Raw genomic sequence first — 226,789 nt, 5'->3', positions numbered from 1 at the left:
AGGGCGCAGCCTCCTTTGCCGCTCACCGAGCAGGCATGGCGTCGATGAAAACTACCCCAGCGTGAGCGCGAAGGGATAGGTGTCGCACATACACTTGCTTGGCGATGCCCCTCCCCGCCCTTGCCGCTCACCGGCGGGTACAAAAAGACCCCAGCGCCCCACGCTGGTGAGCGCGAAGGGCGGCTGGGGTTGTGCGGGCGGCAGGGCCGTGGCCGGCGGCGAAGGGCCGGTAGTTAAACCGGCGCAACCTCGTCGACGACGACGGGCTTATTGGGCTTGGAGCGGAACGTCCAGAGCTTGTTGATGATGAAGTTGATGGGCATCGCCACGACGATGGAAATGGCCTGCGCCCAATAGGACTTGGTGCGCAATCCGGTGGAGTTATCGAAGACATCGGTGGGCAGCCCCACGGGCGAGTTGGGGTTCATGAGCAGCGTCAGGATGACCTGACTGACGATAAACGCCCCGATTCCCGCCAAAAGGAACGGGAAGAAACCGCGAATCCAGGACACCTTGGACACGGTACGGAAGGTCCACATGCGGTTGAGCTGGTAGTTCCAGGTATTGGCCACGAGGAAGGAGATGGTGGCAAAGACGTGGTACCAGCGGATGTGGAATGCAGAACCGAAGAGGTTCATGAAGGGATCCTCGGCAAAGATATCCGCCGCGCCAAAGAGTTTCTGCGCGAGAAAATACACGAAGAGGTTAACCGCGGTACCCGAGCCGCCGACAAGACCGAACTTAAGGAATTGCCCAAAATTGGACGCAAAGCGCGCAACGCTGAGGTCTGCCATGGGCCGCCTTTCTTGCCGGAAGTTAGTAATTACCTGATTGTAGTTCCTAAGCCCCGCGAACTGAAAAACTGACGCTCCGAATGTGATAAAGGATCTATAAAAGATATAGTTTCGTGCAGCAAGGAAAGCGGCCGCGAGAAATCGTAGAGGTCGAGCGGACGCGGCGTGGGATAGGTGTCATCGCCAATGAGCGGGCTCCCACGGTGGTTCAGCAGCACCCGCAGCTGGTGCGTATGCCCGGTCCGCGGCCACATGGTCACCTCCCGCCCCGCAGCGCGCACATACGTCGAGGTCGGCGTGCCATTATCAGCCACGAGCACCTGCCTGCTGCCCCGCGGCTTGTGCATCGGCAGCCTGATTTCCTCATCGCAGAAAAGCGGCTGCTTGACGATGCCCCTATACCTCTTCACCGCCCTCCCCTCCAGGAAGATGCGCTGGTAGGCCGCGCGGGTCGCGGGATTGCGCGAGCAGATGACAAGACCTGCGGTGAGGCGGTCGAGGCGGTGAAGCGGCACGATATCGTCTTCGCCGAAGTCCACGCGCAGGCGGGTTTGCAGGGTTTCGCGCTGCAAGCGGCCATTCGTAGTGGTGGGAAGAAAGTGTGGTTTATCGGCAACAATGATGTCTTCATCCGCGTGGACTACGCAGTAGTCAAAGGGAATCGGCTCCTCCGGCGGGACGGAGGGGTGATACCACGCGGGAATGGGCCGCGGGAGGCTTGCACCCGCGGGAAGGAGGGTGCCCTCTGGAAAGGGTGAGTCCCCAGCGCGGGCGGCCCAGTACTCGCCTTCCATGGGAACGCGATCGCGCAGGACCACCTTGCGGGGAGAAATCCCCTCCCGCGTCGGCGGGCGAAACGCGCGAGGCGAGTTAGGCACTGGCGAGGCGTTCGACGGCGGCGCGCACCCGCTCATCGGTGCCGTTTAAGCCAATGCGCACGTGTTGTGCGCCCGAGGGACCGTAGAAATCACCGGGGGCAGCGAGGATGCCGAGTGAAGCCAACCAGTCGATGGTCTCGCGGCAGTCTTCGCTGCGGGTGGCCCAGAGGTACAGGCCGGCGTCCGAGTGGTCAATGGTAAAGCCCGCCTTGATAAGCGCCTGCATCAATTCGGCGCGGCGCGCGGCGTAGCGCTGGCGTTGGAGGGCTTCGGTGGGGTCATCGTCAAGCGCGGCAACCATCGCCGCCTGAATCGGGCCTGGCACGATGAGGCCGGCGTGCTTGCGCAGCTCTAGGAGCTCCGCGATGAGGTCATTATCGCCGGCGAAGAATCCGGCGCGGTAGGAGGCCATATTCGCGGACTTAGACAGCGAATGCATGGCGATAAGCCCGGTATTATCGCCGTCGGTCACGCGGGAATCCAGGATGGATACCGGCGGGTTGTCGTCGTTCCAGCCCAAGCCCATATAGCACTCGTCGGAGGCGATGATAGCGCCGGTCGAGCGGGCCCAGGCCACGATGCGGCGCAGCTCCTCTACCCCAGCGACTCGGCCAGTAGGGTTGGATGGGGAATTAATGAATACCAGGGAGGCGTCCTGAAAGTCCTCGTCAGCGCGCAGGGGCGTGGCCCCAGCGAGGAGGGCGCCGACCTCGTAGGTGGGATAGGCCACCGAGGGGAAGGCGACGGTCTCGCCGCGCATGCCCAACAGGGTGGGCAGCCACGCGATGGCCTCCTTCGTGCCCACCACGGGCAGGACGCGGTCCACGTCCATGTGGTAGCGGCGGCGGAGGGCTGAGGCGATGGCTTCGCGCAGCTCGGGCGTGCCCTGCGTTTGCGGATAACCGGGGGCCTCGGCGGCAGAGGACAGCGCCAGCTGCACGCCGGGGGCGACCGGATCTACGGGGTTGCCCACCGAAAGGTCAACGATTCCATCTGGGTGCGCCTGGGCCTTCTTCTTGGCGCCAGCCAGCGAGTTCCAGGGGAAATCCGGAAGCGATTGTCCTAGCGGTGTGCGGGCCATGAATTACTCCTGATTCTGTGGGGGCAGCGCGGCTACCATTGACGCATCGAAATCTTGCGGGCCAAGGGCTGCCGCTCCACCGGGTGAGCCCAAGTCATCGAAGAATGCTGCGTTGGCATCGTTGTAATCGATCCACTCATCGGGAACGTCGTCCTCGTAGAAGATGGCTTCTACCGGGCATGCGGGCTCGCAGGCGCCGCAATCCACGCACTCATCTGGGTGGATGTAGAGCATGCGCTTGCCTTCGTAAATGCAATCGACGGGGCATTCCTCAACACAGCCGCGGTCCATTACATCAACGCAAGGTTGAGCGATTGTATAAGTCATGGAGAATCCTTGAATCTTCCTGATTTCATGGGGTTGGGGGATGAAATATAGTATGTCACTTCTGCTTTAGGAAAGGCCAAACGCCGCCGCCAATCCCAGCCAAAAGCAGGAGCAAGCTGAGAATATTATTGCCCACTATGACATCGCCGGTAATCGGAACCAGCAGCATAAGCCCGAAAAAGCCCAGGCCCCAGACGATGAGCGGGATGGCCGCGATGTAAGTACTATCACTCCACAGCCGCGCGGTGCGGGTTAACACCACGTTGAATGCGGCGGCGATGAGGATGGTGATGGGAAACGCGATGCTCGCGCCATCAGCCAGCGGAATCCGGGCAGTGAGGTAAATGACCTCCAGAAATAGCGATAGCAGGGCGCCGAGGGAGAGCCAGATAAGCCCGGTAACCTGCTCGCCGCGGCTAAAATCAGTGCGCATTACAGGTCCCCTAGGAGGTCGGTTGCGCCCTCGCCCCTGCCGAGTTGGAAGTATTCGGCGCGCAGCAACGGCATGAGCAATCTATTGGACAGGCAGTAGGCCCCTGGCACCGCGGCGGGGTCGTGGACGGCGGCCACGGCGGCCTCGGGGTTGGTGGCGGAGGTGCTGCCATCGGCCAGCCAGATTTGGGTGGCGTGGGCGCGCATGGCGGCGCGTTTGGCGTGCAGGGCGGCATCGTCAAGCGCGAAGGCTAGATCCGCGCCGGCGGTGGTGAAATTATCCAGGTACGCGGCATCGGGTTTGCGCCAGCCCGCGGGCGCGTCGAGCGTGTCCAGGCCGGCGTAATTGGCGGCGCGGTCAAAGATCGCCCACCAAATGCGCGTGCTTGCCGATGCCGCCTTTTCCACCACCCTATGCACCGCCACGTGGTCCGGGTGGTTATAGCCGCCATCCGGCCCATAGGTCAAGATGGCGTGCGGCTGGAGCACCTCTAATTCCGCGCGGAGCAAATCTGCCGCCTCATCCAGGCGATTGACCAGCGCGCGGGGGTTGTCGTGAGAGGGCGATCCCACCATGCCGGAATCGTGGAAGTGGCCGAATCCACCCAGCTGTATGCCTTCTACGCCTAAGGCAGTGAGGGCGCAGGCCAATTCGCGGGCGCGGAAGCCACCGAGCTGATGGTGCTCGGCAAGACCTTGATAGGGCGCGCCGATGACCTCGCCGTCCTCGCCAAGAGTAAGGGTGATGACAGTGACCTGCGCCCCGCGCGCGGCCAGGGTGGCAAGGGTGCCGCCGGTAAAAAGCGTTTCATCATCGGGGTGTGCGTGTACCGCTACAACGCGGTAGCCCACTAAGTCCTTAGTCCTCATCTATCCTCCAAACCGGCGCGGTGACCAGACCTTTATCCCAGTCATCAATACTTTGGCCGGGGCCTACAATACCCTCCCCCAGCGCGTGCACACGCGTTTCATCTAAGAGCGGGACGTATAACACGTCCTGGGCGTTGATCTCGCGGATTCGCCCCAGCGCGGTGGAGGGGCTTATCTTTCCGGAAAGGATGTCCATGCGCGTCTCAGCAGCGTTGTCGGGGCAGAACCCGGAGAGATCGCCTGCGAGCGGTTCGTCTTCGGCGCAGTTGAAGATATTCGCGGCCGACAGCGAGGTTAAGGTGATATCCTCCCAGGTCACGACCGCATCCACCTTGCCTTTAGGAAGCAGCTTAGAGGTAATGGTGGTGAGCCTATCGGTGGTGACCTCGGCAGGGATGCCGTGGGCCTCGAGGATATCGTAAAGCGTATTCGCCGCAGCCAAAGCCGTGGGGCTGGTCGGATCAACGGCAAAGCGGATGGGTTTCTTGCTGGCGCGCTCGCGCAGGGCCGTCAGGTTCGCCTCCCCGGAGACCGGGTTATGCCCGGCCTTCAGGTTGGAGGCGCGGCCGGTGGCGAGCCGGGCGACCTGCCCGGTATCGATAAGCGAGGCCAGACCGCGCCGCGCCGCAGCATCCTCCAGGGCACCCTGCTCGGTGGACATGTGCAAGCGTAGCTGGCGCGGCCGGGTAACCGTCTTGTCGCTCACGTGCCCCAGCAAGCCGAGCGCTTCCTGCGAGGTCTGATCCGGGGTGAAGTCCGCGAAGCCAATCTGGCCGGAGCGCAGCATATTGAGCGCCTGGGTGCTATCGCGCACCTCGCGCAGCTGGACGACGTCGATGTGGGCGGGATCGGCACCCCAGAAGCGGTCATTGCGGTTGAGGGTGATGACCCCGCGGCTGCGGTCCACGCTATCGACCGAGAAGCGGCCGGCGGAGGCTGGGATGTCATTGGCCAGCGCCGAATCAAAATCGGAATTTTGCAGCAGGTGCGAGGGAAGCAGCTGGTTGAATAGCTGCTTCCAATCCTTAACCCGCTCTGCAAAATCCACCGTGACCACGCGCCCGCCATCGGAGGTGGTCACCGCAGAAATGGCGCGGTAGCCCGCCGGGTCCTTGACGCCTGCGGTGGTGGTCATCTTCTTCCACAAGTAGTTGAAATCCGCCCCGGAAATCGGGGTGCCATCGGACCACTGCGCGGGAGTGGCGATGACGTAGCGCACCCGCTGGGCTACGCCCTCCGGCGCGGTGACCTCCACGGCGGATTCTAGGACGTCTGTATCCATGCGTCCCCAGTGGAACGTCGACGGCAAGACCAGCTCGGCGATTTGATCCACGAGCGCGGAGTTATTGGCCACCAGGTGTGGGTTGAGGCCGGCGCGCAGGGGATCGACACCGATGGAAATGGTAGGCCGCGACTTTCCTTCCTCCGCGCGCGGCGGCTCATCGTCCGTCGCGGTCGTCGTTGATGCCGTTTCCTGGGCAGTAGATTCCTGTTCGTCCGAGTCTTCTACCACCGGCGGTGGGCCAGGATTGGCCGAGCACCCGCTGACAAACGCGAGGCCGATGGCGGCAGTGGCAGCAAGTGCACGGGCCTTGAGACTATTTTTCATCGCGGACTACTTTAATACCTTCTTCCCGCCACACGAAGATTCTGCGCGCTAAACTCGAGCAAAATCACTGTTGAAGGGATTCCCCACCATGCTTATCTGCCAAGAAATGTTCCTCCTGCTTACCAAGGACAACGGTAAAAAGGAGGTGCTATCCAATAATGAAACCGCCCTGCGCGCCGGCCTTTTTAGCGATTTGCTCCTGCACGAGGCGGTATATATTGCGCCGAAGAATAAGGTGCACGCCACGGATAAAAAGCCGGAGCACCCGGTGCTTGCGTGGGCGTGGGATAGCCTGCACGAGCACCGGACCAGCTCGGTCAAAACGCTGCTGCAGGCGCGGTGGTTCTCCCCACGCGAGAAGATTGCCCAGGATTTTCAGGACCGCGGCCAATTGGAGATCGAGGATTCCGCGTGGTGGCAGCTGGGCGGTGACCGTTACATCATGACGGATACGGCGCTAGAAGATGAGGTGCGCGAGAGGCTCGCCGCGGTGCTTGACGGCACCCAAAACCCAAGCACCAAAGACATGATTATCTTGGATATTCTGCGCGAGGTTAATGGGGCCTATCCCCTACTCAAGGAGGATGCGCCCGAAATGAAACGCCGGGAGATGCGCAACCGCATCAAAGAATTAAAACAACAGGTGGAATACGACGATGCCGCCGCCTCTGCGGTAAAAACCATTTTGCAGGAGACGACGGCGATTATCGCGGCGGTTGCGGTATCAACCGCAGGCACTACTTAGGCCGGCAGGTTACTTCTTCATCTGCTTAGCGCGGGAAGCGGCGCGCTTGCGGTCGGTGGCGGAAAGCTCCAGCTTGCGCACGCGCAGCACGTCTGGGGCGACCTCGACGCACTCGTCGTTGCCACAAAATTCCAGCGCTTCCTCCAGCGAGAGCGTGTGGGCCTTGGCCAGGGTGACCGTGGCGTCTGCGGTGGCAGAGCGCATATTGGTCAGCTTCTTTTCCTTGGTGATATTGATGTCAATATCCTCATCGCGGTTATTGGCACCTACCACCATGCCTTCGTAGGCCTCGGCGCCTGGCTCGACGAAGAAGTTGCCGCGGTCAGCCAGCTGCATCAGTGCGTACTGGGTGATCTGGCCGGTGCGGTCAGCCACCAAAGAGCCGGTGGCGCGGGACTTGATTTCGCCGGCCCAGACATCGAGGCCATCGGAAATGGAGTTGGCGATGCCGGCACCGCGGGTCTCGGTCATGAACTGGGTGCGGAAACCGATGAGTCCGCGGGCGGGAACGCGGAAGATCATGCGCACCCAGTCACCCTCGCGCACGTCCATGGACTGCATCTGGCCCTTGCGGGAGGCCAGCAGCTGGGTGATGGCACCCTGGTGCTCCGACGGGGAGTCGATGGTGAGGATCTCATAAGGCTCGTAGGTCTTGCCATCGATCTGCTGGGTCACAACCTGCGGCTTACCGATGGTCAGCTCGAAGCCCTCGCGACGCATGGACTCGATGAGCACGGACAGAGCCATCTCGCCGCGGCCCTGAACCTCCCAGGTATCGGGGCGCTCGGTGGGCAGCACGCGCAGGGAGACGTTACCGATAAGCTCCTGCTCCAGGCGGGCCTTGACCATGCGGGCGGTCAGCTTGGTGCCGCCGCCGCGGCCTGCCATCGGCGAGGTGTTGACGCCGATGGTCATGGAGATGGCCGGCTCATCAACGGTGATGCGTGGCAGGGCCTCGGGGTTTTCTGGATCGGCGATGGTGTCACCAATCATGACATCGGAGATACCAGAGATGGCGACGATATCGCCGGCGATGGCCTCTTCGGCCGGCTGACGCTCGAAGCCGACGGTGCGCAGCAGCTCGGCGACCTTGACGGTCTTGGTGTGCTGGTTGCCCTCATCGTCGTAGTGGATCCAAGCCACCTGCTGGCCCTTCTTGATGCGGCCGGCGTAGATACGCAGCAGCGCGATACGGCCGAGGAAGTCGGAGGCGTCCAGGTTGGTCACGTGCGCCTGCAGCGGGGCATCGACGGTAGCGGAAGGCTCGGGCAGGACGTTGTAGATGACATCGAAAAGCGCCTGCAGGTCCTCGCTATCGGGGACGTTGCCATCGCCCGGGTTCTCGGTGGAGGCAACGCCGGCGCGGCCAGAGGCGTACAGGACCGGGAGATCGAGCAGTTCTTCGGCGGCGGCTGCGGCTTCCTCATCCTCGAGGCCGGCGGCGATTTCCAGCAGCAGGTCCTGGGACTCGGTGACAACCTCGTCGATGCGGGCATCGGGGCGGTCGGTCTTATTCACGCAGACGATAACCGGCAGCTTGGCCTCTAGCGCCTTGGTCAGGACGAAGCGGGTCTGTGGGAGGGGGCCCTCAGAGGCATCGACAAGCAGCACGACGCCGTCCACCATGGAAATGCCGCGCTCGACCTCGCCGCCGAAGTCGGCGTGGCCCGGGGTGTCGATGACGTTGATGATGAGGTCTGCGCCGTCCTTGCCCAGACCCTGGCGGCGGATGGCCGTGTTCTTGGCCAAAATGGTAATGCCGCGCTCGCGCTCCTGATCGTTGGAGTCCATGACGCGGTCCGTGTGCTCACCGTGTTCGCCAAAGGCACCGGACTGCTCCAGCATGCCGTTGACCAACGTGGTCTTGCCATGGTCAACGTGCGCGACAATGGCAACATTACGGAACTCGGTATTACTCACTAGTTGGGTTCTCCTTCGGAGGATCTACAAGCGCTGGTGCGCGAGAAATGTTCTTGAACGACGTCCTACGATACCCCCTAACAGGGCATAGTGCAGCATCGGGGAGCCAAGACGCGACCTATGCCACCCCGTAACGTCTCGCGCGCTCGAAACGACCTAGTACTTGACACTTCCCAGCGGATCACTATCGTTACTAGAGTTATTATTGTTACTGATGTGATTAATGGGGCTGTATTGCTTTCCCTCCGCGAGATAACAAGGACCTGATACCGTGAGCCACGCCCGAACCTCTTGGCGCCTAAGCGGGCGCACCGGCTATATCGCCGCTGCCACCGCCGCACTAATTGGCCTTGCCTCTCCCCTGGTTGCGCCCGCGCAGGCCTTCGCCCCGGATCTCTCCTCGCTGGCCCAGCAGCACTTGCCCGCCAGCCCCTTAGATGAGCTCGGCCGCCCCACCCCGGAGACCCAGGACCGCGTGCGCGCCTTTGCCGCACAGCCGTGGATCCCCGAAGAGGCCCGCAATGCAATCCTGTCAGGCCTGGCCTTCTTTGCCGGCAACGGCGACGGCGATGGCGGCGTCGCCTTACCACAAGGCGATAACCCGCACTTCCGGCAGTTCTACTGGCCCACCGTCTCCGCGCACTGCATCGGCGGCACCAACGCCGCCACCGGCTCTGCCATCGCGGTCCCCGGACCCACAGAGATTCCCGCCCCGGGCGCCGGCGAGGGCGAGACCGCCTTCCTCTTTACCGCCCTGGGCACCCCACCGGCAGCACCGGATCAAGGCGGCATGCATGTGCAGTGGTTCAATATCAATACCCTGCAAAGCGGCATTACCCCGCTGCACAATAACGGCATCAACCAGGATGGGCCCACGACGCTCTCCGGCACCGCGCACACGGGCAAGGGCCTGGTCATCGCGCTGCTTTCCGGCTCCGTTAATACCACCGAGGCGCGCTGCGATTTCGCCCCCACCGCCGCCTTCCTGGAGGTGAAGTAATGGCCGTTGATCTCCACCCAGTCAAGCGCGAGACCTTTAATACCGCGGATTTTACCAATACCGATCCCAAAGGTTACCTCCGCCAAGTCGATACCTACACCGAAACCGAGTTCGGCCTGTACATGGCCCGCGGCGCCGATCACCCGCGCTTTGGCTACCTCGAATCCTGGCTCCTGCCAAGCCTCAACCTGCGCGCGAATATCTTCCACTTCCGCCCCGGCGTTGAGGTAGAGCAGGACTTTTATATCGACGTCGCCGAAATCCAGCGCCACGGCAACGAGTGGACCACCCGCGATCTCTACGTTGACCTGGTGACCACCACCGGCGAGCCCATCACCGTCCTCGACATCGACGAGCTCTCCGCGGCGACGTCTGCGGGCCTCATTTCCGCCGAGGACGCCGAGCTCGCCATCGATACCACCCTGAACGCGGTCGAGGGAATTACCCGCCACGGCGACGATGCAATGGCCTGGCTTGCCCACCACGGCATAAACTTGTCCTGGTCAGGCAACGTAACTTTAGCCCCCGAAGGATAAGCCATGGCCGGTGGCCTTTTCGCCCTGCTTGACGATGTCTCCTTAATCGCCCGCGCCGCCGCCTCCAGCGTCGACGATGTGGCCGCCCTAGGCGGCAAGACCTCCATGAAGGCCATCGGCGTCGTCGTCGATGATGCCGCGGTAACCCCGCAATACGTCGAGGGCATCAAACCGCAGCGTGAGCTGCCGATGATCTGGCGCATCACCAAGGGCTCGCTCATCAATAAGCTCGTCATCATCTTGCCTATTGCGATGATCCTGTCCTGGATCGCGCCGTGGGCGCTGACACCCATCTTGATGTGCGGCGGTACCTATTTGTGTTTCGAAGGCGCGGAAAAGATCCTCTCCTTCTTCCACTCCTCCCCAAGCGATGCCACCGATACCGTCCAGCACAAGGGCCCCGAGGCCGAAGATAGCCTGGTGAAATCCGCCATCACCACCGATCTCATCCTGTCTGCTGAAATCATGGTGATTTCCTTAAATGAGGTCATCGATCAGCCCTTCTGGCTGCGCCTCGGCGCGCTCATCGCCGTCGGCATAATCTTGACCCTAGGCGTCTACGGTGCCGTGGGACTGCTGGTCAAGATGGACGACATCGGCCTAGCCTTAACCCAGCGCCGCGATGGCAACTCCCTTCTCGGCAATGCCTTGGTCAAGGGCATGCCCATCGTGTTGGACATCATCGGCATCATCGGCACCGCCGCCATGTTGTGGGTAGGCGGGCATATCGTCACCTCGGGCCTCCACGAATTCGGGGTAGACCAGCCGCACGGGTTTATCGAGGCCGCCACTGAACATATCCACAATGACGCGCTGAGCTGGCTGGCCGAAACCGGCCTGTCCATGGTGTGCGGGCTCATCCTCGGACTTGTCATCGCCAGCATCGTCATGGCGGTCCGGGCCTCGACCGGCTCGCCGTCTGCCACCTCGGTAGCGCAGCACTAAAGATTACATAAACTGCATGGATGATACTGAATCACTCCATGTTTGACCCCCTCGATATTCTCACTTCCGGAGTCCAAGCCGCTGACATAGGCTTCCGTATAATTTTTCTTGTGGCACAAAACACATCAAGATGCCGTTGTAATCACTAAGGGAGCTATGCGATATTTTAATTATACTTAATAGATTCTTAACACTTTCCGTATCGGCTGCTATGGCCGTAATTACGCCAGCGGGTGTGGCCAACGCTATCGAAGCACCAACAGGCACCTCCACACAAGATCACTCCTTTCAAATCATCGAAGGAGGGGACGTCCAACACGTGGATCCGGCAGCATATAATTACGTCCCGCAGGAAACCGGCAGTTCAGAAAACCAAATTCGGCCGCGCAGCGCCACGGGATATCAATCCATTAACGGTTTTGGCTTCTCTTACAAAGGGATCAATTACAAAGTCACTACAGGAGAAATGCAGCATAGAATAATCGGATCCGGAAACTATATAGAGACGGAGGGCGTGCAATATCGAGTCCCTTCGACCATTTGCAACTGGAGGGTCGATTATCAAAACCGTAACGGCGGGAAGATTCATCGCACTTTTGTAGGTAAAAAGCATACCGGTTGTGGTTTCGGAGTCGTGGCAGATACCGGACCACGCAACGTGTACGTGAAATCGGGTTCTCAGCAGTGCGCACGTTTGTTCATTGCTGATAGATTCCGTCGGGAACAGTGCCACCACATAGGCTAGGAAAATGAAAATCTTTTTTGGGATTGTCGAACTGTCGGCCCTATTAATTACCTGCGTCGCATTTGCTATAGGATTTAACGCAGTACACAATGCGTTCATGTATATCCACACAGGAGATGCATTGGACGAGGCAACACGGCTACTTGAGCAAGCTCAACAGATGTTCATCGCAGTCGTGGTGTTTGGAAGCATTTTCTTAGTTTTGTTCTTAACTAGGCTCCTCAAATCAGCCAATCAAAAGGATATGTAACTTCTGCAGTAAGGAAGGATATCTCATAGGATGCTTCTCTTAAGTGAAGAGTCTTTCCATTTTAAAGGTCACTTTCCGGCTGCGACCTACGCACTGGGCTTAGGGCCGCGGCCATAAATGCGGGCCCTGGCTGGCGCTTTCCCACCGCCAGCGCCCCGCCGATGGAGGTGGACAGGCCCGAGAGCAGCACCAATCCAAAGGCGAAGGCGAACGTGGACAAGGTCATGGTCTGTGACTGTACCTAACTAAAATTATCGAGCCTTAATGAGCGGGCGGGGTCTGTGCATCGTCATCGGTCGAGCCAGAGACGAACTCGCCATTAGCCACCGAAGGATCATCATCCACGTAGCGGCCAGCCTCGTAGTCGTAACCGATAGCATGGCCCTCCTCATCGGTGCGCGCGTACCACTCAGTGACCTCTGCGGCGGTGGAATCAAATTCGCCGCCGGTGGCGTAATCGGAGTCTCCCGCAGTGGGCTCGATCGACAAGGCAAAGCTATCGCCGTATTCGCGCACGCCGTGGATGACCGCATTGGACACGGCCTGGTGCTCGTAATAGTGGCGGATGGAGGCCGGATCGTGGCGCAGTTCCCTAATCAGGGCAATGCACATCAGCACGATGATGACGGCAAAGGGAAGCGCCGTAATGGTGATGAGGTTTTGCAGGCCTTGCAGCGCGTTTTTGCCGCCGGACATGAGGATGACCACGGCGATGCCCGCCATGCAGATCACCCAAAAGACGGTGACCAAGGGCTTCGGCTGTGGGTTGCCGCGCTGGGTGAGCTGGGAATTGACCAGCGAGGCTGAGTCCGCAGTGGTGATGAAAAATACCACGAGCATGACGATGACCAGTGGGGCCATCCAATTGGATCCGGGGAAATGGTCCAAGACGTTGAAGAAGATGTCTTCGGCCGCCGGCATGGAATCGATGGTGCCATCGGGGGCGATATCGCCATCGCGGCGCTGCAGCCAAATGGTGGTGCCGCCCAAGATGGTGAATGCGGCGATGATGATGGCAGAAGGAATAAACAGCACGCCAAGGACGAATTGGCGGATGGTGCGACCGCGGGAAATCTTGGCCACGAATACGCCGACAAACGGCGACCAGGATACCCACCACGCCCAGTAGAACGTGGTCCACGAGGATAGGAAGGAGACCATATCTTCGCCTTCGCCCATGTTAGCGGACAACATTTCAGGGGTGTTATCGAGGTACTCGATGATGACTGCGGGCATCATATTGGCCAGCAAGGCAGTCGGTCCGATGACGAAGAAGAAGATGGCGATGCCTAGCGCCAATGCCAGGTTGATATTGGATAGCCACCGCACGCCCTTAGCCACACCAGACACGGCGGAAAAGATGGTGCCGATGGACAGCACAATGATGATGACCAACGCCGCGGTATTGCCGGCGGTGGACCAGCCACTGACGATTTCCACGCCGCGGCCGATCTGCAGCGCGCCAATGCCCAAAGTAGCCGCGGTACCAAAGAGGGTGGCGATGATAGCCAGGCCATCGATAATGCGCGCCGGTGTGGAATCGGTGGAGCGGTTGCCAAAAAGCGGCATCAAGATAGAGCTCATCAGGGGTACGCGCCCGCGGCGGAAGGACACGTAGGCCACGCACAGCCCGACGATGGCATAGATAGCCCACGCATTAAGGCCCCAGTGCATGGCCGATTGGGCCAGCGCGCCGAGCACCGCTTCATCGCTGGCGGCCTCATAGGCACCAGGGCGCGGCGAGAGATAATGCGTAAGCGGTTCGTAGGGGCCGAAGAAAATAAGCCCGATGCCGATGCCCGCGCCAAAGAGCATGGCGGCCCAACTGATCGTGGAAAACTCCGGCTTTTCGCCATCCACGCCGAGTGGGATTTTCCCGTACTTGGAAAAGGCCAGGATCAACAGCAGGAACATCAGGAAGGTGGCCAGCGCCGTAAAGATCCAGCCTAGGTTGCGCATAACCCAGTCCAGGGCCGTAGAGGAGGTATTAAAAACCTGTTCGGGGGCGAGCACTCCCCACACCACGAAGGCGATGACGAGCCCACCGACAACGCTCAAGATGGTCTTATCCACGCTGTATTTAACCTTTTGGTCCTCAATGGATACGCCAGGGACCAAGGCGGGGTGAATATTGTGCGGGTAGATGATGTCGTGCAGGATGCGCTTGGCGCCGCGCACGCGCTTTTGGCTTTCTTCCGTATTATTAACGTTTTCCAGCCCACTGGTGGTTCCGTTATCGGGCCGGGGCGATGAATTAGACGACAAAGCCCTACTCCTATTTCGTTATGCACTTTTCAACTTGAGGGGATCATTAATACGTTAACGAACATTGGCTAAAACCACCGACTAAGCGCTGTTTTACCCCCACATGCGTAAAATGAGATCCGTACGTTACGCCCCGCTTTAACGCTTTGGAGTTACTTTTCCTATGGTGCCCTACCCGCTTGCGACCAGCTACTTCGGCGTCGAACACGTCGCCATCCTAGAACATGTCATCTCCGGCACGGTGCTGAGCATTCCTGGCGTGGGTAGTCAGCCTGCTCTGATCGATGTCTCTCTAGAGCCCGATACCTACTCCAACGGCTGGCGGGTGCGTTCGGAATTTGGTTTCATCGGGTTCCTCGATGAGGTAGAGGCAGCCGAATACCCGGACCTACACCGGTTGAAGGCCTCGCAGGCCACCCCGCAGACGGTAGCCACGGTCGGCATCGTTGACGGCGAACTCGAGGTCGCCGTCTCCCTCGGGCTGTGGCCGTGGATGGTACCGGTCAATGACCAGCCGGCCGAATCGGCGCTTCTTGCCGGCGGTCACGGTGCGGTCATCGATTCTGCGGCAGGCGATCTGACCGATGAGCAGCTATCTCACCTTGAAACGCAGCAATTCTTTGTCACGCTCAAGGTCATCGATGACGCCGTCGTGGCCTCGTGTGGCGATACTGTGGTCGGCCCGTGCGGCGTGTTAAGCCAGTTGCCGGGTCTGCGCGCAGCGTATGCGGCGGCACAAGAAGCCGGTACTGTGTTGGCAGCCCGTGCCTATAGCGGCGGCGGGATGATCGCGGTCGATATCCCCGCAGAGGATGCCACAGATACCGAATTATTCTCCCCGACGGTACCACCCCTGCGGGTGCCGTCTGGCCGCACCGCGCTTCCCAGCACCACCACATCCCGCCCTACCACCCCAGCCCAGCCCGAGGGGTGGGAGTTCGCGCTGGAGTCCGCCGACATTGCAGGCGATCTTCCCACCGGCTCCCGGCGCCCGGTCAGTCCGAGTGCCAACAAGGATCTTGGCCCTGCCGAAGCTTCGCCCGCGACGCCCAGCACTGCTCCAGAGAACGACGCTGCCCCGACCACGCCTCGTGCCCACGAGAAGGACGAGGCTGCGGCACCGCCCGCTAGCAGCGGCTTGGCCGACTTGGTCTCGTCCATGCCGGGCTCACAGAACCTAAGCTGGCGCGCGCTTCCCGTCGCAGAGGAACCGGGCCGCTTTTCTTCCGAATCCGCCCGCGTGCGCGCCCGGCGCGTGGCGCGCGAGCAGTCCCGCCCGCGCGGCGGCAATCACCGCAAATAAGGCGCCCGCTTGTGCTTAGCGCAGTGTGCGCTTGCCACCCTCGCCACGGCGGGTAATGCCGTGGGCATCGAGGTATTCCAGCAGCGGGATAGCCACCCGGCGGGTGGTCCCCAGCGCTTGCCGCGCGGCGGACAAGGTAAAGGGCTGTTCGAGTTGTGAGAGGTGCTCCCGTGCCTTGTCTGGGGCGTCCGGCAGGAGGATGATGCCATCTTTCAGACGTAGCAGGCGCCCAGCGCGCTCGGCGGCGGCCAGTTCTTTTTCGCTCAGCCCCAGCTCTTTAAGTTCGTGCGCCTCTGGTGCGGCAAAGGGTTCCTTTTCTAGCCTGCTCTCCAATTCGGCCACGTCGGGCTCGGCGGCGCCGAGATCCACGCTGTGGCCGGGCAGGCGGATAAGCCCTTCGGATTCTTCCGCATGGGCGGCGGCCACCGCTAGGCGCAGCAGCCCCTCTTCCTTCAGTCCCAAGGCATCGAGTGCCGCCTTGCGCGGCATGCCGGGTGCGAGCGGGTTGGCCGCGGCGTGTTCCTGCAGCGCGGTAGTCAGCGCTTCTTTCCAGCGCGTTACCTGGCGGGCGGCAATCCACCACTGTTGGAAGTTAATGATGCCCGGCGGCGTGGCATCGGTGTCATAACCATCGAGTTCCAAGTCCGCGCGCCGGGTATAGCCCACGCGCTGCAGGTAGGAGGAAGGATTGCGGAAGGAGCTTAGCTCAGCCAGTGCATTAGCCCGCTTGCGGGCGGCGCCGCGGCGGTCTAGCTCCGGCGGGCGCACGTCGATGACCTCCACGCCGGCGCTGACATGGCGGCCACCGGGGCTGCGAACAACCAGACGGTCCAGGATGACCAGCGGCAGAGCGCGCGAGAGGCGCAGGCGGGCAAAGTCCGCTGACAGCGGCCGCAGGTGCGCTTCTACCCCGGCGGTACCGCAGTGGACCACGAGGTTATCGGGCAGTTCATCAATCGCGGTGCCAAAGGTGCGGTGGACGTCCACGGTATCGACGCCGCGCCACGCATCGGGGCTAAGCAGCAGGTCACCGCGGTGGATATCGGCGGCATCGACCCCGCGCAGGTTGACCGCGGCACGTGTTACGGGGCCCAAGGATTCCTGCGCGGTATTTTCGCTATGCAGGCCGCGGATCTCCACGCGCTTGTCCCCTGCCGCGGTGGAAAGCACCAGGGTATCGCCGGTGCGCAGCGTACCGGCGCTGAGCGTCCCGGTCACCACGGTTCCCGCGCCCTTGACGCTAAAAGCGCGATCGATCCACAGCCGCACCGGGGCGTCTGTGTCGGGTGCGGGCACGCGGGCCACCAAGTCATCGAGCGCCGCGCCCAGGTCCGCCAGGCCCTCGCCGGTGTGGGAGGAAACGGGGATAATGGGGGCATCGGCAAGCGGGGTGGCAGAAAACTGCGTGCGTACCTGGGCGGTGACCTCCGCGCGGCGCTTATCATCGGCGCGGTCGCTGCGGGTCAAGGCGATAATCCCGTGCTCGATGCCCAGCGCGTGCAGCGCGTCGCGATGGTCGGTGGATTGGGCCTGCCAGCCCTCGTCCGCGGCAACCACGAAAAGCACCACGGAGGCCGGGCCCACCCCGGCGAGCATATTGCCAAAGAACTTTTCGTGGCCGGGAACATCCACAAACGCCACGTCCGCGCCGGAGGGCAGCGCCGTCCAGACAAAGCCTAAGTCAATGGTCAGCCCGCGGCGTTTTTCCTCGGCCCACCTATCCGGATCCATGTCTGTGAGGGCGCGCACCAGGCTGGACTTGCCGTGATCGACGTGGCCGGCGGTCGCGATGACGTACACCTACATCACCGCCCGGATGGCCGCGATGAGCACCTCGTCCTGGGACTCGGGCACGCAGCGCACGTCAATGAGGCAGCGGCCTTGGTGCTGGCGCGCCACCACCGGCGGGGTGTGCTGGCGCAGCTTTGGTGCAAGTTCCTCCGGCAAGGACACCGCAACGCCGGGCAGCGGGTACTCGGGGGCGCCTCCCCCGCCCACGCGGCCATCATGCTCAACAACCTCGCCACCCACCGCCGCGGCGATGGCCTCGGTGCGCGCGCGGTGGCGCGCCGGGTCAAGGTGGAGCGCCTGTTGCACCGCATTCGCGGGCGTCGTGATCGCAGCCTCTAAGGCATTGAGCCGCAGCTTATCTATGCGCACCGCCCGCGCCAGCGGGTGCTTTTTCACCGCCGCAATCGCGTCCTTAGTGCCCAATAAGATGCCGGCCTGCGGCCCGCCCAAAAGCTTATCGCCCGAGGCGATGACAATATCCGCCCCGGCTTTCAGCTGCGCGTGAATATCGGGCTCGTCTGGCAGGACCGGATCGTGGGTAAGCAAACCCGAGCCGAGATCCACAATAAGGTTCGTGCCTTGTTTCTTCGCCAGGCGCGCCAGCTCGCCCACGCCCACAGAGGAGCTAAACCCCTCAATCCGAAAATTGGACGGGTGCACCTTCAAAATCGCGCCGGTCTCCTCCCCCAGCGCGGCTTCATAATCGTGGAGGTGCGTCCGGTTGGTCGCGCCCACCTCGCGCAGGCGCGTCGCGGTGGATTCAATAAGTTCCGGCAGGCGAAACCCCGCGCCAATTTCAATGAGCTCGCCGCGCGAGATGATGACCTCCTTGCCCGGGGCCAGCGCGGCCGTGGCCAGCAATAAGGCCGCCGCACCGTTATTGACCACCAGCGCATCCTCCGCGCCGGGGCACGCCGCCAATAGGGCCTGGGTGGCACCGGCACCGCGCCGGGACGAGCGCCGCCCGGTGTCTAAGTCCATTTCCACGTCGGTATATCCGGCCGCGTCCTGCAGCGCGTCGATCGCGGCCGCAGGCAGCGGGGCGCGGCCCAAGTTTGTATGGATGATGACGCCGGTGGCATTGATGACCGGCTGCAAGGAATGGGTGCTGTGGTCAGCCAGCCTTAGCGCTATTTCTTCCTCCACGCTGGCAACGGGCACGTCCCCGCGGCGGGCGGCAGAGAGCACGGCCCTAATCGTGGCGCGGATGGCGTGTTCAGCGAATATCTCCCGTGCGCGCTCTACCGCGGGGAGCCGCAATAGCTCATCCATGCGGGGTAAATTCCGGCGGGGATCACGGGCATTATTCGCGGGGCGACCAGCGTTATGACTCGGCACTCGTTTTCCTCCTTGCGCGCTTTTGGCGGAGACGGACAGGAATCGAACCTGCCAGACCGAGATGCTCGGCCTCACCGGTTTTGAAGACCGGGGCGCCCACCAGGACACGTACGCCTCCGCCTGGCTACTTTACAGATCCCGCGCGCACCCCACCGTCGCCGCCCCACCACTTTCCGGCGGGTAAAATGACCACCATGACGGAGCAGATTAACTTAACCTCTTTCGCCGCAGGTGGCGGCTGCGCCTGCAAGATTCCCGCCGGTCAATTGGAATCCGCAGTAGAAGGGCTCATCGGCAAGGCCGATCCCAACGTCTTGGTCGGCCTCGACGATGGCGATGACGCCGCAGCGGTCAAGATCGACAACGGCGTCGCCGTGATTTCTACCGCGGACTTTTTCACCCCCATGGTCAATGATCCCTATACCTGGGGCCAGATTGCCGCGGCCAATGCGCTATCTGATGTTTACGCCATGGGTGGCACCCCCATTACCGCCATCAACCTCGTGGGCTGGCCCAATGAGAAGCTTGGCTTGGACGTCCTGCGCGAGGTGCTGCGCGGCGGCATGGATAAGGCCACCGAGGCAGGCATTTCCATTACCGGCGGCCACTCCATTACCGCCCCGGAGCCCTTGTACGGCATGGCGGCGACGGGCATCGTTGATCCCGAAAAACTCATGCGCAACGATGCCGCGGAGGCCGGCCTGCCCATTACGCTGACCAAGCCCATCGGCGTGGGCATTTTGAATAATAAACACAAGGCCACCGGCGAGGTATCCCAGGCCGCCATCGATTCCATGACCGCGCTCAACCGCCAGGCCGCCCAGGATGCGGTCGCCGCAGGTGCGCGCGCGGCCACCGATGTCACCGGCTTCGGGTTATTGGGCCACCTGTACAAGACGTGCCGCGCCTCTGGCGTATCGGCTGAGCTGGACTTTTCCGCGGTCCCCACCGTGGACGGCGCCACCGATGCCCTCGCGGAAGGCTTTATCCCGGGCGGTTCGCGCCGCAACCTGGATTGGGTGCGCCCGCACCTGCAGCCCTCCTCCCTTACGGAGGAAGAGCTAGTGCTGCTTGCCGATGCCCAAACCTCCGGCGGCCTCCTCATCATCGGCGAGGTCCCGGGCTACCCGGTCATCGGCCGCACGACATCGCTTTCTGACGATGCCTACATCACCATTTCCTAAGATGAATCACCGCATTTTTAGCCTGCCCCTTGCCACCCTCGCCCTCGGTGCGAGCCTTGTCGCCTGCGCCGACGGGAGCACCAACCGCGGCTGCTCACCCATTGAATTATCGGAGCTGCGCACTTCCCTGCCGGATACCCTCATCGGTGCTAACCAGGATCCCGATTCCACCAGCGAGGAGGATGATTCCTTCTCCGTGCTCTACGGCGGCGATTCGCCGGAAAAGATTAGCGTGCTGGGCACGAAATACGAGTCCGATAATGAGGCCGTATGCCCCGATGACCCAGATGCGGCGGCGGAGCGCTACTTGCAGTTGGTCAATGAGGACATCGATAAGCAAAATGCCGCCCAAGGCCGCGCGGGAAATGAGTACAAGCCATTCGATTTCACCGCCGCGGACCGGCATTTTTATTGCTCGGCCTGGGAGGTCGAGGATGCCATCTCGACCACCTGCGTGACCACGGTCCATGACGCGGCGGTGAACTACTACCTCCACCGCGATTCCGAGTCCTTAGAGGCCGAGCAATCGCGCATGCAGGAGATCGGCGAAGAGCTCGCCGAGTCCTTCGCCAACCTCGACTAAGCCTGGCTAGCCCTCGCTAACCTGCGCTGAGCACGTCGGTGGCAAGCCCTTGCTCGCGCCGGCGCCGCTCCGCGCGGCGTTTTTGCGGCCCCATTGTGGTAGCCGGGTTCTTGACCGCTTCCAAGCCCGCATTGAGCACGCCAAAGCGCGTGCACGCGGATCCGGCAAGCAATGAAAGGCCCGCAGCCACAGACACGGCGCGGGACTTCGTCGCCGCCGCCACCGCGCTGCCCACGCCGCCAGCGGCAATCAAGTATTCCGAGGCGCGCATAAGCTTTCCCGGCGTGCCGTGATGCAATTCCTCGCGCGGCTCCGGCTCCATATTGCTTTCTAGCACCTTCGTCGCCGCGATATCGCTGGCCGCAGCTGCCATGCCCAAGGCGCGGGCGGGCCCGGCGTGCTTTACCGGAGTGGTCACCATCGCCAGGCCGGAGGCCGCTGCCGAGGCCGAGGACACAAAGACATAGGGCAAGTGCCGCTTCATGTCATTCCATACCGGGTTGGACGTATTGGACAGCAACACCGCCGTATATCCGGCCAACGGGCCGCCGAGCACGCCGGTTATCACCCCGGCCGGAGTCGCGGCCTTGCCTAGGCTCGCGCGCAGCCACTTCGGCAGCGGCAGCTTCCGCTTGGTCGCGTCATCTATCTCTATCACGGCAGGAATGGCCGCCGCGGTGGAAAAGCCCGCGAGTAACCACGATCCGAGAGACATCGGCGAGGTCACCTTGAAGACGCGGAACATATTCAACGCGCGTTCCGGCCGGCCTAGGTCCAAAATCAAAAAGACCGATCCGGCGGCCGCCGCGCCAAAGGCCGCTACCCGCGTGGTCCGGCGCAAAGGTGCGTTGCCTGCGGCCTGTGCACCGGTGGCGAGAAGACCCGAACCGCCGGCAATACCGCCCAAGAAGAAATACCCACCGATGGGCCACTCCCACGGCGGGGCCTTAACTACCGGCCTGCCGTAATAGGAAGAAAACTCGAAGTCTTCTGCCATCCGCTCCTCTTTGGAGCCATCCTGCGCACCCGCACCCGGGCGCTTGCGCTTCTTCTTGCGCTTCGGCCCATCGAAGTTGCGGTAGCGATTCGGCCGCTCCGGCTGCGGTGGCCGGTACTCATCAAAACCGCTCATTTGCGCCCTCCAATCAAAAAGGAACCCGCCACGGCCAGCGCCATCCCGCCGATGGCCTTGGCCGCGGTCTTATACATGCTCGGCAAATCCGCGGTGGGCACGCGCGGATCCGGCGGCAGGCCATAGACCTCTGGCGAATCTAGCAATAAGAAGATAGAGCCGGTTCCGCCCACGCCATCGTTATCATTGGCGCCGTAGAGCCGCGCCTCCGTTATGCCCTGTTCGTGCAGGACGCGCACGCGATCCTTCGCCGCGGCCAGCATGTCCTCATAGGTACCGAACTGGATGGAATCCGTGGGACACGTCTTGGAACAGGCCGGTTGCTCGCCCTGTTTCAGGCGGTCATAGCACATGGTGCACTTCTGAGCGACGCCCACATTCTTAATCGGCATCGCCTCGCCCGGCGTGTGATCCGTGCCTTGGGGTTTGCGCTGCTTGAGCTTTTTCAGCACATTAATACCGGCGTGCGAATTATCCTGATAATCCACCGTCGCGGTCTTATCGTATTTCAACGACACCCCGCCATCATCGCGGCGTTCGATGACGCCGAAGGGGCAACCCGCAACGCAGGTTCCGCAGCCATTACACACATCATCTTGGACGACCACGGTGCCAAACTCGGTGCGGAAGAGCGCACCCGTGGGGCACACGTCCAAACACCCCGCATGCGTGCAGTGCTTGCAAACATCCGAGGACATCAACCACCGGAACGTATCCGTATCCGGCGGAGTGGTATCGACCTCGTCAGGCTTTCCACCGATGGTGGGCATGCCCAGGGAAATAAGCTGTTTTCCCTCTTCGCGCGCCTTCTCAATGCGGTCATTGTTTTGCTCCACGAAGGCGACGTGCCGCCACGTATTAGCACCCAAAGCGCCGGTGTTGTCATAGGAATTACCGGTGACGTCATATCCCTCTACCGGGTTGCGGTTCCATTCCTTGCACGCCACCTCGCAGGCCTTGCAGCCGATGCACACGGACGTATCGGTGAAAAAGGCCATGCGGCGGTAGGAATCATAGCCGTGCCGGCCCGCGTCCTCGGTCAGTAGATTAGTCATTTACTTACCTTCTTCGCCATTACTTGCCGTCTCGCCGTCACTACTTTCCGCCCCAGGCTGGCCATGCTTTTCGGGTTCCGGGTTATAGGTAAACGAGTCAGGAACCGACAACAAATCATTGCCGGAATCCACACTTAACTGCGCCCTCTCCTGGTACTGCTTGAGCAGCTTCAAGCGACCTTCTCCCCTTGGCCGGCGGCCCGGTTGGATATCGCAGGCACCAATCTTTGAGTTCTGAATGAACACATTCGGCTCGAGCGTAAGGCCCAAGAGATCGTTAGCGCCGTCGCCTGCCACAGCGGTGGTCTCGGACTCGCCGTAGTGGAAGGGCAAGCCAATCTGGTGGAATTCTTCCCCATTGATCTTCAGCATCTGCATGCGATCGGTGACCAAGACCTGCGCCTCAATCACACCGCGCGGCGAGATAATCGTTGCCCACTCGCCATTTTCCAAGCCGCGCTTTGCGGCCAAGTCCTTATCCACCTCGCAGAATAGGCCCGGCTGCAGCTCCGCCAAATAAGGCAGGCGGCGCGACATCGCACCCGAGGTGTACATCTCCGTAAGGCGGTAAGTAGAAAATACGAACGGGAACACCTCCGCACCGGGCATGCCCGGTTCTGGGCGCTGCAGGTTATCCGGGCGTTTGATGGTCAAGCGCGTCGGCGATTGCTGCTGCTTATACAGCACGTTGGTCACCGGGGACTCCTGCGGCTCATAGTGGGTGGGCAGGGGGCCATCGGAAAGCCCGGAAGGCGCAAAGAGCCAACCGCGACCGTCCGCCTGCATGATAAAGGCGTCCGTGCCATCGAGGGCGTCCGGACCGACGGCATCGGCAGGAGCCTTGTACTCTGGCGACTTCGTCACCGGGAAGTCAGGGACGTCATCGCCTACCCACTTGCCCTGGGCCTCGTCCCACCACACGTACTTCTTGCGCTCGGACCACGGGGTGCCATCCGGCTTAGCCGATGCCCGGTTGTACAAAATGCGGCGGTTAGCAGGCCAGACCCAGCCCCACTCGGGCGCGACCTCGTTCTGCTCCGAACCCGGGACCTTGCGCGCGGACTGGTTGACGCCATCCTTGTACACGCCGGTGTAGATCCAGCAGCCGCCGGAGGTCGTGCCGTCATTCTTCATCTCCACGAAGGTGGGCAAAAGCTCGCCCTTCTTGGGCCCATCCAGGTAGTAGCCGTTGATCTCTTTGAGGACGTCCTCCGAGTTCGGCTCGCCTTCCTCATTTTCCACGTAATCCCACGTCACCTTCTGGAGCGGGAGATCGCGCGGATCGGTGGAATCGCGCAGGCGTTCCTTCAGCTTTTTACCCAGCTGGTAGAAGAACCACAGATCGCTCTTGGCATCGCCTGGCGGCGGTGCCGCTTGGAAGCGCCACTGCAGCATACGTTGGGTCTGAGTAAAGGTACCGGCCTTTTCCACGTGGGTGGCTGCGGGCATTAGGAAGACCTCGGTTTCGATGTCTTCGGTCTTCAGCTCGCCGTTTTTAATCTCCGGCGCATCCTTCCAGAACGATGCGGTTTCGATTTCCTGGAAATCGCGTACGACCAGCCACTTCAGCGACGCCAAACCGCGGCGCTGCATGCCGCCATTGGACTGCGCCACCGCCGGGTTTTGGCCGAAGACGAAGTAGCCATCTACCCGACCATTGAGCATGGCCTGCAGGGTTTCATAGGTAGAATGCGCGCCGGAAATGCGCGGCATGAGGTCATAGCCCCAGTTATTTTCCTTGGTAGCCGCATCTCCCCAGTAGGACTTCATCAAGGACACTGCGTAATTCTCGCCAATCTGCCAGAAGCCCTTTTGGGACTCATCCCGGATCTCATCCACAAATTCCGGCCACGTCTGCTTTTCCACGCTCGGCATGGGCAGGTAGCCAGGCAGGGAGTGGAAAAGGGTCGGGATATCGGTGGAACCCTGAATGGAGGCATGCCCGCGCAGGGCCATGATTCCGGAGCCCGGTCGGCCCACATTGCCCATCAAAAGCTGCAAAATGGCAGCGGTACGGATGAACTGCGCGCCCAAGGTGTGCTGGGTAAAGCCCAACGCATAGGCGAAACACGTGGTGTGTTCCGGATCAGAATTCTGCGCAATGGAATCCGCCAGGTAGTAGAAGTCTTCCTGCGCGATGCCGCAGGTTTCTTCTACCAGCTCAGGGGTATAACGCGCATAATGGCGCTTGAGAATCTGGAAAACCGAATTCGGATGCTCCAGGGTGTCATCGCGCTCGACATTCCAGGAGGAACCTTCCGGTTTTTGCACGTATTGCCACGAATCGGTCACGTACGTGCCGGTTTCCGGGTCATAGCCAGAAAACAGCCCGTCCAGTTCCTCGGTGTCCTGGTAATCCTCCGAGATGATCATCGGCGCATTGGTATACGCGACCACATAATCGCGGAAATACAGCTCATTTTGGAGCATGTAGTTGATAACAGCGCCCAACAACACCACGTCGGTACCGCCGCGAATGCCAATGTGGCGGTTAGCAAACGCAGAGGTACGCGTATACCGCGGATCCACGTGAATAATGCGGGCACCACGCTTTTTGGCTTCCACGACCCACTGGAATCCCACCGGGTGGCATTCAGCCATATTCGAACCCTCGATGACGATGCAATCAGCATTCGCCATATCCTGCAGCGGTTGGGTCGCGCCGCCGCGGCCAAACGAAGTTCCTAAACTAGGAACTGTGGCGGAGTGTCATATGCGCGCTTGGTTTTCGAGCTGCACCGCACCGGCAGCGGTAAAAAGCTTCTTAATGAGGTAGTTTTCCTCATTATCCAAGGTCGCACCACCAAGGCCAGCGACACCCAGCGTGCGGTTCAACGTCCGCCCCGAATCATCGGTGTCTTGCCAACCATTCCGGCGCGCTTCCAAAAAGCGATCCGCGATCATCTCCATCGCGGTGTCTTCATCCAGCTCCTGCCACTCGGTAGAGCGCGGGGCACGGTACTTAATCTTGGTCAATCGCGTTGCGGAGTTGACCAACTGCTCCGACGCCGAGCCCTTGGGGCACAAACGTCCGCGCGAAATCGGCGAATCTGGATCGCCCTCAATCTGGATGACCCGGTCATCTTTAACGTATACGCGCTGGGCACAACCTACCGCGCAATATGGGCACACGGATTGCACCACGCGGTCAGCTTCCACCGTGCGCCCGTGCTTTTCCTTACTCTTGGTTGATTGCGTATTGATATCCCTGCCAAAGGGATCGCCGCTACGCAGCTGGCGCACCACCGGCCAGTTGAGAGGACTTAAGCGAGACATGACTTTAAATCTATATTTGGGCGGAAAATTTCTCTAGCAAGGTGACCCTAAGCGCTTTTCGCCACGGCACTAATCGCGCGCTCCACGCCCTGCACGACGTCCGTAAGCTCCAGCATCGGGCTGTTTTCTTTAGCCTGTTCCTTAATAAACGGCACGTGGATAAAGCCTGCTTTTACCTGCGTATCTTTGAAATGATGCAGCAGGCCATAGAGCAGGTGGTTGCAGACGAATGTTCCCGCCGTGGTCGAGACTTGCGCTGGAATCTCGGCCTCCTGAATCGCTGCAACCATTGCCTTGACTGGCAGGGTGGAAAAGTACGCGGCCGGGCCACCTTCAACCACTGCTTCATCGCTGGGCTGGTTACCCGCATTATCCGGAATAGAAGCATCCGCCAAGTTGATACCTACTCGCTCCGGAGTGATATGGCCGCGCCCGCCGGCCTGCCCCAGGCAGACCACCGCGTCCACATCTTCTTCCTCGGCCACAGCAATTGCCTGCTTCAGTGCTTCACCGAACACTGTTGGCACAGGATGCTTAATAATCTGCGCGCCACCGATTTCATCCGGCAAGCGATCCAGCGCGCGTTCCGTAGGGTTAATTTCTTCGCCACCAAAGGCATCAAAAGCAGTTACCAGAATCTTCATCATTCCAGTATGACAGCTGACGGCGCCCCGCTGCTTTGATTCCACGCTGTCCTCTTAGTTTCCTCGTGGTGCCCCACCGCCCTTCGCGCTCACCGGCGGCGACCTTTTAGCGGGGCGCTGTGCTCGCGGTGAGCGCGAAGGTGAAGTGAACAAATTCGAACGGACGGGCAGTCCGCTAAATCGGATTCTAGGGTGCGCCTCCCACCCCCGCCCTTCGCGCTCACGGGGAAGCGCTAGCTCAAACCGTCTGGTCTTCGCGGTGAGCGCGAAGGGCGGGGTGGTGAAAACTGAGCAGCTAACCGATTTGTTGCTTGGTCATGCAATCAATCTTCGCGTAAGCACGGCCCTTCTTATCCACGGAGGTAAAGGCGTAGTTGCCGCCGTATGCGCGACACCCGGTGTAGGTATCCACGCGTGGTGCCTGTTGCGGCTGCGGGACCATGTACTGGCTTCCGCCGCTGTCCGAATTGGATTCTGCGGCGGGCGCTGTGGCGTCTACATGTGACTCTTCTTCTACCCTCAGCCTCTCACGTTCGGCCTCTCGCGCCGCTGCCTCACGCTCAGCAGCCTCTTGGCGCTCGCGCTCTTGTTCCTTTCGCTCCTCTTCTCTTTCCTTTTCCCGCTTGGCGGTCTCTACCTGTTCCTCAATTTCTTCTTCATGTTCAGATAGCTCTTTCTCCAGCTGTTTTGCCAAGCGCTCTGGGGCCTCTGGATACGCGGCCTTTTGGAACTCGCTGCGATCATCGCCACGGCCGCGCAAAGCGTCCAGCCCCTTCCGAGCAGCGTAGATCTGGGCAAGAGCCTTTGCGGCCCCACCGTCGTCGCTGTCGATGTTGGCAGCAATAATTCCGATCCCAGCGGCAGCAGCCGTAGCACTTTTAGCTTGCTGAAGTGACTCTGCCATATCTTCATCGCTGGACACTTGGCATTCATCAGAAACCCCGAAGACTCCCGTGCCCTTAGTCCGCGGACCGCTTTCTGCTTCTTTTACCTCGTTATAGAACTTGTCATTAGCGCCAATCTTTTTGGCAACCGCAAGCCCCTCAGCAGCAATGTCTGCATTTACAAGATCGCCTCCAAGAAAGACACCGGCCAATGTGCGCCCATACTTATCAGTCTTCTCCTCGTCGTATTCCAGTGTCACCTCGGTTCCTTGTGGCAATCGACCTTCGAGGTACTCCTTGGCTTCTTCCGCTAAGCACTCGCTGGGCTTCCCATTGCGCCCGATTTCGGGAGTATCGATATTGAGGAGTCGAACCCTTGTCTTTTCGCCATCAAGCATGACGTCTATGGTGTCGCCATCGATGACGCGATTAACCACTGCGCGCTCATCACTATTCGCTACACCGACTCCCATCGACACCACGCCACCGAGTACGGCAACGCCAATTAACGGCTTTATCCAGCCCATGCCTCTACCTCCTGTAAAAGAAATAAGAGTAAAGGTACCAGGAGGTTCACGGGCTACCTATTGGGTACACCCAGCATCTTGTTTGCGCCATCCCCCTCTCCCCACCCTTCGCGCTCACGGGGGATAGGAGCGCTAACCGAAATGGGTCTCGCGGTGAGCGCGAAGGGCGGGTTACAGGATGAGAATTGAAGGGTGGGGTTGTGGGGTGGGGTCGGAGGATGAGGGATGAAGCGCGGGATCGGCGGATGAGGATTGAGGGGCGCAGATTGAATGGCTCGGTGTGGGTGAGAGCGTAAACAGGTGCTGAACTGCTTAGTCTACAAAGCAGTCTTAACGGCATCGCAGCTGGAAACGAGACCCTTTTTCCTTGTGGTTTGACGCATGGAATAAAGTAAGACTGGTCGAAGTTGAACAGAACCGTACTAAGAAAATAGTCAGACCTGTTCAGTTGATTTCTAAAGGACGTTCTATGACACAAAAAGTTTCCTCTCGCTCCAAGCTCCCTAGCTGGGCAACGGGGTTTGGCGCGCAAGTCATTGCGGGCCTTATCATCGGCCTTATCCTGGGACTGATCGCATCTGGCATGGATACCGATCCTGATAATCCAGGGTGGCTGACCAACCTGCTCAGCGGTGTGGGTGGCGCCTATGTCCAGTTATTGAAAGTCATGGTTCCGCCGCTCATCTTCGCCGCGGTGGTCACCTCTGTGGCTAACCTGCGCAAGGTTGCCAATGCCGCATCCTTGGCCGTTTCTACGTTGATGTGGTTCGCCATTACGGCGTTCTTCTCCGTCATCGTGGGCATCGTCGTGGCATTGGTCATGAAGCCCGGTGCCGGCGCGAGCGTCGATGCATCCGCTGCAAAGGATCCATCGAGCGTCGGTTCGTGGACTGCCTTCTTCGAGCAGCTGCTCCCTCAAAACTTCATCGGGCTTACGGCCTCTGCTAGCGATGGCGAAGTTACCCTCAACTTCGGTGCGCTTCAGCTGCTGGTTATTTCCTTAGCCATTGGTATTGCCGCCGTACAGACCGGTAAGGCAGCCGATCCGTTCTTGCACTTTACGGAGTCCTTCCTCAAGGTCATCCAGAAGGTCCTGTGGTGGATTATCCGCCTGGCACCGATTGGTACCGCAGCTCTTATCGGTAAGGCCGTTGCTACCTATGGTTGGGACGCACTTGGCTCGCTGGGCAAGTTCGTCCTAGCAATGTATGTGGGTCTGGCCATCGTCTTCGCCGTGGTCTACCCTGCGGTGCTGAAGTTCAACAATATTCCGGTCAAGGGCTTCTACAAGCGCATCTGGCCGGTAACCTCCTTGGGCTTTGTCACCCGTTCTTCCATGGGTGTTATGCCCGCAACGCAACGCTTTAGCGAACGCGCCTTGGGCGTTCCCACCGAGTACGCGTCCTTTGCAGTGCCCCTCGGCGCTACTACGAAGATGGATGGCTGCGCCTCCGTCTACCCTGCTGTTGCTGCGATCTTCGTCGCGCAATTCTACGGCGTAGACCTAGACTTCACGCAGTACCTGCTCATCATCTTCGTCTCCGTTATTGGTTCTGCTGCTACCGCGGGTACCACTGGCGCGACGGTTATGCTCACGCTGACCCTGTCCACGCTGGGACTGCCATTGGCTGGCGTCGGTTTGCTGCTGGCCGTCGAGCCCATCATTGACATGGGCCGTACGGCGCTGAACGTCACGGGTCAGGCATTGTGTGCGACGGTCGTCGCCAAGCGCGCAGGCATCCAGAACCAAGAGGTCTGGGATGAAGCCGAAAATGGCGTCAAGCACATCATGGAGGAAGATTCCGACGAGGAAGTAAGCGTCAACGCTTAATAAATCGCGAACGAAGGCCCAGGGCAGTACGCCTTGGGCCTTTATTTATTGCCGGAATGGAAGTGGGCGGCGATGCGCGACGCCGGCTGGCTCCACGTGGATAAACACGCTGCATCCGGGGAAAAGCTGGTCGAGGGCGACTTCGACGTCGTCGGCGATCTCGTGCGAGTATAAAACGCTCCAGTTCGCCGGCACCTCCATGGTCAGGTAGACCATTCTTTGCCTGCCGGAGGCTACCGTGCGCCGGTCCGTGAAGGTCACGGCCTTTTCTTTTTCCAGTTCAGTTAAGAGATCCCAAATCTGATCCTGCTCTTCTTCCGGGAGGGCTTCAGAAAGCAGGCTGCTGACGGATTCGCGCAAAATCTTAAATCCCGTCCACAAGATATTGATGCCAACGGCCAAGGCTACAAGCGCGTCGAGCCACAGCCAGCCCGTAAGATACACCGCAGCCATGCCTGCGAGGACGCCGACAGAGGTCCACACATCCGTAAGCAGGTGGTGGCCATCGGCATTCAGCGTCGCGGAACGGTAGCGCTTGCCCGCCTTAATCAAGGCCAAGCCGACGCCCAAGTTGAGCAGCGAGGACAAGAGCGACAGCGCTAAGCCCCAGCCGCCTTCTTCAACGGGCTGGGGAGTAATGAGGCGCTGGATCGCGGTGTAGATGATGGCCCCTGCGGCGAGGAAGATCATCGCGCCTTCTACCAACGCGGACACATACTCGGCCTTGCCGTGTCCAAAGTGGTGATTGTGATCGGCGGGCTTGGCGGAAATGCGCAAGGCGCAATAGCCCGCGATGGCGGCTGCGAGGTTCACGAGGGACTCAAGGGCGTCAGAGAAGAAACCTACCGAGCCCGTTAGCCAAGCCGCCAGGGATTTCAAGATAATCGTCGCCACCGCCGCGGCGATGGACAACATCATAAAGCGCTCTAAAATGCGCTGCTCAGAACTTAGAGAAGACAAGGTCTACTACTCTCCCTTCGGCAACCAAAATCAGTCCGAAGGTCTCGTTCGCATCAAAGGCATCGATGCTGAGTGGCCGGGCTTTGAAGCCAGTGTGTCGACCAGTCATCGCGGCGCAATAGGCGCCGTAGGAACTACTCCCCTTCTGAGGTCATAGGTTAGCAGACAGAGGGAAGGGGAAAAATACAGCCAATGCCTGGATCCTCTCATGGGCCCTTGCAGCCGCTAGAGACGAAAAATCTCCCTACGAACCAGAAGGTTTCTCACCATCTGGCTCGTAGGGAGTAATGAAGGGGCTAGCCTAATTTAGTGCTGACCCTCTGCGAACTCTTCAACCAACTTCGCGTTGAATGCAGGCAGGTCATCCGGGGTACGGGAGGAGACCAAACCCTGGTCGCAGTGGACCTCCTCGTCAACCCAGGTAGCACCTGCGTTGCGGAGATCGGTCTGCAGGGACGGGAAGGACGTCAAGGTACGGCCGTTGAGTACGTCTGCATCGGCTAGGATCCAACCGCCGTGGCAGATGGCACCCAAGGGGCGGTCCTCGCCCATGTGCTTGCGCACGATACTAACGGCTGACTCGTCCAAGCGGATGAGGTCGGCGTTATTGGTGCCGCCAGGCAGGATGATGCCATCGAAGCTCTCACCCTCGGAATCCTTGGTCGTAGCATCAACGTTAATCTCGGTGCCGTTCTTGCCCGTAATGGTGCCAGCCTTAGGTGCCAATACCTTTACGGTGGCGCCAGCCTTCTGCACGGCCTCCAGCGGAGAGGTCAGCTCGGAGTCTTCAAAGTCATTGGTAGCAATGATTGCGATCGTCTTGTTTTCTAGCTCAGCCATTATTATGACCTCCTTATTGTTGTTAAGTACGCAAATAGGATAACTCTAAATTCGCGCACTCGCCACGTCTACTCCCGCGACCTGCAACAAGCTAGGATTTAGCCACCGATCTTGAAGTCACACACGTCGCCATCGTGCATGATGTAGTCCTTGCCTTCTTGACGGACCTTGCCGTTGGCGCGCGCTTCGGCCATGGAGCCGGCGGCAACGAGATCGTCGAAGGAGACGATTTCAGCCTTGATGAACTTCTTTTCAAAGTCGGTGTGGATAACGCCAGCGGCCTGGGGTGCGGCAGCGCCTTGCTTAATGGTCCACGCCCGGGCTTCCTTTTCACCGGCGGTGAGGTAAGTCTGCAGGCCCAAGGTGGAAAAACCGGCCTTGGCCAAGGTAGCCAAGCCAGGCTCTTCTTGCCCTACAGCCTCGAGCAGCTCGCTTGCCTCGTCCTCATCCAGCTCCAAGAGCTCAGACTCGGTCTGTGCATCGAGGAAGACGCAATCTGCTGGGGCGACGAGCTGGCGCAGTTCGTCCTTCTTGGCGGCATCTGTAAGCACAGCCTCATCCGAGTTAAAGACGTAGAGGAAGGGCTTAGCCGTCATCAGGTGCAGCTCGCGCACGAGGGAAAGATCGATCTCGCCGGTCTTGGCGGCGGCGAAGAGGGTACGGTCATCTTCCAGGATTTCCTGCGCCTTCTTGGTTGCCTCCACCACTGGTGCCAAGTCCTTATTCTTCCGGGCATCCTTTTCCAGGCGCGGCAGGGCCTTCTCGATGGTCTGCAGATCCGCCAGAATCAGCTCCGTATTAATAACGGAAATGTCGTTGCCGGGATCTACCTGGCCATCGACGTGGATGACATTGTCATCAGAAAAGGCGCGAACCACCTGGCAGATGGCGTCGGCCTCGCGGATATTGGCTAGGAAGGCGTTACCCATGCCCTCGCCCTGCGAGGCGCCTGCGACGATGCCGGCGATATCCACGAAGGACACGGTCGCCGGCAAGATGCGCTCGGAATTGAACATCTTGGCGAGGGTGTCCAAACGGGGATCCGGCAGCTCCACCAAGCCGACATTGGGCTCGATGGTGGCGAATGGGTAGTTGGCCGCCAGGATTTCGGAACGGGTCAGGGCATTAAACAAAGTGGACTTGCCCACATTGGGCAAGCCGACGATTCCTAGTGTAAGACTCACGGGGCTAATCCTAACGCACCTACCACGTTATGAGGCAAGATGGTGGGGTGAGTTCTGATAAGCAACCTAAACCCGAAAAGCCGCAGGCAAGCCCGGGCGATAAATTGGACGGTGACTTCGACACCAGCCAATTGGACGATGTATCGCCACATCCCCCGGGCAATCAGGTCGATCGCTCCGTCATCGCGGGCGAAATGGTGAAGTCGACCTCCCTGTGGGCCGTACGCCTGCTGATCATCGGCGTTTTCCTTTTTGCGATCTATCACGTCCTGGGCAGCTTCTGGCAGGGCATCCTCCCGGTGCTCTTGGCCCTTATTATCTGTACCGTCTTAAACCCCATCGCGCGGTGGATGCGCACAAAGGGCCTGCCCGCGGGCCTGGCGGCGATTACGACGATCCTTATCTCCTCGGCCGCGGTCGGCGGGCTCATCGCCTCAGTGGCGCCGGACTTTATGCGGCAATCCCAGTCGCTCTACCTGCAAACGGTCTCCGGCATCCAGCAGCTGCAGCTATGGGCCCAGGGCCCGCCGCTGAACCTCGATAGCGACGATATGAGCACCTATATCGACGAGGCCGCGGGCTGGCTGCAGGAGCGCGCCGGCGTAATTGCTGGGTCGGTATTTACGGGCATCGGCAATGCCACCTCATTTTTCATCACGGTGTTCATCGTCTTGGTGCTCACCTTCTTCTTCCTGAAAGACGGCGCCAAGTTCCTGCCGTGGCTGCGCGATGCCACCGGCCGGCGCGCGGGCTGGCACCTTACTGAATTGCTCACGCGCGCTTGGAATACCCTGGGCGGATTCATTCGGGCACAGGCGGTGGTCTCGCTTATCGATGCCATCTTTATCGGCCTCGGCCTCGTTCTCATCGGCGTGCCCTTGGCGATGGCCCTGGCAATCATCACCTTCATCGCCGGCTTCATCCCGTTTGTCGGCGCCATCGTCTCTGGCGCGCTCGCGGTCGTTATCGCCTTGGTGTCTTTGGGCTTTACCCAAGCCCTGTTGGTCCTGGGCCTTGTCCTTTTGGTCCAGCAGCTTGAAGGCAATGTACTCTCGCCGTGGCTGCAGGCAAAGGCCATGAACCTGCACCCGGTGATTGTTTTGGTCTCCGTCATCGTCGGTTCCGCGCTCTTTGGGCTCATCGGTGGGTTCTTGGCCGTACCGACCGCCGCCATGATCGCGGTGGCTTATCGCTACGTGCAGGACATGATGAAGCTGCAGTCCGGGGAAAAGCACTCCTCTGAGCTCAATTACTCCACCGTCGCGGGCTATCTCATCGGCCGCTATACCGAAGAACAGGCACAATACAAGCGCGAGCAGTGGCGCAAGGTCCCAGAACACGCCAACCCCGATATCGCAGGCGCCGATGCCGCATCCGATGGCGCGTCTAATACGCTGGATGATTCCGTCGACGTCGATTCCACCCCGGAAGACTATGACGATCCGAGCATGCGCTCCAACCTGCGCCGGGCGCGAGATGCCTTCGAAAATCTTTTGAACGGAGATTCGAATAAATAGTCAGGCGTGTCCGCGCCGCGTGCCATAGTGGATCCCATGACTTCCACTTTGCCCGTGCTGCTGCTGTTCATCGGTCTCTTATTGGGCGCCGTGCTGGGGTGGTTGGCCCACTCCCATTCCGCGTCCCGCTCCGCGCCGAGCGAGGAGCACCGAGCGCTGCAGGAATCGCAGCGGCGCCAGGCCGAGCTGCAACCGCTAGAAAAGGCCATGGATAGACTGGGTTTCCAGCTACAAGAACTAGAAGAAGACCGCACCGCCCACTTGGCCTCACTATCTAGCCAAGTGCAGGCGGTGACCCGCACCTCGTCCCGGCTCACGGAGCGCACGGATCAGCTCGTTACCGCGTTGCGCTCGCCCAATGTGCGCGGCCGGTGGGGCGAGATTCAGCTAGAGCGCGTCGTCGAACTCGGCGGCATGACAAGGCACGTGGACTTCGATTCCCAAGTTTCAGCTCCCTTAAACGGCCGCATCGTGCGCCCGGATATGCTCATCAACTTGGCCGGCGGCAGGCATATCATCGTCGATGCCAAGGTCCCGTTTTCTTCCTACCTCGACGCGCTAGAAACCGAGGATCCAGAAGAACACGCCGGCTACTTACGACGCCACGCGCACCAGCTGCGCAGCCACATCCAGGCGCTGTCCCACAAGGACTATATTGAGGCCTTCCAGCCCACCCCGGAATTCGTAGTGCTCTTTGTGCCCGCGGATCCCTTCCTCGATGCGGCGCTGTCGGTCGATCCTGAGCTCATCGAGTTTGGTTTTGAACGCAACGTCGTCATCGCCACCCCGAGCTCGCTCTTCGCGCTCTTGCGCACGGTGGCCATGGGATGGCACCAGGAAGATATTTCCGCCAAAGCAAAAGAAGTCCAGCGCCTAGGCCGCGAGCTCTATTCGCGGCTCAATACGCTCTCGGAGCACTACGGCAAGGTGGGCCAGAGCCTCGAAAAGGCAGTGGAGGCCTATAATTCCACGCTCTCTTCGCTGGATTCGCGGGTGGGCGTGACCGCCCGCAAGCTCCACGAAATGGAGATTCCCGGCCGCACAAACCGGGCGCCTCGCGACCCCTCCCCCATTGATACGTGGCCGCGCGGGACAAATTATTCCTAAATTCTAGGCGGTTTCACTGCGTGGATATAGCCATTGGCCCGCGCCAGGCGGTAGGATTTTGCGACGTGTCACTAGCCAAACAACGAAAGCCTACCGCCGCGCAACGCCTAAGCATGCCGAGCATCTCGCTACTGAAAGGCCTTGGGCTATTGGCGGCACTTTTGATCACCGGCGCATTGATTTCCATTCTTGCCGGCTCCATAGGCTGGATGTACTTTGCCTTCCTCATCATCAGCTCGCTACTCATAGCGCTCATCGTTGAGGAACGGGGCTTATTCCTGTCCATCGCGTCCATCCCCATCTTTTACGCGGTAACCGTGGTGACGGCGGGAATCGTCATTACCAAGTCCAATACCCCGGAAGGCACCAGTTTTTCTAAGACGTCGCTGCTGACCTCCGTGTACCCGCTGGTCCAGAACTTCCTGTGGCTGCTTATCGCGGTTGTTGGAGCAACTGCAATTGGAGTCTTACGCTGGATGCGCTTCCGCAAGACCGCGCAGCGCGCCGTCAACCAGCAAAAGGTATCGCGGCGCGCGGACATGAAGCGGGACCGCCAAAACCGCGCTGAGCGGCTCTCCGTGGCGGAACTCATGGCGCGCGATAGAACCGAAAACGGACAGGTTCAGTCCCCACGCGCCTCCCGCCGCAGATCGCATGCACAGGCGCAACCGCCGCAGAAGCCGCAGGATCGCATCCGCGGACGCGACCGAGAAGAGCGCCGCCGCGAGCAACAGGCAGAACGCGAAAATCGCTTGCAGCCGGATCCGAACCGGCGCGCGGGGGACGTGATACCACCGGCTCCCGAACGAGGCCCCTCCTCTTCAGCAAAAGACGAGGCTGCCAAGAAGCAGCGGTGGGACGATAATCTCTATGAGTAAATAAAACCGTGAGCTCCCGGCGCTCTTTTACGAGGCCGCGGGGCTCACGGTTTTTCGTTGCCTGTAGGCGGTTACGCGCTAGGTGCGCGCGGGGCGCAGATCGCGCGGCAGCGCGAAGGTAATGGATTCGGTGGAGGTGGTCACTTGCTCCACGTCATTAAAGCCGCGATCATCCAAGTACTCGAGCACCTCGCGCACCAAAAGCTCTGGCACGGAGGCGCCACAGGTCACGCCAACGGTCTCTACGCCGTCAAGCCATGCTTCATCGATTTCTTCGGCAAAATCCACCAAGTGGGAGTCGCGCGAACCCGCCTCGAGTGCAACCTCTACCAGGCGCACCGAGTTGGACGAGTTCTTAGAACCCACCACGATCATCAGATCGCACTTCGGCGCGATGGCCTTGACGGATTCTTGCCGGTTTTGGGTGGCGTAGCAAATATCATCTGACGGCGGGTTTTGCAGGTGCGGAAAACGCTCGCGCAGCTTATTGACGATGACTACGGTCTCATCCACCGAGAGCGTGGTCTGCGAAAGCCAAATGAGCTTTTCATCCTGCAGGTAATCCGGCAGCTTGTCCACGCCGTCGATACCATCGACCAGGTGCGTAACATCGGGGGCCTCTCCCGCGGTGCCTTCTACCTCTTCGTGGCCTTCGTGGCCCACGAGGAGGATGTGGTAGCCATCGCGCTCAAAACGCTGGGCCTCCTTGTGCACCTTGGTCACCAAGGGGCAGGTGGCATCCAGGGTCAGTTGCTTGCGCTCTTGCGCCTGATTGCGCACCGCCGGGGAAATGCCGTGGGCGGAAAAGACGAGGTGGGCACCCTCTGGGGCCTCGGCGGCCTCTTCAACGAAGATGACTCCGCGCTTGGCCAAAGATTCAACGACATAACGGTTGTGGACGATTTGCTTGCGCACATAAATGGGTGCGCCGTATTTTTCTAGCGCCTTTTCTACGGTCTCGACGGCGCGGTCCACTCCAGCGCAGTAACCGCGCGGTGCCGCGAGGAGAACATTTTTACCATCAGTCATGCCTCCCAGAGTATCGAAAGGTAAAGCAAAACAATAGTAAGGCCTATCCAGCAGGGAAAGCGCCCATCTAGGCCACCCAAGCGGGGCGCCACGGGCCCTGAGCACCTACACTAAAAGGCACTGTATGGCGCTGTACAAGGAAAGGGTGGCTGCGTGAACCAACCGGCAAATACTCCAGAGACCCCGTGGCCCGTGGGCCAGGTCAATGACCAGGTGAAGGGATGGATCGAGCGCCTAGGATACCTGTGGGTGGAAGGCCAGTTAACGCAGATTAATTACAAGCCCACCTGGAAGCTGTCCTATCTCACCCTGCGCGATGTCCAGCAGGAAAAGTCGGTGCAATTGACTTGCTCGTCCTCAATGCTGCACAACTTGCCCACGCCGCTAAAAGATGGCGACCGCGTCATCGTGCACGGCAAGCCCGCCTTTTATGCCGGCCGCGGATCCTTTTCCCTGTGGACCACGGAGATCCGGCACGTAGGCATCGGCGATTTGTTGGCGCGCATCGAAAAGCTACGCGCGCAGCTTGCCGCAGAAGGCCTCTTTGATCCCGCGCGCAAGCGCCCGCTTCCCTACCTCCCGCAGAAAATCGGCCTGATTACAGGCCGCGGTTCTGCCGCCGAGCGCGATGTTATGGCAGTAGCCCGCGACCGGTGGCCGGCCGTGCAATTCCGCGTCATTAATACTGCGGTCCAGGGGGCGAATACCGTCCCCGAGGTGATTTCCGCCCTGCAGGAGCTCGACGCCGATGCGCAGATCGATGTCATCATCATCGCCCGCGGTGGCGGTTCCGTCGAAGACCTCCTGCCCTTTTCTGAAGAAGCCCTGCAACGCGCCGTCGTGGCCGCAAGTACCCCGGTGGTCTCCGCGATTGGCCACGAGCCGGATAGCCCGGTGCTCGATAACGTGGCGGATCTGCGCGCGGCTACCCCGACGGACGCCGCCAAGCGCGTGGTCCCGTCGGTAGCAGAGGAACGCGCGGTCATCGCTGAGGCGCGATCCCGCATGGCGGCGGCCTTGCGCGGCTGGGTGGAACGTGAGCGCCGTGGATTGAATAATATCCGCTCGCGCCCGGTGCTGGCCGATCCGATGACGCCCATCCGCGCCCGCCGCGAGGAGGTCGAGCGCATGCGCACGAGTATGCGCCGCGAGCTGCGGGTGCTGCTGGATCGCGAGACCCGGCACGTGGAGTCCCTGCGCGCGCGGGTTTCTGCTTTGGGGCCTTCGGCCACGCTTGCCCGTGGGTATTCTATTGTCCAGGTCTTGCCCAAAGATGGCAGCGATCCGGAGGTCGTCAGCTCTTATGAGCAATCACCGCCCGGCGCGCAATTGCGCATTCGCGTGGGCGATGGTTCCATCACCGCCGTGTCCATGGCCTCCCAGGCCGCCGATTAGCCAGAAATAGTAGGAGAATTGCTGATGTCAGATGAAACCATTGGTTCCGGCCAGCCGGGCCAGGATGCCTTTACTCCCGTAGAGGAATTGAGCTACGAGCAGGCGCGCGATGAGCTCATTGAGACCGTCAAGATTCTAGAGCTCGGCCAAATGGGCCTGGATGAGTCCCTAAAATACTGGGAGCGCGGCGAGGCGCTTGCCCGCACGTGCGAGTCCCACCTGGATGGCGCTTCCAAGCGCGTGGAAGATGCCCTAGAGAAGGCAGAAAACAACGAGCAGCAGGCCGAGGAGGGTGAAGAGTAGTGCAGATTTATGGTTACCCGGGAAAGCGGATTGATTTCGTATCCAAATCGGCATCGGCAGGCTCCATCATGGGCGGTGATTCCCGCGCGCTGGTAGAGGAGTTCTTCGGGCCGGCGCATACCAGCACCCAGGTTTCGGGCACCGAGGAGGAACTAAGCTACTTTTCCCGGTCCATCGTGCTGCTGCTTGCCGATGCCCACGTGGTCCAAGTCTCCATCTACCCGCAGCGTTCTCAGCGCGAGCGCGTGGATGTCTACCTAGAAAAGACGCGGCTGAGCGGCCTGGATGCCGCTGGCTTAGAAGAAGCCACCGGTAATACTGAAGGAATCACGGTGGAAGCGGACTCTGAGGGGCTCAGCGAGGTTACTTTCCGCTTATAGGCTTGGCCTTGATAAAGGCCTCGGTGGCGGCGGCGAATTCTTCATCGGGGGCCGCGCCAGAGATGATGAGGCGGGCATCGCCCAGGTCAACAATCCACAAGCGGCGCACCGAATCGTCATCGCTTGCCAGCACGCGCACCTGCTGACCGGCTACCTCGCGCGTAGAGTTCAGCCCGCGGTAGTTCGCATCGTATTTTTCGCCCGCGTCTTCTGCAGAAACCTGCGTTTGGGTGGATTCCACGTAGTTTCCGTCCGCAGTCAGCCAGCTGACGACGGTGGCTGTCTCGCCGCCTAGCTGCGAGCGGCGGGCCGCATTGGCCTGCCAGCCTTCAGGCATCTGGGGATCTCGGATGGCGCCAATACCGGCGCGGGCCTGCGTATCCAGGAAGGTCTCCTCGTCTACCTCTTGGACTGGGCCTTGCGCTGTTTCCGGATTGACCGAGCAGAGCCCGGTCGCGCCCACCACGAGCAACATCATGACGACCACTACGGATAGGGACAAAATGATGTCGCGAGCGCCTTCGAAAATCTTCGGTCTTTGTTCTGCTGCCACGCGCCTTAGTATCGCATGAGCCGCCGTGAAAGTGCCACATGCCTCCCGCGTGCGCACATTCGCGCCGTTAATGCCGCCAATAACAAGGAAAATCCCCACAAAAGGGGCCCCAAATCGGACCTATTGGCGCCAAAAAGTGCCAGAATAGGAAAAGTAGAACACTAAGCGCGTGGGAATTACCCCCACGGTGAGAACACATGGAAGGCAACCACTACACATGTCCGAAAATACTTCTTATTTGCCCGACCGTAACTTGGCCATGGAGCTGGTGCGCGTGACCGAAGCCGCCGCCTTGGCCTCTGGCCGCTGGGTTGGTCGTGGCATGAAGAATGAGGGCGATGGCGCGGCAGTCGATGCCATGCGCAAGCTGATTAACTCCGTGGCGATGAAGGGTGTCGTCGTCATTGGCGAGGGCGAAAAGGATGAGGCCCCGATGCTCTTCAACGGCGAAGAGGTCGGCACCGGTGAGGGTGCGGCGATGGACATCGCCGTGGATCCCGTGGACGGCACGCGGTTGATGGCTGAGGGCCGCCCCAATGCCATTTCCGTGATCGCCGCCGCTGAGCGCGGCACCATGTATGACCCGTCCGCGGTCTTCTACATGGAAAAGATCGCCGTGGGCCCAGAAGCCGTCGGTTCCATCGATATCAACCAGTCCGTGCAGTGGAATATCGAGTCCGTGGCCAAGGCGAAGGGCCTGCGCACCGCGGATGTCACCGTGGTGGTTTTGGACCGCCCGCGCCACGAAAAGCTCATCCAGGAAATCCGCGAGGCAGGCGCCAAGGTGCGCCTCATCATGGACGGCGATGTGGCAGGTGCCATCGCTACCTGCCAGGATTCCAACTCCATCGACATGATGATGGGCATTGGCGGCACCCCTGAGGGCATTATCACCGCCTGCGCCATGCGGTGTATGGGCGGCGAAATCCAGGGCAAGCTGTGGCCAAAGGATGAAGTGGAAGCAGAAAAGGCCCGCGCCGCCGGACACGACCTGGATAAGGTCTTGGGCACCAATGACTTGGTCTCCTCCAAGAACTGCTACTTCGCCGCCACCGGCGTGACCAACGGTGACATGCTGCGCGGTGTCTCCTACCGCAATAATGGTGCCTCCACCCGTTCGCTGGTCATGCGTTCTAAATCCGGCACCATTCGCTACGTCGATTCCTTCCACAAGCTAGCTAAGCTGCAGGAATACTCCGTCGTGGACTACTCGGACCCCACCAAGAACTAAACCTCACCCCCAAATGGCGGGGCGGGCTTGGGCTTTTCGCGCTCTAGTTTTTAGCTTTTCGCCATACTGGGGGTAGACACACACATTCAATTAACCGAGGTGATTTTCATGACCGAATACCGTACCGAACATGACACTATGGGCGAGGTTAAAGTTCCCGCCGATGCCCTGTGGCGCGCACAGACCCAGCGCGCGGTAGACAACTTCCCCATCTCCGGCCGCGGCCTGGAAAATGCGCAGATCCGCGCGCTCGGCCTGCTCAAGGCTGCATGCGCACAGGTCAATAAGGATTCCGGCAGCCTGGATGCGGAAAAGGCAGACGCCATTATCGCCGCTGCGAAGGAAATCGCAGAAGGCAAGCACAACGACGCCTTCCCCATTGACGTCTTCCAGACCGGTTCCGGTACCTCTTCCAATATGAACACCAACGAGGTCATCGCTTCCCTGGCACATAAGCAGGGCGTCGAGGTTCACCCGAACGATGACGTCAACATGGGCCAGTCCTCCAATGACACCTTCCCCACCGCTACCCACGTAGCGGCCACGGAAGCAGCCGTCAATGACCTCATTCCGGGTCTGAAGGTCCTGCACGAGTCCCTGACCAAGAAGGCGAAGGAATTCGCGGACGTCGTCAAGGCCGGCCGCACCCACCTCATGGACGCCACCCCAATCACCCTGGGCCAGGAGTTCAGCGGCTACGCCCGCCAGGTAGAGCTCGGCATCGAGCGCATCGAGGCTACCCTCCCGCGCTTGGGCGAGCTCGCCATCGGCGGTACCGCCACCGGCACCGGCCTGAATACCTCCGCTGAGTTCGGCGGCAAGGTGACCGAGGAGCTCAAGCAGCTCACCGGTGTTGAGAACTTGAAGGAAGCAGAAAACCACTTCGAGGCACAGGCTAACCGCGATGGCCTCGTAGAGTTCTCCGGCGCCATGCGCTCGGTGGCCGTGTCCTTCAACAAGATTGCCAATGACCTGCGTATGCTGGGCTCCGGCCCGCTGACCGGCCTGGCAGAAATCCACCTGAAGGACCTGCAGCCTGGTTCCTCCATCATGCCGGGCAAGGTCAACCCGGTTATCCCTGAGGCGGTTACCATGGTGGCCGGCCAGGTCGTGGGCAATGACGCAGCCGTTGCTTTCGGCGGCGCACAGGGCCAGTTCGAGCTCAACGTCTTCATCCCGATGATGGCGCGCAACGTGCTCGAGTCCGCTCGCCTGCTGGCCAACTCCGCCCGCGTCTTTGCTGAGAAGTGTGTCGACCACATCGAGGCCAACGAGGAGCGCATGAAGCACTTCGCGGAGTCCTCCACTTCCATCGTGACCCCGCTGAACTCCGCTATCGGCTACGAGAACGCTGCAAAGGCCGCAAAGCACGCCCTCAACGAGAAGATCACCGTCCGCCAGGCCGTTATCGACTTGGGCTTTGTTGACGGCGAGAACCTCACCGAGGAAGAGCTGGACAAGCGCTTGGATGTATTGAGCATGACCAACCGCGAGCGCGACAATATCTAATCTCAGCCGCTTTTAGCGCTGTAACCCCGCTCGGAAATCACTTCTGAGCGGGGTTTTCGCATGCCTGGGAACATGACCGGGTACGGGAAGTGCGCGCAAAGACAGGGGCATCGGCAAGCGCATGCTGTGACCCCCCACCATAAATTCAGCGTACACATCTACAAAATCACCCGTTTTGCACTTGGTGCAAGTTTGCACCGAGTGTAAAGTTGCATTCTGTGCAAGAAGAACTATCACTACGCGAGCAGAAACGCCTAGAAACGCGGCTACGCATTGAGGATGCCGCCACCGAATTGGTGGATAAGCATTCCTTTGGCGAGGTCACTATTGAAGAGATCTGCGAACTAGCCGGTATTTCTCGGCGCACGTTTTTTAATTATTTCGATTCGAAGGAATCCGCCGTGCTTGGGGCGCCAAGCGCTGACTTCACCGCGGAAATGCGCGAGTATTTCCTCCACGAGCCCACCACCAACATCATGGAGCTCGTCCTTAACCTGGTGGAACAGCACATGGAGGGCCATCACGTTAATCCCACGATTCGGGAGCGACGCAAGCGCATTGCTAATGACCCAGAGGCGGCCGCCGCCTCCATTAGCCGCAAGCGGGCGAAATCCATCGAGCTTATTGGGCTCATTGAGGAGCGCCTTGACTGGGAACCGGAACTGCGCGTCCTCGAGGACCATTCCACGGCAACGGAGGCCATGGTCATCGCCGGAGTGGTCCGCGAGGCCCTCTGGCTTTCCATCGCCGCTCCCGATAGCGATTGCAGCCACGCCCTGAGTTCGCGTCTGAATGATTCACTGATGTTGATTAATGATGTTATGAAAGGAATCCGATGGTAGATACAGCCGAAAAGGCTCCTGCGCAGGGCCAGTCGCGGGCGGATAACCTGGGGCTCATTTTCTCTGCGCTGGTGCTCACCATGTTGATGAGCTCCCTGGGCCAAATGATCTTCTCTTCCGCTTTGCCAACGATTGTTGGTGAGCTTGGCGGCGTTGACCACATGAGCTGGGTCATCTCCGCATTCCTTGTCACCATGACCATCGCCATGCCGATTTCCGGCAAGCTAGGTGACATGCTGGGCCGCAAGTGGCTCTACATTGGCGGCATCGCCGTCTTCGTCGTGGGTTCCGCCATCGGCGGTTTTGCCGATTCCATGACGGTGCTCATCATCGCCCGCGCCGTGCAAGGCTTCGGCGCTGGGTTCATGATGATTTCCTCACAGTCCATCATCGCCGAGGTCACCTCCTCCCGTGAGCGCGGCAAGTTCATGGGCATCATGGGCGGCGTCTTCGGCCTGTCCTCTGTCCTTGGCCCCGTCTTGGGCGGCTGGTTTACTGATGGCCCCGGCTGGCGCTGGGGCATGTGGATGAATATCCCGCTCGGCCTGCTGGCCATGGTGGTCTGCATTCTGGTGCTCAACCTGCGCGTGGGCCAGGCCGATATGAAGCGCTTTGACTGGCTCGGCGCCACCTTCATCGCCATTACCACCGCCTCCCTTATCCTCATGACCACCTGGGGCGGCACCGAGTACGACTGGGATTCCACCATGATCCTCACCTTGGGTGCCATCACCCTCGTCGGCGCGATCATTACCACCATCGTGGAATTGCGCGCTGCCGAGCCGCTCATCCCGGTGCGCCTCTTCAAGAACCGCAACATGGCCCTGACCACCCTATCCGGCGTCATCTTGGGCCTGGCCATGTTCGGCGTGCTGGGCTATATGCCCACCTACCTGCAGATGGTCCATACCCTATCGCCCACTAACGCGGGCCTGATGATGATTCCGATGATGATTGGCCTTATCGGCACCTCCACCGGCGTCGGCTTCATCATCGCCCGCACCGGCCGCTACAAGATCTACCCCCTCATCGGCCTGGCCATTACCGCCGGCGCCCTGTTCTGGATGTCCCGCCTCTCGGTAGACACGTCCCTCATTCAGCTGGGCTTCGAATTCCTCGCCTTCGGCATCGGCCTAGGCATGGTGATGCAGGTGCTCGTGCTCATTGTTCAGAACTCCTTCCCACTGTCCCAGGTGGGCACGGCCACCGCGGCGAATAACTTCTTCCGCCAGATCGGTTCTGCCCTGGGCGCTTCCCTGGTTGGTTCCATGTTCATCAACAATATGCAGGATGAGATGGCCAACCGCCTGCCGCAGGCCATCCAGCAGCTGGGCCCCGAGGGCGCGGCCTATGCTGAGAAGTTCAATAACGCCAATGGCAATGCCAATAGCCTCACCCCGGATATGGTCTCTTCCCTGCCAGAGCCCCTCGAGCAAGCGATCCTCAATTCCTATAACGATGGCCTCACCCCGGTCATCGCGCTGATGGTCCCGCTCGTCATCATCGCCCTGATCGTCCTGCTTCCCCTGCGCGAAGAGCGCCTGAGGGAGACGATCGATTAAGGGAGCTGCATGCGCTGCGCGGTAGCCTGCCGCTTGCCGATGCCCCCATCGAGTCCGCCCTCTGCTACCCACCCGGCGGCCTCGCGAAGTAGAAAACGACTAAAAGCCGTAGCGACCGAGATTATTAATTCCCTCGGTATCGCTACGGCCTTCGTGGTTACTAGACACAGTGTATTTAGCGGTTCTTTTCCTCCGGCTTGGGGAGCAGGAGCTCGTAGACATCGGTATCGCGCCACTGACCGGCCAACTCGCCATAGGTCATCTTGGCCATGTGGGAGTAGGTGCCGACCTTTTCAAAGCCGCGGGACTTGTGCAGGCCCGCAGAGCCTTCATTTTCCGGGAAGATCCAGGAGTGGATGGCCCACTTGTGCAGGTCCTTGCACACCTCAATGAGGCAATCGAGCAAGGCCCCGGCGATGCCACGGCCTTGGGCATCAGATCCCAAGTAGATGGAATCCTCCACGACGCCGTGGAAGACGGTGCGCGAGGAAATCGGGGCGGCCGAAACCCACCCCAATACCTTGGAATCATCGTCCGCCTCAACGGCTACGTGCACCGAAGCCATGATCTTGGAGTTCGTAAACTCCTCGTAGGTCAAGGAACGGGTCTCATAGGTGGCATGGCCGGTTTGCAGGCCCTGCTCGTAGATCTCCCGCATCTGCGGGTAATCGGCCGACGTGAAGGGCCGGATACGGAAATCCTTTTTCTTTTCGTCCGCAGACGTTTGCTTGGCGTTCTCGCTCATAGGCACCATTATTACTGGTCTTGGGTGATTTTTGCCATATAAATTTGATTAAATTCGCTGTCTGCGAACACGCTTTCATCCCTCCCCTTAGCCATTGCCCTCCAACAGATCCGTTACCAGCTCCGCAATGGCAGAGCGCTCCGAACGCTGAAGGGTAATGTGTGAGAAGAGCTCATGGCCCTTGAGCTTTTCGATGACCGCCTGTACCCCATCGTGGCGGCCCACCCGCAGGTTATCGCGCTGGGCAACGTCATGGGTGAGCACTACTCGCGAACCTTCCCCCAAGCGCGAGAGCACTGTGAGCAAAACATTGCGCTCCAGCGACTGCGCCTCGTCCACGATAACGAAGGCATCGTGCAAAGAACGGCCGCGAATATGGGTCAGCGGCAGGACCTCGATGAGACCGCGTTCGTGGATCTCCTCGAGCACATTTTCAGAGACTAGACCTTCCAAGGTGTCATAGACCGCATGGGCCCACGGGTTCATCTTCTCTGATTCGGAGCCCGGCAGGTACCCCAGCGATTGCCCGCCGACGGCGTACATGGGCCGGAAGACCACGATGCGGCGATGTTCACCGCGCTCTAAGACCGCCTCCAAGCCGGCGCATAAGGCCAGCGCGGATTTGCCGGTGCCTGCCCTACCGCCGATGGACACGATGCCAACCTCCGGGTCCAACAGGAGATCGAGGGCGATGCGCTGTTCCGCCGAACGACCCTGCAGTCCAAAGGCATTTCGATCGCCGCGTACCAGGCGCACCGCCCCGTCCGGCATGATGCGGCCCAGAGCAGATTGCGCGCCGGCTACCAAGGTGATGCCGCAGTGCACCGGCAGGTCTTCCACCGGGGTGTCATCGTCCGTGACGGCCCCATCGAGCAGCACTTCCCCATCGCTGTAGAGGGCATCGATGACATCCGTGGTGGTATAGGCGGTGGCCATACCGGAGTACCCGGTCAAAATGACATCCTGGGCGTGGTATTCATCGGCCGGCACGCCCACGGCGCCGGCCTTGACGCGCAGCGGTACGTCCTTGGTCACTAGGACCGTGTCCTTGCCCTCGTGCGCGAGGTTCAAGGCGCAGGCCAAGATGCGGTGGTCTCCTTCCGGACCGCGGAATGCGGCCGGCAAGAGCGATTGGTCTTGGTGATTGAGCTCTACCCGCAGGGTACCGCCGGCCACGTTGACCGGAACGGGTTGGTCAAGCGCCTCATAGGTAGCGCGCAGCTCTTCCAAAAAGCGAAGAGCTTGGCGGGCGAACCAGCCAAGCTCCGGGTGATGACGTTTTCCTTCCAATTCAGAGATAACCACGACGGGAAGGACAACCTCGTGTTCGGCGAATTTTCGCAGCGCCCACGGGTCAGATAATAAGACCGAGGTATCAAGGACGTAGGTCTTGGTAGCGACGTCATTTTCCGTGGTGCCTAGTGGAGTAGAAAGTACAGAGGGGCGAGTCATGGTGGCAGGAATCTTCCTTTGTGAAACGGTAGAAAGCTGTTCTTCCTTGTCTATCTCCCCCAGGACCGCTAATGATCGCGATCCTTTAGGGGTTGCCACCCAACCTAAGCACCCAAGGTTGAAATCACATGGGTGGAAGATGAACTTTAAGAAAACGACAAATCCCTGCGGGAAAACCCGCAGGGAAAGTGACGAGAGTGTTCGGCGTGCCGCTTGGGCAGGCGCCGAATTTTAGCCTTTAGGCCTCGATATCAGCCTTGAATTGGCCGTCTTCACCCTCGGTCCAGGAGATGGTGCCGTTGCTAAACTCTTGGGTCCAGCCGTTTGCGTCGGTTGCGTCAGCCTCTGGGTTGGTAGGCAGGCCAACGGAGGCGTCGAGGCCGCCCTCGTTGACCCAGGTCTCAGCAATCTTGCCGATGACCGGCTGTGCGCCAGTCTCCTCAGAGTAGACCAAGTGCTTGCCACCCTCGAAGGTAGCCAGGGTGCCCTTATCGGAGGACTCTACGCTCTGCACGTCGCCCCACTCAGCCTGCTTTTCCTCGATGGCGGCGGCGAGATCAGCCGGAACTTCCTCCTCGCCATGTGCGGTGGTGATGGTCTGGGTATCGCCCTTGGCGCCCTCTGCATTATCGTCTTTAGAGCCGGTTGCCTCTGCGGCAGCGGAACCAGCGGCATCGGTAGCATCGGATGCGGCAGAACCAGCAGCATCCGAGGCGTCTGCGGCTACGGAGCCAGCGGCATCCTTCGCGTCATCGGCAGCATCCTCTGCATCTGAGCATGCTACGAGAGCAACGGAGAGGGTTGCGGCCGCGAAGCCACCTGCGATACGACGAGTCATCTTGCGCATTTCTAGATCTACCTTTCGATTTTCAGCCGAAAATTAGTTCACTGTAGTTTTAGGCCGCCGTTGAGGCGAGCGCAGCCCACCGTAGACCCCAAGTGCACTATGTCGCCACTCTGTGCACCGAGGTTTGCGCGGTTCAGGTTTCAGTTCATCGCCGTTTACGCTGCTTAGGGCGCTTCTTTTGTTTCTGTAACGGATTGTTAACAATCCTTCGAGACTGTTTGGCTTTAGCTTTTTCGCGGGCCGTGCGCTTCGGCTTCTCCTGCCTGGAGGAGCGGGCGGTACGCCCCTTAGCGATGCCCACAAAGTCCTGAATTGCCTCGCTATCCTCCGCCTTTCGCCAGACCAAGGCAATTTCGGTGACCGGCACCTCGCTGCCCTTCAGCGCAAGCGGAACCACCTGTTTCTTGCTGAGGATTTTTAGCAGCGGCAGCGGTGCGATGGCGATGCCCACATTGGCCGCGACCACCTGCAGGGCCTCGCGCACGGCGGCGATATCGACCTCACCGGCATCGGTGAGGCGGTAGTTAAGGTGCTCATCGGAGACATCGGCAAGCGCAAGCGCCTCGCCCACCTCCGCATAAACTGAATCTTTCGGGACCGCAATGCCAGGGGCCTCCTCATAAAGGCGCACCACGTGGAAAGAGTCATCCACCCGCGGATCCGGCAGGCGCGTTAGCGCCAGATCCACGTGACCTGCGAGCAATTCTGCCATGCTGTCATCCGCATCGACGGTGGATAAACCGCCGTGGGCAGTATTGTCCTGAAATCTCTGAAACCATTTTCCAGGTTCCGTACCGGTCACAAAGGCTAAGCGCAGCATGGAGCACAGTCTACTGAAAGTGCTACGGTTAAACCGTGAGTGAACAACATAACCAACAGCAACCGTCCGGTACCGCGATGCGCGCGCAGACCGCCGCTAAAAAGCTGAATATCTATCTGCCCGCCGCGCCTGAAGAATTTCAAAATAGCGCGGTCAGCCACGAGGAACTGCGCGAGCTGCAGCACAATCCCCCGCAGTGGCTGCAAACGCTGCGCCGCAAAGGCCCCCACCCCCGGCAGGAAGTTGCCCACAAACTGGGCATTTCCGTTACCGCGCTAAAGAAGAATGACATGGATAAGCCGCTGACCACCGCGGAAATCAGCGAGCTTTTGGAAAAGCAGCCGGAGTGGCTGCAGCAAGCCCGCGCCACGCTGGCGCAGGCTCGCGGCCACGACGTCCACAAGGACGCCGCAGAGGAGTCCTCAGAAGATAAGGACTAAACCAGCTTCCAGTCCTCGAGGCCCTCATACAGCGGGTAGTCCTCCGCGATCTTATCGACGCGCCGGCGAAGTGCCTCGACATCGGCATTATTGCCCTGTGCCAAGGCGGTACCGATGACATCGGCAACCTCGGTGAAGGCTTCCGCATCGAGGCCACGGGTGGCCAGGGCGGAGGTGCCGATGCGCAGGCCCGAGGTGACCATCGGCGGGCGAGGATCGTTCGGGACCGCATTGCGGTTGACGGTGATTCCTACCTGGTGCAGGAGATCTTCTGCCTGCTGACCATCGAGCTGCGAATTGCGCAGATCCGCCAGGACGAGGTGGACATCGGTGCCGCCGGAGACGACGTCGACGCCAGCTGCCCGCGTATCTTCCGCCAAAAGGCGATCGGCCAGAATGCGGGCACCCTCGAGGGTGCGCTCCTGGCGCTCCTTGAATTCCTCGCTGGCCGCAATCTTCATGGAAATGGCCTTTGCCGCCACCGCGTGCATCAGCGGTCCACCCTGCTGGCCGGGGAAGACATTGGAGTTCAGCTTCTTTGCGTACTCCTGCTTGGCCAAGATCATGCCGGAGCGCGGACCGCCCAAGGTCTTGTGCACGGTGGTGGAGACGATATCGGCGTGCTCGACAGGGTTCGGGTGCAGGCCCGCGGCAACCAGACCCGCGAAGTGGGCCATATCAACCCACAGGTAAGCGCCCACCTCATCGGCAATTTCGCGGAAGGCCGCGAAATCCAGGGTGCGCGGGTAAGCGGACCAACCGCCGATGATAACCTTTGGCTTCTCCTTAAGTGCCTGCTCGCGCAGCTTATCCATGTCCACGCGCATGGTCTCTGGGTCCACGCCGTAGGCTGCGACATCGTAAAGCTTGCCGGAGAAGTTCAGCTTCATGCCGTGGGTCAGGTGCCCACCGTGGGCCAAGGACAGGCCGAGGATCTTATCGCCCGGTTCCGCGATGCTGGCCAGGACTGCGGCATTAGCCTGCGCGCCGGAGTGTGGCTGCACGTTGGCAAATTCCGCGTTGAAGAGCGCCTTCGCGCGGTCGCGGGCAAGATCCTCAACGACGTCGACGTGCTCACAGCCGCCGTAGTAACGACGCCCCGGGTAGCCCTCGGCGTATTTATTGGTCAAGACAGAACCCTGTGCCTGCAGGACGGCGCGCGGCACGAAGTTCTCAGAGGCGATCATTTCCAGGGTCTCGCGCTGGCGGGAGATTTCTCCCTGGATAGCGCCGAAAACATCTGGGTCAAGATCGCGCAGGTCAGTATTGAAAGAAGCCATATAAGACTAGTCCTCTTCTCGGTAGGAAGCAGTATGAGCCATTACATATCATAACCTTTCGGCTACCTTACAGGGGGCAAATTTTTCATTCCCTTGTTACGGCGTGCGACAATTAAGCCATGGCGCGCAACCTGGATTCGAGCCCCTACCTCGACTTTGACCGTGAAACCTGGCGTGAACTACGCAAATCGATGCCGCAGGTGCTGACAGAAAACGAGCTTGAAGAACTTCGCGGCATCGGTGACCGCATTGATTTGGACGAGGTCGCAGACGTCTATCTCCCCCTCTCCCGCCTTATCCACATGCAGGTCACCGCCCGGCAGCAGCTCACCGCCGCCACCGAGGCCTTTTTGGGCAACCCGCCCACGCACGTGCCCTTCGTCATTGGCGTGGGCGGTTCCGTGGCCGTGGGTAAATCCACCACCGCCCGCCTCCTCCAGGTGCTCTTGCAGCGCTGGGACTCGCATCCGAAGGTGGATCTGGTTACCACGGACGGATTCCTCTTTCCCACCCAAACGCTTAAAGAGCGCGGGCTAATGAAGCGCAAGGGTTTTCCCGAATCCTATGACCGCCGCGCGCTCATGCGCTTTGTCACCGACGTCAAGTCCGGAAAGCCCGTGGTCAAGGCGCCGCTGTATTCGCATATCACCTATGACATCGTCAAAGATCGCTACCAAGAGGTCAACCAGCCCGATATTCTGATTTTGGAGGGCCTCAACGTCCTTCAGACCAGCCCCACCCTCACCATTGCGGATCTCTTTGATTTCTCCGTCTACGTCGATGCCCGCACGGACGATATTGAGCAGTGGTACATCGATCGCTTCCTCACGCTGCGCAATACCGAATTCCGCCGGCCGAATGCGCACTTCGCCGCCTATGCGGATATGGATGATGAGCAGGCGCGCGCCCAAGCCCGCGAAATTTGGCAATCCATTAACCTGCCGAACCTGGTAGAAAACATCCTGCCCACCCGCGTGCGCGCCTCGTTGGTATTGAAAAAGGGCTCGCATCACCTCGTTGAAAAGGTACGGATGCGAAAAATCTAGCCGCTACTTGCCAAAGCGGCGCGAACGCTGGGAATAATCACGCAGCGCGCGCAGGAAGTCTACCTTCCGGAACGCCGGCCAATAGGTATCGGTGAACCAGATTTCTGAATAGGCCGCTTGCCACAGCAGGAACCCGGAAAGGCGCTGCTCACCGGAGGTGCGGATCACCAAATCCGGATCCGGCAGGCCCTTGGTATACAGGTGTTCTGTGATCGAGTCTGCGGTGACTCGCTCCGCCATCTCGGCCGCGCTGGTGCCCTTTTCGGCCTCGCTGCGCACCAATTTTTGGACGGCATCAACGATTTCTTGGCGCCCACCGTAGCCCACAGCCACATTGACGATGACGCCCTGGTTATCCTTGGTTTCCTCTGCGGCATCGACCATGCGCTGGGTTACCGGCGCGGGCAATAAATCCAAATTGCCTACAAGGCGCACCTGGCAATCCAAATCTCCCCGGGACAGGTGCGTGACCACATCAGAGATGATGTCAAAAAGCAGCTGCACTTCCTGCTGGCTGCGCTTCAAGTTCTCCGTGGATAAGAGGTAGATGGTGACTACCTTAATATCGGTATCGCGGCACCACGCGATCATCTCTCCGATTTTCTTCGCACCCTGGCGGTGGCCATGGCTAATATCAGTAAACCCGGCTTCCCGCGCCCAGCGGCGGTTGCCGTCAGCCATGATCGCCACGTGCTTCGGCTGTGGCCTGCCCTTGATAAGCCGCACGAGGCGCGCTTCATACAAGGGGTACATCAGCCGCTTGAGAAATGTCACGTTGTTTACTCCAGCCGGCTAGAAAATCGACTTCTTGCGGTTATCGTAAAGGCCAGCTTCCTTCAGCGCCGCATCCACTGCCTCTTCATCGAATGGATCGATCCCGTGGTCTTCAGCGAACATGGTACGCCGGCGAAAGCGCGAAAAGCGGCGGTGGAAGTTCCAGCCCGCTACCAGCACGGCAACGCCTAGGATGGCCAAGATAAGCAGCCCGATGGGCGAAGCCTTACCAAACTCAGGGCCCATTGGTCCGCCCTCAGCACCTTCTGTGCCTTGCGCAAGAACAGTGACATCGTGCGCAGCAAGGAAAAGGGAGTCATAGACGCTCATATTTTAAGTCTCCTCGTTCTTTTCAATGCCCGCAAATAAATCATTTTCCGGCAGAGACGTCGATACTCGGGTCTTGGCTAGCTCAAACTCCTCCGTCGGCCACAAGCGCTGTTGGACCTCCACGGAGGTGGCCAAGAATGCACCGGCCGGATCGATCTGCGTGGCGTGCGCCCGCAGCGCATCGTCGCGGTTTTGGAAGTAATCGGCGCACTCCACCTGAGTGGTAACGCGAGCCATAATATCGCCAAAAGCAGTATCCCAACGCGCCAGCATAGGGCCATACGGGCTGGGCTTTCCCTCCTCAAGGAGGAGATCGTGGAACATCTTCATGCGTTGGTACACAAAGCCATGCGAGTAGTACAGCTTCAGCGGCTCCCAGGGCTCTCCCAATTCTGGGTGGTAGTCAGGGTCGCCTGATTTGTCCCACGCAATCATGGATGCTCGGTGAACCATAAGGTGATCCGGGTGCGGATAGCCGCCATTTTCGTCATAGGTAATGATGACCTGCGGGCGGAACGAGCGAATAACGCGCACCATTTCCTGAGCCGCTGCATCATCGCCCATCAGGGCAAAGCAGCCTTCCGGCAAGAGGTCTTCCATGCTCTTGCCTTCCTCGGGATCTGGCAGGCCGGAATCTACGTGGCCTAACCACTGGTGTTGGACCCCAAGCGCGCGGGCTGCCTTAGCCATTTCCTCGCGGCGTACCTCAGCCATGTTTTCCTTAACACCAGGACGGTCCATAGCCGGGTTAATAATGTCACCGCGTTCACCACCGGTGCAGGTCAGCACCATTACATCCGCACCTTCTGCAGCGTAACGGGCCGTAGTCGCAGCACCCTTGGAGGATTCATCGTCCGGGTGTGCGTGGATTGCTAGGAGGCGAAAGTCGCTCACTGAAAATCCATCCCCTTTAAAACTAGCTTTTAGAACAGATCACTATCTTAGTAGATAATGGGAAAATGGTACTCCTCGGTTAAAGTAGGGCTATGACTTCCGCCGGAAATTCTCGCTCCGCCGCGCGCTACGGCTCGCGCGATAAATCACAAAAGAACTCTGGTAGCTGGACCAATAAGGCGCTGGTGTTGATTTTCGCCGCCATGCTCGTCACCCTTCTTTACTACGGTTTCCAGTATTTTCGGGAAAAAGAATCCGTCAATGCGCAGATCTCTATGGTCACCCAGGAGGTTCTCAGTGATGACACCACGCGCGTCTGGGTCGATGTGACCCGCAATCACACCGATGAAGACGCCTATTGCATCGTGCAGGCCTACGATTACTCCAAATCCGAGGTGGGCCGCCGCGAATTCGCCGTTCCTGCCGGCGGAAATGAAACCCACCGCATTGCTGTCGATGTCCCCACCAATGCCCGCGCCGTCGCCGGTGGCGCCTACGGCTGCTCCGGCAATATCCCGGATTACCTGGATATGGACAATCCCGACTACGCGGAAAGTCGCTAGCCCCATGTGCTAGGATTTGTACAGCCTAGAACTGGGCATTTGCCTGGTTGCATACTTAACTTCGGTCCCGCCATCATCGCGGGACTTTGACCACTATTCCACAGCACGGAAGGTTTTAGAATGGCTGAGCAGCAAAAGCAGTACATCACCCCAGAAACCAAGGCAAAGCTCGAGACCGAGCTGCAGGAACTCATCGATCACCGCCCTGAGGTTGCGGCGGAAATCAATGAGCGCCGCGAAGAGGGCGACCTGAAAGAAAACGCCGGCTACGATGCCGCCCGCGAGATGCAGGACCAGGAAGAGGCCCGCATCAAGCAGATTTCTGAGCTGCTGGCTAACTCCACCACCGAGCGTGGCACCATGCAGGAAGGCGTTGCCTACACCGGCAGCGTCGTTCACGTGTACTACAACGGCAACAAGGACGATAAGGAAACCTTCCTCATCGGTACCCGCGCCGCTGCGACCGATAACAAGGACCTGGAAACCTACTCCGAGCAGTCCCCGCTGGGCGCCGCCATCATCGGTGCACAGGAGGGCGAAACCCGCGAGTATTCCGCGCCAAACGGTAAGACCATCTCGGTGACCATCGAGTCGGCTGCCCCATACGATTCCGCCAAGGCTGCCACCCCGCGCGAGTCCTAATTTCCTCCGTCCACCCCACTACCGCCTTCACTACTCTGGAGAAAGAGCACATCCCCATGAAGAAATTCTCCCGTTTCGCCACCGCTGGATTAGTATTTACCGCCGGCCTTTCCTTGGCCGCCTGCCACCCGCCGAACGAGCAGGATTCTGAATCCGGCAAGATCGACAACGCATCGACCTTTACCGGCGAGGCACCGGCACAGAAGAATGCTGAGACGTCTTCCTCTGCTGCTACCACCGAGCCTGGCGTGGATCCGGAGGGCCTGCAAAACGGGGTCGAGGAACCTGAGCAGCTGCCAAACGCTACCGCGACACAACTGCCGCAATAAAAATAAAAGAATTGGGCTGAGGGATACTTTCCTTCAGCCCTTTTTCTTTCCCCAATTCACTACCTAGGATTCTCGCGCCCAATTGCCGATGACCCCAGGCACGACCGCCGGCGGCTCGCCCAACAGATCCCGCTTATTCGGTTCGCGCTCAACCTGCGTGGTTACCGCCTTCACCCGGTTCTTGTCATTTCCCTGACCCCGAGTTCCCATCATTGGTGCAAAGGCGCGCATGCCAGCGGCCGGTCTCCCGGCACCGGATTTAACACCGGTGCTATTGGCGGCGCCTCCCCCGCGGACCACAGCTTCACGCGCAGCGCCCCGTTCTAGGTGTCCGCGGCTACCGTTACCGCCGCTGCTATTGCCAGCGGCTTCACCTGCGGCCCGAGGAAGCGCGCCTCCCACGCCGCGGGCGCCGACACCCTCACCGGCACCACCGCGCAAGCCTGCTCCGCCGCGCGCAGCGGTTCCGCCACCTCCCAAACCTGGGGCGGAATTTACGAGTGCGCCCATATTTCCACCTGCTCCAGAACCAGGCCTTCCGCCCGTACCGATGGCCCCGCTGCCAAGCCCGGCCAGCGAATTGAATCCGCCTCCGCGAAGCGCACCAGCGTTTCCGCGTCCAGTTCGCCCGCCGAGGCCAGGACCGCCCGCTGCAGCGGCAATACCGGTTCCTGTGCCTACCCCGGATCCGGCTCCGGTACCAGAACCTGTTCCACGTCCAGCACCAAGCGGTGCTCCCATCCCGGTAGAACCGAGTCCACCGCTACCGCTGCCAGCTCCAGCACCGATACCCGCGGTACCGGGAGCGGCACCTGCCGTTGGCATAGATCCTAAGTGGCCATGCGATGCCGTCGCCCCAGGAAGTGAGGCCCCACTGGTTGCGACATCGCGACCGCTGATATCTATACCGTCGCCCACACCTAGCTCAGAAAGCGCCCTTCTGCCATCTGCATGCAATTGCTCCTGGAACGCGGCAGTTTCCTCTGGAGTCATGCCGACGGACTCCAAATCGTGGACCGTACCATTAGCCACGTCAAAGTTTCCTGGGCCCACATCGCCCCGAGCAATAGCTTCCTGAATTGCACGCGGCCAGACGACGTTATCGGTGTTGTATTTCTGGCCATCGCCCTCCACACCTGACAAACCAGCATCTACGCCGCCGCCTCCAGAGGCCGGCGACTGTTCCATCAGCGGATGTTGATTGGGCATTGCGTCAATGGCAAACCTCTGGAGGTCCGGCTGCAGCTTTGCCAACGCTGCCTTCTCTGCGACTTTTCGCTTCGCTGGGTCAGGGATTTTCATAATATCCATCGCCATGGCCATCGCCGAAGGCTGAATCATCATCAACCGCGAGTGGAACCCAGTAAGCTTTTCTCCCATTGCTGCGGCATTGGCCACAAAGTGCTTTCCCGAGGCTGCCACTTCCCTAATCTTCGCCGCCGCGCGCGACGTCGTTTCGCTGTCATTCTCACTTTCCAGGGACCCTGCGGCTTCTTCAAGCCCGCTGACGATCTCCCGAACCTCAGAACCTAACGACGCCCAACGCGCATTAGCTTCAGACACACTCCAAATCTGCGTTGACATCAAGTCCGTCGCCAACTTGGTAATCGATGTGCCGACGTTAACTACCGGAGGAGTAAAGGCGAAGGGGCTATACCCCGGCTCCGGCTGGTCCATAATCGGCATCGATTCAACGCCAATCTCACCACCCGCATCAGCGATATCCATCGCCCTACTATTTGCATTTTCTTGGGCTTCAAAGCCTCGCGCTTCTCGGGCAAGAGCCTGCGACAACCATTCAACTTGCGAGGCGTAGTCTAGGAGCGTCCCCTTAGCCGAACCTGGGTCGGTGGTGAGTGCCCTTTCATGCACACCCCCTACGTGATCAATGCCCGACACATTCGAAAATCCCGAATTAAGTGGGCTGTTCACTCGGTCTTTTAGCGACTGAGCTCGTCGATACAGCTCGGATATTATGCTGGTATTCCGCTGTAGATTTTTGACACTAACAAGCATGTTTCCCCCAAAACACGATTATTTTTTGAGATTAGTAATTATGTCAGCAGCCAATTGACATCTTTTCATTGGACTCGAATGTGGCGTGACATCATTTATGCCGATTATTATCGTCCCTCGGCTAGTTGAAAGATATCCATTGCACTGGGATTCTTTAAAGAGTTCAGAGTTAAAGAGGTGGATACCTTCGCTATCCGCGGTTTCATCTTTTTGTCGAAGGTCTTCATTTAGCCCTAGCTCTTCGAATGAAGTTGAATCGCTAGCTGCGGATACTAAAATATTTTCCGAAAAATTCCTCCCGTTCGATGCGATATTACAAAAATAGTGCCCAGATTCTTTCCGATAATCAAGGATCTTCGGCTCAAGGCCAATTTCTTCCAGCCTCTTCGGAGCAATCTCCGTACATGGATCGAATAGCTCGAAATCTAGATCAGCAGGATCAAATTCTCCCGGTGGCGGCAGTACCCCGGAATCCTCATCTCCCGTGGCGCCGGTCTCCCCCCGAAGACCGGCGCCGGCCCTCGAATGCTCGCCTTCGGGGTGTTCCGAATCCCCCGGATTGTCTTCCACATCATCCCCCTGGCTCCCGTTGGCATCACCCGCGCCATCGACTGAACTAGTGCCATCAGTTTCTGCCGTCATCGCGGCATCTTCTGATGCGCTCTTCGAGCCGACTTCCGCAGCGCAGCCACTCAGCGCGACCGAGCTGACTACCAGCGCTGCTACGGTTGCCTGACGTTTCACAACAATCCTTCGGTTACTCCTTTTAGACGAGCTGGAACGAGAAGAAAATAGAGGAGAGAACTCTCTACCTTCCGGTTTCCCGTTCCCGCCACATAGCATGCATGAATCGTGCAAGAATTTCTCGTTGAGAGCGCAAATTAGTCAATATTTAACTATCTCATTAGTCTCATTCGCCACATTTAAGTGTTTTCAAATGGTGAAATTAGCTGCTCATTAGCTGTCTTTAGCCTGAAAGCCCGCCCCTGCCCGGCTAAAGGCTAAAGAACGGCTTAATACCCCCTGAATTACCCCAATAATTACACGCCCGTAAGCCAAAGGAAAACACAAAAATGGCCCGCACCGAAGTGCGGGCTGAAAGCGCGAAGAGGCTTAGTTGCGCTGAATGTAGCTCAACAGGCGAAGGATTTCGGTGTAGAGCCAGACCAAGGTCACGGCCAAGCCAAGGGCTACGCCCCATGCCTGCTTGGCAGGAGCACCGGCACGGATAAGGCGGTCTGCTTGGTCAAAGTCAGTCAGGAAGGACAGAGCGGCCAAGACAATGCAGACCAAGGAGAAGATGATGGCGAGGGGGCCACCATCGCGCAGCGGGTTGAAATCGAAGAAGATGGCACCCAAGAAGTTAGCGAGAGCCATCACCGCGACACCTGCAATGAGGCCGACCAAAATCTTAGTGAACTTTGGAGTGACCTTTACTGCACCAGTCTTGTAGACGATCAGCATGCCGATGAACACGCCGATGGTGCCGACGATTGCCTGGCCAATCAGTGCCATGCCATTAGAACCACCGATGGTGCTGTTGGCGAAGACGAAGGAGAAGCCACCAACGAAAAAGCCTTCGAATACTGCGTAGATGAGGGTCGCAGCCGGGGAACCCCACTTACGGCCAAAGGAGGCCACGAGTACGGTGATGAATCCGCCGATACCGCCGACCAGCATAAGCATCATGGCGGTGCCCGGGTTCATGGTGCCTAGGTAGAAGTTGATAGCAGCGGCCACGATAATGATGCCGAGGGTGATGCCCGTCTTGGTGACGACGTCATCCACGGTCATGGGGCGAGGGGCTTCGCTCGCGTAGCCGGAGCCGGGGTTCTGCTGCTGGCTAGTTTCAGTCAGCGAGGTCATAACCGGATTGCTTGAACGCACGGTTGTCCTTTCTCAGTGATGTACGAATCATCTTTCTCATGTAGATCAACGTCATCACGCCTCACAAAGTTCCTCATTTAGAATAATTTGTTCAAGATTCCAAGAAATTTATTGCTGGACCGGCCCCTCCTGTGACCTGTCCCGAGTTTTGTTGCTAGGAACTTGCTCTCGTGTCGGGTGAGCCGCCGGAAAGGTTCTCGGCGTAGAACCACAGCTGATTGCCAAGGATTTTCTGACTACAAGGCGGTCCACTATGGTGAACAGCTCCTCCAGGGCTCTAGCGGCCCTATTTCCTGCCGCTCTGCTATCAATATTTCGCTAGCCATCACTCCCTGTCAGGTGCACCGCGGATTTACTATCCGCAGTTTCGATATAAACTTAAAAGAGGCATCTTCTTCATGAGCTAATCCTCGTGTGCCTAGACAGTCATACTTCGGCTGAAAGTGAAGGAATATCTTGCGATTTACACTCATTTCCATTGCCACAGCAATCATCATGACGCTGGCGGGCGCTAGCGCATTTTTCATCCCTGCATTCATCGCAGTCGGAATTGCCATCGACGGCAACAACCGGAAAAACCGTACAGCCTAAAATTATTGACGCGGGTTCAGACAAGGAGCTGTGTACCGGCCAGGATATAGGCTGCACGCGTCTTTGGCTCGCAGATGAGGTGTGCGAATGGCATGCGAACAGGCTAGGCTCTCCCAGCCAGTTCAAACGCTAGGCTCAGCCATACGAAAAGTCTCGAGACACCTTAGGAGCGGTGTCTCGAGACTTCACACGGTGCCCCCAGTGGGACTCGAACCCACACTGAATCGGACTGAACTCTAAGTCATGCTCAGGTTATTGAGCGTTGTCTAGTCTAATTATTGCAGGTAGAAAGTCCGTTAAATCCGAATAGCCCTAAGAATTTTGGCTATTTCCAGCTATTTTTTGGACACTTTTTGGACACCATCTAGTGCTGCATTCACTAAATCGCCAATGGGGACGCCACTGTCATTGCGTTGGACATACACCCGTTCCGTCAACAAGCTCGACGAGTGCCCCAACACTTCAGCAGCCTTAGCCGGCCCCAATTCCTCGTAGACAAGACTGCCTAACGTCTTCCGCAGCGAGTGAATTGTCACCCAATCAAATTCATCGCCGCGCCACTTCCTAAGCCACCTGTTGAAGTTGTTCTCCCACAAGTACGTGCCAGCCCCGGACGGGAACACCATCTCTAAGGCTCCGTATTGTTCCTTTCGGCGCTGCAGAATCTCAACACACGTTCGGGACAATTGAATCGGGCGAGAAGCGTTAGCGGACTTTCCCTCTTCTTGCCGAATCAGCCCTGTGTCTTTCGAGTAGACCATTGAGCCACTAACTCTAAGTATTGGTGGTTCACCTTCTAAGCTAACGTCACTCCACTTAATTCCTAGAACCTCGCCGGCGCGCAATCCGGTGGCTAAGCTAACGTCCACCACGTCCCGGAGCGTTTCATTCCCCGACCTTGCAATCTTCGCTCGAAACTTTGGAATCTCTTCCCTCGTTAGGGCTCGGACTTCTTTTTGCTCAACGGTAACCGGCTCGACTACTTGCATCGGGTCGGACGGAATTAGCCCGTACCTCGTAGCCATTTTGAACGCGCCTTTTAGGACGGTTCGGACATTCGGTGCAACACCCGAAGGCAGTGCCTGTAACCAGTTATTCAGGAAGGAGGGCTTAACCTCTCGAATCCGCATTTCTCCGAGCGCCGGGACGATATGACGGTGGATTGAATTGCGGTAGCGGTCACGGGTTTGGGGGCGAACCTTGTTTTTCGTCTGTATCCAATGTTCCATCAAATCGGAGACTGGACTCGTCGTTGTTAGAACCTCCGAATCGGAAGTTCCTAGCCTCTCCGTGCATTTCTCTTTAACGCCGTTGACAGAGGCTGATTTCGAATTCGCCCGTGCTCGGACACGGACTGTTTCACCGTTCCATAGTCTGAGCCGCGTAGAAGACTGCCACTTTCCGGTCTCCAACTGTCTGGAAGATATTTCACCCCAGGTTCCCAGCGGCGTAGTCGGCCTACCGCGAGCCACGGCGATCCTTTTTTAGAGAGATGGAATGGATTGACCTGTCTGGAATCTGTAGCGCCTCAGCCATTGCGGCTTCGTACAGGTCCACGCTTTGTTCCCAAATGAGGTTGGCTGGCTGTCCCGCGGGGGCGGTGCCTATCCAGTTCAACCACTCTTGAACGTGGGGTGGCAGCTTCTCACGGACGTCTTCACCATAGACGTCGAGGATCGTGTCCTCCATGTCACCGGTCATGTAGTAATGCGTGCTTAACTGTTCGCCTAGAAGAGCTTCAGCAGCAAGACGAACTATGACTTCATACTTCGTGAACTGTTTGGCTCGCGCCATTGAGTCGATAGTTCGGTTAAAGAAGTTCGCGATTATTAGAGCTTCAGTGAATCTTAACGGCCGGCTCCCTTCTTCTACTCGCGCAACAGTTGGCTGTTTCCAATTGAGACCAGCTTCCTGCAATCGTCTCGCAAATTCGTTTTGTGACCAGCCGTTTTCCGTTCGAAGTTCAATCATTCTTGTCACGAACCGCGCTTCTCGTTCATCAAAATTCATGCCGCCATACTATCCCGCAAAGCGTGAAAATTCCACACAGTGTTGACAAGGAGGCGCAATGTCTTTATAGTTCTCGTTAAGCGGGGAAATTCCCGCTAACCGAGAAGAGAGGATTTAAGCCTTGACCCCCACATCTTTAACCCTCGCCGAAGCCGCATCAATTCTGGGCATCGGACGAAGCACCGCTTATGCTGCCGCCCGCAATAACACTTTCCCGACAAAAGTGATTCAAATCGGTGGTCGTTACATCGTCCCCACTAAGCCCTTGCTCGACTTGCTCGGAATCGAAGAGCTACCAAAGGAAGCGGCATGAGCCACGACATCAAAGTGAAAGTTCTGCAGAGTATCCGTCTGGACGACCAGGGCGACATCCTCGCCGCCGGCACCACGGCAACAATCGACACCGAAACAGCGGCTCGCTTCCCCGAAGCCTTCGAGCGCATAACTCACCAGCCCGCCAGTTCGAATGCCCAAGTTCCCGAACCAGCACCGGCCCCGGCTGAAGATGTCGAGCCTGCAGAGAGCATCTCTCGCCCTGCTAAAGCAGCCAGCATCGCCGAATGGCGCAAATTCGCAGAAGCCCAAGGAATCATCACAGCCGGCATGTCCAAAAAGGACATCATCGCCGCAACCCAATCGCAATAAAGGAAACACTCATGAAAAAGTATCTTCCCCAAGATTCACTGGCCTACCTCGCCGACAACGTACTCGCCGCCCTGGACGCGGCCAACGAGGAAGTCCAAGACGTCAACGGCGAATGCCCAGACTTCGACGAGCTTCCCGAAAACCTGCAGAGCGCAATTTACATTCTTGACGGCATTCGCGAAACAGTTCGCAACGAAGCCATGCACCACAACGTGCACCGCGCCACTCACTACTCCAACGGGCTACCGATTCGCGTGCACTACAAAGGCGCGGCAATCACCGACCCCGAGGGCATGCGCTACCGCCCGGACATTGTCACCACGATGCACCCTTCCGGGAAAACTGACGCCACAATCCCACCTCAATCCATCGTTGCTTAAGGAGAAAGCACCAATGACCACTAAGCATGAGAAAACCCCCGTTGATGCCGCAAACATCAACGAGGGAGCAAACGAGACTGGTACGTACTCGAATGACCACAATCATAGCAGTAGCGAACTACGCGAAGCTATCACCGAGGTACAAGCAGCTATCTCGCACAACAATGTGATACTTCGCAAAATCAACGAGAAATCTGTAACCGCTACTCCGACCGAGTTCCGGGAGCTCGACGCGAAGTTCGGAGAAGTCCAGAAAGCAAACACGGCGTTGACCAAACAGCTTCGCACCCTCGTTGAAAAATGCCACGCTGCGGTGCAACAGGAGTGGCGCGCCGAGCGGGAGCACCAAGAAGAAATCGCCCGGAACGATGCCCGCAAACGAGAAGCAATCAAGCGCTTCACTGGGCATTCTGATTGGATGCCTATTGATCTGCAATACATGCTCGTCGAGCGCTACCGCGATGGTGGCGATTATATGGCCGTGCTCGAAGCGATGAAGGCTGTCGACGACATCGAACTAGAGCAGGCCGGCATCAGCAGCTGGGAAGAAGGCGCCGACGAATGATTGTCACTGAACTACTCGACGAAGCTGACGAGGTGCTCGTCCTCGACGCCATGGAACTTCTCCAGCACCTCACCCTCACGAAAGAGTGTCATGTCCGATAGAGCAATCACCACCGTCGACAGTGTGGGCGCAGCCATCACACAGCGCAGCGAAGAGATACTCGCTCCAATTCGCCAGGCGTACGAAGAAGAACGCGAAACACTCGTTCGCGAACACAGGACTGTAGAGCTCGCAGTGTTCGACGCGCTAGAGGAGTTGCGAAACGTCGAGAGTAGCTGTTTCGACGAGCATGCAGCCAGCAATATCCGCGAGGTGATTGCCAACCTCGAAGAGGTCCTCTAGCTCCAGGACGACAACACCATTTAGCCCTACTGGCAGGCACCAGCGTTCGAGCCGCTGGAGGGCACCAGGGAAGAAGCCCTAAGGCATAAACGTAGAGGAAGGCTAGGTGAACTACATGGCAGCCCCAAATCAACAGCTGGACAATCACGTTAAAAACGCGTTCAGTTTCCACGAAAGGCACGTCAAGGAATACTTGTCGGCATTGTTATCTGGACTTACAGCCAAACAGGTACTTAGCGGGGTGGCACTTATTGAAGAAACTGACTTCGGCCCTGAATGGCAAGCTGAGGAAATCTGGAAAGCAACCAAGGCAACCGCTGAACTGATTGAAGTTTTCTACGGTGGCTCCACAGTAGTTAAGCTCACTGACATTAATGAAACGCTTATAAAGCGTGACTGCATGACGAACGATAGCTTTCGCAACTATTGGATATATTTCGTATCGCCGCCCCAACTACATCTTCAATCCCCGCCTGCCATGCTTCCAGAGCTCGCGAAAAGGGTAACCGAGGACTACTACCGATTACGTCACAGTGACATTTATAGCGGGCGTGATTCCTACGGGCCAAGCATTAATGACCTAGTTCGACAAGTCGAAAAAGACACCTCCGAATTACGGGACATTTCCCGGCGGCTAGACCAGGGCCAAGGAGTGATTGCGTGACCGAGAACAATTTCCCACCCCACACAAAGCCAGTTGCGGTAGCGCGCCAAATTACCCAAGAACTATTCACCGAAGATGAAACCAACGTCAGCATTCTTCGTTGGTGGCGAAATGGTTGGTGGCAGTTCAACGGAACCAACTGGGAAGAAGTATCAGAGCTCGACGTAAAGCAACCCATCTGGGAAAAACTCGAAACCGCCACATGTACCACTGATAAAGGTGTCAAGGACTGGGAACCTAACACAGCGCGAATCAGGGGCCTGATTGAACCACTGCAGATTATTAACCGCCTACGCGATTCCATCGACGCCCCCACTTGGCTCGACGAAAGACGCGGCAACGCCGGAAATCTAATCTCCCTGGCAAACGGAACGGTCAATGTAGAAAACGGCGAGTTCACCCCCGGCCATGATGCAGCACTGTTTAACACCTGGAGCCTACCGTTCGACTTCGACAACATGGCATCGTGCCCTACATGGGAAGCTTTCCTAAACGAAGTATTCAATCATGATCCAAATGGCAAGAGGTCAATTCAGGAATACGCCGGCTATCTCATTTCTGGTCGCACTGACCTGCAAAAAGGTCTACTCCTCGTTGGGCCACCAGGTGGTGGCAAAGGCACCATTTCGCGCACTCTCCAGCAACTTATGGGCCTGTCTAATTGTGTCTCGCCTTCCCTGTCATCGTTAGGTGGCGAATTCGGTATGGAAGACCTTATCGGCAAGCCCCTGGCTGTCATTGAAGATGCACGCCAAGAATTCGGAGCCCGCACGTCAACGACAGTTGAGCGCCTTTTATCAATCATTGGGGAAGATGCAGTCAGCGTGAACCGGAAAAATCGCAGTTTCTGGAACGGGCAACTTCCTACCCGCTTCCTCATGGTGTCGAATGAAATGCCACGACTACAAGATCCATCGGGCGCGATTCTTCGCCGGTTTGTCGCCATTGAGCTGGCCGAATCATTCGCCAGCAAACCAGACACCACGCTTGGACAGCGCATCAATAAAGAACTTCCTGGAATCTTCTTATGGGCACTTCAAGGCCTAGTAAGGCTCAATGGGCAAAAGAGATTTACGGTGCCTGATACCCAAGCCGGAGCCCTGGAGCTCATGAGCGATATTGGTTCTCCAACTAAGTCTTATTTCACCGACGAAATCGACTACATCATCACCAAGGACGTAAGCGACATTGTTCCAGTTAAAGAAGTTCATGCTCGCTACAAACAGTGGTGCGACGAAACTGGAGTTTTTTCCATTCCTCAAAACAAATTTATCCAGGAAGTGAAAGCGGCCAATCTAGGCATTCGGTACAAGAATACCCGCGAGAACGGCGAGAAAAAGCAGCGCCGTTTCTATGGTCTCAAGCTCACGAGCTTGGCAACGGACGCGTTCCCTCCGAAGCAAGAAGAAGAAAATTCACAATGAAGTTTCTTAAAACGTGTTCCACTATGTTCCAACAGGTCACAGGACATTTCTACGTGTTCCAAACATGTTCCAAAAATGTTCCAGGAACACAACAAACTAGTCCTCGTACACCACCCCAACCTTGTGACCTGTAGGAACACAATGCGAAAACGTCCTCACCAGTAGGAACACAAGTGGAACACAACTTAAAGCCCTTTGACCTGCAGGAACGCCTGGAACACGTTCCAAGCCAGTTACGCGCCAGTAATCCCACAATCTTCAAAAAGGACTCCTTATGAGAACTCGCTTTCGTATCCCGCACCGTCCTTGGCTTACCGGTGACCTATCAGTGAAATGGATTACCCGAAAAGGACGGCACACCACGTTGTGCCTAGTTGTCATAGCAAAAGACGGCACCGAAATCAGTATCGAACTAAAAGACCGCGACACGTACCGATTAGCCGATTCCCTCGTCGATACCGCCGAAGCCTTCGAACTTGAACGGAACCAGAAATGAACGAACCACTCTCCCTTTCCGGCGATGTACTTATTATCAACCACAGCGACGCTCACCTTCTTTCACGAGCAATTCTTTCCGCTGCAGACCTCGCCCACCGCCACGGGGCGAACCTCAACCCGAAGGTTCTTCACTTAGCGGCCCGGATCCATTCCGTAACCGGACATTCGGAACCAGCCCGCACCTCGTTCGAAGACAATGTCGAATATGAGCAAATCACGACCGCACGAGCCGCTGAAATCCTGGGGTGCTGCGACCGCAACGTTCGCAGCCTGGCGCAACGGGACCGCCTTCCCGGGGTCAAAAAGGGTAAAAGCTGGTTCTTCAACCGCGACGACGTGGAAGTCTACCGCGACAACAAGTGACTTTGCTCACCACTAACAACACACAAGAAAGGAGACTTATGTCTCACTCAATCCCGCTGGACTTTCGGCAAATCATGAATTGCTGCCCAGTTGACCGAAACCTTAAACCGGCCGACGGCGTTAACCGCGAAGTCACGTTCACCTTCGCCCCATACATCGTTGCCTCGCCGTCAGCTCCCGCCTACTCGAATCCGTCCTACCTGGCGACCTGGCTTCTCGGGTACTGGGCAGGCCAAGAAGAAGCAGACAACAAGCAAAAAGGAGGCAAATAAATGAGCTTCTATCCCGCACGCGCTGACTACAAAGACGGCATCATCAGCATCGACGAAGCACTCTCGACCCCCACGGTCATCGAGTCCCGCGTCGCTGAAATCGCCCAGGCCAACCTTCTCGTCGATACCATCTTCTCCAATGATTCCGGCCCAGTCGAGGGTGGCACGGTCATTTACTCCAAGACCACCGAGAAGAACTTCTACACCGACAACGATGTCACCGCCCGCCAGCCCGGCGACGAATACACCGTTGTCTACCGCGAACGTCCCGAGGCAGAACTCGCACGAGTAGAAGACTACGGTGGCAAGTTCGCAATCTCCGACGAAGCACGCAAGCGGAACCTCACCGTCGATTTCGACAACGACGTCACCGCCCTGTCCAACACCATTCGCCGCAAACTCAACCAGCGCGCAATGGAAACCATCGCCGCCGCCGATGAATCTGGCGAAACCAACACCATCGCCCACACCGGCACCAAATGGAGTGAACTCATTCTCGAAGGCGACCCGGCCACCATTACCGCGCCGAACAACCGGCCTACCTCGTCTATCGCTGATGCCTTCGCCATCGCCGAAACCAAAGAGCTAGGAATCACCTACTCGAAGATGTTGGTTAACCCGCTCACCAAATCGCGCATCCTTGCAGCCTACGGCCCGAACATGAATGCCATGCTCGACACCTTCGGCCTGGAGCTCATTTCTTCCAACTACGTACCGAAAGAAAAGACCTACCTCGTCGACCCCGGCAAGGCTGGTTTCGTCCGCTACGAAGAGCCACTCACCGTGACCACCTGGCGCGACGAACACCACCGACAGACATGGGTACAGGGCTACGCCATGCCAGTTATGGGCATTACCCTTCCCGCCGCCATCGCAACCATCAACAACGTCTAAGGAGGAACGATGTACCACAACCAGATGAAAGAACGATTCAACCCCGGCACCGACCTCACCGCACACGTAGAAGCAACCGTCACCGGTAAGACTTTCCTGCGCTACGCCGGTGCCATGAAGAAGGGCCTGATTTCCGTTGCTCCTGCAAATCCAGGTGAAGCTATCGCCGGCGTGTGCAAATACAACGCTGAAGCCGACAACCTCGTTGGTGTAGCACGCGGCTCCGGGCGCGTTGTCACTGTCACCGCCGCCGCAGCACTCACCGCCGGCACCGCGGTAGAAGTAGCCGCCAATGGCCACGCCACCCCGGCAACAAGCGGCGTAACCGTGGGCTGGGCTGTCGACAACACTGACGAAGGCGACGATGCCCTCATCAGCCTGGCGCACTAACCACCAAGGGCAAGGCACCAAGATGAACGAGATACTTATCTACGACATCATCGGAGAAGGTGACAGCACCGCGCACAGTGTCCGCAGACAACTGTCTGCCATGACCGGCAAGGTCACTGTCCGCATCTCCAGCCCAGGAGGTGACGCATACCAGGGAGTCGCAATCATGAACACCTTGCGCAACTATCCTGGTCACGTCACCACCATCGTCGACGGTGTAGCCGCCAGCGCCGCGAGCTACATCGCAATCGGTGGCGCAGACAAGGCGCTAATGGCACCTAACAGTGAGCTCATGATTCACGAAGCATTCAGAGCCGCCAACGGAAACGCCACACAGCTGGAGAAAATGGCCGCCGACCTCAACCGCATATCGGCAAACATCGCGTCAATCTATGCAGGAAAAGCCGGTGGGACTGTCAGCCAATGGCGCTCACTCATGCGAGAAGAAACCTGGTTCAGTGCCCGCGAAGCCGTCGACGCTGGACTCGCTGACGGACTCGCCAACCAGGAAGCGCCGGCCGCGCACGCTGACAGCATCGTCTACGCAATGGCGCACAACTACCGCTACGCAAGCCGTGAAGATGCACCAGCACCAAAAATCCCCACTACAAGGAAGGAACGAAAAATGGGATTCTTCGACAACCTCGTTCGAAACGAAGAGGAACCGCAATCCTCGCCCACGCCGGGCTCATTCACCACGGAGCAGTGGGCAGAACTTACCGGGCTCCTCAAGCTGGAGCCGGAAACCGCGACCGCTGACGATGTTCTCGACACCATCAAAGAAATCATCAACGAAGCGAAACAGCTCTCTGAGAGCAACCAGGAAGAAGCAACTATGAACTTCCTGAACAATGCAGTCGACGCTCCAATCACCATTGACCGCCGAGTCTGGAACGAGATGCAAGACGCAATCCACCGCGGCGTGACAGTACGCGACCAGGACAACCGACTCGCTGCAGAACAGGTTGTAAACCAGGCGGTGCGTATCGGCAAGGTGTCAGCCACGCAACGAGAAGACTGGATTAAGAGCTATCTCAACGACCCGGAATCGACGGTTCGAGCTATGAACCGCCGCCAAGAGATTCCACGAGTAGAGGTAGGCCACGGCCGCGCCCCGAACTGGGATAAGGAAGAAACTCCACAAGGCTGGGTTCGCTAGACCGCAACGAGTAGAAGCTCTCACGTTATGTTCGCGTGAGAGCTTTTCTTATCCCCCACCAGTTTTCTTAGGGCCCTTCCCCCATTGACTCCCCCTATTGTCCCTGCTCAGTCAGGCTTTCTCTCTCCGCACCTCAAAAGGGCGCTTTCTGGGGCCTGTATGGCCGTCTGACGGGCTAACAGGAAGCGTTAAAGGTTGGGGTGCCCGTGTTGCCTTAGGGGCGCTCTCTTTCCCGTCTATCGCTTGTTGCGCTAGGTGCGGATGGTCACGATTCGGAAGGGCAAGGATATGGTTGGTGTCTCCCCAGTGGGTCGCCAAGATTTCAATCCCCGTCCGATACCCTCCCCGGACAGGAATCCGGGAAGGGGTGTCCAGTTATTTTATGGACACTTTTTGGACAGTTTTGCCTTATACTGGCAATATTTCCAGCGTTTGTGCTGGTAGTTGTGCCCCCAGTGGGACTCGAACCCACACTGAATCGATTTTAAGTCGACTGCCTCTGCCGATTGGGCTATGGGGGCGGGGTGCAAGGAATAGTGTAGGACACTATTCCTAAAAAGAGTTAATGAGGGGTAGATTCACTAACCAGACCTGCAATGATGCCGTCTAGGATGTCTTTTTCACTGATGAAGAAGCTACGTGCATCGCTGGTGCGCTCGATAAGCTGCATGATTCCTTCAACGGCTACTGCCCCACCGCCGATGACATCGGCGCGGCCCGGGTGAATGACCGGATTGAGGGCGCGTTCCTCAGAGGGAATGCTGACGAGTTGCTTGAGCAGCACCCGCAGGGCATCAAAACGCAGCTCCGAGCCGTGGATTGCATCGGGATCATAGCGCTCTAGGCCCTGGGCTAGGGCGGATAGCGTGGTAAACGTGCCCGCACAGCCCACAATGGTGCGTGCCTTGGACATGGGGACGATCTTTTCCACCTCGCCCATGCGCTCTGCCACGTATTCGGAGGCAATTTCGATTTCTGACTCCGTGGGGGGATCGGTGCGCATGATGCGTTCTGTCAGGCGCACACAGCCCATATACGCAGAATGTGAACCTAGAATCTCTTCATCGGCGGTGCCCACGACGAATTCGGTGGACCCGCCGCCCAAGTCAATGACGCAGAAGGGGCCACGGTCCGGCTCCATATCGGCTACCGCGCCGTTGAAGGACAGGAGTGCTTCTTCTTCGCCGGAGATAACCTCCGCCTTAGCGCCGGATTGGATCTGACCCAAAAGCTCGGCGGTCATATCGAAAAATTCCTGCTGGTTCTTCGCATCGCGGGTGGCACTGGTTGCCACCATGCGCACGCGGGTAACCTTTTCAAACTTCATCTGGCGCACATAGCCCTCCAAGGCCACGCGGGCACGCTCTAAGGCATCGGGGGCAATTTCACCCGTTGCATCCACGCCTTGGCCCAGGCGAATGATTTCCATGGTGCGGGTAATATCGCGCACCTTGCCGTCTTCATCGATCTCAGAAATTAACAGGCGAATGGAATTGGTACCGCAGTCAATGGCTGCCACGCGAGTCATGTCTTACTCCTATTCCGCGTTGGAAAAATCGAACTCCGCCAGGTCGATGCCCAGCTCTTCCACCGTGGGCCAGTCCTGCGGAATCGCCGTCCCGCGCAGTTTACCGTGGTCGGCCGCCATGGCCACGGCCTCGGTGCCGAGGCGGAAGTGCTGTGGGCCTTCGGCAAGCGCATAGGCGATGAGCACGTGCAGGCACTTCACCCGCTCGGGCATGCCGCCGCCAGAGAAATCAGTGCCCAAGTCCTCAATCTTGTTGCGCTTGGCCAAGAAGTGCTCGTGGGCGTGGTGATAGTCCGCGGCGAGCTCTTTGTCCTCGGCTAAGCGGGACTCCATCCACTTCATCACGTGGGCGACCTCCAACCGGGAGGCTTCCGCGGTGAGGCGGGGATCGGTGAGGTAATACAGCGTGGGAAATGGGGTGCCATCCGGCAGCTTGGGAGAGGTTTTAATCACGGCCGGTTGGCCGTCCGGCGTGCGGAAGGATATCTCCAGCACGCCGCGTGGGGTGCGGCCCAATTGCTCGGAAACGATGGCTAAATCTGCATCAGTGACGGTCATGCGAACAATTATCGCACATCGCCGCTTTCCTCAGGCGCTGGCTCGATCGGCAGGTGATGCGACTCGCCCGCTGGGGCCTCTTCCTCGGGCGGCTGCGCCACCGAATCCCACAGCACCTCAAACCACGGGCGCGAATCCTCCTGCTCCTTGCTATTGGTCGTGACCTGGTTATCGGGCTGGATATTCGGATCGAGGATGCGGTACGCGGTCTCGCCCTGCTCTACCACGCCGAAGCGGCGCCGGGCTTCCTGCTTGATATAGTCCTCGGATTTATATTTATCGATCTCTTCCAACAGGGCATCTTTTTCATCCTGCTTCGCGGCAATCGATTCATTGAGCCGGGCAATTTCGGAGCGGCCGTGGTAGTAATTGCGCAGCGGCACCGCGATGATGACGAGCATCAATAGGACAAAGACCACGATGACGGTCATGCCGACGATGCTCATGCGATCGGGCTTGCGGTTCTTCTTTTCCTGCGCCCGCTGGGATTTGCGGATATCCGCAGCACGCGAGGCCACCGGAACCCTAGTGCGGCTCCGGCGGCGCTCCGTCTTCTTCTCACGTGCCATAGGGTTACTATCCTAGCGCCGCCACACCAGTAACACGGGCGTGGCACGCGCGGAAATTTACCAACTTTCTCAGGCGCTCGGGATGCTTAGAACGAGGAAGCCCCCGCCGCACCTTTGCGGGGCGCAGCGGGGGCTGACTTTCTAACGGAGTCCAGCTTCTAGACTAGACCGCCAGGCCTTAAGCGTTGAAGCGTGGGAAGGCGGAGCGGCCGGCGTAGACGGCGGCATCGCCAAGCTCCTGCTCAATGCGCAGCAGCTGGTTGTACTTAGCCACGCGCTCGGAACGGGCCGGGGCACCAGTCTTGATCTGGCCGCAGTTGAGGGCAACAGCCAAGTCCGCAATGGTGGTGTCCTCGGTCTCGCCGGAGCGGTGGGACATCATGGTGCGGTAGCCGTTGCGGTGTGCAAGCTCTACGGCATCGAAGGTCTCGGTCAAGGTACCAATCTGGTTGACCTTTACGAGCAGCGCATTGGCTGCCTTCTTATCGATGCCCTCCTGCAGGCGAGCCGGGTTGGTGACGAAGAAGTCATCGCCGACGATCTGGACCTTATCGCCAATAGCGGCGGTCAGGGTGGTGTAGCCTTCCCAGTCGTCTTCCTGCAGTGGGTCCTCGATGGACACGATGGGGTACTCGTTGATGAGTTCCTCGTAGACCTTGGACATCTCCTCGGCGGTGTGCTCGCCGCCTTCGAAGTGGTACTTGCCGTCCTCGTAGAACTCGGAGGAAGCGACGTCGAGGGCCAGGGCAACGTCCTTGCCTGGCTCAAAGCCGGCCTTCTTGATGGCCTCAACGATGACGTCGAGCGCAGCGCGGGTGGAATCGACGGAAGGAGCAAAGCCGCCCTCATCGCCCAAACCGGTGGACAGGCCCTTGTCCTTCAGGACGGCCTTCAGGGAGTGGTACACGCCAGCACCGATGCTGAGGGCCTCGGTGAAGGTCTCTGCGCCGATGGGGGCAATCATGAACTCCTGCACGTCCACGCCGGAGTCAGCGTGGGAACCGCCGTTCAGGATGTTCATCATGGGAACGGGAAGAACGTGAGCGTTTGAGCCGCCGATGTATCGGTAGAGCGGCAGCGCGGCGGACTCGGCGGCGGCCTTAGCGGTAGCGATGGACACACCGAGGATGGCATTGGCACCGAGGCGGGACTTGTTATCCGTGCCGTCCAGCTTGATGAGCGCCTGGTCAATGAGGCGCTGGTCATCAGCTTCGAGGCCAGCGATTTCATCGCCGATTTCCTCGTTGATGTTTTCTACGGCCTTCTGCACGCCCTTGCCCAGGTAGCGGTCGCCGCCGTCGCGCAGCTCGTGTGCCTCGTGCACACCGGTGGATGCGCCGGAGGGAACGCCGGCAACGCCGTGGGCGCCGTCCTCCAAGAAGACCTCGGCCTCTACGGTCGGGTTACCGCGGGAATCCAGGATCTCGCGTCCAAATGCGTGGATGATACCAGCCATGCTGTAACTCACTCCTTATAGATGATGTTCGTCGCTGAGCCACTTAGTTCAGTTACAGGCCCAATTGTTCCAGAAAACCGCGACGCGTGAGGCTAGCGAGCCGGTTGCGGTACCGAGTAGGCATTGGCCGCGTGGGCTACCTTGTCCAGATATTCCCTGGACTGGTTGTAATTTAAGATGGCCTCTTCCCACTGATCCGGGTTACTGAGATCCCTATCACCAAAGCACAAGAGGTTCGCCGCGCCCAGGGCGGCATCGTCGATCTGGTTCGGGTCGGCCTTGCCATCGCCATTGGCATCGCCGCCGACGGACTCCCACGAGGTCGGGATGAACTGCAACGGACCTACCGCGCGGTCAAATTCCGTATCGCCATCGATCTCGCCATTATCGGTATCTGGGGTGTGCGCGGTGTTATTCGAGCCATCCAGGGTGATGCCGACGATCGGCGGCTGCGGATAGCCGTTGTCATCCAGCTTGGAGGACTTAAACCAGTTGCCGTTATAGGTGCCGTGCCGGGTTTCTACAAAGCCCAAACCCGCGAGTGTATTCCACCGCAAATTGCACCCCGGGTGCTGCTGCCGAGCGATAAGTTCCGCGTTGCCATAGGCACGCAGCGCCTGCGGCGGGATATCGGTCGCTTCTGCCAAATCCGATGCCCAGTGGGTGAGCTTATCGGCCGTGCGGCCCGGCGCGTTGACATCGATATTGGCCACCTCTTTTCCACCTACGGGCGGGGTGGCATCTGGGACCGAGGAATCATCGGTGGAATTGGATACAAATAGCCCCATTACCAGCGCAATGATGATTACTACGGCTAGTCCGCAGCCCCCGATTGTTCGCAGCAGCCTGTTCATGAGTAGCCATCCTACTAAGTGACATTCACCCCGCCGGATAACTACACGCGCCCGCCGCGCGTAAAAGTCCCTGAGACTCTTAGCCGGCTTTTACTCCCGCGATTTCCCCTCCGCCCAGAGGCGGTTTTGTTCTTCTACGCCCACTATGTCCACCGTGCCATCAAAGAGATACGGCGCGCGGGAGCGCATCTTTCGCACGAAGCTAGCGGCGACATCGTCAAGCGAGAAGGTGGAAATCTCGGCGTGAAAAAGCACCTGCAGGAAGATATCCCCAAGCTCTTTGAGCAAATCTTCCTCGGGCGCGCGCTGGCGCACGGCCGCCGCAAATTCGCCTGCCTCTTCTTCTAGGTACGGCAAGAGGGATTCATGGGTCTGCTCGCGTTCCCATTCGCCGATGCGCCGGGCCGCCGCCATGGCGCTGCGCGCCTGCATCACGGCATCGTCAAGCGACTCGGCTCTAATGACCTGCTCGCCGGTGGCAATGCGCGCCTGGGTTTCTGGATCGTGTTCATCGGTGGTGACCAAGGTGCCGGTGGCATCATCGCCGCTTAAGAGATCCGAGAAATTCCACCGCACTGATACCGGCACTTCCCCGGTGAACTGAACGGGTCCATATAACCTGCCATAGGCGCGCATGGGGATCATGGTGGGCCAGCGTTCATCGAGCAACAGGACTGTCATAGCTACAAAGTCTATCCCGTGTAAATTCTCAAGTTCCCTTTAGCGGGGCGGGCGCGGTACTTTAGGCCAATGACCTCCAGCCAAAATAAGTCCCACTCGGTGTCGTTGTGGACGCTTGTCGCGCTGATTATCGGATCCACCGTCGGCGCGGGCATATTTTCGCTACCCCAAAATATTTCCTCCGTGGCGGGCCCAGGTGCCATGCTCATCGGTTGGTTGGTGGCGGGCGTCGGCATGCTCTCGGTTGCCTTTGTCTTCCAGATTCTGGCCTACCGCAAGCCCCACCTGGATTCCGGCGTCTATTCTTATGTGCGCGCTGGCCTGGGTGATTTCATCGGCTTTACCTCGGGCTGGGGCTACTGGCTGGGCTCAGTGATGGCGCAGGTGGGTTATGCCACCCTGTTTTTCAATACGATTGGGCATTACCTGCCGCTTTTCGATGCCGACCACCAATGGCCCTCTGCCATCGCCGTCTCCCTCCTATCGTGGGGAATCTTCGCCGTTTTGGCCCGCGGCGTGCAACAGGCCGCATTCATGAACCTGGTAACCACGATTGCCAAGATCGTCCCCATCCTGGCCTTCATCGTCTTGGTCGCGTTCATCGGCTTTAGCTGGGATAAATTCACCCTGGATTTCTGGGGCCGAAATTCCAATGCCAGCGTCTTTGAGCAGGTCCAGGGCATCATGCTCTTTACCGTCTGGGTCTTTATCGGTGTAGAAGGCGCCTCCGTCTATTCCAAGCAAGCCGCTAAGCGCACCGATGTCGGCCGCGCTACCGTCATTGGCTTCTTCTCCGTGCTGGCGCTCTTGGTCTCCGTATCCACCTTGAGCTTTGGTGTGCTGACCAAAGAGGAGCTGGCCGCGCTGCCGGATAATTCCATGGCCTCGGTACTCACAGAGGTCGTCGGCCCCTGGGGCGGCGCGCTGATTTCCATCGGCCTGTGCCTTTCGGTCCTCGGAGCTTACGTTTCCTGGCAAATGCTGTGCGCTGAGCCCATCGTCATGATGGCCATCGATGGCCTTATCCCCCGCCGCATCGGCACCATCAATGTGGCCGGCGCCCCGTGGGTAGCGCAGCTGATTTCCACCTCCGCCATCCAGATCTTCATCGTCGTCTTCTACGTCAACGAGGCGTCCTATGCCGCGATGGTACAGCTCGCCACCATCATGTACCTCCTGCCCTATATCTTCTCCTCGCTGTATCTGTTGCTGCTAGCGATACGCGGCAAGGGCGTGACCCACCCGCACGCCGGGACGCGGTTCGATCTATCTGGGCCCGATATTCCCAGGCGCGAAAACCGGCGCCACTTTGGCATTGCGCTGGTGGCCTTTGTGTACTCGCTGTGGCTGATTTACGCCGCCGACCCGGTTTATATTCTCTTCGGCGCCCTCGCCGTTGTGCCGGGACTTATCCCGTATGTGCTCACCCGCCTATCGCGACGCGAGAAGCTTTTTAACCGATTTGAGTGGTCCATCGTCATCGTGGTGCTGGTGGCCGCCATCATCGCTGCGGTCGGCCTCGCCCAAGGATCGCTGGAGCTCTAGCCGCCTCGCCCGCCAGCCACGGGCCATCGCAAGTGGTCTTCAACACAGACAGTTTAGTACGGTTATAACACCCCACTTATTCCCGTGACTATCACTTTTTGGAGCACTTGTGACTCAAACGAATGTTGGCGTCATGCCCTCTGCCACTTATGCCGGTTCGGACACCGAAACAGGTAAGGCCTGGGCCGAGCGGATCAAAGAATTAGCGGAGCAGCGCAATGCCGTGATCCTGGCCCATAATTACCAGATCCCGGAGATCCAAGACGTTGCCCACCACACCGGTGATTCCTTGGCGCTCTCGCGCAAGGCGGCGGAAACCGATGCAGATATCATCGTCTTTTGCGGCGTGCACTTCATGGCGGAATCCGCCAAGATCCTTTCGCCAAATAAGAAGGTTCTCATCCCCGATGAGCGCGCTGGGTGTTCCCTGGCAGATTCCATCACCGCCGATGAGCTGCGCGCCTGGAAGGCCGAGCACCCCGATGCGCTGGTGGTCAGCTACGTCAATACCACCGCTGAGGTCAAGGCGCTGACCGATGTCTGCTGTACCTCCTCCAATGCCGTCGACGTGGTCAACTCGCTGCCGGCGGATAAAGAGATCCTCTTTTGCCCCGACCAGTTCTTGGGCGCCTACGTCAAGCGCGAGACCGGCCGGGAAAATATCCGCATTTGGGCCGGTGAATGCCACGTGCACGCGGGCATCAGCGCCCAGCAGCTGACCCAGCAGACCCAAGACAACCCGGATGCGGACCTGTATATCCACCCGGAGTGCGGCTGCTCCAATTCCGCGTTGTACCTGGCCAACGAGGGCTTGGTGCCACAGGAACGCGTGCACATGCTCTCTACCGGGCAGATGATCACCCAGTCCCAGAAGCAGCCGCAGAACAAGGTGCTCGTTGCCACCGAGACCGGCATGCTGCACCAGCTGCGCCAGGCCGCACCAGACATCGATTTCCAGGCCGTCAACGATCACGCCGAGTGCAAGTACATGAAGATGATCACCCCAGAGGCCCTGGAGCGCTGCCTGGTGGAAGAGACCGATGAGGTTACGGTGCCAGAAGATACCGCGAATGCGGCGCGCAAGTCCCTCGAAGCCATGATTTCCATTGGCAACCCCGGCGGGGGCGAGTAAATGGGAAACCTGCGCCTGCCGGATTGCTCCGGGCTCATTGCCACGGCCTTGGACGAGGATTTCGCTTACGGGCCGGATTACACCTCGCTTGCCACAGTGCCGGGTAAGGCCCGTTGCACGGCGGAGTTCACCGCGCGCGAGGCCGGTACCATCGCAGGCTTGGGCCTTATAGAGCAGGTCCTTGATGCGACCGCCCAGCGCTTGAGCCAGTGGGGCGTGGATACAGGCCCCACGCTTGGCGATGCCCCCTCTATCACCCTCCACTCCACCGACGGCGACCGCGTTGCCCCAGGCCAGGTCATCGCCACGGTGCAGGCCCCTACCCTCCTCGTGCTGGCCGCTGAGCGCACCATGCTCAATATGGTCTCGCACGCAAGCGCCATCGCGACGCAGACCCGGCGTTGGGTCGATGCCATCGCAGCAGCGGCGGCGGACACAGGAACGCCGGATGGCGTTAACCAGGCCCAGGTGCGCGATACCCGCAAGACTCTTCCTGGCCTGCGTGCGCTGCAGAAATACGCCGTGCGCGCCGGCGGCGGGGCAAACCACCGCATGGGCTTAGGCGATGCCGCCATGATTAAAGACAATCACGTGCTCGCCGTGGGCGGCAGCGTGGCTACGGCCCTGCGCCGCGTGCGCGAGCATGCCCCGGATATCCCCTGCGAGGTCGAGGTCGATACCTTGGACCAGCTCGAGGAGGTGCTCCCGCTGCGCCCGGATATGGTGCTGCTGGATAACTTCGCGCTTGCCGATGTCCACACCGCCGTCCACCGCCGCCAAGCGCTCAGCCCAACCACGGCGCTAGAAGCCTCCGGCGGGTTGCAGCTTGAAAACGCCGGCGAGTACGGCACCTCGGGCGTGGACTATATCGCCGTCGGCGCCCTCACCCACTCGGTGCGCGTGCTGGATATCGGCTTGGACTTCTCCTAAGCGTCGACCAGCTATGCGCCGAGGGGCTACGCGCCCTTCGGCTACTCGCCTACGCTGATGACCGATCCGGCGCCGGCTTTCTCGCCGGAGACGTTGATGGGTTGGACATCAAAAAGCGCGCTCAAGAAGTCCGCCGCCCACTGGATGAGCTCCTCATCGCGCAGCTTGGGCGAAGTGACATTGCGCCCAGCCTTGGGGAAAGGCACATTGATGGCCTTGGCCGCGGCCCGGAAGCTCGAGCCCGGGTAGAGGCGCTTTAGGCGCACCTGCTTGGAATCGGGCAGTTCCACCGGGTGGAATTTCACGCGGGTGCCCTGCACTGTAATGTCTGCCACCCCGGCGCGGCGGGCTTGGTGGCGCAGACGCGCCACGGCGAGCAAGCGCTCGACCTCCTTGGGCAAGGGGCCGAAGCGGTCTTCCATTTCCTCCCGCGCCGCCGCCAGATCCTTGTTGTCCTGCGAGGCCGCGAGTTTGCGGTAGACCTCAAGGCGCAGGCGCTCGGAATCGATATAGGACTCTGGAATGTGCGCATCCACGGGGAGATCGATGCGAATTTCCTTGGGTCCTTCGTCTGTTACCGCAGGTGCCTCGCCGCGGGCCAAGGACTTGAAGGCCTCCACGGCCTCGCCGACCAAGCGCACGTAGAGGTCAAAGCCCACGCCTGCGATGTGGCCAGATTGCTGCGCGCCCAGCACGTTACCGGCACCGCGCATCTCCAGGTCCTTCATGGCCACGGCCATGCCGGCGCCCAGATCGTTGTTCTGGGCGATGGTGGCCAGGCGGTCATAGGAGGTCTCGGTCAGCGTGGCACCCTTGGGGTACAGGAAGTAGGCATAACCGCGCTCACGGGAGCGGCCCACGCGCCCGCGCAGCTGGTGCAGCTGCGACAAGCCCATGTGGTGGGCATTTTCCACGATGAGCGTATTGGCATTGGCGATATCCAGGCCGGTTTCCACGATCGTGGTACAGACCAAAACGTCATACTCGCGGTCCCAGAATCCCTGGACGGTCTTTTCCAGCACGTCCTCATTCATCTGACCGTGGGCGACGACGATGCGCGCTTCTGGCACCAAGTCGCGCAGTTCGCGCGCCTTCTTTTCAATATCGGAGACCTTATTGTGGATAAAGAAGGTCTGACCATCGCGTAAAAGCTCACGCCGAATCGCCGCTGCGACCTGCTTGTCCTCGTAGGCGCCGACATAGGTCAACACCGGGTGTCGATCCTCTGGCGGGGTGAGGATGGTCGACATTTCGCGGATACCCGCCATGGACATCTCCAGGGTGCGGGGAATCGGTGTCGCGGACATGGTGAGCACGTCGACGCTGGCTTTCAGCGCCTTAATGTGTTCCTTGTGCTCTACGCCAAAGCGCTGCTCCTCATCGACGACGATAAGGCCCAAGTTCTTCCAGTGCACGCCGGTTTGCAGCAGGCGGTGCGTGCCGACGACGATATCAATCGAGCCATCGGCAAGCCCCTTAAAGATCTCCGTGGCTTCCTTCTTGGAGGTAAAGCGCGATAGCACCGCCATCTTGACGGGGAAACCGGCCATGCGCTCGCTAAAGGTATCGTAGTGCTGCTGCGCCAGCAGCGTGGTCGGCACTAGGACGGCGACCTGGGTGCCATCTTGGACGGCCTTGAAGGCGGCGCGAATGGCGACCTCAGTCTTGCCATAGCCCACATCGCCGACGACCACGCGGTCCATCGGCACCGTGGATTCCATGTCCTCCTTGACCGCATCGATGGCCAGCATCTGATCCTCGGTTTCAACGAAGGGGAAATTATCCTCCATCTCCGCCTGCCAGGGGTTATCGGGCGCGAACTGGTGACCCGGAGCGGCCTGACGCTTGGCGTAGAGATCCACCAATTCGCCGGCGATCTCGCGCACGGCAGCGCGCGCCTTCTTCTTGGTGTTCTTCCAGTCCGAGCCGCCCATCTTGGATAGGTGGGGCGATTCGCCGCCGGTGTATTTGCTGAGCAGATCCAGCGAATCCATCGGCACCCACAGCTGGTCCGCCGGCTGCCCGCGCTTGGAGGGCGCATACTCCAGCACGATGTATTCGCGCCGGCTGGTCTCATCGCCGGATTGGATGGTGCGCTCGGCCATCTTCAAAAACTTGCCGATGCCGTGCGTTTCATGCACCACAAAATCGCCCTGCTTGAGCGCCAGCGGGTCCACCTTATTGCGTCGCTTGGCCGGCCGCCGCTTGGCGTCCGCAATATCGCCGACGCGGTTACCGGTCAGGTCCGTTTCCGTCACCACGACGAGCGGGAGTGCCTCGGCATCTTTGAGCTTGCGCACCTTGGGAAAGACCAAGCCGGCGTGGCTAAGCGCCTGATACAAGGTGACCTCGCCCGCGCTGGGCTCCCAACCGGGGGTTGCCACCTTGGTGCGAATGCCCTGCTCGGCAAAGCGCTCCACCATGCGCTTGATGGCACCCTGTGCGGGCGCGATAAACGCCGCGCGCCCGCCGGCGTTGGTATGCGCCAGCAGCTGGGCCATCATGGCGTCGATTTCTTTGATATCTCCGCGCGGGGTGGGCCCGGGCTCGAACTCGAGCGGCAGGGTTTCTTCCTCTGGCCCGGCCAGCATGCCCGGTGGGGAAAATGTCCACAGCGGCTGGCCGGCCTCGCGAATGGAGACCTCCAGAGACTCAAAGGAGCGGTAGCTCGAACCTTCGGTATCGAGCCCTTCCGTGGACAAGGGGCCATCCGCGCCCATGGCCGCGGCCTCCCACCCGGCGGCCAGGAATTCCGCGTCGGTCTTTTCCAGGTCTTCCACGCGGCGCCTGATCTTTTCCGGCGCCACCATCACCACGTGCGTGGCGGCGGGAAGGAACTCGGAGAGGGTGATCAGTGGGACATCGGAAAGCACGGGCAAAACCGCCTCCATGCCCTCTGCCGGAATATGCTCGCTGACCTTGGTGAGCAGCTCCACCAGCGCTGGGTTTCCGGTATGCGTCGCCGCCAATGTAGCCGCGCGCTGCGCCACCGCATCCGTAATCGGCAGCTCGCGGGCGGTAAAGATATCCACGCGACCGACCTCGATTTCCGGGATGGTGCGCTGGTCAGCAACAGAAAACTGGCGGATATCGGTGACCTCATCGCCCCAAAACTCCACGCGCACCGGGTAATCCAAGGTGGTGGGAAAGACATCGATAATGCCACCGCGGGTGGCAAACTCACCGCGCTTGGCCACCATGTCCACGTGCTTGTATGCCCTAAATTCCAGGCGGCGCACCACATCATCGAAGTTATATTCGTGGTCTTCTTCCAGGTGCACTGGGGCGCGGCCCTCAATTTCTTGCAGGATGGGCTGGGAGAGCCCGCGCGCGGCCGTTACAATAATGCGCAGGTCATCAATGTTGTGCAGCACCTGCGCGCGCTTGCCGATGATATCCACGCCCGGGCTCAGCCGCTCGTGCGGCAGCGTCTCCCACGACGGGAACATCGCGACCTTATCGCCCATCATCGCGGTAAGCTCCGCGGTGAGATCCTCGGCCTCGCGGCTGGTGGCCGTGACCGCCAGCACCGGCGCATGGTGGGCCAAGGTGCCAAGAGCCCAAGGGCGCGCCTGATCAATACCCGTAATGTGCAGGTCCTGGCCCACATTGGCCACGAGCCCCTTGAGCTTCGGGTCCGTGGCCGCGACCTTAAGCAGACCTGCCAGCATTGGCGTCGCCATTTACTTCCTGCCTCCTAGCTTGGGCTTAATTTCCATACCGGACAAACCATTCCAGCATAGATTGACTATATGCGTAGCGACGACTTCCTTATCCGGTTTATCCGGGCTGCGCTCATCCAACCACCACTGCGCCGTGGTAGAGACCATGCCCACGAGGGCCTGGCCGTAAATATTGGCTAGCTCCGGATTAATACCGCGGTGCTCAAAGGCCTCGCCCAAGATATAGGCCACCTGCCCCACCGCGGCATTCAGCAGCGTGGAAAAGCTGCGTTCCTCGCCCGGCTTCGAATCGCGCACCAAGATGATGAAACCATCGGTTTCTTCCTCAACGTAATTCAGCAGCGCCATCACGGCCTGCTCGATGCGCTCGCGCCAACTGCCTTCTTCTAAAGAATCCTTAATGACTTCTTCCAGCGCCAGCATCTCCCGATCCACGACCACCGCATACAGGCCTTCCTTGCCCCCAAAATGCTCGTAGACCACCGGCTTCGATACGCCGGCGCGGGACGCAATCTCTTCGACGCTCGTGCCTTCAAACCCCAATTCCGCAAAAGCAGCGCGCCCAATAGAAATCAATTGCTCGCGGCGCTCGCGCCCGGTCATTCTCTGTCGAACCATGCCCTCTACCCTATCCTTTGCCCCACCCCTACCTAGTAATTTGTTATTTACCCGGGGGCGTCAGGTACGCTATAACTACAGCATTCGCTGTGGTTCCCCATGGTGTAATCGGCAACACTGCGGTTTTTGGTACCGCCATTCTAGGTTCGAGTCCTGGTGGGGAAGCATTTTTACTGCCCGTTGACCGGTTTTCTGGTTACGGGCTTTTCTTTTTCTCCCGGTTGCCTTGAATTCTTGGGTCATTGCAGCAAAGCAAACGCCTCACAGGAAAGTGAGGCGTCGCGGTAAGTATGGGAATCAATGCGGTATGGATACCCGCTATTTATGGGTAATAAGTCTGAGACTTGGCCCATCTGGCGCTTGCTTTTAGTCTGAGACTATGGCTCCAGCACCTAGCCGGAACATACGTCATCTCTTCAACTCTGTCAAAGACTTCTCGTGGCTCATCTACAATTTCAGTGGGTCTGTCCGATAACCAGCAGGATGCGCAACGCCTTCGATTAAAACAGGTAGGTGCACAAGAGGAGATGACGAAGGAGAAGGGCTGCTCCTGCAACCACATTATTGAATCCCCACCGCTCAACGCTGTTGCTACCAGTTGGTCCGCCAATAAGAAAACCGTCCGGTGCGCTAGATGCGCATCGGACGGTTTCGCTGGGTTCCCAAAAAGAACCAATTATTGAGTGCTCTGTATAGTCACAAAGCCTATACAGAAGCGGGATGACCTATTTAGCGGTCGACGCTAAGTACCAGGCCGTTCTTGTCGATGTCGATGTCGACGCCACCAACTTCAACTTCCCAGTAGCCGTCGTTGTCCCACTTGACCTTGCCTTCGCCATTGTGGGCACGCTGCAGAACCTGGGTCACTTCATCCTTGGTCAGGCGCTCTTCGGTGAGGTCACGCTCTGCTTCACCGGAGTAACCGGTGATTTCGGTTGGCAGGTCGTTGGTAGCTGCGTTGCCACCAGCCTGGCCGCCCTGACCAGCGTTGCCGCCGTTCGCGTTAGCATCAGCACCAGAGGTGACGGTGACGGTTTCCTTGCCACCGTTCTGGTTGCTCTGGTTGCCCTGATCAGTCGAGGCAACGGTCTCAGTGACGGTCGCTGGGGCGGAGCTGCCGTTATCGCTGCAGGCCACCAGAGTCAGGCCCAGAGCGGCGGTTGCAGCTGCGATGGAAACGCGGCGGTAATTCTTCATTTTCATGTCTTCAACCCTTCTTGTGAGTCTTGTGAGTTTTCCCAACGTTTGCTGGGGAGGCGGTGTCTAGCCTCTGAGAACTCCAGCTCGACACGATTAGTGAGTATACCTATAGGGACATATCTATCAACTATCGCAAGCCCGAAATGTGAGGCATATATCACAGTAGCGCGCGACGTGACCGTGGTTATGCTTGCCTTAATACACTTAGCCGACCCCTTCAAGACCAAAAGTCGCCACCGCATGATCTGAGAGCGTGTCAGGTGTTTTGTGTGAGAGGTCGCGATTATAGATATTTGCCCAAACCGTCGAAGCAGGCCACGGCCATTTGGCTAAGGGCCTATTTCCAGCCCTGCCCTTTTACTTCTTGACGTAGCGCATACCTTCTATGACGTCATCATTGTCAAAGATGACGGGTTGGCCGTATTCCAGATCGGGGCCGTCGTCGTATTTATGCATCAGGTAATCATTAAGCTGCTGCATATCCTTCACCGTCACCGCCTGGTACGGCATATCGAAGGCAAGCTTTTCTAAGAATAGGTAGCCATCCTCATATGGCACGGCAACGCCGGTATGTCCGATGAAAAGCGTGGCCGGTTCGGTCAAGGTATCGTGCGAGAATACCGAGACCACTCGGGCATCGGTATCCGCGAACTCGATGCCGCGGTCTTTAAAATAAGCCTTGATATCGGCGATATGCTGTCCTGGATCTTGCTCCATGGTGGTTTCCACATTCCCATAAAAAGCCTCAAACTTGGCGCGCTCGGCTTCATCGAAGATTTGATCCGGCGCATTATCTAGGGACTGTTGATCTAGGAATAACAAGGAATCATTGGGGTTGTCCTGATCATCAACGGAAAAGAGCGAATCCGCCAGGGTGAAGGTATTGATGCGGCAATTGGTACCCACATAGTCCGCGTGATGATCATTCCAGGCCTTTGAAATGGCCTCCACGTCGTATTCTGGGTCTTGCGTCCCGTAATCCGTGAAGCCTTCGGCCACCATGCTCTCCGTCGGTACGGCAGTGTTATATTCGTCTACCAACTCAAAGAAGCCATCGATACTTTCTTGTGGCACTCCGGCATCGGCAAGCGCGGTGCGGGCTACTTCTTGCGATTGCTTATCGACGAGATTGCTCATCGTCATCCCAGCCAGAAGCTGAGACGCATCACCATCTGCGGTCGGAATCTCCGTATGCTGTGCGCCCGCCGCCTTTGACTGCGCGGCGGCACTGGAGGACGACGCAGATTCGGAACCACTCGCAGCTTGATTCGTGTCACCACTATCGGGATTCGAGCAGGCCGCTAACAATAAACACGCTGTCACAGTGGGGACAGTCAGGTAGGAAAAGCGCATCATCACATGCTAGCGAAAAGGGACCGTACACGATAGCCCCGTGAAAATAGGGCAGGCTTGATTTTCAACACTCCTAGCGGCACATCGTGTTGGTTCTTTATTGAGAAAACACCTCTATCCTCAGCTTTTTATACCCAACAAAGATATAATTCCTCTAGCAGGAGACATCCTCATCAAACATCTTCTGATCCACCTTGATGGCAACGGCGGCTCCAGCTCCCATGGCTTGAGGCATCTGGTCTGGAGAGCTGATGACATTTCCGGCGGCCCAAATTCCCTCACACGAAGTCATCCCAGAATCCGCTTTAATCCAACCGTTTTCTACAGCGCATCCAGCTTTCCTGAGAATCGAATCATTGGGAACAAATTCAGGCCCAGTAAAGCAAGCTTCGTATTCTCTCTTTTCCTGCCCTACGTCAAGAACTACGCCACCATCAAATCGCTCAGATTCTGTAACCCCTTGCACTAAATTAAGTTCGATCGTGATTCCTAGCGATTCCATACGCCGCTGTTCCTCTTTCGGAAGCTCCAATCCATTTGGATAGAAAGTCACTCGATCCGTCCACTTAGTGAGCAACATTGCTATGCGGAAAGTAAAGGGAGGGTTCTTTCCTCCAATGACGGCTAGGTTCTTATTTTTGACCTCGTAGCCATGACAGTAGGGGCAATGAAAAACTCGTGAGCCCCACAGCCGCTCTAGTCCGGGAACATCTGGCAAATCGTCAGTGATACCTGTAGCAACGATTACATGACGCGAGTAGATTACCTCACCGCTTTCCAATTCGGCTTTCCACCCAGATGAGTCATCCTCAAAAGGAGAGAGCAACTTTGCCTTTTCAGAGATAATCTCTCCTCCAAACGATTGAAATTCACGGCGGCCACTTTCCAGCATTTGAATAGGCGAAGCTGACTCAAAACCTAAAACTCCGTGGGAATGCTCGCTAAACCTATTCCGTGGCTGATGTGAGTCCACTAAGACGACAGACCGGTTCGCGCGAGCCAAAGTAATTGCTGCAGAAGTGCCCGCAAAACCGCCACCAATAATTACTACGTCCGTCCTCATAGAATTTCTTCCCTTCCCAACTGCTTAGTCATTGATAACCGAGTTTTCCTAATCCCATCTTAAGACAAAGCGAGTTAGGGAGCAGAGGCCGAATGCCTGCGGCTGCATTAATCGAGGATCCCACGAGTTAACAGATACGTTGAGACAATACGAACCGTTCGCACACATAGGCGATTTCCCTTACTCTCCACCATACTTATGTCCAGACCGGTTGATTTATTAAAAGCTGTTGAAGCTTCACGCCCCAGCCCGATGCCGGGGTGCGTACCGGCAACAATCACTCGTTACTCCTCTTCCGAAAGACCCTAGCGTTGGACAACTCTCCATATCAGACCCCCTATCCCACACAACCGGTCCCAGTTCCCACAACAAAGCCGAAAAAGCCGCTTTTTAAGCGGTGGCGGTTCTGGCTATTACTCGTCGGGGCCACCCTCGTAGTGTTCATGGCCTTTATTTTTGTCATACTAAAGATAAGCGAAGCCCAAGATACTGAGGCTGCTTTGGATAAATGCCGCGAGCAAGTAACCAACCGGGCCAAGTATCCCGGCGGAGTCAGTTTTCCAGAAGAGATTGATATTCAGTCGCCAGATTCTATAACCGATTCGCCACGGACGTACCACGCCTTTGGCCAAGTTGATTTTCCCAATGGCTTTGGCACCCCAGTCCGAGAGTTCTATTCCTGCACCATCGTTGTTGATCTGGGTGATGTACAAGATTCCACTGTCCATGTTGCTAAAGATCCGCTTCGTTAATCTCTCTCGACCACAGTCACGACAATGTGGCCAATGTCGGAAAACTTTCTTCCATACCCCCACCCACATTGAAAGGAACGCTCACCATGAGTACCCCCTCCTCTTCTCCCTCTCCGTATTCCAATAACTCTCAACCCGCGGGCCAACCACCGGTGGGTCAACCACCAGCTGACGCGCCGCAGAAGAAAAAGGGCGGGTGCCTCAAATGGGGCGCAATCATCATCGGTGTCCTCATTGTTATTTCCATCATTGCGGGTTTGGGCGGCAGCGATGATGAAAACAGCAGCAGCACAAACTCCACGGACCAAACCACCCAGCAAGACACTGTGGAGGCCAACCCAGAAGAAGAGGCTCAGGAGGTTGACGCAGGCGAAGATTCTCACGCTGCGCAGGATGACCAGGACGTCCCGCGCGAATTCAAGAATGCCCTGAAGAGCGCCAAGGTGTACTCAGACACCATGCACATGTCCAAGCAGGGATTGTACGACCAGCTCAGCAGCGAGTACGGTGAGCAATTCAGCCCGGAAGCCGCCCAGTACGCCATTGATAATTTGGAAGCGGACTACCACGATAATGCTCTTCAAACGGCTCGCAATTACGAAGAAATGATGAGCATGTCCCCCAACGCCATCTATGACCAACTCGTCAGCGAATACGGTGAAAAGTTCACCGCAGAAGAAGCACAGTACGCAGTGGATAATCTGTAGTCACCCTCACTAGCATTGAGGCACCACTGCACTCGAAAGGATTCCTGCCATGAACGCTCCACACTCCACGTCTTCCCCGGAACCTGATGACGACTCCCAGGAGCCGTTGCCTTTAACCAAGGATCCATTCCTTAGGTGGAGCGTTCTTGTCCTTATTATCCTTGTCATCATCGCCATCGTCACCAACCTGCCTTAAAGCTGGCGACGGCATGGTCCGACTAGGCGTCTAGTCCGCTAGCGCTTGCGCCGGCCGCGGCGAAAACCTTTTAGCTCCGCCTTCTTGGCAATCGCGGCCACCTGTGCCGCGGTGTAGTTCACCGGCGCGACCCCGGCGCGCGGCAGGACCCAGCCCCGCCAGTAGGAGATGATGGCCATGCCACTGCCGACGATCGGGGAAACCACCATGCCCATGGCGAATTGGTCATAGGATGCAAAGGTCACCATGACGATGCCGGTGACGATGGATGGCACCGCGTAGAGGGGGCTGCCGCCGAAAATGGACGGGATTTGTCCAGAGGCGACATCGCGGACCATTCCCCCACCAACGGCGGTAAGAACTCCCAAAAATACGCACGGGATCATGGGCATGCCCGCAGCCAGTGCTTTCACGCAACCGGTGGTAGACCACATGCCCAAAATGATGGCATCGCCGTGCTCGCGGAAAATCTCCCACGCCTTTCCCTTCAGTTCAATGAGGAAGGCGGTCAGCGCGCCGGCGCAGGCAAGGCCCAGGTACCAGGGGTCTGAAATGGCGGCGGCGGGGCCGTCATCGATAAGCATGTCGCGGATCATGCCGCCTGCCAGGCCAGAGAAGAGGGCGAGGAAAATAAATCCCACGATGTCGAATTCGCGACGGCGGGCGATCGTGCCGCCGATGATGCCGTTCAAGGCCACTCCGATCAGATCGAAGACCTGGTACATCGTGTTGATGAGGGGATCCACGTCGTGCATAACAACTACTGAACATAGCCGATCACACCGGTTTCGCCCTTTCCAGGGGTAGCGGGCGAGTAAGGTTGATAGACGGTCTCTTGTGACCGGATTACAGTGTTATCCCGCTTTGTCTCGGTTATCTCGAAAGTTCTTTCATGTCTAACTCAAATGCCAGGTACTTCATCTGGTCCAATGGCCTGCAAAATTTAGGCGATCAGATCGTTGCCTCCAAAACGGTGCTGCCAGCACTCTTTAATGCGGCAGGCGTTCCCGCCTTCTTCACCGGCCTGCTTACCCCTATCCGGGAATCTGGCTCCATGCTGCCGCAAGCCGCCCTTACCCCCTGGGTGACCACGCACCGCGCCCGCAAGCGCTTGTGGATGATCGGCTCGACCGGTCAAGCCATCTCCGGCGCCGTCATCGCCCTCGCCGCATTCTTTATCCGCGGCGCATGGCTGGGCGTGGTCGTGCTTCTCGCCTTGGCGGCGCTTTCCCTGTTCCGCGCGTTGTGTTCCATCGCAGGCAAAGACGTGCAGGCGCGCACGATTTCCAAGGGCCAGCGCGGGCGGGTCACCGGATCAGCAGCGGCCTTGGGCGGCGGGGCCACCCTGTTAGCCGGTGTCATCTTATTCCTCTTGGGGGATCTCACGATTTCCACTATGGGCATCGTTTTATTGGTCGGCGCTTCTACCTGGGCCATTGCTACGTGGGTATTTTCGCACGTGGAAGAGCCGGTGCCGGAGGGGGAGCAAGAGGGCATCGATAAGAGCTGGTGGTCAGATACCTGGAAGCTTTTTACTGGCGATGCCCAATTCCGCAACTTCGTCATCGTTCGCGCTCTGTTGCTGGTCTCGGCGCTTTCTACCGCATTTATCGTGCTGCTGCACGATGACCTTTCCGGTATCTACGGCTTCGTGCTTGCCTCCGGTCTGGCTTCGCTCGTAGGTGGGCGCGTTTCTGGCATATTTTCTGATAGATCCTCCAAGAACACTATGGCGGCTGGTGCGGCCATTTCCTCCGTCATCATCCTGCTCATCGTGGTTAGTTCCCATTGGGCCCCAGACTCCGTGAATGCTTGGGTCATGCCGCTCGGCTTCTTTGCCGTCAACCTCGCGCATACGGCAGTCCGCGTGGCCCGAAAGACCTACGTTGTGGATATGGCCGGCGGCGATAAAAGGACGCAGTACGTGGGTGCCGCTAATACAATGATGGGCATTATTTTGCTCATCGTGGGTGGTATTTCTTCCGTCATCGCTCTCGCAGGACCAGAGGCAGCGTTGATTTTCTTGGCGCTCGTTGGCTTTGTTGGCGTGTGGCGCGCGGGCAGCCTAAAGGAGGTTTCTCGCACATAGTTTAAATAGGGACTATATGATGAAGCCCGAAGAACTAATCAAACTCAACCCCAGGAGTTTTGTTGACCGTGGAAGCAACTACCCCAAGTGCCGTCGTCGTCCTCGCGGCGGGCGCCGGCACGCGCATGAAATCCACAAAGCAAAAGACTTTGCACGAAATTGGCGGTCGCACGCTGCTTGGACACGCACTGCACGCCGCGGCGGGAATTAATCCAGACCACCTCGTGACCGTCGTGGGCCACCAGCGCGAGCAGGTCTCACCCGTCGTAGAAAAGATTTCGAATGAGCTGGACCGCGAGGTTGTGCAGGCCGTGCAGGAAGAACAGCGCGGTACCGGCCATGCCGTGTCCTGCGGGATTTCCCCGATTTCGGATTTCGAAGGCACCATCATCGTCACCAATGGTGACGTGCCGCTTTTGACCCCAGAAACCATCGAGGGGTTGCGCGATACCCACACCGCTCAAGGCAATGCGGTCACGGTATTATCCATGCGCCTTGCAGATCCCACCGGCTATGGCCGCATCATTCGCGACACGGATGGGTCTGTCTCCGCCATCGTGGAGCACAAGGATGCCACCGATGAACAGCGCTTGGTTGATGAGGTCAATTCCGGCGTTTTCGCTTTCGATGCGGCAGCATTGCGCGATGCCCTAACCAAGCTTGATACCAATAATGCGCAGGGCGAGCTTTACATTACCGATGTCCTCGAAATCGCCCGCACCGCTGGGCATGGCGTGGGTGCGCACGTGGCCGCGGATCCGCAGGAACTCGCCGGCGTCAATGACCGCGTGCAGCTGGCCGCCGCTGGCCGCGAGCTCAACCGCCGCATGGTGGAAAAGGCTATGCGCGGCGGCGCCACCATCATCGATCCAGAGACCACTTGGATCGGTGTCAATGTCACCATCGGCACCGATGTCACCATCCACCCCGGCACCCAGCTGTGGGGTGCAACGAGCATCGCCGATAATGCCGAGATCGGCCCAGATTCCACGTTGACGAATATGCAGATCGGTACCGGCGCGTCCGTCGTCCGCACCCACGGCAGCGATTCCGTCATCGGCGTCAACGCCAAGATCGGGCCTTTTACCTTTATTCGCCCGAATACCATCGTGGGCGAAGACGGCAAGCTCGGCGGCTTCGTGGAGGCGAAGAATGCCGAGCTCGGCCGCGGTACCAAGGTGCCGCACCTTACCTATATTGGTGATGCCACCGTGGGCGAGGAATCCAATATCGGGGCATCCTCGGTCTTCGTCAATTACGACGGTGTGAACAAGCACCACACCACCATTGGCAGCCACGTGCGCACCGGCTCGGATACGATGTTTATCGCTCCGGTCAATGTCGGTGATGGCGCGTACTCCGGTGCGGGTACAGTAATTAAAGACGATGTTCCCGCGGGAGCACTCGTAGTCTCCGGTGGCAAACAGCGCAATATCGAAGGCTGGGTTGAAAAGAAGCGTCCGGGCACCCCAGCGGCACAAGCCGCAGCCCGTGCACAGGACAACGAAAAGTAAAGGGGCATATTCTCCTATGACTGGCAAGGTAACTGGTAGTAGCAAGAACATGAAGCTCTTTTCTGGGCGCGCACACCCAGAATTGGCAGAGGCAGTGGCAAAGGAACTTAACACCGATCTGGTTCCTACCACCGCCCGGGACTTCGCCAATGGCGAGATCTTTATCCGCTTCGAAGAGTCCGTGCGCGGCGCTGACTGCTTCGTCATGCAATCGCATTCCCAACCGCTCAATAAGTGGTTGATGGAACAGCTCATCATGATCGATGCGCTGAAGCGTGGTTCCGCCAAGCGCATCACCGCGATCTTGCCGTTCTACCCATATGCGCGTCAGGATAAAAAGCACTTGGGCCGCGAGCCCATCTCCGCCCGCCTGGTCGCAGACCTCCTGCAGGCAGCCGGCGCGGACCGCATCGTCTCGGTGGACCTGCACACGGACCAGATTCAGGGCTTCTTCGACGGCCCCGTGGACCACATGCACGCCCAGCCCATTTTGACGGACTACATCAAGTCCAAGTACGCCACCGATAACATCGCCGTCGTCTCCCCCGATGCCGGCCGCGTGAAGGTTGCCGAAAAGTGGGCCCACGACTTGGGCGATGCCCCGCTGGCCTTCGTGCACAAGACCCGCTCCAATACCGAGGCCAATAAGACGGTCTCCAACCGCGTGGTGGGTGAAGTTGAGGGCAAGGACTGCGTGCTTCTCGATGACATGATTGACACCGGCGGCACCATCGCCGGTGCTGTGCGCGTACTCAAGGAAGCAGGTGCAAAGAAGGTCATCATCGCCTGCACCCACGGCGTCTTTTCTGACCCCGCCCGCGAGCGCCTCTCCGAGTGCGGTGCCGAAGAAGTCATCACCACCGATACCCTGCCGCAGTCCACCGAAGGCTGGTCCAACCTCAAGGTCCTGTCCATCGCCCCACTGCTGGCTCGGACCATCCACGAGATCTTCGAAAACGGTTCTGTAACTACCCTTTTCGACCGCGCATAAGCGTTTCGCCGCTCACACTACACCTCACACCCCGCCCTTCGCGCTCACCGTGAACGGCGGGGTGTTGGTGTTTTCCATCCCCGTGAGCGCCAAGGGCGTTGCAGGTACACGCAAGCACTACCGCACTACCGCCTGCCGGTCTCCCACCCTCCCTTCGCGCTCACCGCGCAACCCGAGCTACAGATATACGCGCCACCGGTGAGCGCGAGGGGCGCGACGGGGGAAGGGCGCGAAGGAAGATTAACAGGGCGGGTTTTGGTTTCATCGGCCGAGAGATGCTAATCTAACTCAGTCTCGGCGAGGGCGACTCAAAAATTGGGAAGCCGTTATCGACGCGATTGAAGTTAGAGCATGTTGCTTTTATTGACGCCTGCGATGACTCGTCCAAGACGTTCATCGGCAGGCTTTCGTCGTTTTTATAACTTCGATAGCCTCGCCGCACTACACCAACAAAGGAGATTGCATCATGGCAGAGCGCCCAATTATTAAAGCAGAACCACGTACCGTCTTTGGCAAGGGCTACGCCCGCCGCCTGCGTCGCGACTGGAAGGTTCCCGGCGTAATCTACGGTAGCGACCAGGAGCCCGTACACTTCGCAGTGCCGCTGCTGGACATCCAGTCCCTCGTTCGCAACAACGGTGTCAACGCCGTTCTGGAGCTCGAGATCGAGGGCGAGCAGTACCTGACCATGGTCAAGAACGTTGATCAGAACGTGCTCACCATGGACATCGACCACGTTGACCTGCTGCTGATTAAGCGCGGCGAGAAGGTCGAGGTTGAGGTTCCGATTACCCTGACCGGCGAGTCCGCACCGGGCACCATGCACATCCAGGATGCAGACGTCCTCATGGTTGAGGCTGACGTACTGAGCATTCCGGAAGAGATCGCGCTGTCCATCGAGGGCCTCGAGGACGGCGAGGTCATCACCGCCGCCGACATCACTATGCCGGAAGGCACCACCCTGGTGGCAGACCCAGAGACCGTTATCCTCTCCATCTCCCTGCCTGAGGTTGACGAGGAGCTCGAGGAGGCCGCTGAGGCTGCTGAGGAAGGTGGCGCCGACGCTGGTGCCGACTCCGTCGACGAAGAGGGTGCAGGCGAGTCCTCCGAGTCTGACGACTCCGAGGAGTAATTTCCCACTCCCCCAAACGCATATCGCCGTGAGCATTGCTGCTCACGGCGATATCGTGGTTTTATAGATGGTTTTATAAATCTTGTCCGGCAAGTTCACGAATTCTGGGCTTACTACTCAAGTTCATATTCAGTGCCGCATAGGTTTGTATTTCCAATAGAATTTCAATCTATGCGACAATAATGCAGTGACTCCACTACTCGTAGTAGGCCTTGGCAATCCTGGCCCGAAATATTCAGGCACGCGGCACAATATCGGCTTCGACGTTGCCGATGAGCTCGCCGGTGAATTAATGAGCAGCTTTTCGGTACATAAGAAGACGAATACCGAGGTTGCGGAAGGAATGCTATCCGGCCGCAAGGTCATCTGCGCTAAACCGCGGTCCTTTATGAATCTTTCTGGCGGGCCGATCAAGGCACTCGCCCAGTATTTCCATCTGGCGCCCGCGGATATTGTGGTGGTGCACGATGAATTAGAGTTCGACTTCGGGACCGTGAAATTGCGCCAAGGCGGCGGCGATCACGGGCACAACGGTCTGCGCTCTACTACGAAGTCGCTCGGTACTAAGGACTATCAGCGTCTTTCCATCGGCATCGGAAGGCCGCCAGGCCGGATGGATCCGGCATCGTTTGTGCTCAAGCCGTGGTCCAAGCAAGAAAAGGTGGAGATCCCCATCCTCTGCGCTGACGCGGTAGCAGAAATAAGGAGTGCGCTAGACTAGCTGGCATGAAATTGGCTACTCTTCGCACCGCGTTCGGCACCTCCGCAATCCGCATTGAGGGCGATAATGTGGGAGTGGAGCTGGACTACGAAGACGTAGGAGCGCTGCTACGCAGCGAAGATTGGCGCAAGGCCGCCCAGCTATCCGGCGAGCCAATAGTCTTTGATCAGCATGATTTAGAAGCAGTCGTCCCAACGCCAGGGAAGATCATCTGCGTGGGCCTTAATTACGCTAAGCATATCCGGGAAATGGGCCGCGAGTTTCCCGAGCACCCCACGCTGTTTATCAAATTCGCCGATGCGCTAACCGGCCCCTTCGATGACGTCTATATCCCCGAATACGCTACCCAGAAGCTGGACTATGAGGGTGAGCTAGCGGTGGTCATCGGCGAGCGCGCGCACCGCGTAACCCGCGCGGACGCATTGGATTACGTGGCGGGGTATTCCATCATGAATGACTACACCTTGCGCGATTTTCAACGCCAGACCAGCCAATTCCACGCCGGCAAGTCTTTTTATCGCACCGCAGGCTTTGGGCCTTGGCTAACCACCCCTGATGAATGGGCGCCGGGCAATAACGCGCGGCTGACCACCACGGTTAATGGCGAGGTGCGCCAGCAAGACAATACCGATGACCTCATCTTTTCCATCGCTGAGCTCATCGAATTTTGCTCGCAGCTTTATCCCCTCAACCCCGGTGATGTCATCGTGACCGGTACGCCCGAAGGCGTTGGTTTTGCTCGCGACCCGCAGCAATTCCTCCAGGATGGCGATACGGTAGCCATCGATATCGAAGGGCTCGGCCATATTTCTAATACCACTCGCTACGGCGAGCCCGGCCTCTAAGGCTGCCCCAATCGCGCTACACAAGCTGTGGCTGGGTTCTCACTCCAACGAGGGCACACCAGTTTTCTAGATAGGGCTACCAAGCCGTTAAGCTGGAAGAATGAGCACCAAAAGCAGCAAATCCCCTAAGAAGCTGAATAAGAAGGCCTACGAAAAAGAGCTCGAGCGGTTGCAAGCAGAGCTCGTTGATATGCAGCAGTGGGTCGTTGAAACCGGCGCCCGCGTGGTCATCATCATGGAAGGCCGCGACGCCGCCGGCAAGGGTTCTGCCATCAAGCGCATCACGCAGTATCTCAACCCCCGTACCTGCCGCATCGAGGCACTACCGGCCCCGAACTCGCGCGAGCAGGGACAGTGGTATTTCCAGCGCTACGTGGAAAAGCTGCCGACCAAGGGCGAAATCGTCATCTTTGACCGCTCCTGGTACAACCGCGCCGGCGTTGAGCGCGTCATGGGCTTTTGCACCGATCAAGAATACGTCCGCTTCTTGCATCAGGCTCCCATCTTTGAGCAGATGCTTGTGGAAGACGGCATTATCCTGCGCAAGTACTGGTTCTCTGTCTCTGATGAAGAGCAGATTAAGCGCTTTGAATCCCGCCGCAATGATCCGCTGCGCCGCTGGAAGCTCTCCCCCATGGATCTGCAATCCATTACCCGCTGGGAGGACTATTCCCGCGCCAAAGACGCCATGTTCATCCACACCGATACCCCGACCGCACCGTGGTACACCGTGGAGTCCGAGGATAAAAAACGCTCGCGCATCAACGTCATTTCGCACCTGCTCAATACGATCCCTTACGAGAAGATCGAGCGCGAGTTGCCGGAGATCCCGCACCGTCCCGATTCCGATGGCAAGACCTACGAGCGCCCAGACCGCGAAGAGTTCCGCTATGTGCCGGATGTAGCCGCCAAGCTGGAGGACTCGTCTAAAAAGAAAGGGAAGAAGAAAGGCAAGAAGAAGGACAAAAAGAAGTAGTCCCCCGACGGCGTACTACTATGTCCGACTATGAGCATTGACACCGTGGCAAAAGCACGCTTAGGGGATAAAATCCTCACCGCGGTGGCAGCGCTCATCGCGCTGTTTTATCTCATCGGGGCTTGGGCGGCTCCAGGAGCTATCGAGCTCATCCAAGCAGCGCTTTCGCTTTTATTCTTGCCCTTCATCTGGGTCTGGCGTACCAAACCGGTACTCAGTGCAGCTGGCTTTATTGTCCTCCTTGGTGCGTGGGCCGCGGCGTGGATAAGCCAGCTACCAGCCAACCTCGGGGTTACTCCATGGGCATTGACCGCGCCGATGGCCGTCTACGCCACCTCCCGCTACGTGGAACGCCGCTCAATTCCCCGCGCGGTGCTTACCGCGGCGCTCTTGGGTTCCTTTATATCGCCTGCGATGTGGCGCATTGACCCCGAGTCCTTTCTCTTATCTTTCCAGCTAGATCGCCGCTACATCACCTTGCTGGTGGTGCATTGGGCGGTGCTCGGCAGCGCCTATTTCATCGCCGCACGCTATTTTGACCTGGATAGGCAACGCGAGCGCTTAGCCCAAGAACGATTCCACCAAGCGCAGGAGGAAGAGCGCTTACTCATCGCGCGGGAATTGCACGATGTCTTGGCCCACTCCCTCACCTTGATCAAGGTTCAGGCCAATGCCGGGATTATCGCCGCGCGCACGGATTCGACCGCCGCAGAGGACACCTTGCAGAACATTCGCGATGGTGCGGATTCCGCGCTGGAAGAAGTGCGCGGGATCGTCACAGCGCTACGCAGCACGGGGCCTTCGGCTTTGGAACCCGCGCAGCAGCTCGAACATGTACAGGGCATCATCGACGGCTTTCGCACCGCTGACCTGAAGATTGACGCGGAATTGCCTGCCTCTTACGAGGTCTCCGCGCTGACCCAGCTAGCCCTAGTGCGCATCATTTCTGAAGGGCTGACCAATGCCCTGCGCCACCAAGGCCCCGGCACGCACGTGCAGCTAAAACTCACGCTTTCCGATGCCGCACGGGTCACCCTCATCTCCACCGCTACGTCCCCGACGCCCAGTGAGGTTTCCGGCAGCGGCGTGGGCTTGGTGGGAGTTAAGGAACGCGCCCAAGCGTTAGGCGGATACTTAACCAGCGGCGGCGATGCCCAGAAATTTACACTGGCTGCGGAACTACCATTACACAAGGACAACCATGTCTAAGATTCGCGTCATGCTTGCAGATGATCAAGCAATGCTCGTCGCTGCCCTATCGACCATCTTGAACGCGCAGGAAGATATTGAGGTGGTGGCTACCGCAGCCTCCGGAGCCGACGCCGTTTCCTTGGCACTTCGCCACCGCATTGATGTGGCCATTTTGGATATACGAATGCCTGGCATGGATGGAATCGCCGCGGCTCAAGCCATTCTCTCCCGCACCCCTGACTGCCGGATTATCATGCTCACCACATTCAATGAAGAGGATCTGGTATCGCAATCTATTGCCGCCGGTGCGCATGGATTCTTGCTAAAAGACGCCGATCCAGAGGTTCTGGTACACGCCGTACGCGACGTTGCCAAGGGCGAGTCTGTCCTCGCCTCCCAGGTAACGGGCCCTGTTTTAGAGGGCTACCGCAAGGCGCTAACGCACAGCCAGCTCAGTCCGCACGAGCGCCAAGGACTGAGCCTGGTCACTCGGCGCGAGATGGAGGTGCTCGTACTCATCGCGCGCGGGGCTACAAATCGCGAGATTGCCGGCCACATGTCTATCGCAGATACCACGGTAAAAACGCATGTCTCTGCGCTGATGTCCAAGCTAGCTGCGCGCGACCGCGTGGCTTTGGTGCTGCTGGCGCACAAAGCTGGCATTGCTTAGCCTCCTACTGTGGTAGGACTACCCCGGCGCGAAGACCGTCTCGCAGGCGGAAGATTTCGATAGTTGCGCAGCTCATACTTTTGGTATGAGCTATGAGGTTTCTTTCGAACACATCACAAAGTCTTTTGGTTCCCAGGCAGTGCTGCGGGATATAAGTTTTCATATTTCGCCTGGCCGCGTACACGCTGTGCTCGGGAGAAATGGCGCCGGCAAGTCCACCTTGTTTTCCATTTTCCTCGGTTTGCTACCCGCCGATTCGGGAACGGTGCGCGTGGCTGGAAAACCATGGTCGCGCGAGGTTCTCGACCATGTTGGTGCCTCGGTTAACGGGCCAGCTTTCTATGGCCACCTTTCTGCTACGGATAACCTCCGCGTGCATACCCGCCTGCTCGGGTTGCCCGATACTGAAATCGACCGTGTCTTGCACATTGCTGGTCTAGCCGGGGCTGGTTCTAAGAAGGCAAAGTCTTTTTCCACCGGAATGAAAGCCCGCTTGGCCTTAGCCCAAGCCCTACTCGGTGATCCTGAAATCTTATTGCTCGATGAACCGCAAAATGGACTCGATCCACAGGGCATCGCGGAGCTCCGCAAACTCCTCCAGCAGCTCGCCGCCGCTGGGCACACAGTCGTGGTCAGCTCCCATCAACTCGGTGAGGTCCTTCACCTAGCCCACGACATCACTATTTTGTCCCAAGGCACCATCCGGTACTCCGGCTCCCTACAAGAACTGGCCCCCAGCGGTGAATTGGAAGCCGAATTCTTCCGCCTGACTTCTGCAGATGGTGAGACCGATGAGTAACCAGTATCGACGGTATCTCTCAGCGGAACTACTGCGTTGCCGCGGCAGCGCCCTGCAGTGGTTACCCTTGCTCGCCCTCCCTCTGGTAGTAATGACGGTATTCTTTTCAGCCTTCGCCTCCTCCGCCGAGGACGCTACCGGGGTTCTTGGCTGGCAATCCATGTTTATCACCGGCATGTACGCGCCGCTCATTGCGGTTTTTGCTGGGGTTCCAGAGCGCCGCGAGGTGCTCAGCCGCGGCGGCGGCACCCTATGGCGCCGGCTTCATCCTCGCTACGAGCACGCGTCCCGGTTCCTCTTCGTCGTGGTAAGCCTCGCAGTTTTTCACCTTCTTAATTTCGGTCTGTCCTGGGCGGCGGTTGCAGCGCAAGGGCGTGCAGACCACCAGCTGCTTCTCATCGCTGGGGTTTATTCTTTCCTTGGAGCCATCGGCATCGCGGGGCTTGCGACCGCATGCGCCCGCAGGCTGGGCCTTGCCGTCACGCTTATCCTCGCGGTTATCTGGCAGGTCATTAGCGTGCTTCCTCGCGTTGTCGAGGGGCAGCTATGGTGGGCCTTCCCACCCGCCTGGCCGCTGCGGTTACTGTTACCTGCGCTTCGTATCCACCAAAATTCGGTTCCGCTCGAGCCTGGCGATCCACTCCTGCAGGAAAGCCCTCTTCCTGCACTGGCGTTATGCCTCATCCTCGCTGTAGCAGGCTCTTTGACCGTGACCATGACGCCTCGGCGAGTACGTCCGCTTTCCCGACGCCGGCGCGTAGCGATACCCACGACCAGTACCGCCGCCACGCCAGCTCAAGGGTGGCAGCCTGCGAGTGCCTCTCGTGCCGCTGCCTGCTCCCGCCTTTCCGATGCGCTCCGGGGCTTTCACCGGGCCATAATGACGCCAGCGGTCATTACGTGCTTGGTATTAAGCGCCTTAGCGCTGATCTTTATTGCCCTTTACTACCCACCACGCTATGTACAGGGATTCTTCGTATTTCTGCTTCTCCCCGTGGGTGCCGGTGTACTTCCTGTACTGGTCTGGCCGGGGTTCTCGGGCGCGTGGCCGATTGTCTATACAGAATCTCGCCACTGCTCTACTGCCCTTCTCCTGTGGTTACTGGGCATCATCGCAGCGGTGTGCACGTGTGCTTCGGTCGCAGTTATCTTCGCCGGTGAAGCCACCCTAGCTGTGCTCGCCCAACTGCCGCTGACCATCGGCGTCGGGTACGTGCTCGCGGCGGTCTCGCTCATCATGGTGATCCGCTTTGGTATCTGGAGCTCGCTAGTTCTCACCATCATCGGCACCATTGTCTCCGTGACGGTAGGCGGCGATGTCCTTGCAAAGACCGTCCTCTGGCTCGTTGCTTTCCCCGCCTGGCCGATGAATGCGGATTCTCCTGGCCGCTACGCCTGTGCTGCGATAATGACCCTGCTTTTCGCCGCCATTACTTCGTGGGCCGCCAGGCGGTTGCTGCGCACACGGGCACTTCGCCCTACCGATTAAATAACTAAGGCCCGCGGGGACTCCGCGGGCCTTAAACCATGCGAGCTTAAAGCTCAGAGGGAGATACGCGCTTGGGCAGGACCACCGGGCGGGCATTAGAAAGCCCTTCCACCACGCGGATGACCTGGTTGGAGTAACCAAACTCGTTGTCGTACCAGACATAGAGCACCAAGTGCTTGCCGGAGGCGATGGTGGCGATGCCATCGACGATGCCGGCATTGGTATTGCCCACGAAGTCGCTAGAGACGACCTCTGGGGAGGCGATGTAGGAAATCTGCTGGCGCAGATCCGAGTGCAGGGAGACGTTGCGCAGGAAGTCATTGACCTCATCGCGATCGACTTCTTGCTCCAGCTCCAAGTTAAGCACCGCCATGGACACATCCGGGGTAGGAACGCGGATGGCGTTGCCGGTCAGCTTGCCTTCGAACTCCGGCAGGGCCTTGGCCACGGCCTTAGCGGCACCGGTGGCAGCAAGCACCATGTTCAGGCCGGCGGCGCGGCCGCGGCGCTCGCCCTTGTGGTAGTTATCAATGAGGTTTTGGTCATTGGTAAACGAGTGCGCTGTTTCCACGTGACCGTGGGCCACGCCGTAGCGGTCATTGATGACCTTGAGCACTGGGGTAATGCCATTGGTGGTGCACGATGCGGCGGAGAGGATCTTATCGTCATCGGTAATGGCGGAATCGTTGATGCCAAAGACGATGTTTTTAATATCGCCCTTGCCCGGCGCGGTCAGCAGCACGCGGGCCACGCCCTTGGCCTCCAGGTGCTGGGACAGGCCTTCCTTATCGCGCCAAACACCGGTGTTATCCACCAGCACGGCGTTGTTGATGCCGTACTCGGTGTAATCGATCGTGGCCGGGTCGTTGGCGTAGATCATCTGGATCTTCGTGCCATTGGCCCAGATAACCTGTTCTTCCTCGTCCACGCTGATGGTGCCGTTGAAGGCACCGTGGACGGAATCGCGGCGCAGGAGGCTGGCGCGCTTGATGATGTCCCCTTCGCCCTTATTGCGCACCACAATCGCGCGCAGGCGCACGCCGCCGTAAGCGGCTTCGCGAGCGACGAGGATGCGGGCAAGGAGGCGGCCGATGCGGCCAAAGCCGTAGAGCACGACATCGGTTGGGTCGATGTCCTCGCCGGCACCGACGATTTCCGTGAGTTCATCTTCGAGGTAGCGGCGCAGGTCATCTTCGCCCGACTCTTCAAAGCCCAAAAGGAGGCGTCCAACGTCGATGGACGCGGAGCTTAGGTTCATATCCGCTAACTCGGACAGGATGGGCAGGGTTTCTGCCGTGGAGAGCTGGCACTGGGCAATGCGGCGTCCGTAGCGGTGGGACTTGATGATGTCGATATCGGTCTGCCCCACCAGCGGGCGGCCGAAGATGGTGGCGACGACGTTGTTATTGCGGTGCAGTTGGTGGATGAGGGGAATCATCTGTTGCGCCAATTCGAGGCGCTCGTTCCAGTCATCATGTCCAATATGTGCGTTCGCAGTCACGAGGCTCCATCCATTTCTATTTCGGGGGTGGCTAGCAATCTTCGCCCCAAATTTTAGCGTGTATCAGTGTTTGTTTTGGCATAGGGAGTCCAGAATGTCTGCGACACTACCCCCGCGGATTTTGGCGGCCGGCTCACCTACGAGGCAGTAGGCTACGGCGGCATCGTGCTGCGCTCGGCGTTCCTTGAGTACGGAATTAAGCATGGGATATACCGGGGGTATACCGGGGTGGGCGCGGGTGTAGTCGTTTTCCAAGCCGCGAGCATGGCGCCCCGAAAAAGCGCGGGTGGAGACGGTGGCCCCGCCGCGCTGGAGAAGCTTGCGGTTGTAGTCACTGGTTCCGGCTTCTTTACTCAGCAAAAAGGCAGAGCCGCACGATGCGGCGGCCACGCCGGGCAGGCTTAAAACCTGGGTTACGTCGCTTGCCGTGCGCAGCCCACCTGCGGCAATCAGCGGGATGTTTGGTGCGACCGCGTGGACGGCTTCGTGGACGGCGGCAATGAGCTCTGCCAGGGGTCGATCATCGGGAAGCGCGGTACGGTCCCACGTGCCGCGGTGCCCACCGGCAGCGGGCCCTTGTACGCACAGCGCGTCCACTCCCAGCGTGGCGGCGGCGCGGGCCTCGTCGGGCGTGGTGACGGTGGTCCAAGCTTCGGCACCAGCGGCGTGGATGCGGGCAAGCTGCTCAGAGTCAAAGGTGCCGAACATAGACCACACGACGCGCGCGCCGCCCTGGAGCGCCAGCTCGAGCTTGTCATGGAAGCCGAAGGAATAATCGGGATCCGGCAGCGTGGCACCTTCAGCCGCAGCCAATTCCGCGGCGGCGGCCAATTACTCGGGTGTTAATGGATCCTGCGGGCAAAACAGGTTCACCCCAAAGGGGATGCCGGCGCAGGCATCAATCTGGCTGCGGGCGGAGTCCACGCTGGCAGAGCCGAGTCCCAGGGTGCCAAAGGAACCGGCCTGATGCGCGGTGCGCACCAGATCCACGGTGGTAGGTCCGCCCGCCATGGGCGCTGGTATTACGGTTCGGCGCAAAGATTGAATAACCTGGCTCATAGAAAACTACTGTACCGAGCTAGAAAGGCGCATTCGTGGCAGCTTTGAAAGATTTTATTGCCCGGATTTTCTGCGGTCCCTCGCCAGTGCAGCAGGGGCTGGATCCGGCCGAATTGGAGGCAGACTGGCTCATCATTGGCCTGGGAAATCCCGGCGCGAAATACGCCGCCACGCGCCATAACGTGGGCTATATGGCCGTCGATGATGTGCTTGCCCAAGGCGGCGACGTGTTCGAGCCGGTGCGCGGGATGGACCTCGAAGTAGCCCCGCTGCGCTGGGGTGATACCCGCGCGCTGGCGGTGCGCACGACAACGTTTATGAATCTCTCTGGCGATCCGATTGCCCCGCTGGCGGAGGCTTTGGGCATTGCGGCAGACCACATCATCGTCATCCACGATGAGCTCGATCTGCCGGCCAATAAGATTCGTCTGAAGCAGGGCGGCAATGAAAATGGGCACAACGGGCTGAAGTCGCTCACGCACAACCTGGGCACGCGGGACTACCTGCGCGTACGCATTGGCATCGCACGCCCGCCCAAGGGCTCGTCGATTCCGGACTATGTCTTAGCGCCTGTCGATGCCGGCCCCGGCTTCGATACCGCCATCGCCACCGCCGCCGAAGCCGCCCGACTCATCGCGACCCAGGGGCTCATACAAGCCCAAAACCGCATTCACTCGCGCTAGGACTGGGAAAATTTCTCCAGCGCCTGCGGGCTGCCGGCGGCGACGATGAAGTCGGTGGGGGCGAGCTGGGTGGCATCGGCAAGCGGGGCCCAAGCGCCCTCCGCCTGGCAGACTGAGACCAATTGCACGTGGTGGGTGCGCCAAACCTCGCCCAGGTCGAGCGGACGCCCTGTAACCGAAGAGGGCGCGGCCATTTGCGTCACTCCGTAATACGGGGCGATCTCAGCAAAATCGCGGAAGCGCCCGCCCAAGAGGTAGGCCACACGGCGGCCGGTATCGCGCTCCGGGCGGATGACGTGGTGGGCGCCAATCTGGCGCAGGATGCGCTCGTGGGCCTCCGAATTGGCCTTGGCCCAAATATCTTTGACCCCCAGCTCCACCAGGTTGGAGACGGTGAGGATGGACGCCTCCAGGTGCGAGCCGATGCCCACGATGACCCGCTCCACCTCGTCGATGCCTAGTTGGCGGAGCGCCGCCGGATCGGTGGTATCGGCCGAAATGGCCTCGGTTAAGTGCGGTGCTCGTTCGCGCACGATCTTTTCATCGGAATCGATTCCAAGGACCTCTACCCCATGGCCCATGAGCTCGCTTGCCAGGGAGCAGCCAAACCGCCCCAAGCCAATGACGACGACCGGGGCAATGTCGAGGGTGGCGCGGGAGCGGCCCAACGCCTTAAAAATGCTAGCCAATGAAGGGCCTTTCGTCGGGGTAGCTGTAACGGCGGCCGAGGTTCTTGGCCGACAACGCTGCTACCAGGGTGGTTGGGCCAACGCGGCCCAGGTACATGATGAAGCACAGCACGATTTGTGAGGGCGCGGACAAACTGGCGGTAATCCCGGTGGATAGGCCCACGGTGGCAAAGGCGGACATGACCTCGAAAGAGACCTGATCGCCGGAAAATTGCGGGTCGAAAAAGCGCAGCGCCGCCACGCCGAGGGTCACCACCAGCACGCCGGCAAAGCTCAATGCTAGCGCCTGTCGGGTCACACTATGGGGAAGGCTGCGGTGGTAGATGGAGGTCTTTTCCTTGCCCAAGAACTCCGCGGCCATGGCGGCCAATAGCACGCACGCGGTGGTGACCTTGATGCCGCCGGCGGTACCGGCCGAGCCGCCGCCGATGAACATCAAGGTATCGGTGCCCATGAGCGTTACCGGGTGAACCTCACCGTAGTCGAAGGTATTAAATCCGGCCGTGCGCGGGGAGACGCTGGCAAAGAACGCGTTGAGGATTTTCTCGCCCCACGACATCGGCGCCAGCACGCCATTCCACTCCGTAAGGGCAAAAAATATCGTGCCAGCTACGAGCAGTACGCCGGTGGCCGCCAGGGTCATGCGGGCCGTAATTGAGATGCGACGCGTCGCCTCTGAACCGCGACGCACGTGGCGCACCAATTCCGCCCAGACTGGAAAACCCAGCCCGCCGCCGATGACCGCCCCGGCCAGCGGCAAGAGGATCCAGGCATCGCCGACAAAGGGCACGAGGTTATCGCTATTGGTGCTAAACCCAGCGTTATTAAAGGCCGAAATGGCGTGGAAGATGCCCTCCCATAACGCCTGTGGGAAAGAATGCCCGTAGCCCACCATAAGCCGCGCGGTGACCGCCGTGGCGATAATGCTTTCTACCACCGCGGTAAAGGCGAAGGTGAAAATCAGGGTGCGGCGAATGCCACCGGCGAGGATGGGCCGGTTTTCATAGGCGCCGGTCTTGCGGGCCTTAAAACTAATCCGGCCGGTCAAGAGCAGGCCGGATAACGAGGCCAGCGACATAATGCCCAAACCGCCCAGTTGTATAAGGGCCAAGATGACCACTTGCCCCGCTGGGCTCCAAAAGCTACCGGTATCGACCACAACCAGCCCGGTCAATGAGACCGCGGAGGTCGCGGTGAAAAGGGCGGATAAAAACGAGGCGCGGGAATCTCCGGCCTCGGCGAACGGCAGCAATAACAATACCGTTCCTATCAGGATGAGCAGTAGAAACCCGGTGGCGGTTAGCCGCGCTGGTCCCCACTGCCGCAGAAAAAGCAGGCGCTTCACAAGCCGGAAGTATAGACCTGTCCAGACCCAAGCGGAACTGCACGGCGGGATGCCGCGGATAAATATCACGGAAGGATATCGCGGACGGATGTCACGGCCGTGGCTAGAATCAGGCCCATGACTTCGCCGTACTCAGCAGCTAGGACAATCGTGATTACCGGGGCTTCGTCAGGCATTGGTGCCGCGGCCGCCCGGCAGATTCACCGCACCCGCCCGCAGGATAACCCCGTCATCATTGGCCGCAATCCGGACAAGACTAAGGCCGTTGCTCAAGAGGTAGGCGGGCAGTATTTCCTCGCCGATTTCGAGTCACTGGCTCAGGTCCGCCAGCTGGCCGATGACCTGCAGCAGCTAGAGCGCATCGATGCCTTGGGCAATAATGCCGGCGGTATTTTCGATGGACCCACCATGACCGCCGATGGATTCGAGTGCACGTGGCAGGTCAACGTGGTCGCGCCGTTCCTGTTGACGTCCCTGCTACAAGACAAGCTGCGCGAGAGTAACGCCACCGTGGTCAACACGGCGTCGTTGGCCAATATGGTGATGTCGAATTTCGATCCGGCAGATCCCAATACGCTGGAGCATTTCAGCCCAGAGCGCGCCTACGGCAATGCCAAGCTGGCGGATATCTTGCTCGCCCGCTTTATCGATGCCCACGGCATCAACGCGGTGTCCTTTCACCCGGGCGTTTTAGCTACCGAGTTTGGCAAGTCCTCCACGGGGCTTACGGGCAAGTTGTACTCCGGGGTCATCGGCAAGGCCTTTGGCACCGCAGAGGCCGGCGGCGAGAACTTGGCCTACTTCCTTACCGGCACCGAGGGCATCCATTTCCAGTCCGGGGAGTATTACAATAATAGGCGCACGCTGGGCGTGCAGCGCCCGATTGCGAAGAATACCTCCGTGGCCCACCGCGTCTTTGAGGATCTGGGCCGCCGCCTCAATGTGGAGTGGTAGCGCTCAAGCATTAGACTATGGCGCATGAGTTCTGTCGCTTTTGAGGCCTCGCGCCGCCGCACGTTCGCCGTTATCGCCCACCCGGATGCCGGTAAGTCCACGCTGACGGAGGCGCTGGCGCTGCATGCGCACGTGATTAATGAGGCCGGCGCGGTCCACGGCAAGGGCAACCGCAAGTCCACCGTGTCTGACTGGATGGATATGGAGAAAAACCGCGGTATCTCCGTGGCTTCGTCTGCGCTGCAGTTTGAATACGCCCCGGAGGGACACGAGGGCGAGCCTTATATGATCAACCTGGTCGATACCCCAGGTCACGCGGACTTTTCGGAGGATACCTACCGCGTGCTTACCGCCGTGGATGCCGCAGTGATGCTTATCGATGCCGCCAAGGGCCTCGAGCCGCAGACCCTCAAGCTCTTCCGCGTCTGTAAGGCGCGCGGCCTGCCCATCGTCACGGTGATCAACAAGTGGGACCGCGTGGGCCGCGAGCCACTCGAGCTCGTCGATGAGATTGTGAACGAAATCCAGCTGCAGCCCACCCCTCTCTACTGGCCGGTGGGCATCGCGGGCGATTTCCGCGGCCTAGCTCACATCAATGATGACGGCGAGGCCGATAATTACATCCACTTCATCCGCACCGCCGGTGGTTCCACCATCGCACCGGAGGAGCACTACGATCCGGCGGCCGCAGAAGAAAAGGAAGAGGATGTGTGGGAGACCGCGGTGGAAGAAGCCGAGCTCCTTGCCGCCGATGGCGCCCTGCACGATCAAGAGCTCTTTGAACAGTGCGTGACCTCCCCGCTCATCTTCGCCTCGGCCATGCTGAACTTCGGCGTCCACCAGATCCTGGATACCTTGTGCGCCATCGCCCCAGCCCCGCACTCCCGCGAATCCGATCCCAAGGCCGTGGAGGCGGCCACCAGCGCCATCGATGAGGTGCGCGAGGTAGCCGATGACTTTTCCGGCGTCGTTTTCAAGGTGCAGGCGGGCATGGACCAAAAGCACCGCGATAACCTGGCGTTTATGCGCGTGGTCTCCGGCGAATTCGAACGCGGCATGCAGGTCAACCACGCCCAATCCGGCCGCAGCTTTTCCACCAAGTATGCGCTGACGGTCTTTGGCCGCACCCGCGATACCGTGGATACCGCTTACCCTGGCGATATCGTGGGCCTCGTCAACGCGGGCGCGCTGGCACCGGGCGACACCATCTACTCCGGCAAAAAGGTCCAGTTCAAGCCCATGCCCCAATTCGCCCCGGAGGCCTTCCGCATCCTGCGGGCGAAGTCGCTGGGCAAGTATAAGGCCTTCCGCAAGGGCTTGGAGCAGCTCTCGGCCGAGGGCGTGGTGCAGATCCTGCGCAACGATGCGCGCGGCGATGCCTCCCCGGTCATGGCTGCGGTCGGCCCCATGCAGTTCGAGGTCATGCAGGCCCGCATGGAATTCGAGTACAACGTCGAAACCGTCACCGAGCCCATCCCCTACTCCGTGGCGCGTCGCACCGATGCCAAATCTGCACCGGAACTCGGCCGCCAGCGCGGCGTAGAGATCTTCACTCGCCAAGATGGCGAGCTCATTGCCCTCTTTGGCGATAAGTGGAAGCTCGCCTTCATTGAAAAGGAACACCCAGAGCTCACCATGGAGACCTTGGTCGCGGATTAATCGAGCGGCTGCCCCCCGTCAGAGCAGCATGACCGGGATGACCACGATCTTCATGAACTGCGCCACCACAATGGTGGAGGTATAGCCGGTAAGGATGCGCGAATCCGAGCTGGCGCCCGTGGCGTAATTGACCACCGCGGGCTGGCCAAAAAGCCCGGAAATGCCGCCTGAGGTGCGGGTTTCGGATTGCCCCATAAACCGACTGGCCGCCGCGAAAATCCCGATGATGATAACGGCGATGATCGCGGCCAGCACCATGGATTTCAGGCCCATCCAGGAAAAGGCGGTGGAGACAAAGGCCTCTCCGGAGGACAGGCCCACCGAGGCCAAGAAGATGGCAAGGCCCCACTGCTGGAATGCCGTATTGATCGGGGAGGGAATCTGCCACGGAATGCGGCTGGTGCGGTGCAAGGCACCGAGGACCAGTCCGGTGATCAGTGGGCCCAGCGCGAACCCGAGCTCGAAGGACGCGCCACCGGGCAGCGGAACCACGATAAGCGAAATAAGGTAGCCGATGGTCAGCCCACCGCCGAGTGCTACCCAGTTAAGCTGCGAGTATGCGGTCACGGAATCGCCAAAGTAATCGCGAACATCACCCAGGCGGTCATGCTTGACCACGATTTCTAGGTCATCACCAGATTCCAAGTGGGTTTCATTGGTGGCAAGGAATTCCTCATCGCCGCGGCGCACCCGCACAATCCGCGCGCCGTAGCGCGAAAAGAGGTTGAGCTCCTTGACCTTGCGGCCCTCGATATCCTCATTGGAAATGGCCACGGTCTCATTGACCAGACGCTTATCCACAAACGGGGTTTGGGGCTGGCGCTTTCCCAGGGCATCGGTAAGCTCCTTGGCCTTTGCCTTGGTCACCAACACGCGCAAGACATCACCGCGGTGCAGCTCCGGGTTATCGCCCGGCACGTCGATGTCACGGCCGCGGCGGATGGTGGCGATGATGAAATGATCCGCGAATTTCTCGCGCAGCTCAGCATAGGAAATATCGCGGGTGACCTTAATCGTTCGCGAGCGGAAAATCTTTTCCGCCGAGTGGTCTTGGTCCTTCTGCGCTGGCCAGCTATGCCGCAGGACGAATGCCACAAGGAGGATGGCCACGGCCACGCCGACCGGATAGGCCAAGGAGTATCCCACGGCGGGCAGCTCCTCGCCGGATTGCTGCTGGGCCACGGCAAGCGACGCCGTGGACGTCGTTGCACCGGAGAATACGCCGGTCACCGCCAGCGGCGATAACCCCATGAGGCTGCCGATGCCCAGCGCCGCGGCCGCCGCGGCTATTACCGCCACAGTGGCGAGCAGCATGTGTTTTAGCTGGGTGGAAAAGCCCTTGAAGAAGGCCTCGCCGGCAGACAGGCCTTGCATATAGATAAAGAGTCCCAAGCCCAGCTCCTGCAAGGAACTGAGGATATTGTCATCTAGCTCAATAAAGGATCCGAAGGCTAAGGCGACAAAAAGGGTACCCGCCGCGCCGAAGCGCAGCGGGCCAAAGGGAATCATGCCAAATAGCGTGCCGAGCACGATCATGAAGAAAATGCTCAGCCAAATATTGCCATCAAAAATCGCTAACACGCTGTGCAATCTTAGGAGCTTGGCGCGATTTAGCTAGCTGAAAATGCTTGGCACCGTGCACCGAATACCACCATTAGTGCAGCGCACGCGATTATCCCTCCTGCTGCCACAAAGAATCAGGAGGGCGATCTCACACCACCATGCAGAGGTGAGCTAGTCCAGCAGGAATTCCTTCCACTTTGGCCACTCGGCGTGGGTTTGTGCCTTGCCAGCCTGGTAATTCGCGCGCAGCTTATCCACGTTGCGCTCGGTGGAGGCCACCTGCATATCTTCTGGGAAAAACAGCTGCGCCTTGCCCTGGCGCTCTAGCTCGAGGAGACGGTCCTTGGCCGCGTTATAGATGGGTGGGCGACCAATGAGGGCATCGGCAATAGCGGGGTATTTACGGAAGATGCGGCGGGTAATCGCCGGGCGCGCCACCTCGGGGCGGACGTACCCGCGCGGCTTGGAGCCGATGAACAGGAATTTCTCATAGCCGGCTTCTTCAGCCTGCTCGATGGTAATGCCGCCGGACGAGCCCAGGGCGCCGTCCACATAGGGCGAGCCATCGATGATGCGAATCGGCATGAGTAGCGGCAGCGTGGACGAGGCGCGCACCCGCACATACAGATCTTCCGGTTCTGTCACATCATCGCGGGTCCAATACACGGATTCGCCGGTATCGGCCCGCGCGGCGGCGAGCACCATATCCGCTGGGTGCTTACGGTACGCATCCCAGTCAAAGGGCATATCTTTATCCGCGGAGCGCTCATAAATATATTCCGCATTGAAATAGCCATTGCCGCGCACCAGCGATCCCACGCCACCGAAGCTGGGGTTATTGACAAAATCCGTGAAGGATTCTTCCGCGCGCTTGGCATCGTGTGACAGGTAATTGACCGTGTGGGAGGCGCCAGCAGAGACACCGCCTACCCATCCAAAGGTGACGTTTTCTTGGATGAGTTTGACTATGCAGGCGGCGGTATAGGAATTGCGCATTCCGCCGCCTTCGATCACTAGGGCGGTGTTGCTGGCATCAATCATGGTCTCCCATAGTACGCGCGGCGATGTTACGGCGGTCAACCCGCTACCTGACTGCGCGGCTAGACTTGAACGCTATGGGATTATTGGATGCTCTTGCCAAGCTCACCGGGAATGGGGCGCCGCAGTTGGCGCGGCCCGATTCCGCGGCGACCACCATGCAGGTGGACCGGCTGGATATTAGGACCGCCGGCCAGCTCATCATCATTATCACCGGCCAGCAGGGCGCCCGGGCCCTTGCTGAGCGCGCCGCCTCGCGCGAGTCCGCAACCCTCATCTCCCCCACCACCACGGCGCATTTCCCCGCCGTAAAGAAGGATGTGCTGCCGGTCAAAGATCCCAAGCACGGCTGGATTATCCCCATCACGCCCTCACTGGCGAGCGCGCTTTCCCAGGCAGAGCTTGCGGGTACTCCGCTTGCCGATGCCCCCACTTCCAGCGAGTACGAGCTATCCCCCAGCCTCGCGGTGGTGGTGGAATAATGCCTATCTACCCCTTCCAAGGAAAACGCCCGCGCATCCACCGCAGCGCGTGGATCGCGCCGAATGCCACCATCATTGGTGATGTGGAAATCGGCCCGGATTCTTCCGTCTTTTATGGATGCGTGCTGCGCGGCGATGTTGGCCCCATCCGCATTGGCCGCCGGTGCAATATTCAGGACAATAGCGTTATCCACGTGGAACGGGAGGCACCGTGCATCCTTGAAGACGATGTCACGGTAGGCCACATGGCCATGCTCCACGGCACCCACGTGGGTGCCGGCAGCCTAGTGGGCATGTCCGCTACCCTGCTATCTCGCTCCACCATCGGGCCCGGTTCGCTCATCGCCGCCGGCGCGCTGGTGCGCGAGGGCGCGGAAATCCCGGCGCGCTCTTTGGCCGCCGGCGTCCCAGCCACCGTGCGCCGCGAGCTTTTCGCCGAGCAGTCCGCGGCGTTTATCCCACACGCCGCGCGTTATGTGGACCTTGCTCAGCAGCAGTCTGCCGCTGAGCTCGCACTTGATGATGTCTACTTTGACTAGCGCATCCCTATAGGTTCACGACACCCATGATGATGAGGAAGACGGCGACGATATAGCCGCCGATGAGCGTGACCCGCGTGCTGTTTTCGCGCGCCGCCGCAAAGACTCGCCCCGCAGCTGAGTCTGGGTGGGCGCGCACCACGGCGATGAAAAGCCCGCAGATCACCGGCAGGGACAGCGCCAGGGTGGCGTACCACAAGAGGCCGCCGTATTGGGCGGCGAGCGATAGATCCTGGGTGGCCAAGAACATGAGGCCGAAATAAAACGGCACGGAGGTCAGCGATTGGACCACGCCCATCACGAAGCCGATCAGCACGGTGGTGATGGAAGGCGTGCGCAGCGGCTGCAGCATGCGCCCGATCAAGGCATTGGGTTTGCCTTGGGAGTGCCAGGCGCCAAAGGCCAGTGCGATGCCGACGATAATGAGGATGCCGCCGGCAATCGGTGACTCCAAGATGGCCGCGATCTGTTCGCGCACGCCCAAAAGGACGAACATCACCACGGCCGCAGCGGCGAGAACGCCCAGCCAGTCGCCCAGGATGACCAGGCCTGCGATCCAGCGGTACTTCCCGCGCGGGAGCATGATGCCGATGGCTACAAGGATGCCAATGAGCAAGGCATTGACCGAATCCAAGAGGGCGAAACTTACCGCGTGAATCATGCGCGATAGTCTACCTATCCTTCCCGCCGCCCTGTGCTTTCTGGCCGCGCGTGGGTTATAGGTCACATTAAAGAGCTACTATGCCCACCTGCACCTTATTTTGCACCACATGTGCAGGATTGCATAGACTATGCACGATTTTAGAAGCAGCGCCCACCTCTCTCACTCATAAAGGAGCTCGCCCATGTCCAAATTCCTCTACCGGCTGGGAAGCTGGTCCTACCGCACGGTATGGCCCTTCCTCGCCTTCTGGCTCATCGTCTTAGTGGCGATGGTTGGCCTCACCGCCGGCTTTGCCAAAACCCCGAACCCCAACTTCGCCATGCCGGAGATGGACTCCACCACCACTCAAGAAGAGATGATGGAGCACTTCGATCAAGATACCGATGCCATGAGCGCCCCGGAGGGCACCGTGGTCATCCAAGCCCCTGCGGGCAAGGAGCTAAGCGATGACGCTGTTGCCGGGGGCATCGACAAGCTGCTCCAAGACCTCAAAGACACCGGTGCGCTAAAGAATGAGGATGAGTTGGTCAGCCCGGTCCTCGCCGCCGCCGGCATGGAAAAGCAGATGGGCGAGCAGATGCGGGCACAGGGCATGCCCGAAGAGCAGGTTGCGAAGAACCTGCAGCAACTGTCTCCGCTCAGCGAGGACAAGACCACCGGCTCCGTCACCATCGCCTTCGATGCCGCTGATGTCATGGACATCAATGATGACGATATGGCTGCGGTCACGGATGTCCTGCACCAGCACGACGGCGAAGGCCTTTCCGTTAAGTACCAGGGCAATGCCTTCGCGATGGCCGATGCCGGCATGAATGGCAGCGCCGAACTCATCGGCATGGTGGTCGCCGCCATCGTGCTGCTGGTGACCTTCGGCTCCTTCGTAGCTGCCGGCATGCCGCTGATTTCCGCCGTCATCGGCGTGGGCATTGGCATCCTCGGCGTGCAGCTGGCCACCATCTTTACCGATACCGTCTCCGATATGACCCCGACGCTGGCCTCCATGATCGGCCTGGCCGTGGGCATCGACTATGCCCTCTTCATTGTCAACCGCTTCCGCAATGAGCTCATCACTTCCTCGGGCCTAAATAACCTGACGCCAAAGGAACTGGCTAAGCAACTGAAGAAGATGGATAAGGGCACCCGCGCCCACGCCATGGGCATGGCGCTGGGCACCGCCGGCGGCTCCGTTGTCTTTGCCGGTACCACCGTGGTCATCGCGCTGGCGGCCCTGACCATTATCGGCATTCCGTTCCTGTCCACCATGGCTATCGCCGCCGCCGGAACCGTGGTCATCGCCGTGCTTGTGGCCAATACCTTTATCCCCGCCGTGCTGGGCCTGCTGGGCACCAAGATCTTCGCCGGGCGCGTGCCTGGCCCCAAGGTCCCAGACCCCGAGGACGAGAAGCCCACCATGGGTCTGCGCTGGGTCCGCCGCGTGCGCGCCCACCCGTGGCTGCACCTGGGCGTGGGCGTTATCGTGCTGGCCATCCTGGCCATCCCGTTTGCGAATATGCGCCTGGCCATGCCTACCGATGGCTCCGCTCAACCCGGCACCCCGCAGCGCGAGGCCTACGAGATGTCCGAGGAAGCCTTTGGTCCAGGCCGCAATGCCCCGATGATCGCCTTCGTGAATGTGGAAGACGTCTCCGAACAAGACCGCATGCCGGCCCTCCAGGATCTGCTCCACAAGTTCAATGACACCGAAGGCGCAGACAACGCCCAAATCGTCCAAACCACGGATAACGGCGATGCCGCCCAGATCATGATCACGCCGACGACAGGTGCGACCGATGAGGAAACCACCGAGACCTTGGAACGCCTGCGCGAGTACCAAGGCGAGTTTTCTAAGGACGGCGGCTCCTACGGCATTACCGGCATCACCCCGATCTTCGACGATATTTCTGAGCGCCTGAGTAGCGTGCTCGTGCCGTACGTGGCCATCGTTTTGGGCCTTGCCTTCATCGTCTTGATGCTGGTCTTCCGCTCCATTTGGGTCCCGCTCATTGCCGCCGCGGGCTACGGGCTGTCCGTGGCCGCCACCTTCGGCATTACCGTTGGCATCTGGCAAGAGGGCAAGTTCGGCCTCGTCAACGACCCGCAGCCGCTTCTATCCTTCCTGCCCATCATGCTCATCGGCCTGACCTTTGGCCTGGCCATGGACTACCAGGTCTTCTTGGTCACCCGCATGCGCGAGGGCTACGTCAGCGGTAAGACCGCCGCCAACGCAACCTCGAATGGCTTTAAGCACGGCGCACGTGTGGTCACGGCCGCAGCGCTCATCATGATTTCGGTCTTCGCAGCCTTCATCTTGATGGACGAGCCATTCATCAAGACCATGGGCTTTGCCCTGGCTATGGGCGTGCTTATCGATGCCTTCGTTATCCGCATGATGGTCATCCCCGCCACCATGTTCCTTCTAGGAGACAAGGCGTGGTGGTTGCCCAAGTGGTTGAATAAGATCGTGCCTAATATGGATATCGAGGGCGAAGCCCTGCACAAGGAGCGCGAGGCGCTCCTAGACTTTCAACACAACAAGGTAGGAAAGGTTCATCGTGACTAGTTTGCGCGAATCCAAGAAGCGAGCAACGCGCCAGGCCATGTCTGATGCCGCGGCCCGCCTCGCCTTGGACGGCGGCGCTGAGGCAGTCACGGTCTCAGGTATCACCAGCGCCGTCGGGGTCTCCCCGCGCACGTTCCACAATTATTTTTCTTCGGTGGCGGATTCCCTCTTGCACTACACCGCGGATGTCCTCGAGGCATTCGCAGAAGACATTCCCACCGCATTTCCCGGCGAGCCCATCTCTTCGGTCTTGGAATTAACGCTCATTGATGCCCTCGACAACGAATACATGGAGCTGCGCTCGCTGCACAGCCTGTTCAAAATCGGCGAAGCGATGGAAAACCTCAGCCACACCGCCGAGGAAAAGAAGAAATTCGATAGCGTCACCCAAAGGATCATCGCTGCTTTTCAAGAGCGCTACCCCGAATATTCGACCTTCGAGCTCACCGTCATTTTGAACGCGTGCGGCAGCACCAGCAATGCCTGCCAGCAAGAGCTGAAAAGGCGCTGCGAAGGCGGCAAGCCCCCTAGCAAGCAGGAACGCGACGAGTTGGTCCACCACGCCTTTGCCACCCTGCGCGGCCTCGTATGAGGTTTCAGTATCCTCGTAGGTAATTATGGATACTTCGAATTCGCTTGCCCAGGCCACCCGCGATGCCTGCTTTATTCAGGCGGGCCTTGACGCCGCCTTCCGGGCCCGCTTGGGCGATACCACCGATGTGGAATTTAATTTCCTCACCCCCTCAACGGATGCCGAGGGCCACCTCACCCGCAATCAGCCCGTGGAAATCCGCTGCAGCTCGTCCTCCAGCGTCAAAGACTTCCGGGGCACACGCATCGCCGTCATCGATCGCGCCGGCTCGCCGGCCTGGCGGTGGGCGATGCAGGCGGAGGCTGACCTGCCGCAGGGCGGGGATGATCCGGCGAAGTTTATCCCCCTCGCCCGCCTCCTGGCCGGCAATGCCCCGGTGCTGCGGGCACGGCAAGGCGATCATGAGGCGATCATCGCCGTGGATTTCCATCCGCGCCTCGACTTTCCCATCAGCATTGCAGCAGGCATTCGCCGTAGCGCGCCAGATACTGATGAGCAGCGCGCGGTGCACGAACTCGCCCACCACTTGGGCATTACGCTCGCAGAGACTGGCGCGGACTCCGCTGCGGAGTCTGCCGAGCATTATTCCGATGGAACGACGCTGCATTTTTCTAGCGCAGTGGGCGCGCCGCAGATCACCGCCATCGAGCCGGGCATGAAGGATACCCGCATTATCGAGGATGCTTTCTATTACGGCATGGAGCACCAGCTGTATTTCCAGGGCAATTTCCCGGAGGCCACGGTGCACCTCAACGCGGACGCGGCCACGGCGGAGATTCGCTACTCTGGCGGCAAGGCCGAGGCCACGGCGGTACTCATCGCCACCATTTCGGAGGAACGATTCCTGTGGGCGTGGGCCGATCCCGCGGTCAAGGACACCGCAGCCGCGCAGGCTGCCGCGAACCTGTACCGCTTCGGCATCGATCACCAGGTACCGGCGCTAATCCGGCCCGCGCTACCCTTGGACTACGCGCGTACCCGGCAGGTACCGCAGCTGGCCCTGCCCATCCTGGGCATGTGGACGCTGGTGGGCACCACGCTTGCCGATGGCCGCGTCGGCCTCGTCCTCCTCGATTCCGAAGCGCTGCATTTGCCCCAGCCCACGTCCGCGGCCACGGAAGCAACGCTGGCGGCTACCCCACCCCGAGAGATCAATGAGGCGCAGGCTCGATCGGCCTACGCCTCCTTTCGCGGGATTAACCTTTAGCTAATACGCCGCGGATGGCGTCTACATCCACCTCCGCGACGCTTGCGGGGTTAAAGGCCGCGTCATTGGATTTATCTACCAATACCGCGCGCACGCCATCGGAAAAGTCATCGCGGCGATACATATAAGCGCCCAGTTTCTTTTCCAGCTCGAGGGCATCGCGAATGCTCGAGCACTGCGCCTCTGCCCGGTAGAGCTCCAGCGCGGCCACGATGGAGGTCGGGCAGGCCTGCGCGGTGAGCTTATCCACCAGCTCCTTCAGCTCCGGGTATTCCTTAGCGGCCGCGGTGATGTCCTGCCAGGAATCGTGGCGGAAGCTGGCCTCGATCCCCTCGATGAGCTCTGCAAGCGGGGCCTCATCTTCTGGCTGCACGGAGTGCTGTTCCAGCGCGGCATCAATGCCCTTATCAATGACGTCGCTGGCAAACGCATCGCCGTCTTTTACGTAGTCAGTGGCCAGCCCGCTCCACACGAGGTCTGCGGCGTACATGCGGTAGCCGGTAATACCCCAGAACTTTGCGAGCTCTGGCGAGGCCTTACCGCGCGTGCCCACCGCGTTTTGGGAGGCATAGGCCATGCCCACATCCGTGACATAGCCAATATTCATCTCCGGCATGGAGGCGAAGGTCTTGTCCGTGACCACGCAGTGCGAGCCGTGCGCGGATACGCCAAGCCCGCCACCCATAGCGATGCCATCCACCAGCGCGATGACCGGCTTAGGGTATTCCGCAATATCCCCGTTGAGGGTGTACTCCGAGGCGAAGAAGTCATCGACCTCGTCGTACTTGCCGTCGACGATGCCATCGCGAGCCATACGGACATCGCCACCCGCGCAATAGGCCTTAGGATTGGTAGAGGTCAAAAGGACCTGCTCTACCTCGTCATCACCCCGCCACTTATCCAAGGCAGCGGCGATGAGATCGATCATTTCTGGGCTGAGAGAGTTGAGAGCCTTTGGGCGGTTGAGCTCAATGACTCCGGTATGGTTGCGGATTGAGGACACGATAGGTGCATCATTAGTCATATCCTCTATTGTGACACACAACTCATGCACCTAGCTACCGTTTGCGACTTCACAGATAGGTCTTAATTTTGCTTCCACAGCTTATCGCCCTAGACATGGACGGCACCCTGCTCGATGGAAACGGCGACTTGCCGCCAGGATTCGCGGCGACCAGCCAACGCGCAACCGAGCTCGGCGTCACCCTCGTTCCGGCATCTGGGCGCCAGCTCGCCACCCTGCAACAGATGTTTCCTCATGAGGAGACCTTTATTGCAGAAAATGGCTCCGTGGTCGTGCACAATAACGAGCTGCTGAGCACCACTCCCCTGCCGTCATCGGCCGTCCGCGCTGCGGTAGCGGCGCTCGACGCGGTGTCCCAACCCCACACCGTGGTGCTGTGTACGCCAGCTACGGCGTTTGTGGAAAGGGGCATCGACAGCCAAGCCTCCACCGAGATCTCCAAGTACTATAAATCCATCAGCTGGGTAGATGATCTCCATGATCTGCTCGATGAGGAGATCATCAAGATCGCCGCCTTCTGCGCCGATGGCAGCGAAAGGCACCTCCACGATCCGCTGCGCGAGGCCGTGCCTGAGCACAATATCGCGGTATCTGGGGCGGTGTGGCTCGATGTCATGGCGGCCGGGGTAAATAAGGGCGTGGCGCTAGAAACCATGGCGTCGCTGCTGGATATCTCCCAATCCCGCACCGCGGCTTTTGGAGACTTCCTCAACGATTTCGAACTCCTCCAAGCCGCCGGAACCGCCATTGCCATGGACAATGCGCATCCTAAGCTCAAGGCGATTGCCGATACCATCGCCCCGCCCAATACCGAGTATGGGGTGCTGACAGTGCTGAATCAGCTTTTTGACAGCCAACAGGATTAGACTTTCTTCTTTCACCATCTATCCGCCAAAACATTGCCAATTTCCCGCGCCACGCCGTGCTCTCTACTTTGGGTAATGGCGCTTCTCGCGGTCTAAAATTGGCCGACTAGTACATTTTCGTAGTGCAATGGGAGTTCACGTGAATCGTTTTCTGCGCTCGCTGCTGGGGAAGAAAGATTCCGAGCGTAATGAGGCCACGCCGCCCACGACGCGGCAATCAGATGGGCCTACAGGTGATTCCTCCACTGGGGCTTCCACGCCTAATTCCGGTATCCCTACCGGGCCGGATCCACATGCCCGCAATAATCACGAGGCGCGCACGGAACACCAGCCGCCCACCTCGAATGCACAGGATGGCACTAAATCCTCGCACGCACAGCCCACGGATCCCACCCATGGGTTCGCTCGCCAATCCCGCCAGGTGGGTAACCCCACGCCTCAAGACAAAATCCCTTCCCGAAACCAGGGTGCGCAGACCCCCAAATCCGCTGCCGCCAAAGGCTCTGCCCAAGACAAGCAGAATAATTCTGCCCAGAAGAAAACCGGAGCAAAGCCACACCAGCAGGTAAAGCCTGCCACGCCCAAGAATCCACAGAAACCGCAGCAACCAGCCGCCGAAACGAAGGAATTTCCCGCCAGCCCCGCCAGTGCTTCCCGCGCGTCCGGGACCTCTGGCGCCTCTCGAACTTCCACATCCGCCGGTTCCAAGAATTCTTCCCGCTCCAATAACTCCGCTGGCACTCCTCGGCCTTCCGACGCCAATCGATCCACCGGCACCGGCTCCTCGAAGCCTTCCGACGATGCGAAGAACTCCGCGCAGGGAACCACGGAATTTCCCGCCCAGCAGTCGTGGCCTGCCCAAAGGCCAGAGCAGCGCAAGCCTGAACAGCGCAAAACTGAGCAAAGCAAAGCCGAGCCGCGCAAGCCGGAGCAGCGTAAGCCAGGGCAGCGCACATCTGGGCAGCAACAGCCTGTTCAGCGCAAGCCGGAGCAGCGTAAGCCAGGGCAGCGCACATCTGGGCAGCAACAGCCTGTTCAGCGCGAGCAGGAGCAGCGCCAGCAGGAGCAGCGCCAGCAGGAGCAGCGCCAGCAGGAGCAGCGCCCGCCAGAACAGCGTAAGTCTGCACCGCACCAACCGGAGCAGCAGGCATCCGGATCCGGGCGTCCGCAAGCAGAGCAGCGCAAGCCTGCGCACAAGCCTGCCTCTGCGCAAGAGCAAGAATCAGGGATTCCTGCTGGAGAAAAGGCCGCCGCAATGGGGGCTTCTCAACCACAGCGCATTCCTGCCGAACAGACTGCACGGGAGCACCAGCCCGCGGCCGTTCAGGCTGGCAAGCAGTCTTCTCCGCACGAGACACAAGACGCCAATAAATCGAAATATCCCTTGCAGAACCAGCAGAACGACTCCGAAGTACTCGCAGTCCCGCCAGAGGATAAGAACGTGCGCAAGAAGCGGCACGCGCGGCTGCGCCAAGTCAAGGGCCTTGACGGCCTGCGCGGCCTCGCCGTTATTGCCGTGGTCTTATACCACTTCTTCGGCGATGCCCTACCCGGCGGTTACCTGGGCGTGGACATGTTCTTCGTCCTCTCCGGCTTCCTTATTACCTCGCTGCTCGTGCGCGAGTACCGCACGTCCGGAACGATTAGCCTGAAGGACTTTTGGGTGCGCCGCTTTAGGCGCATCTTGCCCGCCGCCGTCGCCGTACTCGTTTTCTGTACCGCGATCGTCGCGTGGATTGGCGGCGATTTGGCCGTTGGCCTGCGCCAGCAATTCTTCGGCACCCTCTTCTTTGTCAATAACTGGACGCAAATTGCCACCTCGCAATCCTATTTTGCCGATAACGAAGTACAGGTCTTTGCCCACTACTGGTCGCTCGCGGTTGAAGAGCAGTTCTACCTCATCTGGCCGCTGCTCATCCTAGTTATTTTCCGCGCCTCGTCGCGCCAGCCGCGCCGCCTTCCGGTCGTGGTCGCCAGCGTGTTGGGCTTGGCATCCTTTGCGGCCATGTGGTTCATCTTCACCCCAGGCGAAGACCCCACCCGCGTCTACTACGGCACGGATACCCACGCATTCGGCTTGTTGACCGGCGCGGTCCTCTCCTTGTTGATGACCTCTACGAAGTCCGATCCCAACGCGGATTCCTGGGCCACCTCCGGCAAGGTCGAAACCCGCGCCGCCGGCATCATCGGCTTCTTGGCGCTTATCGGCTATGTCGCGCAGCTATTTCTCATGCCTGACGATGCCGAATTTACCTACCGCGGCGGCCTTTTCCTCACCAGCATCCTTGGTGCCCTCATGGTGTGGGGCGTCATCCACGAGTACGGCCCAATGACGCCGCTGTTTAGGACGAAGGTCATGCGCTGGTTCGGTCAGCGTTCCTTCTCGCTGTACCTGTGGCACTGGCCGGTCATCATGATTTTGGAGGCACTGTTCCACGGCAATCAGAATTCTGAGAATACGTGGATTCTGGGCCTTGTCGCCGTCCCCATCTCCCTGATCCTTTCGGAGATTTCTTATCAGTTCATCGAGAACCCATTCCGCCGCGGCGGGTACAAGAAGACATGGAAGAACTACTGGGCTGCGCGCCCAAGCTTCAGCGAGCTCAAGGACGGCTTTGGCAAGGCCATGTGGCCAGTGGTCCCGTTGTTGGTTGTCGCTTCTTTGGTTGGCGTTGTCTACGGCGTGGTCAACTCCAACGATAAGACGGAATTGGAGCAGCAGCTCGACCAGCTCCAGCAGCAAAACCAGAATAATAATCCTGTCCCGCCAGAGGCGGCCGCACCCTCCACGCCGCCTGCCGAAGATAAGGAAGACGACGCAAAGAAAGAGGACGATACTAAGACCCGTCCGATGCCACAGGGCACGAATATCACCGCAATCGGTGACTCGGTAATGCTGGCGGCCAGCGATGCCTTAAGCCAACGCTTCCCCGGCATTTATATCGATGCCGAAGAATCCCGCCACTACGCGTCAGGTATCCAAATCCTCCAACAGATGAAGAACGCCGGCACGCTGCGCGATACCGTCTTCTTGGGCTTTGGTACCAACGGCGCCGCCCAGCCGAACCAAATCAGCCAGGCCATGGATATCATCGGCGAGGATCACACCGTGGTCATGGTGGTTCCCTATGGCGACCGCGAGTGGATGGCGCAGTCCCAGAAGGACGTCATTGACGCCGCCAAGGAGTACGACAACGCCTATATCGCGGACTGGTGTGGCTATGCCAAAAACAATCCGGAGATGCTCTACTCCGATGGCGTGCACCCGCTTCCCGAAGGCGCCAGCGGCTACTCCGATGCCTTCTATAACGCCCTGAAGCAGTACTCCAAATACGACAAGAGCGTCTCTTCGCAATGCCAGGCTTAGTGAAGTCCACGAGGGCAGGCAGCTAACCCCCAACTCGGCTAGCCTGCTGCCCCGGCTCCTCACCTCGGCCCCGGCGCCAAACCCGGCCTCAGCTCCAGCCCGCCCTTCGCGCTCACGGGTTCCGTTCTCACGAGCGGGTACCCCGCTCCCTGTGAGCGCGAAGGGCGGGTTCGCAAAGCGCGGGGCTGTAGATCCCGGCTCGAAGTAGTCGCAAAAATAAAGACCGCACTCATGGTTCACATGAGTGCGGTCTTTCGTATTAAGCGGCGAGATTAGTCGACGGCGAACTCGCCCATCTTGTCCCAACCGGTGCGGCCATCGATGTGGACATTGATGATGTCTGGGGTCTCTACGAGGTACTTGGGGAATTCGTCGCAGGCGCGCTTGAAGTGCTCGCCCTGAACGTGCTCTACGTCCTTGCCATCAGCGTAGGACTCGAGCAGCAGGAAGCGCTGAGAGTCTTCCGGATCGCGGTACCACTTGAAGTCGATGCAGCCGGGCTCGGCGTTGCAAGCCTCGGTGTACCAGTTGATCTCATCAAGGAAGGTATCGGCGTATTCAGGCTTTACGTGGAACTGTACGTTAATCAAAATCATGCCCCCGATTCTACCAATGATATGTCCACTACGTCATGGCTGCTCTGCCATGCACGCGGGTCTCGGAAGAATCGGGGGCAGGTTCCGCGAAAGCTAAGAACTAGTTAAGGAAGTACTCCGCGATGTAGATGAACTCGCCGTCAAAGGCGGTGGCGACGCCATAACCGTACTCAGGTCCGGGGGTTACCTCGAGGCCTCGGTTGAACCAGTTGAGGCGCTCTTGGGCTTGTTCTTCGGACAGACGGTAGACGTTGCCCTGGCCTTCCTCGGTGTGGGTAACGCCGTTTGCCACGTCGCCGTAGTACGTTAGCTCACCGTTTGCGCCCTGGTTTGCCCATTCCTGCGCGATGGCGGCAGCGTTCTCATCTGGGTGGTGACCGGCCTGAGCCAAGTGGTCCGCGGTGGCCGCCTGCAAGTCAGCGGCAACCTGTGGAGCCTCGGGCGCCTGTGCCTCAGGGGCGGCTTCAGCCGTGGCCGCTTCTTCCGCGGCCACCTCCGGCTCGGCATCGGGTGCAGCTTGGAGGAAGCTGGGCAAAGTAACGTTGTACTTTTCAGCAAGGGTGGACACCTGCTGTACCTGCGGGGCCGCGGTGAGCTCCGCAGAAGCCGCTGCCGTGGTACCGGACAGGGCGAGTACGGTGGTCAGGACTGCTGCGGTGGCGCTTCGAATCGGCTTCATGTTTTTCAGCTTGTCATAACTTTTCAGAGGGCGAAAGGTTATTACCGGATACGCTCCACTTCGATATGGCTTTGTTATATAAACGGCATTCTGAGTGATCTGGGTTACTGCGCGAGAGGTATAACGTCCCAAGAAGTCTAATAAATACCTACATCGAGTTCATCGAATTGCCGCTGCAGTTCTTCCGAGTCAATGGAACGCGCAACGTCGGGCCCGGCGATGGCCGCAAAGCCATCGAGGACAGAGGTCCCGTAATTATGGCCCACACCGTCGGGCACATCCTTGGCCCCAGGCAGGTCTGCGGCAACTTGCAGGTAGGTAATAATAGGCATCCACTGCATCACGCGCTCACGGGAATAGGAGGTATCTTCCTTCATCCAATCGGGCTCTTTGAAGGCCAATTCGGGCGACCACCAGCTCACCGGATCGGATGGGTGCTGGATATACAGCATACGGGTCCTGCCCCACTCTTCTTCCGGCACGCGTCCCCAGCGGCGAACTTGGTCCACGTCGTTGGCAAAGCGGACCACGAGGCCGCCGGCGTAGACCGGCGAGATTTCCGTGGACCCGGGATCGCGGCGCTCCACAAACTGCGAGCGCAACCGATTAAAGTGCGGCGGGCCAGTCAATAAGATGCCATCGACGGAATTGGCGATATCGCGCACACCAGAAAAGGCTGCCTCGATGCCGGTTGTGCCTAAGGACTCGCCGTAGAGGTAGAGCTTGGGCCGGTCATCTTCTGGCAGTGAATTCCACCAGTCCACGATGGGGTTGATGAATTCTTCCCCGGCGCGCTCTACTTGGCTACCGCCGCCAAAGAAGTGAAAGACGGACGGCATGGCGGAATACTGTGCGGCGGCGATGGCGGTATCCCCGCCATAGAGCAATTCGAAGGCTTGCGCGGAATAGGACGATACCCAGCCGGTGCCGGTGGTCATGGTCAATAGGAGGGCCTTGCGGTCTTGGGCGTGGGTGCGCTCGAGTTCATCGATAAGCAGCTGCGCCCGCCCCTCATTGGAGTCGCGGTTGCCCAGGCCGGCGTAGGCACGGATGGGCTCCTTGGCGGGTTTGCCGGTCACCTGCTCTAGCTCGTCCTTATGCGCACCGGAGCTTAGGAAGCGGGAGCCTTGCAAGCCCACGCCGTCCCAGTCGACATCGGAAGTAGGCGATCCGGAGCGCTCGCTGAGGGTGGGGCGCTGGGTGTCCGGATCGGGGTCGGCGTTTTGGGCGGTAAATACCCTATCGCCCAAGCTCACGATAGCACCGGGAATGATGTTTTCAACGGTGTAGATGGCAATGACCGCAACGATTATTACCGCCCCTAGGCGGCGGTAGGTGGAGCGAAACCGCTGCGGGAAGCGCCGCGCCAACCAGCGGACCAGAAAGATAATGGAGCGCAGGATCAGCAGGAAGAGGGTAAATACCGCCAGCGCCAAGGGCACCACCAGCAGGTAGCTGGACATGGATGGCGCGGGCACGGAATATACGCTCGCGAGCTCACGCTGCCAGCGCACGGCGATAATAACGAAACCGACCAGCCAGGCAATGAACGCACCTGTGGCGATGCGCGCGAGCAGCCTGTAGCGCTTTGGCTCCCAGGCGGAGGCGGCAAGCCAGGGATACTTATCCGCCCATTTACTCACGACGAAGCGGTACCACACCAGCTTCACGCCGATGCCCACCACGTAGCCGAAACCGGCGGCAAGGCCCGATATCAGGCCTTGATAGGGCCAATCACGGGGCAAAATGGACGGAGTAAGGCCCAGCGTAGACAAAATGGCGGCGCCGATAACGCCCCACGGATCGAGGTGGCGGACGATATCGGCGATGCGAGCTTCTACTGCTCGAGCTTCTCCCCTAACTCCAGCCATTCCATCTCCAAATCCTCATAGGCGCTGCGGTTACCCTTTAATTCCGTATCAAGCCGGGTCATCGCTTCGGTATCGACTTCTTCTGCCGCCGCGGCCAATTTCTCATTGATCTGCGCAGCGGATTTCTCCAGCTTCTGCATCTTCCGCTCAAGCGCATTCATCTTCTTGGTGATTTCGCGCTCTTGCTGGGAAGAAAGCTTCTTTTCCGGCTTCGGCGCCGGCGCGTCCGTCTTCTTTTCTCCCAGGTTTATAACCCCAGTGTTCTTGCCGGCCTCGATTTCTTCGCGCTTGCGCAGGTACTCGTCGATGCCACCGGGAAGGTTCGTCAGCTTGCCATCGCCAAAAAGCGCGTACGTATTATCCGCAATGCGCTCGATGAGGTAGCGATCGTGCGAGATGACCACCAGGGTGCCCGGCCATGAATCGAGCAGGGATTCCAGCTCCTGGAGGGTATCGATGTCCAGGTCGTTAGTGGGCTCGTCGAGCAGCAAAACATTGGGTTCTGCCATAAGAACGCGGGTGAGCTGGAGGCGGCGGCGCTCGCCACCGGAAAGATCACCGACCGGGGTACGCTGGCGCTTGGCGGAAAAGCCGAGGCGCTCGGCCAGCTGGGAGGCGCTGAGTTCCTTTTTGCCTAGCTGCACGTAGGTGGCAACGTCCTCGACGGCATCGAGAAGCCGGCGCTGCGGATCCAAGTCATCGAGTTCCTGGCGCAGCCAGCCCAAGCGCACGGTTTGGCCCTCGATGCGCTTTCCGGCCGCGAGCTCGTATTCGCCGGCGAGCGTGCGCAGTAGCGTGGTCTTTCCGGAGCCATTCACGCCAACGAGGCCGATGCGCTCGCCCGGGGCTAGGCGCCAGGTGAGGTGATCGACCAAGGTGCGGCCATCCGGGGACTTCACGGTGGCATCTTCTAGCTCGATGACCACGCGGCCCTGGCGCTGCTTGGAAAAGGACATGAGCTCGACTTTGTTGCGCGGCTCGGGAACATCAGAAATAAGCGCTTCCGCAGCCTCAATCCGGTAGCGCGGTTTCGAGGTACGCGCCGGTGCCCCGCGGCGCAGCCACGCCAATTCCTTGCGGGCCAGGTTTTTGCGGCGTTGCTCCATCGCATCGGCCTGGCGAGCGCGCTCGGCGCGGGCGAACGTCCAGTCGTTGTAGCCACCCTCGTAGGCATCAACGGTGCCGTCGTGCACCTCCCACGTCCAGGTGGCGATGGTATCGAGGAACCAGCGATCGTGGGTGACCACGATGACGGCGAGGTTGCGCTTGAGCAGGTGATCCGCCAGCCACTGCACGCCTTCCACGTCAAGGTGGTTCGTGGGCTCATCGAGCACCACGAGGTCTAAATCCTGCACCAGCGCGGCGGCAAGGTTGACGCGGCGGCGCTCACCGCCGGACAAGGAGCTCACGGGAGTCTCCAGCCCCAGGTCCACGATGCCAAGGCCGCCGAGCACGTCGCGCACCTTGGCATTAGAGGCCCATTCGTAGGTCTCGAGCTCGAGGGGCTCAATGATCGCCTGAGCGATGGTGAGCTCTTCGGGCAGATCAAAGCGCTGCGTCACCACGGCCATGCGCAGATCCGAGGTATGGGATACGCGGCCGGAATCCGGCGGCTCGATACCGGTGAGCACTTCCAGCAGGGTGGTTTTGCCGCCGCCGTTCACGCCCACGATGCCGATGCGGTCCCCGGTTTGCACGCCGAGGGATACCCCATCAAGGAGAGTTTTTAAGCCATAGGATTTGGTGACTTGCTCGAGGTTAATCAGGTTTGCCATAACAGGGACTCATCTTAATACCTCCCCACCGCTACCCCCGCATTCCCAATCATCTTGCTACCGAAATTCACTTGCAATACCCTGCGCATGTATGAAGAAGCACACACTTACCCTCTGCACTATCCTCTCTGCCACAGCTCTCACCATCGCTGCCTGCTCGGCGCCTGAAGAAGACACCGACGCCCAAAACACCAGCGAATCCACCACTGCGGAAAGCCACGAACACGACCATGACCACGATCATGATCACGAGGGCCACTCCCACGACGGCATGGAGGCCGAAGAAGGCCAGACCGAGGTAGCCCAGCTTCCCACGCGCATCGTTTTCTCCCACGCTGGGGGCCTGACCACCTACGATGCCAAATCCGGCGACGTTCTCGATGAAGAGGACATGAACGCCTTCCTCCGCCTTAACGATGCCGGCAATGACCGCCACGTCATGGTGACCAAGGGCGATAACTTCCTTACCTACGATACCGGCCGCATCACCAAGGAACACGGCGACCACAACCACTACTACACCGCGGATCCGAAGCTGGGCGATGACAAGATTAAGGCGCCCCACGCCGGCCACGTGGTCCACCACGATGGTTTTACCGCCCTGTTTTCTGATGGCGATGGCGTAGCCAAGATTTATAAGACCGAGGACATCGGTTCCAAGGACGCCAAGCCCGTCAACACCGTCAAGACGGGCGAGGGTCACCACGGCGTGGCCGTCCCGCTTGAGGATGGCTCCGTGGTCATCACCAAGGGCACCGAGGACGAGCGCCACACCATCCAGCACCTGGATAAGGACGGCAAGGTCCTGGATGAGACCACCGAATGCCCCGGCGTCCACGGCGAAGCGGCCGCTGGAAACGGTAAGCTCTTCTTCGGCTGCGAAGACGGCCCCGTAGTCTTTGACGGCTCCAAGTTCCACAAGGTGGACGTCTCCGATTACGCCGGCGCCGAAGGCTACCAGCGCTCCGGAAACGCCGCGGGTTCTGAGGAATCGAACGTCATTCTGGCCGATAATAAGACCGACAAGGACGCCGAGCACGAGCACCCCACCTCCGTGACGCTGATCAATACCGAGGACTACTCCGCCAAGAAGGTGGACTTGGACGGTTCCTACTGGTTCCGCTCGCTGGCGCGCGGCCCAATGGGCGAGGCACTGGTGCTGACCACCGACGGCAAGCTCAACATCATCGATCCAGACTCCGGGGAAATCACCAAGCAGATCGACGCGATTTCCAAGTGGAAAGAAAACGAGGAGTGGCAGCAGCCGGGCCCGATCCTGAAGGCCGCCAATGGCTATGCCTACATCACGGACGCGCAGAAGAAGGAGCTCGTCGTCATCGACCTCTTGCGCGGTAAGGAAACCGACCGCTACGAGCTGGACTTTGAGCCCACCGAAATGGCCGTGCTCTAAATATCCAGCGCTCTAGCGCTTGTGCTTGGCGATGCCCCTCCTCCATCGCCCTAAGCTAGAGCACTTCCGCACCCGCAGCCGGGCCCTGGGCGACAACGCCCTTGGTGCCCGGTATTTCTATGCTGACCTGCGCTGCGATTTCCTCCGCATCTTCCTGCGAAGCACATAAGAAGGCGCAGGTAGGCCCGCTGCCGGAGACGATGCCATTGAGCGCGCCCGCATCCATGCCTGCCTCCAAGGTTTTGCGGAGATCTGGGCGCAGGGATAGCGCGGCGGGCTGCAAGTCATTGTGCAGGTGCGCCGCCACGCGCTGGGCATCGCCGGAAATAAGTGCCTGGGAAATCTCCGTGGTATCGAGGGCCGGTGCACTAGCCCGCCCCGCATCGCGCAATTCATCGAGCTTGCGGAATACGCTAGGCGTAGAAAGGCCGCGATCAGAGGCGATCAGCGCCCAGTGATAGGTGCCCCTTGTCATCATGGAAGTCAATTGCTCCCCGCGCCCAGTCCCTAACGCCGTACCGCCCAGCAGGGTAAAGGGAACATCGGAGCCAAGGGCGGCACCCAAGGCATCCAGAATGTGATCGCCTACCGAATCGATCCCGTAATAACGGCCGTAACAGCGCTCGGCAAGGCGCAGCGCAGCCGCAGCATCCGCGGAACCGCCCGCCATGCCACCGGCGGTAGGAATCGCCTTGTGGATCTCGAGTCCGACCTCCGGAATCTTGATGCCCCCGCGGGTGACATACAAGTGCTGCATGATGCGGTCCACCGCAGTCCAGGCCAGGTTCGTATCGTCCTCGGGCACGCCCGCCTCGTGCGGACCGGATACCTTGAGGTATTGCACGCGTGGCTTATCCACTTCGGCATTGCCTAAATCAGTCAGCGTTACCGTATCGTGCAGGCTCAAAGACTGAAAGACCGTGACCAGCTCGTGAAAGCCATCCTCCCGCGGCTCGGCCACGCCAAGGTGCACATTGACCTTGGCGTGCGCATGCGCGGTATAGGTAATCGGCTCGTTTCCGTGCGATGCGTTCACTGTAGTCCTGCCAATCGTACAAAGTCTGCAACAGCGAGCTTCTCCCCGCGCTGCTTCGGATCGATTCCGGCCGCGCGCAAGGCCTCCTCGGCGGCTGCGCCGGAGCCGTAGTGGCCCGATAGCGCGGCGCGGAGGGTTTTGCGGCGTTGGGCAAAGGCGGCATCGACAAGCGGCCATACCGCAGCGCGCGCGGCATCGTCGACCGGCCAAGGCGGGGTATCGAAGACATCGATGCGCACCAAGCCGGAGGCGATATTGGGCGCGGGCCAAAAGACATTCTTGCCAATGGTCCCAGCCTGGCTCACCGCGCCATAAAAGCCAGCCTTCACGGAAGGCACGCCGTAGATCTTGCTGCCGGGCTCCGCAGCGAGGCGCTGCGCCACCTCCAGCTGCACCATAACGAGCACGCGGCGGATGGAGGGAAAGGTTTCCAAAAAGTGCAGGAGCACCGGCACCGCCACGTTATAAGGCAGGTTGGCCACCAGCGCCGTAGGTGCAGCGACATCTTCGCTGGTCACGCGCAGCGCGTCCTTTTCCACCACGCGCAGGCGCTTAGCGTAGTCCTCCGCGCGCTCGCCCACCGTTTCCGGCAGCTGCGCGGCCAAGCGCGGATCGATCTCCACCGCGGTGAGATCCTGGACGGTCTCCACCAACCCGAGGGTCAGCGACCCCAACCCAGGGCCGACCTCCACGACGTGGTCTGTGGGGTCCAGGTCCGCCGCCGCGATGATGCGGCGGATGGTATTGGGGTCGTGGAGAAAATTCTGCCCCAACTTCTTGGTGGGCGTGATATCCAGTTTCTCCGCTAAAGCTCGGATTTCTACTGGGCCTAAAAACGCGGCGCCCGGGGAATCAGTCATGTTTTCTAACCTAGTAGAAGAATGCAGAAAGTCGCACCCCGCGTCGTGGTGACGCGGAATGCGGTGACGCGAGGTGCGGTGCAGAATGCGCGGTGTGGCGCGTGCTTTTTAGCGCAGTCCCAACTTGGCGGTACATGCAGGCCATGCGCCCCAACCCTGGGCGGCCTGCACCTTTTGTGCCACGGCAATTTGTTGCTCGCGGGTGGCCTGCCAAGCCTCAGGGGCGTATTCGGTACCGCCGAGACCAGCCCAGGTGGACGGCGCGAACTGCAGGCCCCCGGAGAAACCATTGCCGGTATTAATGGACCAGTTACCGTTGGACTCACACTGCGCGATGGCATCCCATACGGAGCCATCAGCCACGGCAGGGGCAGCCGCGCCCGAGTTACCGCCTTGCGGTTCCGGCTCCGCCTGCTTGGTGCCTCGGGCGATGGTCGCAGGCTTTGGTCCTACAACGACCTCATCCTTGATGACCTCTTCGGATTCCTTCTTGCCGTTTTTCAGCACCACCTTGCGGGTGATCTCGCGCTTACCCTTTTCGCCCTGCTCGCGCACCTCTTCGGCGCCGGCTTCCAGCTCAGGGTCATCCACGAAATTCGGCTCGGCGTCGAATTCCTCGGTGACATCTTCGGTCTGGATGTCTATCCGCTCTACCTTGATAGACATGCCCTCGGTGACCTTTTCTTCCTTGGCCGGGAAGACGCGGTCATCCTCACCGAGCTTGATACCGCGCTCCTTGAGCACATCGCCCACGGTCTTGGCGGCAATCTTGGTGTAGGTATTCTTGCCGCCATCGTTGATCTTGATGATCTTCGGGGAGACGACTTCTAGATCCATGCCGTCTTTTAGCTGGGCATCCTTATCCACGTCATCCTCGCCAGACTTCACGGCAGCTCCTGGGTTTACACCCTGCAGGTTATTGAGCAGATCAGAAACGGTGAGATCGGTGGTAGAAAGCTGCTGCTGTTCACCATCGATGGACACGGCAACCGGCTTGGCGGTGCGCACGGAAATCTCATCACCATCGGCCACGGACTCAGACGGTGCGGGCGAGACGATATCCTCTTCTCCCACCTGGACGCCGGCGGCCTGCAGTACACCGTCTACGTCCTTGGCAAAGGTAGCCAGCTCAACCTTGTCGCCGTTGACGTCTACGACCAGGTCCTTCTGCGCGGCAACCGCCACGACACCGCCGACGGCGAGGGTGCTCAAGACGCCACCCGTTGCCAGGCGCAGCGGCAGGGAACGTGAATTATTGATGCGCTTAATGTGGTGAGGTGCCATGTGTAGTTAATCTCCGGTGGTGCTGTCTATCCAGTATCACAATTGTTGCCGCTGGCCTAGGGGAAACCAGCGGCGGTACCGCGACTGCCCCACTGTGGAGCAACGCTGCGGGAAGGTAGAGGCATAAAGCCTCAACGAACAATCAATAACAATACGATAACGGGTGGGGAAAGTCGAGAAGCGCTGCGCCACAGCTATAACGGGCGAAAACAGTTGTCACATCCAGCACCCATGCCACCAGCGACCAGCGGATTTAATTTTGTGACGATCCTCACTACTGCTCTGTATTGAGCCCATATACGCGGTCAAAAGTCTCATTGACCTCCGCCGCCAAGGCCTGCGTGGTCTGGTGGCGCGCCCGGGCGATGCAGTCATAGGTGTGCCCGATGAGGGATGGCTCGTTGCGCTGCCCGCGGAAGGGCTCCGGGGTCATAAATGGCGCATCGGTTTCCACGAGCAATTGCCCCGCCGGGGCCAGCGCCGCCGCCTGACGCAGCTCCGCATTGCGCTTGAAGGTGACATTGCCAGCAAAGGACAAGACGTAGCCGCGCTCGAGCGCCTCTTCTGCCACGCGCAGCGGCGAGGAGAAGCAGTGGAGCATGACGGTGGTGGGCGTGGGGGCATCGGCAAGAATGCGCAGCAGGTCTTGGTCCGCCTCGCGGTTGTGGATCATAAGCGTCTTGCCGGTGCGCACCGCCAGATCGATATGCCAGCGCAGGGATTCCTCCTGCTGGACCAAGCTCGCGGTCGTCTCCGGTTCGTGGTGGACCCAATAGGCATCCATGCCGGTCTCCCCCACCGCCACGCACCGCGGATCCGCCACCATCTCCTCCAACGCGGCTTTGGTGGGCGCGTCTAGTTCATTCGCCCGCACCGGGTGGATGGCGCAGGCGGCATACACATTGGGAAAAGCGCGCGCGGTCGCAAGGGCCGCCTCGGACTCGCGGCGGTCATCGCCAACCGTAACCAGGCGGGATCCCCCTGCGGCGCGGGCGCGGTTGACCAGCACCTCATCGGTGTCTTTATGCGAGAAAAGGTGGGTATGCGCATCGCTGAGGCCGCTGAGCCCTGGGGCCGGAATGGGAGTAGGACGTGGCTTCTTTTTAGACATACCCGCAATTGTAATATTGGCAGCTATGTTGATCAGACCAGCGGACCTGAGCGATGTCCCCGCCATGACCGATACCCTCAACTGGGCCATCGAGCATACCGACGTCATCTTTGACTCCACCCCAGTTACCGTGGCAGAGCGCGAAGAACACCTGCGTCATATTCAGGAATTGGGATGTCCCTTCCTCGTTGCCGAAACCAATGCTGGCGAATACCTAGGCTGGGCGCTCTATCACCCCTACCGCGATCCCCGCATCTGGCAGGGCTGCTATGAAACCACGATTTATCTTTCCCCCAATGCCCAAGGCCAAGGCGTAGGCACCGCGCTTATGAGTGAGCTAGTAGACCGCGCCCGGGCAGATGACAAGGTGCATGCGCTGCTCGCCTTAATCGTGTCTACTAATACAGCATCATTAAAGTTGCACGAAAAGTTCGGGTTTGAAAACGTGGGAACTCTCAAAGAGGTAACCTACAAATTCGATCACTGGCTTAGCCTCACCCACTTAGAACTTCTGGTGTAAAGGACTTTTTGATGCATATTCGCCCCGCCGAGCTTGCCGATGCCCCCTCCATTTCCGCCATCTACAACGCCGCCTCCGCGGCTAAACCGGCCAATAACCTCATTACCTGGCAAGAAGAGGTTTCTGAGCGCGAGGATTGGCTAAAAGAATTGTCCAAGGCCGGCTCGCCCGTGCTCGTTGCCGTGGACGATGATGAAATCATCGGCTGGGCCGCCTACTTTCAATTCGTCACGCCCGCCATCTATTACGGCACCGTCGAAGATTCCGTGTATATCTCCCCCGCAGCCCAGGGCAAGGGCGTGGGCTCTGAGCTTCTCGATGCCCTCATGGACATCGCCGCCGATGATCCCTATATCGAGACCATGATTACCTATATCGTGGATACCAATGCCGGTTCCATTGCGCTGCACAAGAAGTTTGGGTTTAAAGAAACCGGCCGCATGCCCAATATCCACACCAAGGACGGCGTGCGCCTGGGCTTAGTTCACCTGCAGCGCGATTTCCAGCACTAGGCAGAGCCTTTAAGGCATAGCAAAAGCGCGGTGGCCTCCCCCTCTCATTGGGATTGGCCACCGCGCTTGTGTATCTACGCGGGGTTATCCGTATTAGTTCATCACTGGTGCCCACTCCGGGCCGGTTTCACCAAGCTCTGGATCCAGCTTGGAAATCAGCGGCTTCGGCTTTGCCAAGGTCGTACCCGGTGCCACCTGGATGCGCTCCCACTTGGCCTGCTGCTGGGTGTAGTCACCCATAATCACCGGATATTCGTGGTTTTCTGGGGGAAGCCCCGCACCCACGAGCTCAACCGGGATATCGTCCTTGACCTCGCGCACCTCAGGCTGCGCGGCCCATTCGCCGGTGCGGCCCAGGGTCTCGTGCACCTTTTGTGCGGTAAACGGTAGGAACGGGGTGAGCATGACGTTGCAGTCAGACACGACCTGCAGGGCGGTCCACAACACGGTAGCCAGGCGCTCGCGCTGGGTTTCATCCTTGGCCAGCTTCCACGGCTCCTGGGAGGCGATATAGGCATTCGCCTCGCCCACCACGTGCATGATGGAGACAATGGCCTGCTTGAACTTGGATTGCTCCAGCAGGTTACCGGCGGTGGTAAAGGTCTCCTCCGCCAGCTGCAAAATGGCCTCGTCGCGCTCCTCCAGGGCCGCTGGAACCGGAACCTCGCCAAAGTTCTTGTGCGCCATGGATACGGTGCGGTTGACCAGGTTGCCCCAGCCATTGGCCAGCTCATTATTGATGCGACGCACGAATTCATCCCACGTAAAGTCTGCGTCGTTGTTTTCCGGACCGGCTACGGCAATGAAGTAGCGCAGCGGATCCGGGCCGAACTCAGCCAGGAAGTCCTTAACGTAGATCACCACTCCCTTGGAGGAGGAGAACTTTGAGCCGGACATAGTCAGGTATTCCGAGGACACGATCTCCGTTGGCAGGTCCAGCTCACCGTACTGGTGCAGCTCGCCGCCCTTCGAGCCCTTGCCGGCATAGCCCAGCAGTTCCGCCGGCCAGATCTGCGAGTGGAAGGTGATATTGTCCTTGCCCTGGAAGTAATAGTGGCGGGTTTCTGGGTCCTGCCAAAATTCCTTCCACGCCTCCGGCTGGCCGGTGCGGTGCGCCCACTCGATGGAGGCAGACAGGTAGCCCACGACGGCATCGAACCACACGTACAGCTTCTTCGCGTTATTGTCCTGCCAGCCGTCCACCGGAATGGGAATGCCCCAGTCGATATCGCGGGTCATGGTGCGCGGGCGCATATCCTCCAGCAGGTTCAAGGAGAACTTCAGCACGTTCGGGCGCCAATCCTCGCGGGTGGAAAGCCACTTTTGCAGCTCGTCCTTAAGGGAGGGCAGATCCAACAGGAAGTGCTCGGTCTCCACGAACTGCGGGGTTTCGCCGTTGATCTTGGATACCGGGTCAATGAGGTCTACCGGGTCCAGCTGGTTGCCGCAGTTATCGCACTGATCACCGCGGGCGCCATCCGCGCCGCAGATGGGGCACGTGCCCTCGATATAGCGGTCTGGCAGCGTGCGGCCGGTGGACGGCGAGATTGCCCCCTTGGTGGTCTCCTTCAGCATGTAGCCGTTCTCATTGAGGCCCTTGAAAAGTTCCTGCACCACCGAGTAGTGGTTACGGGTGGTGGTGCGGGTAAATAGGTCATAGGACAAGCCGAGGTTAGCCAGATCGTTGACAATCTGGCGGTTGTAGCGGTCTGCGAGCTCGCGGACGGATACGCCTTCCTTATCGGCCTGGACCAGCAACGGGGTGCCGTGCTCATCCGTGCCGGAGACCATGAGTACGTTGCGGCCGCGCATTCGCTGGAAGCGGGCGAATACGTCAGAGGGAACGCCAAAGCCAGCCACGTGACCGATGTGGCGCGGGCCATTGGCATATGGCCAGGCAACATTTACTACTAAAGACTCAGTCATGGAGTCCAGTTTATCGAAGCACCTGCACGAACACACGTTGAGGGCACATAACCTCTACAGCTGAAAAGCGCCCGCCTCCTTCCCTCGTGCGGGAAAGCGGCGGGCGCTGCTACCAAAGGCGGTAGATGCTTTATCTACTTGCGCTTCATCGGGTTCTTCAAACGCTCGTTGCGACGCTTCTTGAGTTCCTGCGTGCGCTGGTAGTCGCGGTGCAAGCGGCGCTCGCGGGCCATCTTGCGCTGGAACTGCTGCGCCTCGCGGTACTCGAGGTAAATAATGTCATTGCTCAAGTCCTTGTAGATGGCGAACATCAAGCCAATGACGATGAACAAGAACGGCAGCGCCGCCACGATGGTGACGTTCTGCAGGTTGGACAGCGCGTCCTCATTAACCAAGAGCAAGGTCAGGCCAACGGCTGCGGTCAGAGCACCCCACATGGCGGATAGCCACGGCTTCGCGGTTGCGGCACCATTCTGGGTCATCGATCCCATCACGGTGGAGGCGGAGTCCGCAGACGTAATGAAGAAGGTGGACAGCAAGATGACGGCGACGACGCCGGCAATGAAGCCACCAGGCAGGTTGTGTAGGAGGTTAAACAGCTCTACCTCGGCGGATTCGCCGGTGATGGATTCGCCGTTTTGCTCCATGTGGATTGCGGTGCCACCGAAGATGGCGAACCACAGGGTGGAAACGCCGGCTGGGATAAGCAAGACGCCTAGGCAGAACTCGCGGACGGAACGGCCGCGGGAAATGCGTGCCAAGAACATGCCCACGAATGGGGACCAGGAGACCCACCATGCCCAGTAGAAGATGGTGTAGCTAGACAGCCACTCGCCGGCGGTGCCGTTTTCGGATTCTGCGGTACGGCCGATCATCTCGGTGAAGTAGTTGAAGTAGTTACCGATGGAACCCGGAACTTGGTTCAGGATGGTCACGGTTGGACCCAAGATGAAGACGAAGATGGCCAGCACCGCAGCCAAGACCATGTTGGCATTGGACACGTACTGAATGCCCTTGCCCACACCGGAGAGTGCGGAGAGCAAGAAGGCCAGGGTCAGGACCAAAACAATGCCGATAACCACGGACTGGGTTGGGTTATCGATGATGCCGGAGGCTTCCAGGCCGGCCTGGATCTGCAGCGCACCAAGACCCAGGGAGCAGGCGGTGCCGAAGACGGTGGCGAAGATGGACAGGATGTCAATGAACTTGCCCAATCCACCATTGGCCCGGCGCTCGCCGATGAGCGGCACGAAGGCCTGGCTCAACAGCTGCTTGCGGCCGATACGGTAGGTCGAGTACGCGATGGCCAAACCAACAATGGCGTAAACAGCCCAGGGGTGCAGCGTCCAGTGGAACATGGCATAGGCCATGGACGAGCCCACGTTTTCCGTTCCCCGGCCAGGCGTACCGTCGCGGTAGTTCGCCAGCGGCTCGGAAGCGCCATAGAACATCAGGCCGATGCCCATACCGGCAGCGAACATCATGGCAATCCACGAAGGCGTGGAAAACTCCGGTTCCTCATTAATGTGGCCCAACTTGATGGTGCCAAATTTAGAGGAAGCGATGAAGATAACGAAGGCCACGAAGACGGTGCCAAAAAGCACGTAAGCCCAACCGAACTTATCGACGACCCACGTCAGGGCCGCGGAAGAAAAGTCCGCGAAGTTATCCGGCGCGGCAAGGCCCCAAATAACGATGGCGGCAACAAGCACACCGGCGATACCCATGATGGTCCAGTCAATCGGGATATTATCGCGGTCTGCGGCGATTTCGATTTCCGGATCGTCATACTCTTCGGGGTGGAACCCCTCAGAGTTGATCATGTCCTGGATTTGGCTCGTCGCCGTCTGCTCATCCAGCGTCTCTTCTACCGTTTGATAATCCTCAATCGGCTGATCGCTCGAAGCAGTAGAAGTGGCCCCAGCAGGAGATTCGCCGGGCCCCTTCCCTTCTTCGGGCACACCAGCGCCGTTATTTTCAGTATTAGTCATGCTTTCTACATTGGTGGCGTGACCCCAATTTTTCAAACCACTTTTCTATCAAAACCCCAGCTTACGCACATTTTTGAGCGTTTCCTTAAGGTTTCCTGCATGACTATAGGTGGCATATCCCCACGTAGACGGCTTTTAGGCGCCACACGCCCGGAAAGTATAACGATTCGATAACTTATACAGAAGCGTGAAACTACCTGCTAGCACGGTTAATTGTGACCTTTTATACACTGCATAGAAATAAGCTGCTGTCACCTCAACAAGTGCTCAGCTAACGGGCACTCAGCGGGCCTCTAGTGCGGCATCATAAAGCTCCCGATTGGATACCCCACTCCCCTTGGCGGCCTGCTTGCACGCGTCCTTCAAGCGCATGCCAGCCTCGGCCAACTCCAAGGCCTGTGGGACGAGAGCCGCGGCGGTCACGGCAGCGCCGGTTCCGCCTTCAATGACCACGGTAATCTCGCCCTTGACTCCCTCGCTCGCCCATTCGGCCAGCTCAGCTAGCGAGCCGCGGCGCACTTCCTCGTATGTCTTGGTCAGCTCGCGGCACACCGCGGCGGGGCGATCGCCGCCGAGGACCTGGGCGGCATCGGCAAGCGTATCGACGATGCGGTGGGGCGATTCAAAAAATACGATGGCACGCTTTTCATTGCGCAGCGATTCCAGCCACGCCTTTCGCGGACCGGGCTTGCGCGGAGGGAATGCATCGAAGAGGAAGTGGCCCACGCCCAGACCAGAGAGGGCGAGCGCCGTGGGCACCGCCGAGGGGCCTGGAAAACACGTCACGGGAATATCTCTTTCGGCGGCCGCGGCCACCAGTGACAGGCCGGGATCGGAGATGATCGGCATGCCGGCATCGGTGACCACGAGGACGGTGCCGTGCTGGGCGGCATCGATAAGCTGCTGCGCACGCGCCTGCTCATTGTGGTCAAAGTTGGATACCACGGACCCGGAAATTTCGATGCCCAGGGCCTGCGCCAGGTTGCGCACGCGGCGGGTATCTTCGGCGGCGATGACATCAGCATGCGCCAATGCCTGCATCAGGCGCGCCGAGGCATCACCGACATTTCCCAAGGGCGTGGCGGCAAGGATAACGCCGCGCGGAAGTGGGTCCAGACCTAAAGCTGACATGCCTCTAGCATTCCACATTCTCCTATGCGCCCGCGCGCAGGCTCGTGGCCTAAACTCTTCTTCGTGACTATTGCTACCGCTGCCCCCGCTAGCTCACCGCGCACCCCGCATAACCGTGTGATGCCGCCGGCACCGCGTGCCTATACGTGGGGCAAGGCCGATTGGATTAGCACCGGCATCATCGCGGTTCTCGCGCTCATTACCCGGTTCGTGGGCCTTACCGCGCCGGTGTCCCAGGGCACGCCCGTCTTCGATGAAAAGCACTATGTGCCGCAGGCCTGGGACATGGTCAAAAGCTGGGATAACTTATTCATCGGCGGCATTGAGACCAACCCGGGCTTTGGACTCGTCGTTCACCCGCCGCTGGGCAAGCAGATCATTGCCCTTTCAGAATGGGTCTTTGGTTATACCCCGCTGGGCTGGCGCTTGATGACGGCCCTCTTCGGCGTCGCCACCGTGCTGATGACCATGGCGCTGGCCCGCCGGCTGTCCTTTTCCTGGCAGGTGGCCACCTTTGCCGGCATTTTAGCCGTCTGCGATGGCGTACTCTTGGTCTCCGCGAAGTTTGGCATGCTGGATATCTTCCAGGTCTTTTTCATCGTCGCCGCCGCGTGGGCGCTAGCCCGCGATCATCAACAAATGCGCGAGCGCCTGCACGACGCCCTGCTGAGCGGCGGAATAGGCACCTCCCCCTTCGGCCCGCGTTTTGGCTTCCGGTGGTGGCGCTTTACCGCTGGAGTCTTCCTAGGACTATCGCTCGCCGTGAAGTGGTCCGGGCTGTACTACATCATGTTCTTCGGCCTGCTCTGCGTCTTTAGCGACCTCGCATTGCGCCGCAAGTACGGCATTCGCCGCTACATCGTGGGTACGCTCATTCGCGATACTCCCGCGGCACTTGCCTCCCTAGTAGCCGTGCCAATAATGATTTATGTGTGGAGCTGGCGCGCGTGGTTCGCCTCAGAAACCGCGGTCTACCGGCACGCCAAAGTGGATGGGACCATCGGGGAAGACTCCTGGCTCATGCACTTACCGGAACCTGTGGCCGGCTGGTTTTATTACCACTTATCCGTATTGGATTTTCACGCCAGCTTGACCTCTTCTGGTGGCCACCACCACCCGTGGGATTCCAAGCCGTGGGCATGGCTGGCCGGGGCCCGGCCCATTTTGTACTACTCCAGCACGGATCTGGAATGCAGCGGCGGTGGCGAATGCCGCAAGATGCTCTACCTCTTTGGCACCCCGGCGATCTGGTGGCTGGTGGTCCCCGCGGTGCTATGGGGGCTGTGGTCCCTTATCATCCGCCGCAACCGCGCCTTCCTCATCCCCCTCGTGGGCTTCGCGGCCGGATTCCTCCCGTGGCTCGCAGCCTTTGACCGGCAGATGTACTTCTTTTATGCCACCGCGTTTATCCCCTTTGTCATCGTGCTTCTTGCCCTCGCGCTGGGCCAAATGGTCGGGCACGGTAAGCCCATCAGGTGGCGGTGGATTACACGCATCGCTGGTGGAACGATGCGGCGGGGAACGTTTGCCGCCGCCTGCTACCTTGCCTTGGTGGTCGCGATGTTCTTCTACTTCGCGCCCATCTTATACGGCTTCATCATCCCGGAATCTTGGTACCAGTCCATGATGTGGCTGCCCAGCTGGAAATAGGTGGCAGAGGCCCGTTCGCCTTAGTGTGGCTGCGCGTTCAGGGATTTCCACCACGCGCGCACCAGGTAGCCCTTCTCGGCCGCCCATGCCCAGGCCAGGCTGATGGTCGATAGCGCGGTGGCAATAAGCAAATAGACCTGCTCCATGGTGACGGTCCCCAGCGCAATATCGCGCACGCCAAAACCAAAAAGAAACGCAAACATCGTGGCTGATACCGGGAACAACCCGGTCACAGAGGCTGGGCGCCACGCGCTCCACAGCAGTCCGCACGCCATGCCAAAGCGCACGGCCGCGCCCTCCATCAGGAGGTTGGCGCGCTCCGGATCGGCTGCCGGATCCAGCACCGCCCCCTCTGCGCCCATCGGTACCAGGCCGGAGGCGCGTACCACCTGCACGATGGCCCACACTGCAAAGACAAGTCCCATGACCACCAAGGCGATGCGCGCCACCGTGAGGTTGGCCTGCCTAGCGCTCGATGCCCGCTTCCACTCCGGTTCCACCCCGGCGAGGATCACCTCTGAGAGGTCCGTCGGCGGTGCCATGCCGGAATCCGCCGGTTCCACGAAGCTTAAGGAGCGCGATAGCGCCGCTGCCTTATCGCGAAAGGCCCGGCACTCCGCGCAGTGTTCTAGGTGGGCGTCGATGACGTCAGCGGAAAGCTCCGCTTCTTCCCCATCCAGCTGGGCAGAAATCGCCGCTTGCACTTGGCTATGCGTCAACATTGCTTAACGCCCTATCCAAGCTCGCCCGGCCAGAACCAAAAATAACGATCATTATGAGCGACATGCACAGCACCAGCGGGTACTCGATGCCGCCGTCGCCAGCAAAAAGGCCGTTGCCCCAGTGCACGAAGTACAGCGCGCCCACCATATCCACGGCCAGCGCCGCCGCGGCAAAGGTGGTTAATAAACCAATGACGAGGAAGGCGCCGCCTACCATCTCCCCGATTGCGGCGGCATAACCGGCAATCTGTGGCTGCGGGATGCCCAGGGCAGAAAACTGCCCTACCGTCTCATCCATTCCATCCATGAACATCTTGTCCACGCCGTGCGCGATAAAAATGAGTCCGAGGACCAACCGAAAAAGCAGCAATGCGGCATCGCGAACGGCAGGTCTATTCATGGTCAATAGACTACATCGAATGCCCACCCCAACGCGAAGACGCCACCGCCCCACCCGCCTAGCTTGCAATTTCACCATCTAGCAAGACTCACGCTGCGCCTCACCCGCCATCGCTGCTTCAATGGGAAAGACAAGGACAATAGGCACGACATACCAACAGGAGAACCTCCCATGGACACTGAAACCACCACCGAAGAACGCACCCCGCTGGCCTACGATGAGCACGGGGTAGCCCGCACGCCGTGGGCCGTGACATCGTCGCTGTTGACGAATTATTACGATACCGAATGGGGCCTTCCCATTAGGGACGAGGCCGGTCTTTTTGAGCGCCTGAGCTTGGAGTCCTTCCAGTCTGGGCTGTCTTGGGCCGTGGTATTAAAAAAGCGCCCGGCCTTCCGCGAGGCCTTTTGCCATTTTGATCCAGAAAAGGTCGCGGAATTCGGCGAGGCCGAGGTGGAGCACTTGCTTGCCGATGCCACCATTATCCGCAACGAGCCCAAGATCCGCGCCACCATCAATAATGCGAAGGCCACCATTAAACTGCGCGAAGACGGTGGACTAGCGGATTTCATTTGGAGCTTTCAGCCCGCAGAAAATATCTATCCCGAGGTCATGGAGGATATTCCGAAGAAGAGCCCCGAGTCGCAGGCAATGTCGCGGGAATTGAAGAAGGCCGGATTTAAGTTTGTGGGGCCGGTGACCTGCTTTGCGCTCATGGAAGCCATCGGTATGGTCGATACCCATCTCTTAGGCTCCCACCGCCGGGCTTCCTCCGGCGTATGGCCGGAGGAAACCGAAAAACTGCACGGAAGCCAGGCGCAGCGGGCTAATTAACCCGCGCGGCGAGCGGCCAGGTCATCGCGGCGCCCTACCCCATCGGGCCCGGCGTGTGGGCCATCAAAGTCACCGTCTTCATCGTCGCTGTAGCTTAAGGGAAGGTGCTCAAAGTCGGGGCTTTCATCGTCGATTTCGACGACGACCGCACCCGGACGGCGCAGGTTGCGGGGGATCTTCAATGCCTCATCATCAGTATTGTGAACGCCCAACCGCGCCCGGCGCAGGTGCTTTACGCGACGGCGCAATAGCGCCTGCTCTTGGCGGACTTGCGCGCGCAGCGCCACAAGATAGGTACCGGTCAGAACGCCGACGATTCCTGCCAGCCACCAGGTCCATCCGCCGGCCACAATGCCCAAGGCCACGGTGAGGACCACGGCGATGGCTAGGCCAATGAGCGTGCGCTGTCGGCGTTGATAGCGAGTGGCGGACTTCTCTTTATCCGCCACTGGGTCCCAGCCGCCGCGGCCAAGGCGGCGCTGGGCAAATGCGACCTCGTCCTCAGAAAGGTCGGTATTTAACGCCGCGTCCCCGGCACCATAGGCACCGTGCGCATCCGCTTCCGCGGATTCCTCGAGTGCACCGTCGTTCTCCGGCTCTTCCGAGTCGGTCTCTGCGGTGTCTGCCTCTTCGGCATCGAAAACAGGAGCAGGATCGACCGCACCTGGGTACATCAGATCTACCGGGGAGGTATAGGTCTCGTCATAGTCGTACGCATCCTCGGCAATGTCTGCTGCCACCGGCGCGGTGAAAGACTCGGTGGAATTGGCAACCACATCGCCGCGGCGGCGCTTGCGCTTTGCATCGCCTTCTTCCCCGGCGGCGCGCTCGTCATCATCAAGCAAGACATCATCGGCATCGTCAACGTCCGCATCTGCATCGTCGGAATCATTGGACGTGCGTGCGCTATCGGCTGCTTCTGTGGAATCGGTCGCGTCGGGTGAGTCAGCAGCTGCTGGAACCGCGGATTCCTCAATGACTTCACCCTCGATGGTCTCTGCCGGCCCATCAGCCTGGGTGGCCTGCTCGTCGCGCGCGTCAGCCTCATCCTCGTCTGCGGCGGAGCGGTATGCGCGGCCACCTACGCCAAAGGGTTGCGCCCGAGCGCGGCGGGCAGCGCCAGCAATGGTCCGCGACTGCGCGTGGGAAGAACGGTCTTCTGCGCCCTCATCGATCAGCACGTCATCGACGTCTGCCTCGCTGTCCGGGTCCTCAGCGGCAGCGGATACGACCTCGTAGTCGTAATCCTCATCCGAGCCGCTGCGGTGGACATCATCGGCCCGCAAGCGCGGGCGGCGGCGGCCGGCGACGTTTCCGGAATCTCCGGAAAAGAGCACGCGGGTATCCTCAAATGCCTCGCCGGTATGGCTCATCGGGCGGTTGCTCCTACCCAGTAGCCACGGCGCGAGCACGAAGAGCCACACCACGATGATTGCGATAACTGGCACAGCTGTGGACACGACTTAAGGACCTTCCCTTGGGATACAGATGATTACTCCACTGTAATCGCTAAAACCGCACTTTAGGGCCCACATAAGCTGTAAATTACAATGTTGTTACTTATGTGAAAATTGTGAAAGCATTACCCAGATTTAAGGAAGGTTTTCACACCAAACGCCCAGCTTGGCGCAGCCGCTCCACCGCCGTGGATGAGAAGTCTTCCTTGACTAGGGCCACGAAATGGTGATCCCGCCAAGCGCCATCGATATGCAGGTTGCGGCGCAAATACCCCTCGGACCGAAAACCATTGGCCCCCAGCACGCGCCCGGAGGCGGGGTTTTGCTCCAAGTAGGTGGCGGTCACCCGGTGCAGGCCCACCCGCCCAAAGGCATGATCCACGCCCAGGGCTGTCGCCGCGGTGGCAACGCCTGCGCCCTGCACGGCGGAATAAACCCAATACCCGATCCAGCAGTCCCGGATGCTGCCGTGCTGGATATTGCCGAGCGTTACCTGGCCGACGAACTTTCCCTCGAGCTCAATGGCCAAAGGGATTACCTGGGCATCGCGCGCGGAATTGCGCAGAAAAATGAGGTAATTCCACCAGGCCTGCGAGCTGTGGGCCTCTGTCCAAGTGGTCGCTTGGGTCGGCTCCACCGGCCGGAGCAATGGTTCATCCTCAATGCGCTGGCGCCGCCACTCGGGACCATCCGAGCGCAGCAAGGGTCTCAGCCGCATTCGCCCGCCAGACGGCAGTGTCCCCGAGGAAGGAAGCTGCACCGTCGGCGTCGCTTCCGGCCAACCGGGATGCAGATCATCAGTGGGCCCGGTAACTGGATGACGCAGCTTGGCTGAGGCGGTACCGAAAGGGTCAAGCATTAGCTGCGCTGGGTCAGAAATAAGACGTCAACAACATCGCCCGGGCGGATCTCGGTGACTTCCTCTGGCACGCGGATCATGGCGTTGGCCTCGGAAAGTCCGGCCAGTAGGTGCGCCGGCGCGCCGGTCGCACCGCCAAGGCCCTCAACCAGGTAATCGGCGGTCTCGGCATCGCGCATCAAGCGGGCGCGGATGAAACCACGGCGCCCGGGGCGGGAATCAATGTGGTTGAGCGCGCGGGCACGCACCACCCGGCGGTGGGCGTTGCGCTTGCCCAAGGCCAGGCGAATCAAGGGTCGAATATAGATTTCGAAAATAACCAGCGACGATACTGGGTTCGAGGGAAGGAGGAAGGTGGGGATGCGTTCATCTCCTACCAGCCCAAAACCTTGCACGGATCCTGGGTGCATAGCCACGCGGGAGGTATCGATATCGCCGATTTCCGCCAAAATCTCGCGGATTTGCTCGGCACCGGCGCCACCAACGGCACCGGTAATAACGAGGGCCTCGCTGCGCGTGATATGGGTTTCTAGCACTTCCCGGATGCGACGGGGCTCGCCTTCGGCAATGCCCACGCGGACCACGTCCGCCCCCGCTTCTTTTGCAGCGGCAGCCAAGGAGTAAGAGTTCACATCAAAGACTTGGCCTAGGCCCGGTTCCTTGTCCACATCAACGAGCTCGCGGCCAAAGGACACGATGGTCACACGGGGTCGAGGATAAACCAGCACCTTGGAGCGCCCCACGGCGGCCAGCAGGCCAATCTGCGCCGGGCCAAGGACGGTGCCGGAGGACACAGCGACATCGCCGGGCTGAATATCATCGCCCACGCGGCGGACGAAGTCGCCCGAGCGCACCGTCCGGTGCGCCGTGATGCGCTTGCGGCCGCGATCGGTCCACTCGAGGGGCAGGACGGCATCGGCAAGCGTGGGCAAGGGCGCGCCCGTATAGACGCGTACGGCCTGCTTGGGCTGCAGGCGCAACGGCTGCTTCGAACCGGCCGGAACCTCGCCCACGACGGGCAAGGAGCGCTCGACCTCGGGTGGGGCGGGCTGCGCGGCGGCGTCCTCGGCCTGCTCGGCAGATCCCTCCCCTTCGCTGCTTTCCTGGTCCTGATTCTTCGGGCGCCGGACCTTCAGCCCGCGCTCGCCGCCGATATCAACGGCGCGAACCGCATAACCATCGATGGCCGCCTGGGGAAAGCCCGGTAAGGGCTGATTGGCCTGCACCTGCTCGGCGCACATTAACCCCAGCGCATTAGAAATGCTCATCCGCACCGGCTCCGGGGTCGTCGCCGCATCAGTAACCAGAGCCAACTGGTCATCAACTGAACGCATACGGTCTCTGCCCGCCCTTTCTTATTGGCCTTTACCTTGCTGCCCTCAACACACGTGCGCGCGGCAAGATAATTAGTTAAGGCCTTGCTCCGCCTCGAAATCGGACATGATTTGTTTAATAGCTTTATACAGCGCTGGGCCGTATTTTTCATCGCGCAGGCCAAAGTCCACGTTGGCCGGGATATAGCCGCCGGGGTTGCCCAAATCGTGGCGCTTGCCCTCGTGGACCACCACGTGGACGGGCTCGCCTTCCTCAATGAGCAGCTCGATGGCATCGGTCAGCTGCAATTCCCCGCCCTTGCCCGGTTCGATCCGGCGCAGCGCATCAAAGATCTTGCGGTCCAAAAGGTAGCGCCCCGTAGCAACCAGGTTGGACGGTGCGTCCTCCGGGTCCGGTTTTTCTACCATGCCGATAACCTTTTTCACGCCCGGCGCGTCAGTATCTTCTACGTCGAATACGCCGTAGTTAAACGTCTGCTCCTGCGGCACCGCAAAGGCACACAGCACGCTGCCGCCAAGCTCAGCGCGAACGCGCGCCATATCCGCCATAACGGTGGCCGGCAGCACGATGTCATCCGGCAGCATGACGGCAAAGGAGTCTTCGTCCTCTGCCAGGACTTCTTCCGCCAACCCCACGGCATGGCCCAAGCCCAAGGGCTTTTCTTGCTCTACCGCGATGGGCTCAATGAGCTGGTGGGCGCGGTTGACCTTGGCTACCTGCTCATCCTTGCCGCGGGAATCTAGGGTTTCTACCAGATCCGGAAATTCCGCAAAATGGCGCATTACTTCTTGCTTTTCGGGTGCGGTAATAACCGCAAGCCGGCGCGCGCCCACAGAGGCTGCCTCCTCAGCAATCAATTCAATGCCGGGAGTATCCACAACGGGCAGCAATTCTTTGGGGACGGTTTTCGTGGCGGGCAGAAAGCGGGTGCCCATGCCAGCCGCTGGAACTACAACCGTGGTGATTCCGGTGGCGGAATCTTCGCGTTCATTAGCCATGGATCTTAGGGTACAACGGCGCACTATTTTCCTGTGTAGCGCTACGCCACGGACGCTATTATTTATTTATGCCTTCTTCCAGCGATATCAAAGAGCAACTGCGCACCCGCCTGCTTCGCGCGCGCCGCGGCCTCACCGCCGATAAGCGCGCGGAATGGACCACTGCCTTGCGCGAGCAGTTAGAACCTGAGCTTGCCGGTGTATCGAGCGTCGCTGCCTATTGGCCGCTGGGCTCAGAGCCGGGCGGGGCGGATTTCATCCCGTGGCTTTCCCGCCGCGTCGACCGCGTATTATTGCCCATCACCTGCGGTAACGGCGTTTTAAACTGGGCAGAATACAAGGGCACGCACAGCATGCAGCCTGGCCAGCTGGGCATATCCGAACCCGCCGGCCCGCGTTTTGATAGCCGCGTGCTGTGCGGTTGCGATCTGATTTTGGCTCCCGCCATGGCCATCGATGCCGCCGGAAACCGCCTGGGCAAGGGCGGCGGGTACTACGACCGCGCACTTTCCCTGGTGCCGCGCAACCACCCCGCGGTACTCGCCATGGTCTATCCCACCGAGTTCCTTGACTCTATCCCGGCCACATCCCACGATCGCCGGGTCGAGGCCGTGGTTACCGCCGCAGGAATCCACCGCTTTTCTTCCTAGACGGGGAACCGCGCGGGCAGTAGCGCAGTCTAATTGTGCATGGCTCATTCCCCGTCCCCGCGAATCTCACAGTTCTTCCGCACCCTGCGCACCCCTGGCCACCGCCGCGGCGTGCTCGTGCGTCGCGCGATCGCGCTAGCCCTGCTCATCGCTGCGTTGGTCTCCGCGATTTCCAGGGCGAAGGAACTGCCGCAGGTGCTGGTCTTTAGCCACGATCTGCCCGCCGGTGCGGAGCTTTCCGCCTCCGATGTCTCCCTCGAGCCCCTGCCTTCTTCTTCCATTCCTAGCAGCGCGCTTGCCGATGCCCCCTCCGATCTCGCCGGCCGCATCATCACCGCCGCTGCGGGCAAGGGCGAGGTTGTCACCAGCCAGCGGCTCCTGGGCCAAGAGTTGGTCTCTAGCCTCGTCGCGAACTCGGGATCTGCCGATTCTAAGGGAGGCGGCTCCGGCCGCATGATCCCAGTCAAACTTGCCGATCCAGACATCATCCCCCACCTTCACCACGGCGATACCGTCGATATCGTCACGGCAAGCGATGCCACCGATTCCCAGCCCGCGACCGCACGCGTCATCGCCTCCGGCGCCCGGGTGGTCTCCACCACCACTGCGGAGGGTGAAGTTTCTTCTGCCACCGTCTTGCTCGCACTTCCCAATGAGCACGCCAACGATGTAGCCGCGGCCTCATTGAACCAACCGCTGACCGTGGTCATCGTGGGCGATCGCGCCCAGCCTCAAGCCGTTGATGACGCAGATACTGCTGCCTAAAGACCGCACGAAGGTTGACCATTGCCCCGATAATCTGGGCAAATTCTAGGAGAATGGAATCTCCATCTGATCGGTTGGAGCAGGTCAGTCACCACTGCACCAATCAAGTGAAGTGTGCCATTCATTTGTCTTCCAGGTTGTGATGACTTTTAGCTTGAACTAAACTCCCAGCGTGCTCATGGATCGCACCCACCCTTACCTATCCCCAGAAAGGTCCGTTTTCTCCCATGCTCAAGGGCTTTAAAGACTTCATTATGCGCGGCAACGTCGTCGAACTTGCCACCGCAGTCATCATCGGTTCCGCATTCACGGCCATCGTCACTTCCGTGACGGATTCCATCATTCAGCCGATCATTAACTCCTTCGGCTCCGCCGAGGTCGACGGTTTGGGCTTCCAAATCACCGATAATAAATCCACCCTCGTGGACTTTGGCGCCGTTATTACCGCCGCGATTAACTTCCTGATCATCGCCGCAGTGGTCTACTTCCTCATCGTGATGCCGCTCAACAAGCTCACTGAAGCATCCAAGCGCCGCCAGGGCGTGGACCCAGAGGCCCCGGCACCAACCTCGGAGGAACTGTTGGCTGAAATCCGCGATCTCTTGCAGGCCCAGAACGCGGGCGCTGTCACCGCCGCAGATAAGGCACTTGGGGAGGCCACTGCAACAGATGCGATCGAAAACTCCACCGCGTCTGAGGGCAAGCACAGCCGCCACGACGACTAGTTCTTACTAAGCGCAGTTAAGACTGCTTCAGAATTTCCGGGCTCGGGACAAGGATGTGCGGGCTACCCGCCGTGGTGCGGCGGCTGATTCTCCCGGTAAAACTCTTCGCCGCGCTCGGCGGCTTGGGCGCCGTCGCCTTCCACTGCAGCATCATCGAGGGTAACGATGCGCTGGGCATCGGTGCCTTCTCCGCTTGCTAAGTCCTGCCCTACTGGGCGATCCGCGCTGCGGTCATATTCCGGCGCATCTGACTGCCGGAATACGCGCCTGCGCTGGCGACGTGGTTGAGAGGTCATGGCAGTATCTCCACCCCTTTCCTTCGCGTTATTGCACGCTGGATTCTTGCAATTGATCCACAAGGTGGTGGACCAGCGGGGTCAACGTGGCCATGCCATCGCGCACGGCAGCGCGCGATGGTGCGAGGTTGACCACGACGGTGGAACCAGAAACGCCCGAAATGCCGCGGGATGCGCACGCATCGACCGCGCCGCACGCCTGACCGGAAGAGCGCAAGGCTTGGGCCACGCCTGGCACCATCTTGTCGATGACCCCAGCGGTAGCCTCTGGGGTCTTATCGCGCGGGCTCACTCCGGTGCCGCCGACGGTGAGAACGAGGTCTACACCGCCGACGACGCCAGTCTCAATGGCCTGCCGGATCTTGGATTTATTCGAGCGCACGACCACCGAACCATCGATGCGGAAATTCGCCTCTGCCAAAAGTTCAGTAACCAATTTGGAGGTGCTATCTGAATTTTCGCCGGGGTGATCCGTGACTATCACGACGAGCGCGCGGCGCGGCGCCGCCACCCGGTCCTCTTTCTCGCTGGCCAAAAGGTAGGCATCATCCGGCTCCGCCACATCCCGCAAAGCGTCTGTGGAAGCCGAATCCTCCAACCTGGTGGAGTCGGTCAAGTCTTGCTGGGAGTCTGCCATTTTTCTCCTTCAAAGAAACGTCGGGGGCGCAATGCGGACACGGCGCGGGCTGCGTTTTAATCTACTCGCCTGTCAGGGTTACCTCTACCTGACGAGTGTCATCCGAATGTCCATCGGATACTTCCAAGGTGACGGTCGCACCGAAGTCCTGGGAACGCGCGGCAGCGATAAGCGCATCGGCGTTTTCAATCAGCCGGTCATTGACGCGGGTGACGATATCGCCCTGTTTCAAACCTGCTTGATCCGCTGGCCCCCCTGGCTCGACCTCTGCAATGCGCGCGCCATTTCCGTCATCGCGCGCCAGGACCTTAACCCCCAAGGTGGGGTGGGTTACGTGGCCTTTATTGATGAGCTCATCAGCCATGCGCTTGGCAAAGTTGGAAGGAATGGCAAACCCGAGGCCGATAGATCCGCCCTCACCCGAGGTCTTATCGGACAACGATGCAATCATCGAGTTCATACCAACGATATTGCCCTCCATATCCACCAAGGGACCACCGGAGTTGCCGGGGTTGACGGCGGCGTCGGTCTGGATGGCATCGATAAGCGAGGACTCGCCACCCTGCTGAGATGCGCGCACCGGGCGGTTCTTCGCGGATACGATGCCGGAGGTCACCGTGGCATTGAGGCCGAGCGGCGAGCCGACGGCGACTACCTCTTGGCCAACCGCAACCGCATCCGAGTCGCCGAATTGCAGGTGCGGCAAGTCGTGCACGTCCTTGATCTTGATGATGGCAACATCCGTATTGGCATCGGAAGCCACGAGATCGGCTTCGTGCTTGCTGCCATCGTTCAAGGTGACCTGCATGATGCCGCCTTGCTCTGCACCGGCGATGACGTGGTGGTTGGTCAAGACGTAACCATCAGGAGAAATGATGGAACCGGAACCTTCCGCAGCCGAGGTCCGAGTCGCAGTCTGAATGGATACCACGGCCGGCAAAACCTTAGCCGAAACCGCTTCCACCGAGCCCTCCTCCGGTTCCTTACCCATACTATTGGCGGCCGGTTTACTATTGAGCGCCTCATTGACCACGGACGTACCGCTACTGGACTGGTTCTTGCCCACGACCACACCGGTAATGGAACCTGCAGCGATTGCCGCTACCGCAGCAATTGCCGTCGCGGCACCCAGCCCGATCTTCCTTTTCTCCTTTGACTGCGGCGGCAAAGGCGTTACCCCAGGCACGGGCGGCTGGCCAGGCTGGTTATTCGCAGGCCCCTGCTGGGAGTAATCGCCCTGCTGGGTAGCGAAGCTAGATGTTTCCTCCTGCCCGCGGGTAGCACCCGGCTGAGTGCCACCAAAAAGGCGATTACTGGGCGGGGTGTGCTGCGCGTGCCACGGTGCCTCGCTCCCGTGCGCGGAGGCTTGTGCCTCCTGCTCGTTGATGCGCGGCTGGTTCCAGCCTTGGGAATAGGTTCCGTTGGAATACGCGGATCCAGAATCCTGTTGGCCGCCGCGCGGCTGGTTATATGGCGTCTGCCCGTTACTCGTGCCGTAGGGATCCTGCGGGACACCGTGCGACCCACCATTATTGCCGCGGTTGTCATCATTCCTCATGTTCATAGGAACACTATGCCTCGCTTCGCTTAGTCACAACTTAAACTATTCTGCCAACCTACTAGAAGTTCCTGTGAAGTTACTGTAGGCGATAAGCTGGTCAAACTCACCACATTTGACGCCCTCTTGGCACTCGCACGCGACTGCACCATCACCCCTATTAAGCATTCTTCCATCCTTCAGCGCGCACTGCTGTAAACAGAATCACCGGGGCATAAAATCGATCCACCATCAGGTTAGTGTACCTTTATATTTAACTTAGGGTTAGCTTAGTTTTAACTTTAAGTTAATTTCGTTGAACCTTTTACGACCCAAGGAGTAGGCAGTGTTGACATGGCTCAAATCTCCCCGCCCACGCCCTCAATTACCTAAAGAGGACGTTGACAAGAAATTCCCCCGGCTTCGTTTCCAGGTCTTTATGGGAATCTTCCTGGGTTACGCGGGCTTTTACCTCATCCGCAATAACATCTCCACCATCGCGCCGCTGCTGCTGGAAGATAACGGGACCATCGACAAGCCTGCAATCGGCATCATTAGTAATGCCGTGCTGATTTCTTATGGCTTATCCAAGTTCTTTTCCGCCATGCTCGCGGACCAATCCAATGCGCGCTATTTCCTCCCCATCGGGCTGAGCCTGTCCGCGCTGATGAACCTGATAGTCGGATTCGTCCCGTGGGTCTCCGCATCCGTAGGCGTCTTTGCCACCGTCATGTTCCTCAATGGCTGGTTCCAAGGCATGGGGCACCCGCCATGCGGCCGCGTCATCGTGCAATGGTTCTCCACATCCGAGCGCGGTTGGAAGGGCTCGCTGTGGAATACCTCGCACAATGTGGGCGCAGGCGTATTACCGCTGCTGGTAGGCGTCGGCTTGGCGATGACCGGCAATCAATGGCAGGTAGCCTTTTGGCTCCCCGCCGTCGCGGCGCTGATCATCGCGGCCTTAGCTTTCTTGCTCATCCGCGATAACCCGCCTTCAGAAGGACTGCCGACGGTCGATGAATGGCGCAATGATCCCGCCAAAGTTGCAGATATCCAGCGGCAAGAAGGTGATGGAATCTCCACCAAGGATCTCATTTTCAAATACGTCCTGCGCAACCGCATCATTGTCCTCTTGGCGGTCGCCAACGTATTTGTCTATGCACTGCGCTACGGCGTGCTCAACTGGATTACGACGTACCTCGCCGAAGTCCACCACATGAACATCAACTCCGGCTTGGTCGCCTTCGGCGCCTTCGAGCTCGCAGGCCTCCTGGGCACCATTCTCTGCGGCTGGATGTCCGATAAGCTCTTCCACGGCAACCGCTCTAAGGTCATCTTGATCTTTATCTTGGCTACGGGCCTGTCCATCGCCGGCTACTGGCTGGCCCCCGTAGGAACCCCGTTCGCGATCATGGTTATCTTCATCGCGCTCATCGGTGCCTTCATCTACGGTCCGGTTGGCCTCATTGGCTTACAGGCCCTCGACCTCTCCCCGCGCAATGTGGCAAGCACCGCCTCCGGCTTTACGGGCCTTTTCGGTTACCTGCTTGGTGCGACGCTCGCCTCCACCGGTGTGGGCTACCTGGTCAAGTACGCCGGCTGGAATGTCACCTTCATGGTCTTCCTGCTCTTTACCGTCCTCGTTTTGGCTATCTTCCTCTTTATTAATAAGGAAGAAGTCCGCCTCACTGAGGAACGCAAGGCCGCGCTTGAGGCATAAGCCTTCGACTTAGGAGCACGCGCTATTACTGCGCACTCTCCTTACACCGCCTGCCACCCACCCGGGATGGCAGGCGCTCTTTATTGCCCATCACCGGTGCCTAAAAAGGGCCTAAAACATCACAACCCCTCGCAGTTGCCAATAAGCAACTGGGAGGGGTGAGACTGAAAGCAGGCTTAGAACTGCTCTACGTCAACCAGGCCGAGCTTAGCGGCCTTGACCAGGCGGCGCGGGATGCGCACGGTCTGACCATCGATGGTGACTTCCTGGAGGGCGACGTTGTCAGCCTTCCACTGGGAACGACGTGCGTGGGTGTTCGCACGGGACTTCTTAAACTTAGGAGTTGCCATTTTCTCTTCTTCTCCTTACGCGTTCTTCTTCTTGCGGCGAGCCATGGCACCGAAGCGCTGGTTGAAGCGCTCGACACGGCCAGCGGTATCCATAACGCGCTGTGCACCAGTCCAGAACGGGTGGGACTCAGCAGTAACGTCAACGACGATGAGCGGGTACTCGTTGCCGTCTTCCCACTCAACGGTGCGAGAAGAGGTAGCGGTGGACTTGGTCAAAAAGGAGTGACCGGTACCAGCATCGCGGAAGACCACTGGGTGGTAATCTGGGTGGATGTCTTTCTTCATAGATATTCCCTCAGGGTTGGACTACGGGTCGGTTCCGCACACTGAATTATGGCGGTACGGATCGTGCCCGAGTTGGGATGTACAGTTACAGCTCGCCCGGCGCCACTAAGCGCGCCGACCGATAACCTGAATTATCCTACATTCCACCGCCATATATACGAAATTGCTCACCTGTGGCAACCACAGTCGCCACAGGCGCACATCTACGCCCCATTCGTTATAGTAAGCTTTCGAACCTCCCCAATGCGTTGGGCAGTGCTGCTCAATCATCGACGCAAAGCCGACAAGTTAATGCGCGGGGCTATCGCGGCAGCGATTAGGTATATCGCGAGTAAGGCTGTAAGATTTGCTCTTGCTGTTGTCAAAATATACGTATTACGCCCCGTCTACTGGTTTTTGACGACGATGCCGCACCTGCTCACACCTCACTTTTTGAGCACTGCCACCCTCACACGGCAGTCGGCACGTAGTCGTTTATAGCCACGATGTGGGCGGCTAGGAGAAAGAAGACCCATGTCGGCTATTTGCCAGGTAACGGGCCGCAAGCCGGAATTCGGCAAGCAGGTCTCGCACTCGCACCGCCGCACTTCGCGCCGTTGGAACCCCAACGTGCAGCGTCGTCGCTACTACCTGCCCTCTGAGGGCCGTACCATTACTCTGAATGTTTCCACCAAGGGTATGAAGATCATTGACCGCGACGGCATCGAGTCCGTTGTTGCCAAGATCCGCGCACGTGGGGAGAAGATTTAAGTATGGCACGTAACGATATTCGCCCAATCATCAAGCTGAAGTCCACTGCGGGCACCGGTTACACCTACGTGACCCGTAAGAACAAGCGCAATAACCCGGATCGCATCACCCTGAAGAAGTTCGATCCGATCGCCCGCAAGCACGTCGAATTCCGCGAGGAGCGATAATTCATGGCTAAGAAGTCCAAGATCGCTAAGAACGAGCAGCGCAAGGAAATCGTCGCCCGCTACGCGGAGCGTCGCGCTGAGCTCAAGAAGATCATCAAGAACCCGAACACCCCGGATGAGGAGCGTTTGGAGGCTCAGTTCGAGCTGAACCGCCAGCCTCGTGACGCTTCCCCAGCCCGCGTTCGTAACCGCGACGCAGCCGATGGCCGCCCGCGCGGTTACCTCCGCAAGTTCGGCCTGTCCCGTGTCCGTATGCGCGGCATGGCTCACCGTGGTGAGCTGCCGGGCGTTCGCAAGTCCAGCTGGTAAAGGGGTAATTGCACAATGGCTAATAAGCGCAATAACCAAAAGAAGTTCCGTATGGAGCAGAGCCGTCGCCCGAAGAAGAACCCTTTGAAGGCTGAGGGCATTGAGAAGGTGGACTACAAGGACACCAAGACTCTGCGTCTATTCATCTCGGATCGCCACAAGATCCGTTCCCGTCGCGTCACCGGCTTGACCCCGCAGCAGCAGCGTCAGGTTGCTACCGCAGTCAAGAACGCACGCGAAATGGCTCTCCTGCCGTTCACCACCCGCTAAACAGTAGCTGGGTATCAACAGCGCACTTTTGCCGCTGGCAAGTGTGACACGGTAAAAGAACCATAAACTTTCGCCGCCCACCTTTCGAGGTGAGGCGGCGAAAGTCGTTTTAGTAGTCTAATTTCGCGCAAACCGCAACCGCCACACCCACGTTCCAGCACCAGCAAGAAAGCTTCGCCCCGCAGACCCACAGCACCCAGTCTGGGCGGCACCCGCTGCACACTCCCCCGAGCGCTACTGCGCTATTGCATAAGTGTTACATTTATAGCAATCCTGCGCCGCACAACTTTTAGATGCGCACCGCTTTGCAATGAGTGAAAGGCAGTGACTGTATGGCCCTGCATCAATCCCTTCTCGATCTTTCGGACCTTGCTCCCCATTGCCAGTCCCGGGCAACCGCTCGCGGCTTATTGGCGGAGGCACAAGATGTCTTGCGCAACGCGGTAGCGCACCAGGACGATGAGATTGAATTAGCCAACTGGTTTTCGCGGCTGCTGACAGATATCGTGCGCGCGCCAGGCGTGGATGCGGATATCCGTTTAACCGGTGCGGCCGCGCGTGGGGATCAGCTGCCCAGCATGCCCATCGAGTGGATGGGAGAAGACGGCGATTTGGAGTCCGTCTTTCGCGATGTCGGGCTAGAGGTGCACCAAGCAGCCGATTCAATGGCAGCGCGCGTCGATGCCGGCCTACCTTTAGGCCGCGGCGGCGAGCAGGCTTTGCTGGAGGAGGCGTTGGCCCAGCGCCCGCCGCTTCTTCAGCGCGTTGGCGGTTTGCCCGATCGCAGCGCGGCCGTAGATATTAAGTCCATGCTGTTATCCCCCATCGCCGCCATTGCGCGCTGGGCGGCACCGGGTCCGCGCCCCACGGTCGATCGCCTCGCCATTGGCCAAGAACGCGGGATGCTCACAGCAGAGGACGCAGAGACCTTGGACCTTGCATGGCGCACGGGGTATTCGGTAGAAATGCGGCGCTGGTTCGATAATGTGCACGGCCGCGAATCCATCCTGCAGGACCTGCCACCGCTGGAGCGCACGGCCTACGGCACGGCCTGCCGCATGGTATCTGCGACCTTCGAGTCCATCTCCCAACGCACCGCGGATGGCGCGAATTAGAATCGCCACAAAGTTCTTCTGCCACGCATGCGGTCCGCGCTGGCGGGCTGCAGGGCTGTAGAGTTATTGAGTAAAAGCATTTTCTGCTGAGAGAAAGGAGGCGTCCGCCGCATGTCAGGAAACGTCGGTAGGCCGCGTAAACATAGCCCCCGCCGCAGAGGCAATAGCGCCCGGGAAGAGATTTTGGACGCCTCCTCAGAGTTATTTACCACCCAGGGCTTTGCCACAACGTCGACTCACCAAATTGCGGACGCGGTAGGCATCCGCCAGGCATCGCTGTACTACCACTTTCCTTCCAAGACGGAGATTTTCCTCGCGCTGCTTAATTCCACCATCGAGCCTTCGCTGGAGCTTGCCGATGAGCTGGTGGATTCCGATGCCGAGCCGGAGCAGCGCCTGTGGTCCCTAGTCGCCGCGGAATCGCGCCTTCTGCTCACCAGCGGTTGGAATGTCGGCCGGTTGTACCAGTTGCCGGTGGCCAATTCGCCGGAGTTTTCGGAGTACCACAGCTCCCGCGAGCGGCTGCAGAGCCACTTCCGCACCACCGCCGCCGCCATTGTGGGCGATGCGGATCCGCGCATCGAATTGCCCTTCCACATCGCGCTATCTGTCATCGAGATGCGCCCCAATAACGGCACGCCTCCCTATGCCGCGGCCCAGTCGGTTCCGGAGACTGCCGCCATGCTTGCCGATGCCGCCCTTGCCGTCCTCGGCGCCACCGTCCCCGAGGACGCCGAAGCCATGACGCTTGAGCTGCTAAAGAACCGCAATGACTCGATCTCTGCGGCTGCGGCGGCGGCAGCGGACCGCAAAAAGAAAAAGTCTCGCTAACCTATTCCTTGTGGCATCGTTAACCGCTTCCTTGTAGCGTCGCTAACCACTTACTAGTGGTTAGCGTTGCCAGGAATCATCAAAGTCCGCGGTGGCAGCCAAGCCGCCGCCCTCGCGCACGCTAATGCCGCTGGGGGTTACGACGATGGTCGAGGGCGAGGCGTCCACGTAGTAGTTACCGCCGTCTTGGCCAATGATTGACCCAGTAAATTCGCCACCAAAGATGGTCGAGCGGTACGTCAGGACGTTTCCCTGGTTCTCACAGATAATGGCCCTGCCGTCAGGGCCTTTGCCGGCAAAGACGACGCGTTCATAACGGTGGCAATTGGCGTAGGTATTGGTATCGGTCCACCCGTATTCACCTAGGCCGTCGATGAGTTCATTTCCGCCGCCATTAGTGGTCTTCGGCGGCTGTGCCTGTTCTTGTTCGGTCTCGGTCACCGTCACCACGGGTGGTTCTTTCTTTTGGGTTTCCGGGGACTTTGTCGCCGTAGAGGTTTCTTCGGTGGAAGTCTCCGTCGTACTTTCGACGGTGGTCATGCCGCCATCGCCGGAAAAGTCGGGCTGATCCCCATCCGTGCTACTGCTGCAGGCGCTTAAAACGATGCCCGCGGTCGCTACCGCGCCGAGGTGCAGCCCCCAACGCAAACGAGGAGTTAATTGAAAGTGCGGCATGATAAGTCCTTTCTCATAAGCCGGAAGTGGGGCTAACAAGCTGGGGTGGGCCAAGCTATTTCGGCCTTGGAGAGATCGAGCGCCATGCCCGAAAGTAATGGTTGGGCGGAGGCGTACTGACCATCCGGGGCCGAGGCGATGAGTGCTACCGCCACCTCGCGGCCGCCGATGGTGGCAAGACCCATCTGCCGCACATCATAGCCGCCGGCGGTATCTGGGCCCCAGCCGCCTTTGAGGGCGGCCCCCTCTAGGTTGCGCAGGCCATAGCTTTGGGCGGGGTCGGGCGTAGACATCGCGGTGAGGATGGGTTCGGCACCGTTGACGCAGCGCAGCTTTGCCATGAACGCGGCCTGGTCGCCCACGCTCCACTGCGTTTGCCCGAAGGCGCTAAATTCCGGGCGGGTGACCTGGCTTTGTACCTGGGTGGTGGTATCGCCGGCCTCGGCAAGCACTTGTTGCGCGGCCTGGGCGGCTTGCGCTCCGCCGCCGAGCGCGTCCCAGGCGGATTGCGCCGCCGCATTATTGGAATAGGTAATCGCAGATGTCACCACGTCCGGACCGATGAGCCCTGCGCGATGGGCCGCGATGAGCACCGGCACCTTGGAGGTGGACCAGGCGGTTTCGGGCGCAGTGCGCCCGGCGGCAACGGTAGTGGTACCATCCGATACCGCGATGCCTACATTGCCGTAGTTAGCGGCGATGCGGTCGAGCTCGCGCTGCAGGTCACCAGCCACAGCCGCCCCGCCATCTTCGGCAGCTTTCGCGGCATCGGATTGGGCATCAGCCGGCGCAGCCTCATCCTGCGCTGCGGCATCGCGAGGGCTATCCGCCGTATCCGCCGCGCTCTCCGCGGGGCGCGACGTTTCCTGCTTGGCGATGCCCGGCTCTGATTCCGTACCCTGCTCGCCCTGCCCGCACGCGCTAAGACACAGCGCCCCCGCCACAAGTAGGCCGCCGAGCGCCATGCGTCTCGGTGCGGTGCGGGTTGGTGCGAGCATGGCCAGGATCCTTAGGTTTCAGGCGCTATCGCTAGTGAGCGAAGTGGCGGGTTCCAGTGAGATACATCGTAACACCAGCGGCCTTAGCTGCCTCGATAACTTCTTCATCGCGGATGGAGCCGCCGGGCTGGACAACGGCTTTGACGCCGGCATCGAGAAGCACCTGCAAGCCATCGGCGAAGGGGAAGAAGGCATCGGAGGCGGCGAAGGAGCCTTGGGCGCGGTTGGTGGCATCGGCAAGCGTATTGGCGCGCTCGACCGCAAGCTTGGCGGAATCCACGCGGTTGACCTGGCCCATGCCCACGCCCACGGTCGCATTGTCCTTAGCCAGCAAAATCGCATTGGACTTGACCGCGCGCACCGTGCGCCAGGCGAACTCGAGCTGAGCCAAGTCCTCGTCACTCAGGGCTTCGCCCGCTGCTAGGGTCCAGTTTTCGGGCTTATCGCCCTCGGCCTGGTAGGTATCCGGCTCTTGGCGCAGCACGCCGCCGGAGATGTACTTGCGCTCCTCGCCTTGTTCCTCTGGCTCGGCCAAAAGCACGCGCAGGTTCTTCTTGCTCTGCAGGATCTCCAGCGCCTTATCCTCATAGGCGGGCGCGACGATGACCTCGGTGAAAATGCCCTTGACCTGCTCAGCCATCTCTACGCTGACCTCGCGATTGACAGCGATGACGCCGCCAAATGCGGACATTGGGTCACAGGCATGCGCCGCGCGGTGGGCCGCAGCGATGGACTCATCCGATACGGCGATGCCGCACGGGTTGGTGTGCTTGATAATCGCCACGCAGGGGCGCTCGTGGTCCCAGGCCGCGCGCCAGGCAGCGTCGGCGTCCTGGTAGTTGTTGTAGCTCATTTCCTTGCCGTTGAGCTGCTTGGCATTGGCCAGGCCCTTGGTGCCAATCCGGGTCACGGTGGCGGCCTGGTGAGAGTTCTCGCCGTAGCGCAGCGAGGTGGTCTCCTCGCCATCGCTGAGCTGGTCCACGAACCATGCGGAGACCGCCGCATCGTAGTTTGCGGTGTGGAGGAAGGCATCGCGGGCGAGGCCACGACGCTGGTCAAGGCTAAAGCCACCCTCCTCAACGGCCTGGGTTACCTCGCCGTAGCGCGCCGGATCTACGACCACGGCAACGGACGGGTGATTCTTGGCCGCCGCGCGCACCATGGAAGGCCCACCGATATCGATCTGCTCCACGCATCCATCGAAGTCCGCGCCGGAGGCGACCGTTTCCTGGAAGGGGTACAGGTTCACCACGACGAGCTGGAAGGGCTCTACCTCAAGCTCGTTGAGCTGCGCCAGGTGGTCTTCCTTGCGGGTATCCGCCAGGATTCCGGCGTGCACGCGCGGGTGGAGCGTCTTGACGCGGCCTTCCAGGCACTCGGGGAAACCGGTGAGCTTTTCTACCGGGGTGACCTCGATTCCCAGGTCAGCAATCTTCTTGGCGGTGGAGCCGGTAGAGACGATCTCTACGCCTGCCTTATCAAGTGCGCGGGCCAGATCCTCCAGCCCCGTCTTGTCGTACACGCTAATGAGTGCGCGCTTTACCTGCTTGCGGTCTTCGCTCATGAGGAGGATTAAGCCTTTCGAAAAGTCTTAGTCTGCGAGTTGAATAAAAAGTTCCTCGCCGCGGGGCTGCGCCGCGCGCAGCACATCGACGATGAGTTCGCGCTCTACCTTTTTAATGCGTTCGTGGAGGCTGGCCTCATCATCATCTGCCCGCACGGCCACCGGCCGCTGCGCAATGATGGAACCAGTATCCACGCCCGCGTCCACGAAATGGACGGTAGAGCCTGTGACCTTCACGCCGTATTCCAACGCATCGCGCACCCCGTGCGCGCCCTTAAACGCAGGCAATAACGCCGGGTGGGTATTGATGGTGCGGCCTTCGAAGCGGCGGAGGAAGCCCTCCCCCAAAATCTTCATAAAGCCTGCAGAAACAACAATGTCTGGCTGCGCAGCAGCTACTGCATCAGCCAGACATGTATTCCATTCGGCACGGTCCGCACCCATTTCCACGATCTCGGTATCGATACCGCGTTCTCGGGCGCGTTCAATACCTCGACACGGTTTATCCGCCACCACTTTCACCACACGGTAGTGCTCATCCTGGGCATCCAAGATGGCTTGCAAAAGCGAGCCCGTCCCAGAGACAAGCACGACAACTCGTAGGCGATCAGTGGCAGCAGTAGCGCGTGGTGGCATCGGTGAAGTCACGCGCTATAGCCTAGTCCCTCCTACCGCTTTCAGTAGAATCTGCCGCGTCAGGGTTGCCCTCATCTGCGTCCTCTTCCACGAGTTCGCCTTCCAGGATCTCGGGGGCTTCAGCCGCTTCGCGCTCGCTGCTTTCCGATGCCCCTTCTTCCCCACCATCTCCCGCAGTACTCTCCGCGTCATCGCCGTCGTCGCTGTCTTCAACGACCTCCCCTTCGATGACCTCGTCGACGGTGTCTGCGGTGTCCGTGGATTCTGCGGCAGCGTCATCGTCGTCGGCTGCATCCTCTGTTTCTTCTGCAGCGGACTCAGCGGCGTCGCCGTCACTCGATTCCGATTCGTTCTCGTCCTCGTCCGTTTCGCTCTCGTCCAAATCGGCATCAGCATCGTCGCCGTCAGCCTCGTCGGCCTCGGCCTTGTCCGCGTCAGATTGTTCTGCGTCAGTGGTGTCCTCAGAAGCGGTATCTTCTGCCGACTCTGCAGCGTCTTCTGAATCCTCTTCGGAGGCCTCTGCCTCTGCGACCTCCTCCGCCGAAGACTCTGCCTCCGCTTCGGCCGCGCGGGCGTCGCGCCAGTTCATAAGCGCAAAGGCTGCCGCGACGGCCAAGCCCACGACGGCGATCCATAGCGCGGCAAGGCCAGCAGCAGTCCACAGGTGCGGGCCGGTGTGGCCGTAATAGCCAAGCGTGCCGCTAACCAGATAGCACGCGAAGAACATGATGACCGCGGTAGCCACCGTGGCCGCGAGCACCTTCTGGAAGGACGGGCGCTTCTTATACAAGGACATCGTCGCCGCGATGAGGGGAACCACCATGAAGACGACCGCCCAGCCGGGTGAGGACGCTGGGATGCCGCCGGTAATAGGCAGCGGCGGCAGCGGCACAAGGTGGGTGCTAAAGAGGCTTACCTGCGCCTCCCCTGCCGAAAACTCCGAGCCCACCAGCACTGCCCCGGTGCTGACGATGGCGTTGGGGATATACAGCAGGCTCAACAGGATGAGGGTGAAAACGCCCAGCCCAGAGATGGAAGGGTACTCATCCATCATCTCCCCCTGGCGCGAGAAGTTCACGATGAAGATGAGCACGAAGACCACGGTCGCGCCAATGGCGAGGTAGGCGAGGTAGCGCAGGGCGATAAGGGCGGCATCGACAAGCAGCGGCGGGGCACCATAGCGCTTGGCCAAGGCGCGCCACAGGCGGGTACCCATGCCGGCTGCCATCGCCGCTAGGTGCACGACGATGACGCGAGCAAGCGCAGCAGCGAGGTTCGGCGGGGATACGTCGAAAACCTTGCCGGCATCCCACAACATCACCCAGGCAATGCAGGTCAGTACCACCGGCACGCCCACCACACAGGCGACAAAAATCGCCAGGTCCTTCACGCTGACCTTGTGTTTTACCGCGGCGCGCACGCGCACCGCCACCACCGTGGCGAGGATGAGGGCGGGCAAGGCCGGGAGGAACGACAGGTCCACCCCGGCCGCAGATACCGGCGCGAGGTTAAAGACCATCCACGCTTCCGCCACGATGGTCGGCAGCCACGCAAGGGGCGAGCCAAAAAGCAAAAGCGCGCCGAATGCGAGCGCCACAATAATAAGGACGACAATAATATTCGGCAGGACCGCCGACATGAATAATTGGCGGATGCGCCCCGCCTTCGTCAGCGGGGCCGGCGTGCGACGGGCCTTCGCCTTCGACCCAGCTTTGCGGGCGACGCGTTCTGCGGAATTATGCGGCTTCTGCGTCGCAGTGGCATGCGGTGCACGAGGGGCGCGCTCTGTCTGCACTGTCCGGCCCCGCGCCTGGCTACGCGGGCGGGGCGTTGACCGAGATTGGGGGCTGGTGTTTTTGTTCATCGGCGTCCACTTTGCCACCTTTTGCCCGCGGTAGCGGGGTGGCGCGACGAGGCGCCTCCAAAATCACCGTGGACTTGTTCAGTAACTACTGTAGACATATATATAAGGAATAAAGTTTTAACTCTTATCCCCCACTGGTCACAGTAATTACATGCCGTTGCATTTCCATGGCAGGACGTTACAGTGCACCATTACAGCTTCGGGGCTACCGCGGGGGGCTTAGTTTTAAGAGATTTATATCGCACTATGCGCCACAACTTTCCATAACGTGCCTGCATGTAGGCTTATTCCAGACCGGCGCGAGAAAAAATTCATTTTTGGCTTGCTGTTATCTTTTTGAGACGCTACTGTTACATCTCGTTGGTAACAAGAAGGTCACAATCTCGTAACTAACCCAGAGACGGTGTAACGCTCTTTTTGAAGATTGTGAAAGACACGAAAGAAGATTTAATGCGAAGCAAAGTTCAGCGTGGCGCCGGCCGCCATCGCAAGATTGTCACCTCGCAGACCACCAAGGGTCGTATCGCTGTCATGACCGTTGCAGCCGGTGCCGTGTCCACCGCCGGCGTAGGCGGCGCAGCTGCCGCTAACGTTGAATCCGACAACGCTGCATCTTCCACCACCACGACACAGTCTGTTGACTACAAGCTTGCCGCTGATACTTCCGAGGTCAACAACACCCCAGCCGGCTCCTCTGATGCTGCACCGCAGATCCTCAACGTGGCTGAGGCAAAGCCGGTTACCAATCTGGTTGACCAGCTGAGCAAGTCCATCCAGGCTTCCGCTGACCGCGCCGCCGAGGACCTTGCCGCTCGCGCTCCTTCCATTGCTCGCCCCGCTGAAGGCGCCTTCACTTCCGGCTTCGGCCCGCGTTGGGGCTCCTTCCACTCTGGCGTGGACATCGCCAACGCCGTTGGCACCCCCATCCTTTCCGTCATGGACGGCACCGTCATCGATTCCGGCCCAGCCTCCGGCTACGGCCAGTGGATTCGCATCCTCCACGATGATGGCACCATGACCGTCTACGGTCACATGCAGACCCTCGACGTCGCCGTGGGCGAGCACGTGCACGCCGGCCAGAAGATCGCCGGCATGGGCTCCCTGGGCTTCTCCACCGGTTCCCACCTCCACTTCGAGGTTCACCCGAACTCCGGTGACGCCGTTGACCCACAGGCATGGCTGGCCGAGCGAGGCATTCAGCTCTAAGAGCCTTCTTTCCTTCTTGTTAAAGCGCCGCAGATAACCTCTGCGGCGCTTTTGCTATGCCTAGACCCCAATAAGCTCCACTCGCCCGCAGTCCCCACGACAAGCCCCCTCGTGCGGAGCCACAGCCCCACCTTCGCCCGCCAGAGGCGATCTCCGCGATTGAGATAGTTCTACCTCACCCAGAGGGCGGATTGCGAACCAAAGGGTGCTAGAGAGCCGCACAGCCGCCCTCCAGGGCCCATATGAGCCCCTAGGGTCCCCATAGCCGCCCAAGCCTCCACATCGCGGGATTAGGGCCCCTCCATTCGCCCTGAGCGCCGTTGAACCGCACGAGAGCACATACACGCGGTACCGGGAATTATCACCGGGCGCGCGCCGCCATAAAAGAGCCGCCAATGCAGCCCTCAAAATATCCCCACCGACTGCCAGTTAAGTCCAGCATCCAGCCTTGTCGCAGGTAGATGGCAGTTTTCTAGCTTGGTGCCAGTAACCCCCCTCTCCTCACCCCCGGCAGTCACCCCCAGAGCTTAAACCAGTACTTCAAACCCGCAACTTTGACCACTTTCGTAACACGCGCAACAAGCTGGCATGTTCGAAACTTTTCGAATAAACGCCTTTTCTACCAGCATTTTTACAGATTGCGCGGCCTCTATGGGCAGGCTAACTTTTAACTCGTTGCCACAAGCGAACGCCAAATGGGGTATTTCCATTCCTCGGCGTGTCGCAGAGGGCAGTTGAAAGACGCCAAACCTTTAAGGTTTGCGCGCCTCGAGACCATGCACAGCCATGAAAAGGACTTAAACTATGAAGCGCATGAACCGCGCACGCAGGAATGTAGCGCTAAGCATCGTTACGCTTGGCACCGTTTTTGCTACCGGCACCTCCGCTTTTGCTGCTGATCCAGTGGCCAGCGTGGACGTTTCCAATGGCTCCTCTGAGCCGCAAGCCACCAACGTTGATAACGCGGGTGTTATCGATGCCGCCGTCGGCTTCGCAAACGCCGCCGCCGGCGTGCTGACCGGCAAAGACGTCCCGGAATTTAGCCAGAACGAATCCGGCGGGATCAACATCGTCTTGGACCCCTCCTCCGTTCCGGGCCTGCGGGAAGCCTTCGCTCCCGAGGGCGACCGCTCTGGGCTGACCCCTCAGCGCAGTCGCGATGCTGCCGGCAATACAGTGGTCTTTCCCACCTCCGGCACATTGACCTCAGGGTTCGGTATGCGCTGGGGCGCGATGCACAACGGCATCGACGTGGCTAACCCAGTCGGCACCCCGATCTACTCCGTCATGGACGGCACGGTCATTAACTCCGGTCCGGCACAGGGCTTCGGCAACTGGATTCGCATCCAGCACGTCGATGGCAGCATCTCTGTCTACGGCCACATGTCCGCCAGCTCGCTGCGCGTGAACGTGGGCGACCACGTTTCTGCGGGCGACCACATCGCGGACATCGGCAACGAGGGCCGCTCCACCGGCCCACACCTGCACTTCGAAATCCACCCAGGTGGCGGCGCGGCCGTTGACCCAGTGGGCTGGTTCAACGAGCGCGGGATCTCGGTCTAGAGCTTTTCCATCGGCACACCACCGATGAGCATGAGCCGCACCTTGCCGGAGGAACCAAAGTCCACGGTCACCGTGGCGCGGGCACCGGAACCGGCCGTTTCAATTACGGTTCCGAGCCCGTACTTGGCGTGGTTGACGCGGTCCCCCACAGCAAGGTTGAGGTTCTTATTCTTCGGCATGGAATTAGCTGCAGGCTGGCGAGTGCGTTGCGAAGGGGAAGACGTAGCGCGCTGGCCAAACCCAGCACCCCCACCACCGGAATAGGCGCCACTAGAACCGCGGCGATAGCTCCGGCCATATTGATAGTCATCGGCTCCCCAGGAACCGGTGAGGTCACTATCGGAATCTTCTCGCCGCCAGTCGATGAGATCCTCTGGGATCTCGGCGAGGAAGCGACTGGCGGGATTGGTCACCGGATTGCCCCACGCAGAGCGCAAGATGGCGCGCGTGAGGTACAACTTTTCACGGGCGCGGGTGATGCCCACATAGGCCAGGCGGCGTTCTTCGCTTAATTCCTTCGGGTTACCCAGTGAGCGCATGTGCGGGAATTGGCCGTCCTCCCAGCCGGCGACAAAGACGACGGGAAACTCCAAGCCCTTGGCCGTATGCAGGGTCATCATGGTCACTACCCCAGTCTCAGAATCCGGGATCTGATCCGCATCTGCGACCAGGGAGACCTTTTCCAAAAAGGCCTGCAGCGAGCCCGGCGCGGCTTCGCCTTCTTCTAATAGCTCATTGGGATCGACGGCATCCGCCCCGGCTGCGGCCAGCTGGTTGGCGGCCTCTGAGGTAAATTCGCGGGCCACGGATACCAGCTCATTGAGGTTATCGAGGCGCGCGCCGTCCTGCGGGTCGTTGGAATTTTCTAGCTCCGCCTTATATCCGGTGGCATCCAGGATGGCGGTGAGCAGTTCGCCCAGATCGGGCTGGCCGGTCACCTCATCGCGCATGCCGGGGATTTGTGCGCGGATGCCATCCATCATGTCGTTGAACTTGGTAACGGCATTGACGGCGCGGGTGCCAAGGCCGGGGACGTCGCCCCGGGGGACATCGGCAAGCGCCTTGCCAAAGCTTATCCCCTGGTTCTCCGCGTGCAGGGCAATCTGGCCCTGGGCCTTATCGCCGATGGCACGTTTGGGGACGTTGATGATGCGGCGCAGGCTCACCGTATCGTCGGGGTTATCCATAATGCGCAGGTAGGCCACCATATCGCGGATTTCGCGGCGCTCATAAAAGCGCGTTCCGCCAACAACCTTGTAGGGAATGCCGGAGCGAATGAAGATATCCTCCAACGCGCGGGAGGCATTATTGGTCCGGTACATCACGGCGATATCGGAATAGCTGTGGCCCTTATCCGCCAGCGCGTCGATCTCTGCGGCGATAAAACGGGCTTCATCGTGTTCGTTATCCGCCACATACCCCACGATGGATTCGCCATCGCCGTGCGCGGTCCACAGGTTTTTCTCCCGGCGGTTCTCGTTTTTCGCAATCACGGCATTAGCCGCGTTCAAGATGGTCTGCGTGGAGCGATAGTTCTGCTCCAATAAGATGGTGTGCGCCTGCGGGTAGTCGCGCTCGAATTCCTCGATATTGCGGATGGTGGCGCCGCGGAAGGCATAAATGGACTGATCGGAATCACCCACCACGCACAACTCTGGGGCATCAGGACCCAGCTCGCCCTTGCCCACGAGCGCTGCTACCAGCGCGTACTGGGCGTGGTTGGTGTCCTGGTACTCATCAATGAGCACGTGCTTAAACCGCCGGCGATAAAACTCCACTACCTGCTTGTGCTCGGTGAAAATGCGCACTACTTCCCCGATGAGGTCATCAAAGTCCACCGCATTGGCCGCGCGCAGGCGGCGCTGGTACTCGGCGTAGACATCCGCCACGGTGGTCTCAAAGGGGTTCTTGGTCTGCTGCGCCTTGTCGGCTGCCTCGGCCGGGCCCACGAGCTCGTTTTTGTGGTTGGAGATCTGGTTGGCCAGCACGCGCGGGGTGTATTTCTTCAGATCCAGCTGCATATCCTTGGCAATCATGGATAGAAGCCTGCGGGCATCGTCGCCATCATAAATGGTGAAGTTGGTATTAAGCCCCGGCACGAGCTGGGCGTTCTGGCGCAGGATGCGCACGCAGATGGAGTGGAAGGTGGATACCCACATGCGCTCGGCCACCGGACCGACCAGGGAACCCACGCGCTCCTTCATCTCTGCGGCGGCCTTATTGGTAAAGGTAATGGCGAGGATTTCCCACGGGTTTACCCCGCGGTGGCGCATGAGGTACGCGATGCGGCGGGTAAGTACCGCGGTCTTGCCAGAACCCGCGCCGGCGACAATCAGCAGGGGCCTGCCGGTATGGGTGACCGCCTCTAATTGCTGTGGATTCAAACCTTGGGTTAAAGGATCGGATTCCGCGGGCCTTGGCGTGCTGCCAAAGGGGTTCTGCGGCTCGGGCTGGCTAGGGGCGAAGCCGCCGCGGGAAGCAGCACCGGATACGGGTTCGCGCGGGGTAGAAGTTGGGCTAAATGGAGAGTTATTCGTCATAATGCCTACCAACCTACTAGCCCCACCGGACATGGCCCGTATTTGCGGCATACACTGCGCTTTCTAAATACCTAACCAAGTGGCACAATAAGGGACCATGACCGCTGAAGATAATGAATCCATCGTTGACAATGGCTTGGATATCCGCACGCCCACCGGCACGGATGATCCCCTATCTGATGCGGAAATCCAGCAGTATCGCGAGGAAATCAACCGCCTGGATCAGATCATCTTGGATGCCGTCAAACGCCGCACCGAGGTCTCCCGCGCGGTGGGCCGCACCCGCATGAGCTCCGGCGGCACGCGCTTGGTGCACACCCGCGAGATCGCCATTCTCAATGAGTTCCGCGCGGAACTTGGTGAGGAAGGCCCCACCATCGCCTCTGCTTTGCTGCGCATGGGGCGCGGCCGCCTGGGCTAAATCCACCACTCAACCCCTCGGATTAATTACGAGCTCACCCATACTATGCAGTACGCTTTCGGGGCATGAACGCAGTACTCATCGCCGTCATCGTCATGCTCGCGCTTGCCCTCCTGCGCGTGCACGTGGTGGTGGCGCTTTTCATCGGCGCGATAGTCGGCGGCCTTATATCCGGCATGGGCCTCGATGCCACCATGGTTGCCTTCCAGGACGGGCTCGGCGGCGGCGCCAAGATTGCCTTAAGTTATGCCCTCTTGGGCGCCTTCGCGATGGGTGTTGCCTCCGCCGGGCTGCCGCAAATCTTGGCCAACTTTCTCATCGCCAAGCTCGGCGGCACCGGCGAATTAGATCCCAAGGCCGCGGCCACCACAAAGTGGATGCTCGTTCTTGGCCTTATCGCCATGGCCGTGATGAGCCAGAACCTCATCCCCGTCCACATTGCCTTCATCCCGCTGCTTGTCCCGCCGCTATTGGCGGTGATGAATAAGCTCAAGCTGGATCGCCGCCTTATCACCACGTGCCTGACCTTCGGCCTTATCACCACCTACATGTTCATTCCGGTGGGCTTCGGGTCCATCTATTTGAACGATATCCTGCTCTTCAATATCGAAGAGGCTGGCCTGGATACCTCCGATATCAATATTATGCAGGTCATGGCCATCCCGGCCCTGGGCATGCTCACCGGCCTGCTCATCGCCATCTTTTTCAGCTACCGCGCCCCGCGCGAGTACGAGGACCGGCCCATTGCCGCCGAAGAGCACCAGGAAACGCCCTCGCGGTATAAAATCTGGGTTTCCATCCTGGCGATTATCGCCACCTTTGCCGTCCAAATCATCATGCAGGCGCTCGATTTCGAGTCCGATGGCCTGCTCGTCGGCGCCCTGACCGGCCTGGGCATCTTGCTCATTTCCGGCGCGGTGGATTGGAAGCACGCCGATGACGTATTTACCAACGGCATGAAAATGATGGCCCTTATCGGCTTTATCATGATCACCGCGCAGGGCTTTGCCTCAGTCATGACGGCGACAGAGGAAGTCGGCCCGCTTGTCGATGCCACCGCCAACCTCTTTGGCACCAATAAGTTCCTCTCCGCAGGCGCCATGCTTTTGGTCGGCCTAGTGGTCACCATGGGCATCGGCTCGTCCTTTTCCACCCTGCCGATTATCTCCGTTATCTACGTTCCCCTGTGCGCCTCGCTTGGCTTTAGCCCCGCGGCCACGGTCGCGCTCATCGGTACGGCAGGCGCGCTTGGCGATGCCGGCTCCCCCGCCTCCGATTCCACCCTCGGCCCCACCGCCGGCCTCGGCGCCGATGGCCAACACGATCACATCCGTGACTCCGTCATCCCCACCTTTATCCACTTCAATATCCCACTTCTTATCGCCGGCTGGGCGGGCGCGCTCATGCTCTAAATGCCACACTTCTCACGGTGCCGTTGGCACTCATTCTCGACTACGGTGGGAGGGGTACACATTGCCAATGCGCTCGTCGCCAGAAAGGCCAATTGCCATGGATATCACCGCATCGTCCCAGTGGAAAGACCTGGTCAAGGTATATGAAGAAAAGCAGGACATGCGCCTGCGCGAACTCTTCGCCGCAGACGCAAACCGCGCCGAAAACTACACCTTCGACGCCGCAGGCCTGCACGTGGATTTATCCAAAAACCTCATCGATGAAGACGTCCTCCAGCACCTGGTCGAGGTAGCCCGCGCCGCCGACGTGGAAGGCCGCCGGGATGCCATGTTTGCAGGCGAGCACCTCAACAACACCGAGGATCGCGCCGTGTTGCACACCGCGCTACGCCTGCCGGTAGAAGATGATTTGCACGTCGATGGCCAAGATGTCGCCGCCGATGTCCACGAGGTTTTGGGCCGCATGCGCGATTTCGCCACCGCCCTGCGCTCTGGCTCCTGGTTGGGGCACACCGGCCACACCATCAAAAAGGTGGTCAATATCGGCATTGGCGGTTCCGATCTCGGCCCCGCCATGGCCGCACAGGCCCTGCGCTCCTTTGAGGTGGCCGGCATTTCCGCGGAGTTCGTCTCCAACGTGGATCCCGCCGATATGGCCGCCACCTTGGACGGGCTCGATGCCGGCTCCACCCTCTTTATCGTCTCCTCCAAGACCTTTACCACCCAGGAAACCCTGACCAATGCGCACGCGGCCCGCCGCTGGCTCATCGAACAATTCGATGGCGATGAATCCGCCGTAGCCAAGCACTTCGTGGCCGTATCCACCAATGCGGAGCAGGTGGAGAAATTCGGCATCGATACGGATAATATGTTCCCGTTCTGGAATTGGGTGGGCGGGCGCTACTCCCTCGATTCCGCCATTGGCCTATCTTTGATGTGCACCATTGGCCCGATGGACTTCATGCGCTTGTTGGAAGGCTTCCACGCCATGGATGAGCACTTCCGCACCACCCCGCTAGAGCGCAATGTGCCCGTACTCATGGGCCTGCTGGGCATCTGGTACACCAATTTCTTCGGCGCCCAAACCCACGCCGTGCTGCCCTACTCGCAGGACCTCGGCCGCTTCCCGGCCTACCTGCAGCAGCTGACCATGGAATCCAACGGCAAGTCCGTGCGCCGCGATGGCACCGCGGTCACCACTGGAAATACCGGCGAGATTTACTGGGGCGAGCCGGGCACCAACGGCCAGCACGCCTTCTACCAGCTCATGCACCAGGGAACCCGCCTCATCCCAGCGGACTTCATCGGCTTTGCTCGCCCCAAGGAGGACTTCCCCACCGCGGACGGCACCGGCTCGATGCATGACCTGCTCATGGGTAATTTCTTCGCCCAAACCAAGGTGCTGGCCTTTGGCAAGACGGCCGAAGAAATCGCTGCCGAAGGCGTGGAGGAAGACCTTGTGCCGCACAAGGTGATGCCGGGCAACCGTCCCACTACCACGATTATGGCCGAGGAACTTACCCCTACCACCCTGGGCGCGCTTATCGCGCTCTACGAGCACATCGTCTTTACCCAAGGCATCATCTGGGATATCAACTCCTTCGACCAATGGGGCGTGGAGCTGGGCAAACAGCAGGCCAATGACTTGGCCCCCGCCGTCTCCGGCAGCCAAGAGGTAGATTCCGGCGACCAGTCCACCGATAAGCTCATCGGCTGGTACCGCGCCAACCGTTAGCTCCGGCCCGCGCCCGGGGCATACGCCCCAGGCTCTAGCGTAAAAGTGTCCAAAACAACCGCGTTCTTGAAAAATCTGCCCTCAAATTCAGACAAACGCGGTTGTTGTGGACACTTTCGTGCCTAAGCACCACAGATCACTAAAGCGCCCAGCCGCGGAGCAACGTGTCGCTTCGGGCCAGGCGCTCTCAGGCGAGGTGAATTTACAGCCTCACCATGGGCTGCCAACCGGACGGGATATTCTTCGAGCTCACAACCTTGCGGCCGAACGGGAAGCAGGTCACTGGAATCATCTTGAGGTTGGCCCAGGCAACGGGGATACCGATGATGGTAATCGCCTGGATGACGGCGGTAACGACGTGGCCGATGGATAGCCACAGGCCAGCGATGACGAACCAGATGACATTGGAGATGCCAGACATCCCGCCGGTGCCCTTGCGGGGCTCCACCACGGAGCGGCCGAACGGCCACAGCGCGAACTGGCCCATGCGGAACGAGGCCACACCCGCCGGAATCGTCACGATGAAGATGCAGGCGATGATGCCAAAAAGGAAGTAGCCCAGCGCAAGGACGATGCCGCCGGAGAGTAACCAGATGATATTAAAAACAAGATTTAGTAGTGATCGCATGCCCGCCAGCTTAGCGCGAAAAGCGTAAAGGAACCTTAGAGCGGCTGGCAGTGCGGGCAGAACCAGATGATGCGCTCTAATTCACCTTCGTCCCCACCGCGGTCAACGCCGCCCAAAGAATCCTTCTGAATGATGGTGCCGCAGCGCCGGCAGCGCTTGCGGTTGCGCCCAAAGACATAGGTAGTCTCCCCGGCCCGGCGCACGCCGGTGGTCACGCGGATGGGCGAGTTCCGGTTGGCCCACATGATGCGCTTGCCGATGTCCAATACCTGTTCCACATCCACCTCTGCCACCGGGGCGGCCGGGTGAACGCCGGCGAGGAAGCAGATTTCGGCGCGGTATTCATTGCCAATGCCTGCCACGATCTTCTGGTCCAAAAGCGCCGTGCCGATGCTGCGCTCGGGTCGCGCGCGCAAACGGCGCACCGTCTCTTCGCGATCCCAGTCGGGGTCCAAGATATCCGGGCCAAGGTGGTTGATGCGGCTAAAGTACTGATCCGCATCGAAGATATCGACAAAGCCCAACCAGTGGCCTACGAGCTCAATATCGCGCGGTGAATGGGACAGTTGCAGCACGATGCGCGCGCTATGGCCGGGCTTGCGCCAGCGGTCGCCGGCGTAGTGGATGGCCCAGGTGCCCTCCATTTTTAGGTGGGTGTGCACGATGGTCTGGTCGAATTGCATAAAGAGGTGCTTGCCATAGGGCCACACGCGCTCGCAAATGGTGCCGGTGAGGTCAACGGTGGCGTGCTGCGGCACGCGCACGGAACAGCCGGTGACCTCGCGCCCAGTCATAAACTGCAGGCGGCGCGAAAGTTGTAGGACGGAATCGCCTTCGGGCATGGGGGCTGGCCTCCTTCCGTCGGACTCAGACACAGTGGCCCCACCAAAATACACCTGCGGGCGTGTAGCGCTAGCGACGGTACCCGCCGCGCGGGCGGAAGCCACCAGAATTGCGAGGTGGCGGGGGCGGAGGCGGATCGTCGAAGCTGAGCTCCTCGATGGCCTCGGAGGCACGCCTGCCGCCGCGCAGGCCGCCACGCGAATCACCGCGAAAATCCTCCGGCGAGCCGTCCTTCGCCCCGTGGCGCGGGACCCGCGGCGGCGCGGCGCGACCGACAATGCGCACGCCCTTCGGGGTGATTCCGGCCCCCAGCGAGCGCAGGATGCTAGCCGCCGGGGTGTGGTGGATGGGGTTGCCATTGCACTTTTCAATCACCAGGGGCGACATGTGCCCGGCGGCGATGAGTTCTACGAGCGCGGACAGGAGGCGGGCGTAGACGTCGGTGGTCTCGATTCCATCGGGCAGGGCGTCGATAAACGTGGTCAAGGTCTTGCCGCCGCGGGTGAGGTGGGCAATGGGGAGGCCATCGCACAGCACGACCAGTGCCCCGGCGGAGCGGGCCGGCCCGCCGGTGGCTTTGCCACCCGCATCATCGCGCTGCGGCCAAGGCAGCGCCGCGCCGTAGGGGTTGGCGGGATCCACGGCGGCGAGCACGAAGGTCTCTGGATCGGTGGTACCAGACGGCCAGCCGGTGACATCGGGGGAATCCGCTAGGCCACGGAGGCGATCGATAATGGCCGGGGTGGAAAATTGCGCGGCACCGAGATCTTCGATGACATAGCCGCGCATGGCCTTGCCGGATTCCTCAAAGCCGGACAGGACCTTATAGGCCAGCGCGAAGCCGCCGAGGACGTCCTCGGCCACCACGGAGCCGCGGGTGACCACGCCGTAGCGATCCAGCCAGGCCTCGCCGTGCGCCACGGACCGCGAGGTGGCGTCCTGGGCGGCAGGCACCGCCAGCGACCAGCGGCCGAGCATATCGGGCGGGGTCTGGCCGGCTCCTCCGTTGGCGTTCTGGGTCTGGGCAAACGAGGTGCGGCCCATGCGCAGCCGCGAGCGCGTGGGGCGCCGCTTGGAGCGGTGGGCCGTAGAACCGCGACTGGCGCGGGAGGCCCCTCGCCCGCCTGCCGATAAGCGCGTGCGGATGGGAGCGAAGGAATCCGGGCTGGCCAGGCCCATTTCCACCAGCCCCCAAAGGGCCTCGCGGGTTTCCTCGGCGGTACCGGGAACCTCAGCAGCGATATCAGAAAAGAGGAAGCCACCGCCGCGTTCCAGCACGCTTAAAATAGCGCGCTGCAACATGCTCACGCCCTCCGAATCGGTTTCGGGGGCGAGCTGGGCGGCGTAATCGGTGGGCAGGAGCATCACCCACGGGTCAGCGGCTCCGGCTTTTCCAGCGCCGACGATCATCACTTCACCATTGGCGGTCAGCTCATCCAGCATGCGCGGCGAATAATCGCCCACGCGGGCGGGCAGGATGATGGACTCCCAGGCCGAGGCGGGAAGGCGTACCCCGGCGAGCTGTTCGAGGGCAGAAAATACGCCATCAGCACCGCGGAGTGCGGGCCGCTTACCAGCGGGCGCGATGCCGTGCCATTCTGGGAGGAACCGGGCGAAGGCGGCGCCGGAGACGGGCTCGGTATCCGCGCGCGCGGCCGCGAGCGAGCGCGAGCGGATGGTCTTTAGAACCTCGGCGGCGCAGTACTCTTGCTCATCGATGCCCTGCCGGTAGTGACCCTCCACAATCGAATCCAGGCTAGCCAGAGTGGTGTGTGCTGCGGAGACGGAAATGCCGAAGGCAGCGGTTAGGTCCGCGAGCACGAACGGGCCGCGAGTGCGCGCCCAGCGGCTGATGAGCTGTGGGAGGGCATCGGCAAGCGTGGCGACCTGGGCGGGGATGCCGGGAGGGATGGGGATACCGAGGGCATCGCGAAGCAGCGCCGCATCCTGGGACTGGGCAAGGTGCTCGCGCCCGCCGATGCGCACCCGCATAATCCGCGAGCCCAGGTTATCCAAGGCGGCCAGGGGAACATCCGTATGCTCGCCCAGCTCTTCGACCGGGATGGGGCCCAGCACGCGCAGGAGATCCGCGACTTCCTCGGTGGTGCGCGCCCGGCGCGAGGGTGCGGTGCGCTGCAGTTGGGTATGGACCTCGTCGATGATCGCGGGATCCAAAAGCTCGCGCAGCTCTACAGTGCCCAGCAGCTTGGCCAAGAGCGCTGGGTCAAGGGCGAGGGCCGCCGCCCGCTTTTCCGCCAGCGGGGAATCGCCCTCGTACATGAAGGCGCCGGTGTAATTAAATAGCAGCGAGGAGGCAAAGGGCGAAGGCTGCTCCGTGGTGACCTCCGCGATGCGCACGCGGCGGTGCCCCAGATCGCGCATGACCTCCTGCAGCGCCGGGACATCGTAAACGTCCTGCACGCACTCGCGCACCGTTTCCAAAATAATGGGAAAGGACGGGTACTTGCGGGCAACATCCAAAAGCTGTTCGGCGCGCTGGCGCTGCTGCCATAGCGGGGCGCGCTTGCCGGGATTGCGGCGGGGCAAAAGCAGCGCGCGGGCCGCGCACTCGCGGAAGCGGGAGGCAAAAAGGGCGGAATTGCCCACCTGCTCGGCTACGACATCGGCAATATCGTCGGCGTCGAAGGCAAAAATGGTGCCATCGGGATCGGCCTCGCCCTCGGGCAGGCGCAGCACGATGCCATCATCGCCGGCCACCGCCTGCGGGTCCATGCCGGTGCGCTCGCCCACCCGCGCGCCTACCGCCAAGGCCCAGGCGGAGTTGACCGGCCGGCCAAAGGGCGTGTGCAGCACCACGCGCCAGTCCCCCAGCTCATCCTTGAAGCGCTCGAGCACGAGCGTCTTTTCATCCGGAATAACCCCGGTGGCCTCCTGCTGTTCGCGCAGGTAGGACAAGATATTGCTGCGGGCATTCTCATCAGCATCCGCGATAATGCTCGGGTCCGTATTTACCTCGCGGCGGTACTCGCCCAAGGCCTGGCCCAGCTCATAGGGGCGCCCGGCGCCATCGCCATTCCAAAATGGTAGCCGGCCCGTATGCCCCGGCGCGGGCGTGACTAGGACTTGGTCGCGGGTAATCTCCTCGATGCGCCAGCTGGTCGCGCCCAGGGTAAAGACATCGCCCACGCGGGATTCATAAACCATCTCCTCATCGAGCTCGCCCACCCGGCGCGGGGCCTTCCCGGATTCCCCACCGCTATAGAGGAAGACGCCAAACATTCCCCTATCCGGGATGGTGCCACCACTGGTCACGGCCACGCGCTGCGCCCCCGGCCGCGGGGTCATCACGCCGGATACGCGGTCATAGACCACGCGGGGTTTTAGCTCCGCAAAATCCGTGGATGGGTACACGCCGCTGACCAGATCGATGACGGAATCATAAACCTCGCGGGCCAGTTCGCGGTAAGGATGGCTGCGCTTGACGATGTCATACCAGTCATCCGCGCTTAAGCCTTCCTCGCCCGCTGCGGCCACCGCCGCCACGGTCTGCTGCGCGAGCACGTCCAGCGGATTGCGCGGGGTATGCATCTTCTCGATCATCCCGCCGCGCATGCGCGCAACCGTTAGCGTCGATTGCACCAGGTCCGCGCGGTGCTTGGGATAAAACGCGCCGTGCGATACCGCGCCCACATGGTGCCCGGCGCGGCCCACGCGCTGCAGGCCTGAGGCCACCGAGGGCGGCGATTCTACCTGCACCACCAAATCCACCGCGCCCATGTCAATGCCCAGCTCCAGCGAGCTCGTGGCCACCACGGCCTTCAGCGTGCCTTCCTTTAGCATCGTTTCCGTCATGGCGCGCTCGTCCTTGGACACCGAGCCGTGGTGCGCCCGTGCGATGACCGCCGGCGCCTTGCCCGCAACGTGCGAATGCGCCATCAACTGGGCGGGATCGCGCCGGGTCTCGGGAGAGAGCGAATCCGGGTCATATTCCTGCGCGTATAGCTCGTTAAGCCGGCTGGTCAGTCGCTCGGCGCTGCGCCGCGAATTCACAAAGACCAGCGTGGAGCGATGCGCCATGATGTCCGCGTAGAGGTCTTGGGTAATAAACGGCCAGATGGAGTTCGCGGTGGGCAGCGCGGTGTCTTCTTCCCCGCCGAAGTCCTCCCCACCGAATTCTTCCCCGCCGTCGCCGCTGCCTTCCGGCCCGCCGGTAATGCCGATGGCATCATCGACGGTGAGCTCCCCGATGGTCGAGCCCGCCTCCGGCGTAGGAAGATCCGACATATCCTCTACCGGCACGCGCACATCCAAGTCCCACTTCTTGTGCGCTTCCGGCGCCACGATTTCCACCGGGCGGTTGCCGCCTAAGAAATCCGAGACGGCCGAAAGCGGGCGCACCGTGGCTGATAACCCAATGCGTTGAAAATCCCCCGCAATTTCTTGCAGGCGCTCCAGCGTCAGGGCGAGGTGGGCGCCGCGCTTGGTGCCGACCAGCGCGTGGATTTCATCGATGATGACGGTATCGACGGTTTTCAAAATCCCCGCCGCCTTTGAGGTCAGCATCAAATACGCCGATTCCGGGGTGGTAATGAGGATATCCGGCGGCTTGCGCACCTGCCGGGAACGCTCTGCCGAGGGTGTATCGCCCGAGCGCACGCCCACGGAAATATTCGGCGCCTCCAGGCCCAGCTTTTCCGCGGTGCGCGCAATGCCGGTCAGCGGCGCCCGCAGGTTATTTTCCACATCCACGCCCAGCGCTTTGAGCGGCGAGATATACAACACCCGCACCCCGGTAGCGGAGCCAGCAGCATTGCCTACCGGCAGGGCCAATTGGCCTTCGCGTTCTACCAGGTTATTTAGCGCCCATAAAAACGCCGCGAGCGTCTTACCGGAACCAGTGGGGGCAACCATCAGGGCGTGATCCCCGCGGGAAATCTTGTCCCATGCCTGGGCTTGTACCGCGGTGGGAGCGGCAAAAACATCCTGGAACCACTGCGCCACTTGGGGGCGAAAGCGCTCGAGGATGTTTTCTGGCATGACCACACTCTAGTCCCCGTTGTAATGTGGGCACCATGACCGTCGAGATTTCTGATTCCCGCCTGACCAATTCGCTCGCCCAAGGCTGCGGCGAGATTTTAAAGGGTGTGCGCAATGGTGGCCTGCTACGGGGCCTTTCGCTTGGCGATGCCGGCGATGACGCCGCCCAAGAATGGATCGCCCGCGTATTAGAACAGCACCGGCCCGGCGATGGCGTGCTTTCTGAAGAGGCCTCCGATGACCTTGCCCGGTTAAAAAAGAAGCGTGTCTGGATCGTGGATCCGCTTGACGGCACCAAGGAATTTGCCACCGGCCGCCAGGACTGGGCGGTACACATCGCCCTCGTTGAGGACGGCACCCCAGTCCACGCCGCGGTGGGCCTGCCGGATTACGGCGTGACCTTCAAGTCCTCCGATGTGCGCGCCGTCGCCGGCCCGCTATCCAAGAAATTCGTCATCTCCCGCAACCGCCCGCCCAAGGTGGCCGGCTACATCGCGGAAAAGATGGGCTATGAAACCGAGGGCGTCGGCTCCGCTGGCGCTAAGGCCATGCACGTGCTGCTGGGTGATTATGACGGTTATATTCACGCCGGCGGCCAATACGAATGGGACCAGGCCGCCCCGGTAGGCGTTGCCATGGCAGCCGGCCTGCACTGCTCCCGCCTCGACGGCAGCCCCATCACCTTCAATAACGAGGACACCTTCATCCCCGATCTGCTCATCTGCCGCCCCGAGCTCAAAGACGAGATTCTAGAGCACGCCGCGGCCTTTGCCGAGGAGAATGGCGGATTTTAGAGCCCTAACTCATCGGCGAGCCGCGACACAGCGCGGGCATGGAACTCAGCGAACTCGCTCAGCGTATCGCGCCCTAGGTAGCCGAAAACCTCGGCGTTGATCAGCCCGATGATCCTCACCCAAGCCTCCAACGCCATTTCCATGGCGTCCGCGCTGAGCTCGGAGCCCATATCTTTCGCGGCTGCATCCATATCTGCATCCAGTTGGCGCGATCGCTGCCCCAACGACGCGACCGTAGACTGTTCTAGCAAGGCGGCGAGGCGGCGGCTAACTTTGGTACCCGCTGCTATCGTCTCGGCAGCTGGCGCTTGATAGCCCACAATCGGGGTGCCGTAAATCAGCCCCCACCGTTGCGGAAATTCAAGGGCCCACTGCCTCATCGCACCTACGAGGCCAATGAATCGCTCACGCGGTTGCGCACTCGGATCATCGCGCCGCACCACTGCCCCATCAAGGGAGTCAAAAGCATCAACAATGAGGAGAGTAATAAGGCTCGCCCTATCCGGTACGTAGCGGTAAATACCAGAAGGGACGATTCCTAGCTCACGGGCTATGGCCCGTAGGTTCAGCGCCTCTACACCACCACTAGCTAGTTGCTGCCGTCCCAGCTCGATGATGCGGGTCATCGTCTGCTCTCGGGCGCGCTCGCGTGGGGTTTGTGCCATGGGAAAACTATAGCAACTCACAAAAGAGAGCACTGCTCTTGCTTTCAGTGGCCCCGCCCTATACTTTTAGAGAGCACCAGTCACTAATATGAATAGGACTCCGGATAATGAAATACCTTATCACTGGCGCTGGACCCGTTGGCCGTGCGGTTGCCCGCGAACTCACCGCCCGAGGCCATGAATGCATCATCATGAATCGCCACGGTTCCACACTCGACCTAGGCCCACACGTACAGCACATCACCGGCGATGCCACCCAAAAAGAGTCCTATCCCGCAGACGTCGACGGCATTGTCCACTGCATCCACGCAGCTTATAACGTCGAGGCATGGCGTACGCTCCTCATCCCCGCTGAGGACACAGCCCTCCACATCGCCGCCGAACGCGCCATCCCTATCGTCTTTCCAGAATCCATCTACGGATTCGATCCGAGCTACAAATCGTTTTCACCCGGTACCCCTTTAACCACATCCAGACAAGGAAAACCCGGTGTGCGCGCTGCGCTCATCAATACTCGCCTCGCTTCACCTGCCCGCACCGTATCGGTGGTGGCCGCAGATCTATTTGGCCCGGATTCTGGCCCGGGGTGCGTGTATCACCAACTGATCATCGGCAAGCGCATTCCCCTCGCGCTCTTCAATGCGCATACCAAGCATTCGGTTACCTACCTTCCGGACTTTGGCCGCGCGCTTGCCGATGCCCTCCTTGACCCCACCAGCCCACCTATCATTTCCGTACCCTGCGCCCCTGCAATTACCCAAGCGGAGTTCGCACATCTCGCAGGCTGCCGGCACTCGCCCATAACGCTGCGTCCGTGGATGCTCAAGCTTGGCGGGCTCTTTAACTCCGATCTTAATGGGCTGTTGGAGATGCGCTATCTGTGGGAGCGCCCCTCCATCTTGAGTGGTGCCGACGCCCAGTGGGAAGCTACCCCGATCGAGCAGGCACTGCGAGAAACACTTCGCGCAAGCAGTCCCACTACCAGCGCCGACAGGAAATAAAAACTCCAACTATCCCCATGGCTTTCTAACGTTCTACACTGGGGCACCATGAGTGATACGTCCACCGCCTCTAGTGCCACTATCAAAACCCCGTATGAGGATCTCCTCCGCCGCGTCCTCGAATCAGGCACGGCCAAAGGCGATCGCACTGGCACCGGCACGCGCTCCATTTTCGGCGCACAGCTGCGCTATAACCTGGCGGAATCCTTCCCGCTGCTGACCACGAAGAAGGTCTACTTCCGCGGAATCATCGGCGAGCTGCTGTGGTTCCTGCGCGGTGATTCCAATGTGAAATTCCTGCAGGATAATAACGTGCGCATTTGGAACGAGTGGGCCGATGAGAATGGCGATTTGGGCCCGGTCTACGGTGTGCAGTGGCGCTCCTGGCCCACCCCGGATGGGAGCCACATCGACCAAATTCAGCAGGCGCTCGATACTCTAAAGAACAACCCGGACTCGCGCCGCAACCTGGTCTCCGCGTGGAATGTATCTGAGCTCGACCAGATGGCGCTTATGCCTTGCCACCTGCTCTTCCAGCTCTACGTGGCCAATGACACGCTGTCGCTACAGGTCTACCAGCGCTCGGCGGATATGTTCCTGGGCGTGCCCTTCAATATTGCCTCCTATGCGGCGCTGACCCACATGTTTGCCCAGCAGGTCGGCCTCAAGGTGGGCGATCTCATCTGGACCGGCGGCGATTGCCATATCTACAACAACCACGTAGAGCAGGTACAGCAGCAGCTGTCCCGCGAGCCGCGCGAGTACCCGCAGCTTAAACTCAACAAGGCGAAGGACCTCTTCTCCTATGACTTCGCCGATTTTGAGGTGCAAGGCTACGACCCGCACCCGGCCATCAAGGCGCAGGTGTCGGTCTAATGCTCGGCGCGATCTGGGCGCAGTCCCTGGACGGCATCATCGGCGATGGCGCGCAGATGCCCTGGCACGTGCCGGAGGACCTCAAGCACTTCAAGGACGTCACCATGGGCGCGCCGGTCATCATGGGCCGCAAGACTTGGGAATCCCTCAACCCCAAGTTCCGCCCCCTGCCCGGCCGGGAGAATTACGTGCTCTCCTCGCGCGCGCCCGGTACGTGGTCAGCTGGTGCTACGGTGGGCAGGACGATGCCCGCGCTTGCCGATGCCTGGGTCATCGGCGGCGGCCAAATCTACACCGCCGCCTTGGACCAGGTGGACCGCATCGAGGTCACTCTCATGGGCGTAAACATCGGCGATATCTATGGCGAGGATGCCGTCTTTGCCCCGGATATCCCCGATACGTTCGGCTTGGCCTACAGCACGGATTGGCTTACCTCTGACAAAGGGCATTTAGAGCTTCCCGAGCAGCCGGCCAGCGAGCTACCCATGAAGTACCGCTTTTTAACTTACGATAGAAAGGACGCAGCATAATGACTGTACAAGCACCCGAAACCAATGCCGATGTCACCATCTTCTACGCCGACTGGTGCCCATTTTGCGCCAAGCTCATTAAGAACTTGGACCGCACCGAAACCCCCTACGAGCTCGTGGACGTAGAAGGCGATAACGCCGACGACATCAACGAGTGGATCAAGTCCGTCAACGACGGCAACCGCATCATCCCCACCGTCTTGTACTCCGACGGCACCCACGAGACCAACCCGCCTGCATCCTCCGTGCGCAACAAGCAGGAAGAGCTGGCAGGCGCCTAAACCCCATAGCTAAGGCTGCTTGCCCGACCTATACAAACGGCCGCGCACGCAGCCTTTTGGGGCGCACTCGCGCCGCACTGCTATGATGATCCGAGTTGCATGAGCAACATCCCCGCCCCAGTAGCTCAGGGGATAGAGCACGGCTCTCCTAAAGCCGGTGTCGGAAGTTCGAATCTTCTCTGGGGCACCAATTTGTACCCCTCTGACCTGCATCAGAGGGGTAGATTTTTCCACGCTTCTGCTTATTGACCCCGCGTACCAAAACACTAAGGTCGTCAAAATCGGTTTTGATACGGTTTAGTCATGAGCCAGACGCGTCCGCACAACATTGGCATCGTACTTTTTGATGGGTTCGAGTTACTCGATGTTTTTGGCCCCGCAGAAGTACTCGCAAATACACCAGGCCTTGAAGTCAACTATCTGTCAAAACATGACAGTCCGGTAAGCAGCGCTCAAGGGGTACGCATAGTTCCGACAATGCGTTTTGAATCTTTCTCTGGAGATACTCTGCTTGTGCCAGGAGGACGCGGTACACGCTCACTTGTTCAAGATCCAGAATTCCTCCGCCAGCTAACCGCCCTTGCAGGCTCGGCGGACATCATCACCTCAGTTTGTACTGGGTCAGCGCTACTCGCCGCCGCGGGCCTTTTAGAAAACCACACCGCTACCACAAATAAGAACGCGTTCGACTGGGTTAGAACGCACGGCCAGAAAATTGAATGGAAAAAGCAAGCTCGATGGGTCCACGACGGCAACCTCTGGACATCATCCGGTGTGGCGGCAGGAATTGATATGGCGGTGGCTTTCATTACTCACTTCTTCGGTGAAGAAACAGCATCCTCTGTCACCAATCATATTGAGCTCATCGTCAACAGCAATCCCGATAACGATCCGTTTGCTGTCTGATTTCATTCGGTCCAAGCATGCAGAGGCGGTACACCTTAGTTCCCTCATATCAATAAATAGTTATTTTATGATCCCTAAAAACCGCTTATCTGCATTCGCCCCCATTAAGGGTAAATCTTCAGATCAAGCTAGAAATACCTTATAAACAGTATTATATGTTTTAGGTAAGCCTTACTTTCCCTACTGTTCATGAATCGAGGTTTACCATGACCCAACAGTCCTCTACACCCGCACGGAATACAAGCTCATCCAGTGGGTCGACGGCACGTTTAAACACCAGAGATCTCATCAACGCTGGCATCTTTGCTGCACTTTACTTTGTAATCACTTTTGTAACCGGGATGGTTGGATTCGCAGGACCACAATTCATGTTCATTGGCTGGTTCATCGCGGCAATCGCAAATGGAATCGTGCTAGCGCTTTATGCTGCCCGCACGCCCAAAATGGGCGCTTTCACCCTTGTCGGCGGTATTAACGGATTAGCATTCATGCTCACCGGGCACTACTTCTGGACCTTGCTGGGAAGCATAATTCTTGGGTTTATCGCGGATTTGATTATCACAAAAGCCACCTCGGGATTGCTAAGTCCTTCCCTATTGCCTATGGCGTCTTCTGTGCCTGGGTTTCTTTGCCTTTTATCCCGCTAATTATGGATACGGACTCATACTACGTCGATATCGCAGACCAAATGGGCCAAGAATACGCCGATGCTATGTCGGATATCTTCCAGCCATGGACCATTGGAGTACTGGCCATTTGTGCGCTCATCGTCGGCTTTATCGGAGGAAAGGTCGGAGTTCGCGTCAGTCGCAAACACTTTGAAAGCGCTGGTCTCCTGTGAGCTTGGACAAACAGGGCGTGCTTCGTCGATCTTCAATCGATCCACGGACCGTGCTGCTTTCTGTTCTAGTAATCAATGCGGTAGCTCTCAGCCACGGCCACCTACCGACACTGCTGATTTCTATCGCCTTCAGCTCCATCGCACTAGCTACAGTAAAGCCACACTATGGTCTTATTTGCCTGTGCGCTTTTGCATTATCCTATCTAGGGTATTGGGGCCTATTACAGCTTCCTGGCTCCACATTTTTCGCTTTTTCGGCGGCAATTTTTTCGTGGCTAAGCCGTTTTGTCATCAGCATATCCATCGGCGCATTCGGCTTACTCACTCTCACACCATCCACGTTGACCTCAGCACTGCGGGACCTGCGTTTACCAGGCTGGGCCACCATTCCACCGGCGGTGTTCCTGCGCGTTTTGCCGATCATCGTGGCAGAAGCCAAAGCCATCCGCGATGCCATGGTCCTTCGGGGTCTCCAGCCTGGAGTAAAAAGCTGGTTCACACAGCCCACACAATCGTCCGCGATGCTGATCATCCCCTTGTTAGGCGCCGTCGTCCGCGCTGGTGATGAGCTCGCTGCCTCTGCTCTTGTCCGCGGATTGGGAGGACCCACACGCCCAACCACCACCGCCGATCTTTCCTTCAAGCTTGTCGATGCAACTGCAATAGCTGGGTTGGGCCTCGTTGTTGCCTCTGTCTGGCTTCCCACGGAGGTCCGCTTATGAACGAACGCAGTATCGCAACCAGTGTAAACGCCCACGAAGTTTCTTTTACATATCCATTGGGCGCTCGGCCAGGCATTCAAGGTGTATCTGATGTGTCTTTTTCTGTCTCTCCAGGACAGTGCCTACTGATTACCGGTGATTCCGGATCGGGAAAGTCCACGGTGCTCAAGTTGATCAACGGACTCATCCCCCATTTCAATCCAGGAGAGCTACTAGGCACCATCACTATTACAAAGGATGACCAGGCTTTTAAGCCTGCGGAAGAACCGCTCTCCCGCGCCATCGAGTTCAGCGCCTCAGTATTCCAGAATCCACGGACGCAGTTTTTCACTGAAAGCGTCAATGCAGAATTAGCCTTCGGGCTAGAAAACCTTGGTGTGGATCCCGCAGAAATTGAATCGAGGATTCAATCAGCGGTCGAGTTGCTAGGCATTAACGAGCTTCGGGGCCGGCGATTCAAAGAATTATCCGGTGGACAATTACAAACCGTGGCGTGCGCATGCGCGCTTGTGTCTCCGGGCAGTCTCGTGCTTCTCGATGAACCCACGTCCAATCTCTCCATGGAAAGCATCGATATTCTTGCACGCGTGCTACACCGCTTGAAGGAATTAGGCACAACGATCATTATCGCTGATCACCGCCTCTTTTTCTTAAAAGATATCGCTGACCAAGTTATTTACTTGACTCAGGGAAAAATAGCGCGGAGTTTCCACGCGCAAGAGTTTTATGCCTTAGACGAACCCGAACGCAAACAATTGGGGCTACGCAGCTTACACCACGTTCCCCTGCCCGCGAGCGTGCCGGCACCACCCACGCCCGAAAACGCCGATCCCCAGCGGAGCGGACTCGAGTTAAGCAATATCCGTTTTTCTTACGGCACGCATGAGGTGCTAAACATTGACCACGCATTTTTCTCCAGCGGCGAAGTCACCGCCTTAATCGGGTCCAACGGTGTTGGCAAAACCACCCTCGCCAGGATCATTTGTGGTCTTGCTTCTCCCAAACGCGGCGGTAGCCTCCGTTTGAACAGCAAACGCGTAGGAGCAACAGCTCGGAGGCGTAGCGCGTACATGGTGATGCAGGACGTTGGCCGCCAGCTATTCGCTGCCACCACCGAAGAAGAGGTCACGCTCGGACTGGCAAAGAAGAAGCGGGACCACATCGATGTCAACGAGATTCTCCATCGCCTCGATCTGGAAAAGATGGCCCAACGGCATCCGCAGTCTCTGTCCGGTGGGCAACGGCAACGCTTAGCCATAGCTTCAGCCCAAGCCGAGCAAGCAGAGGTCTACATCTTCGATGAACCTACCTCTGGAGTGGGCTGGCGCCAACTGCAATCCATCTCTGCGCTGCTTCGATCTCTTGCAGCAAGCGGCGCAGTGGTCATCGTTATCACCCATGACCACGAATTCATCCAAGAATCAGTCACCAGAATCATCGATATGACGGAAATCAATAAGAATCGAGAAAGAAATGTCTGAGGTAAAACAAAGTTCCACAGAATCAAGCGGAACCCACGCACCAGAATCACACGGTGCGTCACCGGAAGAAGAGGCTCGCGCAAAACAAAAAGCCGGCCAGGTTGCTCTAAAAAAGCTACTGGCCCCAGTACAAATAACCATCTACTTCGCACAGTTTCTCGCGCTTATATCCTCGGTACTCGCCGTAGCACCCTACGTCGCGTTGGTGGCACTGGGAAATGCTCTAATCGACGGCAATACTGATGACATCGCGTCCATTGTGAAATGGCTCCTTGCAGCATTTTTGGGCCAGCTATTCTTCTATTTCCTTGCCCTTACGATCACCCACTTCGCTGATGCAAAACTGGTGGGGATTAACCGGCGCCGAATTATTACCGCTATTGCGAAAGCACCACTCTCGTGGTTTAGCCAGACTAATTCCGGCAAAGTCCGCAAAGCAGTCGAGGACGATACGCTAACTCTGCACACCCTGACAGCCCATGCTCCTGTAGAGCAAGTTGCCGCAATCTTCACGCCTCTTGCGCTTCTAGTTTATGCCTTTATCTTGGATTGGCGCCTTGGCCTACTTTCTATTGCCACTGTGCCCATTTTCCTAGCAATCCAGGCGTATTCAATGAAAGATATGGGCACAAAAACTGCGGAAATGGACGATTATCTTGGAGAGGTTTCTGCCACTGCAGTGGAGTTCTCCGAAGGTATTTCCGTCGTCAAGGCTTTCGGCACCGTTGGCAAAGCCCACGCTCGGTACCGCGAAGCTGCTAAACAATTCGCTGACTTCTATTACGAGTGGGTACGTCCGCTTCTTCGCGTTAGCGCAATTTCAGAATCCGTGGTGGCGGTTCCCGTGCTCATCCTTATCAATGTAGGAGTCGGTTCTCTGCTAATAGCCGGGGACTATGTCACGGTTGCTGAAGTCATCGCCACAACATTGATTGCCCTGGTGATCCCGGGCACGATTCAAACCGTCGGCCGCATGATGTGGTCTTACCAGCTCGCTGGCAATGCGGCGTTGCGCCTTGATGAAGTCATGACAATTTCCCACGTGAAAGAAGGCCAAAAGAGCCTCGATGCCAGTAGTGAAGACATGGAGGTGGAGTTCCATAAGGTCAGCTTTAGCTACGCCCCAGACACACCAGTCCTCCAAGACTTTTCTGCGCAATTAAACGCAGGCACTGTCACGGCATTGATTGGCCCCTCCGGGTCTGGCAAATCCACAGCAGCAACGATGCTGGCGCGTTTCCAGGATCCAGATTCGGGCACAATCACTATCAACAACGTGGATATCCGTGATCTCACTTTCGACAGTTTGTACCGCACTGTGGCTTTCGTCTTACAAGATCCTCACTTACTGCGAATGAGTATTCGGGAAAACATTCGCCTTGCACGCCCAGAAGCTCGTGATGAAGAGATCTGGCAAGCAGCAGAGGCCGCGCACATAGCTGCTGATATTCGCGCTTTACCAGCTGGGCTCGACACCGTTGTTGGTGAGAACATCTCTTTATCCGGTGGACAACAGCAACGCATTTCTATTGCCCGGGCAATTATTACCAATGCCCCAATATTGATCCTGGATGAAGCTACTGCGGCAACTGATCCTGACTGTGAAGCAGAAATTCAAGCGGCTCTGGCCACACTCGTAAGAGACAAGACCGTCTTGGTCATAGCCCACAAACCGGAGTCAATCCAAGGCGCAGACCAAATAATCCGCCTCAAGCCTGTGAAGGATAATTCTCATGTCTAATGCCACCACGCCTGCTAGTTCGCGGCTTCGTGATCCGTTACTTACTCGCAGTGTCAAAAAGCTGCAAAGTCCTGTAGGTCATAAGCTCAATAAAAGGCATGCTTGTCTATCGCTTATCGTTGGCGTGCTTGACGGCCTCGCCGTTCTCACGCTCGTGCCACTTACAAAGGCACTCGATGGGGATACGACGATCGCACCATGGATGTGGACGCTTTTGGCAATTGCGCTCGTAGCTTTTGCGCTACGATTTTTCGCAACCATGGCCTCTTACCACACGGCCTTGGATTTCATCCGAACCGCGCACACGACTGTGGGCGATAAATTGGCAACGCTACCGCTCGGCTGGTTCATACCGGCTAATACCGGCGGGCTATCTCGTCTCGTCTCAGATCGTTTTATGGTGGCGGCCGAGACTCTTGCACATACTCAAGGCATGGTGTACCGCGATGGTGCAGCACTTATGACCCTGTTGGTTGGAGCGTGTTTCTGGAATCCGCGGTTGGGATTGGTCTTTCTAATCATCGCACCATTGGCGCTCGTGGTGATGCAGTTGGCTGCATGGATTCGTGAGAAAGCATCGAACCGCGCACTCGGGCCGAGTAAAGAGCTCTCCCAGCGCATCGTAGAATTTGCTAACCGCCAGCCGGCCTTGCGCGCGGCGGGAAAATCACAAGGGTTTGCGCCGCTTGAGCAAGCACTAGAAATCGATCATAAAGCACGGATACGCGAGCTATGGATATCCACATTAGCTTTGCTACTCAACGGCATAGTAGTGCAGATCTTCATCGTGGCTCTCATTATGGTCTCCGCGGATCTTGCCGTTGAAGGCACCCTATCGCCACTAGAAACAATTGCGATCATCGGAATCAGCTTGAGGTTTACCCGCACGCTTGAGCAGCTGGGCTCTTGTTTCGTCGGTTTAGACGCAGGCCGTATCGCGCTCGCAGAAACCGAGCTCATCACCGATGCCCCTTCCCTGCCAGAACCCACTACTCCGTGCCCAGGCGATGGTTCGGGAAGTGTAGAGCTGCGCAATGTCACGTTCGGATACGGAGATAAGCCGGTATTGGTCGATGTCGCCTTCCACGCCCAACCGGGCACCGTTACCGCCATTGTCGGCCCTTCTGGCTCCGGAAAGACCACAATTGCGCGCCTTATTTCGCGATTCTGGGATGTAGATTCCGGGGCGGTGATGGTTGACGGCGTAGATATCCGCGAGCTTGGAACCGAACAGCTAATGTCCAGACTATCCATGGTCTTTCAGGACGTCTATCTCTTTGATGATTCGCTGATTGCTAATATCCGCGTTGGTCGTCCCGATGCCTCCGATGAGGAAATCTTCCGTGCAGCTAATCTTTCAGGCGTGACTTCTATTGCCAACCGCCTAGGGTGGCATACTCCTGTTGGTGAAGGCGGGCGGCTTCTTTCCGGTGGTGAACGCCAGCGCGTATCTGTAGCTCGTGCGCTGCTCAAGCAAGCGCCGATTGTACTCTTTGATGAGGCTATCTCCGCGCTCGATGCAGAAAATGAGGCAAATATCCTTGCCGCAATGGACGAGCTACGGGAGAAGTCTACTTTTATCGTCATCGCCCACAAGCTGGATACAATCAAATCTGCTGATCAAATAGTAGTCTTGGATGAACACGGGCACGTCAGCCAACTTGGTACCCACGCTGAGCTTTCCGATGTCCCCGGTATCTACCGTCACTTCTGGCAGCAACGCAAAGCAGCACGCGGGTGGAAAATCAGTTCTGGACGCGATTAACGCGGGCACCGAGATCGGCATTGTTTGCGGGGGCACCCTTCTCCCCCGCAGCACGGCGCACCCGAAGTGCACCAACAAAGCCCAGCGCGAGGAATGCGGTGGCGGCGACGAGCGACCACTGCGCGGCGATGATCCAACCATTCGTATCCGGCCCCATAAACGAGACGAGGATAAGGACGCCGACGGCTTCCGAGCCGAGCCCGATGAGCACGGTGCCAGGCGCCTCCGTACCATACTGCGACGTGGCGGGCTGCCGCACTGGAGAAGAATGCACCGATTGCCATGGCTGACAGCGCGAAGCCTACGGTCGAAATCGCGAGCGCCACCGGAACCGGCGAAATGGCCGCGTGTTCTGACCACGTCCAGCTGAAGATACTGAATGAGGATTGGGGGTCCCACCAGCCAAGGCCGGGGCCCTCGATAATCGCGAATACCAGGACACCCAATCCGTCAGCGCACCACCGGCAAGCGGTCCGACCGCTGCCGCGCTGGAAATCACTGCGCCCTACACGCCAAAGGCTGCGGCGCGGTACTTGCCGCGGAATACGGCATTAACCGTAGAGAGCGTAGACGGCATGATGAACGCGGCGCCGATAGCCTGTACGGCGCGCGCGGAGATCAGCGTAGCGGCGGAGGTAGAAAAACCCGCCATTACGCTGCCGGCCATGAATATAGTCAGGCCGGCGAGGAAAGCACGCTTGCGGCCCCAGGTATCAGCAATCTTGCCCGTCGACAGCAGCAGCGCCGCCAACAAAACCGCATAAAGGCTGTTGACCCACTGCGCTTGCGTCAGGTTGATCTGCAGGTCAGTGATGATCGAGGGCAATGCACGCCGACGATAGTGCCATCTAGAACAATGACGCCCAGCCCGACGGACAGAACCGCCAGGCTTATCCAATCGCGGCGAGTAGGCACCGTAACGTTTTCCTGTGCGCTGTGCTCGCTCATAGTTCGGCGTTCACCGAAGCATTGGTGCTGCCCTCATCTGGTTCTTTGATAGCCCGGCCCAAATTCACGAGGAAGACCGTCAGACCCACCGTGATAAAAATGTGTCCCAGACCGGCGATGCCAGAAATCATCTCATTGGATTCCTTGCCCAGCACCGTCAATATGCCGTGCGAAATTTGCATGCCGACGGTGAGCACCACGCCCACGTTGTACAGCCAGAAAAATGAGTTGAATAGTTGGCGGTGCCGCGACAATGCGAAGATCTTTTCCAGCGCCAAGAAGATGAGAAATAGCATGAAGCCCAATGCCAGCAAGTGGGTGTGAGCCACGCTTAGCTGCGTATATTCGCCTTCCGGGAAATCTTGTAGCTTCGTAAACTCCCGATAAAACAAGCCGGCGACCAAGCCCAAGACAAGGTAGAAAATCGCTGCCCTGTACAAAGCCTTCATGTCATTACTCCTTCCCAGTCATCGTTTTGACCGGATAGCCGAGTGGATCAATTTCTCTAAATACATATCTTGCCCCGACTTCTCTGGATTTGAATCGCAGAGGCGGTTGAACCTTGAATCAACCAGTAGGTTGATTGGACGCGCGTATCCTCGTGTTCACCAATCAGCGGTCAGATCACAAGTCGTTTCACAAACGAGTACAACGGGTATTGGACTGCTCTCCAAGCATCAATCAAATTTGCCAGTACCGGAGAAGAACGTGAAAACATCGACCAAAATACTGTCTCATAGTGTTCGACCGCTTATACTCAATAGCTGTGACTCAAATCGATCCAAATATTGAAACAGTCGCCTCTCTGCACTTGGACGGCGACCGATTCAAAGATTTTGGAATGCCTGCTGCAACCGCTCAAGAAATCGCAGCACTAGACGAGATACTCTATCAACTTATCGAACTACGCTGGAGAACAGAGCATCCCGAAAGCTCCAAACTGCCGAATAACTTCAGGCAAGACTTCGAGCTTCGAATCAACACCATCGCGGAAGGATCATCAACGCCACTCTTGGAAAGAATGCGTAGTACCCCAGACGCACCAACACTCTTCTCCGCTTCCGCTGACGAATTCACGGAGTATTATCGCCAAGCCATGGAGGAACTAGAAGAGATTCTCCGAGTTGCGTCTGAATATGGACCACTACCCCAAAGTGTTTTTGAGTTACCTCCGTCAGCAATCCGCAATATAGGTTCCACCCTCCGTGAGGATGAAAACCTACAAGTCGGACATGGTAGGATCACCGACTGGAGCAAGAAACCTGTTTACACGACTGTCGCACGTAAATACCTAATTGAGCAGCTTGACCGGCCACTGCATAAATATGTTACCTACAGCGGTCTAATAAGTCGCACGAACGTATCCAAACGCACTTTTAGTTTTGTAGATGCAGCATCCCGAGTTTCGGCAACAGCGAAATATAACCACGGGTTCGAACTCGAGATTGACGGAGAAAACGAACAGACCTGGGCTTGGGTCGAAGTTACAGGACAGGTCGAGTTTACAAATAATTCCAACACACACAGCTTCATCTCTGTCGATAAAATCAACACGACCCAGCTCACCGCCGATTACAACCGATTGCAGACACGCCTCAATGAGATTAGAGAATTACAATCAGGCTGGCTGGACGGTGAATATGGTGCCCCCTTCGCTAGTGACCAAATCGACCAAGCCCTAACAGTTTTGAAGGCTGCTGTAAATGCAGGGAAATTGCCGCATACAGTCGCACCTTCAATAGAAGGAGCTATCGAATTTTCTTGGATTGATAGAAACCAACACTTCTCAATCGAAGTGGAACCAGAAGGCGGGTTTTACCTCCATAAATCCAATACAGAATCAATGAATGCAATCGACAAGGATGTTGACTCACTCGGGAAACACCCTTCAGATCTCATCATGGAATGGGTTCGGAGGATCATCTAGTGAATAAACCGCAACGAATTTCAGAGCCTGAACAGAACATCCTCCGAGTCGTCAATGCTCAACACTTCGACAATGGATTGGTAACACCAGAAGCGTTCGTGCTAGCCAGCAACGACGGGAACAAACTTTCAGTCAACCAAGAAAGAAAAATCACCCCAGCTCACGCTTTAGAGCAAAAGACCGAAATTATCCGAGCCAGAAAAGAACGCGAAGGAAAGACTTTCACCCCACCCTCTGTGGTTGCACGAATGTCCGTTGCTGAAATCGAAAAAGTTCCACTACCAACTGAAGATGGAGAGCTCTACGATGCAGATGAATCCGCACTTTCAGTTTGGGATGATTCCATGCTCGAAGGAACGCCTGATAGTCACGCGTATATTGATTTTGTACTGGTAGCCCAGTCAAAGAAACGTCGCAAGGCGGTCTATAACCGTCTAGCGGCCATCAGTAACCAAAACGGAAAACTGTTCCACCAATAGTGATTGTGAGGTTACCCTCATTTCGACTCTCGAGAATCCGGTCAAGGGCCTACCCCGACGCGTTCACTTTCCGGGTCAGGCCCAGGCTTGTGAGGTGTACACGCTGCCGTGATCGGAATGGAATATAGCCCCGTCAAGACTGCCGCGCACGCCGTGTGCGTGGGCTAGGGCATCGATGACCAGTGAGACCCGCATGTGGTCTGCGAGTGCATGACCTGCACGTTTGCGTGAATACGTGTCAATAACTGTGGCCACATACATGTTTGTGCCTCCCTTGCCAGAAGCAGGTAGGTAATATCGCCGACGTAAACGCGATTCGGCTCGGTGGCTGTGAATAAGCGGGCCTAGTACATCCGGCATGACGCGGTGGCCAGGCTTACGCCTGGTAGTGATGCATCGGCGGCGTTTGGTAAAGCCTCTAAGTCCCATGGCTTTCATAATTCGTGCAACTTTCTTGTGATTGACCGGGGCATACGCCGAGTCCCCCTTAAGGCTCGCAGCGATGCGTTTAGCGCCGTAAAGACCAAGCTCATCATCAAAGATGGTTGCGATTCTCGCACCAATAACGGCATCAGAATACATCTTTAACCTGCGCTTTTCACGGGTTTGGACCCATTTATAAAACGAGGAACGATTCAGCTTTAACACATGGCACATCCGCTTGACCGAGTACTCGGTTCGGTGGTCATAGACAAACTGGAAGCAGAACTCCAGTGAGTTGCTTTAAGCAAAATATTTAGCGGCCTTGCGCAGGATGTCACGTTCTTCGCGCAGCTTAGAGACCTCTTTTTCGAGCTGGCGGATCCGTCTCATGACTCATTCGCCGCTTGGGCTTTATCCTGTATGGCTTTTATACGCGCACGTTTGCCGGTGCCGTACTTCTTGACCCAAGCATGAAGCGAGGCACGGTTGATACCGAGCTCTGCTGATGCTGAGTTCAGCGAGAGGTCCTCATTGTTCTCATAGAGGGCCACGGCATCGCGTTTGAACTGTTCAGAGTACCTGGACATGGTGGTAGATTACCTTTCTTTCCAGCCCGACTGGGCCGGATATCAGGTGTCCGCCAAACAGGAGTCAGGCCCTTCTCCCCCATTCCATCCATTGCGACCTATGTCATAGTAATGTATGGTTTGTTTCACAGGACACTTTTGGTGAAAGGAACTATAAAATGGGGTCCTCTACAATAAACTCTCCTCCCTCCGAAAGAAGGAAGCTCTCCGCCTGGGAGGTCACAGCGATTTCTGTCGGATTTATGGGACCAGTTATGGCCATGTCTTTGAATGGAATCGGAGTTGCCGGACTAGTCGGCAAGGCGGTTCCTTTCGCATTTGCTATCGCTTTTGCCGGAACACTTTTCGTTGCCTATGCCTTCGTACGACTTCTTCAGAGAGTTAAACATGCAGGCTCGGTTTATGCGTTGGCCGGTATCACCATTGGCCCCAAATCTGGATTCTTTAGCGGCTTCGCATTACTCGGCACATATGTCTTCATGACTACTTGCATTTTGGGCGCCTGTAGCGTTTTTTTCGAAGCAATGTTGCAAGAATTGGGGGCTCAAACTCCGGTTGGCCTTTGGCTTCTCATACCTATCATTGTCTCTACAGCCGGACTCTATCTAAATTTAAGAAACTCATCTGCCGCCGCTCGTGTGACGCTTGCGATCGGCTTTGTTGGAATCTTAGCGATGGTGGTCCTTTCCGTTGTCATATTGGTCAAAGTGACCGGAGGAGATTCTTTAGCTTCTACTTCCCTTGATTTTCAAACACTTACTCCGGCTGGGAATTCTTGGTCAGCCGTAATGACGGCATCTGTATTCGCTTTCCTTTCCTGGGCAGGGTTTGAGTCTGGTTCATCGCTTGGAGAAGAAACGGCAAATCCCAAACGCACAGTTCCACTCTCATTGCTCCTAGCAGTAATCATTGGTGGATTTCTCTACGTATTCGTCATGTTCGCCCAAGTCAATGGTTTCGGAACTGACGAGAAGGGCGTAGCTATGTTTGCCGAATCGTCCTCAACTTTGACTCAGCTTGGTTCAATGTACATCGGACAGTGGTTCTCGGTTCTAATTTCAGTAATCGCCTTCGCAGTTGCATTCGGGGCGTTCCTCAGCTCGAGTACCGCCACCTCCAGGCTCATCCACACTCTTGCTCGCGACGGCTTCGGTCCCTCAACGTTCGCAAATCGCGATTCAAAAACGTTTATTCCTAAAAGCTCCGTATGGGCCACTAACATTATCGGTTTGCTTTTGGCTCTCGCACTTGGAACTGCTGGGCGGAGCAGCGTCGAAATCTACTATTGGTACGCGACAATTGCCACCCTCTGCATGGTTGTTGCTTATGGCATGGCATCAGTAGGGGCTATCAAATTTATTCTAAAAAAAGATTCCAGCATTCCTCGGTGGGAAACCATCTTTCCACTACTTGCTGTGGGCTATCTAGTCTACGTCTACTTCATTCAAGTTGTAGGCCAAGAGGCGCCGTACACCTACTTCCCTTGGATTTCAGGGGCCTGGTGCCTTTTAGGACTCATAATCGTCTTGGCAAAACCCCGATTAGCTAACCAAATTGGAAGAAAACTAACTAAGGAGGACATCGAATAATGTCTAACCCCAAAAACTCAAGCACCTTTACTTTCCTCGCAACAAGCGATATCTCGGCTCGAACCAAAGGCCGCGCTGTAAGCACAAAGGACTTCAAAGAAGGCACAAGCGTGGGTTGGGTGCCAGCCAACCTGGGAATTGGGCCTCTAGGTCACATCGTCAGTGGCATTCCTTACGATTCAACTGGTGACATTCGCCTACTAGCAGATCCCAATGCCCTTTTTCATTTGAAGGGAATCCCAAACCTCCCCGATTTTAACGTCTGCTTTTCTGACTTAGTCAACAATGATGGAACGGCTTGGGAGTCTTGCTCGCGTACCTTTCTAAAAAATGCGGTAGAAGAACTGAAAGACGAACACGGGCTCACCCTTACTGCTTCATTTGAACACGAGTTCACCGAAACAAATGCCTCCGAATCCACTCACCCATTTTCGTTCTCGAACTTCGTAGACGGAGAGCCTGTAGGAGGAACGATTTTCGAAATCTTAGAGCAAGCTGGAATTGAACCAGAATGTTGGCTTCCCGAGTATGCACCTTACCAGTATGAACTCACTATGAAACCATCCGATCCAGTCTTGGCTGCTGATCGTGCAATTCTGCTCAGAGAAATCGTGCGTACCTGCTTCAAAGCTTACGGTCGTGAGGTTACGTTTTCACCTGTCCCAGACGCCTCCGAGGGTGGATCCGGCGTACACGTTCACTATGGACTTTATGGACGCAATGGTGAAATCATTTCTTTTGATCCAAACAAACCGGGGCGGATGTCTAAGATTGCTAGCCAGTTTAATGCAGGAATTATAAAGTACGCTGCTCCAATGACTAGCTTGTTCGCTCCTCTTACCGTCAGCTATCACCGCCTGAAACCAAATAAGTGGTCTGTCGCGCAGGCTTTCTGCGGGGAACAAAACCGAGAAGCACTTGTAAGAATCTGCCCAACTAACGAAATTGGTAATCGAAAGCCTGACAAACAATTCCACTTTGAGTTCCGCGGTGGAGACGTCGGAGCAAATCCTTGGATCCTGATGGGTATTATCATTCGAGCAGGCATGGCTGGGATAGTTGAAAACTTGGACCCTGTAAGGGTGGTAGTAGGTGAAGCGGACTCGGACAAAGACTCTTCTTTCGAGGGTCAGCCGTTGCCATCGACCTTGGAAGAAGCCCTAAAGGCTTTCGAAGAAAATGAAGTTGTTCGTTCTTGGTTCTCCGAGGCTTGGGTAGAAACTTTCCTTAAGGTGAAGCGAGATGAAATTGCCACGTTAGAAGAAAAAAGCATCGAAGAGCAATGTGAGGTGTATGCAGATGTCTATTAAGAGTATCAATGAGTTCCTACATGCATTGGATTCTCTTCCATTGTTCGACCACCACTGCCATGGAACCGTTACTGAACAACTTCAGCGCCCCGACTTTGAAGAACTCATTTCCGAGTCGTCTAGCCCAGCAACCGTCGGAACGACTCGATTCGATTCCCAAATTGGTTTTCAGGTTCGAGGCGCCTGTGCTCCAGTCTTAGGATTGGACTCATTTTGCTCACCAGAAGAGTACATGGCGAAGAGAACATCTATGCCATCAGAAAGCATTAACAAGAAGTTTCTCGAAGCCACCGGAATCGAGACTTTTGGTCTCGAGACAGGTCACTCCGCAGATATGATCACGTCCCCTAACGAACTACATCAACTAACCGGGAAAACTGTCCATGAAGTAGTTCGGCTAGAAAGGGTCGCCGAAGAAGTAGCTGAAAAAATCCGCGATCAGGAAACCTACGAAAAGGAGGCTGCCTTTCTCGAAGAACTCGACACCACTCTGCGGGCTCGAATAAAAAATGCAATAGGAGTAAAGTCCATTGCCGCATACCGGGTTGGTTTAGATTTCCCATTCACTCGTCCAACCGAGAATGAACTATCAAAAGCGGTGACTAAATTACTAGCCCAGGAAGGAAGTATTCGACTCGAGGATAGTACAATCATTCGACACCTACTGTGGTTCGCAATCGACAAAGCTCAAGTAATTCAGCTCCATATCGGATATGGCGATGACGACGTGGACCTTCATCGATGCAATCCACTGTTGCTTACCAATCTATTTCGGCAATCGATCGGATCTGGCGCGCGCTTTACTCTGCTACACTGCTACCCTTACCATCGAGAGGCGGGGTACCTAGCGGACGTGTTTCCACATGTCTACTTCGATGTAGGGCTAGCGATTAATTACACTGGGGCCCGCGCTAATGCTGTAATTGCTGAATCTCTAGAACTAAGTCCTTTCGGAAAGATTCTATTCAGCTCCGATGCGTTTGGACTCCCTGAGCTATACTATCTAGGGGCGAAATTGTTCCGCGAGGGATTAGCTAAGGCTCTAATCAACTTCCACGAAGAAGCGAATTGGCCTCTTGACGAATGCTACCGAATCGCTCGGATGATCGGCTACGAAAACGCAGCACGACTTTATGAAGTAGATTAGGAGAGCTGGAAACATGAACGAGCATTTGAAGAAGCTATCTCAACAATGGATTAATGAGTTCCTGAAAACTGCTTCCAAATCGAGCGCACTCAGAAAAACCATTCACCAACATCCGCAAATTAGCGGCGAAGAGGGCCCTACAAAAGAACTGATGCTAAAAGAAATGGGCATCAGTTTTGACTCCGTTGCAGAGACTGGCGCAGTCGGCCGAATTGGTCCAACGATAGGCCCCAGTATCGGAATGCGTGGCGAATTGGATGCTTTGCCAGTGCAAGAGAATACAAACGTCGAGTGGGCTGCCACCTCCAACAAAATGCATGCATGCGGCCACGACATTCATCTTGCGGCGTTAGCAGGCGTCGTCAACGCAGCAAAAAATATCGATCTTCCTTTTGGGTTAGTCCCAATTCTTCAGCCCAGAGAAGAAACCTATCCTTCGGGGGCTCTTGATATCTCCGAATCCGGTCTATTAGAAAAGCACAAAGTCAGCCATGTAATCGGGGCACATGTGCATCCAGCCATTCAACTCGGCTCAATCGCGGCCGGCTCTGGATTTGTCAACGCTGCGGCAGGCGAAATCGAAATCAGAGTGCGCGGTAAAGGAGGGCATGGGGCTTATCCTCACAAAGCCAACGACGTAGCGACACCTACTGCTCAGATCGCTCTCGGACTATCCGAGGTAGTACGTAGGAATAACGATCCAATGAGCCCAGCTGTGGTGAGCATCGGTAGCATTTCAGTCGGACAAGGAGCCGCAAACGTCTTGCCTCAAACTGGTAGCATCTTCGCAACGATTAGAAGCACTAGCATCGAAACAAATGACGAACTTGCAAACCAGATCAATCAATTCGCCACTTTTACGGCACAGAGCTTAGGCTGTTCTGCAGAAACCAGATATACTCCCGGCGAACCAGCCCTGGTCAACGCAGACTCCTTGGCTAATAAATTTGAGTCGTACGCTGCAGAGATTGACATACCATTAGCCAATACGATGCGCTCTCTAGGCGCCGATGATTTTTCCTATTACGGAGAAAACTGTCCCTCTTTAATGTGTTTCGTGGGGGTCAACGAAGGCGATACCCCTTCACTACACGATGCCGAATTTTTACCACCAGATGAAGCAATTATCCACGTCGCCAAAGCTTTTATCACTGGCTATATTGCCGCAGCGGATAACTTACTGGAAAGATAATGTCCTACAGCATCACTGAGCAGATCAATGCTAAATTTCCAACCCTGTCACAAGCAGAAAAGGATGCGGCAAGGTGTCTGCTAAACAGCTATCCTTGGGTCGGCCTTAAGACGGTCCAGCACTTTGCTGTCCAAGCAAATGTCAGCAGTGCAACGATCGTTCGCTTTGTGCAAACCATGGGCTTCAAAGGGTTTAAGCAATTTCAGAGCGCTCTAATGAAAGAGGTTTCTGAAAGAGATGCCTCACCACTCAGCCAGGCTGGGGACGATTTCCCCAGCCTAGCTAATGACCGAGTAGAACAGACACTCAATCATTCAGCCGAAGCTTTTTTACGCGGAATTGAATCGACTTTTAAATACGCCAAAAAAGACGATATTGAAAAAGTCATAACCCTCCTATCGGATCAAAAGCACCGCATTGTTTCTCACGGCGGAACTTTCTCATGGGTACTAGCTCAACATTTTGTTGCTCAGCTCAGTCTCTTCCGTGGTAACCAACTAGCAGCACCATTGTCCGATCTTGCCCTTATTGAATTAATATCCCAAACGTCTGCCGACGACATTTGGGTTTTCTTCGACTTCCGGAGATACAGTCCACGTTCAGAACGAATTGCGCGGCTAGTCAAGGAAAAAGGCGCCTTGGTTATCTTAACCACAGATAGATGGATGTCCCCTATATCCTCGTACAGTGATGCAACCTTGGTCACCCGCGTCGAGGCATTCGGCCCCTCTGACACTCTGGTTCCCGCATTCGCGCTAATCGAAGCAATTTGCGAGTGCGTCTCGAGGGAAATAGGAAAAACGGGGATCCAATATCTTGAAGCATTCGAAATTCTTCGAAAAGAACTCAGCTGAAAATAGTCGGAGCTTCGGTACGGTCGTTGCTGGCTGTATCGCCTGAGCCTTCAATCCTCTGGAATCTAAGCCCGAGCTTCCACCACTTCTTTACTTCGGAGAACTAAGGTTACAAAGGTACTGCCCCACGCCTTGCTAGAAAGAACTCCCAGATTGAGCACCGCTAACCTCAACCAGTCTGTCGTCTGGAACACCGCCGATAAGTACCTCCGGTCCATCGTGGAACCCGAGGATTACGGCGACTACATCCTGCCACTGACAGTTCTCCGCCGCCTTGAATGCATTCTGGCGCCGACCAAGGACCAGGTGCTTGAGCTGGTCAGCTCCTTGCACGCCGACGGGGTCAGCGAGGCGTACATGGACTGGGAAGTGCAGTCCCAGTTTGGACTTTCCTTCTATAACAGGTCGGAGCTCGATCTCACTCGCATCGCTGAAACCGATGACCATGTCTACGACTCATTGATGGACTACGTGGGCGCATTCTCACAGTCTGTTCGGGATATCTGGGATGCATTCGACTTCGGAGTGAAGATGAGCACCCTTGATCAGGCAGGCCGCTTGTGGCCGGTGATTAAGCACTTCTCCACCATTGATATGTCTCTCGAGGCGCTTCCTGATGCTCAGATGGGCGACCTATTCGAGAACGTCATGTACCGCGCGTTCAACACCAAAGGCAAAGCCGCAGGTGCTTTCTATACCCCGCGTGACGCAATTCGCCTCATGGTGGATATCCTGTTCGCTTCCGATGACACTGGACTAACCTCTTCAGGTGCTTCACGTACCGTTTACGATCCCACCGCTGGTACGGGCGGTATGTTGCTGGTTGCAGCACGTGCGTTAAAAGAGCTTAATCCCGACATTGAAGTTAACCTCGCTGGCCAAGAACTCATGCCTACCGGCTACGCCATTGGCAAAGCTGACCTCCTTATTCAAGGAGGTGAACCGGATGCGATTCGCCACGGTGACACTCTGCTGACTGATCTCTATGAGGGCGAGCAATTCGAGTACATCTTGTCCAACCCGCCGTTCGGCTCCGACTGGTCGGTGCAGCAATCGTCGGTCAAGGAGCAGGCCAAGGTTCCTAGTTCCCGCTTTAGCCATGGCCTGCCCAATAAGGGCGATGGCCAGATGCTGTTCCTTGCCCACGTTGCTTCCAAGCTCATGCCTGCAGGCGAGAACGGTTCTGGAGGACGTGGCGCGGTGGTATCCAACGGCTCGCCACTGTTTACAGGTGGCCCAGGTTCAGGCCCTGATCAGATCCGCGCGTGGCTACTAGAGAATTCCCTCGTGGACGCAATTATCCAGCTACCCACCAACATGTTCTACGGCACCGGCATTTCCACCTACGTATGGATTCTTGACACAAACAAGGAAGACCACCGCAAGGGCTATGTACAACTTATCGACGCCTCCGAGTGCTGGTCTGTCCCGGATAAGGGATTAGGCGACAAGCGCCGCGAGATGCGCGAAGCTGACCGAAACAAGGTGCTCCAAGCCTATAGCGACTTTGCCGATAGCGATATGTCCAAGGTCCTCACGCCGGACGATTTAGGTTTCCGAGACGTGAAGGTCACCAAGCAGGCACGACTGGGAGTTCACGTCACCGACGAAGCAATTGCTGAGGTACTGGAACACAAGCAGGCCGTTGAAGCACACGCCGACGTTGTGCGCGCGGTGGCTGACACTTCCTACAACGATCTGCCGGACGCACTCAAGGCCGCGGCCAAGGAACACGGTGTGAAGATGCCCGCCACGCTTATCGACGCCATCTCCAAGGTCATCGCCGTCCCCGCCCCAGACGTAGAGCCAGCAGTTGACCGCAAGGGCAACCCAGTTCTCGATCCGTCATTCACCATGACTGAGCGCGTGCCACTGACCGAAGACATTGACGAGCACATGCAGCGCGAAGTACTCCCCTTCGCCCCAGATGTCACCTGGGACGCAGCCAAGGCCGTCACCGGCTACGAGATCCCATTTAAGCGCGTGTTCTACAAACCAGAGCCGGTTCGTCCCCTAGCCGAAATCGATGCCGACGTGGCCGAGGTCATGGGCCGTCTCATGGAGAAGTTCGGGCAGGTGAGGAAGTAATGGCTGAGACTGATTCTCGAATTATGCCTAAGCTCGGGTTACTCTCAACAACCCAATCAGGCTCTGGGTTTCCACCTCGGATGCAAGGGCAGACTTCAAAAGAATTGCCCTTTTATAAGGTCGGATCACTATCTATAGTCGGAGAAGACGGCACAATCAATGACTCACGCAACACAATAAGTATTGACGAAGCTCACGAACTCAAGGCTGCGATTGTCCCGTCCGGCAGCATCTTGATGGCTAAAATCGGCGCAGCATTATTGTTAGGCCGGTTCGTTCAGACCAAGTTTGATTGCTGCATCGATAACAACATGTTGGCACTAATTCCTCAAAAGGAAGTAGATTCAAAATACCTGCACTATGCCACATGCCTAATCGACGTCACGCATTTGGAGAATCCAGGCCCAGTACCGACATTGGACATTAACGGACTCACCCAAGTCAGGATCCCCCTCCCACCGCTGGACACCCAACGCGCCATCGCCGACTACCTCGACCGCGAGACCGCCGAGATCGACGGTATGCGCGCCGATTTGGACAAGATGGAGCGGCTGCTGAAAGAGCGACGCAATAATGCCATCATCTCAATGGTTGGTGGAGAAAATGTAGAAAGCGGAAGTGACTCTTTTCGGCGCTATCCCAAAATTAAACTAGATCGAGTCGCTTCCGCGTACCAGCCTAAAACTATCTCCCAAGAGGAAATGCGCAGCGATGGACAATTCCCTGTTTATGGTGCAAATGGCGTAATTGGGCGCTATCAGTTTTACAACCATAAGGATTCCGAGATTACTGTGGCTTGTCGTGGCGCGACCTGTGGTGCTGTTAATGTAACGGCCCCATTCTCTTGGATCACGGGAAATGCAATGGTGGTAAAGCCTAGAACTCAATACATTAATAAAATATTTATGCGTTTTGCACTTGAAGCGTCCGATTATGAACTAATCGTCTCCGGCAGTGCTCAACCCCAAATAACGAGAGAGACCTTATACAAACTTGAAGTTCCCCTCCCATCCCTTACCGAACAGCGCCGCATTGCAGACGAGATCGATCGTGAGACCGCTGAGATTGATTCAATGTTGGAGGACATTACGAAGTTGCGGGATTTGCTTGCTGAGCGTCGCGCAGCGGTGATTTCTGCGGCGGTAACTGGCCAGATTGATACCCCTGACACCCCTACTCCGAAGGACGAAGCTCATGCCTAAACGTGACATTACGCTCGAAGAGCGACTAGAAGAAACCATCTGCGAGTCGCTTAAAGCTAGCGGTTGGATCTATGAGAAAGGAATGAGCGACACTGGCTGGGATGCACGCCTTGGTTTGTTTCCTGCAGACGTGCTTCACTGGCTGGAAACCCAGTACCCGGAGGATTACGCCAAAGCCGTGCCGCAGGACGCGACCGAGGAAACGCGCAAAAACGCGCAGCGTCTGCTATTGGAATACGTCGCCAAGCGGCTAGAATCCACAACCCGCAAGGACGCACAAACCGGGCGCATACGCGGTGGTCTTTTGGGAACGCTGCGCGAGGGCTTTAAGTACGCACAAACTAATGCGCGCTCAGCAACCTTTGGCCCCATGGTGGCATTCCCACCTGCCAACCCGCTCAGTGTGTCCGCGGCGAAGCGTGCAGAGGACAACCGGCTGCGCATTATCCGGCAGGTTCACTTTGATACGACCAGTGGCGAGACACTGGATCTCGTCGCCACGGTCAACGGCATTCCGGTGGCCACGTTTGAGCTGAAGACCGACAACACGCAGTCAGTAACTCATGCAATGAAGCAATACCGCAGGGATCGTGTGCCGTCGAAGAATCGTCGCGTGCTCCTGCCGGGGCGCGCACTGGTTCACTTCGTGGTGTCGAATGATGAGGTCTACATGACCACGGTACTCAAAGGAAAGGAAACTGAGTTCCTGCCATTTAACCAGGGCCACGACGGTGCAGGTGGAAACCCGCCAATTGCAGGCAAGTCTGCTACTTCCTACCTGTGGGAGCAGGTGTTGCAGCCTAGGCTCCTCCTACGTATCTTAAGCGACTTTGCTGTGTGGGAGCCGGATTCTAATTCCAAGCGCGGAACTCAAGGCAAGCTCATTTTCCCGCGCTTCCACCAGCTGCGAGCAGTGGAGAAAGTCACCACTGATGTAGCTCAGCGCGGCGCTGGCGGTCGCTATCTCATCGAGCACTCCGCAGGCTCTGGCAAGACCAAGACGATTGCGTGGCTAGCCCACCGCTTGATTAGGCAGGTAGCCGATGACGGAACTAAGACCTTTGACTCCATCATCGTCGTTACTGACCGCACTGCGCTGGATACCAATATCCGCCAAGACATGCAGGCGCTCGCCGCTTCACGCGGCCTGGTCGTTTCTGTTGGTGAAAACTCCGGCTCGAAGTCACCCCAGTTGCAGCAGGCGCTGGTTGAGGGCGGGCACATCATTACCTGTACATTGCAGACATTCCCGTATGTGCTCTCGTTGCTCGATAGTGACCCAGATATTCAGGGCCGCAACTGGTGCGTGATCGCCGATGAAGCCCACTCGTCACAAACCGGATCCTCCGCCTCGGCGCTGCGTGAACTGCTGGCAGAAGTCGACGTGAATGAGACAGAGGAATACACCGCCGATGACCTACTTGAGCTGCGCCAGGAAGCAGTAGCCAATGCTTCCAATATGACGTTCGTAGCGTTCACTGCCACTCCCAAGGGCAAGACCCTGCGCCTGTTCGGTTCGCAGACCCCAGACGGCCACTACGTCGCTTTCGACACTTATCCCATGGGCCAGGCCATTGCCGAGAACTTCATCATGGATGTGCTCACCAACTACTCCACCTACACCATGTGGGCGGAGGTCCGCGATGAACTGGGCCGAACCGAGGAAGTAGACCAGTCCGCCGCAGTCACGGACATGGTACGCTTTGTCCGCCTACATCCGACCTCCATTGCCCAAAAAGTCGAGGTCGTTGTAGAGCACTACCGCCGCAATGTTGCGCACCACCTCGATGGTCAGGCTCGTGCCATGGTGGTCACCTCATCGCGCAAAGCAGCAGTGCACTGGTCCCGCGAGATGAACCGCTACATCACTGCAAAAGGCTACGGGTTCCATTCGCTGGTGGCATTCTCCGATGCTGTGAGTATGGAGGACGAACCAGAGCCCGTGACCGAGGTAAGTCTCAACGGCGAGTCCGACGTGGAACGCGCGTTCAAAGATGACGACCTGGACTACCGCGTGCTCATCGTGGCCAACAAGTTCCAAACTGGGTTCAACGAGCCGCGTCTGTGCGCGATGTATGTGGACAAGCACCTCTCTGGTGTGGCAACGGTGCAAACCCTGTCGCGCCTGAACCGAATCTATCCGAAGAAGCCTGCTCCGATGGTGGTCGATTTCGTCAACGATCCCGAACTCATTGAGGCCGACTTCAAGCGCTATTACCAAGGCGCCTCGATTGATACCGACATTGACCCAAACTCGCTGCACACGCTTGCCGACGAACTCGATACCTCAGGCTATTACGATCCCGACGAGATGAACAAGGTCGCCGAAACCTATATGGCCGGCGAAGATTCAGAGAAGCTACGCGGTGCCGCTGACGCAATCCTTAGCCGCTGGCGTGCAGACCGTAGCTCTGCCGATAAAAGTGCTCTCGAGCACGCCAAGGATTTCAAGGCCCACGTGCTGAAATATCGCCATGCCTACGAGTTCTTATCCCAAATCATCGCTTATGCCGATGCTGATGTATCCCGGCGCGCAATGCTGTGCAGCGTCCTAGAGCCAAACCTGCACATTACCGAGCTGGATGACAGTGAAGACTTCCTCACCGGTGTCACGTTGGCCGGCGTCGCGATTGCCCAAGGTGAAGTTGAAGAGGACCATAGCGTTACCGGTGGCGAATCTGAGGCATTGCAGGTGCCGGAGTTCACTGTTCGCCTGGGCGAGCCACAGACTCCACTGCGCAGCGCCTTTGATGAAGCCGTAGAAAAGGTCAATGATCTTTTCTCGCTCGCAGGAGTTGACGTTGACAGCGGCGATACCGCCCAAATGATCGTTGCTGCTTGGGGCACGCTGTCTAGCCAGCCAGCAGCCGTCAAACTCGGCCAAGAAAACTCCAAGGAGCAGCTCAAGCGCTCTAAGCGGTTTAAGGCCGAAGCAACGCGGGCAATTTTTAGTGGCATCGAACAGCGCAAGCAGCGGGATGCTCTGGTTTCTAGTGATAAAAATGTGCTCGATAGCTTGGTGGATGCACTGGCCAATATTATGGCTTCAGCAAAAGAAACAGGTCAGCTAGAAAGCTAAAAGGCCAGTTCTGTACACCGCAGCATAAAGCCCCAGGTCTCCACTGCTGTGCGGAGTTCCTAGGGCGTTGGGCTGTTGGAATTTAAATAGCCTTTTCTCCACGCTCGCCGGTGCGCACGCGGATGATGTCATCGATGGAGGATATCCAAATCTTGCCGTCACCAATTTCGCCGGTGCAGGCGGCCTCGACGATGGCGTCTACGATCTCCTCGGCTTGGTCATCGGCGACGATGAGCTCAATTTTGGCCTTGTTGACAAAGGACGTGGCGAACTTGGCGCCGCGGTAGATTTCCTTGTTGCCGCGTTGCTGGCCAAAGCCTTCCACCTCGGAAACGGTCATTCCGGGCGAGCCCAGTTGCTGGAGCGCTTGCTGGATATCGTCCAAGGTAAACGGCTTGACCACGGCTGTAATGAGTTTCATGTCTGTTCCTACTTTCGCTGTTTATTCGGTGGATTAGTCCCGGCTCGTCGTTCCGCGCATGGCACGGCCGCCGATGTCGTAGCCGGTCTCGCGGTGGCCACCGAAGTCAATGCCGTCGGTTTCAATCTGGTCGGTCACGCGCCAGCCAATCGTGGACTTGAGTATTACCGCGATAATGGCGGTGATGATGGCGGCAAAGATTACGGCAACTACGGCGATGAGGAACTGGACGACCAACAGCTTCCAGCCGTCGGCGCCGCCACCGGTAAAGATGCCGCGGTCATTGGCAAAGAAGGCAATAGCGATGGTGCCCCACAGGCCGGCGACCAGGTGGACGCCCACAACGTCGAGGGAGTCATCGAAGCCAAAGCGGAACTTCAGTCCCACGCCCACGCTGCCGAGCATGCCGCCGAATAGACCCATGATGAGGGAGGTTACGGGATTCAAGTCACCAGCTGCCGGGGTGATAGTCACCAAGCCGGCCACAACACCGGAGGCCGCACCCAGAGAGGTGCTGTAGCCATCGCGAATCTTTTCCACGAGCAACCAGCCCAGGATGGCTGCAGCGGTAGCGGCGGTGGTGTTGATCCAGGCCAGGCCGGCAAGGCCATCGGCAGCAAAGGCGGAACCGCCATTGAATCCGAACCAACCGAACCACAACAGACCGGCACCCAACATGACCATGGGTAGGTTGTGGGGGCGCTGCACGCTGTGCGGGAATCCCTGGCGCTTGCCCACCACGATGGCCAAGACCAAAGCGGCCGTACCAGCGGAGATGTGGACGACGGTACCGCCGGCAAAGTCGATGGGTGTAATGAGGGCCTCGCCGTCTTCGCTGCCGAAGATCCAGCTGGCGATGCTGTTTTCGCCATCACCAAGGATGCCGCCGCCCCAGACCATGTGTGCCAGCGGGAAGTAGACGAGGGTTGCCCAGATACCGCTAAAAATCATCCACGTGCCAAACTTCACGCGGCCTGCCAGCGCACCGGAGATAATCGCGGTGGAGATAACGGCGAAGGTGAGCTGGAATCCAATATCGATGACGTTGGGATAACCATTCTCCCCTTCGATGTAGCCACCGTTGTCATCAAAAATGGAATCCTTCAGCCCGAAAAGTTCGAAGGGATTGGCAACGATTCCGCCCCAGGACTCGGTGCCGTAGCTCATCGACCAACCCCAGAGGACGTAGATAATGCTGACCACGGCGAGAGAACCGAAGGACATCAGCATCATGTTGAGCACGCCCCTGCGCTCAGTCATGCCTCCATAGAAAAGTGCCAGCGCTGGCGTCATCAGCAGCACGAGAGCTGCGCTTATGAGCATCCAACTGGCATTACCTGCAGTCACCGCATCCATTGCGTCTCCTTGTAGATTGTCCAAAATTTTCTTTTTATAACGGTAGTCTTACAGGTATTTAATATCTATTGACGTATAGATAGTTCCCCCATGTGGGGCTAGTACACTCCCCTGTACTGCAGGTTCACATACCCCAAGGCAGCGAAGATTACGTGAGAGACTGGAGCTCACCCCAAAGGAGTTAAATCGACCCGCCATAGAAGGCAGCCCGCACCCAGCACTTGCACTTCACCCCCGGATAGTGAAATCTTTTGCCGGAATGTGCACACCGTTCTACAGTACTTAGCGGTTGAAAAATAACATTCTTCACTTCGGACACTTTGTGCCCATGTACTAACCGTCTATTACGTATAAGGAACGCGTACATGTCCGCATCCAACATTCCCCCAGCCACTCCCGCAGAGGAACGGACTATCAAAACCGTGGCCGAGCAGGCATCGACAAGCCCGGAAGAGCTCACCAAAAAGCGCCGCTTTAGCGATGGCTGGAAGCTCTTTGTCTGCATTGTGATCGTTGTCGTTGGTGCCTTGGGCTCCTCCTTGGTGCAGACCAACGGCGGCAATATTCAGGTCACCGATCTCAAAATCGCCGGCAAGCACGGCGCCACCGTGACCGCGGATCTTTTCCGGCCCAAGGACGCGACACCGGAGAATAAAGCACCGATGGTGATCGTCTCGCCCGGTTTCCAGCGCACCAAGGAAACCCAGGTGTCCAACTCGCTGGAGCTGGCTCGGCGCGGCTTTGTCACCCTGGTAGTTGACCCGTATAACCAGGGCGAGTCCAGCTCGCAGCACCCGGATGATGGCGATACCGCCGTGGTCACCGCTATTGATTACGTCACAGATCACCTGGATACGTTCAATTACGTCGATGAGGATCGCATCGGCATTACTGGCCACTCCGCCGGCGGTACCGCGGTGCGCACCGCCGCCAATAAGTATGGCAAGAAGGTCGATGACGCCCTCGAGGCCGCCAAGGATCCGGATAGCGAAGGCGGCACCACCATCACGGACGGCGAGCGCAAGCGCGCCGAGGACCTGGACAAGATCTCCGCGGTCTTTATCTCCGGCTGGCTCAAGAACTTAAACGATAAGAAGTTTGCCCACGTGCACTCCAATATGGCGCTGGGGTATGCCCGCTACGATGAAGGCGGCTACCGCAATATCAACGGCGATGGCGATCTGCGCGATGCCCCAGAGGCCCTGTCCATGGTCAACTCTGGGCTCAAGAAACAAGACCAGGTGGACCGCATTGAGATCGGCCGGGGCTACGGGGACATCGACGAGGGCACGTACCGCGTTGCCTATAACGATGAAACGCTGCACCCGCTGCAGCCGCTTACACCCAGTGCCATCGGCAGTATCCTCGAGTTCTTCGATGACACCCTGGATGCACCGGTGAAGATGGATTCCGGCAATCAGACGTGGTGGCTCAAGGAGGTCTTTAACCTCCTGTCCCTCATCGGCGGCATTGCCATGCTCTTCCCGCTGACCCGCATGCTCTTGCGTACCCGCTACTTCGCCCCGGTGGCACAGGTTCTCCCGACGGTACCGAAGCGTCCGCGGGGCAAAGAGGCCGCGAAGTTCTGGGCATTCTTCGTGCTTTCGGCGGCCATCGCGTTCTTCACGTTCATGCCGCTGGCGAACCTTTCGCAAGACGTTTTCTACGATGCCGCGAATAAGGTCAGCACCTGGTTCTTCCCGGCGCGCATGGTCAACTCGGTGGTCTTGTGGGCCATCGTCAACGGCATCGTCGGGCTCATCCTGTTCTATATCACCCGGGATAAGTCCACCTATGCCCGCGGCGAGCGCGCCCGCGCGTGGGGCATCACGATGAGTTGGCGCACCTTCTGGCGCACGCTGCTGCTGGCCTTCATCTTGCTCTTCGTGTACTTCTCCGTGCTATCCATCGTCTACCTCGCCTTCCACAGCGATTACCGCTTCCTGGTCGTAGCCTCGCGCCCGCTGACGCTGCGCTGGTTCCTGGTGGCGCTGATGTACGTGCCGGCGATGTTCATCTTCTACCTGGCCAACTCCATTCGCGCTGGCGTGGGCACGCGCTATAGCGATACGCCTAAGTGGCAGACCTACCTCATTGCGGCGCTGGCCAACTCCGTCGGCTTGGCGATGATCTTCGTTATCCAATATTCCGTCTTCGCCGCCACCGGCACGGTGCACTGGACCGATGACTGGCTGTATGTGAACATGCTGCAGTCCATCTTGCCCATGATGATCCTGCTGCCCATCTTGAACAAGATGTTTTATGCCAATACCGGCCGCGTATGGCTTGGGCCCCTGGTTATCGCACCTATCTTTATCACCATGTCCTTGGGCGGCAGCGTGGCCTATATCCCGAGCCTGGCTTAAGCTTTAAGCCATGAGTGAAATCACTAAGCAGTATTCCGTTGACCTTAACCGCGTAGAAAATTCGGTGTACCGCGCCACCAATGCGGATGGCGCCAGCATCGAGTTCGGCCGCGGGGAGGGCCTGTTATCGCCGGTCGAGCTCCTGCTGGCTGCCGTCGCCGGATGCACCGCGGTGGATGTGGATGTCGTGACCTCCCGGCGCACCGAGCCGGAGTCTTTCCGGGTGCATGCAGAGGGCGACCGCGTGGATGAGGATGGCGCCTCGCGGCTTTCCGATGTCCGCGTTGCCTTCGACCTCGCCTTCCCCTCCACCCCGGACGGCGATAAGGCCCGCGCGCTGGTAGATAACCTCATCCGCATTTCCCACGAGAAGGACTGCACGGTATCTCGCACCGTGGAACACGCCACGAACGTGGAATTTAGCAACGAGTCAAAATAAACACGATTCCCCCACTATCTCCTGCTATGGTGCATTTGTTAACTATTGTGACTAATGCGATCACTGCAGGAGCTTTTTATGTCACCATCCCTGCCTCGTCGCGGCCTCTTGAAGGCAAGCGCCCTTGCCGTTACCGCCGGAGCCATCGGTGCGGCCACACCCTCTGCCGCCGCCCTCGGCCCAGTGCGCGGGACCATCATCGACTTTTCCTCCGGCATCCCCTCCCCCGCCGCCATCAAGCGCGCGGGACACATCGGTGCCATTCGCTACGTCTCCAATAAGCGCCCCGGCGCAGCCTGGATGACCGGCAAGCCGGTCACGCTCCAAGAGGCTGCGGCCAATGCCGCGGCCGGCCTGCCCACGGCTTCGGTCTATCAATTCGGCCGCGCCGAAACCGCCGATTGGAAGCAGGGCGCGGCAGGCGCTGCCATCCACGCCCCGCAGGCCATTTCGGTGCACAAGGCCGCCGGTGGACCCACGCACCGCCCCATTTATATCGCCATCGACGATAACCCCACCCGCGAGCACTACACCCAGTTCATCCGGCCGTACCTGCAGGCATTTTCCAAGGCCCTGTCTGTGGCCGGTTACCAGACCGGCGTCTACGGAAACTACAACACCATCGAGTGGGCCAGCCAGGATGGGATTGGCACCTTCTACTGGATGCACGATTGGGGTTCCAACGGGAAAATCCACCCCAAGACCACCATTCACCAGCTGCCGCAGTCGCGCCAGCAGACCATCGAGAACGTCATTGTCGATGTCAACGAGGTCTACGCCAGCGACTGGGGCCAATGGACGCCCGGTTCCAAGCAGCCAGGCATCCAGGATCTCAGCTCCACCCTGGACAAGGCCATCCCAAATATGCCGGAGCTGCCGCAGCTCAACGCGGATGGGGTGAGCTTTAAGGGGTCATCGCTAAGCAACGAGCAAATTCGCGGGCTTGCCGATGCCGCCCAGGACATCGCCAAGGCCATTAAGTAGGCCTATTTCCCCTTAGGCTCGGAGGACTTCTTTTCGTCCTTCTTGTCCTCGTCCTTCTTCTCGCTCGAGGACGGCTTCTCCAAGGTCGTCTCGATGGGCGGGACGTCCTCGCCGTCCTTGTACTTCAGGAACCGCTCGGTAGCCTTACCCAGGTTCTCGCCGGTGATTTCGCTCTTGACGTAGTCCGTGAGGTCATCGGCAGAACCATTAATGGAGGCCGCGGCGACGAAGTTCTTGCCAAAGGACACCGAGGAATTGATGGACTTGTCATTAGACCAGCCCCACTTGCTGCCCACCACATTTGAGAGCTTCGCGGTGCCATAATCCTGGTCATAGCCATCTTCTGAGACGGGATCCGCGTGCGACATCGCCACCAGCACGGGGTGGGTCTCATCGCGCTTGATGAGCTGAGAGATGAAGCTGGCCACGTCATAGGTGGAGGTTTCCGAATAACCCCAGGTCTCGCCCGCCTTGGTGGATTCCAGATCGTATTCCTTGGCAATCTTATCGATGGAATCCGGGTACTTCTTAAACAGCTCCTCGGCGCTCTTATCAGAAGAGCTGGCGATCATACCGAGCGCCTCGTATTTGTCCTCGTACTCGCCCTGCTCAATGACGTAGGTAGCAATATAGAGCTTGATAAGGCTAAGCGCCGGGCGGGGATCGTGTTCTGCCGCAGAGCCCATATACATACCATCGTGCAGGCGAATATAGCTAATGGAATGGCCCTCATCCCCCTTGAGGAACTCATTGATCCGCGGGGGCACCGTTGTCGCCCTATGCGCGGTAATCGTGGTGTCTTCGGCTTTGGCGGTGCTGTCTCGCTCGCTATTGCTGCACCCAGCAACCGTAGAGCAGGCAAGCATGCACACGGCAAGGGCGGCACCAGCCTTTACTGATGCCGCCGCGTTGAGAGAGGACGGTTTAAACACGTCGAACCATATTACCGGTAATTGCTCCTTTTCGGGCAATTAGTGCTGGACTGGGGCCTCGACGCCCACACCGGTCAGGGAACGAACTTCCATCTCTGCCGCCAGCTCGTCCAAGTTATCTGGCTTGGTCACGATGGAGACGAACCAACCGACGAAGAAGGACAGCGGGATGCTGACCAGACCCGGCGAGGTCAGCGGGAAGATAGACCAGTCCGCGTTCGGGAACATGGCGCTTTCGGTGCCGGATACCGCTGGGGAGAAGAAGATGAGGACCAAGCAGGAGACAACACCGGTGTACATGGAGACCACGGCACCCGCGGTGTTGAAGCGGCGCCAGTACAGCGAGTACAGGATGGTCGGCAAGTTTGCCGATGCCGCCACTGCGAAGGCCAGGGATACCAGGAAGGCCACGTTCTGGGTCATCGCCAAGATGCCCAAGATGATGGAGACAATACCCAGGACCACCACGGTGGCCTGCGAGACGCGCACCTGCTCTGCCTCGGTGGATTCACCGTTGCGGATAACCGCGTGGTAGATATCGTGCGCGATGGAGGCGGAGGCGGTAATCGCCAGGCCCGCCACCACGGCGAGCACGGTAGCAAAGGCCACGGCGGAAATAATGGCCATGAAGATGGAGCCACCGATTTCCAGTGCCAGCAGCGGTGCCGCGGCGTTCGCGCCACCCGGTGCGTTCAGGATGCGGTCCGGGCCAACCAGTGCGGCTGCACCGTAGCCCAGGATCAGGGTCATCAGGTAGAAGGCACCGATGATAACGATGGCCCAGGTCACGGAGCGGCGCGCCTCAACGGCGGTCGGCACGGTGTAGAAGCGCATCAGAACGTGTGGCAAGCCGCCCACACCCAACACGAGGGACATACCCAAGGAGATGAAGTCCAGCTTAGCGGCGGTAGAGCCACCGTACTTCAGGCCCGGCTCCATGATTTCCTTGGCCTCATAGCCCTTTTCATGGAGGTAGTCGGACGACGCGTGCATATCAATCGCTGTGCTGAACATGTTGCTGAAGCCACCGCGCAGGGAGACAAACACCATGATGCACATGACGACCACACCGGTCACCAACAGGACGGCCTTAATCATCTGCACGTAGGTGGTGCCCTTCATGCCGCCGACCAAGACGTAGAGGATCATCAGCACGCCGACGATACCGACGACAACTGCCTGCCACTTGAAGTCATGGATGTTCAGCAGCACGGCCACCAGCGAACCGGCGCCGGCCATCTGGGCAATGAGGTAGAACAGCGTCACGAAGAGTGTGGCGATGGACGCGGCCACGCGCACCGGCTTTTGCTTCAGGCGGAAGGACAAAACGTCCGCCATGGTAAAGCGGCCCACGTTACGCATCGGCTCAGCCACGAGCATCAGGGCTACGAGCCAAGCGACGAAGAAGCCGACGGAGTACAAGAATCCGTCGTAGCCGTTAAGCGCCACCGCACCAACGATGCCGAGGAAGGATGCCGCAGAAAGGTAGTCACCGGAAATGGCCAAGCCATTCTGGCGGCCGGAGAACGAGCCACCACCGGTATAGAAGTCAGACGCCTTCTTCGTGGACTTGCCGGCGTGCAACACGACGGCCATGGTAACCACGAGGAAGATGCCGAAAATGGAGATATTCAGAATCGGGTTACCGGCAGAAGTTTCTTGTGCAAGGTAAGTGGTAGTCATTTACTTGGCCTCCAACTTCTCGCGAATAGCAACCGATTTAGGCTGAATATTCTTATTGGCGTATTTCACGTAAATCCAGGTAATAATGAACGTGGTCAGGAACTGGGCCAGACCGAAGACGAGGCCGACGTTCCAGCCGCCATCGCCGAGCTCAATGGCCATAAAATCAGGCGCAAACACGGCGGTGAGCACGTAGACGATGTACCACACGAAAAACGCGACGGTCATGGGAAAGGTGAAACTACGATAAGCGCTGCGCAGCTCGCCAAACTCTTCGCTATCGCGCATTTCTATGTAGTCGGCTGCCGTAAGCTCACGGCGCTCGACTGGAGCAGTTGTATCACTCATAGAAGGGTTGTCTCCTTGGGTGAGAGAGGTTCTGTACAAACGAGGCGCAATGTGTTGTCCATCACTACCCGCGTTGCTATGTAAGATACAGAACAATCTTTGCAAAGCAGTAAATATTGCCAATATGCCTCACAAAAACTCCCCCCTTTTAGCCCGATAGGTTCCGGTGAACTGGGCTAATATTCTTTGCAAATCACCCCCTCCACCCCAGAGTTAACGTGTTCGCAAATTTTGTTAACCAGACATTAACTAATGAGTAAAGGCGGCGCGAAAGGAACCACCTATCAGCGAGGTGAGTGCCTTAACCAGCACGTACTTCCCACTCAGCCATCCTGCACAGCAAAAGCCACCGACGACGCCGTCGCCGGTGGCTCCTTAGCTCGAGGTACTGTCTTAGCCCTCCGCGCCTGGGAATTCGCTGGGATCATTAAACATGCGGCCAAAGCCTTCTTGGCCTTCCAAGGAGTCAATCGCCGCGATTTCGTCCTTGCCCAGCTCCAGCTCCGCGGCGGCCAGGTTCTCCTTGAGTCGCTCGCTGCGGGCGGACTTCGGAATAACGGAAATGCCCTTGGCCATCAGGTACGCCAGCACCACCTGACCTTCGGTAGCCTCGTGCGCGGCGGCGATCTTTTCAATCTCCGGGTTATTAAGCACCACGCCGCGCGCCAGCGGCGACCACGCCTCGGTCACGATGCCGTGCTTGTGGTGGAACTCGCGCAGCTGCGGCTGGGTGAACCCAGGGTGCAGCTCTACTTGGTTGAGCACCGGGGTAATGCCGGTCTTGTCAATGAGATCCTCGAGGACCTCCTCGTAGAAGTTAGCAACACCGATGGAAGCGATTTGCCCCATCCCCTGCAGGCGGGCAATGGATTCAAAGGTCTCCACGTACAGCCCACCCTGTGGCCACGGCCAATGGATGAGGTACAGGTCCAAGTAATCCAGCTTCAACTTCTCCATGGATTCCTGGAAGGCCTGTTCCGCCTTCTGCGCGCCGTGGTGGGAGTGCCAGACCTTGGAGGTGATAAACAGGTCCTCGCGGCTGACATCGCCCGCGTCAATGGCCTGGTTCAGCGCAGTACCCAAGGCCCCCTCGTTCTTATACAGCGTCGCCGTATCAAAGTGGCGGTAGCCCAGGTCAATGGCTTCGCGGACTACGCGAATGCATTCATCGTCATTGAGCTTGTAGGTGCCCAGACCGAGCTGGGGCATCTCGCGGTCATCATTGAAAGAAATAGTTGGCACAGTCATAGTTCCCATTGTGCCCCAGTTTCCCGTCTTATGCGGGCACTTGAAAGAACTAAGGCCCCAGTACAGCGAAAAACCGGCTCCCCTTTTTCGGGAGCCGGTTCAACGTTTGTAGCGCAGTTTAGTCGGCGCGGATGAGGTCAATGATAAAGACCAGGGTGCGGCCGGACAGCGGGTGCGCGCCGCCGGCGGGGCCGTAGGCCTTTTCCGGCGGGATGATGAGTTGACGGCGACCGCCCACCTTCATTCCCGGGATGCCCTCTTGCCAGCCGGCAATGAGACCGGTCAGTGGGAACTCGATGGACTGGCCACGGTCCCACGAGGAATCGAATTCTTGGTTGGTCTCATATTCGGCACCAACGTAGTGGACCTCCACTACGCCACCAGGCTGGGCTTCAGCGCCATCGCCTACGACGATGTCCTCGATGACGAGGTCGGTCGGCGCCGGGCCAGACTGGGCTTCAATAACAGGTTTATCCATGGGGATTATTCTCCTTGGGAAATCTAGTTTGTTCGTGCGGTCGCAATAAAACCGAACCGAGCTGCACCAATTATAGTGCTCAAGCCCGATTCGGCTGAATTGGGGCGACCAAAAGCGCTATTTAGCGCTCGCTGCGAGGGGTAACCTTGCGCAGGGTTTCACCGGTGTAAATCTGGCGAGGACGGTTGATCTTGGTGTTCATCTCCAGCTGCTCGCGGTACTGGGCAATCCAGCCCGGCAGGCGGCCGATGGCGAAGAGGACAGTGAAGAAGTCCGTCGGGAAGCCCATGGCGCGGTAGATGAGGCCGGTGTAGAAGTCCACGTTCGGGTAGAGCTTGCGGGAGACGAAGTAGTCATCGTTCAACGCAATCTCTTCCAGCTTCATGGCCAGGTCCAGCATTGGGTCGCCGCCCAGGTGATCGATGATCTCGTGTGCGGTTTCCTTGACGATGGCCGCGCGTGGGTCGTAGTTCTTGTACACGCGGTGGCCGAAGCCCATCAGGCGAACGCCCTTTTCCTTGTTCTTCACGCGGTTCATGAAGTCGGTAGCGTCGCCGCCGTTGTTCTTCTCGATGTCCTCGAGCATCTCCAGCACGGCCTGGTTAGCACCGCCGTGCAGCGGGCCGGACAGGGCGTTGATGCCGCCAGCGATGGAGACGAACATGTTGGCCTGCGCAGAACCAATCATGCGCACGGTGGAGGTGGAGCAGTTCTGCTCGTGGTCAGCGTGCAGGATGAGCAGCTTGTCCAGTGCCTTGGAGACAACCGGGTCAACCTCGTACTCCTCGGTGGGGTAACCGAACATCATGCGCAGGAAGTTCTCGCGCGCGTTCAGGTTGTTATCCGGGTACATATAAGGCTTGCCCTGGGATGCGCGGTAAGCGTAAGCGGCCAGCATCGGCACCTTAGCCAGCAGGCGAACGGTGGCCTTGTCCAGCTGCTCCTCATCCAGTGGGTCCAGCTGATCCTGGTAGTAGCTGGAGAGAATGTTCACGGAGGAAGCAAGCACGGCCATCGGGTGGGCATCGCGCGGGAAGATGTTGAACTGCGCCTTAAAGTCCTCATCCAAGAGGGTGTGGTGGCGGATGGCGCTATTGAACTGCGAGAGTTCCTGCTCATCCGGCAGGTGGCCCTTGATCAGCAGGTAGGAAACCTCATTGAAGGTGGCGTTATTTGCCAATTCAGCAATATCGTAGCCACGGTAGCGAAGGATGCCCTCCTCACCGTTAATAAAGGTAATCTTGGACTCGGTGGAGCCGGTGGAGGTGTAGCCGGGGTCGAAGGTAACAAGCCCGGTTTCCTTGCGGAGCTTGGAGATATCGAAGCCGGAATCGCCCTCAGTGGACTGCTTGATATCCATCTCGTACTCGTTGCCAGCGTGCTTGAGTACTACCTTGTTTTCTTCAGTAGACACGGAATTTCCTTTCCCTGTTAAAGAGTTCTTTAAGGCACTAACTTAGACAAGTCAGCCTTATACCTATTCACACTCTAGCAAACTTTGTGATTCTGCCAACAAGTTTACGGGCATCAAAATACCTGCCATGCAACCGGAACTGTTCTACACTGGCGGCATGAGTACTCCAGAAATCACCCTGCCAGCAGATCTCTTGCCTTCCGATGGCCGCTTTGGCTGCGGCCCCTCCAAGGTGCGTCCCGCCCAAATCGAGGCCATAGACCCCGCTATCGTGGGCACCTCGCACCGCCAGCCGGCGGTGAAAAACCTCGTGGGATCCGTACGCGAGGGCTTAAGCGATCTCTTCTCGCTTCCTGAAGGGTACGAGATCGTCCTGTCTTTGGGCGGCGCCACCGCCTTTTGGGACGCGGCCACCTTTGGCCTCATCGAGCGCCGGTCGGCCCACCTGACCTTTGGCGAGTTCTCCACCAAGTTTGCCAAGGCAGCCTCCAAGGCCCCGTGGCTCGATGCCCCGGCTCTTACCGAATCCCCCGCCGGCACCGCCCCGGATCCGCGCGAGCTTGCTGCCGATGCCGATGTCGCCGCCTGGGCCCACAATGAAACCTCAACCGGTGCGATGACGGAGGTCGTTCGCCCCCACCCCCACAACGACCAGCAGCTCGTGCTTGTCGATGCCACCTCTGGCGCCGGCGGCCTTCCCGTCAATATCGCAGAGACCGACGTGTACTACTTTTCGCCGCAGAAGTGCTTTGCTTCCGACGGCGGACTCTGGCTCGCCGCGATGTCCCCGGCGGCCTTAGAGCGCATCGAAAAGATCAACAACTCCGACCGCTTCATTCCGGAGTTTTTGAACCTGCAGACCGCGGTAAACAACTCCCGCAAGAACCAGACCTATAACACCCCGGCGATCGCCACCCTGCTCATGCTGGATAACCAGATCAAGTGGATGAATGACAACGGCGGGCTCGACGGCATGGTCAAGCGCACCACCGAGTCCTCCTCCACGCTGTACAACTGGGCCGAAGCCCGGCCGGAGGCCACCCCGTTCGTCAGCGACCCGGCGGCGCGCTCCCTAGTCGTGGGCACCATCGATTTCGATGACTCCGTGGATGCCGCCCACCTTGCCGCCACCCTGCGCGCCAACGGCATCCTCGATGTCGAGCCGTACCGCAAGCTGGGCCGCAACCAGCTGCGCGTGGGCATGTTCCCGGCGATTGAGCCTGGGGACATCGCCAAGCTCACGCAGTGCATCGACTACGTGCTGGATGCCAACTAAGTCATCAACATGCCCCGCCGCCTCGCATGGCGCGGGGCCTTTTCGCGTTATAGTTGACTGCATCACAGATCCGTCCTTCCGTCGATAGGCAAAGGAGCGCCACACTATGCGCGAGCTGTTTCTCGTTGACAGCGAATCGAGCGAAGACTCATTGGTGCTACGCACCGAAGAAGGCGAAGAGTTTTCCCTTCCCATCACCGATGAGCTGCGTTCCGCCCTCACGCCCGCCGCTAGCAAGCCGGAGCCGCCGAAGCTAGCGCCGATGCCCAAGCCCTCCCACGAAGAGGAAGAAAAGCAGATCCGGCCGGCAGAGATCCAAAACCGCATCCGCGCCGGCGCGTCCACCGCGGAGCTCGCGGAAGAGATGCACGTGGATGAATCGCGCATCGAGCCCTTCGCCTACCCGGTCATGCTGGAGCGCAACCGCATTTCTGAGGTGGCCAAGCAGGCCCACCCGGTGCGCGAAGACGGCCCGGCCAAGCTCACCCTGTGGGAAGTACTGGCAAGCTCCTTTGCCGCCCGCGGTCACTCCCTCTCGGAGTCCACGTGGGATGCCTACCGCCACCAAGGCGAGCCGTGGGTTGTGCGGGTGACCTGGAAGGCTGGCCTTTCTGAAAACGAGGCGGAATGGACCTTCAAGCAGTCCATGTCCTCCCCCGCTACGGTCGAGGCCCGCAACTCGGTCGCGGCAGATCTTACGGACCCGGACTTCGTGCAGCCGGTGCGCTCGCTAACCTCCCTGGGCAGCGGCCGCTACGACGAAGCCATTGACGGCGATCAGCCCGCCAATGTCACCGATATTTCCGGTTCCAGCGAAGGGACGGAAGAAGAGGAATTCCTGCAGAATCCTTCCTCCGAAGCCAAGCCCTCGAAGCGCCGCCGCAAGGCCGTCACCCCACACTGGGAGGACGTGCTCTTGGGCGTTCGTTCCAATACCAAGCGCCCGAGGGACTAAACAGTGGACATCTCTCATGCCGTTCTCACGCTGTGGTACATCTCCAAGCCCGGCGCTGAAGAAGTTCTCAAGACCGAGCTCAAGGCTGACCGCGGGTTCGGCCGCAAGTTCCTAGCCCAGCTCAACCCGAAATTCCCGGTCACCCCGATCGGGCAATTCCCCCTGAACCGCTCCGCGCAGACGGATCCGAATGAGTACTACATCGGCGGCTATCCAGGCATTACCGTGGTGCAAACGGTCTGCGAGGGCGATTCCGTCCTGCTCTCCCAACTGCCGAACGACCTCTTAAACGCAGTCCCCGCCCAGCGGGTTATCGCGCTGGTTAGCAACGCGGACGAAGACTATGCAGGCTTCGCGCTGTGGGAAGGCGGCGAACTCAAGCGCTGCCTGTGCGCCACCCGCGACCGCCTCTACGAGGACACTGGCCTGCCCGAGCCCTTTGAGGCGCCGTTTTGGGCCGGCGAAAAGGACGAATCCCTCGGCGGCATTTCGCTGCCGTTTAGGCCCCACAGCATCATGGAGGCCGCCCAGGAACACTGGTTGGGCATCACCGTGGGGAGGGAAGGCCCAGACCTGGACGTCGTGGGCTATGCCGTGGACGGGCGCCCCGAACCCAAGATCGATCCGCCCAAGCCAAAGCAGCCGGTCAGCGAGTTCGCCGCCCAATCAGCGAATAAGCTGGGCCTGAACGATTATGACGACTACGAGGATCACGATGCCGAGCCGGATTCCACTGGCGATGAGATCCTTTCTACCGCCAAGCACCTCGGCTCGTTGATTAGCAACTGGCTGCGTCAGACGTTCAAGTCACTCAAGGAACGCTGGCGCTCATAAAAGGAAATGGCGGCCGCGGTCGCAACATTAAGGGAATCGGTACCAGGGGCCATCGGTATCCGCGCGCGGATATCAGTGGCCTTCATCGCGTGCTCGGTAAGCCCGGGGCCCTCCGCGCCTACCAGCATGGCCACCTTGTCCTGCCCGTGCATGGCCTCTGCTAGGTGCACCGCCTGGGGGTTGGGGGTTAAGGAAATGAGGGTAAAGGAGGCATCGGCAAGCGCCTGCAAGGAACGCTGCCACGTGGTGAAACCGCCCTCCAAATGGGCAAAGGGCACGCGAAGCACGTGGCCCATGGATACGCGCACCGAGCGGCGATAGAGCGGATCCGCAGCACCCGAGCCGAGCAAGACCGCATCCACGTTCATGCCGGCCGCGTGGCGGAAAATGGCGCCGATATTTTCATGATCCCCCACGCCCTCCAGCACGGCGATGGTGCGGGCCTGCTCCAGGATCTCGCCCACCTCCGGCTCTGGGGCGCGGTCCGCTGCGGCAACCAAACCGCGGTGCATATCGAAGCCCGCGACCTCCGCCAGGGTCTCGCGCGAGACCTCGTAGACGGGGCACTCGGGCTCGCCGTACTCGGCAAAGAAGGCCTCCAGCTTCTGGGGAAAGCCCACCAAGCAACGCATGGGAAACCGCGATTCCATCAGGCGGGCGGCCACCAAGGGGCCTTCTGCAATGACCAAACCCTCGCCGGATTTATCGGATTTATTGAGGTTCCGAATATCATCCAGACGAGGGTCACGGGGATCAGAAATGTGCATGCCTTCCAGGCTAGCCGATGGCCTCCGAAATCGGATCGATGCCAAAGTAAATGACGAACAAGCCAGCAAGCAGCCACATGATCCAGTGCACCTGCTTGGCCTTACCAGCAAAGGTGGACATGAGCGCGAAGGTAATAAAGCCCACGCCAATGCCGTTAGCAATGGAATAGGTAAACGGCATGACCACGATGGTTAAAAAGGCCGGGATGGCCACTTCCATGCGGGTCCACGGGATATCCGTGAGCTGCGCGGCCATCATCACGCCGACGATGACCAGGACGGGCGCGGCGGCCTCGATGGGCACGATCTCATAGAGCGGGGTGAAAAACATCGCGGCGATAAACAGCAAGCCGGTCATGATATTGGCCAGGCCGGTGCGCGCGCCATCGGCAATGCCGGCAGAGGAATCCGCAAAAACGGTATTCGAGGATGCCGAGCCCAAGCCACCGGCCACCGCGCCGGCGCCTTCCACGACCAGCGCCTTCTTCATACCCGGCAGGTTGCCGTTGTCATCCACGAGCTTGGCCTGCTTGCCCAGCCCGGTCATGGTGCCCATGGCATCAAAGAAGTTGGTCAGCAGCAGGGTGAAGATGAGCAGGACCGTGGAAATCACGCCAATATTGGCAAAGGCGCCAACCAGGTTCACATCGCCCACGATGGAAAGATCCGGCAGGCCTCCCAGCGCCTCCGGGCTCTCCGGGGCGGCCATGCCCCAGTCCTCGGAGTCCGTGAGCGCCTGAACAATAAAAGCAATCACGGTGTTGAGGATGATGGCAATAAAAAGCCCGCCCGGCACATTGCGGATGACCATAAAGGCACAAACAATAAGGCCGATGACGAAGACCACCGCCGGCCAGGTGGCAATCGAGCCATTAATGCCCAGCCCCACCGGCACGGTGGTCTGTGCGGCATCGGGCACGCGGGTGACGAACCCGCCATCCACGAAACCGATCATGGCGATGAACATGCCAATGCCCACGCCCATCGCGGCCTTCATCGGCTGCGGGATGGCGTCAAATACCGCGGTGCGGAATCCGGACACGGCGAGCAGGACGATGATAAGGCCCTCGATTACCACGAGGCCCATTGCTTCTTGCCAGGTCAGCCCGCTGGTGGCGACCATGCTGACGGCAACGAAGGTATTCATGCCCAGGCCCGCGGCCATGGCGAAGGGGTACTTCGCAATCGCACCGAAGGCAATGGACATCACGCCGGCGACCAGCGCCGTGGCGGCCGCAACCTGCGGCACGCCTAAGGTATAGCCCTCCGCGTCCGGGCTCGTGCCCAGGATCAGCGGGTTGAGCAAAATAATGTATGCCATGGCGAAGAACGAGACCGTTCCCGCGCGTAGCTCGGTTCCGATGGTGGAACCGCGTTCAGAAATGTGGAAATAGCGATCGAGAGTGGCTTTCACGCCGTGCCCTTTCACGTAGAGCGGTATTTTTACGCCCTAAGTGTGCTGCCTTAATCCTCAAAATCAAAATCTTGGTAAATGGGCTTTTCATCATCGAAGGCCGCGGCCGGCGCCTTCTCCTCGCTCACCCGCGTCTGCGAATGCGCACCGCAACCGTAGCGCGCATGTACAACGCGACCATCGGCGGAATACTCGTTGGCGCATACCCCAAAGTTATCCATGAATTGCATATAAAAAGCGCACGTGCGGCACTGCAGGTGCGCCTTGGCCGCCATCTCCGAGGTTGGGCCATATTCTTCTTGCCAGCGATGCTTGGCATCCGCCAGCCCCTTGGCGGAAAGCTCATCTCCATTCAGGCGCTCATCATCGATGGCCGGCGGCATGAGGTCTCCCGGGCCCAAATCCCCCGGCAGCACGCGATCCTCATACGGCACCCACTCCGGGGCCTGCAGCGCCTCCCCGCCCGGCACCAGCGCCACCTCGTTGACGGTGACGTAGCGCGAGCCATCCGCGCACGCGAGCACGGCCTGCCATTCCCATCCTGGGTAGCCCGGCATATCCGCCGCAAAGCGATGGGTGACAACGTTGCGGCCCATTCCGGCGACGCCCCTATGCTTGCCGATGCCCCCTTCCCCCACCTCTTCCAATGCCTCACGCGCAATGCGTACGGCGCGGGAATCGATCAACGGATTTGCTTTTCGCTTACTCACGCCCCTCATTATTCATGATGGCCCGCCAACAGTGGTACATATGGTGCATGTCGTTTCTCCGCCGCGCCGCGCTCATTGCCGTGCCCTGCTGCGCCTTAACAGCCTGCTCTTCTGATGCTTCTGAATCTTCCTCCCCCGAGCACCTATCAGTGGAAGTCCTCGATACCGCGCCGCTGCCAGAGAACTCCTTTACGCAAGGCCTAGAAGAAGACGGAGAGGGCAACCTCCTGCTCGGCACCGGGCAATGGGGCGAATCCAAGCTCATCCGCTTCTCCCCTGAAACCGGCGAGGTCCTCCAAGCCCATGCCCTGGATGACTCGCTTTTTGGGGAAGGCATTACCCAATACGGCGATTCCATCTGGCAATTGACCTGGAAGCGCGGGCAGGCCCTGCGCTATGACGGCGACTTCCAGCGCACTGGGACCGCCACCTATACCGGCGAAGGCTGGGGGCTTTGTGCCAACCAGGACGAGCTCATCATGTCCGATGGCACCTCTACCCTGCGGCACATGGATCCGGAAACCTTTGCGGAGCGCTCCACCACCGAGGTCACCCTCGAGGGCTCGCCCGTAGAGGATCTCAACGAGCTGGAATGCGTGGACGGTGATGTCTATGCCAACGTGTGGCAGACCAACGATATCTACCGCATCGATCCCTCCTCTGGGGAGGTCACCGCGGTGATTTCTACCGATGCCATCGATAAATCGAAATACACCGATCCCGATGATGTCTTAAATGGCATCGCCCATATCAAGGGCACCGATGAATTCTGGCTTACCGGCAAGCGGTGGGATGAGCTCTACCGCGTTCGAGTAAAGTAATGGGCCATGGCAACCCGTAAGGAAGCAAGGAAAAAGTCGCTGCTGCAAATCCTCGCGCTCATCGTGGTCGTGGCGGTCATCGTCGCCTCCGCGGTGATCTTCCAGAGCTGGCGCAATTCGCGGCCAGGCCCTGAGCCGAGCGAGATTGCGATTACCGCCTCCGTGGGGGATAACACCAAGGAGGTCACGCCCTACCTCGTATGCGAGCCGGGAACCGATTGCCCTGAAGGCGATGTCCCCCAGCTAACCGTGGGCGAGGATGACACCTTGCATCTTGAAATCCCCGAGGAGATTTCTAATCACGAATGGAAGGTGCTGTCCATTTATGATGACCCCGCCGCCAATGATGAGACCTCTCACGGTGCGAATGAAACGACCGAGGTAGATATCCCCGGTTCGGTAGATCCCATCGAGGCATCGACTGGCGAGCGCCCCCGGCTCATGGTGGTGGAGGTCTCCTCCCTCATGATTGGCACCGACGACGATGGCGAAGAAACCCCCCTCGCCACCGTGTGGTCCCTATCCACCATGGATAATTAACTATCTAAATCCTTCGCAATCGCGCGGAGGATTTCTGCTACTTGGCGCCCGGTCTTGCGCTCGGGGTAGCGCCCCGAGTTCAGCACCGGCTGCACCTGGGATTCCAGCAGGGTCATGACATCAGAGACCATGCTGCCGAGCTCTTCCGGCTTGCGCGACGGCGTGCGGCGGCGCGGCTTATCCAGCACGCGCACCCGCAGCGCCTGCGGCCCGCGGCGCCCCGCCGCGAAATCGAATTCGATGCGCTGGCCCGGAAAGATTTCTTCTACTCCCTTGGGCAGGACATTCCGGCCGACGTAGACGTCTTCATCGCCCGGGTTGCTAACGAAACCGAAACCTTTCTCGGCGTCATACCACTTCACTTTGCCAATGGGCATAGGTATCCACCTCTTCTCT

217 protein-coding genes, 3 tRNA genes and 2 pseudogenes are annotated in these 226,789 nt (G+C 58.9%); 116 read left to right on the top strand and 106 right to left on the bottom strand.

Annotated elements, in window-relative coordinates:
• Positions 1–233: 233 nt before the first annotated feature.
• Genes ACP8IT_RS04760 through ACP8IT_RS04730 form a run of 7 tightly spaced genes read right to left on the bottom strand, consistent with a single transcriptional unit; the run spans position 234 to position 5,991 of the window.
• Positions 234–794, bottom strand: coding sequence for a GtrA family protein (locus ACP8IT_RS04760; RefSeq protein ID WP_005280100.1), 561 nt, complete (start codon positions 792–794; stop codon positions 234–236).
• 29 nt (positions 795–823) lie between these two features.
• Positions 824–1,612, bottom strand: a complete 789-nt coding sequence (locus tag ACP8IT_RS04755; protein WP_490290591.1) for a pseudouridine synthase — start codon at positions 1,610–1,612, stop codon at positions 824–826.
• A gap of 52 nt (positions 1,613–1,664) precedes the next feature.
• Positions 1,665–2,753, bottom strand: coding sequence for a succinyldiaminopimelate transaminase (dapC, locus tag ACP8IT_RS04750; RefSeq protein ID WP_284611081.1), 1,089 nt, complete (start codon positions 2,751–2,753; stop codon positions 1,665–1,667).
• A 3-nt stretch (positions 2,754–2,756) separates the two neighbouring features.
• Positions 2,757–3,080: a ferredoxin gene (fdxA, locus tag ACP8IT_RS04745; protein ID WP_023017724.1), complete on the bottom strand. Its 324-nt coding sequence runs from the start codon at positions 3,078–3,080 to the stop codon at positions 2,757–2,759.
• 55 nt (positions 3,081–3,135) lie between these two features.
• Positions 3,136–3,513 carry a hypothetical protein gene (locus tag ACP8IT_RS04740; RefSeq protein ID WP_005280091.1) on the bottom strand — a complete coding sequence of 126 codons (378 nt, stop codon included), beginning with the start codon at positions 3,511–3,513 and terminating at the stop codon, positions 3,136–3,138.
• Positions 3,513–4,382 carry a PIG-L family deacetylase gene (locus ACP8IT_RS04735; RefSeq protein WP_284624252.1) on the bottom strand — a complete coding sequence of 290 codons (870 nt, stop codon included), beginning with the start codon at positions 4,380–4,382 and terminating at the stop codon, positions 3,513–3,515. Before ACP8IT_RS04735 ends, ACP8IT_RS04740 begins: the two co-directional genes overlap by 1 nt.
• Positions 4,372–5,991, bottom strand: coding sequence for an ABC transporter family substrate-binding protein (locus tag ACP8IT_RS04730; RefSeq protein ID WP_284631212.1), 1,620 nt, complete (start codon positions 5,989–5,991; stop codon positions 4,372–4,374). Before ACP8IT_RS04730 ends, ACP8IT_RS04735 begins: the two co-directional genes overlap by 11 nt.
• A gap of 88 nt (positions 5,992–6,079) precedes the next feature.
• On the opposite strand from ACP8IT_RS04730, the gene ACP8IT_RS04725 reads away from it, so the two are divergent.
• Positions 6,080–6,736 carry a GOLPH3/VPS74 family protein gene (locus ACP8IT_RS04725; RefSeq protein ID WP_284624250.1) on the top strand — a complete coding sequence of 219 codons (657 nt, stop codon included), beginning with the start codon at positions 6,080–6,082 and terminating at the stop codon, positions 6,734–6,736.
• Positions 6,737–6,745: 9 nt separating this feature from the next.
• On the opposite strand, the gene typA is transcribed toward ACP8IT_RS04725, so the two are convergent.
• Entirely contained in the window at positions 6,746–8,656 is a 1,911-nt protein-coding gene (gene typA, locus ACP8IT_RS04720) for a translational GTPase TypA (protein WP_005280085.1), read from the bottom strand.
• 271 nt (positions 8,657–8,927) lie between these two features.
• On the opposite strand from typA, the gene ACP8IT_RS04715 reads away from it, so the two are divergent.
• The 5 genes from ACP8IT_RS04715 (at position 8,928) to ACP8IT_RS04695 (ending at position 12,132) form a co-directional block, all read left to right on the top strand.
• A complete protein-coding gene (locus tag ACP8IT_RS04715; RefSeq protein WP_023017719.1) occupies positions 8,928–9,656 on the top strand; it encodes an Rv1157c family protein in 729 nt (242 codons plus the stop codon).
• A complete protein-coding gene (locus tag ACP8IT_RS04710; protein WP_023017718.1) occupies positions 9,656–10,192 on the top strand; it encodes a ribonuclease FAU-1 family protein in 537 nt (178 codons plus the stop codon). The genes ACP8IT_RS04715 and ACP8IT_RS04710 overlap by 1 nt, the downstream gene beginning before the upstream one ends.
• Before the next feature lie 3 nt (positions 10,193–10,195).
• The gene (locus ACP8IT_RS04705) at positions 10,196–11,137 is read left to right on the top strand and encodes a DUF808 domain-containing protein (RefSeq protein ID WP_490290495.1); all 942 of its coding nucleotides are present in this window, start codon (positions 10,196–10,198) and stop codon (positions 11,135–11,137) included.
• A gap of 235 nt (positions 11,138–11,372) precedes the next feature.
• Complete coding sequence (locus tag ACP8IT_RS04700; protein ID WP_490290494.1) at positions 11,373–11,882, top strand: hypothetical protein; 510 nt, start codon at positions 11,373–11,375, stop codon at positions 11,880–11,882.
• A 4-nt stretch (positions 11,883–11,886) separates the two neighbouring features.
• Positions 11,887–12,132: a hypothetical protein gene (locus ACP8IT_RS04695; RefSeq protein ID WP_490290493.1), complete on the top strand. Its 246-nt coding sequence runs from the start codon at positions 11,887–11,889 to the stop codon at positions 12,130–12,132.
• 100 nt (positions 12,133–12,232) lie between these two features.
• Here the strand turns inward: ACP8IT_RS04695 and ACP8IT_RS04690 are convergent.
• Together ACP8IT_RS04690 and ACP8IT_RS04685 are read right to left on the bottom strand one after the other, a co-directional pair.
• A pseudogene (locus tag ACP8IT_RS04690) lies at positions 12,233–12,358 on the bottom strand (zinc transporter ZupT); the annotation flags it as partial.
• Positions 12,359–12,393: 35 nt separating this feature from the next.
• Positions 12,394–14,310 (bottom strand): BCCT family transporter, encoded by a 1,917-nt coding sequence (locus tag ACP8IT_RS04685; RefSeq protein WP_431604549.1) that lies wholly within the window; start codon positions 14,308–14,310, stop codon positions 12,394–12,396.
• A 250-nt stretch (positions 14,311–14,560) separates the two neighbouring features.
• On the opposite strand from ACP8IT_RS04685, the gene ACP8IT_RS04680 reads away from it, so the two are divergent.
• Positions 14,561–15,700: a hypothetical protein gene (locus tag ACP8IT_RS04680; protein ID WP_490290492.1), complete on the top strand. Its 1,140-nt coding sequence runs from the start codon at positions 14,561–14,563 to the stop codon at positions 15,698–15,700.
• Between the two features lie 15 nt (positions 15,701–15,715).
• Here the strand turns inward: ACP8IT_RS04680 and selB are convergent, their stop codons facing one another.
• The 3 genes from selB to ACP8IT_RS04665 form a co-directional block, all read right to left on the bottom strand.
• On the bottom strand, positions 15,716–17,500 hold the full coding sequence (selB, locus tag ACP8IT_RS04675; protein WP_490290491.1) for a selenocysteine-specific translation elongation factor: 1,785 nt from the start codon (positions 17,498–17,500) through the stop codon (positions 15,716–15,718).
• A complete protein-coding gene (gene selA / locus ACP8IT_RS04670) occupies positions 17,501–18,829 on the bottom strand; it encodes an L-seryl-tRNA(Sec) selenium transferase (RefSeq protein WP_284644285.1) in 1,329 nt (442 codons plus the stop codon).
• Between the two features lie 23 nt (positions 18,830–18,852).
• Positions 18,853–18,947, bottom strand: a tRNA-Sec gene (locus ACP8IT_RS04665).
• Positions 18,948–19,023: 76 nt separating this feature from the next.
• Between ACP8IT_RS04665 and selD the strand changes: the two genes are divergently transcribed.
• Complete coding sequence (gene selD, locus ACP8IT_RS04660; RefSeq protein ID WP_490290490.1) at positions 19,024–20,013, top strand: selenide, water dikinase SelD; 990 nt, start codon at positions 19,024–19,026, stop codon at positions 20,011–20,013.
• Position 20,014: 1 nt separating this feature from the next.
• Positions 20,015–20,596, top strand: coding sequence for a hypothetical protein (locus ACP8IT_RS04655; protein WP_490290489.1), 582 nt, complete (start codon positions 20,015–20,017; stop codon positions 20,594–20,596).
• Between the two features lie 16 nt (positions 20,597–20,612).
• On the opposite strand, the gene nrfD is transcribed toward ACP8IT_RS04655, so the two are convergent.
• The 5 genes from nrfD to ACP8IT_RS04630 form a co-directional block, all read right to left on the bottom strand.
• Positions 20,613–21,728, bottom strand: coding sequence for an NrfD/PsrC family molybdoenzyme membrane anchor subunit (nrfD, locus tag ACP8IT_RS04650; RefSeq protein ID WP_490290488.1), 1,116 nt, complete (start codon positions 21,726–21,728; stop codon positions 20,613–20,615).
• A complete protein-coding gene (locus tag ACP8IT_RS04645) occupies positions 21,725–22,783 on the bottom strand; it encodes a 4Fe-4S dicluster domain-containing protein (protein WP_126318732.1) in 1,059 nt (352 codons plus the stop codon). The genes nrfD and ACP8IT_RS04645 overlap by 4 nt, the downstream gene beginning before the upstream one ends.
• Positions 22,784–26,059, bottom strand: coding sequence for a formate dehydrogenase-N subunit alpha (gene fdnG / locus ACP8IT_RS04640; RefSeq protein ID WP_490290486.1), 3,276 nt, complete (start codon positions 26,057–26,059; stop codon positions 22,784–22,786).
• A gap of 47 nt (positions 26,060–26,106) precedes the next feature.
• Positions 26,107–26,748 carry a pyroglutamyl-peptidase I gene (gene pcp, locus ACP8IT_RS04635; protein ID WP_023030924.1) on the bottom strand — a complete coding sequence of 214 codons (642 nt, stop codon included), beginning with the start codon at positions 26,746–26,748 and terminating at the stop codon, positions 26,107–26,109.
• 250 nt (positions 26,749–26,998) lie between these two features.
• The gene (locus ACP8IT_RS04630) at positions 26,999–28,114 is read right to left on the bottom strand and encodes a thermonuclease family protein (protein WP_490290485.1); all 1,116 of its coding nucleotides are present in this window, start codon (positions 28,112–28,114) and stop codon (positions 26,999–27,001) included.
• A 469-nt stretch (positions 28,115–28,583) separates the two neighbouring features.
• Here ACP8IT_RS04630 and ACP8IT_RS04625 point away from each other — a divergent pair, with 469 nt between their 5' ends.
• A complete protein-coding gene (locus ACP8IT_RS04625) occupies positions 28,584–29,945 on the top strand; it encodes a dicarboxylate/amino acid:cation symporter (RefSeq protein ID WP_278723989.1) in 1,362 nt (453 codons plus the stop codon).
• Between the two features lie 45 nt (positions 29,946–29,990).
• Here the strand turns inward: ACP8IT_RS04625 and ACP8IT_RS04620 are convergent, their stop codons facing one another.
• The 3 genes from ACP8IT_RS04620 to ychF all read right to left on the bottom strand — a co-directional run bounded on the left by ACP8IT_RS04620 (position 29,991) and on the right by ychF (position 32,929).
• Positions 29,991–30,905: a cation diffusion facilitator family transporter gene (locus tag ACP8IT_RS04620; RefSeq protein WP_490290484.1), complete on the bottom strand. Its 915-nt coding sequence runs from the start codon at positions 30,903–30,905 to the stop codon at positions 29,991–29,993.
• Positions 30,906–31,211: 306 nt separating this feature from the next.
• Positions 31,212–31,745, bottom strand: coding sequence for a type 1 glutamine amidotransferase domain-containing protein (locus ACP8IT_RS04615; protein ID WP_490290483.1), 534 nt, complete (start codon positions 31,743–31,745; stop codon positions 31,212–31,214).
• A 98-nt stretch (positions 31,746–31,843) separates the two neighbouring features.
• A complete protein-coding gene (gene ychF, locus ACP8IT_RS04610) occupies positions 31,844–32,929 on the bottom strand; it encodes a redox-regulated ATPase YchF (protein WP_005282143.1) in 1,086 nt (361 codons plus the stop codon).
• 29 nt (positions 32,930–32,958) lie between these two features.
• Between ychF and ACP8IT_RS04605 the strand changes: the two genes are divergently transcribed.
• From ACP8IT_RS04605 to ACP8IT_RS04595, 3 genes are all read left to right on the top strand, one after another.
• Positions 32,959–34,446, top strand: coding sequence for an AI-2E family transporter (locus tag ACP8IT_RS04605; protein ID WP_034653586.1), 1,488 nt, complete (start codon positions 32,959–32,961; stop codon positions 34,444–34,446).
• A gap of 36 nt (positions 34,447–34,482) precedes the next feature.
• Positions 34,483–35,553, top strand: a complete 1,071-nt coding sequence (locus tag ACP8IT_RS04600) for a DNA recombination protein RmuC (RefSeq protein ID WP_284609613.1) — start codon at positions 34,483–34,485, stop codon at positions 35,551–35,553.
• 65 nt (positions 35,554–35,618) lie between these two features.
• Positions 35,619–36,431 (top strand): DUF6542 domain-containing protein, encoded by an 813-nt coding sequence (locus ACP8IT_RS04595; RefSeq protein ID WP_232018390.1) that lies wholly within the window; start codon positions 35,619–35,621, stop codon positions 36,429–36,431.
• A 78-nt stretch (positions 36,432–36,509) separates the two neighbouring features.
• Here the strand turns inward: ACP8IT_RS04595 and ACP8IT_RS04590 are convergent, their stop codons facing one another.
• Positions 36,510–37,460 carry a 4-hydroxy-3-methylbut-2-enyl diphosphate reductase gene (locus ACP8IT_RS04590; RefSeq protein ID WP_005280054.1) on the bottom strand — a complete coding sequence of 317 codons (951 nt, stop codon included), beginning with the start codon at positions 37,458–37,460 and terminating at the stop codon, positions 36,510–36,512.
• A gap of 153 nt (positions 37,461–37,613) precedes the next feature.
• On the opposite strand from ACP8IT_RS04590, the gene xseA reads away from it, so the two are divergent.
• The 3 genes from xseA to ACP8IT_RS04575 are packed head-to-tail and all read left to right on the top strand — an operon-like array spanning position 37,614 to position 39,538.
• Complete coding sequence (gene xseA, locus ACP8IT_RS04585; protein WP_284609612.1) at positions 37,614–38,855, top strand: exodeoxyribonuclease VII large subunit; 1,242 nt, start codon at positions 37,614–37,616, stop codon at positions 38,853–38,855.
• Positions 38,856–38,879: 24 nt separating this feature from the next.
• Entirely contained in the window at positions 38,880–39,158 is a 279-nt protein-coding gene (locus ACP8IT_RS04580) for an exodeoxyribonuclease VII small subunit (RefSeq protein WP_005280052.1), read from the top strand.
• A complete protein-coding gene (locus ACP8IT_RS04575; protein ID WP_005280051.1) occupies positions 39,158–39,538 on the top strand; it encodes a hypothetical protein in 381 nt (126 codons plus the stop codon). Before ACP8IT_RS04580 ends, ACP8IT_RS04575 begins: the two co-directional genes overlap by 1 nt.
• Here the strand turns inward: ACP8IT_RS04575 and ACP8IT_RS04570 are convergent.
• Positions 39,522–40,091, bottom strand: coding sequence for a DUF4245 domain-containing protein (locus ACP8IT_RS04570; RefSeq protein WP_034658361.1), 570 nt, complete (start codon positions 40,089–40,091; stop codon positions 39,522–39,524). The two genes, ACP8IT_RS04575 and ACP8IT_RS04570, sit on opposite strands and share 17 nt — an antisense overlap.
• A 217-nt stretch (positions 40,092–40,308) precedes the next feature.
• Here ACP8IT_RS04570 and glpX point away from each other — a divergent pair, with 217 nt between their 5' ends.
• From glpX to ACP8IT_RS04550, 4 genes are all read left to right on the top strand, one after another.
• A complete protein-coding gene (glpX, locus tag ACP8IT_RS04565) occupies positions 40,309–41,322 on the top strand; it encodes a class II fructose-bisphosphatase (protein ID WP_490290482.1) in 1,014 nt (337 codons plus the stop codon).
• Positions 41,323–41,430: 108 nt separating this feature from the next.
• Positions 41,431–42,831 (top strand): class II fumarate hydratase, encoded by a 1,401-nt coding sequence (locus ACP8IT_RS04560; RefSeq protein ID WP_490290481.1) that lies wholly within the window; start codon positions 41,431–41,433, stop codon positions 42,829–42,831.
• A gap of 218 nt (positions 42,832–43,049) precedes the next feature.
• Positions 43,050–43,673, top strand: coding sequence for a TetR/AcrR family transcriptional regulator (locus ACP8IT_RS04555; protein WP_126318716.1), 624 nt, complete (start codon positions 43,050–43,052; stop codon positions 43,671–43,673).
• The gene (locus ACP8IT_RS04550) at positions 43,667–45,235 is read left to right on the top strand and encodes an MDR family MFS transporter (protein WP_490290480.1); all 1,569 of its coding nucleotides are present in this window, start codon (positions 43,667–43,669) and stop codon (positions 45,233–45,235) included. Before ACP8IT_RS04555 ends, ACP8IT_RS04550 begins: the two co-directional genes overlap by 7 nt.
• 175 nt (positions 45,236–45,410) lie before the next feature.
• On the opposite strand, the gene ACP8IT_RS04545 is transcribed toward ACP8IT_RS04550, so the two are convergent.
• The 4 genes from ACP8IT_RS04545 to ACP8IT_RS04530 all read right to left on the bottom strand — a co-directional run bounded on the left by ACP8IT_RS04545 (position 45,411) and on the right by ACP8IT_RS04530 (position 49,099).
• Positions 45,411–45,989, bottom strand: coding sequence for a GNAT family N-acetyltransferase (locus tag ACP8IT_RS04545; RefSeq protein WP_005280037.1), 579 nt, complete (start codon positions 45,987–45,989; stop codon positions 45,411–45,413).
• Between the two features lie 78 nt (positions 45,990–46,067).
• Positions 46,068–47,432, bottom strand: coding sequence for an RNA 5'-3' helicase PhoH2 (phoH2, locus tag ACP8IT_RS04540; protein WP_490290479.1), 1,365 nt, complete (start codon positions 47,430–47,432; stop codon positions 46,068–46,070).
• Positions 47,433–47,670: 238 nt separating this feature from the next.
• Complete coding sequence (locus ACP8IT_RS04535; protein WP_330919333.1) at positions 47,671–48,270, bottom strand: LGFP repeat-containing protein; 600 nt, start codon at positions 48,268–48,270, stop codon at positions 47,671–47,673.
• A 154-nt stretch (positions 48,271–48,424) separates the two neighbouring features.
• Positions 48,425–49,099, bottom strand: coding sequence for a LysR family transcriptional regulator substrate-binding protein (locus tag ACP8IT_RS04530; RefSeq protein WP_005280034.1), 675 nt, complete (start codon positions 49,097–49,099; stop codon positions 48,425–48,427).
• A 35-nt stretch (positions 49,100–49,134) separates the two neighbouring features.
• Between ACP8IT_RS04530 and ACP8IT_RS04525 the strand changes: the two genes are divergently transcribed.
• Positions 49,135–49,539 (top strand): DUF5997 family protein, encoded by a 405-nt coding sequence (locus tag ACP8IT_RS04525; RefSeq protein ID WP_005280033.1) that lies wholly within the window; start codon positions 49,135–49,137, stop codon positions 49,537–49,539.
• On the opposite strand, the gene glyA is transcribed toward ACP8IT_RS04525, so the two are convergent.
• On the bottom strand, positions 49,536–50,819 hold the full coding sequence (gene glyA, locus ACP8IT_RS04520) for a serine hydroxymethyltransferase (RefSeq protein WP_490290478.1): 1,284 nt from the start codon (positions 50,817–50,819) through the stop codon (positions 49,536–49,538). The two genes, ACP8IT_RS04525 and glyA, sit on opposite strands and share 4 nt — an antisense overlap.
• Before the next feature lie 119 nt (positions 50,820–50,938).
• Between glyA and coaA the strand changes: the two genes are divergently transcribed.
• Entirely contained in the window at positions 50,939–51,865 is a 927-nt protein-coding gene (coaA, locus tag ACP8IT_RS04515; protein WP_023017688.1) for a type I pantothenate kinase, read from the top strand.
• 3 nt (positions 51,866–51,868) lie between these two features.
• On the opposite strand, the gene ACP8IT_RS04510 is transcribed toward coaA, so the two are convergent.
• From ACP8IT_RS04510 to mca, 3 genes are read right to left on the bottom strand one after another with little or no spacing between them, the layout of a single operon-like run.
• Positions 51,869–52,639: an isoprenyl transferase gene (locus tag ACP8IT_RS04510; RefSeq protein ID WP_278722661.1), complete on the bottom strand. Its 771-nt coding sequence runs from the start codon at positions 52,637–52,639 to the stop codon at positions 51,869–51,871.
• 18 nt (positions 52,640–52,657) lie between these two features.
• Positions 52,658–52,969, bottom strand: a complete 312-nt coding sequence (locus ACP8IT_RS04505) for a hypothetical protein (protein ID WP_005280029.1) — start codon at positions 52,967–52,969, stop codon at positions 52,658–52,660.
• Between the two features lie 3 nt (positions 52,970–52,972).
• Complete coding sequence (mca, locus tag ACP8IT_RS04500; RefSeq protein WP_023017686.1) at positions 52,973–53,863, bottom strand: mycothiol conjugate amidase Mca; 891 nt, start codon at positions 53,861–53,863, stop codon at positions 52,973–52,975.
• Between the two features lie 92 nt (positions 53,864–53,955).
• Here mca and ACP8IT_RS04495 point away from each other — a divergent pair, with 92 nt between their 5' ends.
• From ACP8IT_RS04495 to ACP8IT_RS04485, 3 genes are all read left to right on the top strand, one after another.
• Positions 53,956–54,426 carry a DUF4307 domain-containing protein gene (locus ACP8IT_RS04495; RefSeq protein ID WP_005280027.1) on the top strand — a complete coding sequence of 157 codons (471 nt, stop codon included), beginning with the start codon at positions 53,956–53,958 and terminating at the stop codon, positions 54,424–54,426.
• A gap of 120 nt (positions 54,427–54,546) precedes the next feature.
• On the top strand, positions 54,547–55,068 hold the full coding sequence (greA, locus tag ACP8IT_RS04490; RefSeq protein WP_005280026.1) for a transcription elongation factor GreA: 522 nt from the start codon (positions 54,547–54,549) through the stop codon (positions 55,066–55,068).
• 56 nt (positions 55,069–55,124) lie between these two features.
• A complete protein-coding gene (locus tag ACP8IT_RS04485) occupies positions 55,125–55,397 on the top strand; it encodes a hypothetical protein (RefSeq protein ID WP_005280024.1) in 273 nt (90 codons plus the stop codon).
• Positions 55,398–55,460: 63 nt separating this feature from the next.
• Here ACP8IT_RS04485 and ACP8IT_RS04480 read toward each other — a convergent pair whose 3' ends face one another.
• The 3 genes from ACP8IT_RS04480 to ACP8IT_RS04470 all read right to left on the bottom strand — a co-directional run bounded on the left by ACP8IT_RS04480 (position 55,461) and on the right by ACP8IT_RS04470 (position 59,300).
• Positions 55,461–57,125, bottom strand: coding sequence for a hypothetical protein (locus tag ACP8IT_RS04480; protein ID WP_005280022.1), 1,665 nt, complete (start codon positions 57,123–57,125; stop codon positions 55,461–55,463).
• A gap of 306 nt (positions 57,126–57,431) precedes the next feature.
• A complete protein-coding gene (locus tag ACP8IT_RS04475; RefSeq protein WP_023028592.1) occupies positions 57,432–58,157 on the bottom strand; it encodes a hypothetical protein in 726 nt (241 codons plus the stop codon).
• 369 nt (positions 58,158–58,526) lie between these two features.
• Positions 58,527–59,300: a Bax inhibitor-1/YccA family protein gene (locus tag ACP8IT_RS04470; protein WP_035108611.1), complete on the bottom strand. Its 774-nt coding sequence runs from the start codon at positions 59,298–59,300 to the stop codon at positions 58,527–58,529.
• Positions 59,301–59,756: 456 nt separating this feature from the next.
• Here ACP8IT_RS04470 and ACP8IT_RS04465 point away from each other — a divergent pair, with 456 nt between their 5' ends.
• Positions 59,757–59,891, top strand: coding sequence for a hypothetical protein (locus tag ACP8IT_RS04465; RefSeq protein ID WP_005280019.1), 135 nt, complete (start codon positions 59,757–59,759; stop codon positions 59,889–59,891).
• A gap of 335 nt (positions 59,892–60,226) precedes the next feature.
• Here ACP8IT_RS04465 and ACP8IT_RS04460 read toward each other — a convergent pair whose 3' ends face one another.
• Positions 60,227–61,120, bottom strand: a complete 894-nt coding sequence (locus ACP8IT_RS04460) for a tyrosine-type recombinase/integrase (RefSeq protein WP_490290590.1) — start codon at positions 61,118–61,120, stop codon at positions 60,227–60,229.
• Positions 61,121–61,349: 229 nt separating this feature from the next.
• Positions 61,350–61,901 carry a helix-turn-helix domain-containing protein gene (locus tag ACP8IT_RS04455; RefSeq protein WP_490290477.1) on the bottom strand — a complete coding sequence of 184 codons (552 nt, stop codon included), beginning with the start codon at positions 61,899–61,901 and terminating at the stop codon, positions 61,350–61,352.
• 121 nt (positions 61,902–62,022) lie between these two features.
• Here ACP8IT_RS04455 and ACP8IT_RS04450 point away from each other — a divergent pair, with 121 nt between their 5' ends.
• The 12 genes from ACP8IT_RS04450 to ACP8IT_RS04395 all read left to right on the top strand — a co-directional run bounded on the left by ACP8IT_RS04450 (position 62,023) and on the right by ACP8IT_RS04395 (position 69,497).
• Complete coding sequence (locus ACP8IT_RS04450) at positions 62,023–62,214, top strand: helix-turn-helix transcriptional regulator (protein ID WP_490290476.1); 192 nt, start codon at positions 62,023–62,025, stop codon at positions 62,212–62,214.
• Complete coding sequence (locus ACP8IT_RS04445; protein WP_490290475.1) at positions 62,211–62,546, top strand: hypothetical protein; 336 nt, start codon at positions 62,211–62,213, stop codon at positions 62,544–62,546. Before ACP8IT_RS04450 ends, ACP8IT_RS04445 begins: the two co-directional genes overlap by 4 nt.
• A gap of 11 nt (positions 62,547–62,557) precedes the next feature.
• Positions 62,558–62,926 (top strand): hypothetical protein, encoded by a 369-nt coding sequence (locus ACP8IT_RS04440; RefSeq protein WP_490290474.1) that lies wholly within the window; start codon positions 62,558–62,560, stop codon positions 62,924–62,926.
• Positions 62,927–62,939: 13 nt separating this feature from the next.
• Entirely contained in the window at positions 62,940–63,491 is a 552-nt protein-coding gene (locus tag ACP8IT_RS04435; protein WP_490290473.1) for a hypothetical protein, read from the top strand.
• Between the two features lie 90 nt (positions 63,492–63,581).
• Positions 63,582–63,833, top strand: a complete 252-nt coding sequence (locus ACP8IT_RS04430) for a hypothetical protein (RefSeq protein WP_490290472.1) — start codon at positions 63,582–63,584, stop codon at positions 63,831–63,833.
• A gap of 115 nt (positions 63,834–63,948) precedes the next feature.
• Positions 63,949–64,497: a hypothetical protein gene (locus ACP8IT_RS04425; protein ID WP_490290471.1), complete on the top strand. Its 549-nt coding sequence runs from the start codon at positions 63,949–63,951 to the stop codon at positions 64,495–64,497.
• Entirely contained in the window at positions 64,494–65,921 is a 1,428-nt protein-coding gene (locus ACP8IT_RS04420) for a DNA primase family protein (protein WP_490290470.1), read from the top strand. The genes ACP8IT_RS04425 and ACP8IT_RS04420 overlap by 4 nt, the downstream gene beginning before the upstream one ends.
• Positions 65,922–66,413: 492 nt before the next feature.
• Entirely contained in the window at positions 66,414–66,782 is a 369-nt protein-coding gene (locus ACP8IT_RS04415; RefSeq protein WP_490290469.1) for a helix-turn-helix domain-containing protein, read from the top strand.
• A gap of 38 nt (positions 66,783–66,820) precedes the next feature.
• Positions 66,821–67,054, top strand: coding sequence for a hypothetical protein (locus ACP8IT_RS04410; protein ID WP_490290468.1), 234 nt, complete (start codon positions 66,821–66,823; stop codon positions 67,052–67,054).
• Positions 67,055–67,948 (top strand): major capsid protein, encoded by an 894-nt coding sequence (locus ACP8IT_RS04405; protein WP_490290467.1) that lies wholly within the window; start codon positions 67,055–67,057, stop codon positions 67,946–67,948.
• 9 nt (positions 67,949–67,957) lie between these two features.
• Complete coding sequence (locus tag ACP8IT_RS04400) at positions 67,958–68,338, top strand: DUF2190 domain-containing protein (protein WP_490290466.1); 381 nt, start codon at positions 67,958–67,960, stop codon at positions 68,336–68,338.
• Positions 68,339–68,360: 22 nt separating this feature from the next.
• On the top strand, positions 68,361–69,497 hold the full coding sequence (locus ACP8IT_RS04395) for a head maturation protease, ClpP-related (protein ID WP_490290465.1): 1,137 nt from the start codon (positions 68,361–68,363) through the stop codon (positions 69,495–69,497).
• Between the two features lie 447 nt (positions 69,498–69,944).
• Here ACP8IT_RS04395 and ACP8IT_RS04390 read toward each other — a convergent pair.
• The 7 genes from ACP8IT_RS04390 to ACP8IT_RS04360 all read right to left on the bottom strand — a co-directional run bounded on the left by ACP8IT_RS04390 (position 69,945) and on the right by ACP8IT_RS04360 (position 75,143).
• Positions 69,945–70,018, bottom strand: a tRNA-Leu gene (locus ACP8IT_RS04390).
• A 41-nt stretch (positions 70,019–70,059) separates the two neighbouring features.
• Positions 70,060–71,025 (bottom strand): Ppx/GppA phosphatase family protein, encoded by a 966-nt coding sequence (locus ACP8IT_RS04385; protein WP_005280018.1) that lies wholly within the window; start codon positions 71,023–71,025, stop codon positions 70,060–70,062.
• A 9-nt stretch (positions 71,026–71,034) separates the two neighbouring features.
• Positions 71,035–71,583, bottom strand: a complete 549-nt coding sequence (locus tag ACP8IT_RS04380; protein ID WP_490290464.1) for a DUF501 domain-containing protein — start codon at positions 71,581–71,583, stop codon at positions 71,035–71,037.
• A gap of 8 nt (positions 71,584–71,591) precedes the next feature.
• Positions 71,592–72,152, bottom strand: coding sequence for an FtsB family cell division protein (locus tag ACP8IT_RS04375; protein WP_005282089.1), 561 nt, complete (start codon positions 72,150–72,152; stop codon positions 71,592–71,594).
• A 178-nt stretch (positions 72,153–72,330) separates the two neighbouring features.
• Positions 72,331–73,608: a phosphopyruvate hydratase gene (eno, locus tag ACP8IT_RS04370; RefSeq protein WP_490290463.1), complete on the bottom strand. Its 1,278-nt coding sequence runs from the start codon at positions 73,606–73,608 to the stop codon at positions 72,331–72,333.
• A 92-nt stretch (positions 73,609–73,700) separates the two neighbouring features.
• Positions 73,701–74,462: a lytic transglycosylase domain-containing protein gene (locus ACP8IT_RS04365; RefSeq protein WP_005280013.1), complete on the bottom strand. Its 762-nt coding sequence runs from the start codon at positions 74,460–74,462 to the stop codon at positions 73,701–73,703.
• 90 nt (positions 74,463–74,552) lie between these two features.
• Positions 74,553–75,143, bottom strand: a complete 591-nt coding sequence (locus ACP8IT_RS04360) for a MazG nucleotide pyrophosphohydrolase domain-containing protein (RefSeq protein ID WP_284644188.1) — start codon at positions 75,141–75,143, stop codon at positions 74,553–74,555.
• Between the two features lie 69 nt (positions 75,144–75,212).
• Here ACP8IT_RS04360 and ACP8IT_RS04355 point away from each other — a divergent pair, with 69 nt between their 5' ends.
• The 3 genes from ACP8IT_RS04355 (at position 75,213) to nadC (ending at position 78,750) form a co-directional block, all read left to right on the top strand.
• Positions 75,213–76,688, top strand: a complete 1,476-nt coding sequence (locus ACP8IT_RS04355; RefSeq protein WP_490290462.1) for an amino acid permease — start codon at positions 75,213–75,215, stop codon at positions 76,686–76,688.
• Positions 76,689–76,821: 133 nt separating this feature from the next.
• A complete protein-coding gene (gene nadA / locus ACP8IT_RS04350; RefSeq protein WP_042403631.1) occupies positions 76,822–77,820 on the top strand; it encodes a quinolinate synthase NadA in 999 nt (332 codons plus the stop codon).
• On the top strand, positions 77,821–78,750 hold the full coding sequence (gene nadC / locus ACP8IT_RS04345) for a carboxylating nicotinate-nucleotide diphosphorylase (protein WP_126318699.1): 930 nt from the start codon (positions 77,821–77,823) through the stop codon (positions 78,748–78,750).
• A gap of 41 nt (positions 78,751–78,791) precedes the next feature.
• On the opposite strand, the gene mfd is transcribed toward nadC, so the two are convergent.
• From mfd to ACP8IT_RS04320, 5 genes are all read right to left on the bottom strand, one after another.
• Complete coding sequence (mfd, locus tag ACP8IT_RS04340; protein ID WP_302520991.1) at positions 78,792–82,433, bottom strand: transcription-repair coupling factor; 3,642 nt, start codon at positions 82,431–82,433, stop codon at positions 78,792–78,794.
• Positions 82,434–83,051, bottom strand: a complete 618-nt coding sequence (locus tag ACP8IT_RS04335) for a TetR/AcrR family transcriptional regulator (protein ID WP_005280007.1) — start codon at positions 83,049–83,051, stop codon at positions 82,434–82,436.
• 729 nt (positions 83,052–83,780) lie between these two features.
• Positions 83,781–84,254, bottom strand: coding sequence for a hypothetical protein (locus tag ACP8IT_RS04330; protein WP_005280005.1), 474 nt, complete (start codon positions 84,252–84,254; stop codon positions 83,781–83,783).
• 354 nt (positions 84,255–84,608) lie between these two features.
• Positions 84,609–85,388: a DUF4300 family protein gene (locus ACP8IT_RS04325; RefSeq protein WP_490290461.1), complete on the bottom strand. Its 780-nt coding sequence runs from the start codon at positions 85,386–85,388 to the stop codon at positions 84,609–84,611.
• A 370-nt stretch (positions 85,389–85,758) separates the two neighbouring features.
• On the bottom strand, positions 85,759–86,667 hold the full coding sequence (locus ACP8IT_RS04320; protein ID WP_023017673.1) for an NAD(P)/FAD-dependent oxidoreductase: 909 nt from the start codon (positions 86,665–86,667) through the stop codon (positions 85,759–85,761).
• A 443-nt stretch (positions 86,668–87,110) separates the two neighbouring features.
• Between ACP8IT_RS04320 and ACP8IT_RS04315 the strand changes: the two genes are divergently transcribed.
• From ACP8IT_RS04315 to ACP8IT_RS04305, 3 genes are all read left to right on the top strand, one after another.
• Complete coding sequence (locus tag ACP8IT_RS04315) at positions 87,111–87,419, top strand: hypothetical protein (protein ID WP_126318695.1); 309 nt, start codon at positions 87,111–87,113, stop codon at positions 87,417–87,419.
• Positions 87,420–87,505: 86 nt separating this feature from the next.
• Positions 87,506–88,126, top strand: a complete 621-nt coding sequence (locus tag ACP8IT_RS04310; protein ID WP_005280001.1) for an Ltp family lipoprotein — start codon at positions 87,506–87,508, stop codon at positions 88,124–88,126.
• Between the two features lie 49 nt (positions 88,127–88,175).
• Positions 88,176–88,322: a hypothetical protein gene (locus ACP8IT_RS04305; protein WP_005280000.1), complete on the top strand. Its 147-nt coding sequence runs from the start codon at positions 88,176–88,178 to the stop codon at positions 88,320–88,322.
• A gap of 38 nt (positions 88,323–88,360) precedes the next feature.
• Here the strand turns inward: ACP8IT_RS04305 and ACP8IT_RS04300 are convergent, their stop codons facing one another.
• Entirely contained in the window at positions 88,361–89,077 is a 717-nt protein-coding gene (locus tag ACP8IT_RS04300) for a trimeric intracellular cation channel family protein (protein ID WP_490290460.1), read from the bottom strand.
• 137 nt (positions 89,078–89,214) lie between these two features.
• Here ACP8IT_RS04300 and ACP8IT_RS04295 point away from each other — a divergent pair, with 137 nt between their 5' ends.
• The 11 genes from ACP8IT_RS04295 (at position 89,215) to ACP8IT_RS04245 (ending at position 100,739) form a co-directional block, all read left to right on the top strand.
• Positions 89,215–90,411 (top strand): MFS transporter, encoded by a 1,197-nt coding sequence (locus tag ACP8IT_RS04295; RefSeq protein WP_126318693.1) that lies wholly within the window; start codon positions 89,215–89,217, stop codon positions 90,409–90,411.
• A 68-nt stretch (positions 90,412–90,479) separates the two neighbouring features.
• Entirely contained in the window at positions 90,480–91,925 is a 1,446-nt protein-coding gene (glmU, locus tag ACP8IT_RS04290) for a bifunctional UDP-N-acetylglucosamine diphosphorylase/glucosamine-1-phosphate N-acetyltransferase GlmU (protein ID WP_126318691.1), read from the top strand.
• Positions 91,926–91,941: 16 nt separating this feature from the next.
• Positions 91,942–92,916, top strand: coding sequence for a ribose-phosphate diphosphokinase (locus tag ACP8IT_RS04285; protein WP_005279993.1), 975 nt, complete (start codon positions 91,942–91,944; stop codon positions 92,914–92,916).
• A 466-nt stretch (positions 92,917–93,382) separates the two neighbouring features.
• Positions 93,383–94,048: a 50S ribosomal protein L25/general stress protein Ctc gene (locus ACP8IT_RS04280; protein ID WP_490290459.1), complete on the top strand. Its 666-nt coding sequence runs from the start codon at positions 93,383–93,385 to the stop codon at positions 94,046–94,048.
• A 187-nt stretch (positions 94,049–94,235) separates the two neighbouring features.
• Positions 94,236–94,769 (top strand): aminoacyl-tRNA hydrolase, encoded by a 534-nt coding sequence (gene pth, locus ACP8IT_RS04275; RefSeq protein ID WP_005279989.1) that lies wholly within the window; start codon positions 94,236–94,238, stop codon positions 94,767–94,769.
• Positions 94,770–94,774: 5 nt separating this feature from the next.
• Complete coding sequence (locus ACP8IT_RS04270; RefSeq protein WP_490293069.1) at positions 94,775–95,614, top strand: fumarylacetoacetate hydrolase family protein; 840 nt, start codon at positions 94,775–94,777, stop codon at positions 95,612–95,614.
• Between the two features lie 100 nt (positions 95,615–95,714).
• Positions 95,715–96,590, top strand: coding sequence for a polyphosphate kinase 2 (gene ppk2, locus ACP8IT_RS04265; RefSeq protein WP_490290457.1), 876 nt, complete (start codon positions 95,715–95,717; stop codon positions 96,588–96,590).
• A 30-nt stretch (positions 96,591–96,620) separates the two neighbouring features.
• On the top strand, positions 96,621–97,799 hold the full coding sequence (locus ACP8IT_RS04260; protein ID WP_490290456.1) for a sensor histidine kinase: 1,179 nt from the start codon (positions 96,621–96,623) through the stop codon (positions 97,797–97,799).
• Entirely contained in the window at positions 97,792–98,451 is a 660-nt protein-coding gene (locus ACP8IT_RS04255; protein ID WP_490290455.1) for a response regulator transcription factor, read from the top strand. The genes ACP8IT_RS04260 and ACP8IT_RS04255 overlap by 8 nt, the downstream gene beginning before the upstream one ends.
• An 85-nt stretch (positions 98,452–98,536) precedes the next feature.
• On the top strand, positions 98,537–99,250 hold the full coding sequence (locus tag ACP8IT_RS04250; RefSeq protein ID WP_411703090.1) for an ATP-binding cassette domain-containing protein: 714 nt from the start codon (positions 98,537–98,539) through the stop codon (positions 99,248–99,250).
• 91 nt (positions 99,251–99,341) lie between these two features.
• A complete protein-coding gene (locus tag ACP8IT_RS04245) occupies positions 99,342–100,739 on the top strand; it encodes an ABC-2 family transporter permease (RefSeq protein WP_490290454.1) in 1,398 nt (465 codons plus the stop codon).
• Positions 100,740–100,785: 46 nt separating this feature from the next.
• Here ACP8IT_RS04245 and ACP8IT_RS04240 read toward each other — a convergent pair whose 3' ends face one another.
• Positions 100,786–102,240 (bottom strand): glyceraldehyde-3-phosphate dehydrogenase, encoded by a 1,455-nt coding sequence (locus tag ACP8IT_RS04240; RefSeq protein WP_490290453.1) that lies wholly within the window; start codon positions 102,238–102,240, stop codon positions 100,786–100,788.
• 63 nt (positions 102,241–102,303) lie between these two features.
• Positions 102,304–103,299 (bottom strand): annotated as a pseudogene (locus ACP8IT_RS04235) (nitronate monooxygenase).
• A gap of 35 nt (positions 103,300–103,334) precedes the next feature.
• On the opposite strand from ACP8IT_RS04235, the gene pth (ACP8IT_RS04230) reads away from it, so the two are divergent.
• Complete coding sequence (gene pth, locus ACP8IT_RS04230) at positions 103,335–103,982, top strand: aminoacyl-tRNA hydrolase (RefSeq protein WP_490290452.1); 648 nt, start codon at positions 103,335–103,337, stop codon at positions 103,980–103,982.
• Here pth (ACP8IT_RS04230) and ACP8IT_RS04225 read toward each other — a convergent pair.
• Positions 103,979–104,671, bottom strand: a complete 693-nt coding sequence (locus ACP8IT_RS04225; RefSeq protein WP_237800425.1) for a potassium channel family protein — start codon at positions 104,669–104,671, stop codon at positions 103,979–103,981. The genes pth (ACP8IT_RS04230) and ACP8IT_RS04225 overlap by 4 nt on opposite strands.
• Positions 104,664–106,016: a TrkH family potassium uptake protein gene (locus tag ACP8IT_RS04220; protein WP_490290451.1), complete on the bottom strand. Its 1,353-nt coding sequence runs from the start codon at positions 106,014–106,016 to the stop codon at positions 104,664–104,666. The genes ACP8IT_RS04225 and ACP8IT_RS04220 overlap by 8 nt, the downstream gene beginning before the upstream one ends.
• A gap of 117 nt (positions 106,017–106,133) precedes the next feature.
• Here ACP8IT_RS04220 and ACP8IT_RS04215 point away from each other — a divergent pair, with 117 nt between their 5' ends.
• Entirely contained in the window at positions 106,134–106,970 is an 837-nt protein-coding gene (locus ACP8IT_RS04215; protein ID WP_490290450.1) for an SDR family NAD(P)-dependent oxidoreductase, read from the top strand.
• 24 nt (positions 106,971–106,994) lie between these two features.
• Positions 106,995–108,629: a peptide chain release factor 3 gene (locus ACP8IT_RS04210; RefSeq protein WP_490290449.1), complete on the top strand. Its 1,635-nt coding sequence runs from the start codon at positions 106,995–106,997 to the stop codon at positions 108,627–108,629.
• An 18-nt stretch (positions 108,630–108,647) separates the two neighbouring features.
• Here ACP8IT_RS04210 and ACP8IT_RS04205 read toward each other — a convergent pair whose 3' ends face one another.
• Both ACP8IT_RS04205 and ACP8IT_RS04200 read right to left on the bottom strand, forming a co-directional pair.
• A complete protein-coding gene (locus ACP8IT_RS04205; protein WP_005279970.1) occupies positions 108,648–110,210 on the bottom strand; it encodes an aspartate-alanine antiporter-like transporter in 1,563 nt (520 codons plus the stop codon).
• 153 nt (positions 110,211–110,363) lie between these two features.
• Entirely contained in the window at positions 110,364–111,233 is an 870-nt protein-coding gene (locus ACP8IT_RS04200) for a patatin-like phospholipase family protein (protein ID WP_490290447.1), read from the bottom strand.
• 74 nt (positions 111,234–111,307) lie between these two features.
• On the opposite strand from ACP8IT_RS04200, the gene ACP8IT_RS04195 reads away from it, so the two are divergent.
• Both ACP8IT_RS04195 and ACP8IT_RS04190 read left to right on the top strand, forming a co-directional pair.
• Positions 111,308–111,712: a hypothetical protein gene (locus tag ACP8IT_RS04195; protein WP_035108604.1), complete on the top strand. Its 405-nt coding sequence runs from the start codon at positions 111,308–111,310 to the stop codon at positions 111,710–111,712.
• Positions 111,712–112,251, top strand: coding sequence for a gamma carbonic anhydrase family protein (locus ACP8IT_RS04190; protein ID WP_005279967.1), 540 nt, complete (start codon positions 111,712–111,714; stop codon positions 112,249–112,251). Before ACP8IT_RS04195 ends, ACP8IT_RS04190 begins: the two co-directional genes overlap by 1 nt.
• A gap of 7 nt (positions 112,252–112,258) precedes the next feature.
• Here the strand turns inward: ACP8IT_RS04190 and ACP8IT_RS04185 are convergent, their stop codons facing one another.
• The gene (locus ACP8IT_RS04185) at positions 112,259–112,912 is read right to left on the bottom strand and encodes a hypothetical protein (protein ID WP_005279966.1); all 654 of its coding nucleotides are present in this window, start codon (positions 112,910–112,912) and stop codon (positions 112,259–112,261) included.
• Positions 112,913–113,096: 184 nt separating this feature from the next.
• On the opposite strand from ACP8IT_RS04185, the gene ACP8IT_RS04180 reads away from it, so the two are divergent.
• From ACP8IT_RS04180 to ACP8IT_RS04170, 3 genes are read left to right on the top strand one after another with little or no spacing between them, the layout of a single operon-like run.
• On the top strand, positions 113,097–115,475 hold the full coding sequence (locus ACP8IT_RS04180; protein ID WP_490290446.1) for an MMPL family transporter: 2,379 nt from the start codon (positions 113,097–113,099) through the stop codon (positions 115,473–115,475).
• Complete coding sequence (locus ACP8IT_RS04175) at positions 115,468–116,067, top strand: TetR/AcrR family transcriptional regulator (RefSeq protein WP_490290445.1); 600 nt, start codon at positions 115,468–115,470, stop codon at positions 116,065–116,067. Before ACP8IT_RS04180 ends, ACP8IT_RS04175 begins: the two co-directional genes overlap by 8 nt.
• A 25-nt stretch (positions 116,068–116,092) precedes the next feature.
• Positions 116,093–117,274 (top strand): DUF6882 domain-containing protein, encoded by a 1,182-nt coding sequence (locus ACP8IT_RS04170; protein ID WP_284640473.1) that lies wholly within the window; start codon positions 116,093–116,095, stop codon positions 117,272–117,274.
• Here the strand turns inward: ACP8IT_RS04170 and ACP8IT_RS04165 are convergent.
• Positions 117,264–118,298: a 3-hydroxyisobutyryl-CoA hydrolase gene (locus ACP8IT_RS04165; protein ID WP_023028560.1), complete on the bottom strand. Its 1,035-nt coding sequence runs from the start codon at positions 118,296–118,298 to the stop codon at positions 117,264–117,266. The two genes, ACP8IT_RS04170 and ACP8IT_RS04165, sit on opposite strands and share 11 nt — an antisense overlap.
• Positions 118,299–118,366: 68 nt before the next feature.
• Between ACP8IT_RS04165 and ACP8IT_RS04160 the strand changes: the two genes are divergently transcribed.
• The gene (locus ACP8IT_RS04160) at positions 118,367–119,164 is read left to right on the top strand and encodes an HAD family hydrolase (protein WP_284636133.1); all 798 of its coding nucleotides are present in this window, start codon (positions 118,367–118,369) and stop codon (positions 119,162–119,164) included.
• A gap of 139 nt (positions 119,165–119,303) precedes the next feature.
• Positions 119,304–122,531 (top strand): acyltransferase family protein, encoded by a 3,228-nt coding sequence (locus tag ACP8IT_RS04155; protein WP_490290444.1) that lies wholly within the window; start codon positions 119,304–119,306, stop codon positions 122,529–122,531.
• Between the two features lie 272 nt (positions 122,532–122,803).
• Here the strand turns inward: ACP8IT_RS04155 and ACP8IT_RS04150 are convergent, their stop codons facing one another.
• The 4 genes from ACP8IT_RS04150 to ACP8IT_RS04135 all read right to left on the bottom strand — a co-directional run bounded on the left by ACP8IT_RS04150 (position 122,804) and on the right by ACP8IT_RS04135 (position 127,452).
• A complete protein-coding gene (locus tag ACP8IT_RS04150; RefSeq protein WP_005279956.1) occupies positions 122,804–123,127 on the bottom strand; it encodes a putative quinol monooxygenase in 324 nt (107 codons plus the stop codon).
• 100 nt (positions 123,128–123,227) lie between these two features.
• A complete protein-coding gene (locus tag ACP8IT_RS04145; RefSeq protein WP_126318652.1) occupies positions 123,228–123,806 on the bottom strand; it encodes a hypothetical protein in 579 nt (192 codons plus the stop codon).
• A 137-nt stretch (positions 123,807–123,943) separates the two neighbouring features.
• On the bottom strand, positions 123,944–125,677 hold the full coding sequence (locus ACP8IT_RS04140; RefSeq protein ID WP_249852965.1) for an alpha/beta-hydrolase family protein: 1,734 nt from the start codon (positions 125,675–125,677) through the stop codon (positions 123,944–123,946).
• Complete coding sequence (locus ACP8IT_RS04135) at positions 125,644–127,452, bottom strand: ABC-F family ATP-binding cassette domain-containing protein (RefSeq protein WP_284623145.1); 1,809 nt, start codon at positions 127,450–127,452, stop codon at positions 125,644–125,646. Before ACP8IT_RS04135 ends, ACP8IT_RS04140 begins: the two co-directional genes overlap by 34 nt.
• A gap of 91 nt (positions 127,453–127,543) precedes the next feature.
• Here ACP8IT_RS04135 and ACP8IT_RS04130 point away from each other — a divergent pair, with 91 nt between their 5' ends.
• A complete protein-coding gene (locus tag ACP8IT_RS04130) occupies positions 127,544–128,863 on the top strand; it encodes a hypothetical protein (protein ID WP_005279952.1) in 1,320 nt (439 codons plus the stop codon).
• 55 nt (positions 128,864–128,918) lie between these two features.
• On the opposite strand, the gene ACP8IT_RS04125 is transcribed toward ACP8IT_RS04130, so the two are convergent.
• From ACP8IT_RS04125 to ACP8IT_RS04110, 4 genes are all read right to left on the bottom strand, one after another.
• Positions 128,919–129,899 carry a 4-(cytidine 5'-diphospho)-2-C-methyl-D-erythritol kinase gene (locus ACP8IT_RS04125; RefSeq protein WP_005279951.1) on the bottom strand — a complete coding sequence of 327 codons (981 nt, stop codon included), beginning with the start codon at positions 129,897–129,899 and terminating at the stop codon, positions 128,919–128,921.
• Entirely contained in the window at positions 129,896–130,759 is an 864-nt protein-coding gene (rsmA, locus tag ACP8IT_RS04120; RefSeq protein ID WP_005279949.1) for a 16S rRNA (adenine(1518)-N(6)/adenine(1519)-N(6))-dimethyltransferase RsmA, read from the bottom strand. Before rsmA ends, ACP8IT_RS04125 begins: the two co-directional genes overlap by 4 nt.
• A gap of 108 nt (positions 130,760–130,867) precedes the next feature.
• Positions 130,868–132,043 carry a resuscitation-promoting factor gene (locus ACP8IT_RS04115; protein ID WP_005279948.1) on the bottom strand — a complete coding sequence of 392 codons (1,176 nt, stop codon included), beginning with the start codon at positions 132,041–132,043 and terminating at the stop codon, positions 130,868–130,870.
• Between the two features lie 274 nt (positions 132,044–132,317).
• Complete coding sequence (locus ACP8IT_RS04110) at positions 132,318–133,154, bottom strand: TatD family hydrolase (RefSeq protein WP_490290443.1); 837 nt, start codon at positions 133,152–133,154, stop codon at positions 132,318–132,320.
• A gap of 25 nt (positions 133,155–133,179) precedes the next feature.
• Between ACP8IT_RS04110 and ACP8IT_RS04105 the strand changes: the two genes are divergently transcribed.
• Together ACP8IT_RS04105 and ACP8IT_RS04100 are read left to right on the top strand one after the other, a co-directional pair.
• Positions 133,180–133,674: a GNAT family N-acetyltransferase gene (locus ACP8IT_RS04105; RefSeq protein WP_081445489.1), complete on the top strand. Its 495-nt coding sequence runs from the start codon at positions 133,180–133,182 to the stop codon at positions 133,672–133,674.
• A gap of 11 nt (positions 133,675–133,685) precedes the next feature.
• A complete protein-coding gene (locus tag ACP8IT_RS04100) occupies positions 133,686–134,186 on the top strand; it encodes a GNAT family N-acetyltransferase (protein WP_126318642.1) in 501 nt (166 codons plus the stop codon).
• Between the two features lie 93 nt (positions 134,187–134,279).
• Here ACP8IT_RS04100 and metG read toward each other — a convergent pair whose 3' ends face one another.
• From metG to rsmI, 3 genes are all read right to left on the bottom strand, one after another.
• Positions 134,280–136,112: a methionine--tRNA ligase gene (metG, locus tag ACP8IT_RS04095; protein WP_005281993.1), complete on the bottom strand. Its 1,833-nt coding sequence runs from the start codon at positions 136,110–136,112 to the stop codon at positions 134,280–134,282.
• Between the two features lie 134 nt (positions 136,113–136,246).
• Positions 136,247–138,103, bottom strand: coding sequence for a BCCT family transporter (locus ACP8IT_RS04090; RefSeq protein WP_126318640.1), 1,857 nt, complete (start codon positions 138,101–138,103; stop codon positions 136,247–136,249).
• A 282-nt stretch (positions 138,104–138,385) separates the two neighbouring features.
• Complete coding sequence (gene rsmI, locus ACP8IT_RS04085) at positions 138,386–139,234, bottom strand: 16S rRNA (cytidine(1402)-2'-O)-methyltransferase (RefSeq protein WP_490290442.1); 849 nt, start codon at positions 139,232–139,234, stop codon at positions 138,386–138,388.
• Between the two features lie 24 nt (positions 139,235–139,258).
• Between rsmI and pmt the strand changes: the two genes are divergently transcribed.
• Positions 139,259–140,884 (top strand): protein O-mannosyltransferase, encoded by a 1,626-nt coding sequence (gene pmt / locus ACP8IT_RS04080; protein WP_126318636.1) that lies wholly within the window; start codon positions 139,259–139,261, stop codon positions 140,882–140,884.
• A 20-nt stretch (positions 140,885–140,904) separates the two neighbouring features.
• Here pmt and ACP8IT_RS04075 read toward each other — a convergent pair whose 3' ends face one another.
• Both ACP8IT_RS04075 and ACP8IT_RS04070 read right to left on the bottom strand, forming a co-directional pair.
• Positions 140,905–141,606, bottom strand: a complete 702-nt coding sequence (locus ACP8IT_RS04075; RefSeq protein WP_005279937.1) for a zf-HC2 domain-containing protein — start codon at positions 141,604–141,606, stop codon at positions 140,905–140,907.
• Positions 141,593–142,006 (bottom strand): DoxX family protein, encoded by a 414-nt coding sequence (locus ACP8IT_RS04070; protein WP_005279936.1) that lies wholly within the window; start codon positions 142,004–142,006, stop codon positions 141,593–141,595. Before ACP8IT_RS04070 ends, ACP8IT_RS04075 begins: the two co-directional genes overlap by 14 nt.
• Positions 142,007–142,177: 171 nt before the next feature.
• Between ACP8IT_RS04070 and ACP8IT_RS04065 the strand changes: the two genes are divergently transcribed.
• A complete protein-coding gene (locus tag ACP8IT_RS04065; protein ID WP_126318634.1) occupies positions 142,178–142,840 on the top strand; it encodes a DNA-3-methyladenine glycosylase I in 663 nt (220 codons plus the stop codon).
• Here the strand turns inward: ACP8IT_RS04065 and sepX are convergent.
• From sepX to ACP8IT_RS04045, 4 genes are all read right to left on the bottom strand, one after another.
• The gene (sepX, locus tag ACP8IT_RS04060; RefSeq protein ID WP_490293065.1) at positions 142,837–144,300 is read right to left on the bottom strand and encodes a divisome protein SepX/GlpR; all 1,464 of its coding nucleotides are present in this window, start codon (positions 144,298–144,300) and stop codon (positions 142,837–142,839) included. The genes ACP8IT_RS04065 and sepX overlap by 4 nt on opposite strands.
• A gap of 145 nt (positions 144,301–144,445) precedes the next feature.
• The gene (locus tag ACP8IT_RS04055; RefSeq protein ID WP_126318630.1) at positions 144,446–145,156 is read right to left on the bottom strand and encodes a GNAT family N-acetyltransferase; all 711 of its coding nucleotides are present in this window, start codon (positions 145,154–145,156) and stop codon (positions 144,446–144,448) included.
• Positions 145,156–146,490 carry a molybdotransferase-like divisome protein Glp gene (glp, locus tag ACP8IT_RS04050; protein WP_126318628.1) on the bottom strand — a complete coding sequence of 445 codons (1,335 nt, stop codon included), beginning with the start codon at positions 146,488–146,490 and terminating at the stop codon, positions 145,156–145,158. The genes ACP8IT_RS04055 and glp overlap by 1 nt, the downstream gene beginning before the upstream one ends.
• 72 nt (positions 146,491–146,562) lie before the next feature.
• The gene (locus ACP8IT_RS04045; RefSeq protein ID WP_034658348.1) at positions 146,563–147,489 is read right to left on the bottom strand and encodes a UTP--glucose-1-phosphate uridylyltransferase; all 927 of its coding nucleotides are present in this window, start codon (positions 147,487–147,489) and stop codon (positions 146,563–146,565) included.
• Between the two features lie 68 nt (positions 147,490–147,557).
• On the opposite strand from ACP8IT_RS04045, the gene ACP8IT_RS04040 reads away from it, so the two are divergent.
• The 3 genes from ACP8IT_RS04040 to mscL all read left to right on the top strand — a co-directional run bounded on the left by ACP8IT_RS04040 (position 147,558) and on the right by mscL (position 149,629).
• On the top strand, positions 147,558–148,139 hold the full coding sequence (locus ACP8IT_RS04040) for a 5-formyltetrahydrofolate cyclo-ligase (RefSeq protein ID WP_023028539.1): 582 nt from the start codon (positions 147,558–147,560) through the stop codon (positions 148,137–148,139).
• Between the two features lie 39 nt (positions 148,140–148,178).
• The gene (locus tag ACP8IT_RS04035; RefSeq protein ID WP_126318626.1) at positions 148,179–148,904 is read left to right on the top strand and encodes an SAF domain-containing protein; all 726 of its coding nucleotides are present in this window, start codon (positions 148,179–148,181) and stop codon (positions 148,902–148,904) included.
• A 227-nt stretch (positions 148,905–149,131) separates the two neighbouring features.
• Positions 149,132–149,629: a large-conductance mechanosensitive channel protein MscL gene (mscL, locus tag ACP8IT_RS04030; RefSeq protein WP_126318624.1), complete on the top strand. Its 498-nt coding sequence runs from the start codon at positions 149,132–149,134 to the stop codon at positions 149,627–149,629.
• 62 nt (positions 149,630–149,691) lie between these two features.
• Here mscL and ACP8IT_RS04025 read toward each other — a convergent pair whose 3' ends face one another.
• From ACP8IT_RS04025 to ACP8IT_RS04015, 3 genes are all read right to left on the bottom strand, one after another.
• On the bottom strand, positions 149,692–149,925 hold the full coding sequence (locus ACP8IT_RS04025; protein ID WP_126318622.1) for a hypothetical protein: 234 nt from the start codon (positions 149,923–149,925) through the stop codon (positions 149,692–149,694).
• Positions 149,926–149,953: 28 nt separating this feature from the next.
• Positions 149,954–150,562: a MogA/MoaB family molybdenum cofactor biosynthesis protein gene (locus ACP8IT_RS04020; protein WP_490290440.1), complete on the bottom strand. Its 609-nt coding sequence runs from the start codon at positions 150,560–150,562 to the stop codon at positions 149,954–149,956.
• Positions 150,563–150,623: 61 nt separating this feature from the next.
• Positions 150,624–152,126: a S1C family serine protease gene (locus ACP8IT_RS04015; protein WP_005279919.1), complete on the bottom strand. Its 1,503-nt coding sequence runs from the start codon at positions 152,124–152,126 to the stop codon at positions 150,624–150,626.
• A 319-nt stretch (positions 152,127–152,445) separates the two neighbouring features.
• On the opposite strand from ACP8IT_RS04015, the gene ACP8IT_RS04010 reads away from it, so the two are divergent.
• Positions 152,446–153,819 (top strand): MFS transporter, encoded by a 1,374-nt coding sequence (locus tag ACP8IT_RS04010; RefSeq protein ID WP_023028532.1) that lies wholly within the window; start codon positions 152,446–152,448, stop codon positions 153,817–153,819.
• Between the two features lie 176 nt (positions 153,820–153,995).
• Here the strand turns inward: ACP8IT_RS04010 and rpmF are convergent, their stop codons facing one another.
• On the bottom strand, positions 153,996–154,169 hold the full coding sequence (rpmF, locus tag ACP8IT_RS04005) for a 50S ribosomal protein L32 (RefSeq protein WP_005279913.1): 174 nt from the start codon (positions 154,167–154,169) through the stop codon (positions 153,996–153,998).
• 15 nt (positions 154,170–154,184) lie between these two features.
• Positions 154,185–154,454, bottom strand: a complete 270-nt coding sequence (locus ACP8IT_RS04000; RefSeq protein WP_005279912.1) for a type B 50S ribosomal protein L31 — start codon at positions 154,452–154,454, stop codon at positions 154,185–154,187.
• A gap of 513 nt (positions 154,455–154,967) precedes the next feature.
• Between ACP8IT_RS04000 and rpmB the strand changes: the two genes are divergently transcribed.
• The 6 genes from rpmB (at position 154,968) to ACP8IT_RS03970 (ending at position 157,896) form a co-directional block, all read left to right on the top strand.
• On the top strand, positions 154,968–155,204 hold the full coding sequence (gene rpmB / locus ACP8IT_RS03995) for a 50S ribosomal protein L28 (protein ID WP_005279911.1): 237 nt from the start codon (positions 154,968–154,970) through the stop codon (positions 155,202–155,204).
• 2 nt (positions 155,205–155,206) lie between these two features.
• Positions 155,207–155,371, top strand: a complete 165-nt coding sequence (rpmG, locus tag ACP8IT_RS03990; protein ID WP_005279910.1) for a 50S ribosomal protein L33 — start codon at positions 155,207–155,209, stop codon at positions 155,369–155,371.
• 3 nt (positions 155,372–155,374) lie between these two features.
• Complete coding sequence (rpsN, locus tag ACP8IT_RS03985) at positions 155,375–155,680, top strand: 30S ribosomal protein S14 (protein WP_005279906.1); 306 nt, start codon at positions 155,375–155,377, stop codon at positions 155,678–155,680.
• A gap of 15 nt (positions 155,681–155,695) precedes the next feature.
• Positions 155,696–155,950, top strand: coding sequence for a 30S ribosomal protein S18 (gene rpsR / locus ACP8IT_RS03980; RefSeq protein WP_005279904.1), 255 nt, complete (start codon positions 155,696–155,698; stop codon positions 155,948–155,950).
• Between the two features lie 332 nt (positions 155,951–156,282).
• On the top strand, positions 156,283–157,065 hold the full coding sequence (locus ACP8IT_RS03975; RefSeq protein WP_490290439.1) for a putative nucleotidyltransferase substrate binding domain-containing protein: 783 nt from the start codon (positions 156,283–156,285) through the stop codon (positions 157,063–157,065).
• A gap of 111 nt (positions 157,066–157,176) precedes the next feature.
• A complete protein-coding gene (locus ACP8IT_RS03970; RefSeq protein ID WP_005279901.1) occupies positions 157,177–157,896 on the top strand; it encodes a TetR/AcrR family transcriptional regulator in 720 nt (239 codons plus the stop codon).
• Positions 157,897–157,956: 60 nt separating this feature from the next.
• Here the strand turns inward: ACP8IT_RS03970 and ACP8IT_RS03965 are convergent, their stop codons facing one another.
• The 5 genes from ACP8IT_RS03965 to ACP8IT_RS03945 are packed head-to-tail and all read right to left on the bottom strand — an operon-like array spanning position 157,957 to position 163,564.
• On the bottom strand, positions 157,957–158,571 hold the full coding sequence (locus tag ACP8IT_RS03965) for a hypothetical protein (protein ID WP_023030851.1): 615 nt from the start codon (positions 158,569–158,571) through the stop codon (positions 157,957–157,959).
• A 32-nt stretch (positions 158,572–158,603) separates the two neighbouring features.
• Entirely contained in the window at positions 158,604–159,569 is a 966-nt protein-coding gene (locus ACP8IT_RS03960) for a hypothetical protein (RefSeq protein WP_284636145.1), read from the bottom strand.
• A 31-nt stretch (positions 159,570–159,600) separates the two neighbouring features.
• Positions 159,601–161,133, bottom strand: coding sequence for a bifunctional phosphoribosylaminoimidazolecarboxamide formyltransferase/IMP cyclohydrolase (purH, locus tag ACP8IT_RS03955; protein WP_474901760.1), 1,533 nt, complete (start codon positions 161,131–161,133; stop codon positions 159,601–159,603).
• 27 nt (positions 161,134–161,160) lie between these two features.
• A complete protein-coding gene (gene purN / locus ACP8IT_RS03950; protein WP_474902716.1) occupies positions 161,161–161,769 on the bottom strand; it encodes a phosphoribosylglycinamide formyltransferase in 609 nt (202 codons plus the stop codon).
• A gap of 22 nt (positions 161,770–161,791) precedes the next feature.
• Positions 161,792–163,564 (bottom strand): cell division protein PerM, encoded by a 1,773-nt coding sequence (locus ACP8IT_RS03945; protein ID WP_490290438.1) that lies wholly within the window; start codon positions 163,562–163,564, stop codon positions 161,792–161,794.
• 519 nt (positions 163,565–164,083) lie between these two features.
• On the opposite strand from ACP8IT_RS03945, the gene ACP8IT_RS03940 reads away from it, so the two are divergent.
• Both ACP8IT_RS03940 and ACP8IT_RS03935 read left to right on the top strand, forming a co-directional pair.
• Positions 164,084–164,839: a M23 family metallopeptidase gene (locus ACP8IT_RS03940; RefSeq protein WP_023017615.1), complete on the top strand. Its 756-nt coding sequence runs from the start codon at positions 164,084–164,086 to the stop codon at positions 164,837–164,839.
• 804 nt (positions 164,840–165,643) lie between these two features.
• The gene (locus ACP8IT_RS03935; protein ID WP_023017614.1) at positions 165,644–166,402 is read left to right on the top strand and encodes a M23 family metallopeptidase; all 759 of its coding nucleotides are present in this window, start codon (positions 165,644–165,646) and stop codon (positions 166,400–166,402) included.
• On the opposite strand, the gene pcrA is transcribed toward ACP8IT_RS03935, so the two are convergent.
• Positions 166,399–168,942: a DNA helicase PcrA gene (gene pcrA, locus ACP8IT_RS03930; protein WP_237792108.1), complete on the bottom strand. Its 2,544-nt coding sequence runs from the start codon at positions 168,940–168,942 to the stop codon at positions 166,399–166,401. The two genes, ACP8IT_RS03935 and pcrA, sit on opposite strands and share 4 nt — an antisense overlap.
• Before the next feature lie 97 nt (positions 168,943–169,039).
• Here pcrA and ACP8IT_RS03925 point away from each other — a divergent pair, with 97 nt between their 5' ends.
• The 3 genes from ACP8IT_RS03925 (at position 169,040) to pgi (ending at position 172,510) form a co-directional block, all read left to right on the top strand.
• Positions 169,040–169,363: a chorismate mutase gene (locus ACP8IT_RS03925; RefSeq protein WP_005279891.1), complete on the top strand. Its 324-nt coding sequence runs from the start codon at positions 169,040–169,042 to the stop codon at positions 169,361–169,363.
• 65 nt (positions 169,364–169,428) lie between these two features.
• Positions 169,429–170,775: a Na+/H+ antiporter family protein gene (locus ACP8IT_RS03920; protein WP_237792107.1), complete on the top strand. Its 1,347-nt coding sequence runs from the start codon at positions 169,429–169,431 to the stop codon at positions 170,773–170,775.
• 97 nt (positions 170,776–170,872) lie between these two features.
• Complete coding sequence (gene pgi / locus ACP8IT_RS03915; protein ID WP_474896366.1) at positions 170,873–172,510, top strand: glucose-6-phosphate isomerase; 1,638 nt, start codon at positions 170,873–170,875, stop codon at positions 172,508–172,510.
• A 202-nt stretch (positions 172,511–172,712) separates the two neighbouring features.
• Here the strand turns inward: pgi and ACP8IT_RS03910 are convergent, their stop codons facing one another.
• The 3 genes from ACP8IT_RS03910 to ACP8IT_RS03900 form a co-directional block, all read right to left on the bottom strand.
• Positions 172,713–173,138 carry a YccF domain-containing protein gene (locus ACP8IT_RS03910; RefSeq protein WP_278722712.1) on the bottom strand — a complete coding sequence of 142 codons (426 nt, stop codon included), beginning with the start codon at positions 173,136–173,138 and terminating at the stop codon, positions 172,713–172,715.
• 35 nt (positions 173,139–173,173) lie between these two features.
• Positions 173,174–173,980, bottom strand: coding sequence for a DNA-formamidopyrimidine glycosylase family protein (locus tag ACP8IT_RS03905; protein ID WP_474897225.1), 807 nt, complete (start codon positions 173,978–173,980; stop codon positions 173,174–173,176).
• Between the two features lie 70 nt (positions 173,981–174,050).
• Positions 174,051–178,979 carry an Lhr family ATP-dependent helicase gene (locus ACP8IT_RS03900; protein ID WP_474901767.1) on the bottom strand — a complete coding sequence of 1,643 codons (4,929 nt, stop codon included), beginning with the start codon at positions 178,977–178,979 and terminating at the stop codon, positions 174,051–174,053.
• Between the two features lie 35 nt (positions 178,980–179,014).
• On the opposite strand from ACP8IT_RS03900, the gene ACP8IT_RS03895 reads away from it, so the two are divergent.
• Positions 179,015–179,773 (top strand): 3'(2'),5'-bisphosphate nucleotidase CysQ, encoded by a 759-nt coding sequence (locus ACP8IT_RS03895; protein ID WP_023017607.1) that lies wholly within the window; start codon positions 179,015–179,017, stop codon positions 179,771–179,773.
• Here ACP8IT_RS03895 and ACP8IT_RS03890 read toward each other — a convergent pair.
• The gene (locus ACP8IT_RS03890) at positions 179,770–180,438 is read right to left on the bottom strand and encodes a TetR/AcrR family transcriptional regulator (protein WP_490290437.1); all 669 of its coding nucleotides are present in this window, start codon (positions 180,436–180,438) and stop codon (positions 179,770–179,772) included. The genes ACP8IT_RS03895 and ACP8IT_RS03890 overlap by 4 nt on opposite strands.
• 107 nt (positions 180,439–180,545) lie before the next feature.
• On the opposite strand from ACP8IT_RS03890, the gene ACP8IT_RS03885 reads away from it, so the two are divergent.
• The 12 genes from ACP8IT_RS03885 to ACP8IT_RS03830 all read left to right on the top strand — a co-directional run bounded on the left by ACP8IT_RS03885 (position 180,546) and on the right by ACP8IT_RS03830 (position 190,582).
• Positions 180,546–181,439 carry a Rossmann-fold NAD(P)-binding domain-containing protein gene (locus ACP8IT_RS03885; protein WP_284641625.1) on the top strand — a complete coding sequence of 298 codons (894 nt, stop codon included), beginning with the start codon at positions 180,546–180,548 and terminating at the stop codon, positions 181,437–181,439.
• 48 nt (positions 181,440–181,487) lie between these two features.
• Positions 181,488–182,315, top strand: a complete 828-nt coding sequence (locus ACP8IT_RS03880; protein ID WP_284641627.1) for a thymidylate synthase — start codon at positions 181,488–181,490, stop codon at positions 182,313–182,315.
• Positions 182,315–182,845, top strand: coding sequence for a dihydrofolate reductase (locus tag ACP8IT_RS03875; protein ID WP_284641629.1), 531 nt, complete (start codon positions 182,315–182,317; stop codon positions 182,843–182,845). Before ACP8IT_RS03880 ends, ACP8IT_RS03875 begins: the two co-directional genes overlap by 1 nt.
• Positions 182,845–183,126 (top strand): glutaredoxin domain-containing protein, encoded by a 282-nt coding sequence (locus tag ACP8IT_RS03870; RefSeq protein WP_005279878.1) that lies wholly within the window; start codon positions 182,845–182,847, stop codon positions 183,124–183,126. The genes ACP8IT_RS03875 and ACP8IT_RS03870 overlap by 1 nt, the downstream gene beginning before the upstream one ends.
• 114 nt (positions 183,127–183,240) lie before the next feature.
• A tRNA-Arg gene (locus tag ACP8IT_RS03865) sits at positions 183,241–183,316 on the top strand.
• A gap of 113 nt (positions 183,317–183,429) precedes the next feature.
• The gene (locus ACP8IT_RS03860; RefSeq protein WP_284641631.1) at positions 183,430–184,032 is read left to right on the top strand and encodes a DJ-1/PfpI family protein; all 603 of its coding nucleotides are present in this window, start codon (positions 183,430–183,432) and stop codon (positions 184,030–184,032) included.
• 206 nt (positions 184,033–184,238) lie between these two features.
• Positions 184,239–184,679 carry an MptD family putative ECF transporter S component gene (locus tag ACP8IT_RS03855; protein WP_474901769.1) on the top strand — a complete coding sequence of 147 codons (441 nt, stop codon included), beginning with the start codon at positions 184,239–184,241 and terminating at the stop codon, positions 184,677–184,679.
• Positions 184,661–184,873: an MptD family putative ECF transporter S component gene (locus tag ACP8IT_RS03850; RefSeq protein WP_474901771.1), complete on the top strand. Its 213-nt coding sequence runs from the start codon at positions 184,661–184,663 to the stop codon at positions 184,871–184,873. The genes ACP8IT_RS03855 and ACP8IT_RS03850 overlap by 19 nt, the downstream gene beginning before the upstream one ends.
• Positions 184,870–185,595, top strand: a complete 726-nt coding sequence (locus tag ACP8IT_RS03845; RefSeq protein ID WP_284899921.1) for an energy-coupling factor transporter transmembrane component T family protein — start codon at positions 184,870–184,872, stop codon at positions 185,593–185,595. Before ACP8IT_RS03850 ends, ACP8IT_RS03845 begins: the two co-directional genes overlap by 4 nt.
• Positions 185,592–187,076, top strand: a complete 1,485-nt coding sequence (locus ACP8IT_RS03840; RefSeq protein WP_284630760.1) for an ABC transporter ATP-binding protein — start codon at positions 185,592–185,594, stop codon at positions 187,074–187,076. Before ACP8IT_RS03845 ends, ACP8IT_RS03840 begins: the two co-directional genes overlap by 4 nt.
• Positions 187,069–188,817 carry an ABC transporter ATP-binding protein gene (locus tag ACP8IT_RS03835; protein WP_302527178.1) on the top strand — a complete coding sequence of 583 codons (1,749 nt, stop codon included), beginning with the start codon at positions 187,069–187,071 and terminating at the stop codon, positions 188,815–188,817. The genes ACP8IT_RS03840 and ACP8IT_RS03835 overlap by 8 nt, the downstream gene beginning before the upstream one ends.
• The gene (locus ACP8IT_RS03830; RefSeq protein ID WP_490290436.1) at positions 188,810–190,582 is read left to right on the top strand and encodes an ABC transporter ATP-binding protein; all 1,773 of its coding nucleotides are present in this window, start codon (positions 188,810–188,812) and stop codon (positions 190,580–190,582) included. Before ACP8IT_RS03835 ends, ACP8IT_RS03830 begins: the two co-directional genes overlap by 8 nt.
• Here ACP8IT_RS03830 and ACP8IT_RS03825 read toward each other — a convergent pair.
• From ACP8IT_RS03825 to ACP8IT_RS03815, 3 genes are all read right to left on the bottom strand, one after another.
• Positions 190,563–190,856 carry a hypothetical protein gene (locus tag ACP8IT_RS03825; RefSeq protein WP_474896246.1) on the bottom strand — a complete coding sequence of 98 codons (294 nt, stop codon included), beginning with the start codon at positions 190,854–190,856 and terminating at the stop codon, positions 190,563–190,565. The two genes, ACP8IT_RS03830 and ACP8IT_RS03825, sit on opposite strands and share 20 nt — an antisense overlap.
• A 231-nt stretch (positions 190,857–191,087) precedes the next feature.
• Positions 191,088–191,408 carry an MFS transporter gene (locus tag ACP8IT_RS03820; RefSeq protein ID WP_474901773.1) on the bottom strand — a complete coding sequence of 107 codons (321 nt, stop codon included), beginning with the start codon at positions 191,406–191,408 and terminating at the stop codon, positions 191,088–191,090.
• 118 nt (positions 191,409–191,526) lie between these two features.
• Complete coding sequence (locus ACP8IT_RS03815; RefSeq protein WP_302527174.1) at positions 191,527–191,979, bottom strand: DUF2871 domain-containing protein; 453 nt, start codon at positions 191,977–191,979, stop codon at positions 191,527–191,529.
• 317 nt (positions 191,980–192,296) lie between these two features.
• Between ACP8IT_RS03815 and ACP8IT_RS03810 the strand changes: the two genes are divergently transcribed.
• Both ACP8IT_RS03810 and ACP8IT_RS03805 read left to right on the top strand, forming a co-directional pair.
• Positions 192,297–193,457: a hypothetical protein gene (locus ACP8IT_RS03810; RefSeq protein WP_302527173.1), complete on the top strand. Its 1,161-nt coding sequence runs from the start codon at positions 192,297–192,299 to the stop codon at positions 193,455–193,457.
• The gene (locus ACP8IT_RS03805; protein ID WP_302527172.1) at positions 193,457–193,936 is read left to right on the top strand and encodes a hypothetical protein; all 480 of its coding nucleotides are present in this window, start codon (positions 193,457–193,459) and stop codon (positions 193,934–193,936) included. The genes ACP8IT_RS03810 and ACP8IT_RS03805 overlap by 1 nt, the downstream gene beginning before the upstream one ends.
• A 75-nt stretch (positions 193,937–194,011) precedes the next feature.
• On the opposite strand, the gene ACP8IT_RS03800 is transcribed toward ACP8IT_RS03805, so the two are convergent.
• Entirely contained in the window at positions 194,012–194,518 is a 507-nt protein-coding gene (locus ACP8IT_RS03800; RefSeq protein WP_474896250.1) for an IS3 family transposase, read from the bottom strand.
• A 227-nt stretch (positions 194,519–194,745) separates the two neighbouring features.
• Positions 194,746–194,946, bottom strand: coding sequence for a transposase (locus ACP8IT_RS03795; RefSeq protein WP_474901778.1), 201 nt, complete (start codon positions 194,944–194,946; stop codon positions 194,746–194,748).
• A 158-nt stretch (positions 194,947–195,104) separates the two neighbouring features.
• Between ACP8IT_RS03795 and ACP8IT_RS03790 the strand changes: the two genes are divergently transcribed.
• From ACP8IT_RS03790 to ACP8IT_RS03755, 8 genes are all read left to right on the top strand, one after another.
• Entirely contained in the window at positions 195,105–196,535 is a 1,431-nt protein-coding gene (locus ACP8IT_RS03790; protein WP_490290435.1) for an APC family permease, read from the top strand.
• Positions 196,535–197,845: a type I glutamate--ammonia ligase gene (locus ACP8IT_RS03785; RefSeq protein WP_284612603.1), complete on the top strand. Its 1,311-nt coding sequence runs from the start codon at positions 196,535–196,537 to the stop codon at positions 197,843–197,845. The genes ACP8IT_RS03790 and ACP8IT_RS03785 overlap by 1 nt, the downstream gene beginning before the upstream one ends.
• Positions 197,835–198,992: an amidohydrolase family protein gene (locus ACP8IT_RS03780; RefSeq protein ID WP_284612604.1), complete on the top strand. Its 1,158-nt coding sequence runs from the start codon at positions 197,835–197,837 to the stop codon at positions 198,990–198,992. The genes ACP8IT_RS03785 and ACP8IT_RS03780 overlap by 11 nt, the downstream gene beginning before the upstream one ends.
• 13 nt (positions 198,993–199,005) lie before the next feature.
• Complete coding sequence (locus tag ACP8IT_RS03775; RefSeq protein WP_284612605.1) at positions 199,006–200,184, top strand: M20 metallopeptidase family protein; 1,179 nt, start codon at positions 199,006–199,008, stop codon at positions 200,182–200,184.
• The gene (locus ACP8IT_RS03770) at positions 200,184–201,038 is read left to right on the top strand and encodes a MurR/RpiR family transcriptional regulator (RefSeq protein ID WP_023017588.1); all 855 of its coding nucleotides are present in this window, start codon (positions 200,184–200,186) and stop codon (positions 201,036–201,038) included. The genes ACP8IT_RS03775 and ACP8IT_RS03770 overlap by 1 nt, the downstream gene beginning before the upstream one ends.
• 153 nt (positions 201,039–201,191) lie before the next feature.
• Complete coding sequence (locus ACP8IT_RS03765) at positions 201,192–203,126, top strand: type I restriction-modification system subunit M (RefSeq protein ID WP_490290434.1); 1,935 nt, start codon at positions 201,192–201,194, stop codon at positions 203,124–203,126.
• The gene (locus ACP8IT_RS03760; protein ID WP_474896242.1) at positions 203,126–204,328 is read left to right on the top strand and encodes a restriction endonuclease subunit S; all 1,203 of its coding nucleotides are present in this window, start codon (positions 203,126–203,128) and stop codon (positions 204,326–204,328) included. Before ACP8IT_RS03765 ends, ACP8IT_RS03760 begins: the two co-directional genes overlap by 1 nt.
• The gene (locus ACP8IT_RS03755; RefSeq protein ID WP_284612610.1) at positions 204,321–207,407 is read left to right on the top strand and encodes a type I restriction endonuclease subunit R; all 3,087 of its coding nucleotides are present in this window, start codon (positions 204,321–204,323) and stop codon (positions 207,405–207,407) included. Before ACP8IT_RS03760 ends, ACP8IT_RS03755 begins: the two co-directional genes overlap by 8 nt.
• Positions 207,408–207,489: 82 nt before the next feature.
• Here ACP8IT_RS03755 and ACP8IT_RS03750 read toward each other — a convergent pair whose 3' ends face one another.
• A complete protein-coding gene (locus ACP8IT_RS03750) occupies positions 207,490–207,828 on the bottom strand; it encodes a P-II family nitrogen regulator (RefSeq protein ID WP_023028498.1) in 339 nt (112 codons plus the stop codon).
• Positions 207,829–207,861: 33 nt separating this feature from the next.
• A complete protein-coding gene (locus ACP8IT_RS03745) occupies positions 207,862–209,184 on the bottom strand; it encodes an ammonium transporter (RefSeq protein WP_474896240.1) in 1,323 nt (440 codons plus the stop codon).
• Positions 209,185–209,549: 365 nt separating this feature from the next.
• On the opposite strand from ACP8IT_RS03745, the gene ACP8IT_RS03740 reads away from it, so the two are divergent.
• The 3 genes from ACP8IT_RS03740 to ACP8IT_RS03730 all read left to right on the top strand — a co-directional run bounded on the left by ACP8IT_RS03740 (position 209,550) and on the right by ACP8IT_RS03730 (position 212,973).
• Positions 209,550–211,550 (top strand): poly(ethylene terephthalate) hydrolase family protein, encoded by a 2,001-nt coding sequence (locus tag ACP8IT_RS03740; protein WP_302527163.1) that lies wholly within the window; start codon positions 209,550–209,552, stop codon positions 211,548–211,550.
• Between the two features lie 10 nt (positions 211,551–211,560).
• Entirely contained in the window at positions 211,561–211,989 is a 429-nt protein-coding gene (locus ACP8IT_RS03735; protein ID WP_302527162.1) for an OsmC family protein, read from the top strand.
• Between the two features lie 78 nt (positions 211,990–212,067).
• Positions 212,068–212,973: a DUF1906 domain-containing protein gene (locus tag ACP8IT_RS03730; protein WP_490290589.1), complete on the top strand. Its 906-nt coding sequence runs from the start codon at positions 212,068–212,070 to the stop codon at positions 212,971–212,973.
• Between the two features lie 2 nt (positions 212,974–212,975).
• Here the strand turns inward: ACP8IT_RS03730 and ACP8IT_RS03725 are convergent, their stop codons facing one another.
• From ACP8IT_RS03725 to ACP8IT_RS03700, 6 genes are all read right to left on the bottom strand, one after another.
• A complete protein-coding gene (locus tag ACP8IT_RS03725; RefSeq protein ID WP_474901793.1) occupies positions 212,976–213,905 on the bottom strand; it encodes a hypothetical protein in 930 nt (309 codons plus the stop codon).
• A 39-nt stretch (positions 213,906–213,944) separates the two neighbouring features.
• Positions 213,945–215,588 (bottom strand): solute symporter family protein, encoded by a 1,644-nt coding sequence (locus tag ACP8IT_RS03720; protein WP_490290433.1) that lies wholly within the window; start codon positions 215,586–215,588, stop codon positions 213,945–213,947.
• Complete coding sequence (locus ACP8IT_RS03715; protein ID WP_005279845.1) at positions 215,589–215,936, bottom strand: DUF485 domain-containing protein; 348 nt, start codon at positions 215,934–215,936, stop codon at positions 215,589–215,591.
• A gap of 393 nt (positions 215,937–216,329) precedes the next feature.
• Positions 216,330–217,193, bottom strand: a complete 864-nt coding sequence (locus ACP8IT_RS03710) for an aldo/keto reductase (protein ID WP_302527159.1) — start codon at positions 217,191–217,193, stop codon at positions 216,330–216,332.
• Between the two features lie 109 nt (positions 217,194–217,302).
• Positions 217,303–217,662 (bottom strand): FKBP-type peptidyl-prolyl cis-trans isomerase, encoded by a 360-nt coding sequence (locus ACP8IT_RS03705; protein WP_005279843.1) that lies wholly within the window; start codon positions 217,660–217,662, stop codon positions 217,303–217,305.
• A 121-nt stretch (positions 217,663–217,783) separates the two neighbouring features.
• On the bottom strand, positions 217,784–219,076 hold the full coding sequence (locus tag ACP8IT_RS03700; protein ID WP_005279842.1) for a citrate synthase: 1,293 nt from the start codon (positions 219,074–219,076) through the stop codon (positions 217,784–217,786).
• A gap of 157 nt (positions 219,077–219,233) precedes the next feature.
• Between ACP8IT_RS03700 and serC the strand changes: the two genes are divergently transcribed.
• From serC to ACP8IT_RS03685, 3 genes are all read left to right on the top strand, one after another.
• A complete protein-coding gene (gene serC / locus ACP8IT_RS03695) occupies positions 219,234–220,352 on the top strand; it encodes a phosphoserine transaminase (protein ID WP_034658428.1) in 1,119 nt (372 codons plus the stop codon).
• Between the two features lie 106 nt (positions 220,353–220,458).
• On the top strand, positions 220,459–221,307 hold the full coding sequence (gene sepH, locus ACP8IT_RS03690; protein WP_023030812.1) for a septation protein SepH: 849 nt from the start codon (positions 220,459–220,461) through the stop codon (positions 221,305–221,307).
• A 3-nt stretch (positions 221,308–221,310) separates the two neighbouring features.
• Complete coding sequence (locus ACP8IT_RS03685; protein WP_490290432.1) at positions 221,311–222,141, top strand: DUF6928 family protein; 831 nt, start codon at positions 221,311–221,313, stop codon at positions 222,139–222,141.
• Here the strand turns inward: ACP8IT_RS03685 and ACP8IT_RS03680 are convergent.
• Genes ACP8IT_RS03680 through ACP8IT_RS03670 form a run of 3 tightly spaced genes read right to left on the bottom strand, consistent with a single transcriptional unit; the run spans position 222,102 to position 225,041 of the window.
• On the bottom strand, positions 222,102–222,908 hold the full coding sequence (locus ACP8IT_RS03680) for a TrmH family RNA methyltransferase (RefSeq protein WP_005279837.1): 807 nt from the start codon (positions 222,906–222,908) through the stop codon (positions 222,102–222,104). The two genes, ACP8IT_RS03685 and ACP8IT_RS03680, sit on opposite strands and share 40 nt — an antisense overlap.
• 10 nt (positions 222,909–222,918) lie before the next feature.
• On the bottom strand, positions 222,919–224,322 hold the full coding sequence (locus tag ACP8IT_RS03675; protein WP_237792081.1) for an NCS2 family permease: 1,404 nt from the start codon (positions 224,320–224,322) through the stop codon (positions 222,919–222,921).
• 50 nt (positions 224,323–224,372) lie between these two features.
• Positions 224,373–225,041 (bottom strand): DUF3027 domain-containing protein, encoded by a 669-nt coding sequence (locus tag ACP8IT_RS03670; protein WP_023030809.1) that lies wholly within the window; start codon positions 225,039–225,041, stop codon positions 224,373–224,375.
• Between the two features lie 5 nt (positions 225,042–225,046).
• Between ACP8IT_RS03670 and ACP8IT_RS03665 the strand changes: the two genes are divergently transcribed.
• Positions 225,047–225,853, top strand: a complete 807-nt coding sequence (locus ACP8IT_RS03665; protein ID WP_237800470.1) for a glutaminyl-peptide cyclotransferase — start codon at positions 225,047–225,049, stop codon at positions 225,851–225,853.
• 6 nt (positions 225,854–225,859) lie between these two features.
• The gene (locus ACP8IT_RS03660) at positions 225,860–226,393 is read left to right on the top strand and encodes a DUF2771 domain-containing protein (RefSeq protein ID WP_005279829.1); all 534 of its coding nucleotides are present in this window, start codon (positions 225,860–225,862) and stop codon (positions 226,391–226,393) included.
• Here the strand turns inward: ACP8IT_RS03660 and ACP8IT_RS03655 are convergent.
• Complete coding sequence (locus ACP8IT_RS03655) at positions 226,390–226,770, bottom strand: cold-shock protein (protein WP_005279828.1); 381 nt, start codon at positions 226,768–226,770, stop codon at positions 226,390–226,392. The two genes, ACP8IT_RS03660 and ACP8IT_RS03655, sit on opposite strands and share 4 nt — an antisense overlap.
• Positions 226,771–226,789: the final 19 nt, after the last annotated feature.

This window comes from Corynebacterium sp. LaCa_23, assembly GCF_058182375.1.
Note: the sequence above shows the minus strand (reverse complement) of the source record. Positions and strands in the feature narration are given on the sequence as shown.

Excerpts from the sequence above, each read along its gene's own strand:
- ACP8IT_RS03800 (WP_474896250.1), bottom strand. The coding sequence starts at position 194,518 with ATGTATTCTGATGCCGTTATTGGTGCGAGAATCGCAACCATCTTTGAT.
- rpmF (WP_005279913.1), bottom strand. The coding sequence starts at position 154,169 with ATGGCAACTCCTAAGTTTAAGAAGTCCCGTGCGAACACCCACGCACGT.
- nadC (WP_126318699.1), top strand. The coding sequence starts at position 77,821 with ATGGGAAACCTGCGCCTGCCGGATTGCTCCGGGCTCATTGCCACGGCC.
- greA (WP_005280026.1), top strand. The coding sequence starts at position 54,547 with ATGGCTGAGCAGCAAAAGCAGTACATCACCCCAGAAACCAAGGCAAAG.
- ACP8IT_RS03670 (WP_023030809.1), bottom strand. The coding sequence starts at position 225,041 with ATGAGGGGCGTGAGTAAGCGAAAAGCAAATCCGTTGATCGATTCCCGC.
- ACP8IT_RS04280 (WP_490290459.1), top strand. The coding sequence starts at position 93,383 with ATGGCAGAGCGCCCAATTATTAAAGCAGAACCACGTACCGTCTTTGGC.
- ACP8IT_RS04385 (WP_005280018.1), bottom strand. The coding sequence starts at position 71,025 with ATGACTCGCGTGGCAGCCATTGACTGCGGTACCAATTCCATTCGCCTG.
- ACP8IT_RS04705 (WP_490290495.1), top strand. The coding sequence starts at position 10,196 with ATGGCCGGTGGCCTTTTCGCCCTGCTTGACGATGTCTCCTTAATCGCC.
- ACP8IT_RS04300 (WP_490290460.1), bottom strand. The coding sequence starts at position 89,077 with ATGCACGACGTGGATCCCCTCATCAACACGATGTACCAGGTCTTCGAT.
- ACP8IT_RS03705 (WP_005279843.1), bottom strand. The coding sequence starts at position 217,662 with ATGGATAAACCTGTTATTGAAGCCCAGTCTGGCCCGGCGCCGACCGAC.
- ACP8IT_RS03760 (WP_474896242.1), top strand. The coding sequence starts at position 203,126 with ATGGCTGAGACTGATTCTCGAATTATGCCTAAGCTCGGGTTACTCTCA.
- coaA (WP_023017688.1), top strand. The coding sequence starts at position 50,939 with ATGGCGCGCAACCTGGATTCGAGCCCCTACCTCGACTTTGACCGTGAA.
- ACP8IT_RS04110 (WP_490290443.1), bottom strand. The coding sequence starts at position 133,154 with ATGTCTAAAAAGAAGCCACGTCCTACTCCCATTCCGGCCCCAGGGCTC.
- ppk2 (WP_490290457.1), top strand. The coding sequence starts at position 95,715 with ATGAGCACCAAAAGCAGCAAATCCCCTAAGAAGCTGAATAAGAAGGCC.
- ACP8IT_RS03960 (WP_284636145.1), bottom strand. The coding sequence starts at position 159,569 with ATGCTCGCACCAACCCGCACCGCACCGAGACGCATGGCGCTCGGCGGC.
- ACP8IT_RS04040 (WP_023028539.1), top strand. The coding sequence starts at position 147,558 with ATGCCTTCTTCCAGCGATATCAAAGAGCAACTGCGCACCCGCCTGCTT.
- ACP8IT_RS03925 (WP_005279891.1), top strand. The coding sequence starts at position 169,040 with ATGACCGCTGAAGATAATGAATCCATCGTTGACAATGGCTTGGATATC.
- ACP8IT_RS04150 (WP_005279956.1), bottom strand. The coding sequence starts at position 123,127 with ATGATTTTGATTAACGTACAGTTCCACGTAAAGCCTGAATACGCCGAT.
- ACP8IT_RS04135 (WP_284623145.1), bottom strand. The coding sequence starts at position 127,452 with ATGGCAAACCTGATTAACCTCGAGCAAGTCACCAAATCCTATGGCTTA.
- ACP8IT_RS03895 (WP_023017607.1), top strand. The coding sequence starts at position 179,015 with ATGACCGTCGAGATTTCTGATTCCCGCCTGACCAATTCGCTCGCCCAA.
- ACP8IT_RS03965 (WP_023030851.1), bottom strand. The coding sequence starts at position 158,571 with ATGCCGCACTTTCAATTAACTCCTCGTTTGCGTTGGGGGCTGCACCTC.
- ACP8IT_RS04190 (WP_005279967.1), top strand. The coding sequence starts at position 111,712 with ATGCCTATCTACCCCTTCCAAGGAAAACGCCCGCGCATCCACCGCAGC.
- selD (WP_490290490.1), top strand. The coding sequence starts at position 19,024 with ATGACGGAGCAGATTAACTTAACCTCTTTCGCCGCAGGTGGCGGCTGC.
- ACP8IT_RS04105 (WP_081445489.1), top strand. The coding sequence starts at position 133,180 with ATGTTGATCAGACCAGCGGACCTGAGCGATGTCCCCGCCATGACCGAT.
- ACP8IT_RS04045 (WP_034658348.1), bottom strand. The coding sequence starts at position 147,489 with ATGGCTAATGAACGCGAAGATTCCGCCACCGGAATCACCACGGTTGTA.
- ACP8IT_RS03770 (WP_023017588.1), top strand. The coding sequence starts at position 200,184 with ATGTCCTACAGCATCACTGAGCAGATCAATGCTAAATTTCCAACCCTG.
- ACP8IT_RS04590 (WP_005280054.1), bottom strand. The coding sequence starts at position 37,460 with ATGACTGATGGTAAAAATGTTCTCCTCGCGGCACCGCGCGGTTACTGC.
- fdxA (WP_023017724.1), bottom strand. The coding sequence starts at position 3,080 with ATGACTTATACAATCGCTCAACCTTGCGTTGATGTAATGGACCGCGGC.
- ACP8IT_RS04035 (WP_126318626.1), top strand. The coding sequence starts at position 148,179 with ATGGCTCATTCCCCGTCCCCGCGAATCTCACAGTTCTTCCGCACCCTG.
- ACP8IT_RS04645 (WP_126318732.1), bottom strand. The coding sequence starts at position 22,783 with ATGACTAATCTACTGACCGAGGACGCGGGCCGGCACGGCTATGATTCC.
- ACP8IT_RS04740 (WP_005280091.1), bottom strand. The coding sequence starts at position 3,513 with ATGCGCACTGATTTTAGCCGCGGCGAGCAGGTTACCGGGCTTATCTGG.
- ACP8IT_RS03830 (WP_490290436.1), top strand. The coding sequence starts at position 188,810 with ATGTCTAATGCCACCACGCCTGCTAGTTCGCGGCTTCGTGATCCGTTA.
- ACP8IT_RS03680 (WP_005279837.1), bottom strand. The coding sequence starts at position 222,908 with ATGCACATTTCTGATCCCCGTGACCCTCGTCTGGATGATATTCGGAAC.
- serC (WP_034658428.1), top strand. The coding sequence starts at position 219,234 with ATGAGTACTCCAGAAATCACCCTGCCAGCAGATCTCTTGCCTTCCGAT.
- metG (WP_005281993.1), bottom strand. The coding sequence starts at position 136,112 with ATGACTGAGTCTTTAGTAGTAAATGTTGCCTGGCCATATGCCAATGGC.
- ACP8IT_RS04415 (WP_490290469.1), top strand. The coding sequence starts at position 66,414 with ATGAACGAACCACTCTCCCTTTCCGGCGATGTACTTATTATCAACCAC.
- ACP8IT_RS04725 (WP_284624250.1), top strand. The coding sequence starts at position 6,080 with ATGCTTATCTGCCAAGAAATGTTCCTCCTGCTTACCAAGGACAACGGT.
- ACP8IT_RS04455 (WP_490290477.1), bottom strand. The coding sequence starts at position 61,901 with ATGAATTTTGATGAACGAGAAGCGCGGTTCGTGACAAGAATGATTGAA.
- ACP8IT_RS03900 (WP_474901767.1), bottom strand. The coding sequence starts at position 178,979 with ATGCCAGAAAACATCCTCGAGCGCTTTCGCCCCCAAGTGGCGCAGTGG.
- glyA (WP_490290478.1), bottom strand. The coding sequence starts at position 50,819 with ATGGCTTCTTTCAATACTGACCTGCGCGATCTTGACCCAGATGTTTTC.
- ACP8IT_RS04140 (WP_249852965.1), bottom strand. The coding sequence starts at position 125,677 with ATGGCTGGAGTTAGGGGAGAAGCTCGAGCAGTAGAAGCTCGCATCGCC.
- mscL (WP_126318624.1), top strand. The coding sequence starts at position 149,132 with ATGCTCAAGGGCTTTAAAGACTTCATTATGCGCGGCAACGTCGTCGAA.
- ACP8IT_RS03740 (WP_302527163.1), top strand. The coding sequence starts at position 209,550 with ATGTCCGCATCCAACATTCCCCCAGCCACTCCCGCAGAGGAACGGACT.
- ACP8IT_RS04545 (WP_005280037.1), bottom strand. The coding sequence starts at position 45,989 with ATGGTGCCTATGAGCGAGAACGCCAAGCAAACGTCTGCGGACGAAAAG.
- ACP8IT_RS03790 (WP_490290435.1), top strand. The coding sequence starts at position 195,105 with ATGGGGTCCTCTACAATAAACTCTCCTCCCTCCGAAAGAAGGAAGCTC.
- ACP8IT_RS03655 (WP_005279828.1), bottom strand. The coding sequence starts at position 226,770 with ATGCCCATTGGCAAAGTGAAGTGGTATGACGCCGAGAAAGGTTTCGGT.
- ACP8IT_RS03905 (WP_474897225.1), bottom strand. The coding sequence starts at position 173,980 with ATGCCCGAAGGCGATTCCGTCCTACAACTTTCGCGCCGCCTGCAGTTT.
- ACP8IT_RS04215 (WP_490290450.1), top strand. The coding sequence starts at position 106,134 with ATGACTTCGCCGTACTCAGCAGCTAGGACAATCGTGATTACCGGGGCT.
- ACP8IT_RS03660 (WP_005279829.1), top strand. The coding sequence starts at position 225,860 with ATGGCAACCCGTAAGGAAGCAAGGAAAAAGTCGCTGCTGCAAATCCTC.
- ACP8IT_RS03745 (WP_474896240.1), bottom strand. The coding sequence starts at position 209,184 with ATGGATGCGGTGACTGCAGGTAATGCCAGTTGGATGCTCATAAGCGCA.
- ACP8IT_RS04075 (WP_005279937.1), bottom strand. The coding sequence starts at position 141,606 with ATGTTGACGCATAGCCAAGTGCAAGCGGCGATTTCTGCCCAGCTGGAT.
- ACP8IT_RS04410 (WP_490290468.1), top strand. The coding sequence starts at position 66,821 with ATGTCTCACTCAATCCCGCTGGACTTTCGGCAAATCATGAATTGCTGC.
- ACP8IT_RS04440 (WP_490290474.1), top strand. The coding sequence starts at position 62,558 with ATGAAAAAGTATCTTCCCCAAGATTCACTGGCCTACCTCGCCGACAAC.
- ACP8IT_RS04625 (WP_278723989.1), top strand. The coding sequence starts at position 28,584 with ATGACACAAAAAGTTTCCTCTCGCTCCAAGCTCCCTAGCTGGGCAACG.
- ACP8IT_RS04480 (WP_005280022.1), bottom strand. The coding sequence starts at position 57,125 with ATGGATATCGCTGATGCGGGTGGTGAGATTGGCGTTGAATCGATGCCG.
- rsmI (WP_490290442.1), bottom strand. The coding sequence starts at position 139,234 with ATGTCAGCTTTAGGTCTGGACCCACTTCCGCGCGGCGTTATCCTTGCC.
- ACP8IT_RS03755 (WP_284612610.1), top strand. The coding sequence starts at position 204,321 with ATGCCTAAACGTGACATTACGCTCGAAGAGCGACTAGAAGAAACCATC.
- ACP8IT_RS04375 (WP_005282089.1), bottom strand. The coding sequence starts at position 72,152 with ATGGCACGTGAGAAGAAGACGGAGCGCCGCCGGAGCCGCACTAGGGTT.
- ACP8IT_RS03885 (WP_284641625.1), top strand. The coding sequence starts at position 180,546 with ATGAAATACCTTATCACTGGCGCTGGACCCGTTGGCCGTGCGGTTGCC.
- ACP8IT_RS03785 (WP_284612603.1), top strand. The coding sequence starts at position 196,535 with ATGTCTAACCCCAAAAACTCAAGCACCTTTACTTTCCTCGCAACAAGC.
- ACP8IT_RS03890 (WP_490290437.1), bottom strand. The coding sequence starts at position 180,438 with ATGGCACAAACCCCACGCGAGCGCGCCCGAGAGCAGACGATGACCCGC.
- ACP8IT_RS04530 (WP_005280034.1), bottom strand. The coding sequence starts at position 49,099 with ATGCTGCGCTTAGCCTTTGTGACCGGTACGGAACCTGGAAAATGGTTT.
- ACP8IT_RS04535 (WP_330919333.1), bottom strand. The coding sequence starts at position 48,270 with ATGACTCGTCGTATCGCAGGTGGCTTCGCGGCCGCAACCCTCTCCGTT.
- ACP8IT_RS04195 (WP_035108604.1), top strand. The coding sequence starts at position 111,308 with ATGGGATTATTGGATGCTCTTGCCAAGCTCACCGGGAATGGGGCGCCG.
- ACP8IT_RS04425 (WP_490290471.1), top strand. The coding sequence starts at position 63,949 with ATGGCAGCCCCAAATCAACAGCTGGACAATCACGTTAAAAACGCGTTC.
- ACP8IT_RS04355 (WP_490290462.1), top strand. The coding sequence starts at position 75,213 with ATGACCTCCAGCCAAAATAAGTCCCACTCGGTGTCGTTGTGGACGCTT.
- ACP8IT_RS03975 (WP_490290439.1), top strand. The coding sequence starts at position 156,283 with ATGGCCCTGCATCAATCCCTTCTCGATCTTTCGGACCTTGCTCCCCAT.
- ACP8IT_RS04580 (WP_005280052.1), top strand. The coding sequence starts at position 38,880 with ATGTCAGATGAAACCATTGGTTCCGGCCAGCCGGGCCAGGATGCCTTT.
- ACP8IT_RS03880 (WP_284641627.1), top strand. The coding sequence starts at position 181,488 with ATGAGTGATACGTCCACCGCCTCTAGTGCCACTATCAAAACCCCGTAT.
- ACP8IT_RS04400 (WP_490290466.1), top strand. The coding sequence starts at position 67,958 with ATGTACCACAACCAGATGAAAGAACGATTCAACCCCGGCACCGACCTC.
- purN (WP_474902716.1), bottom strand. The coding sequence starts at position 161,769 with ATGCCACCACGCGCTACTGCTGCCACTGATCGCCTACGAGTTGTCGTG.
- ACP8IT_RS04605 (WP_034653586.1), top strand. The coding sequence starts at position 32,959 with ATGAGGCAAGATGGTGGGGTGAGTTCTGATAAGCAACCTAAACCCGAA.
- ACP8IT_RS04165 (WP_023028560.1), bottom strand. The coding sequence starts at position 118,298 with ATGACTAATGATGCACCTATCGTGTCCTCAATCCGCAACCATACCGGA.
- ACP8IT_RS03970 (WP_005279901.1), top strand. The coding sequence starts at position 157,177 with ATGTCAGGAAACGTCGGTAGGCCGCGTAAACATAGCCCCCGCCGCAGA.
- ACP8IT_RS03710 (WP_302527159.1), bottom strand. The coding sequence starts at position 217,193 with ATGGGAACTATGACTGTGCCAACTATTTCTTTCAATGATGACCGCGAG.
- ACP8IT_RS04655 (WP_490290489.1), top strand. The coding sequence starts at position 20,015 with ATGAATCACCGCATTTTTAGCCTGCCCCTTGCCACCCTCGCCCTCGGT.
- ACP8IT_RS04100 (WP_126318642.1), top strand. The coding sequence starts at position 133,686 with ATGCATATTCGCCCCGCCGAGCTTGCCGATGCCCCCTCCATTTCCGCC.
- nadA (WP_042403631.1), top strand. The coding sequence starts at position 76,822 with ATGCCCTCTGCCACTTATGCCGGTTCGGACACCGAAACAGGTAAGGCC.
- ACP8IT_RS03715 (WP_005279845.1), bottom strand. The coding sequence starts at position 215,936 with ATGAGTGATACAACTGCTCCAGTCGAGCGCCGTGAGCTTACGGCAGCC.
- nrfD (WP_490290488.1), bottom strand. The coding sequence starts at position 21,728 with ATGAGCGGTTTTGATGAGTACCGGCCACCGCAGCCGGAGCGGCCGAAT.
- ACP8IT_RS03860 (WP_284641631.1), top strand. The coding sequence starts at position 183,430 with ATGAGCCAGACGCGTCCGCACAACATTGGCATCGTACTTTTTGATGGG.
- ACP8IT_RS04760 (WP_005280100.1), bottom strand. The coding sequence starts at position 794 with ATGGCAGACCTCAGCGTTGCGCGCTTTGCGTCCAATTTTGGGCAATTC.
- eno (WP_490290463.1), bottom strand. The coding sequence starts at position 73,608 with ATGGCTGGTATCATCCACGCATTTGGACGCGAGATCCTGGATTCCCGC.
- ACP8IT_RS04015 (WP_005279919.1), bottom strand. The coding sequence starts at position 152,126 with ATGAACATGAGGAATGATGACAACCGCGGCAATAATGGTGGGTCGCAC.
- ACP8IT_RS03665 (WP_237800470.1), top strand. The coding sequence starts at position 225,047 with ATGATGGCCCGCCAACAGTGGTACATATGGTGCATGTCGTTTCTCCGC.
- rpsR (WP_005279904.1), top strand. The coding sequence starts at position 155,696 with ATGGCTAATAAGCGCAATAACCAAAAGAAGTTCCGTATGGAGCAGAGC.
- pmt (WP_126318636.1), top strand. The coding sequence starts at position 139,259 with ATGCGCCCGCGCGCAGGCTCGTGGCCTAAACTCTTCTTCGTGACTATT.
- ACP8IT_RS04255 (WP_490290455.1), top strand. The coding sequence starts at position 97,792 with ATGTCTAAGATTCGCGTCATGCTTGCAGATGATCAAGCAATGCTCGTC.
- rpsN (WP_005279906.1), top strand. The coding sequence starts at position 155,375 with ATGGCTAAGAAGTCCAAGATCGCTAAGAACGAGCAGCGCAAGGAAATC.
- ACP8IT_RS04325 (WP_490290461.1), bottom strand. The coding sequence starts at position 85,388 with ATGAGCAATCTCGTCGATAAGCAATCGCAAGAAGTAGCCCGCACCGCG.
- ACP8IT_RS04070 (WP_005279936.1), bottom strand. The coding sequence starts at position 142,006 with ATGAATAGACCTGCCGTTCGCGATGCCGCATTGCTGCTTTTTCGGTTG.
- ACP8IT_RS04630 (WP_490290485.1), bottom strand. The coding sequence starts at position 28,114 with ATGGGCTGGATAAAGCCGTTAATTGGCGTTGCCGTACTCGGTGGCGTG.
- ACP8IT_RS03750 (WP_023028498.1), bottom strand. The coding sequence starts at position 207,828 with ATGAAACTCATTACAGCCGTGGTCAAGCCGTTTACCTTGGACGATATC.
- purH (WP_474901760.1), bottom strand. The coding sequence starts at position 161,133 with ATGAGCGAAGACCGCAAGCAGGTAAAGCGCGCACTCATTAGCGTGTAC.
- ACP8IT_RS03920 (WP_237792107.1), top strand. The coding sequence starts at position 169,429 with ATGAACGCAGTACTCATCGCCGTCATCGTCATGCTCGCGCTTGCCCTC.
- ACP8IT_RS04335 (WP_005280007.1), bottom strand. The coding sequence starts at position 83,051 with ATGGTTCGACAGAGAATGACCGGGCGCGAGCGCCGCGAGCAATTGATT.
- ACP8IT_RS04600 (WP_284609613.1), top strand. The coding sequence starts at position 34,483 with ATGACTTCCACTTTGCCCGTGCTGCTGCTGTTCATCGGTCTCTTATTG.
- ACP8IT_RS04380 (WP_490290464.1), bottom strand. The coding sequence starts at position 71,583 with ATGACCGTCACTGATGCAGATTTAGCCATCGTTTCCGAGCAATTGGGC.
- ACP8IT_RS04615 (WP_490290483.1), bottom strand. The coding sequence starts at position 31,745 with ATGGCTGAGCTAGAAAACAAGACGATCGCAATCATTGCTACCAATGAC.
- ACP8IT_RS04435 (WP_490290473.1), top strand. The coding sequence starts at position 62,940 with ATGACCACTAAGCATGAGAAAACCCCCGTTGATGCCGCAAACATCAAC.
- ACP8IT_RS04460 (WP_490290590.1), bottom strand. The coding sequence starts at position 61,120 with ATGGAACATTGGATACAGACGAAAAACAAGGTTCGCCCCCAAACCCGT.
- dapC (WP_284611081.1), bottom strand. The coding sequence starts at position 2,753 with ATGGCCCGCACACCGCTAGGACAATCGCTTCCGGATTTCCCCTGGAAC.
- sepH (WP_023030812.1), top strand. The coding sequence starts at position 220,459 with ATGCGCGAGCTGTTTCTCGTTGACAGCGAATCGAGCGAAGACTCATTG.
- glp (WP_126318628.1), bottom strand. The coding sequence starts at position 146,490 with ATGCGTTCAGTTGATGACCAGTTGGCTCTGGTTACTGATGCGGCGACG.
- ACP8IT_RS04130 (WP_005279952.1), top strand. The coding sequence starts at position 127,544 with ATGAAGAAGCACACACTTACCCTCTGCACTATCCTCTCTGCCACAGCT.
- ACP8IT_RS04305 (WP_005280000.1), top strand. The coding sequence starts at position 88,176 with ATGAACGCTCCACACTCCACGTCTTCCCCGGAACCTGATGACGACTCC.
- ACP8IT_RS04115 (WP_005279948.1), bottom strand. The coding sequence starts at position 132,043 with ATGGCACCTCACCACATTAAGCGCATCAATAATTCACGTTCCCTGCCG.
- ACP8IT_RS04180 (WP_490290446.1), top strand. The coding sequence starts at position 113,097 with ATGTCCAAATTCCTCTACCGGCTGGGAAGCTGGTCCTACCGCACGGTA.
- ACP8IT_RS04245 (WP_490290454.1), top strand. The coding sequence starts at position 99,342 with ATGACGGTATTCTTTTCAGCCTTCGCCTCCTCCGCCGAGGACGCTACC.
- ACP8IT_RS04320 (WP_023017673.1), bottom strand. The coding sequence starts at position 86,667 with ATGAGGACGGACGTAGTAATTATTGGTGGCGGTTTTGCGGGCACTTCT.
- ACP8IT_RS04185 (WP_005279966.1), bottom strand. The coding sequence starts at position 112,912 with ATGATTCACGCGGTAAGTTTCGCCCTCTTGGATTCGGTCAATGCCTTG.
- ACP8IT_RS04210 (WP_490290449.1), top strand. The coding sequence starts at position 106,995 with ATGAGTTCTGTCGCTTTTGAGGCCTCGCGCCGCCGCACGTTCGCCGTT.
- phoH2 (WP_490290479.1), bottom strand. The coding sequence starts at position 47,432 with ATGACTCGCCCCTCTGTACTTTCTACTCCACTAGGCACCACGGAAAAT.
- ACP8IT_RS04695 (WP_490290493.1), top strand. The coding sequence starts at position 11,887 with ATGAAAATCTTTTTTGGGATTGTCGAACTGTCGGCCCTATTAATTACC.
- ACP8IT_RS04330 (WP_005280005.1), bottom strand. The coding sequence starts at position 84,254 with ATGAAAATGAAGAATTACCGCCGCGTTTCCATCGCAGCTGCAACCGCC.
- ACP8IT_RS04395 (WP_490290465.1), top strand. The coding sequence starts at position 68,361 with ATGAACGAGATACTTATCTACGACATCATCGGAGAAGGTGACAGCACC.
- ACP8IT_RS04025 (WP_126318622.1), bottom strand. The coding sequence starts at position 149,925 with ATGACCTCTCAACCACGTCGCCAGCGCAGGCGCGTATTCCGGCAGTCA.
- ACP8IT_RS03840 (WP_284630760.1), top strand. The coding sequence starts at position 185,592 with ATGAACGAACGCAGTATCGCAACCAGTGTAAACGCCCACGAAGTTTCT.
- rsmA (WP_005279949.1), bottom strand. The coding sequence starts at position 130,759 with ATGACTGATTCCCCGGGCGCCGCGTTTTTAGGCCCAGTAGAAATCCGA.
- pcrA (WP_237792108.1), bottom strand. The coding sequence starts at position 168,942 with ATGACGAATAACTCTCCATTTAGCCCAACTTCTACCCCGCGCGAACCC.
- pgi (WP_474896366.1), top strand. The coding sequence starts at position 170,873 with ATGGATATCACCGCATCGTCCCAGTGGAAAGACCTGGTCAAGGTATAT.
- ACP8IT_RS04365 (WP_005280013.1), bottom strand. The coding sequence starts at position 74,462 with ATGAACAGGCTGCTGCGAACAATCGGGGGCTGCGGACTAGCCGTAGTA.
- mfd (WP_302520991.1), bottom strand. The coding sequence starts at position 82,433 with ATGGCGACGCCAATGCTGGCAGGTCTGCTTAAGGTCGCGGCCACGGAC.
- ACP8IT_RS04270 (WP_490293069.1), top strand. The coding sequence starts at position 94,775 with ATGAAATTGGCTACTCTTCGCACCGCGTTCGGCACCTCCGCAATCCGC.
- ACP8IT_RS03870 (WP_005279878.1), top strand. The coding sequence starts at position 182,845 with ATGACTGTACAAGCACCCGAAACCAATGCCGATGTCACCATCTTCTAC.
- ACP8IT_RS04055 (WP_126318630.1), bottom strand. The coding sequence starts at position 145,156 with ATGCTTGACCCTTTCGGTACCGCCTCAGCCAAGCTGCGTCATCCAGTT.
- ACP8IT_RS03940 (WP_023017615.1), top strand. The coding sequence starts at position 164,084 with ATGCGAAGCAAAGTTCAGCGTGGCGCCGGCCGCCATCGCAAGATTGTC.
- ACP8IT_RS03795 (WP_474901778.1), bottom strand. The coding sequence starts at position 194,946 with ATGTCCAGGTACTCTGAACAGTTCAAACGCGATGCCGTGGCCCTCTAT.
- ACP8IT_RS03735 (WP_302527162.1), top strand. The coding sequence starts at position 211,561 with ATGAGTGAAATCACTAAGCAGTATTCCGTTGACCTTAACCGCGTAGAA.
- ACP8IT_RS04680 (WP_490290492.1), top strand. The coding sequence starts at position 14,561 with ATGGTGCCCTACCCGCTTGCGACCAGCTACTTCGGCGTCGAACACGTC.
- ACP8IT_RS03815 (WP_302527174.1), bottom strand. The coding sequence starts at position 191,979 with ATGAAGGCTTTGTACAGGGCAGCGATTTTCTACCTTGTCTTGGGCTTG.
- ACP8IT_RS04505 (WP_005280029.1), bottom strand. The coding sequence starts at position 52,969 with ATGAGCGTCTATGACTCCCTTTTCCTTGCTGCGCACGATGTCACTGTT.
- ACP8IT_RS04000 (WP_005279912.1), bottom strand. The coding sequence starts at position 154,454 with ATGAAGAAAGACATCCACCCAGATTACCACCCAGTGGTCTTCCGCGAT.
- ACP8IT_RS04735 (WP_284624252.1), bottom strand. The coding sequence starts at position 4,382 with ATGAGGACTAAGGACTTAGTGGGCTACCGCGTTGTAGCGGTACACGCA.
- ACP8IT_RS04730 (WP_284631212.1), bottom strand. The coding sequence starts at position 5,991 with ATGAAAAATAGTCTCAAGGCCCGTGCACTTGCTGCCACTGCCGCCATC.
- ACP8IT_RS04710 (WP_023017718.1), top strand. The coding sequence starts at position 9,656 with ATGGCCGTTGATCTCCACCCAGTCAAGCGCGAGACCTTTAATACCGCG.
- ACP8IT_RS04285 (WP_005279993.1), top strand. The coding sequence starts at position 91,942 with ATGACTGGCAAGGTAACTGGTAGTAGCAAGAACATGAAGCTCTTTTCT.
- ACP8IT_RS04145 (WP_126318652.1), bottom strand. The coding sequence starts at position 123,806 with ATGAAGCCGATTCGAAGCGCCACCGCAGCAGTCCTGACCACCGTACTC.
- ACP8IT_RS03730 (WP_490290589.1), top strand. The coding sequence starts at position 212,068 with ATGTCACCATCCCTGCCTCGTCGCGGCCTCTTGAAGGCAAGCGCCCTT.
- ACP8IT_RS03935 (WP_023017614.1), top strand. The coding sequence starts at position 165,644 with ATGAAGCGCATGAACCGCGCACGCAGGAATGTAGCGCTAAGCATCGTT.
- ACP8IT_RS04560 (WP_490290481.1), top strand. The coding sequence starts at position 41,431 with ATGACCGAATACCGTACCGAACATGACACTATGGGCGAGGTTAAAGTT.
- ACP8IT_RS04485 (WP_005280024.1), top strand. The coding sequence starts at position 55,125 with ATGAAGAAATTCTCCCGTTTCGCCACCGCTGGATTAGTATTTACCGCC.
- ACP8IT_RS04430 (WP_490290472.1), top strand. The coding sequence starts at position 63,582 with ATGTCCGATAGAGCAATCACCACCGTCGACAGTGTGGGCGCAGCCATC.
- ACP8IT_RS04495 (WP_005280027.1), top strand. The coding sequence starts at position 53,956 with ATGACTTCCGCCGGAAATTCTCGCTCCGCCGCGCGCTACGGCTCGCGC.
- ACP8IT_RS03775 (WP_284612605.1), top strand. The coding sequence starts at position 199,006 with ATGAACGAGCATTTGAAGAAGCTATCTCAACAATGGATTAATGAGTTC.
- ACP8IT_RS04295 (WP_126318693.1), top strand. The coding sequence starts at position 89,215 with ATGTCTAACTCAAATGCCAGGTACTTCATCTGGTCCAATGGCCTGCAA.
- rpmG (WP_005279910.1), top strand. The coding sequence starts at position 155,207 with ATGGCACGTAACGATATTCGCCCAATCATCAAGCTGAAGTCCACTGCG.
- ACP8IT_RS04200 (WP_490290447.1), bottom strand. The coding sequence starts at position 111,233 with ATGATTGATGCCAGCAACACCGCCCTAGTGATCGAAGGCGGCGGAATG.
- ACP8IT_RS04315 (WP_126318695.1), top strand. The coding sequence starts at position 87,111 with ATGGCCTTTATTTTTGTCATACTAAAGATAAGCGAAGCCCAAGATACT.
- ACP8IT_RS03720 (WP_490290433.1), bottom strand. The coding sequence starts at position 215,588 with ATGACTACCACTTACCTTGCACAAGAAACTTCTGCCGGTAACCCGATT.
- ACP8IT_RS03910 (WP_278722712.1), bottom strand. The coding sequence starts at position 173,138 with ATGCGATCACTACTAAATCTTGTTTTTAATATCATCTGGTTACTCTCC.
- ACP8IT_RS04550 (WP_490290480.1), top strand. The coding sequence starts at position 43,667 with ATGGTAGATACAGCCGAAAAGGCTCCTGCGCAGGGCCAGTCGCGGGCG.
- ACP8IT_RS03875 (WP_284641629.1), top strand. The coding sequence starts at position 182,315 with ATGCTCGGCGCGATCTGGGCGCAGTCCCTGGACGGCATCATCGGCGAT.
- ACP8IT_RS03855 (WP_474901769.1), top strand. The coding sequence starts at position 184,239 with ATGACCCAACAGTCCTCTACACCCGCACGGAATACAAGCTCATCCAGT.
- ACP8IT_RS04360 (WP_284644188.1), bottom strand. The coding sequence starts at position 75,143 with ATGACAGTCCTGTTGCTCGATGAACGCTGGCCCACCATGATCCCCATG.
- glpX (WP_490290482.1), top strand. The coding sequence starts at position 40,309 with ATGTCCGAAAATACTTCTTATTTGCCCGACCGTAACTTGGCCATGGAG.
- ACP8IT_RS04020 (WP_490290440.1), bottom strand. The coding sequence starts at position 150,562 with ATGGCAGACTCCCAGCAAGACTTGACCGACTCCACCAGGTTGGAGGAT.
- ACP8IT_RS04260 (WP_490290456.1), top strand. The coding sequence starts at position 96,621 with ATGAGCATTGACACCGTGGCAAAAGCACGCTTAGGGGATAAAATCCTC.
- ACP8IT_RS04250 (WP_411703090.1), top strand. The coding sequence starts at position 98,537 with ATGAGCTATGAGGTTTCTTTCGAACACATCACAAAGTCTTTTGGTTCC.
- ACP8IT_RS04445 (WP_490290475.1), top strand. The coding sequence starts at position 62,211 with ATGAGCCACGACATCAAAGTGAAAGTTCTGCAGAGTATCCGTCTGGAC.
- ACP8IT_RS04090 (WP_126318640.1), bottom strand. The coding sequence starts at position 138,103 with ATGACTAATACTGAAAATAACGGCGCTGGTGTGCCCGAAGAAGGGAAG.
- ACP8IT_RS04310 (WP_005280001.1), top strand. The coding sequence starts at position 87,506 with ATGAGTACCCCCTCCTCTTCTCCCTCTCCGTATTCCAATAACTCTCAA.
- ACP8IT_RS04405 (WP_490290467.1), top strand. The coding sequence starts at position 67,055 with ATGAGCTTCTATCCCGCACGCGCTGACTACAAAGACGGCATCATCAGC.
- ACP8IT_RS03780 (WP_284612604.1), top strand. The coding sequence starts at position 197,835 with ATGTCTATTAAGAGTATCAATGAGTTCCTACATGCATTGGATTCTCTT.
- ACP8IT_RS04170 (WP_284640473.1), top strand. The coding sequence starts at position 116,093 with ATGGATACTTCGAATTCGCTTGCCCAGGCCACCCGCGATGCCTGCTTT.
- rpmB (WP_005279911.1), top strand. The coding sequence starts at position 154,968 with ATGTCGGCTATTTGCCAGGTAACGGGCCGCAAGCCGGAATTCGGCAAG.
- ACP8IT_RS03835 (WP_302527178.1), top strand. The coding sequence starts at position 187,069 with ATGTCTGAGGTAAAACAAAGTTCCACAGAATCAAGCGGAACCCACGCA.
- ACP8IT_RS04065 (WP_126318634.1), top strand. The coding sequence starts at position 142,178 with ATGGACACTGAAACCACCACCGAAGAACGCACCCCGCTGGCCTACGAT.